Origin of the sequence: Flavobacterium flevense (assembly GCF_900142775.1) — a bacterium.
GTDB classification, from domain to species: Bacteria; Bacteroidota; Bacteroidia; order Flavobacteriales; family Flavobacteriaceae; genus Flavobacterium; species Flavobacterium flevense.
Map to the genome: position 1 here is coordinate 461,372 of NZ_FRCC01000001.1, position 230,686 is coordinate 692,057.

At 34.2% G+C, this 230,686-nt stretch carries 201 protein-coding genes, 3 tRNA genes and 1 riboswitch (2 of these 205 cut by a window edge); of the genes, 93 read left to right on the forward strand and 111 right to left on the reverse strand.

The features are described from left to right. Positions 1–774, forward strand: partial view of a formate-dependent phosphoribosylglycinamide formyltransferase gene (purT, locus tag BUB89_RS02055; protein WP_073241371.1) — the 3' portion only. It extends 387 nt beyond the left edge of the window; only the last 774 of its 1,161 coding nucleotides appear in the window; its start codon lies off the left edge, out of view; its stop codon occupies positions 772–774. A 435-nt stretch (positions 775–1,209) separates the two neighbouring features. On the opposite strand, the gene BUB89_RS02060 is transcribed toward purT, so the two are convergent. Further along, positions 1,210–2,076: a helix-turn-helix domain-containing protein gene (locus tag BUB89_RS02060; RefSeq protein WP_073241373.1), complete on the reverse strand. Its 867-nt coding sequence runs from the start codon at positions 2,074–2,076 to the stop codon at positions 1,210–1,212. A 91-nt stretch (positions 2,077–2,167) separates the two neighbouring features. On the opposite strand from BUB89_RS02060, the gene BUB89_RS02065 reads away from it, so the two are divergent. Beyond that, on the forward strand, positions 2,168–2,530 hold the full coding sequence (locus BUB89_RS02065) for a DUF983 domain-containing protein (RefSeq protein ID WP_073241375.1): 363 nt from the start codon (positions 2,168–2,170) through the stop codon (positions 2,528–2,530). Between the two features lie 161 nt (positions 2,531–2,691). Here the strand turns inward: BUB89_RS02065 and BUB89_RS02070 are convergent, their stop codons facing one another. From BUB89_RS02070 to BUB89_RS02085, 4 genes are all read right to left on the reverse strand, one after another. Further along, the gene (locus BUB89_RS02070) at positions 2,692–4,101 is read right to left on the reverse strand and encodes a RagB/SusD family nutrient uptake outer membrane protein (protein WP_073241377.1); all 1,410 of its coding nucleotides are present in this window, start codon (positions 4,099–4,101) and stop codon (positions 2,692–2,694) included. Between the two features lie 31 nt (positions 4,102–4,132). Beyond that, positions 4,133–7,612, reverse strand: coding sequence for a SusC/RagA family TonB-linked outer membrane protein (locus BUB89_RS02075; RefSeq protein ID WP_083552412.1), 3,480 nt, complete (start codon positions 7,610–7,612; stop codon positions 4,133–4,135). A gap of 86 nt (positions 7,613–7,698) precedes the next feature. Further along, the gene (locus BUB89_RS02080) at positions 7,699–8,877 is read right to left on the reverse strand and encodes a FecR family protein (protein ID WP_073241379.1); all 1,179 of its coding nucleotides are present in this window, start codon (positions 8,875–8,877) and stop codon (positions 7,699–7,701) included. Between the two features lie 154 nt (positions 8,878–9,031). Continuing rightward, positions 9,032–9,583: an RNA polymerase sigma-70 factor gene (locus BUB89_RS02085; protein ID WP_234982501.1), complete on the reverse strand. Its 552-nt coding sequence runs from the start codon at positions 9,581–9,583 to the stop codon at positions 9,032–9,034. Positions 9,584–9,874: 291 nt separating this feature from the next. Here BUB89_RS02085 and BUB89_RS02090 point away from each other — a divergent pair, with 291 nt between their 5' ends. The 16 genes from BUB89_RS02090 to BUB89_RS02165 all read left to right on the forward strand — a co-directional run bounded on the left by BUB89_RS02090 (position 9,875) and on the right by BUB89_RS02165 (position 21,239). Then, entirely contained in the window at positions 9,875–10,450 is a 576-nt protein-coding gene (locus BUB89_RS02090; RefSeq protein ID WP_073241383.1) for a Crp/Fnr family transcriptional regulator, read from the forward strand. Positions 10,451–10,539: 89 nt separating this feature from the next. Then, on the forward strand, positions 10,540–11,256 hold the full coding sequence (locus BUB89_RS02095; protein ID WP_073241385.1) for a pirin family protein: 717 nt from the start codon (positions 10,540–10,542) through the stop codon (positions 11,254–11,256). An 11-nt stretch (positions 11,257–11,267) separates the two neighbouring features. Further along, a complete protein-coding gene (locus BUB89_RS02100; protein ID WP_073241387.1) occupies positions 11,268–11,552 on the forward strand; it encodes a GNAT family N-acetyltransferase in 285 nt (94 codons plus the stop codon). Positions 11,553–11,584: 32 nt separating this feature from the next. Beyond that, on the forward strand, positions 11,585–11,992 hold the full coding sequence (locus tag BUB89_RS02105; protein WP_083552414.1) for an OsmC family protein: 408 nt from the start codon (positions 11,585–11,587) through the stop codon (positions 11,990–11,992). Positions 11,993–11,994: 2 nt separating this feature from the next. Further along, complete coding sequence (locus BUB89_RS02110) at positions 11,995–12,219, forward strand: (4Fe-4S)-binding protein (protein WP_073241389.1); 225 nt, start codon at positions 11,995–11,997, stop codon at positions 12,217–12,219. A 1-nt stretch (position 12,220) separates the two neighbouring features. Further along, complete coding sequence (locus BUB89_RS02115) at positions 12,221–12,751, forward strand: NADPH-dependent FMN reductase (RefSeq protein WP_073241391.1); 531 nt, start codon at positions 12,221–12,223, stop codon at positions 12,749–12,751. 182 nt (positions 12,752–12,933) lie between these two features. Beyond that, positions 12,934–13,827 (forward strand): Fic family protein, encoded by an 894-nt coding sequence (locus BUB89_RS02120; protein ID WP_073241847.1) that lies wholly within the window; start codon positions 12,934–12,936, stop codon positions 13,825–13,827. A 180-nt stretch (positions 13,828–14,007) separates the two neighbouring features. Further along, the gene (locus BUB89_RS02125; protein ID WP_073241393.1) at positions 14,008–14,682 is read left to right on the forward strand and encodes a response regulator transcription factor; all 675 of its coding nucleotides are present in this window, start codon (positions 14,008–14,010) and stop codon (positions 14,680–14,682) included. Between the two features lie 3 nt (positions 14,683–14,685). Beyond that, positions 14,686–16,053, forward strand: coding sequence for a sensor histidine kinase (locus BUB89_RS02130; RefSeq protein ID WP_141384489.1), 1,368 nt, complete (start codon positions 14,686–14,688; stop codon positions 16,051–16,053). Between the two features lie 95 nt (positions 16,054–16,148). Next, on the forward strand, positions 16,149–16,871 hold the full coding sequence (locus BUB89_RS02135; RefSeq protein WP_073241395.1) for a hypothetical protein: 723 nt from the start codon (positions 16,149–16,151) through the stop codon (positions 16,869–16,871). A gap of 57 nt (positions 16,872–16,928) precedes the next feature. Continuing rightward, complete coding sequence (locus BUB89_RS02140) at positions 16,929–17,855, forward strand: bestrophin family protein (protein WP_234982502.1); 927 nt, start codon at positions 16,929–16,931, stop codon at positions 17,853–17,855. Positions 17,856–18,008: 153 nt separating this feature from the next. After that, a complete protein-coding gene (locus BUB89_RS02145) occupies positions 18,009–18,536 on the forward strand; it encodes a YceI family protein (protein ID WP_073241399.1) in 528 nt (175 codons plus the stop codon). Positions 18,537–18,722: 186 nt separating this feature from the next. Then, entirely contained in the window at positions 18,723–19,595 is an 873-nt protein-coding gene (gene fabD, locus BUB89_RS02150) for an ACP S-malonyltransferase (protein WP_073241401.1), read from the forward strand. Positions 19,596–19,753: 158 nt separating this feature from the next. Then, a complete protein-coding gene (locus BUB89_RS02155) occupies positions 19,754–20,542 on the forward strand; it encodes a HipA family kinase (RefSeq protein WP_073241403.1) in 789 nt (262 codons plus the stop codon). Further along, complete coding sequence (locus BUB89_RS02160) at positions 20,520–20,903, forward strand: DUF3037 domain-containing protein (protein ID WP_073241405.1); 384 nt, start codon at positions 20,520–20,522, stop codon at positions 20,901–20,903. The genes BUB89_RS02155 and BUB89_RS02160 overlap by 23 nt, the downstream gene beginning before the upstream one ends. 84 nt (positions 20,904–20,987) lie before the next feature. Next, positions 20,988–21,239, forward strand: coding sequence for a hypothetical protein (locus BUB89_RS02165; RefSeq protein ID WP_073241407.1), 252 nt, complete (start codon positions 20,988–20,990; stop codon positions 21,237–21,239). A gap of 47 nt (positions 21,240–21,286) precedes the next feature. Here the strand turns inward: BUB89_RS02165 and BUB89_RS02170 are convergent, their stop codons facing one another. The 4 genes from BUB89_RS02170 to BUB89_RS02185 all read right to left on the reverse strand — a co-directional run bounded on the left by BUB89_RS02170 (position 21,287) and on the right by BUB89_RS02185 (position 23,476). Continuing rightward, entirely contained in the window at positions 21,287–21,613 is a 327-nt protein-coding gene (locus tag BUB89_RS02170) for a hypothetical protein (protein ID WP_073241409.1), read from the reverse strand. Next, positions 21,598–21,792, reverse strand: a complete 195-nt coding sequence (locus tag BUB89_RS02175) for a hypothetical protein (protein WP_073241411.1) — start codon at positions 21,790–21,792, stop codon at positions 21,598–21,600. The genes BUB89_RS02170 and BUB89_RS02175 overlap by 16 nt, the downstream gene beginning before the upstream one ends. Before the next feature lie 104 nt (positions 21,793–21,896). Then, the gene (locus BUB89_RS02180) at positions 21,897–22,340 is read right to left on the reverse strand and encodes a nuclear transport factor 2 family protein (protein WP_073241413.1); all 444 of its coding nucleotides are present in this window, start codon (positions 22,338–22,340) and stop codon (positions 21,897–21,899) included. Positions 22,341–22,342: 2 nt separating this feature from the next. Next, a complete protein-coding gene (locus BUB89_RS02185; protein ID WP_073241415.1) occupies positions 22,343–23,476 on the reverse strand; it encodes a DegT/DnrJ/EryC1/StrS family aminotransferase in 1,134 nt (377 codons plus the stop codon). Positions 23,477–23,629: 153 nt separating this feature from the next. Between BUB89_RS02185 and BUB89_RS02190 the strand changes: the two genes are divergently transcribed. Both BUB89_RS02190 and BUB89_RS02195 read left to right on the forward strand, forming a co-directional pair. Continuing rightward, on the forward strand, positions 23,630–24,859 hold the full coding sequence (locus tag BUB89_RS02190; RefSeq protein ID WP_073241849.1) for a 3-deoxy-D-manno-octulosonic acid transferase: 1,230 nt from the start codon (positions 23,630–23,632) through the stop codon (positions 24,857–24,859). Positions 24,860–25,282: 423 nt separating this feature from the next. Beyond that, entirely contained in the window at positions 25,283–25,474 is a 192-nt protein-coding gene (locus BUB89_RS02195; RefSeq protein WP_073241417.1) for a hypothetical protein, read from the forward strand. An 89-nt stretch (positions 25,475–25,563) separates the two neighbouring features. Here BUB89_RS02195 and BUB89_RS02200 read toward each other — a convergent pair whose 3' ends face one another. The 4 genes from BUB89_RS02200 to mutS form a co-directional block, all read right to left on the reverse strand. Further along, entirely contained in the window at positions 25,564–25,911 is a 348-nt protein-coding gene (locus BUB89_RS02200) for a YegP family protein (RefSeq protein WP_073241419.1), read from the reverse strand. Positions 25,912–26,008: 97 nt separating this feature from the next. Then, positions 26,009–26,094, reverse strand: a tRNA-Leu gene (locus BUB89_RS02205). A 79-nt stretch (positions 26,095–26,173) separates the two neighbouring features. After that, positions 26,174–26,246 (reverse strand) — tRNA-Gly (locus tag BUB89_RS02210). Between the two features lie 145 nt (positions 26,247–26,391). After that, entirely contained in the window at positions 26,392–28,998 is a 2,607-nt protein-coding gene (gene mutS / locus BUB89_RS02215; RefSeq protein WP_073241421.1) for a DNA mismatch repair protein MutS, read from the reverse strand. A gap of 163 nt (positions 28,999–29,161) precedes the next feature. Between mutS and BUB89_RS02220 the strand changes: the two genes are divergently transcribed. The 3 genes from BUB89_RS02220 (at position 29,162) to BUB89_RS02230 (ending at position 32,406) form a co-directional block, all read left to right on the forward strand. Next, a complete protein-coding gene (locus BUB89_RS02220; RefSeq protein WP_073241423.1) occupies positions 29,162–29,605 on the forward strand; it encodes a DUF1573 domain-containing protein in 444 nt (147 codons plus the stop codon). A gap of 81 nt (positions 29,606–29,686) precedes the next feature. Next, positions 29,687–30,223, forward strand: a complete 537-nt coding sequence (locus tag BUB89_RS02225; RefSeq protein WP_073241425.1) for an RNA methyltransferase — start codon at positions 29,687–29,689, stop codon at positions 30,221–30,223. A gap of 32 nt (positions 30,224–30,255) precedes the next feature. Next, a complete protein-coding gene (locus BUB89_RS02230) occupies positions 30,256–32,406 on the forward strand; it encodes an Ig-like domain-containing protein (RefSeq protein ID WP_141384488.1) in 2,151 nt (716 codons plus the stop codon). 82 nt (positions 32,407–32,488) lie between these two features. On the opposite strand, the gene folK is transcribed toward BUB89_RS02230, so the two are convergent. After that, positions 32,489–33,625: a 2-amino-4-hydroxy-6-hydroxymethyldihydropteridine diphosphokinase gene (gene folK / locus BUB89_RS02235; RefSeq protein ID WP_073241429.1), complete on the reverse strand. Its 1,137-nt coding sequence runs from the start codon at positions 33,623–33,625 to the stop codon at positions 32,489–32,491. A 119-nt stretch (positions 33,626–33,744) separates the two neighbouring features. Here folK and sppA point away from each other — a divergent pair, with 119 nt between their 5' ends. Continuing rightward, a complete protein-coding gene (gene sppA, locus BUB89_RS02240; RefSeq protein WP_073241851.1) occupies positions 33,745–35,505 on the forward strand; it encodes a signal peptide peptidase SppA in 1,761 nt (586 codons plus the stop codon). A gap of 45 nt (positions 35,506–35,550) precedes the next feature. Here sppA and BUB89_RS02245 read toward each other — a convergent pair whose 3' ends face one another. The 5 genes from BUB89_RS02245 to BUB89_RS02265 all read right to left on the reverse strand — a co-directional run bounded on the left by BUB89_RS02245 (position 35,551) and on the right by BUB89_RS02265 (position 44,273). Beyond that, a complete protein-coding gene (locus tag BUB89_RS02245) occupies positions 35,551–36,627 on the reverse strand; it encodes a GntR family transcriptional regulator (protein ID WP_373862911.1) in 1,077 nt (358 codons plus the stop codon). Positions 36,628–36,894: 267 nt separating this feature from the next. After that, positions 36,895–38,688 carry a prolyl oligopeptidase family serine peptidase gene (locus BUB89_RS02250; protein ID WP_073241855.1) on the reverse strand — a complete coding sequence of 598 codons (1,794 nt, stop codon included), beginning with the start codon at positions 38,686–38,688 and terminating at the stop codon, positions 36,895–36,897. 1 nt (position 38,689) lies between these two features. Then, positions 38,690–41,692, reverse strand: coding sequence for a glycoside hydrolase family 2 protein (locus tag BUB89_RS02255; RefSeq protein ID WP_073241431.1), 3,003 nt, complete (start codon positions 41,690–41,692; stop codon positions 38,690–38,692). A 16-nt stretch (positions 41,693–41,708) separates the two neighbouring features. After that, positions 41,709–43,043 carry a right-handed parallel beta-helix repeat-containing protein gene (locus BUB89_RS02260; protein ID WP_073241433.1) on the reverse strand — a complete coding sequence of 445 codons (1,335 nt, stop codon included), beginning with the start codon at positions 43,041–43,043 and terminating at the stop codon, positions 41,709–41,711. Between the two features lie 108 nt (positions 43,044–43,151). Then, entirely contained in the window at positions 43,152–44,273 is a 1,122-nt protein-coding gene (locus tag BUB89_RS02265) for a glycoside hydrolase family 88/105 protein (protein ID WP_073241435.1), read from the reverse strand. Between the two features lie 255 nt (positions 44,274–44,528). On the opposite strand from BUB89_RS02265, the gene BUB89_RS02270 reads away from it, so the two are divergent. Next, the gene (locus BUB89_RS02270) at positions 44,529–46,112 is read left to right on the forward strand and encodes a glycoside hydrolase family 28 protein (protein WP_073241437.1); all 1,584 of its coding nucleotides are present in this window, start codon (positions 44,529–44,531) and stop codon (positions 46,110–46,112) included. 257 nt (positions 46,113–46,369) lie between these two features. On the opposite strand, the gene BUB89_RS02275 is transcribed toward BUB89_RS02270, so the two are convergent. Further along, entirely contained in the window at positions 46,370–49,105 is a 2,736-nt protein-coding gene (locus BUB89_RS02275; protein ID WP_073241439.1) for a glycosyl hydrolase, read from the reverse strand. A gap of 676 nt (positions 49,106–49,781) precedes the next feature. Between BUB89_RS02275 and BUB89_RS02280 the strand changes: the two genes are divergently transcribed. Continuing rightward, positions 49,782–52,949, forward strand: coding sequence for a SusC/RagA family TonB-linked outer membrane protein (locus BUB89_RS02280; RefSeq protein WP_073241442.1), 3,168 nt, complete (start codon positions 49,782–49,784; stop codon positions 52,947–52,949). 48 nt (positions 52,950–52,997) lie between these two features. Then, on the forward strand, positions 52,998–55,103 hold the full coding sequence (locus BUB89_RS02285) for a RagB/SusD family nutrient uptake outer membrane protein (protein ID WP_073241444.1): 2,106 nt from the start codon (positions 52,998–53,000) through the stop codon (positions 55,101–55,103). A 154-nt stretch (positions 55,104–55,257) separates the two neighbouring features. On the opposite strand, the gene BUB89_RS02290 is transcribed toward BUB89_RS02285, so the two are convergent. Together BUB89_RS02290 and BUB89_RS02295 are read right to left on the reverse strand one after the other, a co-directional pair. Continuing rightward, a complete protein-coding gene (locus BUB89_RS02290) occupies positions 55,258–57,924 on the reverse strand; it encodes an AsmA-like C-terminal region-containing protein (protein ID WP_073241446.1) in 2,667 nt (888 codons plus the stop codon). Between the two features lie 173 nt (positions 57,925–58,097). Beyond that, positions 58,098–58,892 (reverse strand): DUF2797 domain-containing protein, encoded by a 795-nt coding sequence (locus tag BUB89_RS02295; protein ID WP_073241448.1) that lies wholly within the window; start codon positions 58,890–58,892, stop codon positions 58,098–58,100. Between the two features lie 97 nt (positions 58,893–58,989). Between BUB89_RS02295 and BUB89_RS02300 the strand changes: the two genes are divergently transcribed. Then, positions 58,990–60,516, forward strand: coding sequence for a GH3 auxin-responsive promoter family protein (locus BUB89_RS02300; protein ID WP_073241450.1), 1,527 nt, complete (start codon positions 58,990–58,992; stop codon positions 60,514–60,516). Between the two features lie 47 nt (positions 60,517–60,563). On the opposite strand, the gene BUB89_RS02305 is transcribed toward BUB89_RS02300, so the two are convergent. The 7 genes from BUB89_RS02305 to BUB89_RS02335 form a co-directional block, all read right to left on the reverse strand. Next, complete coding sequence (locus tag BUB89_RS02305) at positions 60,564–61,094, reverse strand: SRPBCC family protein (RefSeq protein ID WP_073241452.1); 531 nt, start codon at positions 61,092–61,094, stop codon at positions 60,564–60,566. A gap of 5 nt (positions 61,095–61,099) precedes the next feature. Further along, on the reverse strand, positions 61,100–61,531 hold the full coding sequence (locus BUB89_RS02310; protein ID WP_073241454.1) for a VOC family protein: 432 nt from the start codon (positions 61,529–61,531) through the stop codon (positions 61,100–61,102). 22 nt (positions 61,532–61,553) lie between these two features. Continuing rightward, the gene (locus BUB89_RS02315) at positions 61,554–61,991 is read right to left on the reverse strand and encodes an SRPBCC family protein (RefSeq protein ID WP_073241456.1); all 438 of its coding nucleotides are present in this window, start codon (positions 61,989–61,991) and stop codon (positions 61,554–61,556) included. A 208-nt stretch (positions 61,992–62,199) separates the two neighbouring features. Beyond that, complete coding sequence (serB, locus tag BUB89_RS02320; protein WP_073241458.1) at positions 62,200–63,438, reverse strand: phosphoserine phosphatase SerB; 1,239 nt, start codon at positions 63,436–63,438, stop codon at positions 62,200–62,202. 369 nt (positions 63,439–63,807) lie between these two features. Further along, positions 63,808–65,040, reverse strand: a complete 1,233-nt coding sequence (clpX, locus tag BUB89_RS02325) for an ATP-dependent Clp protease ATP-binding subunit ClpX (protein WP_073241460.1) — start codon at positions 65,038–65,040, stop codon at positions 63,808–63,810. A gap of 87 nt (positions 65,041–65,127) precedes the next feature. Continuing rightward, on the reverse strand, positions 65,128–65,802 hold the full coding sequence (gene clpP / locus BUB89_RS02330; RefSeq protein WP_073241462.1) for an ATP-dependent Clp endopeptidase proteolytic subunit ClpP: 675 nt from the start codon (positions 65,800–65,802) through the stop codon (positions 65,128–65,130). 399 nt (positions 65,803–66,201) lie between these two features. Next, positions 66,202–67,527: a trigger factor gene (locus BUB89_RS02335; RefSeq protein WP_073241464.1), complete on the reverse strand. Its 1,326-nt coding sequence runs from the start codon at positions 67,525–67,527 to the stop codon at positions 66,202–66,204. 362 nt (positions 67,528–67,889) lie between these two features. Between BUB89_RS02335 and BUB89_RS02340 the strand changes: the two genes are divergently transcribed. The 4 genes from BUB89_RS02340 to BUB89_RS02355 all read left to right on the forward strand — a co-directional run bounded on the left by BUB89_RS02340 (position 67,890) and on the right by BUB89_RS02355 (position 73,710). Beyond that, positions 67,890–68,558, forward strand: a complete 669-nt coding sequence (locus BUB89_RS02340; RefSeq protein WP_073241466.1) for a hypothetical protein — start codon at positions 67,890–67,892, stop codon at positions 68,556–68,558. Then, positions 68,555–69,943: an alpha/beta hydrolase family protein gene (locus BUB89_RS02345; RefSeq protein ID WP_073241468.1), complete on the forward strand. Its 1,389-nt coding sequence runs from the start codon at positions 68,555–68,557 to the stop codon at positions 69,941–69,943. Before BUB89_RS02340 ends, BUB89_RS02345 begins: the two co-directional genes overlap by 4 nt. Positions 69,944–70,175: 232 nt before the next feature. Next, positions 70,176–73,325 (forward strand): PAS domain S-box protein, encoded by a 3,150-nt coding sequence (locus tag BUB89_RS02350; RefSeq protein WP_073241470.1) that lies wholly within the window; start codon positions 70,176–70,178, stop codon positions 73,323–73,325. Beyond that, positions 73,312–73,710 (forward strand): response regulator, encoded by a 399-nt coding sequence (locus BUB89_RS02355; RefSeq protein WP_073241472.1) that lies wholly within the window; start codon positions 73,312–73,314, stop codon positions 73,708–73,710. Before BUB89_RS02350 ends, BUB89_RS02355 begins: the two co-directional genes overlap by 14 nt. 33 nt (positions 73,711–73,743) lie before the next feature. On the opposite strand, the gene BUB89_RS02360 is transcribed toward BUB89_RS02355, so the two are convergent. From BUB89_RS02360 to BUB89_RS02425, 14 genes are all read right to left on the reverse strand, one after another. Next, complete coding sequence (locus BUB89_RS02360) at positions 73,744–74,565, reverse strand: MOSC domain-containing protein (RefSeq protein ID WP_073241474.1); 822 nt, start codon at positions 74,563–74,565, stop codon at positions 73,744–73,746. Between the two features lie 46 nt (positions 74,566–74,611). Next, positions 74,612–77,125, reverse strand: coding sequence for a multicopper oxidase domain-containing protein (locus BUB89_RS02365; RefSeq protein WP_317048470.1), 2,514 nt, complete (start codon positions 77,123–77,125; stop codon positions 74,612–74,614). A gap of 5 nt (positions 77,126–77,130) precedes the next feature. Further along, positions 77,131–79,518, reverse strand: coding sequence for a heavy metal translocating P-type ATPase (locus tag BUB89_RS02370; protein WP_073241476.1), 2,388 nt, complete (start codon positions 79,516–79,518; stop codon positions 77,131–77,133). A gap of 388 nt (positions 79,519–79,906) precedes the next feature. After that, entirely contained in the window at positions 79,907–80,467 is a 561-nt protein-coding gene (locus BUB89_RS02375; protein ID WP_073241478.1) for a helix-turn-helix domain-containing protein, read from the reverse strand. A 97-nt stretch (positions 80,468–80,564) separates the two neighbouring features. Continuing rightward, the gene (locus BUB89_RS02380) at positions 80,565–81,167 is read right to left on the reverse strand and encodes a DUF3347 domain-containing protein (RefSeq protein ID WP_073241480.1); all 603 of its coding nucleotides are present in this window, start codon (positions 81,165–81,167) and stop codon (positions 80,565–80,567) included. A gap of 38 nt (positions 81,168–81,205) precedes the next feature. Continuing rightward, entirely contained in the window at positions 81,206–82,006 is an 801-nt protein-coding gene (locus BUB89_RS02385; protein WP_073241482.1) for a hypothetical protein, read from the reverse strand. Continuing rightward, the gene (locus BUB89_RS02390; protein WP_073241859.1) at positions 82,007–82,531 is read right to left on the reverse strand and encodes a heavy-metal-associated domain-containing protein; all 525 of its coding nucleotides are present in this window, start codon (positions 82,529–82,531) and stop codon (positions 82,007–82,009) included. It lies immediately after the preceding gene. 82 nt (positions 82,532–82,613) lie between these two features. After that, positions 82,614–82,988: a heavy-metal-associated domain-containing protein gene (locus tag BUB89_RS02395; RefSeq protein WP_073241484.1), complete on the reverse strand. Its 375-nt coding sequence runs from the start codon at positions 82,986–82,988 to the stop codon at positions 82,614–82,616. Between the two features lie 147 nt (positions 82,989–83,135). Then, positions 83,136–83,504: a hypothetical protein gene (locus BUB89_RS02400; protein ID WP_073241486.1), complete on the reverse strand. Its 369-nt coding sequence runs from the start codon at positions 83,502–83,504 to the stop codon at positions 83,136–83,138. Between the two features lie 90 nt (positions 83,505–83,594). Continuing rightward, complete coding sequence (locus BUB89_RS02405; RefSeq protein ID WP_073241488.1) at positions 83,595–83,936, reverse strand: phage holin family protein; 342 nt, start codon at positions 83,934–83,936, stop codon at positions 83,595–83,597. A gap of 72 nt (positions 83,937–84,008) precedes the next feature. Then, positions 84,009–85,925 (reverse strand): family 43 glycosylhydrolase, encoded by a 1,917-nt coding sequence (locus BUB89_RS02410; protein WP_083552424.1) that lies wholly within the window; start codon positions 85,923–85,925, stop codon positions 84,009–84,011. Between the two features lies 1 nt (position 85,926). Next, positions 85,927–87,054: a glycoside hydrolase family 43 protein gene (locus tag BUB89_RS02415; RefSeq protein WP_073241490.1), complete on the reverse strand. Its 1,128-nt coding sequence runs from the start codon at positions 87,052–87,054 to the stop codon at positions 85,927–85,929. Positions 87,055–87,221: 167 nt separating this feature from the next. After that, positions 87,222–87,983 (reverse strand): alpha/beta fold hydrolase, encoded by a 762-nt coding sequence (locus BUB89_RS02420; protein ID WP_073241492.1) that lies wholly within the window; start codon positions 87,981–87,983, stop codon positions 87,222–87,224. 65 nt (positions 87,984–88,048) lie between these two features. Next, positions 88,049–88,762: a pyridoxine 5'-phosphate synthase gene (locus BUB89_RS02425; RefSeq protein WP_073241494.1), complete on the reverse strand. Its 714-nt coding sequence runs from the start codon at positions 88,760–88,762 to the stop codon at positions 88,049–88,051. Positions 88,763–88,879: 117 nt separating this feature from the next. Here BUB89_RS02425 and BUB89_RS02430 point away from each other — a divergent pair, with 117 nt between their 5' ends. From BUB89_RS02430 to murI, 8 genes are all read left to right on the forward strand, one after another. After that, on the forward strand, positions 88,880–89,536 hold the full coding sequence (locus BUB89_RS02430; protein ID WP_073241496.1) for a CBS domain-containing protein: 657 nt from the start codon (positions 88,880–88,882) through the stop codon (positions 89,534–89,536). A gap of 5 nt (positions 89,537–89,541) precedes the next feature. Beyond that, positions 89,542–90,426 carry an NAD kinase gene (locus BUB89_RS02435; protein ID WP_073241498.1) on the forward strand — a complete coding sequence of 295 codons (885 nt, stop codon included), beginning with the start codon at positions 89,542–89,544 and terminating at the stop codon, positions 90,424–90,426. Between the two features lie 174 nt (positions 90,427–90,600). Further along, positions 90,601–91,284: a type IX secretion system protein PorG gene (gene porG / locus BUB89_RS02440; protein ID WP_073241863.1), complete on the forward strand. Its 684-nt coding sequence runs from the start codon at positions 90,601–90,603 to the stop codon at positions 91,282–91,284. A 3-nt stretch (positions 91,285–91,287) separates the two neighbouring features. Beyond that, positions 91,288–92,028 (forward strand): isoprenyl transferase, encoded by a 741-nt coding sequence (locus tag BUB89_RS02445; protein ID WP_073241500.1) that lies wholly within the window; start codon positions 91,288–91,290, stop codon positions 92,026–92,028. Then, positions 91,961–94,663, forward strand: a complete 2,703-nt coding sequence (gene bamA, locus BUB89_RS02450; RefSeq protein ID WP_073241503.1) for an outer membrane protein assembly factor BamA — start codon at positions 91,961–91,963, stop codon at positions 94,661–94,663. Before BUB89_RS02445 ends, bamA begins: the two co-directional genes overlap by 68 nt. A gap of 35 nt (positions 94,664–94,698) precedes the next feature. Beyond that, positions 94,699–95,709, forward strand: coding sequence for an OmpH/Skp family outer membrane protein (locus tag BUB89_RS02455; protein WP_073241505.1), 1,011 nt, complete (start codon positions 94,699–94,701; stop codon positions 95,707–95,709). A 26-nt stretch (positions 95,710–95,735) separates the two neighbouring features. Next, positions 95,736–96,239 (forward strand): OmpH/Skp family outer membrane protein, encoded by a 504-nt coding sequence (locus BUB89_RS02460; RefSeq protein ID WP_073241507.1) that lies wholly within the window; start codon positions 95,736–95,738, stop codon positions 96,237–96,239. A 109-nt stretch (positions 96,240–96,348) separates the two neighbouring features. Next, entirely contained in the window at positions 96,349–97,122 is a 774-nt protein-coding gene (gene murI, locus BUB89_RS02465) for a glutamate racemase (RefSeq protein WP_073241509.1), read from the forward strand. 1 nt (position 97,123) lies between these two features. Here the strand turns inward: murI and BUB89_RS02470 are convergent, their stop codons facing one another. After that, complete coding sequence (locus tag BUB89_RS02470) at positions 97,124–98,365, reverse strand: BamG family beta-barrel-assembly machinery protein (RefSeq protein ID WP_073241511.1); 1,242 nt, start codon at positions 98,363–98,365, stop codon at positions 97,124–97,126. After that, positions 98,366–99,688 carry a DUF4270 family protein gene (locus tag BUB89_RS02475; RefSeq protein WP_073241513.1) on the reverse strand — a complete coding sequence of 441 codons (1,323 nt, stop codon included), beginning with the start codon at positions 99,686–99,688 and terminating at the stop codon, positions 98,366–98,368. 230 nt (positions 99,689–99,918) lie between these two features. Here BUB89_RS02475 and BUB89_RS02480 point away from each other — a divergent pair, with 230 nt between their 5' ends. Genes BUB89_RS02480 through BUB89_RS02500 form a run of 5 tightly spaced genes read left to right on the forward strand, consistent with a single transcriptional unit; the run spans position 99,919 to position 103,933 of the window. Next, positions 99,919–100,764: a DUF6268 family outer membrane beta-barrel protein gene (locus BUB89_RS02480; RefSeq protein WP_073241515.1), complete on the forward strand. Its 846-nt coding sequence runs from the start codon at positions 99,919–99,921 to the stop codon at positions 100,762–100,764. Between the two features lie 15 nt (positions 100,765–100,779). Continuing rightward, entirely contained in the window at positions 100,780–101,784 is a 1,005-nt protein-coding gene (locus BUB89_RS02485) for a Kelch repeat-containing protein (protein WP_073241517.1), read from the forward strand. A 43-nt stretch (positions 101,785–101,827) separates the two neighbouring features. Beyond that, positions 101,828–102,130, forward strand: coding sequence for a DUF4907 domain-containing protein (locus BUB89_RS02490; protein ID WP_234982503.1), 303 nt, complete (start codon positions 101,828–101,830; stop codon positions 102,128–102,130). Continuing rightward, positions 102,131–103,207, forward strand: a complete 1,077-nt coding sequence (locus BUB89_RS02495; protein ID WP_073241519.1) for a sensor histidine kinase — start codon at positions 102,131–102,133, stop codon at positions 103,205–103,207. A 6-nt stretch (positions 103,208–103,213) separates the two neighbouring features. Next, on the forward strand, positions 103,214–103,933 hold the full coding sequence (locus BUB89_RS02500; RefSeq protein WP_073241521.1) for a LytR/AlgR family response regulator transcription factor: 720 nt from the start codon (positions 103,214–103,216) through the stop codon (positions 103,931–103,933). A gap of 48 nt (positions 103,934–103,981) precedes the next feature. Here BUB89_RS02500 and BUB89_RS02505 read toward each other — a convergent pair whose 3' ends face one another. Together BUB89_RS02505 and BUB89_RS02510 are read right to left on the reverse strand one after the other, a co-directional pair. Next, positions 103,982–104,500 carry a gamma carbonic anhydrase family protein gene (locus BUB89_RS02505; RefSeq protein ID WP_073241523.1) on the reverse strand — a complete coding sequence of 173 codons (519 nt, stop codon included), beginning with the start codon at positions 104,498–104,500 and terminating at the stop codon, positions 103,982–103,984. 11 nt (positions 104,501–104,511) lie between these two features. Beyond that, entirely contained in the window at positions 104,512–105,510 is a 999-nt protein-coding gene (locus tag BUB89_RS02510) for a PorP/SprF family type IX secretion system membrane protein (RefSeq protein ID WP_073241525.1), read from the reverse strand. Positions 105,511–105,658: 148 nt separating this feature from the next. On the opposite strand from BUB89_RS02510, the gene BUB89_RS02515 reads away from it, so the two are divergent. Continuing rightward, complete coding sequence (locus BUB89_RS02515; protein ID WP_073241527.1) at positions 105,659–106,558, forward strand: NifU family protein; 900 nt, start codon at positions 105,659–105,661, stop codon at positions 106,556–106,558. Between the two features lie 149 nt (positions 106,559–106,707). Here BUB89_RS02515 and tsaB read toward each other — a convergent pair whose 3' ends face one another. The 7 genes from tsaB to BUB89_RS02550 all read right to left on the reverse strand — a co-directional run bounded on the left by tsaB (position 106,708) and on the right by BUB89_RS02550 (position 114,554). Then, positions 106,708–107,379: a tRNA (adenosine(37)-N6)-threonylcarbamoyltransferase complex dimerization subunit type 1 TsaB gene (gene tsaB, locus BUB89_RS02520; RefSeq protein WP_073241528.1), complete on the reverse strand. Its 672-nt coding sequence runs from the start codon at positions 107,377–107,379 to the stop codon at positions 106,708–106,710. A gap of 57 nt (positions 107,380–107,436) precedes the next feature. After that, the gene (locus BUB89_RS02525; protein ID WP_073241530.1) at positions 107,437–108,732 is read right to left on the reverse strand and encodes an efflux RND transporter periplasmic adaptor subunit; all 1,296 of its coding nucleotides are present in this window, start codon (positions 108,730–108,732) and stop codon (positions 107,437–107,439) included. Positions 108,733–108,738: 6 nt separating this feature from the next. Beyond that, the gene (locus tag BUB89_RS02530) at positions 108,739–110,115 is read right to left on the reverse strand and encodes a TolC family protein (protein ID WP_073241532.1); all 1,377 of its coding nucleotides are present in this window, start codon (positions 110,113–110,115) and stop codon (positions 108,739–108,741) included. A gap of 79 nt (positions 110,116–110,194) precedes the next feature. Further along, on the reverse strand, positions 110,195–111,310 hold the full coding sequence (locus tag BUB89_RS02535; protein ID WP_073241534.1) for an efflux RND transporter periplasmic adaptor subunit: 1,116 nt from the start codon (positions 111,308–111,310) through the stop codon (positions 110,195–110,197). A gap of 37 nt (positions 111,311–111,347) precedes the next feature. Then, a complete protein-coding gene (locus BUB89_RS02540; RefSeq protein ID WP_073241536.1) occupies positions 111,348–112,613 on the reverse strand; it encodes an ABC transporter permease in 1,266 nt (421 codons plus the stop codon). Between the two features lie 2 nt (positions 112,614–112,615). Continuing rightward, positions 112,616–113,860, reverse strand: a complete 1,245-nt coding sequence (locus tag BUB89_RS02545; protein ID WP_073241538.1) for an ABC transporter permease — start codon at positions 113,858–113,860, stop codon at positions 112,616–112,618. Continuing rightward, positions 113,853–114,554, reverse strand: coding sequence for an ABC transporter ATP-binding protein (locus tag BUB89_RS02550; protein ID WP_073241540.1), 702 nt, complete (start codon positions 114,552–114,554; stop codon positions 113,853–113,855). The genes BUB89_RS02545 and BUB89_RS02550 overlap by 8 nt, the downstream gene beginning before the upstream one ends. Before the next feature lie 176 nt (positions 114,555–114,730). On the opposite strand from BUB89_RS02550, the gene BUB89_RS02555 reads away from it, so the two are divergent. Next, entirely contained in the window at positions 114,731–116,134 is a 1,404-nt protein-coding gene (locus BUB89_RS02555) for a DUF4403 family protein (RefSeq protein WP_073241542.1), read from the forward strand. On the opposite strand, the gene BUB89_RS02560 is transcribed toward BUB89_RS02555, so the two are convergent. The 28 genes from BUB89_RS02560 to BUB89_RS02695 form a co-directional block, all read right to left on the reverse strand. Continuing rightward, on the reverse strand, positions 116,135–116,401 hold the full coding sequence (locus tag BUB89_RS02560) for a hypothetical protein (RefSeq protein WP_073241544.1): 267 nt from the start codon (positions 116,399–116,401) through the stop codon (positions 116,135–116,137). Beyond that, a complete protein-coding gene (locus BUB89_RS02565; RefSeq protein WP_073241546.1) occupies positions 116,391–116,933 on the reverse strand; it encodes a DUF420 domain-containing protein in 543 nt (180 codons plus the stop codon). Before BUB89_RS02565 ends, BUB89_RS02560 begins: the two co-directional genes overlap by 11 nt. A 3-nt stretch (positions 116,934–116,936) precedes the next feature. Next, entirely contained in the window at positions 116,937–117,623 is a 687-nt protein-coding gene (locus tag BUB89_RS02570; protein ID WP_073241548.1) for an SCO family protein, read from the reverse strand. 11 nt (positions 117,624–117,634) lie between these two features. After that, positions 117,635–118,276, reverse strand: a complete 642-nt coding sequence (locus BUB89_RS02575; RefSeq protein ID WP_073241550.1) for a hypothetical protein — start codon at positions 118,274–118,276, stop codon at positions 117,635–117,637. Between the two features lie 75 nt (positions 118,277–118,351). Further along, the gene (locus BUB89_RS02580) at positions 118,352–118,702 is read right to left on the reverse strand and encodes a cytochrome C oxidase subunit IV family protein (protein ID WP_073241552.1); all 351 of its coding nucleotides are present in this window, start codon (positions 118,700–118,702) and stop codon (positions 118,352–118,354) included. Positions 118,703–118,721: 19 nt separating this feature from the next. Further along, a complete protein-coding gene (locus BUB89_RS02585) occupies positions 118,722–119,699 on the reverse strand; it encodes a cytochrome c oxidase subunit 3 (protein WP_073241554.1) in 978 nt (325 codons plus the stop codon). A gap of 42 nt (positions 119,700–119,741) precedes the next feature. Continuing rightward, complete coding sequence (locus BUB89_RS02590; RefSeq protein WP_073241556.1) at positions 119,742–120,329, reverse strand: cytochrome c oxidase subunit 3; 588 nt, start codon at positions 120,327–120,329, stop codon at positions 119,742–119,744. A 2-nt stretch (positions 120,330–120,331) separates the two neighbouring features. Further along, positions 120,332–121,246: a heme o synthase gene (gene cyoE / locus BUB89_RS02595; RefSeq protein ID WP_073241558.1), complete on the reverse strand. Its 915-nt coding sequence runs from the start codon at positions 121,244–121,246 to the stop codon at positions 120,332–120,334. A gap of 105 nt (positions 121,247–121,351) precedes the next feature. Next, positions 121,352–122,503 carry a PepSY-associated TM helix domain-containing protein gene (locus tag BUB89_RS02600; protein WP_073241560.1) on the reverse strand — a complete coding sequence of 384 codons (1,152 nt, stop codon included), beginning with the start codon at positions 122,501–122,503 and terminating at the stop codon, positions 121,352–121,354. Positions 122,504–122,505: 2 nt separating this feature from the next. Beyond that, a complete protein-coding gene (locus BUB89_RS02605) occupies positions 122,506–124,818 on the reverse strand; it encodes a TonB-dependent receptor (RefSeq protein ID WP_174799731.1) in 2,313 nt (770 codons plus the stop codon). Between the two features lie 213 nt (positions 124,819–125,031). Next, positions 125,032–127,152 carry an energy transducer TonB gene (locus BUB89_RS02610; RefSeq protein WP_073241867.1) on the reverse strand — a complete coding sequence of 707 codons (2,121 nt, stop codon included), beginning with the start codon at positions 127,150–127,152 and terminating at the stop codon, positions 125,032–125,034. A gap of 19 nt (positions 127,153–127,171) precedes the next feature. Further along, positions 127,172–127,915, reverse strand: coding sequence for a deoxyribose-phosphate aldolase (gene deoC, locus BUB89_RS02615; protein WP_073241564.1), 744 nt, complete (start codon positions 127,913–127,915; stop codon positions 127,172–127,174). A gap of 342 nt (positions 127,916–128,257) precedes the next feature. Then, the gene (locus tag BUB89_RS02620; RefSeq protein WP_141384429.1) at positions 128,258–128,635 is read right to left on the reverse strand and encodes a VanZ family protein; all 378 of its coding nucleotides are present in this window, start codon (positions 128,633–128,635) and stop codon (positions 128,258–128,260) included. After that, complete coding sequence (gcvH, locus tag BUB89_RS02625; protein WP_073241567.1) at positions 128,628–129,008, reverse strand: glycine cleavage system protein GcvH; 381 nt, start codon at positions 129,006–129,008, stop codon at positions 128,628–128,630. Before gcvH ends, BUB89_RS02620 begins: the two co-directional genes overlap by 8 nt. Positions 129,009–129,089: 81 nt before the next feature. Next, positions 129,090–136,226 carry a T9SS outer membrane translocon Sov/SprA gene (gene sov, locus BUB89_RS02630; RefSeq protein WP_073241570.1) on the reverse strand — a complete coding sequence of 2,379 codons (7,137 nt, stop codon included), beginning with the start codon at positions 136,224–136,226 and terminating at the stop codon, positions 129,090–129,092. A 22-nt stretch (positions 136,227–136,248) separates the two neighbouring features. Further along, positions 136,249–136,830 (reverse strand): Holliday junction branch migration protein RuvA, encoded by a 582-nt coding sequence (gene ruvA, locus BUB89_RS02635; RefSeq protein WP_073241572.1) that lies wholly within the window; start codon positions 136,828–136,830, stop codon positions 136,249–136,251. Between the two features lie 25 nt (positions 136,831–136,855). Next, entirely contained in the window at positions 136,856–139,135 is a 2,280-nt protein-coding gene (locus tag BUB89_RS02640) for an NADP-dependent malic enzyme (RefSeq protein WP_073241574.1), read from the reverse strand. Positions 139,136–139,290: 155 nt separating this feature from the next. Continuing rightward, the gene (locus BUB89_RS02645; RefSeq protein WP_073241576.1) at positions 139,291–139,725 is read right to left on the reverse strand and encodes a CBS domain-containing protein; all 435 of its coding nucleotides are present in this window, start codon (positions 139,723–139,725) and stop codon (positions 139,291–139,293) included. A gap of 82 nt (positions 139,726–139,807) precedes the next feature. Next, a complete protein-coding gene (gene queG / locus BUB89_RS02650) occupies positions 139,808–140,728 on the reverse strand; it encodes a tRNA epoxyqueuosine(34) reductase QueG (RefSeq protein WP_073241578.1) in 921 nt (306 codons plus the stop codon). An 88-nt stretch (positions 140,729–140,816) separates the two neighbouring features. Then, on the reverse strand, positions 140,817–141,839 hold the full coding sequence (ruvB, locus tag BUB89_RS02655; protein WP_073241580.1) for a Holliday junction branch migration DNA helicase RuvB: 1,023 nt from the start codon (positions 141,837–141,839) through the stop codon (positions 140,817–140,819). 99 nt (positions 141,840–141,938) lie between these two features. Continuing rightward, on the reverse strand, positions 141,939–143,735 hold the full coding sequence (locus BUB89_RS02660; protein ID WP_073241582.1) for a cytochrome c oxidase subunit I: 1,797 nt from the start codon (positions 143,733–143,735) through the stop codon (positions 141,939–141,941). A gap of 30 nt (positions 143,736–143,765) precedes the next feature. Beyond that, complete coding sequence (locus BUB89_RS02665) at positions 143,766–144,911, reverse strand: cytochrome c oxidase subunit II (protein ID WP_073241584.1); 1,146 nt, start codon at positions 144,909–144,911, stop codon at positions 143,766–143,768. Between the two features lie 19 nt (positions 144,912–144,930). Further along, the gene (locus tag BUB89_RS02670) at positions 144,931–146,439 is read right to left on the reverse strand and encodes a quinol:cytochrome C oxidoreductase (RefSeq protein WP_073241871.1); all 1,509 of its coding nucleotides are present in this window, start codon (positions 146,437–146,439) and stop codon (positions 144,931–144,933) included. A 27-nt stretch (positions 146,440–146,466) separates the two neighbouring features. Continuing rightward, complete coding sequence (locus BUB89_RS02675) at positions 146,467–147,012, reverse strand: c-type cytochrome (RefSeq protein WP_073241873.1); 546 nt, start codon at positions 147,010–147,012, stop codon at positions 146,467–146,469. A 7-nt stretch (positions 147,013–147,019) separates the two neighbouring features. Beyond that, on the reverse strand, positions 147,020–147,544 hold the full coding sequence (locus BUB89_RS02680) for a DUF3341 domain-containing protein (RefSeq protein WP_073241587.1): 525 nt from the start codon (positions 147,542–147,544) through the stop codon (positions 147,020–147,022). Continuing rightward, a complete protein-coding gene (nrfD, locus tag BUB89_RS02685) occupies positions 147,537–148,940 on the reverse strand; it encodes an NrfD/PsrC family molybdoenzyme membrane anchor subunit (protein ID WP_073241589.1) in 1,404 nt (467 codons plus the stop codon). The genes BUB89_RS02680 and nrfD overlap by 8 nt, the downstream gene beginning before the upstream one ends. Before the next feature lie 29 nt (positions 148,941–148,969). After that, the gene (locus BUB89_RS02690; RefSeq protein WP_073241591.1) at positions 148,970–152,023 is read right to left on the reverse strand and encodes a TAT-variant-translocated molybdopterin oxidoreductase; all 3,054 of its coding nucleotides are present in this window, start codon (positions 152,021–152,023) and stop codon (positions 148,970–148,972) included. A gap of 32 nt (positions 152,024–152,055) precedes the next feature. Continuing rightward, positions 152,056–153,387, reverse strand: a complete 1,332-nt coding sequence (locus BUB89_RS02695; RefSeq protein WP_073241593.1) for a c-type cytochrome — start codon at positions 153,385–153,387, stop codon at positions 152,056–152,058. A 217-nt stretch (positions 153,388–153,604) separates the two neighbouring features. Between BUB89_RS02695 and BUB89_RS02700 the strand changes: the two genes are divergently transcribed. Next, entirely contained in the window at positions 153,605–153,994 is a 390-nt protein-coding gene (locus BUB89_RS02700; RefSeq protein ID WP_073241595.1) for an SPOR domain-containing protein, read from the forward strand. 465 nt (positions 153,995–154,459) lie between these two features. On the opposite strand, the gene infB is transcribed toward BUB89_RS02700, so the two are convergent. The 3 genes from infB to rimP are packed head-to-tail and all read right to left on the reverse strand — an operon-like array spanning position 154,460 to position 159,157. Then, complete coding sequence (gene infB, locus BUB89_RS02705) at positions 154,460–157,375, reverse strand: translation initiation factor IF-2 (protein WP_073241597.1); 2,916 nt, start codon at positions 157,373–157,375, stop codon at positions 154,460–154,462. 49 nt (positions 157,376–157,424) lie between these two features. Further along, a complete protein-coding gene (gene nusA / locus BUB89_RS02710) occupies positions 157,425–158,678 on the reverse strand; it encodes a transcription termination factor NusA (RefSeq protein ID WP_073241599.1) in 1,254 nt (417 codons plus the stop codon). Between the two features lie 14 nt (positions 158,679–158,692). Next, positions 158,693–159,157 (reverse strand): ribosome assembly cofactor RimP, encoded by a 465-nt coding sequence (rimP, locus tag BUB89_RS02715; protein ID WP_073241601.1) that lies wholly within the window; start codon positions 159,155–159,157, stop codon positions 158,693–158,695. 177 nt (positions 159,158–159,334) lie between these two features. Between rimP and BUB89_RS02720 the strand changes: the two genes are divergently transcribed. Continuing rightward, complete coding sequence (locus BUB89_RS02720) at positions 159,335–160,159, forward strand: universal stress protein (protein ID WP_073241604.1); 825 nt, start codon at positions 159,335–159,337, stop codon at positions 160,157–160,159. A 52-nt stretch (positions 160,160–160,211) separates the two neighbouring features. On the opposite strand, the gene BUB89_RS02725 is transcribed toward BUB89_RS02720, so the two are convergent. Continuing rightward, positions 160,212–160,282: transfer RNA gene (locus BUB89_RS02725), tRNA-Gln, on the reverse strand. Between the two features lie 216 nt (positions 160,283–160,498). Between BUB89_RS02725 and BUB89_RS02730 the strand changes: the two genes are divergently transcribed. Further along, positions 160,499–163,777, forward strand: coding sequence for a glycosyltransferase family 117 protein (locus BUB89_RS02730; protein ID WP_073241606.1), 3,279 nt, complete (start codon positions 160,499–160,501; stop codon positions 163,775–163,777). A gap of 403 nt (positions 163,778–164,180) precedes the next feature. Next, complete coding sequence (locus BUB89_RS02735) at positions 164,181–164,846, forward strand: polysaccharide deacetylase family protein (RefSeq protein WP_073241608.1); 666 nt, start codon at positions 164,181–164,183, stop codon at positions 164,844–164,846. Here BUB89_RS02735 and BUB89_RS02740 read toward each other — a convergent pair. After that, positions 164,843–165,139: a thioredoxin family protein gene (locus tag BUB89_RS02740; protein WP_073241610.1), complete on the reverse strand. Its 297-nt coding sequence runs from the start codon at positions 165,137–165,139 to the stop codon at positions 164,843–164,845. The genes BUB89_RS02735 and BUB89_RS02740 overlap by 4 nt on opposite strands. Positions 165,140–165,216: 77 nt before the next feature. Next, positions 165,217–166,452: a metallophosphoesterase gene (locus BUB89_RS02745; RefSeq protein ID WP_073241612.1), complete on the reverse strand. Its 1,236-nt coding sequence runs from the start codon at positions 166,450–166,452 to the stop codon at positions 165,217–165,219. Between the two features lie 387 nt (positions 166,453–166,839). Here BUB89_RS02745 and BUB89_RS02750 point away from each other — a divergent pair, with 387 nt between their 5' ends. The 4 genes from BUB89_RS02750 to BUB89_RS02765 all read left to right on the forward strand — a co-directional run bounded on the left by BUB89_RS02750 (position 166,840) and on the right by BUB89_RS02765 (position 172,454). After that, positions 166,840–168,408 carry an anti-phage dCTP deaminase gene (locus BUB89_RS02750; RefSeq protein WP_073241614.1) on the forward strand — a complete coding sequence of 523 codons (1,569 nt, stop codon included), beginning with the start codon at positions 166,840–166,842 and terminating at the stop codon, positions 168,406–168,408. Positions 168,409–168,414: 6 nt separating this feature from the next. Beyond that, positions 168,415–168,651, forward strand: a complete 237-nt coding sequence (locus tag BUB89_RS02755; RefSeq protein ID WP_073241616.1) for a hypothetical protein — start codon at positions 168,415–168,417, stop codon at positions 168,649–168,651. Positions 168,652–169,158: 507 nt separating this feature from the next. Further along, positions 169,159–172,020, forward strand: a complete 2,862-nt coding sequence (gene polA, locus BUB89_RS02760; RefSeq protein WP_073241618.1) for a DNA polymerase I — start codon at positions 169,159–169,161, stop codon at positions 172,018–172,020. Positions 172,021–172,097: 77 nt separating this feature from the next. Beyond that, complete coding sequence (locus tag BUB89_RS02765; RefSeq protein WP_073241621.1) at positions 172,098–172,454, forward strand: hypothetical protein; 357 nt, start codon at positions 172,098–172,100, stop codon at positions 172,452–172,454. A 65-nt stretch (positions 172,455–172,519) separates the two neighbouring features. Here BUB89_RS02765 and BUB89_RS02770 read toward each other — a convergent pair whose 3' ends face one another. Beyond that, on the reverse strand, positions 172,520–173,569 hold the full coding sequence (locus tag BUB89_RS02770; RefSeq protein ID WP_073241623.1) for a LacI family DNA-binding transcriptional regulator: 1,050 nt from the start codon (positions 173,567–173,569) through the stop codon (positions 172,520–172,522). A gap of 343 nt (positions 173,570–173,912) precedes the next feature. Between BUB89_RS02770 and rplM the strand changes: the two genes are divergently transcribed. The 14 genes from rplM to BUB89_RS02840 all read left to right on the forward strand — a co-directional run bounded on the left by rplM (position 173,913) and on the right by BUB89_RS02840 (position 185,307). Next, positions 173,913–174,368: a 50S ribosomal protein L13 gene (rplM, locus tag BUB89_RS02775; protein WP_073241625.1), complete on the forward strand. Its 456-nt coding sequence runs from the start codon at positions 173,913–173,915 to the stop codon at positions 174,366–174,368. Then, positions 174,368–174,754: a 30S ribosomal protein S9 gene (gene rpsI, locus BUB89_RS02780; RefSeq protein WP_024980376.1), complete on the forward strand. Its 387-nt coding sequence runs from the start codon at positions 174,368–174,370 to the stop codon at positions 174,752–174,754. Before rplM ends, rpsI begins: the two co-directional genes overlap by 1 nt. A 172-nt stretch (positions 174,755–174,926) precedes the next feature. After that, positions 174,927–175,709 (forward strand): 30S ribosomal protein S2, encoded by a 783-nt coding sequence (gene rpsB, locus BUB89_RS02785; RefSeq protein ID WP_073241626.1) that lies wholly within the window; start codon positions 174,927–174,929, stop codon positions 175,707–175,709. A 127-nt stretch (positions 175,710–175,836) separates the two neighbouring features. Beyond that, the gene (tsf, locus tag BUB89_RS02790) at positions 175,837–176,799 is read left to right on the forward strand and encodes a translation elongation factor Ts (protein ID WP_073241628.1); all 963 of its coding nucleotides are present in this window, start codon (positions 175,837–175,839) and stop codon (positions 176,797–176,799) included. A gap of 128 nt (positions 176,800–176,927) precedes the next feature. Further along, on the forward strand, positions 176,928–177,575 hold the full coding sequence (locus BUB89_RS02795) for a queuosine precursor transporter (protein ID WP_073241630.1): 648 nt from the start codon (positions 176,928–176,930) through the stop codon (positions 177,573–177,575). A 2-nt stretch (positions 177,576–177,577) separates the two neighbouring features. Continuing rightward, positions 177,578–178,141: a DNA-3-methyladenine glycosylase I gene (locus BUB89_RS02800; RefSeq protein ID WP_073241633.1), complete on the forward strand. Its 564-nt coding sequence runs from the start codon at positions 177,578–177,580 to the stop codon at positions 178,139–178,141. A gap of 87 nt (positions 178,142–178,228) precedes the next feature. After that, positions 178,229–178,324, forward strand: a riboswitch (TPP riboswitch). A gap of 64 nt (positions 178,325–178,388) precedes the next feature. Beyond that, entirely contained in the window at positions 178,389–178,595 is a 207-nt protein-coding gene (gene thiS, locus BUB89_RS02805) for a sulfur carrier protein ThiS (protein ID WP_073241635.1), read from the forward strand. A gap of 124 nt (positions 178,596–178,719) precedes the next feature. Then, positions 178,720–180,543, forward strand: coding sequence for a phosphomethylpyrimidine synthase ThiC (gene thiC, locus BUB89_RS02810; RefSeq protein WP_073241637.1), 1,824 nt, complete (start codon positions 178,720–178,722; stop codon positions 180,541–180,543). 99 nt (positions 180,544–180,642) lie between these two features. Continuing rightward, a complete protein-coding gene (locus BUB89_RS02815; protein WP_073241639.1) occupies positions 180,643–181,227 on the forward strand; it encodes a thiamine phosphate synthase in 585 nt (194 codons plus the stop codon). Next, on the forward strand, positions 181,200–181,955 hold the full coding sequence (locus BUB89_RS02820) for a hydroxymethylpyrimidine/phosphomethylpyrimidine kinase (RefSeq protein ID WP_073241642.1): 756 nt from the start codon (positions 181,200–181,202) through the stop codon (positions 181,953–181,955). The genes BUB89_RS02815 and BUB89_RS02820 overlap by 28 nt, the downstream gene beginning before the upstream one ends. Continuing rightward, entirely contained in the window at positions 181,948–182,580 is a 633-nt protein-coding gene (locus tag BUB89_RS02825; RefSeq protein WP_073241644.1) for a thiamine phosphate synthase, read from the forward strand. The genes BUB89_RS02820 and BUB89_RS02825 overlap by 8 nt, the downstream gene beginning before the upstream one ends. Next, positions 182,567–183,337, forward strand: coding sequence for a thiazole synthase (locus BUB89_RS02830; RefSeq protein ID WP_073241646.1), 771 nt, complete (start codon positions 182,567–182,569; stop codon positions 183,335–183,337). Before BUB89_RS02825 ends, BUB89_RS02830 begins: the two co-directional genes overlap by 14 nt. A gap of 111 nt (positions 183,338–183,448) precedes the next feature. Further along, a complete protein-coding gene (gene thiH / locus BUB89_RS02835; RefSeq protein ID WP_073241647.1) occupies positions 183,449–184,570 on the forward strand; it encodes a 2-iminoacetate synthase ThiH in 1,122 nt (373 codons plus the stop codon). A 26-nt stretch (positions 184,571–184,596) separates the two neighbouring features. After that, positions 184,597–185,307 carry a HesA/MoeB/ThiF family protein gene (locus BUB89_RS02840; protein WP_073241649.1) on the forward strand — a complete coding sequence of 237 codons (711 nt, stop codon included), beginning with the start codon at positions 184,597–184,599 and terminating at the stop codon, positions 185,305–185,307. Positions 185,308–185,396: 89 nt separating this feature from the next. Here the strand turns inward: BUB89_RS02840 and aat are convergent, their stop codons facing one another. Beyond that, complete coding sequence (gene aat / locus BUB89_RS02845; protein ID WP_073241651.1) at positions 185,397–186,032, reverse strand: leucyl/phenylalanyl-tRNA--protein transferase; 636 nt, start codon at positions 186,030–186,032, stop codon at positions 185,397–185,399. An 88-nt stretch (positions 186,033–186,120) separates the two neighbouring features. Between aat and BUB89_RS02850 the strand changes: the two genes are divergently transcribed. After that, positions 186,121–186,852: a phosphatase PAP2 family protein gene (locus tag BUB89_RS02850; protein WP_073241653.1), complete on the forward strand. Its 732-nt coding sequence runs from the start codon at positions 186,121–186,123 to the stop codon at positions 186,850–186,852. Between the two features lie 52 nt (positions 186,853–186,904). On the opposite strand, the gene BUB89_RS02855 is transcribed toward BUB89_RS02850, so the two are convergent. After that, positions 186,905–187,270, reverse strand: a complete 366-nt coding sequence (locus tag BUB89_RS02855; RefSeq protein ID WP_073241654.1) for a DUF3127 domain-containing protein — start codon at positions 187,268–187,270, stop codon at positions 186,905–186,907. Positions 187,271–187,583: 313 nt separating this feature from the next. On the opposite strand from BUB89_RS02855, the gene BUB89_RS02860 reads away from it, so the two are divergent. Beyond that, complete coding sequence (locus tag BUB89_RS02860; RefSeq protein WP_073241655.1) at positions 187,584–188,732, forward strand: sensor histidine kinase; 1,149 nt, start codon at positions 187,584–187,586, stop codon at positions 188,730–188,732. A 3-nt stretch (positions 188,733–188,735) separates the two neighbouring features. Here BUB89_RS02860 and BUB89_RS02865 read toward each other — a convergent pair whose 3' ends face one another. The 3 genes from BUB89_RS02865 to greA form a co-directional block, all read right to left on the reverse strand. Further along, positions 188,736–189,926 (reverse strand): transglutaminase domain-containing protein, encoded by a 1,191-nt coding sequence (locus tag BUB89_RS02865; protein WP_073241656.1) that lies wholly within the window; start codon positions 189,924–189,926, stop codon positions 188,736–188,738. Between the two features lie 134 nt (positions 189,927–190,060). Continuing rightward, the gene (locus tag BUB89_RS02870; RefSeq protein WP_073241657.1) at positions 190,061–190,450 is read right to left on the reverse strand and encodes an HIT family protein; all 390 of its coding nucleotides are present in this window, start codon (positions 190,448–190,450) and stop codon (positions 190,061–190,063) included. A gap of 93 nt (positions 190,451–190,543) precedes the next feature. Continuing rightward, positions 190,544–191,020 carry a transcription elongation factor GreA gene (gene greA / locus BUB89_RS02875; RefSeq protein ID WP_073241658.1) on the reverse strand — a complete coding sequence of 159 codons (477 nt, stop codon included), beginning with the start codon at positions 191,018–191,020 and terminating at the stop codon, positions 190,544–190,546. A 161-nt stretch (positions 191,021–191,181) separates the two neighbouring features. Here greA and BUB89_RS02880 point away from each other — a divergent pair, with 161 nt between their 5' ends. Next, the gene (locus tag BUB89_RS02880) at positions 191,182–191,601 is read left to right on the forward strand and encodes a Rieske (2Fe-2S) protein (protein ID WP_073241659.1); all 420 of its coding nucleotides are present in this window, start codon (positions 191,182–191,184) and stop codon (positions 191,599–191,601) included. A gap of 56 nt (positions 191,602–191,657) precedes the next feature. Here BUB89_RS02880 and BUB89_RS02885 read toward each other — a convergent pair whose 3' ends face one another. From BUB89_RS02885 to BUB89_RS02905, 5 genes are all read right to left on the reverse strand, one after another. Then, positions 191,658–193,832, reverse strand: coding sequence for a TonB-dependent receptor (locus tag BUB89_RS02885; protein WP_073241661.1), 2,175 nt, complete (start codon positions 193,830–193,832; stop codon positions 191,658–191,660). A 264-nt stretch (positions 193,833–194,096) separates the two neighbouring features. Next, a complete protein-coding gene (arfB, locus tag BUB89_RS02890; protein WP_073241663.1) occupies positions 194,097–194,498 on the reverse strand; it encodes an alternative ribosome rescue aminoacyl-tRNA hydrolase ArfB in 402 nt (133 codons plus the stop codon). Positions 194,499–194,502: 4 nt separating this feature from the next. Further along, positions 194,503–196,119, reverse strand: a complete 1,617-nt coding sequence (locus tag BUB89_RS02895) for a DUF4301 family protein (RefSeq protein WP_083552432.1) — start codon at positions 196,117–196,119, stop codon at positions 194,503–194,505. A 7-nt stretch (positions 196,120–196,126) separates the two neighbouring features. Next, on the reverse strand, positions 196,127–196,777 hold the full coding sequence (gene pnuC, locus BUB89_RS02900; protein WP_073241665.1) for a nicotinamide riboside transporter PnuC: 651 nt from the start codon (positions 196,775–196,777) through the stop codon (positions 196,127–196,129). Further along, the gene (locus tag BUB89_RS02905) at positions 196,778–197,512 is read right to left on the reverse strand and encodes a phosphoglycerol geranylgeranyltransferase (protein WP_073241668.1); all 735 of its coding nucleotides are present in this window, start codon (positions 197,510–197,512) and stop codon (positions 196,778–196,780) included. Between the two features lie 92 nt (positions 197,513–197,604). Here BUB89_RS02905 and BUB89_RS02910 point away from each other — a divergent pair, with 92 nt between their 5' ends. From BUB89_RS02910 to BUB89_RS02920, 3 genes are all read left to right on the forward strand, one after another. Further along, on the forward strand, positions 197,605–198,201 hold the full coding sequence (locus BUB89_RS02910) for a Crp/Fnr family transcriptional regulator (RefSeq protein ID WP_073241670.1): 597 nt from the start codon (positions 197,605–197,607) through the stop codon (positions 198,199–198,201). 81 nt (positions 198,202–198,282) lie between these two features. Further along, positions 198,283–198,564 (forward strand): hypothetical protein, encoded by a 282-nt coding sequence (locus tag BUB89_RS02915; protein ID WP_073241673.1) that lies wholly within the window; start codon positions 198,283–198,285, stop codon positions 198,562–198,564. A 2-nt stretch (positions 198,565–198,566) separates the two neighbouring features. Continuing rightward, the gene (locus BUB89_RS02920; protein WP_073241675.1) at positions 198,567–198,959 is read left to right on the forward strand and encodes a group III truncated hemoglobin; all 393 of its coding nucleotides are present in this window, start codon (positions 198,567–198,569) and stop codon (positions 198,957–198,959) included. 186 nt (positions 198,960–199,145) lie between these two features. Here the strand turns inward: BUB89_RS02920 and BUB89_RS02925 are convergent, their stop codons facing one another. Next, the gene (locus tag BUB89_RS02925) at positions 199,146–199,781 is read right to left on the reverse strand and encodes a 4'-phosphopantetheinyl transferase family protein (RefSeq protein ID WP_073241678.1); all 636 of its coding nucleotides are present in this window, start codon (positions 199,779–199,781) and stop codon (positions 199,146–199,148) included. A gap of 285 nt (positions 199,782–200,066) precedes the next feature. Here BUB89_RS02925 and ahcY point away from each other — a divergent pair, with 285 nt between their 5' ends. Both ahcY and BUB89_RS02935 read left to right on the forward strand, forming a co-directional pair. Beyond that, positions 200,067–201,383, forward strand: a complete 1,317-nt coding sequence (gene ahcY / locus BUB89_RS02930; RefSeq protein ID WP_073241680.1) for an adenosylhomocysteinase — start codon at positions 200,067–200,069, stop codon at positions 201,381–201,383. 150 nt (positions 201,384–201,533) lie between these two features. Next, positions 201,534–204,362 carry an outer membrane beta-barrel protein gene (locus BUB89_RS02935; protein ID WP_234982505.1) on the forward strand — a complete coding sequence of 943 codons (2,829 nt, stop codon included), beginning with the start codon at positions 201,534–201,536 and terminating at the stop codon, positions 204,360–204,362. Between the two features lie 280 nt (positions 204,363–204,642). On the opposite strand, the gene rpmA is transcribed toward BUB89_RS02935, so the two are convergent. Together rpmA and rplU are read right to left on the reverse strand one after the other, a co-directional pair. After that, positions 204,643–204,909, reverse strand: a complete 267-nt coding sequence (gene rpmA / locus BUB89_RS02940; protein ID WP_073241682.1) for a 50S ribosomal protein L27 — start codon at positions 204,907–204,909, stop codon at positions 204,643–204,645. Between the two features lie 24 nt (positions 204,910–204,933). Continuing rightward, complete coding sequence (gene rplU, locus BUB89_RS02945) at positions 204,934–205,356, reverse strand: 50S ribosomal protein L21 (RefSeq protein WP_073241684.1); 423 nt, start codon at positions 205,354–205,356, stop codon at positions 204,934–204,936. Between the two features lie 243 nt (positions 205,357–205,599). Here rplU and BUB89_RS02950 point away from each other — a divergent pair, with 243 nt between their 5' ends. Both BUB89_RS02950 and BUB89_RS02955 read left to right on the forward strand, forming a co-directional pair. Beyond that, complete coding sequence (locus BUB89_RS02950; RefSeq protein ID WP_073241687.1) at positions 205,600–206,925, forward strand: M16 family metallopeptidase; 1,326 nt, start codon at positions 205,600–205,602, stop codon at positions 206,923–206,925. After that, a complete protein-coding gene (locus BUB89_RS02955) occupies positions 206,915–208,351 on the forward strand; it encodes a M16 family metallopeptidase (RefSeq protein WP_234982506.1) in 1,437 nt (478 codons plus the stop codon). Before BUB89_RS02950 ends, BUB89_RS02955 begins: the two co-directional genes overlap by 11 nt. 66 nt (positions 208,352–208,417) lie before the next feature. Here BUB89_RS02955 and BUB89_RS02960 read toward each other — a convergent pair whose 3' ends face one another. From BUB89_RS02960 to mutY, 5 genes are all read right to left on the reverse strand, one after another. Further along, complete coding sequence (locus tag BUB89_RS02960; protein ID WP_073241689.1) at positions 208,418–209,284, reverse strand: DMT family transporter; 867 nt, start codon at positions 209,282–209,284, stop codon at positions 208,418–208,420. Positions 209,285–209,310: 26 nt separating this feature from the next. Beyond that, the gene (gene gldD / locus BUB89_RS02965; RefSeq protein WP_073241882.1) at positions 209,311–209,874 is read right to left on the reverse strand and encodes a gliding motility lipoprotein GldD; all 564 of its coding nucleotides are present in this window, start codon (positions 209,872–209,874) and stop codon (positions 209,311–209,313) included. 81 nt (positions 209,875–209,955) lie between these two features. Further along, positions 209,956–211,251, reverse strand: a complete 1,296-nt coding sequence (locus BUB89_RS02970; protein ID WP_073241691.1) for a gliding motility-associated protein GldE — start codon at positions 211,249–211,251, stop codon at positions 209,956–209,958. A 23-nt stretch (positions 211,252–211,274) separates the two neighbouring features. Further along, positions 211,275–211,715: a single-stranded DNA-binding protein gene (locus tag BUB89_RS02975; protein ID WP_073241693.1), complete on the reverse strand. Its 441-nt coding sequence runs from the start codon at positions 211,713–211,715 to the stop codon at positions 211,275–211,277. Between the two features lie 51 nt (positions 211,716–211,766). After that, a complete protein-coding gene (gene mutY, locus BUB89_RS02980) occupies positions 211,767–212,801 on the reverse strand; it encodes an A/G-specific adenine glycosylase (RefSeq protein WP_073241695.1) in 1,035 nt (344 codons plus the stop codon). Positions 212,802–212,935: 134 nt separating this feature from the next. Between mutY and BUB89_RS02985 the strand changes: the two genes are divergently transcribed. From BUB89_RS02985 to BUB89_RS03005, 5 genes are all read left to right on the forward strand, one after another. Next, positions 212,936–213,226, forward strand: coding sequence for an HU family DNA-binding protein (locus BUB89_RS02985; RefSeq protein ID WP_007805026.1), 291 nt, complete (start codon positions 212,936–212,938; stop codon positions 213,224–213,226). A gap of 383 nt (positions 213,227–213,609) precedes the next feature. Beyond that, on the forward strand, positions 213,610–215,154 hold the full coding sequence (locus BUB89_RS02990; RefSeq protein ID WP_073241697.1) for an Rne/Rng family ribonuclease: 1,545 nt from the start codon (positions 213,610–213,612) through the stop codon (positions 215,152–215,154). Positions 215,155–215,444: 290 nt separating this feature from the next. Then, complete coding sequence (locus tag BUB89_RS02995; RefSeq protein WP_073241699.1) at positions 215,445–215,915, forward strand: YcxB family protein; 471 nt, start codon at positions 215,445–215,447, stop codon at positions 215,913–215,915. Positions 215,916–216,069: 154 nt separating this feature from the next. Then, the gene (locus BUB89_RS03000; protein WP_234982507.1) at positions 216,070–216,366 is read left to right on the forward strand and encodes a helix-turn-helix domain-containing protein; all 297 of its coding nucleotides are present in this window, start codon (positions 216,070–216,072) and stop codon (positions 216,364–216,366) included. 5 nt (positions 216,367–216,371) lie between these two features. Beyond that, entirely contained in the window at positions 216,372–217,595 is a 1,224-nt protein-coding gene (locus BUB89_RS03005) for a type II toxin-antitoxin system HipA family toxin (protein ID WP_073241701.1), read from the forward strand. A gap of 9 nt (positions 217,596–217,604) precedes the next feature. Here the strand turns inward: BUB89_RS03005 and BUB89_RS03010 are convergent, their stop codons facing one another. After that, positions 217,605–218,771 carry an MFS transporter gene (locus tag BUB89_RS03010; protein WP_073241703.1) on the reverse strand — a complete coding sequence of 389 codons (1,167 nt, stop codon included), beginning with the start codon at positions 218,769–218,771 and terminating at the stop codon, positions 217,605–217,607. A gap of 127 nt (positions 218,772–218,898) precedes the next feature. Here BUB89_RS03010 and BUB89_RS03015 point away from each other — a divergent pair, with 127 nt between their 5' ends. After that, positions 218,899–219,732, forward strand: a complete 834-nt coding sequence (locus BUB89_RS03015) for an AraC family transcriptional regulator (RefSeq protein ID WP_073241705.1) — start codon at positions 218,899–218,901, stop codon at positions 219,730–219,732. A gap of 29 nt (positions 219,733–219,761) precedes the next feature. On the opposite strand, the gene BUB89_RS03020 is transcribed toward BUB89_RS03015, so the two are convergent. After that, the gene (locus tag BUB89_RS03020; RefSeq protein ID WP_073241708.1) at positions 219,762–220,508 is read right to left on the reverse strand and encodes an RDD family protein; all 747 of its coding nucleotides are present in this window, start codon (positions 220,506–220,508) and stop codon (positions 219,762–219,764) included. A gap of 20 nt (positions 220,509–220,528) precedes the next feature. Here BUB89_RS03020 and BUB89_RS03025 point away from each other — a divergent pair, with 20 nt between their 5' ends. The 6 genes from BUB89_RS03025 to BUB89_RS03050 all read left to right on the forward strand — a co-directional run bounded on the left by BUB89_RS03025 (position 220,529) and on the right by BUB89_RS03050 (position 226,778). Next, complete coding sequence (locus BUB89_RS03025) at positions 220,529–221,524, forward strand: stage II sporulation protein M (protein WP_073241710.1); 996 nt, start codon at positions 220,529–220,531, stop codon at positions 221,522–221,524. Then, positions 221,490–222,446: a hypothetical protein gene (locus BUB89_RS03030; protein ID WP_141384425.1), complete on the forward strand. Its 957-nt coding sequence runs from the start codon at positions 221,490–221,492 to the stop codon at positions 222,444–222,446. The genes BUB89_RS03025 and BUB89_RS03030 overlap by 35 nt, the downstream gene beginning before the upstream one ends. Then, a complete protein-coding gene (locus BUB89_RS03035; protein ID WP_073241715.1) occupies positions 222,439–223,194 on the forward strand; it encodes a hypothetical protein in 756 nt (251 codons plus the stop codon). The genes BUB89_RS03030 and BUB89_RS03035 overlap by 8 nt, the downstream gene beginning before the upstream one ends. Next, a complete protein-coding gene (locus BUB89_RS03040; protein ID WP_073241717.1) occupies positions 223,195–224,391 on the forward strand; it encodes a DUF4350 domain-containing protein in 1,197 nt (398 codons plus the stop codon). It abuts the gene before it with no gap. Then, a complete protein-coding gene (locus BUB89_RS03045; protein ID WP_073241719.1) occupies positions 224,391–225,398 on the forward strand; it encodes an AAA family ATPase in 1,008 nt (335 codons plus the stop codon). Before BUB89_RS03040 ends, BUB89_RS03045 begins: the two co-directional genes overlap by 1 nt. 123 nt (positions 225,399–225,521) lie before the next feature. After that, positions 225,522–226,778 (forward strand): DUF58 domain-containing protein, encoded by a 1,257-nt coding sequence (locus tag BUB89_RS03050; RefSeq protein WP_083552434.1) that lies wholly within the window; start codon positions 225,522–225,524, stop codon positions 226,776–226,778. 12 nt (positions 226,779–226,790) lie between these two features. On the opposite strand, the gene BUB89_RS03055 is transcribed toward BUB89_RS03050, so the two are convergent. After that, the gene (locus BUB89_RS03055) at positions 226,791–227,234 is read right to left on the reverse strand and encodes a nucleoside deaminase (RefSeq protein WP_073241723.1); all 444 of its coding nucleotides are present in this window, start codon (positions 227,232–227,234) and stop codon (positions 226,791–226,793) included. Positions 227,235–227,289: 55 nt separating this feature from the next. Then, the gene (locus tag BUB89_RS03060) at positions 227,290–228,435 is read right to left on the reverse strand and encodes a Fic family protein (protein ID WP_234982508.1); all 1,146 of its coding nucleotides are present in this window, start codon (positions 228,433–228,435) and stop codon (positions 227,290–227,292) included. Between the two features lie 251 nt (positions 228,436–228,686). Between BUB89_RS03060 and BUB89_RS03065 the strand changes: the two genes are divergently transcribed. Then, positions 228,687–230,468 (forward strand): 1-deoxy-D-xylulose-5-phosphate synthase, encoded by a 1,782-nt coding sequence (locus BUB89_RS03065; protein WP_073241727.1) that lies wholly within the window; start codon positions 228,687–228,689, stop codon positions 230,466–230,468. Between the two features lie 37 nt (positions 230,469–230,505). Next, positions 230,506–230,686, forward strand: the beginning of a protein-coding gene (locus tag BUB89_RS03070) for a DUF3078 domain-containing protein (RefSeq protein ID WP_234982509.1). It continues 950 nt past the right edge of the window; 181 of the gene's 1,131 nt are visible here — the first part of the coding sequence; its start codon is at positions 230,506–230,508; its stop codon lies off the right edge, out of view.

Genomic DNA, 230,686 nt, shown 5'->3' on the forward strand with positions numbered 1-230,686 from the left:
TTACAAAAAGGCGTTCTCGAAGTTGGGATTCCTTGTGTGGTAAAACCATTAATGTCTTCGTCAGGAAAAGGACAATCTACTATAAAAACCGAAGATGACATCGAGAAAGCATGGGAATATGCTGTTGCAGGTTCTCGTGGTGATGTTGTGGAAGTAATTGTAGAAGCTTTTGTAAAATTCAATTCGGAGATTACTTTATTGACCGTAACACAAAACAATAATCCTACTTTATTTTGTGCGCCAATTGGTCACAGACAAGAACGCGGCGATTATCAGGAAAGCTGGCAACCCGCCCGAATTTCTGATAAAGATTTATACGAAGCCCAAGACATGGCCGAAAAAGTGACCGAAGCCTTAGGTGGAGCAGGACTTTTTGGTGTTGAATTTTTCATAGCCGATGATGGTGTTTATTTCTCTGAACTTTCTCCTCGCCCACACGATACCGGAATGGTAACATTGGCTGGAACCCAAAATTTTAATGAATTCGAATTGCATCTTAGAGCGATTTTAAGCTTACCCATTTTCGAAATTACCTTAGAAAAAGCAGGTGCAAGTGCTGTAATCTTGGCTTCGGAAAACAGTTCAAATCCAACTTATACCGGAATTGAAAAAATTGCTGCCTTACCCAAAACTGATTTCAGAATCTTTGGCAAACCATCCTCAAGACCTTACCGAAGAATGGGTGTGGCTTTAACAAACGACACATTGGAAACGCCAATTGAAGAAGTTGTAGAAAAGGCGGTAAAAGCGGCGAGTTTAGTTACTGTAAAGTAATTTTTATTTTTTTCAGCTGATAAAAATTAACTAATCAAATGTCTCATCTATAACGGTTCTCGATACATTTTTCATTTCATTGCATTACGTAAAAAACATTACCAATGGCGTTTTTAATAAAAGTAAAATTATGGTTTACCAATTTTCTTTTTTGCTTGATCAAAAAAGAAACAAAAAAATATTCATGCGCTTATATTTTTTTTTTGGTATTCATGAATCTTCGATTTCAAGTCTTACACTTCCTCGTCGGTCAAATTAGTTTTCAAATGCTAAAAGAAAAGAACTCGTCCCGAAGCATCGGGACTCAAACAACTTTTCTTTTTACGCATTCTTCAAACATTTGACACTCGACTGCGGAAGCTAAGGACAATGAAGTAATTTGAGAAAATTTGTGCAATTTGCGGTTAAAAAAACATTTCACAAAAGAAATAGTTCCTACTCTTTCTTCAATAATCGAAAATTTGTTGGTGTCGTTCTACTGTGTTTTTTAAACAAACGGCTGAAATAAGAGTAATCGTCATAGCCTAACTCAGTGGCAATTTCATTTACCGTCCAGTTTTTGTCGAGTAACATTCGTTTGGCTTCCAGCATCACCCGGTCAATAATTACTTCGGTGGTTGTTTTTTTTAAGATATCCTTGCAAATCCGATTCAAGTGTTTCAAACTAACATTCAATGCAGAAGCATAAAACGCCGCCGATTTTTCTTCTTTGAATTTCTTCTCTAAAAGCTGCTCCAGACTTTTAATTTTCACATTGTACGAATGCGCTTCGTGAATATAAATTTCGTTGTACTTTCGAGCAAGTTCAATGTGAATTATATCCAATAGATTCATTATTTTATCCCGTTTCAATACTTTATGGGTTTGCATTTCGGCAATCAAATTTTCGAAATAAGGCAAAATGGATTTTATTTCGGCCTCTTCTAATACAATTTCAGGGCTATTTTGTATCGAAAAATAAAACGGATAATCTTCGATAGTCTTATTTCCAAAGTACAAATTGTACATTTCGGCAGTATAAAAAACAATAAATCCCTCAATATCTTCGGATAAAACCCAATGGTGCATTTGCCCGGGCTGCAAAACAAAAACACTTCCCGGATGAATCTCAAATCGGTCAAAATCGACTTCGTGAATCCCGGAACCATTGGTAAAAAAAACCAATAAGTAAAAATTATGACGATGTGGTTTTTCTACAAAACTATGATTAACCAGATGATTTTTAAACGTATTGATATACAAATCCCCCGTAACCGAATTGCAATTAAACTGCTCAATGCTATAAATGGGATATTTTTTCATCTTAAGAATGTCTTTTTTGTCCTATAATAAGCGAATATAGAAAATAGCTGGCAGATGGATAATAAATACCTTTGAAAAAAAAATAGAAATCATGTCAAATACACTACTCCATATTCTGAAAAATGATTGTCCGCATTGTCATCAGGGGAAAATTTTTAAAGAAAAAAGTATTTTCTTCCAGTTTAGTTTTCCAAAAATGAATGAATACTGCCCACATTGTCATTATAAATTCAAAAAAGAACCGGGTTATTTTTTTGGTGCCATGTATGTCAGTTACGGATTAACCGTTGCGCAGGGAATTACGACTTATGTGATAGCCAGTTTCTTTTTTCAGGAAACTTTCGACTTAAGAATCATCCCGATTATTATGGCGGTAATAGTGGCATTAGCTCCATTAAACATTCGGTTATCCAGATTGTTATGGATTTATATGTTTAAAAATTATTCGAATTAAAAAATTGCTCAGAATTCGATTATTGTTTGTAAAAAGTCGATAGGAATAACAAACAATCCACCCCGTCTTTCAGACGGATTGGAATAAAAAAAGACCGCTCCCTAGTCTATTTGACAAGGAAACGGTCTCTTCAACTAACTAACCACTAACACAAATATTTTCTATTTATAAGCCTCATTTTGAGTCATCACATCCGGATTCTGGTTGATTACTAAAAACGGAATAGGCAATACTAATTCTTCTTCAGTTATGGTGATATTTTTACTGCTGTTTTTAATCACCTGAATTGCTCTTCCGGTTCTTATTAAATCAAACCAACGATGAAATTCGGATGCAAATTCTACCTGTCTTTCATGTTCTAAAGCTAATTCGACTGTATTGTACTGAGCCGGATAACCTACAGCGCCATAAAGAGGTAATCCTACACGTGTACGTACTTCGTTCAAATATTTGGGATCAGAAGTTGCTTCAGTCAACATTAAAAGAACATCTGCATAGCGAAGAATCATAAAATTATTATTTGAAGCTTCTCTTAAACCGGCAACCGGAGCAGCCGCATCTTTCCACTTGATGGGGAATTTCACATCAACATAAGAATTATTAGCTGTCGTGTATCCATTTTGAATAGAAATAGCTTTTCTTGGATCAGTTGGTTCATAAGCATTCCACAAATCCTCAGTAATTTGATTAAATCCTCCTCCCCAGGCTGTTACTACCCGATTATCAACCGGCGTGAACATCGCCCAATACAAACTGTACGGACTGGATACACCACCTTTATATTGGATTTCAAAAATAGAAGATGCTCCATTTTTCTTAGTCAAATTCCATAAATCAGCATAAGGAACCAGAGTAAACTTGCCATAAACTTTCAACAAAGCTTCAGAAGCTTTAGTTTTATTTCCCATTGTCAGATACACTTTTCCTAACAAAGTATTAGCCGCTTCCTGGCTGGCTGCACCTACAAAACGCTGACTGGTTTTCACCGGTAATTTTGCGGCAGCAAAATCAAGATCGGCAATAATTTGTGCATAAACCTGATCTTTAGGTGTACGTCCCTGCGAATAAGCATTAGCCACACTTAAAGGAGTAGTAACTAAGGGCACATCTCCCCAGGCGCGAACCATATCGAAATAATACAATGCACGTAAAAACTTAGCTTCGCCAATTAAGGCATCACGATTAGAAAAATCGAGTTTTTCAGCACTCACAATGATATTATTTACAATATAAATTGCTTTGTAATAATTGTTCCAGAAATTAAAAACCAATTCGTTATCAATTGCCATGGTGTGCAATTCAAAGCTTTCATAATCCTGTATTCTTCCGGCAGCATTATCGCTATAGGCGTTATCCGACATTAATTCGCCATAAAAAGACGGTAAACTTTCAGGTCCGTACAAGGTATAAAGGGAATTATAAGCAGACCATAACGCCGTTTGAATATCTTCCTGAGATTTATAGAATTCTACTTCATTGGCATTGGAAATAGGCGCTTTGTCCAAAAAATCGGAACTACATCCTAACAGGAATAAGTTGCAAAAAAGTGTTATATATAGTATCTTTTTCATTTTTCTTATTTTTTAATGGTTGGTATCGTTTTTAGAAACTAATATTTAATCCGGCAGTAGCTGTAAAAGGATTTGGATATGCTCCATAATCAAAACCTACCATAACACCGGATTGATACGTACTACCTTCAGGATCGAAACCTAAATAATCGGAGAATACATGTACATTTTCCATATTCAGATATAATTTCACATTGCTTAATTTTAGTTTTTCAACTAATTTTTTTGGCAAATTATATCCCAGACGTATGTTTTGAATACGAACAAATGAACCGTCTTCTACCCAGTAACTTGATCCAAAATCACGAACAGTAGTTGGCAGCATACGTGGTTTAGGAATCATTCCGTTACCCGGTTCTGCTTCTGATTTCCAGTAATTATTTACTACTGCATACATGTTACGGTTACCGCCTCCTACACCTGATTTCAGGTAACGGGCATTATGGTTAAGGATTTCTCCACCTTGTGAACCACGTAACAAAACTGAAAGTTCAAATCCTGAATAAGAAAAATTGTTAGTCAGACCCCATTGAAAATCAGCCTGATTATTTCCAAGATAGGTACGGTCATTAGAATCTATTTTACCATCACTATTGACATCTCTTACTCTTGGATCTCCTGCTTCACTGCCAGGCCATACCGGATAAGCATTGCTGTTTAACTCAGCCTGTGACATAATTACACCATCGATAACATATCCATAATACATCCCAATAGGTTTTCCTACCGCTGTACGGGAAGTCATACTACTCACATTAATGTCTATTGGAGCATCACTTACACCCAGTTTTATAACTTTATTTCGATTAGCAAAAATATTAAAATCAGTACTCCACTTAAAATCACTATCAATGTTTTGTGTGCTAAGATTAAGTTCAAATCCTCTGTTTTCCAGTTCTCCAATATTGGTTAAAGTAGAAGAGAATCCGGAAAGAATTGGAATAGGTACATTAAGTAATAAATCTTTTGTTTTCGAATAATAAATATCTCCGGTAAATTTTACGCGACCATTAAAAACACTGAAATCAATTCCAAAATTGGTCTGACCTGTTTTTTCCCATTTCAGATTTTTATCTGCAAAATTCGACGTGTAAATCCCCTGATTTACCGTACCTGAACTTACATAAGGGCTATAAGCTAACACCCCGATGGAACCGTAATTAGGAATCTGGTTATTACCCGTTGCTCCATAACTTAATCTGGCTTTCAGGTTACTAATCCAGGAAACATCTTTTAAGAATGCTTCTTCAGATATACGCCATGCCAGCGATCCTGATGGGAAATATCCCCATCGGTTATTGTTCCCAAAACGGGAAGAACCATCGGCTCTGATAGCTGCAGATGCCAGATATTTTCCTTTATAAGAATAATTGGCTCTTGCCAAATAAGAAACCAGCGACCATTCTTCTGAAAAAGTATTCCCGGAATTCACCACACCTGCATTCAGGGTATGTACTAAATCATTTGGGAAATTCCCTGCTGTCATACTGCTCAAATCAGTAGTTTGCTCCTGAGCAGAATAACCTGCTAATAAATTTAAATTATGATCTTTATTAAATGTTTTATTATACGTTAATGTAGTTTCTGAAATCCAGTTATTAGATTGTAACGTTTTAAAATCAGCCTGAGCGGGAACCCATCCGGAGTATCCCCAGTTTTGGCCAGCATTCCAGTAAAAATTATGAACGGTATTTTCAATATTAGAACTTGCAGAAGTTTTAATCGTTAAGTCTTTAATAATATCCCATTCCAAATAGGAAGTAACGGTAGCTATATTAGTTACTTTTTTAGCTGTTGCTTCTCTTGTTAATGAATAAGGATGCCAAAGTTGGAAACCATATTTTGCAAACGTATTCCAGATGGAAGTAGGATCTTTAAACCCAAGACTTCCTGTTTCAACATAGAGTGGAAAAAACGGATCACTTTGCAAAGCCAGACTCACTACATCACTTTTTCCTCCGGTTCCATAAGGAGCTTCATTGGCACGACTAAGTCCAACATTTAAACCCATACGTACTTTATCATTAAACTTATGCTTAATATTTGATCTTAAATTAATTCGGTCATAGGTATTTCTGTCTACTACACCTTCTGAATCCAAATAACCTAAAGACACCATAAACTGTGTTTTCTCGCTACCACCCGATGCTGATAATTGAAAATTACTGTTTTTTGCCGTTCTAAACGTCACATCCTGCCAGTCCGTTCCGTTTCCTATTCTTTCAATCCATGCCGGATCAGAGAATTCTGTAGGTACCAATAAGTTAACGCCTCTTGTAGCCGATGGATTTGCAGCCACCACGGTTGCCCATGAATTGTTTCTTGCAGCGGTATTAAAAGCAATAAATTCGGAAGCATTCATCATATCCGTTTTACGGTTGACACGTGAAAAACCGGTTTCGAAAGTGGCATCAATCTTAGTTTTCCCTGCTTTTCCCTGTTTGGTAGTAATAATAACAACCCCATTTGCTCCTCGGGAACCATAAATAGCTGCAGAAGAGGCATCTTTCAAGATATCAATAGATTCAATATCATTAGGATTAATAAAATTCAATGGGTTACGGTTAAAACTTAAATTACTTCCGGTACTGATACCTGTATCGGTTGAATTTGTTGTATTATCTTCCAGCGGAATACCATCAATAACATACAACGGAGTAGTTCCTGCATTGATGGAAGAAGCACCACGGACTTTCACTGTAGGCGCCATTCCCGGTGCACCCTGAGACTGGGTAATTTGTACTCCGGTTGCCTGTCCTGCCAGTGATTGCAGTACATTGCTGTTAGACCTGCCTTCTAATTTATCAGAACCAACAGAAACTACTGAGCCTGTCAAATCTTTTTTCTTGACAGAACCGTAACCTACCACTACAACTTCCTCTAATTTAGCGGAGTCTTCTTCTAATTTAATGACTAGATTAGTTTCTCCGTTTAACTGAATTTCTTTGGTTGCAAAACCAATAAAAGAAACCACTAATACGGATTTTCCGCTGGTTACTTTTATTGAAAAGTTACCATCAAAATCGGTTTGGATTCCGTTTTTAGTTCCTTTTTCAACAACATTTACTCCCGGTATAGGCTGTCCTGAATTATCAGTAACTTTACCGTTTATTACTTGCTGCTGTACATAATTGGTTTTCGTTACAGGCTTTTCTTTAATTAAAATGGTATGATCGTCTGTAAGCTCAAAATTGAGATTATTAGCTGAAAGACATTGCCCTAACAACGTAGACACTGCAATTTTACCTTTTTTAAGCGCTACATCCGGCATGTCTTTAAAAACTTTTCGGGGATAGATAAAATTTAAATCTGTCTGTTGTTTTATAATTTTAAATACTTCGTAAATAGTTACAGACTGATCCTTTTCAATGGTGACATTCACTTGTGCAAATGTGCTGTGTACATTAAGGCAAAAAACATTGGTACACCATAAAAAGACAAATGCTCTCATAACAGTTTTAATTAGCCGTTCTTTAAAGAAATCAAAAACATTCAATACTTTAATTTTCATAATTTTTTGGTTTGCTTGGTTATACAATAGGTAATAAATAAATGTGCGGAATAAAGTGAGAATTCATAAATCCTTACTTTGTGGTTTTATTCCAGGATTACTTGTTGGTCTTTTATTTCATAGTTTTTTATAATTTTAAAATTTTTAATACTCTTCAAAATCTCATCTAAGGTTTGGGTTTTTCTTAATACACCATCAAAAATTTCGTTTTCGATTGCTTTGTTTTTGAATACAAAATCAACATCATACCAGCGCGATAAAACTTTCATCATATCCTTCAGTGTTATTTTTTCAAAACTGAAAACACCTTCTTTCCATGATATTTCATTATATACATCTACATTTTTCACAACCGGATTGCTTGTTTCGGTGTTTAAGCTTAATTGTTGATTTGGCGTTAATTTTAGCTTTCGGGCTCCAATATTCACAGCTACTTTCCCTTCGACTAAGGTGGTATAGCTATTGACTTCATCTTTATAAGCTTTAATATTAAATTCGGTACCTATTACATCTACCAGCTGTTTATTACTAAGCACTTTAAAGTGAGCTCCTTTATGCTTAGTACTAGGTGATACTGCAAAATAAGCTTCGCCATACACTAATTCTACTTCTCGGGGTTGCCCTTCTATAAAAGCGACAGGAAATTTTAATTTAGTTTCAGAATTTAGCCAAACCTGAGTTCCATCGGATAGTTTAATAAAGAATTTACCGCCTCTGGGAATGGTCAAATAGTTGTAAACTATTTTATTGGTGTTTTCATTGGCATCATAAACAATTCCGGCACCGTTACTTTTAGCATTTTGTGTTTTGAGCGAAGTTCCGTTTACCAAAGCTATCTGAGAACCATTTGCCAGCGTAAGTGTTGCTTTATCAGTACCTGATTCCGTAGCTTTTTTGTCCTGTTTAACTATTGGAGCAGTAACCTGAACCGGCTTGTTGAAAATCGCATCTTTCAATAAATAAGTAGTGCCAAAAAGTCCCACAAGAATTGCTGCAGCGGCGTATTTTACAAAATGAAATTTTCTTTTTATTGTCTTTTTTTGTTTTTGTGGCGTTGCCAATATGCTGTCCTGAATGCGAATAGCATCCTCCTGAGCCATCACGGGTTTCTCGTCTAAAATTGCCAGTACCTCTTCTACGGTTGGCAGCCCGGTTGATTCCGTTAAATCCTGAACATACTGTACCACTTGATCAATCTCCTCTTTTGAACATTGATTCAGGATAAACTTTTTTAATAAATTTTGGATATGATTATTGTCTTGCATAATATATGTTCTTATATATAATACAGATGAGAAAAGGAAAAGTACTATCGAGTATTATTATTTTTTTTGAAAATTAAAAAAATAATAACTAAAAAGAAACAAATAAAAAGAAATAGAAAGTAAAAAAGAAATAAAAACAATACCTATCAGAGAATTACTCTAACCAACGGGATGAAATAAGCGTTATAAGAAGAGCCACGTCTCCATGAGTTTCTAAAAAAGTTCTAATTTCTGCTAAGGCCTTACTCATTTGACCTTTTACAGTACTCACAGAAATATTTAATTCCTTGCTTATTTCTTCGTAACTCATTTCTTTATTGCGCGACATTTCAAAAATAATTCGGCGCTTAGGAGGCAATTGTTCAATAGCTTTATTCTTTATAATGTCATAATCAGCATCAGCAATACTGTCCTCAACCGGGCTGTAAGATTTCTGGCTGTTGTAAAACACCTCTTCTTTAAACTTATGATTATTGGCTATTTTACTAATGAGATTAAAAGTTAAGTTACGGGTAATGGTAAACACATACGACTTAAAGGACAGCTCAGGATTAAGCCGTTCTCTGTGCAGCCAGATATTTAAAAATACATCCTGGACAATTTCTTCTGCAAAAACCTGATTTTTAAGCATACTTAAACTATAAGCATAAACATCATTATGATAGCTGCTAAAAAGCTCACTAAAGGCTTTTTCATTACCCTCCATAAGCTTTATAACCAGCAGTTTATTATTTATTGTTTTAGTTTCAGACATTACAAAAAATTACTACACATGAAATTATCGATTTATTAAAAATCCTTCTGTTTTGAGTCAGAATTCTTACTTAGCCTCACATTAAATGCTAATATAAAAATTTTAACAACATCCTATTGCATTTAGTATCTATAAAAAAACGAGATATTATATTTAGAATTTATATGAATTATTCAAAATTAGAAAAAGAACAAAACCTGAAAAATAACTATATTGCAGAATCAAATTTTTTAAAGAAGAAAGATGTCCCTGATCATTAACAACATAGAAAAAATTGTCTCGCTTACCCCCGAAGAAAAAGAACTTTTCCTGAGTAAAACTGAAATTCAACACTACAAATCCAAAAGTATTTTATTGAATTCAGGGGAAATTTGCAAATGTTCCTACTTTGTAAATTCGGGTATTTTAAGAAGTTTTAATATCAATGATAATATTGTCGAACATGTATTAAACTTTGCCTGCGAAGGATGGTGGATGGGAGATATGTACAGTTTGATTTCGCAAAAACCCGGAAATCTTTTTATAGAAGTAATAGAAGATGCCGAAGTGGTATTACTTTCTAAAGAAAATCAGGAGCTCTTATATACTGAAATTCCTAAACTGGAACGTTTTTTCAGAATTCTTACCGAAAATTCATTAGTAGCTAATCAGGAAAGGCTAATGGACAATTTAAGTCTATCGGCAGAAGAACGTTTTGATAAATTCAATAAAAGATATGGCAATCTGAGTCATAAAATTCCACAAAAACAAATTGCTTCCTATATAGGTGTAACGCCTGAATTTTTTAGTAAAATGAAAGCCAAGTTACTTCGAAAGTAGTTTAGTAATCACTTCTTAATCTAGGTTAAGTACTAAATGCTGATGACGGATGTATCTTTGTAATGTAATAATCAATAAAACAAAAAATCATGGCAACTACAGTTTTTCACAAAGCAGATACAAGAGGACACGCAGATCACGGTTGGTTAAATGCCTACCATAGTTTTAGTTTTGCCAGCTGGTATAATCCGGATAGAGTACAATTTGGTGCACTTCGTGTTTTAAATGATGACACCGTTGCTGCGGGAATGGGTTTTGGAACACATCCGCATGACAATATGGAAATCATTACTATCCCGCTAGAAGGAGATTTAGCTCATAAAGACAGTATGGGAAATGAATCTACTATCAAAAACGGAGATGTACAGGTAATGAGTGCCGGTTCAGGAATCAGACACAGTGAATTTAATCCAAATGCTGACCAGAGAACAAAATTATTTCAAATTTGGGTTTTCCCAAAACAAAGAGATGTTACTCCTAGATACCAACAAATTACATTAAATAAATCATTGGAAAAAAATGATTTTGCCCAAATTCTATCTCCTGATGCGGATGATGCAGGAGTTTGGATCCACCAGGATGCCTGGTTCTATTTAAGTGATTTTGATGCTGATTTTTCTAAAAAACTAGCTCTTAAAAAAGAAGGTAACGGTTTTTACATCATGAATATAGAAGGAGAGATCGAAGTAAATGGCGAAAAATTAGAAACAAGAGACGCAATAGGAATCTGGGAAACTACTGAAATTGAAATTAAAGCAACTACTGCTTCTAAATTTTTAGTAATGGAAATCCCAATGAAATATTAAGAAATACAATCATGGAAGAAACTATTGGATTAGAATACGACGAAAGAAAAGGTTATTTTTACGTAGCGGTGAACAATACTAAAGTTGCAAAAATGACCTTTGTTTTTGCCGGACCACACAAAATAATCATTGATCATACTGAGGTAAATCCGGAATATAACGGCAAAGGATTTGGACAAAAAATGGTTGAAAAAGCCGTTTCATTCGCCAGAGAAAAAGAAATAAAAATTCTTCCTTTGTGTCCGTTTGCAAAAAAAGTATTTGATAAAACTCCTGAATTTAGTGATGTTTTATAATTTATAAAAAGGTTTACAATCCTTATTACATCATGAAAAACATATTTGAAAAAGACATTACGGGACATATTGGGACTCAAAAATATTTATGTACCATAAGCTGGCGTAACGGTCAGTTTGTTATGGATGAGCCAGCAAGCATAGGCGGACAAGATTTAGGTCCGGATCCTTACACGGCTCTTTTAGCATCATTAGCCAGCTGTACCATTGCTACTTTACGAATGTATATTGACCGAAAAGGCTGGGATATTCCTGAAATAAACATTGCCGTAAATGCAGCACAACAGCAAGAGGGCGAATTTGAAACTATTTTTTCCAGACATATCACTTTTTCTAATGATGTAACTACCGAACAAAAGGAAAAATTAATACTCATTGCAAATAAATGTCCTGTTTCTAAAATTTTAAAAGGAAAAATAACCATTAAAACCCAACTCTGATTATGAATCCGGAAGACATCACAAAAGAATATACGAATGGGGAAGTTACCATTGTGTGGCAATCAGGAAAGTGCATTCATTCAGCAAATTGTGTTCGCAATAATCCTGATGTATTCCAACCCAAAGAAAAGCCATGGATAAAACCGGAAGGTTCAACAACAGAAAAAATTATTGACACGGTAAAGAAATGTCCTTCGGGAGCTTTGACTTACTTTTTAAACACATAAAATGACTAAAAAAATTATTGCTTTTGGAGCTTCATCAAGCACCAATTCTATCAACAAACAATTAGCTGCTTATGCAGCCTCACAATTTGAAAACGCTGATGTAGAAGTACTGGATTTAAATGATTACGAAATGCCTATTTTTTCATTAGACAGAGAAGCAAAAAGCGGGATTCCGGAATTAGCTCATCGTTTTTTTGAAAAACTGGGAACTGCTGACCTGATTATTGTTTCGCTTGCGGAGCATAACGGAGCTTATTCTACGGCTTTTAAAAATATTTTTGACTGGACTTCCAGAATAAACCCTAAGTTTTTTCAAGGGAAACAAACGCTTATTTTAGCTACTTCTCCGGGACCAAGAGGCGGACTTACGGTTTTAGAAATTGCAAAAAATCGTTTCCCTTTTCAGGGTGCTGTTATCAATGGTAGTTTTTCATTACCAAGTTTTAATGATAACTTTAATACTAATGAAGGAATTACTAATGAGCAGTTAAAAAGCGATTTACTTGAAATTATAGCATCTATCGAAATTTAAAATAATTCAAACCCTATTGAAAGGCGTCGCATTTTGTGACGCTTTTTTTATTGAAAGTAAATTAATTCGTGATTTACAGAAACAAATAGAAAATCATTTTTTTGCCTGTATCGGCAAGAAAAAGCACAAATTCTTCCTTTTTTAGCCCTATATTTGCCGGTAACGGCATTTACACAGCAATTATGAAGTATATTTCAGTAAGTGAATTTTCGAAAAAATGGAATATTTCCGAAAGGACTATCCGTAATTACTGTGCAACAGCAAGGATTAAAGGAGCTTTTTTAACGGGTAAAACATGGAACATCCCTGAAGATGCAACATTACCTGAAAAAGGAAATAAAAAAAAGCTTAGCAAAAATCCTTTACTCCATCATCTTAAAGAACAAAAAGAGATGAAACTTCATGGTGGAATTTACCATCGTACTCAAATTGACCTTACTTACAATTCAAATCGTATTGAAGGAAGCAAATTAACCCACGACCAAACCCGTTACATTTTCGAAACCAATACCATTGGAACAATTAAAGAAAATATCAATGTAGATGATATTATAGAAACAACAAACCATTTTCGTTGTATTGATTTTATTATTGATAAAGCCACGGCAAAACTAAGTGAATCTTTCATTAAAGAATTACACTTTTTATTAAAATCCGGAACATCTGATAGTCAAAAAGATTGGTTTCATGTTGGCGACTATAAAAAACTCCCGAACGAAGTTGGAGGTAATCCAACTTGTCCGCCTAAAGAGGTTAAAACAAAAATAGCAGCATTATTATCTGAATACCACAGCATTGAAAAGAAAACTTTTGAAGATATTATTGACTTTCATTATCAATTTGAAATTATTCATGCTTTTCAGGACGGCAATGGTCGTGTAGGTCGATTAATCATTTTTAAAGAATGCCTTGCCAACAATATTGTTCCTTTTATTATCGATGAAGAATTAAAGTTTTTTTATTACAGAGGTTTACAGGAATGGCTTCATGTAAAAGAATATCTTTTGGATACTTGTCTTAGTGCTCAGGATCATTACAAAAGCATTCTTCAGTATTTTGAAATAGAATTCGAATGATGATTTTAAAGATTCTCATTATTGATATCATTTACTGCTTGTTAAATACCCCAATTTACAAATAAGCCATAAAACAAGACCGTAAAATATAATATTCACAAAACGAAAAATTTAAAAAATAATTTTGCAAAATTTTAAGAAGACAATATCTATTTTTGGTACACTATAAAAAATCATTTTATGAAACTACTTATTGTTGAAGACGAACCCAACCTTCTATCTATTATACGAAAAGGACTTTCGGAGAAAAACAATGAAGTAAGTGTTGCTCTTGACGGAACTACTGCACTGGAAATGATTTTGAACCATAATTTTGATGTAGTCATTTTAGACATCATGCTTCCGGACATTAACGGAATCGAAATTTGCAGACGCCTGAGAGCTGCTAAAAATTTTGTGCCCATTTTACTTTTGACTGCTTTAGGAACCACCGAAAATATTGTTACCGGATTAAATTCCGGTGCTGATGATTATCTGGTAAAACCATTTAAATTTTCCGAATTAGAAGCCCGAATTTCTGCTTTAGCAAGAAGATCAAGTCAGGAACACAAACCAAATGATTTGATTAAAATTGATGATTTGGAAATTGACAGCAGGGCAAAATCAGTAAAAAGAAACGGCGAACTTATACAATTAACCGCTAAAGAATTTAAATTATTGCATTATTTAGCCCGCCATTCCGAAACTATATTATCCAGAGAAAAAATTTTAGATAACGTTTGGGACATTAATTTTGACATGAATACAAACGTAGTTGATGTATACATTAATTATTTAAGAAATAAAATAGACAAGCCGTATCAAAACAAATTAATCCATACTATCAAAGGCTTAGGCTATATTATAAAATCATAATTTATGCAAATCAGAAAGAAAATAACCATTACCTATATAGCATTATCGTGTTTTAGCACCTCGCTATTATGCCTCGTTATTTTTTCTCTATTCAAGCAAAACAACGAATATTATTTTATAAAAAGACTTCAGGACAGAGCTAAAATTGCCTCATCAGCTCATTCTCAACAATCGCCTGAAAAAAAGAATTATTACAAGCAATTCAAAAAAGACGGACTGGAAGAACTTATAGAAGAGAAAGATTATGTATTAAAAGTAAAAGGAAAAAACACCTTTGAATACAATACTGATTTGAATTTGCCACCGGAATTCTATAACAATATAATGAAAAAGGGATCCAGCTGGTTTGAAGAGGATTACCGCTATTATTACGGACAAATTTTTGGTACAGGAGATCAAAAACATATTGTAATTGTTACTGCAAAAGACCGTCGTGGCAATACAAGTGCTATTTATATTTTACAAATTTTACTTTTTGGAGGAGTTGGTTTCTTTATTCTGGCGTATTTCTTTGGCCATTTTTTTGCACGAAGAGTAATTAATCCGATTGCGCGAATTACAAAAGAAGTACAAAGAATCAGCGCTTCAAACCTTCACAACCGATTAGCTGACACCAATGGAAAAGACGAAATATCCGATTTGACGAAAACCTTCAACGATATGCTGGACAGGTTAGAAACCTCATTTGAAATCCAGGCCAATTTTATTAATAATGCGTCCCATGAATTAAAAACTCCTATCACAACTATTATTGCCGAAACGGAAATCATGCTCTTAAAGGACAGAGACAAAGAAGAATACATTAATTCCTTAGAAAATATTAATAAACAGGCTTCTAAATTAGGAAACCTTACTGAAAGTCTTTTAAAATTAACCCAAACAGGCTATGACGGCACTAAGCAGGTGCTGGATATTGCCCGAATGGACGAAATACTTTTAGAAGCTAAAGCCTCTATTGATACGCTCTTTCCGGATAACCGCGTGAATATTAAATTAAAATCTATACCGGATGACGAATCCTTACTGACTATTCCCTGCAACCGCCCTTTATTAGAGTTGGCGTTGAATAATATTATTTCGAATGCTGTAAAATATTCGAATAATGATGAAGTATTTGTAATTTTGTCTGTTGATAAATCAAAGATTAAAATTGCCATTACGGATATCGGAATCGGAATTCCGCCGGAAGATATTCCTTATTTATACGAACCTTTCTTTAGAGGAAAAATTGCATCTAAATACAATGGATACGGACTGGGATTACCATTAGCCATGAAAATAATCAGGATGCATAACGGGGAACTTCAAATTCAGTCAGAAACCGGAAAAGGAACGGTTGTAAACATCACTTTTGATAAAAAACAACATTAGAAATTCTAATTTATATTCTTAGGGAATTTTAATTTAAATCAAAGAGCATTCTAATACTCAACAACTTATTTTGTATGTATACTTAAATAATACATATGAAAAATTTATTGATACCCTCCACTTTAGAATTAGATACTATAAATGCCGTTAAAGTTGCTATTCAGCAATCTAAAGGTAAAAGCTGTACCTTATTCCTGGCTTTAGTTAGTGAAATTCCTGATACTTATTCTACTGCCACTTTCCTGAGAAACATGAAAAGTGAGCTGACTGCTTCACAAAAAAATGTATTGGAATATTGCAGAGAACTGGTTACTATTTCGCAAAATTGCAGTCTTAAAATCCATTATCAATATGGGATTTCGACTCCTTTGGTAAAAAATTTAATTGAGCATCTGGGTATCGACTTAACCATCCTTACTCCTTCTTACAGAAATGCTGAAAAAAGAATCCACAATCAGTTTGTACAAATTCTCAGTAATTGTAAAAATCCCATTTTACATCTAAGCTCTAATTTTGAAGAACAGGATTTGACGAAAGCGATGTATCTGGAGCAAACAAAATCCAGATTACAAATTGAAGATTTACAAGAACTAATCCCGGCTCATTTTGATTTCAGAATTGTAAGTCAGGCTAAAATTTTTAATGATCAAAATCCTGAAGATCTTGAATTATTGCTAAATGAAGCCATTACTAAGAACAAAATCAATCTTTTAATAGAAACCCGAAAACCAAAAAAGATTAAACTTAGAAAGAAGAACATAAATACCACCGAAGATTTTGGATTACCTATTTTATCGCTGTATGAAGAAATTGCGTAGTATATAAAAATTATTAATTATAAAAAGAAAAGCATGTTATTAAAAAAGAAAATCCCGATGAAATATGTTTTGGGAAAAATTAAAACGGAGCTTTTTCTGGTCATTTTATACGCCATAACCTTTGAAGCATTTAATACGTATTATGATAATGAGGCCATAAATATTCCTATTGCCATTCCTACAATTGTGGGAACTATTATTTCATTATTACTTGCATTCAAATCTAATCAGGCTTATGATCGCTGGTGGGAAGCCCGAATTGTCTGGGGTGCTATCGTTAATGACTCCCGAACATTGATACGACAGGTTACTACTTTCTACAAAGATCCTGATTTTTCGGTAGAGGCTAATGATTTTAAAGAAAATTTTGCCAAAAGGCAGGTTGCCTGGTGTTATAGTCTGAGCCAGTCGCTTAGAGAAAAAGATCCTTACAAACCGATTAAGAAAATTCTAAACGAAAATGATTTTCAATATGTAAAAAAACACAAGCATGTGCCTAATGCCATCTTAATGTTACACTCAAAAGATTTGAAAAAAGCCTATGAAAACGAAAAAATCAATACTTATCAACAGGTAGAAATTGACAATACACTTACCCGTTTATGTGATTATATGGGGAAATGCGAGCGAATAAAAAACACCATATTTCCCACCACTTACAGTATGTATATGAGATTCACACTTTGTCTTTTTATTATCTTATTGCCTTTTTCTTTAACTGACTTATTAGGCTGGTTGCAAATTCCATTAGTAACAACAATTGGAGCTGCGTTTTTTCTTATCGAAAAAATGGCAATTCATTTGCAGGATCCGTTTGAAAATAAACCAACAGATACTCCTATGACTACTATTTGTGGAACTATTGAAAAAAACTTAATCCAGATGGTTCATGAATTCCGTGATGAATTTGAGTTTTCGAATAAAAAATCAGAAACGGAGCTTCAGGATATTCGCCTGGAGAAAAACCCGTATTTTGTTCTCTAATAAAACATTTGGTTTAAATCAATATAAAAACAGATAGTATCACAGGCATAACTATCTGTTTTTTATTTCTTAATCTAGGTTAAGTGCTGCTTCCTTATCGTTGCTGTAAATTTGTAATATCAAAATGAAATAGTAATTAAAAACATAAAAATTATGGCAACAATTAAATGGGCAATTGACCCTACACATTCAGAAATTGGATTTAAAGTAAAACACATGATGTTTACAAATGTTTCAGGAAAATTTGATACTTATGAAGCATCAGTTACTACTGAAGACGATAATTTTGAAAATGCGACTATCGAATTTTCGGCTGACATTAATTCCATCAGCACTAACAATGCAGACAGAGATGATCATTTGAAAAGCGGTGATTTTTTTGATGCAGAAAACCATCCAAAACTGACTTTTAAATCTACTTCGGTTACTAAAGATGGAGATGATTATAAATTAACCGGTGATTTAAGTATAAGAGGCGTAAGTAAACCGGTTACACTGGCAACTGAATTTAGCGGATTCATGAAAGATCCATGGGGGAATACGAAAGCAGGATTGAATATCTCCGGTAAAATAAACCGAAAAGACTGGGGATTAAACTGGAATTCTGCTCTTGAAACAGGAGGTGTTCTGGTAGGTGAAGAAGTACGTTTAAACATTGAAGTACAATTAATCCAGGAGTAAGATTAACATCAACTCTTTTTAACATAAAAACGGCTAAATTTCGTATCGAAGTTTAGCCGTTTTTATCTTTCCTGATAAATCCTAAAAAAATACTACTTTTGCATCCCGATTGAATGTAATTTTTCAATCTTTTAAACCATGTCACCCTGAGCACAGTCGAAGGGTTAATCTTTTAAATTAAAAAATATGAAGGCATACGTATTTCCGGGTCAGGGAGCACAGTTTACAGGAATGGGCAAAGACTTATATGAAAACGCTCCATTAGCTAAAGAATTATTCGAAAAAGCAAACGAAATATTAGGTTTCCGTATTACAGATATCATGTTTGAAGGAACTGCCGAAGAGTTGAAAGAAACTAAAGTGACACAACCGGCTGTATTTTTACACTCGGTAATTTTAGCTAAAACATTAGAAGATTTCAAACCGGAAATGGTAGCAGGACATTCTTTAGGAGAATTTTCAGCTTTAGTGGCTAATGGTGTTTTGTCTTTTGAAGACGGATTAAAATTAGTTTCTCAACGTGCTTTAGCAATGCAAAAAGCCTGCGAAATCACTCCTTCCACAATGGCTGCCGTTTTAGGATTAGCTGATAACATTGTAGAAGAAGTTTGTGCTTCTATCGATGGTGTTGTGGTTGCTGCAAACTACAACTGTCCGGGACAATTAGTAATTTCAGGTGAATTTAAAGCAGTAGAATTAGCCTGCGAAAAAATGAAAGAAGCAGGTGCTAAACGTGCTTTATTATTGCCTGTAGGTGGTGCTTTCCACTCGCCTATGATGGAACCGGCAAGAGAAGAACTGGCTGCAGCTATTGAAGCAACTACTTTTGCAACTCCTATTTGTCCGGTTTATCAAAACGTAACTGCAAGTGCGGTCTCGGATGCTAACGAAATCAAGAAAAACTTAATTATTCAGTTGACTGCTCCTGTAAAATGGACACAATCGGTTCAACAAATGATTGCTGATGGTGCTACTTTATTTACCGAAGTTGGTCCCGGAAAAGTATTAGCCGGACTAATTGGAAAAATTGATAAAGAAGCAGCTACTGCAAATGCTTAATTAGACATTAGATTGCAGATTTTAGATTACAGAAAACAGTACTATCATAGAATCCTCATGAACTTAGTTTTGTGAGGGTTTTTTGTTTCGAAAAAGAAATTGGCTATTATGAAATAACAACTGGTATTAGCTATCTTTGTTTTTAAGAATTTCTTTCTATGGATTTAAATTTACGAACCGTAAACGTTACCCGATACATCACTCCGCTACGGGAAGGTGGCTCATTACCTGCTTTGGCGGAAGCCGATGATGATTTTAAATACGTATTAAAATTCAGAGGTGCAGGTCATGGTGTCAAAGCGTTGATTGCTGAGTTTTTAGGTGGTCAAATTGCAAAAATTTTAGGCTTACCCGTTCCTGAATTGGTTTTTGCGCAACTGGATGAAGCCTTTGGCAGAACAGAAGCCGATGAAGAAATTCAGGATTTATTAAAATTCAGCCAGGGATTAAATTTAGGGTTGCATTATTTATCCGGAGCCATTACGTATGATGCTGCCGCCAATGATTGTGAAGCTTTACTGGCGTCAAAAATTGTATGGCTGGATGCATTTATTACCAATGTTGATCGGACTTTTAAAAATACCAATCTTTTAATCTGGAAAAAAGAACTTTGGTTAATTGACCATGGTGCTTCGTTTTATTTTCATCACTCCTGGATTAACTGGGAAAAAACAGCCGTAACGCCATTTGCGTTAATCAAAGATCATGTTTTATTACCAAAGGCTTCAAAACTGGAAGAAGCGCATCAGCAATGTATTTCAGCATTGAATGATTCGATTCTAAGCGAAATTGTAAATCAAATTCCGGAAGACTGGCTGCAATGGGAAGACCAAGCAATAACTGCCGACGAAATTAAAGCAATCTATTTTCAATTTTTAAGCTTACGCTTACAAAACGCCGAAATCTTTTTAAAACAAGCTCAGGATGCACGAACAACACTTATATGATTATGCTGTCATTCGTGTGGTACCAAGAGTAGAACGCGAAGAATTCGTAAATGTAGGTTTGATGCTTTATTGCAAGCGTCAGAAATATTTACGCATTAAATATCACATTCCTGTTAATAAAATCAGTGCTTTTTGCAAAGAATTCGATTTGGACCAACTCAAAATAAATCTGGATTCTTTTGTAGCCATTTGCGAAGGCAAAAAAAATGCGGGTCCTATCGCTCAATTTGAAAAAGACGAACGCTTTAGATGGCTTACAGCTATTAAAAGTTCCAGTATTCAAACCTCAAGACCGCATTCAGGATTCAGTACTGATTTAGATAAAACTTTCGAAAAATTATATACTGAATTAGTTTTATAATAAGAATTTTCCGTGCACTGTAAAGGATTTTTTTTACATTTGGAAGACAGAATTAAACAAACAATCATTAAATAAAAACACAAAATGAAAAAAACGATTTTAGCAATGGCTTTTATGGCGGTTGCATTGGTTTCTTGCCAGGACAAAACAAAAGATAAGATTGAAGAAGCTCATCAAGCAGTGGGGGATGAATTAGAGCAAAAATTAGATACTGTATCTCAAAAATTGGAAAAAGCTATTGATACAACCCAATCTAAAACCGGAAAATTACTTGAAAAAGGAGCACAAAATCTGGATAAAGCCGCTGACAAATTAAAAGAAGCAGCTAAAGAGTAAGCAAACAAAAAATCCCAAATTATCTCTTTTGACAATTTGGGATTTTTTTATAAATTCTTCGCTTGTTCACAATGGTTGTTAATAATCCCTGTAACTAAGTAATTACTATTCTTTTTTTCGAAGAAAATATACCAAGTGGTTCTTTTATTGGATTTATAAAAAATATAATTAGACCCTAAGTATTTTAATTTTTGAGGTGTCGTTTTGTGTGTACTTAATTTGATATTCTCATCAAGAATATCATAAATCTTTGACACATAATCTTCAGCGGATTCAATAAATCCAAAATACTCTTTTTTATACAATATTTGAACTAAATCATCCAGATAAATAATAACTTTGGGAGTAATAATTATCTTTATTTTCCCCACCATTCTCTAATACGTCTTATTGATTCTGCCTTTGCTTCTTCCGGAGTGTATCCATTTGCAAATTCAGCATCAAAATCAAATGTTGCATGATCGATACCTTGCTGTTCCGGTTTAGAAACCTCATAATTAACAGCTGGTTCTTCAGCTTTATCTATTTTAGATTTTTTTCCTTTAGCATTCATAATCTTATTTTTTCTTCTAACGAATTTACAACTAATACTTTAAAGCAAAAAATCCCAAACTATCTATTTTGACAATTTGGGATTTTTCGCTGTAAAAATGTATCTTATTGTGGCAGTTTAAAAGCTTGTCTGGCTATTAGCAGCCATTTTCCTTTTTGTTTTTGCCAAACTAACATAATACCAATTTTAATGTCTTTTTCAACACCACTATCTTTAGTATGTGCTGCCAGATGATGTCTTACTACAGCCACATCACCAATGATTTGGATTGTTTGGTTTTGAAATTCTATGGTTACAAAATCCGATTCTTTATTCAGTAATTTTTCAATAAAAACTTCCTGATTCTGAAGTACTCCACTGGAATGTCCGTAACTTAAATCCTTTGAAGTCAAAGCTTTCAAGTTGCTTTCTGTTGGATCAATTAGCGCTTTACGAAAAGCTTCTACTTTATTTGCAACCGCTGTTTCTTCATTAGAAACACTTTTTGTTTGTGCCTGATTCGAAAACGAAATCAATACCAAGGCAAGCCATAAAAAATACTTTTTCATGATTATTTATCTAAAAATTCTAAAATACTAGCTGTAATAAACTCAATTTGCTCATCCTCTAATTCAGTGTGCATAGGAAGCGAAATCACTTCTTGTACTAACTGATTGGTTACCGGAAAATCTTCTTCTTTGTAACGTGAATCAGCATAAGCTTTTTGCGAATGCAACGGAATTGGGTAATAAATAGCACAAGGAATGCCTTTATTCAATAAATGTTGCAGCAATGCATTTCTGTCTGCATCAATAATTCTTAATGTATATTGATGAAAAACATGATTGTTTAGGTTACTATCAAAGGAAGGCGTAACAATATTTACATGACCCGCCAAAGCAGTATTATATTTGGCTGCCGCTGTACGACGCGCTGTGTTATAATCATTCAGCAAAGGCAATTTAGCATTTAAAACCGCAGCCTGAATACTGTCTAATCTTGAATTTACCCCTACTACATCATGGTGATAACGCTCATACATTCCGTGATTCACAATTCCGCGAATAGTATGTGCTAAGTCATCATCATTTGTAAAAATAGCGCCACCATCTCCATAGCATCCCAGGTTTTTAGATGGAAAAAAAGAAGTAGCACCCACATGACCAATAGTCCCCACTTTAGCTGTTGTTCCGTGATTAGAAACAAAATCGGCTCCAATAGCCTGAGCATTATCTTCAATTACATATAAATTATGTGCTGCGGCTAAATCCATAATGGCATCCATATTTGCAGCACGCCCAAACAAATGAACAGGAACAATTGCTTTGGTTTTTGGAGTAATGGCAGCTTTGATTCTTTCTAATGAAATATTCATATTCACCACATCCACATCTACTAAAACCGGAGTAAGCTGTAATAAAGCAATAACTTCAACAGTAGCAGCAAAGGTAAAATCGGCAGTGATTACCTCATCTCCGGGCTGTAATCCTAATCCCATCATGGCAATTTGCAAAGCATCCGTACCATTAGCACACGGAATTACATGTTTTACACCCAGATATTCTTCCAATGATTTTTGAAACTGATGTACCTGAGGTCCATTAATATAGGTATTCGTATCTAAAACTTCCTGAATAGAAGTATTTACAGTAGTCGCAATCTTATCATATTGACTTTTTAAGTCAACCATTTGAATTTTCTTCATTTCAAATTAATTATATAGTTAGAAAGCTGTTGTTTTTACACTTATAGCTAACAACAAAACTTTCATAAAAGGGAAACAAAAATAGGTATTATTGATTTCAAACCAATGATTTTAAGCCAAAGAAAATGTATTTTAGCCCCAAAAATTATTCGAATGCTTTTTCTATACAATTTCATCATTACAATTGCCGGATTTTTGCTCAAAATCATTGCGTTATTCAACCCAAAAATGAAACTATTTGTCTCAGGAAGAAAAATAGTTTTTGAAACGCTTTCGCAAAAAATAAGCAGCAACGACAAAACCATCTGGTTTCATGCTGCCTCCTTGGGAGAGTACGAACAAGGCTTGCCAGTTATCGAAAAAATCAAAGAAAAATATCCTTCACATAAAATTATTTTGACTTTCTTTTCTCCTTCCGGTTACGAAGTCCGTAAAAACAATGCCGTTGCAGATGTTACCGTTTATTTGCCTTTAGACACCAAAAATAATGCGCAAAAATTCCTGAAACTCGTTCATCCCGAAATGGTTTTCTTTATCAAATATGAATATTGGCCGAATTATCTGAATGAAATTAAGAAATTAAATATTCCTGCTTACTTAATTTCCGGAATATTTCGGGAAAACCAAATTTTCTTTAAATGGTACGGTCAACTTCACAGAAATGCATTAAATGCTTTCCGTTACTTTTTTGTTCAAAATGAGAATTCAAAAAAACTATTACTTCAATTAGGTAAAACAAATGTGCTGGTTTCAGGAGATACTCGTTTTGACAGGGTAGCCACTATTCTGGAAAAAGACAATACTTTAGCTTTTATTGCTGAATTCAAAAAGGATACTTTAACCATTGTTGTGGGAAGTTCATGGCCTAAAGATGAAGAATTATTAATCCAGTACATCAATTCATGCGCTCAAAACGTCAAATTTATCATTGCACCACATAATATTAAAACAGATCAAATTGAGCTATTAGAAAAGAGCATCGATAAAAAAACCGTTCTCTTTAGTGAGAAAGAAGACAAAAATCTGGCTGATTTTGATGTTTTCATCATTGACACCATTGGTATTCTGACAAAAATATATAGCTATGCTGATATTGCTTATGTAGGTGGCGGTTTTGGCAATCCCGGAGTGCATAATATATTAGAACCAGCAACATTTGGCGTTCCCATAATCATTGGTCCTAATTTCTCTCATTTTGCCGAAGCAACCGCACTTGTTAATCTGGACGGATGCATCAGCATCAACAATAACAAAGAACTCACGGAGAATTTAGATAAATTGATTTCAGACGAAATACTTCGTAAGAAAAAAGGGAGTATTTGTAATAACTATGTAAATAAAAATAAAGGGGCAACACCGCTGATTTTGAGTAAAATTGAGTAGATAAAAAAACAACTTTTGGAACAAAAATTAAAATTTGAGGTTTCCACATCTCCTTTTTATTCCCCTAAAATGAAAAGACAAACACATTATCTGAATCGCAAAAATCATTGTTTAAAAAAATTTTATTCTTAAAAAACAAACTCGCCTGTTTCAGAATTCATAAATATGCTGCTTAAACCTGCCTTAAAAAACATAAAGCACTCACAATCAAAACACTAAAAAACCAAGCTGAAGAAACATTTTTCACAGCCATTTAAGAAAAATCTTTTCAATAAAAACTCAATACTAAATACAAAACTTACATTTTACGGCTCGAAATATAAACGAATAATATTTTAAAAAAAAAATGAAAAAATATTTTACATATCAAAAATTTTATATCTTTGCCTCGAATTAATAATTAACCTTTTATAATAAAGTAAGATGAAAAAAGTATTTTTAAGTTTAGCTGTAGTTGCTGTTTTAACTGTTGTATCTTGTAAAAAAGCTGAAGCTCCTGCTGAAGAAGTTGCTGCTGACACTACTGCTGTAGCTGTTGACACTGCTGCTGTTGCTGTTGACACTGCTGCTGTTGCTGTTGATACTGCTGCTGTTGAAGCTCCTGCTGCTGAGTAATTTTAAATTACAGTAAAAAATAAGCCGTTACATTGTGACGGCTTTTTTTATACTTTATATTTTCTTCCTGTTTATAACAATCAGCAAATTTAATCTTCAAATATAAAATCATTATTAGCAAAATCTAATATCTCAGCTTTCGAACCATATTTTACTATTTCATCAATTCCTTTCTGAACCATTAATTCAGTACTGTATTTTCTGCTTACAGCAATAACCCTGCCTTCCGTCACAACACGAAAAAAGAACTTACCCTTAGAAGTCTTAAATTTCACAAACGAACAAGTATCAAACACTGACCGCAAATACTCCGCATCAGCCTCACAATCCATCCTTAATTCATACGCACTACTCGTAAATATAGTTTTCCCTTTTCTTGAAGTAAATTCAAACTTATAATCTCCGCTAAATCTTTTACTAATAACAAAAGTTCCCATATTTTTCTACTCCAACAAATTTCAATGATTATCCAAAAATAAACTGATTTGATATAAAATAAAAAAAGCTCCAAACATTAGTTTGAAGCTTTCTTTGTACTCAGAGCGGGACTTGAACCCGCACGAACATTGCTGTTCACTGGATTTTAAGTCCAGCGTGTCTACCAATTTCACCATCCGAGCATTACTTTTCGATGTTTTCTTTGACTAACTTTAAAAAAGTTAATTAAATCGAACACCACCCAAGCATTATGTGATGCAGAGCGAAAAACGGGGCTCGAACCCGCGACCTCGACCTTGGCAAGGTCGCGCTCTACCAGCTGAGCTATTTTCGCATTTTCATTTCTAAAAAGAACCGCAATACTTGTTGTGTATTGCGGATGCAAATTTAAGACTTTTTTCCGCTTACACAAGCCTTTTTCGAAAAAAAATTCAATATTTTTAGTAAGCTTTTGATTTGCTTTACTTTAAAAGTAAAAATTATTTTCTGCTCAACATTCTTTTAATTTCGTTGAGTTTCATCAATGCCTCTACCGGTGTAACCGAATTAATATCTATATTCAAAATCTCTTCTTTTATCTCTTCCAGTAAAGGATCATCCAGATTAAAGAAACTCATTTGCATTTCCTCCTTCTCCGGTTTAATTCCGTTTAAAGCATCACTGGAATGCTCTTTTTCCAGTTTTTTCAAAATCTTTTGTGCTTTCAAAATCACAATTTGAGGCATTCCTGCCATTTTTGCCACATGAATACCAAAACTATGTGCGCTTCCGCCTTTGACTAATTTTCGAATAAAAAGCACATTATCCTTTAACTCTTTCACCGAAACATTGTAATTCTGAATGCGCTTTAAAGACTCACCCATTTCATTCAGCTCATGATAATGCGTTGCAAACAACGTTTTAGGCTTTGAAGGATGTTCATGCAAAAATTCGGCAATAGCCCAAGCAATCGAAATTCCGTCATACGTACTCGTTCCTCTTCCTATTTCGTCCAGTAAGACTAAACTTCTGTCCGAGATATTATTCAGGATTGAAGCGGTTTCATTCATTTCGACCATAAAAGTAGATTCTCCCATCGAAATATTATCACTGGCTCCTACTCTGGTAAATATCTTATCTATAACTCCCATTTTCACGCTATCGGCCGGAACAAAACTCCCCATTTGAGCCAGGAGTACAATTAAAGCGGTTTGACGTAAAATAGCCGACTTACCGGACATATTAGGTCCCGTAATCATAATTAATTGCTGCGTTTCTCTGTCTAAGAAAACATCATTAGCAATGTAAGGAACTCCCACTGGCAATTGTTTCTCAATAACCGGATGCCTTCCGTTCTTAATATCTAATTCGAAAGTTTCATCCAGTTCCGGACAAACATATTTATTTTCAATAGCTAATTGTGTAAACGAACACAAACAATCTAATTGTGCCACCAAATTAGCATTCAACTGAACAGGTTTGATATAAGTAGCAATCCAGGCTACTAATTGCTCAAATAGTTCTGTTTCTATTTTATGAATTTTCTCTTCGGCTCCCAGAATTTTAGACTCATATTCTTTTAACTCTTCGGTAATATAACGTTCAGCATTAACCAGCGTTTGTTTTCGAATCCACTCTGTGGGAACCTTATCTTTGTGCGTATTTCTAACTTCGATATAATAACCAAAGACATTATTAAAAGATATTTTTAAAGACGAAATCCCTGTTCTTTCGGATTCTCTTTTTTCTATTCCTTCTAAAAATTCTTTGCCTGAAGTAGAAATTGCACGCAATTCGTCTAATTCTTCATTGACCCCTTTTGCAATAGCATTTCCTTTAGCAATAGCCACCGGAGCATCCTGATTTAAAGTTGTTCTGATTTTTTCACGCAACAAATCACAGCTGTGCAAATTATCACCTATTACTTTAACAGCCTCTTGCGGACTTTCCAGCGCCAAAGTTTTTACAGGAATAATCGCGTCCAATGATTCTTTTAAATAAACCACTTCACGAGGAGAAACCTTTCCGGCAGCAATTTTCGAAATTAAGCGCTCTAAATCGGAAATTTGTTTAACCTGGTATTGTATTTTTTGCAACACCTCCTGATTTTCTTTCAAATAAGAAACCACATCGTGACGGCTTTTCACTTTCTTAATATCTTTTAGCGGCAAGGCCAACCAGCGCTTTAGCAAACGCCCGCCCATTGGCGAAAGCGTTTTATCAATTACATCCAGAAGCGTAACCGCATTGGGATTATAACTATGATACAATTCGAGATTTCGTATCGTAAAACGATCCATCCACACATAAGCATCTTCAGCAATACGCTGAATCGCTGTAATATGTTGCACTCTGTTATGCTGTGTTTCGGATAAATAATATAAGATGGCTCCAGAGGCAATAATACCTTCTTTTAGCTCTTCTACACCAAAGCCTTTTAAGGAAACAGTTTGGAAATGTTTGGTCAAAGTTTCAAAAGCATAATCCTCTTTATAAATCCAGTCTTCTAAATAAAAACAATGAAAATCTTCGCCAAAATGTACTTTAAAATCGTTTTTATTGTTTTTTTGAATCAAAACCTCCGAAGGACTGAAATTTTGTAATAACTTATCAATATACTCAGCATTACCCTGAGCTGTTAAAAACTCACCTGTAGAAACATCCAAAAAAGAAATTCCAATGCATTTACTGGTAAAATAAACCGATGCCAGAAAATTATTAGTCTTAGAATGTAAAACTTCATCGTTCATAGAAACACCGGGAGTAACTAATTCAGTCACACCGCGTTTTACAATTGTTTTAGTCATTTTAGGATCTTCCAGCTGATCACATATAGCAACGCGAAGTCCGGCTTTGACTAATTTTGGCAAATAAGTATTAATAGAATGATGTGGAAATCCTGCCAGAGCGGTCTCAGTTTCAGAACCTGCACCACGTTTCGTTAATGTAATTCCTAATATTTTTGAAGCTCGTATAGCATCCTCACCAAATGTTTCATAAAAATCACCAACCCTAAACAACAAACAAGCATCCGGATACTTTCTTTTTATCTCATTATACTGTTTCATTAACGGGGTTTCCTTTACCACTTTATCTTTAGATGCCAATTTATATTGTGTTTAGTTTATTAGAAAATTATGAAAGCGAATTTAAAAATTTTATAACGAATAACTGCCACTTCAAAAATTAAAAAATATTTTTAAGGAAATTTTAAGCGATTGGCATGATTTTTTCTTTAGTTTTGTTCTATAAACAAAAAACTAATTTAAAATGAAAAAGATAATTTTACTTGCTGCACTGGTTGTTTTTGGAGTTACTACTTCTAAAGCACAAGAAACAACAAAAAAAATCAAAGCTACTGCTACTAAAATGTCAAAAGTAAACGGAGCAGGAATGGTTTTTGAAAACGAAACTATCGACTACGGGACAATCGCTCACAATGCAGACGGAAAGCGTGAATTTGTTTTCACAAATAACGGAAACAAACCTTTGATTATCACAAATGCTGTAGGTTCATGTGGATGTACAGTACCTTCAACTCCAAAAGAACCTATTGCTCCGGGAGCTAAAGGTGTAATTGGTGTAAAATATGCAACTGACAGAGTGGGTACTTTTTCAAAAACAGTGACTGTATCTTCTAATGCTGCAGGACAACCTACAAAAACTTTAACTATAAAAGGAACAGTACTTCCTGATAACGACAAAAAGAGCTAATTTTTAAATTACATAAATTACCAAAAGCTTCCCTTTCCTAAAATCGGAAGCTTTTTTTATTTCATAAATTACTTTCTAAAAATGAGAAAACTAGAAAACAGTGAATTAGAACGCAAATCCATTGAAGATTTTAAAAAATCAGAGAAAACACCACTTATTTTGGTTTTGGACGATGTACGCAGTTTGCACAACATTGGTTCGGTTTTTAGAACAGCAGATGCTTTTTTGATCGAAAAAATATACTTATGCGGAATCACTGCAACACCTCCAAATAAAGAAATACATAAAACAGCCTTAGGAGCAACTGAGACCGTAAACTGGGAACATAACGAAAATGTAATTGATACTATAACTACTTTAAAACAGCAAGGAGTAATCACACTGGCTATCGAACAGGTGGAAAGTGCGGTTTTTTTACAAAATTTTGAAGTTGAAAAAAATCAAAAATATGCATTGGTTTTTGGAAACGAAGTTCACGGTGTCGCTCAGGAAGCTGTAGCCGCATGTGATGGCTGTATTGAAATTCCGCAATTAGGAACCAAACATTCCTTAAATATTTCCGTTAGTGCCGGAATTGTAGTTTGGGATTTATTTCAAAAAATAAATTGGGCAAAATAACCCCATCTCAAAAAAAACAATACTTTTATAATATGAGAACCAAGCTTTTGCATATTATAATTTTAATATTATTTATTAAAACCCCATGTCATTCAAGTAGTATTAAGCTACTAGCTATTGACCCGCCCACTATAACAGCAGACGGAAACACTATTTATTGTCCGCAAACTTATACAAAGATTGCAGAAAATGTTATTATCACTCATGATCCATCAGAAACTGCTACAGACGCAGTTTATATTCAAATAGCTTCCGGATATGTAAACGGACAAGATATTCTAAAATTAAATGATGCTTATAGTGCGTCAAATCCTTCGATAGAAAGTTTTTTTTATCCTTCTGAAGGAAAATTAAAACTATACAATCCTTCCGGCGCTTTAATCCCTTACACTGATTTTACAGAAGCTATTGAAGCCGTTGAGTTTTTCAATTCATCTGCTACGCCATCCGGATCAAGAAGTTTCTCCATCAGTATTGGGATTGGAAATCTTAGCTACTTACCCCGAAATGGTCATTACTATGAATATGTTTCTTCTTACGGAATCACCTGGACAAGCGCGAAATATGAGGCTGGTATTCGAAAATATTATGGCTTACAAGGATACTTAGCGACTTTAACCTCCGCCGATGAAGCTCAATTAGCAGGTGCACAAGCTCCTGGAACAGGATGGATTGGAGGAACAGACGAACAAAGTGAAGGTACCTGGAGATGGGTCACAGGGCCGGAAGGTCTTGAAAACGGGGGTAATGGCAGAACTTTTTGGATAGGAAGATCAAACGGAACTGCAACAGCACCTGATTTCTTTGCAAATTGGAATAATAACGAACCCAATCACAACATACAAGCATTTAAACCTAATGGGGAAAATTATGCTCATATTACAGCACCTGTAATCGGAAGACCCGGAGCCTGGAATGATCTTTCTAATGAAGGTGATCCACCGGGAAATTACCATCCCAGAGGTTACATTGTGGAATATGGCGGGATGCCCGGTGATCCTGTTTTACAACTTTCGGCAAGTACGACCCTTACGATACCACAAATTACCGGCACAACACCAGCTTCCAGATGCGGTAGTGGCTCAGTAACTCTAAAAGCGACAGCCTCGGCCGGAACAATAAGTTGGTATGATGCTCCCGCAGAAGGAAATTTATTAGCAACTGCTGAAAGCTTTACAACTCCGGTTTTATCAACCACAACATCTTATTACGCTCAGGTTGCCGACTGTGTCTCTTCAAGAACAGAAGTTACAGCAACTATCCATACGATACCTGTGTTAAACATCACTACCACCACAGTACCACTATGTGAAACAGAAAAAGCTACATTAATTGCATCAACTAATGCCGGAATTATAAACTGGTATGCTTCTGAAACCGACACTATTATTTTAGGAACAGGTGCCCAATTTACTACTCCCGCACTTACTGAAAATACCACTTATTATGCCGAAGGAATTAATAATGGATGCAGCAGCGGAATCAGAATCCCTGTAAACATCATAGTATATCCCAAACCGGACGTTACTGATGAAACGGTTATTTTATGCAAAGGATCTGAGGCTGAACTAGACGCAGCATCAACAGGAATGCGTTATTTATGGTCTACAGGAGCAACATCACAACAAATCACTGTTAACACCGCTGGCACTTACACCGTAGTTATTACGAATCAAAACAATTGTAGCAGTAGAAAAACTATCATTGTTTCTGAACACAATCTTCCTGAAATCAACTATATTGATGTCAATGAAACGACTGTGGTGATTTATCCAAAAAAAGAAGAAAGCTATTTTGAATACTCTATTGACGGTATCAATTATCAAAACTCCAATGTGTTTTTTAATGCACCAAGTGGTTTGAATACCGCTTATATCAGAGAAACCAATTTGTGTAGCACAGCGACTAAAGAATTTATTGTTTTAGTTGTTCCAAAATTTTTCACTCCTAACAACGACTCTTTTAATGACCGATGGGAAATTAATGGTTTAAGTTTTTACCCCAAAGCATCTGTAAAAATATTTGATCGGTATGGGAAATTAATCAGTATTTTAAACAGTAACAATCCAGGTTGGGACGGAACCTATCATAAAACGATGCTTCCGGCTGCTGATTATTGGTATGTATTAAAAATTGATGATTCAGAGACTGAGAAACGAGGTCATTTTTCTTTAAAAAGATAATTCCTCCCCCACCAACCCTCTTCAAAGGAGAGGGAGTTGAAATTACTTTGTTCTACATATTCTAACTTAAAATTAATTAGTCTTAACAACTAATTCTTTTTTGAATTTCGTCTAAAACAAAAAGATAATCCATTTGGTTATTAACAAAATCCCTGTTACTCACATCAATAATTAAAATGTCTAAATCAGTTTGCAGGCTAAGATAATCCAAATAAGCTGCATTAATTTTTTCTAAATATTCAACCGAAATTCCCTGCTCATAGCTTCGTCCTCGTTTTTGAATATTTTTTAATAGCTGCTGCGGTTTTTGTAACAAATAAACATACAAATCCGGCTTGGGCATTTCTTTATGAATAATTTCAAATAATTTTTTATACAATAAAAACTCCTGTTCTTCCAGTGTTACTTTTGCAAAAATCAATGATTTAAAAACATGGTAATCAGCAACCAGAAAATCATTTTGCAAATTCAACAGTTTTAAATTTTCCGAAAGCTGTTCGTATCGGTCAGCTAAAAAAGATAATTCTAATGAAAAAGCATAGCGTTCCTGATCTTTGTAAAATTTCTCTAAAAAAGAATTATCTGCAAACCGTTCAAATAGTTTGTTGCCCTCAAAATCTTCGGCTATTTTAGTTGCCAATGTTGTTTTTCCAGCTCCAATATTTCCTTCAAAGGCAATATATCTCCTCTTTTGGAACAGACTATTTTGCAACGGATTTTCTAAAGAAGCAACTATAACGCAATTTCCTTCATCGGGACAAACTTCCATTAATTCGGGAATGGTCTTATGAAAAACGGGATGCGTCCAGTTGATTTGCAAATCCTGAAAAGGCAACAAAACAAACTTTCGATCCTGCATTAACGGATGCGGTATGCTAAGCACTTCGGTTTTGATAATTTCCTCATCAAAAGCTACCATGTCAATATCGATAACCCGGGATTGATAACCGCTTTCATTTTTGCGAATGCGTCCTAATTTTTGTTCAATGGATAAGGCTTTAAAAAGGACCTCCTGAGCCGAAAGATGACTGTGTAAAACTAACGCACAATTATAAAAAGCATCGCTGTCAAAACCCCAGGCAGCCGTTTCATAAACATGGGACAGCCGGATTACGGTTCCTATTTCCTGATGTATAAACAAAATACATTTTTTGATTGTTTCGAGCCGGTCGCCCTGATTACTTCCAATGGATAAAATAACCTGATGTTGTGCTTTCATATTAAGCACAAATTAACTAAAGAATTTTAGAAATAGCAATATATTTGCACAAAGTGTCGGCATCCCAATTCAAAGAATAAATGAAGATGTTTTTCGCTTATAAACCCAAAGCTATTATTATGAAGTTTTTAAGTAATGTTATTGCTACTGTTGTAGGACTGTTTGTATTTATAATGCTGTTTTTCTTCGGGATTATTTTCATCGCTGCTATTTTTGGCGGAGAATCAGAAACAGAAAGCCTTAAAGATAATTCAGTAATCGAATTAAATCTTGAAGATATACAACATGATTATGCCGGAAAATACAAAGATCCTTGGATGAGTTTATTCTCTGAAGAAAAAAATATGGGTCTTTCGGATGTTATAAATGCTATCGATGTGGCTTCAATTGACGATAACATCAAAGGGATTTCCATCTTAAACAACAATTCCCAATTAGGAATGGCACAAAGTAAGGACTTGCGAAATGCTTTAGAAAACTTTAAAAAATCGGGTAAATTTGTTATGGCTTATGCCAATACCTATTCGCAAAAAGAATATTATCTGAACTCTGTCGCTAACAGCATTTATTTAAATCCGGTAGGCGAACTGGATTTTAAAGGATTATCTTCTGAAATTATGTTTTTTAAAGATTTACAGGAAAAAACAGGTGTAAAAATGGAAGTGCTGCGACATGGTAAATATAAAAGTGCCGTAGAACCTTTCTTAGAAGATAAAATGAGTGATGCTAACAGAGAGCAAACAACCGTTTTATTAACTAACATCTGGAATTCGGTTGCTGCTGATATTTCAAAAAGCAGAAATATCTCCATTACTAAATTAAATGAAATCGCTACCGGATTGCTGGCACGAACTCCTGAAATGGCTAAAAAAGTAAAGCTAATTGACCACATAGCCTATGAAGATGTTTATCATAACGACATCAAGAAAGCCCTAAAAGTAAGTGCTGACAAAGATTATAATAAAATAGCGATTACCGATTATACTAACAAAATGATTACTACTTCGATTATTACCGAAAGCGATGATAAGATTGCTATTATTTATGCTCAGGGCGAAATTCAAAGTGGCGAAGGAGATGTAAACACTATTGGCGAAGGCTCTATGCGCCGTTCATTGCAAGAAGCCCGAAAAGATAAAAAGGTAAAAGCTATTGTATTAAGAATTGACAGTCCCGGTGGAAATGCACTGACTTCGGATTTAATCTGGAGAGAAGTTGAACTCACTAAAAAAGTGAAACCGGTAGTGGTTTCAATGGGTAATTATGCCGCTTCTGGAGGTTATTATATTGCTTGTAATGCCAATACTATTTTTGCTCAAAACAACACGATTACAGGTTCTATCGGCGTTTTTGGAATCTTGCCTAACTTTAGTCAGTTATCCCAAAAAACAGGAATTAATACTGAACAGGTAAAAACACATGAAAATGCGGCAAGTTATAGCCCGTTTGTTCCCATAGATGAAAAATTTAAAGCCGTTACCTTAGAAAGTATTGAACACATCTATAAAACTTTTGTACATCATGTTGCCGAAGGACGAAAAATGAGTTTTTCAGCAGTTGATTCCATTGCTCAGGGAAGAGTCTGGTCTGGTTCAGAAGCACTAAAAATTGGTCTGGTAGATAAAATCGGGGGATTAAACGCTGCTATTGTAGAAGCAGCCCGTTTGTCGAAAACTGAAAATTACAGTACTCAGAATTATCCGGAATATGAAAAAGATTTTGATGATGTGCTTTCTCAATTCCCCTTTGCAAGCAGCAAAAAGAATATTATAAAAGAAGAAATTGGTGCCGAAAATTACCAGTTGTTACAACAGCTTAAAAAATTTCAATCCCGAAAAGGCGTTCAGGCTATCCTGCCTTTTGAAATTTCAATACATTAAAAAAAAAAATCCGTTTAAGTGTTACAAACTTAAACGGATTTTTTTTTAAATAGAATTTCGATCAATAAAATTAAACGGATTTTTTATTTTGCCCGATTCTTTGTTCAGAATCATACTGGCAGCCGTGGCTCCCATTACTTTAAAATCAGTTGAAACGACTGTGATTCCCAGTAATTCTTTCAAAGGAGTATCATTATAAGATATCACACCAATTTCTCTTCCTAATTCAAAATCTTTATCTCTTATTTGCTTGACAAGATTAACCAAATCTGATTCTTCAATTGTAATAAATAAATCTCCTTTTTTTAATACAATATCATCATAAACTTCCCTCAAAATCTCGTACTCTAAACCGGAATCAACACAAAAACGTTTAAAACCATTCAAAATCCTTCTTGGGTAAGGATAAACGGAACTTTCGGGATAAATCAATATGAGTTTATTATATCTTGAAATCTTTTCGATACCTTGTTTTAAAGCGCCATAAATATCGTTTTCATAATCCTGACAAACTTCAATTATAGAATCTTCAATTCCTTTATTATTATCTAAAATGACTAATTTTTCTTTTGGAATTTTATTAATAGCCTGTAAAACGCTTTCTCCCGAACTAAAATGGGTTAAATTATCAGTTTTAAAATGAGGCATGATTACATAATAATCATAAGCTCCTAAATATTTATCAATTAAATTAAGGAATAAGGTTTGGTCACAATGGTAAATGTGTAAATCTGTCTGAGAATTCCCTCCAATGTTATTTATAAAGGAATTGTAAATTCTCATTTTATAAGAACTCAGCTTATTGATTAAGAAAAGTACATTAACTTTTGCAATTAATTTAGTACGGGTTACATAATAACCTTTACCTCTGATAGGAGTGATTATCTTTCTTTTTTTCAGAATATTGTATGCTTTTTCAACAGTGTCCCGTGACAGATAAAATTCCTCACTAAGCATATTAATAGAAGGCAGTTTTTGATCCATCTGTAACTTGCCTGTAGAAATACTATCAATTATCGAATCTACTATCTGTTTGTACTTTGGGATTCTTGAGTTCTCGCTTAAACTCATTGAAAATGAAACCCCTTCATCAATCATCTCTTTTGTCAAAAACTTTTCCATTTCCCTATAAATTAAATTTTACTTTTCTACAAGAACAAAATTCTTCTATTAAATTAAAAAAAGAAATCGGCATGACCAAATAGAAAAAGCATGTAATCGATTACCAAATATAAAAATAATTTTACTATAAAAAATTAAAAGACTGAAAATAAAACAAAAACACTATAATTTACGAAAAAAACTATCATATACGCAAAAGCCGGATTGATTAAGTAAAACTCATCCATCCGGCTTTTAAAATTTATTGATGCCTTGAAATAAAAAAGATTATTCTTTCATCAACTGCAAAAGAGTAGATTTTGGCACTTCTAAAACAGTTCCGTGACGAGTTCCTGACGGAAAACTAATTTTATCTGAAACATCTTCCCATCCGTTGGCAGTTTGCTTTAAAGCACCATATTTATGATCTCTGTACTTATCAAAATACATCATCCACTTTCCGTCAATTTTGATAGCTGTTGGTCCTTCTGCCCAGTAATTACCTGTAATGGGAGCACTTGCTTTAGAATAAGGTCCTGTTAATTTATCGCTGTAAGCTACTCTGAGATTTTTTTGCACAGGAACTTTTGTTTCATCTTTCAGGAACATAATATATCCCTTATCATCTTTTAAAATAGAAGAATCAATTACATTAAAACCGGGTTCATAAAGTAATTTTGTAGGTGTATAAGTTTTAAAATCCTTAGTGGTTGTATAATAAATTCTGTGATTATAGCCACTATCTTCGGTAGATTGTGTTTCAGGAAATTTTCCTGTTATCGTACTCGCCCAGTAAATCATGTACTCTTTATTTACTTCGTCATAAGTAATTTCAGGAGCCCAGGTGTTACGAGTTCCGCTTTCATGCTCCATTACAGGCAAAAACTCTTGCTTTGACCAGTGAATTAAATCTTTGGAAGAAGCATATCCTATTCCTTTATCAGTCCAGCTTACTGTCCAGACCATGTGGTACAATCCATCGCCTCCCTTAATAATACAAGGATCACGCATCAATTTATCTTTTCCAACTTCAGGAGTTAAAAACGAAGCATCTTTTTTCAAAGATTGCCATTTATAACCATCTTCACTGTAAGCCAGATGCAAACCATCTTCTCCATTTCCTTTAAAATAAGAAAACAGATAAACTGATTTTTCAGCAATTATTTTATTGGCTATTAACCAATGTTCTAAAGAAGCAGACCAATCTGTATTGGTTCCTTTTGTTCCAAGTCCAAAACCATGACCTCCATTTTGATAGACATGCATTTCGGCAGGAACTTTATTTTTCTTTAAAGCCATGTAATAATTGATACTATTTTCTACAGGAACTGCTCCGTCATCAGTAGCATGAACTAAGAAGGTGGGCGGTGTATTTTCGTTTACTTCTTTTTCGTTCGAATATTTAGCAATCAAATCAGCCGAAGCTGTTTTCCCTAAAAGACTTTCTTTTGAACCGTTATGCGTAATTCCGTTTTCCATGGAAATTACCGGATAAATCAACATCGAAAAATCAGGACGTGCACTAATACCGTCTTTCGCATCATAAATTTTATCTAAAAAATGAGTAGAAGCCGTGGAAGCTAAATGTCCTCCGGCCGAGAATCCCATGATTCCGATTTTATTGGTATCCAAATTCCATTTTTCAGCATTTCTGCGTAAAACACGAATGGCTTCTTGTGCATCCTGCAATGGACCAACCGTTTTATCCTTCATGATATCATCTGACGGCAAACGGTATTTCAATACAAAAGCAGAAACTCCGATGGAATTGAACCATTGAGCCACTTTTATTCCTTCTTTATCAATAGACAAAACCGAATATCCGCCACCCGGACAGATAATAACTGCAGCATTTTTAGAAGATTTATTTTCGACTAAAAAAGGCATTAAAGTTGGCTCAACTACTTTTCTAATTCCGGATCGGTTGCCCTGAGCATCTAATCTGGGTTCTTCCTTGTAAGCTTCATTTTTAATAGCTCCCGGAATTTTATCCCACAAGGAAAATGCTGCACTTTCCTGAGAAAAGCCACTGCTGGAAAATCCTAAAAAAAGTAGTAGTCCAAATAATAATTTTTTGTTCATGCTAATTTTCATTTTTTTTATAAAATTCTATTTCTACAATACGCAACTGACCTTTGGCATTAGCCGCACTTTTATCTTTGAATAAATCCAGTTCTTTATTTGGATCTACCTCAACAATGGCATCAAAAGCATCTTTTTCAGAATTAGTTCCGGTTAGTTCTATTGTGATTTCTCCGGCTAATTCAGGTTTTAAAGGAATCGTAATATAGCCTAAACTTTGTTCGGTATTGCCTCGATAAACTTCTTTTCCATCGGCTAATATACGAATTGGATAACTTTTTGAACGCCAACCTGTAAACTTCACAACTATTTCATTTACCACAGCTGGCTTAGCTAAAGTATAAGTTATTTTTCCCGAATTACTTTTCCCATCGTTAGCCCATTCAGTCAATTCATTATCATCATAACTTTTATAAACATCATTTTGATTTGAAGCTGCAGTTGCGTATCTGACAAAAACAGGGGTTCGTTTTATGGTATAAGAAGGCGTTTTTGGCGTAGGTCCTTTCTCCAGATAAGAAGGCATATTATCGCCAGGCAATTGCTCTGCTAATCCATTTTTAGACACAAATGGTTTTGATTTCAGTTTTACATTAGCAGATTGTAATCCTTTGAACTTAGCCGAAATACTAATCTCTCCAGCTTTCAAAGTAGAACGAACCATCACCCGGTTTACACCATTCTCTACCGGTAGTTTTTGTGACAAAATATAATTATCCGGACCTTGCGCAATACCACCCAGCCAAGTCGCATTTCCATCTAATGAAAATTCGATTAAGCTATTGTCTAAAACGCATCGATTGCCTTTTTTATCCACTACTTCTACATCAATTAAAGCGATATCATTTCCATTCGCGACTAATCCTTCGGCACTGGTATGCGGTGTTAATTTAATTGCAAAAGGAGTTCCTGAAGTTGTTTTTTCATCCTCACTCAGCACTTTCCCATTCGTATCATAACTCACTGCTTTTACCGCACCGGATTCCCAATGAATGTTTTCGAAAGTAAATAAAAACTGCTTGCTTTGTGTACCAAAACCTTTGGATTTTCCATTCACAAAAAGCTCTACTTTGTCTCCTGAAGAAACCACATAAATATTTTTTGTAACTGCATCAGTATAATTCCAATGTCCTATAATATGAGTTCTGTATTTTTCAATATCTACCCAGCCGTCCCACATCACCTGATGTGCAAAGAAACCGTCTTTTGGAATTCGCATTGGATCCACTTCACCACTTCTTCTGTAATTTTCGGCACCTCTAAAATGGGTATTACTATCCGAAAAAATAATGTTTACTCCACCTGAACTCACTCTCTTTCCAGTTCCCGGGCGTTCGATATAATAATCATACCATCGCGTTATGTTTTCGATAGCATGCATGTCCTGATTGTGATTGTACGGACTGGCATCTGCCACTTTGCTTCCATTAACATTTGAATGATTAGTCCCTCCTGTTCCTTCTTTATGAAAAGGCGGCGAGAATTCGTCCCAGTATTTTCTCAAACCTTCATCTCTGGAATATTCGGTTGCCCACAAAGGTTTACGGGCACTTTTATTGATATACAACATTTCACCACCATACTCCGCTTCCTGACTATCCAGCATTTCACGGGAACCAATGGCTCTTCCGCCATGAGGATCATAAGTATCACGCAGGCTTTTCATTTCGTGCATGTGAGGTTCACTGATTACTTCGTTTCCGCTTTCATAAAAAATAATACTCGGATTATTTCGATTGTAAATAATGGCATCCCTCATTAAATTGACACGCTGATTCCATTGAATTCCTTTGGCATCTTTTTCGGCATCACCGGCCGGCATAGCCTGAAGCATACCTACTCTGTCGCAGGATTCTACGTCTTGTTTCCAAGGTGTCACGTGCATCCAACGCACTAAATTACCATTGCTTTCTACCATCATTCGATTGCTAAAATCACTCATCCAGGCAGGAACTGACATCCCGACAGCAGGCCATTCGTTACTGGTTCGTTGTGCATAACCCTTCATTTGGATTACTCTGTCATTCAAAACTACTTCCCCATTGGCGAAAGCCGTTTTTCTAAAACCGGTTTTAGTTGCTACCTCGTCTACAATCTTTCCGTCCACTTTTAAAATGGTTTTTACCGTATACAAATAACCGTAACCCCAACTCCAAAAATGCAAATTATCCAGTTCTTTCGAAGCCTTAACAATTTTAGTTTCTCCCGGGTTTAAAGTAGTTTTCTGACCTGAAAAATCAGCAACTTTTTTATTTTCCAAATCAAAAACCTGAACTTCATAAGAGAATGTTTTGGTCGCAGGAAATTCATTTTTAACCTGAGTTTCGGCAGTTATGATTGCTGTTTTTTGAGCAATATTAATATTCGAAGCATACACATAAGTCCCGATCGTTTTTAGAGTCGAATACAACGGAAGTGTCTGATACAATTTATCGGTTACATGAAGATAAACGTTCTTAGGAATACCGCCATAATTAGCATTAAAATTATTATTGTTCCATTGAAAAGTAGATCCTGTTTCCTGCTCTTTGTATTTCCAGTCATTGTCAATACGAAGTGCAATGGTATTTTCGGCCGGATAAGGTTTCACTAAACCTGAAATATCATAACCAAAAGCCATCACTCCATTTTCATGAAGCCCCACTTTTTGTCCGTTGACATAAATGGTTCCGCCTTGACGAACGCCTTCAAATTCTATAAAGACTTTTTTATCTGTAATTCCTTCGGGTAGTTTAAACTTTTTTCGATACCAGACAATTCCGGTAGTCAGCTGCGTGATGTCTTTCTTAAATGCTTCATTTTGATTAAATGCAAAAGGAAGCGTTACTGATTGCCAGTTTTTATCATTAAAATCAGTCTCTTTGGCCTGAGCCAAATCACCTGATTTTAATTTCCAGTCTGAATTAAAATTGTATTTCTTTCTATCAAATTCCTGTGCAGTCACAGAAAAACAAAAAAACAGTACTAACGAAGTACAAAAAAATTGCTTTAAATTGGTTATCATAATAAAATCTTGTTGGTTATTTTTTTTCGAAACATCCTAAATCGGGTGAAGTTCCATTGAATGAAAATCCTAAATTAGTCCCTGCATCGATTAGTTTGCTGGATGGTGTTAATTTTAAAAAATCAGTGCTAGGTAAACTCCCATCTGCTTGTCGCGGAGCCATCAATAATTTTTCATCAAGACTCTTAAAATCAGAAGCCGTAATCGGAATATCAGCCAGATCAAAATAATTATTTTTCAGCAAACAACGGGATTTATCGATATTGGCTAATTCCCTTACTTTAGCATCAAATCCTAAATTATTCATCAATTCATGATTCCAGCCAGGACCGTCAGTTCCAAAATCGGTCGGATTTAATGCCAGACAATTCAGCATATCATAATTTATTCTGTTTTTATAAGCCGTGTTATTGTGCCAATAATTGCCTTCTAAATGGTGATTAGCATAAAATCCGCCTTGTTTATTTCCTACAGCCAGACAAAAACGGATGGTATTTTTGGGAATCGGAGTGAAATTAGCAATCAAATTATTGTAAGGATTTCTGCCTTTAGCATAACCACCAGCTTTGAATCCGTTTCCATCGGCTCTGGACACAAAATCTGGAGAATAACCATTGTAAAAAGCCCAGCAGTTTTCTATCAAAACAGCTTCGGCATTATTGATTAAATCAAAGCCATCATCACTATTAAACCAGGCACGACAACCTCTGAAAACATTATTGATACTTCCTTTTTCAAGATGAGCACCAAAACCATCAGTATTACCGCCCTTTCCTCCTTCGGAAACAGAATCATAATTATTGTAAGCATCACAGTTCAAAACCAAATTATTCGACCCACTAAGCATATAAACTCCAATAGCCATATTATCATGCATATTGAGTTGTTCCAGCGTATTATTGCTTCCACGAACTTCAAAACATTCTGATTGGGTATGCTTTTTAATTGTTACCTGAACGCCTACAACTTCAATTCCTTTTATGTGAATATTATTTCCATTTATTAAAAAAGCAATGACACGCTTTCCGACTGGCTTAATATTTTTATAATCAAAAACCGGTTTTTCATTTTTATAACCCAAATAGGAAATTCCGTTTTTATCTAATTTAGTAACATAAGCCCAAACACCTTTTGACTGTGCAATTTGTTCTTCACGCATGGTATAAACACCTCCTCTTATAAAAACAGTATCGCCTGAACCGGCTAATTCCTGTGCTCTTTGGATAGTTTCAACAGGATTTGAGATAGTTCCGTTATGAGCATCATTTCCCGAAGGAGCTACGTAGAATTCTTTTGCAAAACAAAAGAAACTATTTAAAAACAGTACGGCAATCAGGATTTTGAATTTCATCTTACAGCAATTGATTTCATTAAAAAGGGAAGTCTTTAAAACTTCCCTTTTTTCTATTACAAACTATTTAAACTTACTTATAAAAAGAAAGGAAAATAGTGTTCTTAATTATTTCATTTTGTAGAGTTCAGATCCTGCTAGCAAGAAACAACCTAAACCATAATCTTCAAAATCAGGAATTTTATCATAACTTAATGGCATACCGTCTTTTGGTTCTTTTCCTGTAGATTGTAAATATCCTAAGAATCCATTTTTATGTAAACTTTCGGTTGTTAATGCTTTCCATGCTTTTTCAATTACCGGCAGATAGGTTTTTTTATCTAAAATACCATTGTTGATTCCATAAGCAATTCCATAAACAAATAAAGCCGTTCCTGAAGCTTCTTTTTCTCCATAATTGTTAGGATCATGTAAGCTTGCATTCCAGAAACCATCGGCTCTCTGAATAGGCACTAAGGCTTTTGCCATAGCTTTCAAATCTTTTACATATTGATCTCTGTGAGGCGCGTTTTCAGGAATAATGGTTAACACTTTTGCCAATGCTCCAATTACCCAACCGTTTCCACGACTCCAGTAACAGTCTTCTCCATTTGGTTCTTTGTAAGGAGGATCAAAATCGGCATCACGCCACCATAATCCGTCTTTTGGATTGAATAATCCATTGTCACCATGTTTATTTCTGGAGTACATGTACATTTCATACATTTTCTCATAATACCGATTATCATTATCTAAAACACCCATTTTAGCAAAAACCGGCATCCCCATCTGAATAGCATCAATCCATGACCAATCATCATTTTGCGGCGTGTTTACTAACATATTGATATTAGCTCTTGTGTTTTTTAATTTATCCGGATCAGGAGATAAATTATACAAATCAATATAGGTTTGTGCTGCACAATAATTATCGGCATTACGGGTGGTATTCCCTCCGTTAAATCCCCATTTGTGTGATTCTGCCCAATCGTAAGCATATTTATAATAAACATCTTTAGGATAAATTTCGTGCAAAGCCATCAATCCTTCATAATATACCCCACGAGTCCAGATGTTACTTGGACGCTCTTTATTAGTGATAATTGTTTTTCCGGTATCTGGCCATTTGTCCATGAAATATTTATTAGCTAATTCCATTTGAGCCAGTACCGCTTTTTTATCAAAAGGGTTTTGCGCACTTACTGAATTGTATAATAAAAAAGAGGTAAAGAGTAAAACCAGTTTCTTCATTTGTTTATTTTTTGTGAATTAATACTAAATTTTAAATTTCTATTTTTGATGAAAAATAAATAATCAGGTAAAAATAATATTCAAATCTCTGTTTTCTGTCCTGTAGCATCCTGCTAAATTAAAATTTATACTCCATTTTCGGCATTAATCTTGCAATGGGGACTAAACAGAAATTAAAAAAGCAATACGCTGGGATTGCTCAATAATTTTGCCAAACACAATAATTTTACTTTTTTATAAAAAACCATTTAAAAAATGAACAGATTAAAAACAATTACAGGACTCACTTTAATAACGCTAAGCCTGCTTTGTTGCAATGCAAAAAAGAATTCAAAAACACCAACTGCTACGGCAAGAATCCTGACAGAAAATGAAGTGGGTGTCAAAATGCTTCCTGATGAAATTGAAGCTGTAAAAGCTCCTTTTAAAACGATTCCATTTGAAAAACCCGTATTCCCTGCTGAAAAAGTTACACTCGTACTTTCTGCTACTGCAATAAATACGGCCACCATTCAAACAGCGATTGACCGGTTAAGTGCTAAAGGTGGAGGAACTGTTATTATTCCAAATGGAAAATGGCTGACAGGAAGAATTCATCTGAAAGACAACATCAATTTTCATTTGGAAAATGAAGCACAGTTAGTTTTTAGCGGCGAAATAAAAGATTTTCTTCCTGTTGTTTTTACCCGTATCGAAGGAATTGAAGTAATGTCTCTGGGTGCTTGTATTTATGCTAATGGCGCTACCAATATTGCTGTTACTGGAAAAGGAAAATTGATAGGACCGCAAAAAGGCTCTATTCGAGACCGAATTTTAACAAAGGATGTTATTGATAATGTAATTGACCCAAAGACCGCTGTTTCTGAACGAATTGTTGACGGCACAAAACAAGACTGGATTTTCCCACCTATGTTTATTTCGCCTATTAATTGTAAAAAGGTTTATATTGAAGGAGTTTCTTTAGAAAATTCTGCTTTTTGGAATATTGTCCCTATTTATTGTGACAATGTGATTATTCGTGGTGTTACTGTCAACTCAGTCGGGATAGCCCGCGGTGACGGAATTGACATTGAATCCAGCAAAAATGTATTAATTGAATATTGTAATCTGAGTACTGGTGACGACTGTTTTACGATGAAAGCAGGACGCGGAGAAGATGGCATCAGAGTAAACAAATCAACCGAAAACGTAGTGGTGCGTTATTGTCTGGCATTGGAAGGTCATGGCGGAATTACCTGCGGAAGTGAAACTGCCGGAATGATTCGTAATTTATATGTTCACGATTGTGTATTTAATATTGATGGTGTGGGTATCCGTTTTAAAACCCGAAGATCTCGTGGCGGTGGCGGCGAAAACTTAACTTACGAACGCATCAGAATGAATCTGGAGCAAACAGCCATCAAATGGGATATGCTGGGTTCATCCGGAAGTGTGGGTGATCTTGCGGATCGTTTACCGGCAAGAGCCATCAATACACTGACTCCAAAATTTAAAAATATTACTATCAAAGATATTAGTATCGAAAACTGCTCTACTTTTATAAAAGTTTTTGGAATTCCCGAATCGCCGGTAACTCATTTAACCATTAAAAATGCTACTGTAAATTGTACGGAGTTATTCAACGCTCACGATCTTCAGGATGCAACTTTTAAAAACATGTCCATTACAACAAAAGATTCCACCTTATTTTTATTAGATTCTAAAAATATTGTTTTTGACCAAATTGATTTTAAAACACCCCAATTTGTAAAACTTGATATTAAAGGAACTGCTTCTGATTCTATTTTTGTTCGGTCAGGTTCAAATATTAAAAACACCCAATGGTTTAAAAAAAATTAATATAACTGTCCGCTAAGCGGACTAAATATAAAAAAGGCCACAGATGACACTGATTGAACAGATAAAAACGGATTTTTATAGCTCTTTGCAAATCACAATCTGTGATAATCCATTAAAATCCGTTTCATCTGTGTGCCATTCTCAATGATTGGCATAAGAAACAAACAGTCATTAAATCATCTTAAAATGAAAAACTTCCTAAACACTCTATTAAACTGGAGCACGTAGGAAGTTTTTTTAATCTAAAAATTTTAAAATCAATTCATACTTTTTAAAGGTGTTATGCTAACCGGAGTTGTTAATCCGGAAGGCATTGGAGCCCATTTAGTTGCATCAAATTTATTATAATCTTTATCCACCATATTAATTTCGTAGAAAATTTTCCATTCCTTCCCTTTCTTTTCCATATCACGAACACGGTTTGCAGAAAGATTGGTCACCTGAACTTTCAACTCATTTTTCCCTTTCTTCAATTTTCCTAAATTGATTGTAAAAGGCACTGACCAGGCTTCGCCAATATAGTTTCCGTTCAACCAGATTTTAGCACTTTCTCTCACATCACCCAGATTTAATTGCCAGTTATCCGCAGCTGCTTTTGGCGCATCAAATTGCAAAGTGTACAATGCTGTTCCTGAGAAAGCTTCCGTTTCAGGGCTTATTTTAGTCCATGATTCTAAAGTAGTTACTTTTGCAGGAGAAGGCAAAGTAGGTCCTCCTTTTTCAAAAGTCAGCTGCCAATCTCCTTTTAACGCAATAGGTTCTGCTGTAGCTTCGTAATATTTCCAAGGTTTTTCAGAAGCTGTATTTTCGGTTTTTAAAATCAATGATCTTCCGGATTCGATGCGAAGTTTTACTAAAGTAATTTGCCCTTCTTTTTGAACTATTGCATTACCCACATTTCTGTTTAACGGATCTAAAATCAACACTTCTTTATTGGCTGCAGCCAAAGGAATAAAACCTTCAATAGTCTTAGCTGTGTGATTTACCAGATAATAGATTTTCTCTCCATCTAAATCTCTTCTGATGAATTTCAAACCGGTTTTCACCAATGTTTCCGGTTGTTCATTGGCTTCCGCCAAAGCTTTAAACAAATCATTTACCGGATTTACCAATGCTTTATTAGTCGAAAGTAAAGATGCTAATTTTTCGTTTTGAGCTTCATAATCTTTGAATCCCGGAACTGATTTTGGCAAACCTTCAAAAATTATATGTGCTCCTGATTTTTTCAATGCAAGCAGTTTTTCTAAAGTAGCCAATGGCATTTTATCACAATTAGGAACTACTAAAGACTTATAACTGTTTCCCGGTAAAACAATTTTTCCGTTTTCAACTTTTGCCTGAGCAATAAAACTATCTGAAACAAAATCAACGCCATAGCCGTTTTCCATTAATTTTTTGGTAGTATCATAAAACGGAGTTCCATGCAGCCACTCTTTCAACGAGTGAATTTTGAATTGGAAAAATAAATTTCCATCTAAACTTTTTCCCCAGGTATCATACACCGGGTAATACAATAAAGTTTCATTATCCGGTTTTCCAGCCTGTAATAAGGATTGGCAATTAGCAATATAATTGAATAATCCCGAAGCATCTTCCCAGATAGAATTTGTAGCATTAAAATTTACAGAAGCATAAAATTTCCATCCCGGCCATTCGGCCTTTTTAGGCGAATACGTTGAACCGTGAAGAAAAACGTGATTGATTCCGTTAAGCATTAAATCCTCAACTTCAGGTTTACATTGTGACAAAGCCGTTTTAAAATGGTCTCTCAACCAGGTAAAAGTTTCTGAAGAAGTCAATGGTTTTCCGGCAATGTGAGCTGCAGAAGAAGAAAATTTTAACATAACAGGATCAGCATCTCCATCCCTGATATCTTCTTTTTCACGTCTGAATCCCGGAATATCATACGGCATAGATCCAAAAGTTTCACATTCAGGAATATCAGCAGAGGCGTATAAATCAATTAAATTCCCCGGCGAACCGTGTGCCTGTAACTTTGTTTTATAATTTTTAGAATTAGCCCATTTAGTCCATGGCAAGTCAAATTTATTCAATAATAAATCAGAAATGGTTTCTCTGTAATCGCTTTTAATTCTGTTTCCAATTTCAGAATCCTCTTTACTCAACAACTGCGGAAGGTGTTTTTTCAAATCATACCCTCTGCGTTTTTCAAATTCCTGTAAAAAAAGTGGCGTGAAATCAGTTCCATAAACTTCATAACTATCATTAAAAATAGCCCTCAGTTTTCCTTCAAATCCTACTAATGCTTTATCAAAAGGAACCACATAAGCATTAAGCGCTTCAGTAGAAAAATGGTCCAAAGTATAGCCTTTTCCTCCCGGTGCAGCACGTTTTACCTGTTGCCCTGTTTTCCCTGCAAAAACAGCATACAGCGTATAATTTGTTTTTTTAGCCTTCCAGTTTAATACATTTCCCTTCAATTCGCTTGTCAGGTCCAGATAAGAACCATCAGCTCCGTAAGCGGAAACAATTAATAATTGTGCAGGAACTTTTTCCTTAGCAGGATCTGTTTTTATCTCCTTATTAAATTGTTCGTTTTTTTTAACTTCATATTTCTCCACAACTAATTTAGTTGCAGCATTTTCTAAAGAAACCTGAGGTCCACCATAAGGCCAGCCTGTTCCCAGAACCATATCAACCTGCAGACCTAAACTATCGGCTATTTTTACAGTATAACCCAGCATTTCCATGTACTTAGGCGACAAATAATCAATAAAATTATTCTCTTCTCCTTTTACTCCGTAGATAGGTGTGATTTCTACTCCTCCAATTCCAACTTTTTGAAAATCGATTAAACTGGATTTTAAATTAGGCTTGTCTACAGCGCTTCCCATCCACCACCAGCGTGCCCATGGTTTGCTTACATTTTTAGTTTCCGGCCATGCTTTACCAGATTTATTTTCCTGAGCAGCACCGTTTAGAGAAAACAAAATTCCGATGATAAACGGAAGATAAGTGAGTTTGATTTTCATTGAATAATATATTTAATGTATGAAGAAGATAATTTTAAATAACCTCAATTGACAAAACTATAAAAAATTACTTTTTATTTAAACAGCGAAAATTATTAAATACTTGTCTTTAAAGCATCCTGTACCATCCTGTTAACATAGAATCAAAGCACTACTAATAAGTTCAAACAAAATGATATGAAATTATTTTCGGCTTTTTAAAATGCTGTAGTATTAATTTGTGTAGTACTTTAAAATACGCTGAAAACGATATAATCTCCTCTACTTCTTGCTATTAACATTTTTTCAAAAATCAGACAATCTATCCAAATTCCAAATAGTGACATCTATTAGAATTCCACCTACAAAAGTTAGCTTTTCATTAACGTTTATCTGTTAAATTTCTTGTCTTCAAAAGATAAAAACACCTAAGGTATTCCAGAATAAAGCGTTTTTACAAAATCTGCATTTATTTTAACATTCTATTTTTTATTTAGAATAAAATTATTTAAAAAATAATAAACTCATAAAAGTATTTAACAAAAAATCAAAAAATTTAATTGAAATCAGAAAAGAAATTAACATTCCTAAAGGCTGAATTTCCTTGTAAAAACAAGCAATACAGACACTACAGGATAGTTAAAAATATCCGAAAATTTAATTTTGAATTAATGCTAACCGTAATATAAAGTTAATTATGAAAAACAAACTTTTTTATTTATTGAGTATGCTAATGGTTCTTTTACTAAGTACCACTACGTATGCTCAGGAAAAAATAGTCAAAGGAAAAATCATTGACGAAACAGGATTTCCTGTTCCTGGTGCTTCTTTAATTATTAAAGGAACAACTAAAGGAAGTACAACTGACATGGATGGAAATTATTCCATTTCAGCAAAGCCTGGAGATGTTATTGTATTCTCCTACTTAGGTTACAAAACTGTAGAAGAAACAGTAACTGAAGCTAACACTTACAATATAACATTGACACCGACTCAATCTCAACTTGATGAGGTAATTGTAGTTGGTTATGGTACTCAAAAGAAATCAGACGTTACCGGAGCAATTACAAGAGTTAGTGCCGAAGAGCTGAACGACAGACCAGTAAGCAATGCGCTAGAAGCATTACAGGGAAAAGCTGCCGGGGTGGACATTACCACTAGTGAACGTCCAGGAACACTTGGAACGGTTCGTATTCGTGGACAACGTTCCTTAACTGCCAGTAGTAATCCTCTTTATGTAGTGGATGGCGTACCTCTGTTATCATCCTCTTCTATCGAAACTTTAAACCCGAGAGACATAGAATCTATCGATGTCCTTAAAGACGCCTCTGCTACCGCTATTTACGGATCTCGCGGAGCTAATGGTGTTATTATTGTGACCACTAAACAGGGGAAATCAGGGCGATTCAATTTGAATTATTCTGCCACATTAACAACTACTAACATTGTAGATCGCTCACCATCAATGAGTGCTGCTGATTTTATACAATTCAAACGTTGGGCTGCATATAATTCGAGTATGCTCGATCCAAACTCTTTTCAATATGCACACCCAAATTCTCCTACTCTTGCAAGTGACACACAATTATTTGCCAGTTCTTTAGATGGTAATACTACTCAAGCTAATGTATTGAAAGGTTGGGAAAGTGGTACTTGGGATCCTTCAAAGGTTACCAATACAGATTGGACTGACTTTGTAACTCGTACAGGAATCATGAATGAGCACGTGATTAGTGCCAGCGGCGGATCTGAAAAAGTGAATAGCTATGCTTCATTTGGTTACCTTAGTAACAAAGGAACACAAAGAGGACAAGACTATTCTCGTTATACTACAAAATTAACCACAAATATTACCCCAACAGATTGGTTCAAACTTAATGCCTCTTTAAATATTTCCTGGAGTGAACAAGACTTTGGTATGTCAACCTTAGGAGGACGTAGCGGTTCCGTACCTAATGCTATTTATGGTGCTGCTAAATCTGTGTTTAACATCGCAACTCCTTATGATGCAAATGGTAATCTATTAATTAATCCAGGTGGAGAAAACGGTGTTTATACGATTATTAATGAATGGGAAAAAAGTACTCAATTATCGCAAACGATGCGTGCTTTAGGTAATATTTCAGCAACTTTTGAAATAGGAAAAATATGGGAACCGCTTAAGGGATTAAGTTATAAAATTAATTTCGGTCCTGATTTTCGTCATTTTAGAGAAGGAGTATATATTGATGGCACCTCTTCACATAGAATCAATTCAAATGGTACTCCTGGAAGAAACTTTGCCAGATTAAGAAACGAACGTGATTTTTCCTGGACTTTCGACAACATGATTAATTACGATCGTACTTTTAACAAACACAAAATAGGAGCTACATTATTGCAAACAGCCTCTAAATGGGACGAAGAATTTTCTTCACTTAGCGCCAGCAACATTGCTAAACCTTCTTTCTTATGGAATGCTTTAGGTGATATTGATTTAAGTAATGCAGACAACAGTGCTAGTATGAGTTCTAATATCATACAACGTCAACTTTATTCCTACATGGCTCGTTTCAACTATGGTTTTGACGATCGCTACCTGTTAACTGTGTCAGGACGTTGGGATGCGGCATCACAACTATCTGAGGGATACAAATGGGATTTCTTCCCTTCAGCAGCTTTAGCATGGCGTTTGGATCAAGAAGAATTTATTAAAGATATTGATTGGGTTAATAATCTAAAATTCCGTTTAGGTTTTGGTTCAGTTGGTAACTCTTCTGTTAATCCTTATGATACAAAAGGAAATATTAGAAACTTAAACCTTCCATTTAATGGAATAAGCAATCAAATAGGGTATACTACTAATGAACCTTATTATACAAATGACTTAACTCCAATGGCAAATCCTGCATTGGGATGGGAAAAAACTACACAATACAATCTTGGAATTGATTTTGGTATACTTAAAAATAGAATTAGCGGTAGTATAGAACTTTACAGATCTTTTACGGATGACTTATTAATGGGGGTAAATATACCAACATTGACGGGTTACAACAGAACTATAGCTAACATTGGTAAAACCAGCAATAAAGGAGTTGAGGTTACTTTAAATTTCACTCCTGTACAAACAGAAAGTGGATTTACATGGGAAAGTGGCTTAAATGCAGCTTGGCAAAAGGATAAAATTGAAGAATTAGCCTATGGGAAAAATGACATGGTTGACAATTCCTGGTTCATAGGTGAACAAATCAATGTTCGCTATGGTTTTGACAACTTAGGTTTATGGCAAGACACACCTGAAGACCAAGCCGAAATGGAATTATGGAACGCTAATGGATATAACTTTACTCCAGGTAACGTGCGTCCAAAAGATCAAAACGGTGATTATGACATGACTATTGAAGACAGAACAATCGTAGGTAACAGTAGTCCAAACTGGACTATGGGATGGAACAATACTTTTAATTATAAAGGTTTTGAGTTATCAACACTATTATATGGTCGTATGGGCTACACAGCCTCATTAGGTGGAGAAGCATTGACAGGTACAAGCAATCAACGCCAAATAGATTACTGGACTCCTGATAATCCAAATGCTGAATTCCAAAAACCATTGTTAGGACAAGCATCTGCCGGATCAAGAGATCCTTACTCAGGACTTCTTGGATTCACAAAAGCTTCTTTCGTAAAAATCCGTAACATTTCTTTGGGATACAATTTCTCTAAAGAATCTACTTCTGCTATTGGCTTAGCTAATCTAAAAATCTATGCTCAGGCCATAAACCCAGGTAGCATTTATCAGTCAGTTGACTGGTATGATTTTGATACTAATTCAACTATATTCAACCGTAGCTTTGTTATGGGAATTGAAGTAGGATTTTAAAATAAGTTATAACGAATCTATAAAGTAATAACATAAAAATATAACAAAATGAATAAATTTAAAAATATAGGAATTAGTCTGCTGTTGTTAACAGGGCTGTCTTTCAGCTCTTGCTCCAAAGACTTTCTGGATGAAGAACAAACCAACCGCTATTCAACGGATTACTTTGAAACTCCAGAGGGACTTGAAGCACTAACAGTATCATTATACGGTAATATCAGATGGCATTTTGGTTTTGAATGGGCTTATGGAATCACGCTTTACGGAACCGATGAGTTTACCAATGCCAATGATTTAACGAATCAAATGTGGAACACTTATGACAATCGATTAGCTCCTTTTAGAGCCACTCCTGCCTTAGGTGCTGCTAATAATAACGCAACTGGACCAGAGGCTTTATGGGATCAGATGTACTTTGGTATCGCATCAGCCAATAGAATTATTGCAAATGCTGAAAAAATTACAGATGTAGCTATTAAAAATCGTTGTTTAGCACATGCTTATTTTTTACGAGGATACAATTATTATCGTTTAACAGCTCAGTATGGAGGTGTAGTACTTCAAACAACTCCAGTGGTTGGAGTTGTACGTAATTTTACCCGATCTACTGAAGAGCAATGTTGGGAACAGGTAATCTCTGATTTCCGAAATGCTTACAATTTATTTGAAGGTGAAATTTTCACTTATGGTAAAGGGATCACATGGACAAAGGCTACAGCTGCTCATTTTCTTGCTAAAGCTTTATTATTCCGTTCTTCAGAACGTAATGATGCATGGAACAGCGCTTATAAAGATGCCGATTTAAATGAAGCTATTGATGCGTGTACTTATGCCATTAACGCCCGTGGGCCATTAACCAGTAACTATAGAGATTTATACGGTAACTGGACAGGAGTAGATTCAGCTGCTGAACAACAAAATGAAATTCTAATGGCAGCAGGACACAATGCTGACCCTATTACTTCTGGTCGTTTTGGTAACCGTACTTACAACTACTTTGCGCCTCAGTTTTCAAATTTTGCAGGAGGTTGGGTACGACGTGGTGTATGGATTGGAAGTATGGATTTCCAACGCTGTCGTCCTACTGAATACAGTTATGCTGTTTACGATCACGTGAATGATTCCCGTATGTGGAAAACATTCAAAACTGTTTATGGAGCTAATACCATTGTTGGCACTAATCCGAATGGAGTTCAACTGGGAGATCCTGCAATTGTGATGATTTTAAATACCAAAGATGATCACACTTATGATGGATACAATTTTGGAGCTGCTATACAAAACCCAACATGGAGAGATGACAACAGTCGTTTGGCTGAATGGAAAGTAGGCTCTCGCCAAACAGCGAGCACCGGATCTTTAACTTCAAAAGTAGGACAGTATGCACCTAACTCACTAGTATTATATAAAAACGGGACTTATGTAGCTCCAACATTTGGAACAGGTACTAGTTTCAGCAATTTCTTTGCAGGTATCAATAAAACAGAAGACGGATCTCGTCAGGCAGAAAGAGGAGATTCTCGTCGTGATGTAACTATGGCTCGTTTAGGAGAAACTTATTTAGTAAGAGCTGAATGTTATGCACGATTAGGACAATATGCTGAAGCAATGGGTGACATTAACATTATTCGTGCCAGAGCACAATGGAAAAATGGAGAAAACAGATCATACTATAGAGATGGTTCTCAAGCATTTGAAACTAACGGATTGAATACAGGAACTAATGCAACCAATTATATCAATTCTAACTTGAATATGAATACCTACTATTTGTCTAATCCAAGTTTAGCACCTACAACAGCAGCCTCTAGCTTACAATTGACTTCATTCCCTGCTAACCTGCCAGCAGAAGATGAAGCTATTATTGCAAGAGTAGGAGCTTCAAGCGCCTATGAACGTGCTTTACACTTTATTCTTAACGAACGAACACGTGAATTATTAGGAGAATGGCAACGTTGGGAAACTTTATCCCGTACAGGTACTTTAATTACTCGTGCTAAAGCATTTAATACTGAAGCATCTGCTATTACAGCTAATAAACATGAACTTCGTCCAATACCACAATCTTTTATTGATGGTTTAAGAAATGAAGATGGTTCTAATTTATCAGAAGCTCAGGCAAAAGCCTGGCAAAATCCAGGATACACAAACTAATATTATTTATTTTAGTTAAATAAACTAAAGCGCCATGGTACAAAAATTCCATGGCGCTTTTTTATAATACATTAGCTATAGCAGCCCAAAGAAAAAAATCCATCTCAGTTTTAATATCCTGAGATGGATTTTTTTATTATTAATAGCATGCTATTTATTTCACTTTTGCAGTATCAGCTGGTTTTTTCTTCTTGTTGAATAGATTGTTTAATAAATCAGTAGCTTTAGCTTTTACTTCTTCTTTAGCTTTTTCCTGAGTTTCGGCTTTTGATGCAGGAACCGCTGTTTTAGTGGTATCTCCCGGTTTTTTATTCTTATTTAACAAATCTGTTAAAGCCGAAGTACCTTTAGTAACTAATTTCTGTTTTTGCTGCTGAACCAATTGATTCGTCAGATTAGTCGCTGCTGTTTTTAAATCGGTTGTTATTTTTGGTTTAGAAAAAGTTCCGGTTAACATGGCTTTAATTGGTATACTTTCCAACTTTTGAGCATCGGCAGCTGATAATTTTGCAATCAGTGCATTAGCTTCTGTACCCAAATATTTAGCAGGGACATTAAACTTAATATCGTAATTCATGCTTTGGTCAAAACCATGCGTTCCTCCTATAGTCGCCTGTATATCCTGGTATTTAATGTTAAATGGTTTTACATTTACTTTTCCGTTGTCAAAAGTTATTGCCGCTTTTAAATCATTTAAATTGATTTTGCTTAAATCCAGAAATTTAATATTCGAACTTAAAGCTGTTAACAGAGTAGAATTCTTTTCATTAAGAGTTGTAGAAATAAATTGTCCTAATAAATCTCCCGAAATCGTTTTTAAATCCGGCGTGAATTCTTTTGCATCAAGATTTCCGTTTAATTCAATGGTAGAATTCAGTTTACCATTTACAATTCCTGCAATTGGCGCCAATTTTTTAAGCATATCTAACTGGGTGAAAGATTGCGCAATATCCACCTGATTCAGGCCTAAATTCATATTAAAAACAGGTGTTTTTCCCTTTGTTGAAACCGCACCACTTAATCCGATAGAACCGCCAAAAATTGAAGTCTTAACATTTTCCATAGTCAGCTTTTCATCTTTTACAATTAGCTTTCCGGAAACATTTTTCAGGGTTAAATTATCATACAAAACTGTATTGGCTTTTGCCGTAAGCGTACAATCTAAAAAAGCCGGAATCTTCATCGCTTCCGTATCTTTTTTAGTCTCTGAGGAAGTACTTTTATTGTCGCTTTTATTACTATCGCTTTTATTATCAGTTGTGGTCATAAAATCATCGACTGCTATTTGATTAGAAGTCAGATTAAAATTTCCCTGAAGGTTTTGATTTTTAAAAATATATCCATAAAAGTTCTCTAAAACACCCGTAACATTCAAATCACTTTTTCCTGTAGAAGCACTAAATTGTTTTAAGTTTACTCTGGACGGATTAAAGACTATTTCAGCCTTATTAATGTTCATGGATTTTCCGTTTTCATCTGTATATTTAAATCCGGACAAACTCATGGTTCCCGCATTATTAATGTTTTGATACTGGCTTTTTTCTACTGATTGCATGTCAAATTTAGTAGTGACATCGGCTTTCAATATTCCGCTTAAAGGTTTATCTAATTTAACAGGATATGCTTTTGTTACATTTGCTAAATTGATGGTTCCCTTTAACATCGCATCAACAAGAGCATTTTCAGTGATGTTTTTAATATTGGCTTTAGCATTAAAAACGTCCTGATCAATCCTGAAAGAAAGTTTATCTATGTTAACATACGTATCGTTCAAAATACCCGTTTGATTAATAATTTTAGTATCTATAACAATATTTTGCACTGATTTTGGCAAATCAGGATACTGAAAAGAAGCATTATCCGAAGCAATTTCTACATTGAATTTTGGCACAGTAGTATCTGAATAGATTCCTTTGGCAAAACCGGTAACCGTAAAATCGCCTGTTGTTTTTACATTATCCAGATTAGCCGCATAAGTGGCCGGAATTACTCCTAAGAAATTTTTGAATGATGAGGTTGGGGTTTTAAATTTCAAATCGTATTCCTGACCGGCATCAAGCAACTGAATAAAACCGTCAAATTCCAGTGGTAACTGATTAATTAAAGCCTTATTTTCTTTAAAAGTATATTTATTTTTTTCCAAATCAATCCCTAAAACGGCATCTAAATTCAGGGCAACATTTTTCATATAATTAACCTTGTCCAGATCTAAGCTTATTTTAGCCGATGACTGTGTATCCAAATCTAATTTAGAAGCAGCAAAATCTCCTGTTCCTTCATGATTCAGACTGTCGATAAGCATTTTTATTTTAGACCTTTCATCAAAATAGCGAAATTGAAAATTGTCTATTTTATAATTCTGAATATTTAGTGCTAAGGGTTTACTTTCGGAATCCTGACCCTCTTTTTTGTCGTCTTTAATCGCAATATCATAATTCCCAATGCCATCTTTATTGAAAATAATATTGATTAAACCATTTTTCGAATTAATTCCATCAATGTTTATGGGTTCATTATCGCCTTTAAAAAGTTCTTTAACAGACATTTTTAAATTTAATTCTCCCAGAGCAATCAAGGTATCACCTTCAAAAGGGGCTTTATTAATGATGGCTAATTTTTCGATGGTTACATTCGCATTCGGGAAATTCTTAAACAAACTCAAATCGGCATCAGCAAAACTTACTTTTGCATCTACTTTTTGATTAATAGCATCAATGATTTTAGCTTTTATCTGATCCTTAAAAAAATAGGGAATTGCAAATAATGATCCTATAAATAAGAATAAGATAGCTCCTATAATGAGTAGCGCTTTTTTTAACATAGTGACGGAATTTAATTTTTAATAGTAAACTACTACAAAAATAGCGCTTTAGGACCTATTCCCTTTATAATATTTTCATAATATCTTATATTTTCAAATCGTAATCCTAAGAAATTCAGGTTAAAGTGTTTTCGAGAACTGCTTTTTCAACTAAAATCACCTGAGGAAGTATTTTAAACATCAATGCGCACCACCGAACCTTCGGCACCACGAACATTAAAAACAGTTCCATCTTCAAATAGTAAATACTGCCCTTTTATTCCGGTTAACTTTCCCTCAAAAACAGGTGTTTTATCTAAATTTAAGCTTTTTACTTTGGCCGGATAGTGCAAAACAGGATAATTTATCTGATATAAATCGGTTTTATCAGCATAAAAATAGGGCTGCACTTCGGCAGGAATTAAATTTTCTAATTTTAATCGTTCCGCAACTAAATCCACTGCTTCTATATCATTAGTCAGCATTTTACGCCAATTGGTCTTGTCAGCATAATGATTTTTCAAGGCAACCTCAGTGATTCCTGCTAAATAGCGATTAGGAACCTCAACAACAGCAATGGCTTCATTTGCACCCTGATCAATCCATCGTGTAGGCACCTGAGTTTTTCGTGTTACCCCTACTTTTATCTCACTTGACAAAGCCAGATAGACAATATGAGGCTGCAATTGGGCTTTTTCTTCATAAACTAAATCCCTGTCGGCAATTCCTAAATGAGCAGTACTCAACTCAGGTCTCATGATCCAGTCGCCCGCTGCAGCACTGGAATAAAAACAATCATAACAAAAACCCTGACGATACACTTTCTTTTTTTTAGTACAATTCAAACATTGAAAATCTACAAAACTGATCGTAATATTTTTATCTAATAATTGATTTACGCTTAAAAAACTATTTTCAAAAACCAAATAATATTGAATTGGATTCCCGTATTCAGTTTGCATCTTTGTAAGTACACCTTCGTATTGCATTAAGTTTGGATTTTAAAATTTTGATATTTCGTAAATTTTCCTATTTTTGGTAAAGTTATTATTCCTAAGGTAATTTTCATAACCCTATTTTTCAAAAATGCCAATACAACTCATCAACTCATTTGCCTCCTGGGTCTTAAAACAACGAATTCATCAAATTGAACTCTTCGTAAAATATCCTAATGAAGTTCAGGAAGAGTTACTGATGAACCTTATTGCTGCTGCAAAAAACACCGTATTAGGCAAAGAATATGATTATGCTTCCATAAATTCCTATGCCACATTTGCAGAAAGAATTCCCATTTCTACATATGAAGAATTACAACCTTTGATTGAAAGGACACGTCAGGGTGAACAAAATGTTTTTTGGGAATCACCCATAAAATGGTTTGCTAAATCCAGCGGAACCACGAATGCCAAAAGTAAATTTATTCCTGTAAGCAACGAAGCCTTAGAAGATTGTCATTATAAAGGCAGTAAAGATTTGCTGTGTATGTATCTGAATAATAATGAAAATTCTGAACTCTTTACGGGCAAAAGTTTGCGTTTGGGAGGAAGTTCTCAAATTTATGAAGACAACAACAGTTATTTTGGTGATTTATCCGCAATTTTAATCGAAAATATGCCTATCTGGGCTGAATTCAGCAGTACACCAAGCAACAAAATTTCGCTAATGAGCGAATGGGAATCTAAGATGGCTGCGATTATTAATGAAACGAAAAGAGAAAATGTAACCAGTTTTGCCGGTGTTCCTTCGTGGATGCTCGTATTAATGAACAGAATGCTCGAAGAAACAGGCAAGAGCAACCTGCTTGAAATATGGCCTAATCTGGAAGTGTATTTTCATGGCGGAGTGAGCTTTAATCCCTACAGGGAACAATATCAAAATTTACTTCCGGCAAAAGATTTTAAATATTACGAAATTTACAATGCTTCCGAAGGATTCTTTGCCATTCAGGATTTAAATCATTCCTCTGACTTATTGTTAATGCTGGATTATGGTATTTTTTATGAATTTATTCCAATGGATACTTTTGGCACAGTAAACCAAAAAGCAATCCGTCTGACGGATGTGGAACTGAATAAAAACTATGCCGTTGTCATTACTACCAACTCGGGATTATTTCGCTATCTCGTGGGAGATACCGTTCGTTTTACTTCTTTGAATCCATTCAGAATCAGAGTCACCGGAAGAACCAAACATCATATTAATGTTTTTGGTGAAGAATTAATGGTCGAAAATACCGATCAGGCTTTAGCCAAAGCCTGCCATGTCACACAAGCGGAAATTATCGATTATACGGTTGCCCCTGTTTTTATGAAAGAAAAGGAAAAAGGAGCCCACGAATGGATGATTGAGTTCAAGAAAAAACCAGCTGATAGTACTCTTTTTCAAAAAGTGCTGGACGAAACCCTGCAAACCCTAAATTCTGATTACGAAGCCAAACGCTACAACAACATGACATTAAATCCTTTAATCATTAATGTCGCGAGAGAAAATTTATTTTACGACTGGTTAAAAGACAATAATAAATTAGGTGGTCAGCATAAAATTCCAAGACTTTCCAATCAGAGAGATTACCTGGAACAATTGAAAAGTATGCAGGAAAAAGTGATTGTATAAAAAAACCTTAACTCAGTTGAATTAAGGTTTTGTTACAGTTTTTATAATTACTTTTCCAAAATTTTCTTCAGATTAGCTAAGTTTTGTGTTTGTGCATCGGTAACAAATTTCTTCCCTATGACAGACAATAAATTTATAGGATAATCGGCATGCCCATAGAATTCATTGGTAACTTTTGTTTGATTTTCTGAAATAGCTTCTACAAAAGTCGCTGCTTTATCATCTCCTTTCATAGGACGTTCAAAATGCAAATCAACATCAATCCGATTGTCAGAGACAGCTGTAATTTGCTGAGAGCCTTCGCCTACATTATCATCCTTGCTATTCCATGAAGCTTTGAAACCTACTGTCCCGTCGGTACCTTGATAATTCATCACAACATTAGGATCCTGCATAACCCAAACACTGTATTTTTCCTGATTTTTAATCTTTTTCACATAATCAAAGACTACCGACTTAGGTTGGTTTATAGTTTCAGAAACCGAAACCGTATAATCATTTGGTATAAACAAAGCCATTACTAAGAGTAGCACAAGTAAAGCCAGGATTCCAATTATTATTTTTTTAATGATTTTCATACTTATTACTTTCCATTTTTATCAAAATTTACCATCCAGTTAATCCCGAATTGATCGGTAAGCATTCCAAAATAAGCCCCCCAAAAAGTATCAGCCATGGGCATATGAGGATTTCCGTTTACCGAAAGTCCGTTAAATATTTTATCCGCCTCCTCTTTACTTTCGACATTAACAGAAATAGAAACATTGCTCCCAAAAACAACATCGCCACTTGCTGAATTGCTGTCACTTCCCATGAGCATCATTGAACCTACAGGCAAGCAGACATGCATAACCCTATTACCGTCCTCTTCAGACAATTCAGGAGAATTAGCATCTTGAGGCATCTCCTTAAACTTTCCCATGTATGGAATTTCTCCACCAAAAACAGATTGATAAAACAAAAAGGCTGCCTCACAGCTGCCATTAAAAATTAAATACGGATTAATTGTTGCCATACATTTTACTTTAAGTTAATAATTATTCTTCTGAAAGCTTTTTGATTATTGATAATGCTTCAACGAAAGCATCATTAAAAAAAGCTACATATTTATCTGTAGAATCTACTTTAGCCTCGAGAACAGTTATTCCATTTACCTCTGTCAGGCTATACGTTTCGGTTGCACCTATCCATTCCTGAGTTGCCGGATCTACAGGCTCGATTTCAAAATTTTTAATCATTGCCAAATGCTTAAAAGCCATGTATTCGTTTTCTGTTTTTTTTTCAATAACACTATGCATCCCTTCACCATTGGGGGTAAGAAACTGTATCATACTTCCTTCTTCCCAATCGCTTACTGCATAAGTACCTTCGCAAAAAACAGCTGCCCATTTTCTATAAGTTGCATCACCCCATAAAAGTGACCACACTTTTTCTTTGGGAGCATTAATTTCAATTTTAAAAGTTAATGTTTTCATTTTCTAATGTGTTAAAATTATATTTTACATCATTTTAGTTCCATAAAAGAAAAACAAATTGTAGCTGTAGTATCCTGATTTTTTATTTGAGCTGTAATCATTTTTTCTTTTCTTGGATTATAAAAATACAATTTTAAATTAAATCCAATAAAAAAACCTTAGTTCAAAAATCAGAACTAAGGTTTCTTATATATTGGTATTGAGTATTTTATATATCGTCCATCATATCAATATGGCGGTCATGGTATCCTAATAAGTACAAAACACCATCCAGTCCCAAACTGGAAATAGAAGTGGCTGCACTTTCTTTTACGGTAGGTTTAGCATGAAAAGCGATTCCTAATCCGGCCAGATTAATCATTGGTAAATCATTAGCTCCGTCGCCCACAGCAATGGTTTGGTTGATGTGAATACCTTCTTTTTCAGCAATAGCTTTCAGGAATTCGGCTTTCTTTTGGCCATCTACAATATCACCTATATAGTTTCCTGTTAACTTACCGTCTTTTATTTCAAGTTCATTAGCATGAACATAATCAATTCCTAATTCCTTTTGCAAATAATGACCAAAATAGGTAAATCCTCCTGATAAAATAGCGGTTTTATAACCGTAATATTTCAGGGCTTTCATCAATCGGTGTGCTCCTTTAGTAATAGGCAAATTGATCGCTACATTATGCAACACATCTTCGCTCAAACCTTCTAACAAAGCCATACGCTTCTTGAAGCTTTCGCTAAAATCAATTTCGCCATTCATTGCTGATTCGGTAATTGCTTTTACCTGCTCACCCACTCCTGCCAACTCTGCCAGTTCATCAATTACTTCAGTTTGAATTAGTGTAGAATCCATATCAAAACATACCAAACGTCTGTTTCTTCTATAAATAGTATCCTCCTGAAAAGAAATATCCACATCCAGGCTTCTGGAAACCAACATAAAACTAGCCGTTAATACCGTTTTATCAACAATTTCACCCGAAACAGATAATTGCACACAGGAACGCGGATAAATCTCCGTTTCTACAATAGATGTTCTTCCGGTTAATCGTTTTATAGAATCAATATTTAAATTTTGGTCTGACATTATTTTAGTTACCGCTGCCAGTTGAGCCGCAGTCAGTTTTTCGCCCAAAATATTAATGATATAACGCTGTTTAGACTGCGTTTTTACCCATTTTTCATAATCTTCAATCGTGATTGGGATAAACTTTACTTTAATACCCAATTCATAAGCTTTAAACAACAAATCTTTTAAAACTGGCGCTGAAGAAGAACCTGCTTCAATTTCGAACAAAATTCCTAACGAAAGTGTGTCGTGAATATCGGCTTGTCCTATGTCTAAAACAATGGCATTATACATTGCCAACACTGATGTTAAACCAGCTGTAACCCCTGGTTTATCCTGACCAGAAACTTTTAATAAAATAATCTCTTTATCCTCAATTGCCATTTTTAATCTATATTGATTTTAGAAGCGACAAAAATCGACAATCTATTGTAGATAAAAAAGAATATCGAATGTTTTTTACAAAGAGTTAATTTTAAAGAAATTATTCTCTCTGTTTATTCTTTTATAATCAATTGCTATTGGCTAAAGCCAAAGGTTTTTAAAAGCATTTATTTATTGGCTTAACCCAAATAATGGATACTTTTTGGCTAAAGCCAAATTAAATCTCATCTAAATTCCGTTGACTAAAGTCAACGGCAATTGAAACAGCAGCATTTCTAAATTATATTTTTCACTCACGACCATTAACAAATAAAGCTCAAAAACATTCATTTTTGAGCTTTTCTTTCTTTTATTGAGCTTGAAATTTACTTAAGAAGCAATCTCCAATCGTTTCAATAAATTTTTATTTAAAGTTTCCTTCGCATAATCCACATCAATTTCTAATATTTTATCATCAGAACTTGGTAATTCATACATCGCATCCGTTAAGATAGCTTCACAAAGCGAACGCAATCCACGGGCACCTAATTTATATTCTAATGCTTTATCAACAATAAAATCCAAAGCTTCATTAGTAATCGAAAATTCTACCTCATCCATTAAGAATAACTTTTGGTATTGCTTGATTAAAGCATTTTTAGGCTGCGTTAAAATAGAACGCAGGGTTTCCCTGTCTAATGGATCCATGTGCGTTAACACCGGTAAACGCCCAATAATCTCCGGAATCAATCCAAAATCTTTGATGTCTTTTGGGATAATGTATTGTAATAAGTTTTCTTTGTCAATATTATCTTCATTTTTAGAAGTTGAATAACCCACAGCCTGACGATTCAAACGCTTGGAAATAATACGTTCTACTCCATCAAAAGCACCTCCTGCAATAAACAGGATGTTTTGAGTGTTGACTTCTACGAATTTCTGATCCGGGTGTTTACGTCCTCCTTTTGGTGGTACATTAACAACAGTTCCTTCTAATAATTTCAACAAAGCCTGTTGCACACCTTCACCTGAAACATCGCGGGTAATGGATGGATTATCGCTTTTACGGGCAATTTTATCTATTTCGTCAATAAATACAATACCACGTTCGGCTTTAGCCACATCATAATCAGCCGCTTGCAAAAGACGTGTCAGAATAGTTTCGACATCTTCTCCTACATAACCAGCCTCGGTTAAAACTGTAGCATCCACGATAGCCAAAGGAACGTCTAACATTTTAGCAATGGTTTTTGCTACTAATGTTTTTCCTGTTCCGGTTTGTCCCACCATGATGATGTTACTTTTTTCAATCTCTACCTCATCGTCTAATTGTTGTTGCATCAAACGCTTGTAGTGATTGTAAACCGCTACTGACATTACTTTTTTAGTCTGGTCCTGCCCTATTACATATTGATCCAGAAAAGCTCTGATTTCTTTTGGCTTTTGCAAAATCAAATCACCAATTAATTTTGAACTTCCGTTTGATTTCAATTCTTCCAGAACAATTCCGTGAGCCTGTTCGATACATCTGTCGCAAATGTGCGCATTAATACCAGCAATCAACAAATTGGTTTCTGGCTTTTTCCTTCCACAAAACGAACATTCTAATACTTCTTTTGCCATCTTTTTAACTTAGAAGTCAGGAGTTAGAAGTTAGAAGTTATCTGTTTTTCAACTTCTAACTTCTAACTTCTAACCTCCAACTTTTGATTATCCTCTTATTAAAACTTCATCAATCATTCCGTATTCCTTAGCTTCTGCTGCTTTCATCCAGTAATCACGCTCACTGTCTTTGTGCACTTTATCAAAAGTTTGTCCGGAATGTTGCGAAATAATATGATACAATTCATCTTTTAATTTCAACATTTCGCGTAAGTTGATTTCCATATCCGTTGCAACTCCCTGAGCTCCTCCTGATGGCTGGTGAATCATTACTCTTGAATGTGGCAAAGCCGAACGTTTTCCTGCCGCACCTGCACATAACAAAACTGCTCCCATAGAAGCTGCCATTCCTGTACAAATTGTTGCAACATCCGGTTTGATGTATTGCATCGTATCATAAATTCCTAATCCTGCATAAACGCTTCCTCCCGGAGAGTTCAGGTAAATCTGAATATCCTTAGAAGCATCAGCACTTTCTAAGAAAAGTAATTGTGCCTGAACGATGTTTGCAATTTGGTCATCAATTCCTGTTCCCAGAAAAATAATACGATCCATCATTAATCTTGAGAAAACGTCTAATTGCGAAATATTCAATTGACGTTCTTCAATAATATAGGGAGTCATATTAGTAGGATTCATTGCGGCTACGATTTTATCGTAATACATTGCATTAACTCCTTGGTGCTTTGTAGCAAATTTTTTAAATTCTTTACCGTAGTTCATATGTATTGGTTCTAAGTTTTACGTTATATCTTGTTCTCTTTTATTTGTACAAAGGTTATACCTCTTTGCAAATAATGCCATTATGTCTTGTTTTTTAGCCCAGATAGTAGCGAAAAGCTTTTTGAAATTTGTTTTTTAGTTTTTTTATTCTTGTAAAGCGACCGGAGGAAGCTCTTGCAAGAATTTTAAAAAACAGAAACAAATGAAAAAACTTGCAGCGTATAGCTGGAATTTGCTCCTGAAACAATTTATAACAAAAGAGCGTCAAAAAAAACTTCTGACGCTCAAATATACTTATTTTTTATTATTTAGTCTTTGTAAAAAAATCATAAAGTTATCAGGATATTCTTTGCAAAATCATTCACTTCTAACTTCTGACTCCTTACTTCCAACATCAATTTATTCTCCGTAAGACGCAGCAATAAATTCATCGTAAGTCACTTCTTTAGTTGTTGGGTTTGCTTTTTCTTTAAACAATTCCAATAATTTTTCAGCAACTACCTGATCAGAAAGTCTTTTTACTTCGTCCTGGTTAGATAAAACTCTGGCAACAATTCCCTGAACTTCTTCGTCAGTTGGGTTTGTTTGACCAAATTGAGCCATTTGAACTCTGATATTTTTAGCTGTAAAAGTTTTTAAGTCTTCAAAAGTAATTTTGATATCGTTTTGAGCCAAAGCTTTTCCTTCGATTAACTGGAAACGCAATCCTTTTTCAGAACGTGCATATTCTACTTCAGCTTCTTCAGGAGATAATTTTTTCTCACCTACAGTTTGCAACCATTTTTTAAGGAATTCAGAAGGTAATTCGAATTTTGTATTTTCGATTAAGAACTCAGTAACATCACCTAATAATTTTTGGTCTGCTTGTTGAGCAAATTGAGATTCAGCATCTTCTTTGATTTTTGCTTTCAAATCTTCTAATGAAGCTACATTTCCTTCACCGAACAATTTGTCAAACAATTCCTGATTCAATTCAGCCGGTTCTGAAACAGTAATAGCTTCGATAGTAAAATCTACATCAATTGCTAAACCGTGAACATTATCATGACCTACTTTTAAGTAATCCATCAATTGGTGATCGTCTTCAAATAAACCGCTTGTGTTTACAGTAACTACATCTCCAACTTTTTTACCAATGAATTTATCAGCAGTAGCTTTGTCTTTAAAAATATCTAAAGTAATGGTAGTTGTGTTACCAATTCCTTCTGCTTCATTAGTAAAAACCCCTTTAATGTCAGAATTTGCTTCAACAGCATCCTGAGGAATTGCAGTACCAAATTGTTTTTGGATACGAGCTACTTGTCCGTCGATTAATTTATCATCAGCAGTAACTACATATTTTACGATATCGTTTTTAGCATCTAAGTCTAATTCGAAGCTTGGTACTAAACCAATTTCGAATTCAAAAGTCAATTCTTCAGCTGACCAATCTAATTCTTCGTTTACTTTAGGAAGTGGAGTTCCAAGAAGATTTAATCTTTCAGATTGAATATAACGCTCTAAAGCCAAGTCAACAACTTTCTTAACTTCTTCTTTTTTAATCTCTCTACCGTATTGTTTTTCAACTAAGTCTTTAGGCACAGCCCCTTTTCTAAATCCTTTTACTTGCGCTAAAGGCATTTTTTCGTTGATTCTTTTGGCTACTTGTCCTTTGTAATCCATGTGTACCACAGTCATTACAATGGTTTCAGTTACAGCATCAATTGCTACTCTTTTAATATCCATCTTCTTCTTTAATTTACATAATAAAATTGGGTGGCAAAATTATAAAATTTTCACAAGCCAACCAAGCTTTTTTTCCCGAACCTTCGGGATTGAATTTCAAGGAGTTCAAGATGCTAAAGTCTGTCTTATTTCCAACTATTTATTTGGGCGTGTCCCTCCGAGATTGCTTCGTCGTTCCTCCTCGCAACTCCGGGTCAGGCTGTTCGTTACAATCTTTTATTCCGCTGCGCTCCATAAAAGGATTTCCACTGCCATCCTTCACGCAAACCATTCACAAAACCATATTATAGTTTAAAAAAGAACAACCTTTTTTAATTGTAAGAATATTTTTTATATTTGAATTACAAACCAAATTTCGAATAATGTTAGACTTGAAAAAAATATTCACCTTCATTATCACTACAATTTTTATAAATTGTTATGCGCAACAAAATAGTATTACCGACTACTCTGGATATTCTATTTCTGAATTAAATTCTAAAAAAATCGAATTAGAATTAAAAGCGAACTATGTTTTAGTTAACGATTACTTAGAAAAAATAGAAAGAGGAGATGTAGATCACATGGCACTAACAAAAATAGACAATGGGATAGTAAAACCATATTGGGATAGCGGAGCAGAGCTAAAACCATACTACAATAACTGGAAAGAAGCAGCATCCAGAATAAGTGCTTTTGAAAAAACACATGCTCCAGAACTTCAAGAATTAAATAATCTACTTAAAAATAAGATTATCGATAAAGAAATGTATTTTAGTGAAAATCGAAAAACCAGAGAACAACTACATTCTCGATATCCAAATGAATACCCATTACTTGCAGCAAACCACATTAGCAGTCTCAAAACCATGTGGAAAGCAACCGGAAGATATATGCTGGAAGATTATAAAAGAAAAGAAAAAAATTTCCCAATATACTGGATTCCCGAAAAAGAAAGAATAATTTCAAAAAACACGAACAAATACAAAGCAATAACTCAAGAACTGATTGCAGTTCAAAATGAAATAAAAAAAAACTACAATAACCAATGAAAAAATTAGCATTTACAATATTAGCATCATTAATTTCTCTATCCTTTTTTGGACAGGAAATTACAGGACAATGGAATGGCGTTTTAAAAGTTCCGGGAGCACAATTAAGATTGGTATTTAATATCGAAAAAACAGCAAACGGCATCAGTGCGACAATGGACAGTCCGGATCAGGGAGCCAAAGGAATTCCGGTAAGCAGTAGTAGTTTTGAAAATTCGGTTTTAAAAATCGGAATCAGTCAAGCCCAAATTGAATATGAGGGAACCTTAGGAAAAGACAATGTCATTGTTGGAAATTTTAAACAAGGCGGTCAAAGTTTTCCTCTGAATTTATCAAAAGAAAAAGCGGAAAAAGAAGTTCTTATTCGACCACAAGAGCCTAAAAAACCGTATTCTTATTATTCTGAAGATATTATTTTCGAAAATAAAAAAGCAGGAATCACTTTAGCGGGAACACTTACACTGCCTAAACAAGACGGTGTTTTTCCGGCGGTAATTTTGATTAGTGGCAGCGGACCTCAAAACAGAGACGAGGAATTAATGGGACACAAACCATTTCTTGTACTTTCTGATTACTTAACAAAAAACGGAATTGCCGTTTTACGTTATGATGACAGAGGAGTTGCAGCTTCAAAAGGCAATTTTAAAACCGCTACAACAGCAGATTTTGCCACTGACGTTGAAGCCGGAATTGAATTTTTAAAATCAAGAAAAGAAATCAACAAAAGTAAAATTGGCTTAATCGGACACAGTGAAGGCGGAATAATCGCACCGATGGTTGCCAATCAATCCAAAGGTATAGCCTTTATTGTTTTACTGGCAGGAACAGGAATTCAGGGAGATCAATTGCTTTTATTACAACAACAATTAATAGGGAAAGCATCCGGAGCAAGCGATGAAGCATTAGAAAAAATCAAATCCAGCAACATAAAAATATTTGACATTACCAATAAATCTACGAGCACCGAGCAACTGCAAAATGATTTAACCAACTACTTCAAACAAAATCCCGATACTGAAAAACCGGCAGGAATGACTGATGACGAATTTATAAAATTGCAAATACAACAAATTGCAACGCCATGGATGCAATATTTTATCAAATACAATCCTGCACCAACATTAGAAAAAGTAAAATGTCCCGTATTAGCACTTAACGGCGAAAAAGATTTACAAGTTCCTCCCAAAGAAAATTTAGCAGCCATAAAATCAGCTTTATCAAAAGGCCGAAATAAAAAGGTTACTGCAATAGAACTTCCCAACTTAAATCATTTATTCCAGGAATGCGTAACGGGTTCCCCACAAGAATATGCAACAATTGAACAAACATTTGCTCCTGTTGCTTTAACCGAAATAACAAATTGGATAAAAACTCAGACAAAGTAACATCAGATTTATCTACGTACTTATTTTACATTTATTTGTTACCAAAAAAATAAAAAAATACTAGAATTCCAATCAGCTCGTTTGTATATAAAAAAACGAGCTGATTTTTTATTTAAAAAATTAATTCAAAATTAATTTTGGATGCTAAATCTTAAATACTATTTTTATGAGATAAAATGCTGTATCAGCCCTTATTTTATAATAACCCCCTATTATACTCAACTGTTACAAAATGAAAAAGCCTTTCATCCCTAAGAACGAACTAGATAGATTAACAGAATTAGATACTTATAAAATAATAGGCGAGTTAGAAACTGAAGATTACGACTTCTTGACTCAAATGGCCGCCCAAATTTGTGATACTCAAATTTCATTAATCAGTTTAGTAACCAATGAAAAACAGTGGTTTTTATCGCATCACGGTTTAAAAGAACGCGAAACACCAAAAGAATTGGCTTTTTGTGCTCATGCGATTAATACACCCGAAGATATTTTCATCATTGAAGACGCTACTCAAGACGAACGTTTTCATGATAACCCATTGGTTACTGATTATCCAAAAGTGATATTTTACGCAGGAATGCCATTAGTTACCGAAAATGGTTTTCCCTTAGGTACCATTTGTGTTATTGACAATCATCCTAAAAAACTTTCTAAAAAACAAATTGACTCTTTAAAGCTTCTATCCAAACAAGTAATCAAACTGTTAGAACTTCGTAAAAAAACATTTGAATTAAAAGAGCAAAATAAGGAATTAGAAAAAACCTCTATTTTATTCAATGAGAGCCAGAGAATAAATAATATTGGCGCTTGGGAACTGGATGTAATTAGCGGAGATATTTTTTGGACCGATGAAGTTTACCACATTCATGAAGTACCAAATGATTTCACATTTGACAAAACAACAGCAATTGAGTTTTATCATCCTGAAGACAGACAAATTATCATAAATGCATTAGAGAAAACGATTAACATCCAAGAAGACTTTGACGTTCAATGTCGTTTTATTACTGCAAATAATAATCTTAAATGGGTTCGCTCTTCAGGTAAAGCATTAGTAGAAAACGGAAAAACAATAAAAGTTTTTGGAACTTTCCAAGATATCACCAAGAAAAAAGAATCGGAACAAAAATACCAAGGTATCTTTAACTCTACTTTTTCATTTATTGGACTTTTAGATCATAATGGCGTTTTAATTGAAGCTAATGACACCGCTATTAAAACGGCCGGAATACAATCAAAGGATGTGATTGGAAAGCCATTTTGGAATTGTTATTGGTGGCAGATTTCTAAAGAAACTCAAAACGAATTAAAAGAAAATTTCAAGAAAGCGCTACAAGGAGAAGAAATATCATATGAAGTAAGCATTTGGATTGCAAATCATATCCCAATGACAATTCTTTTTAGTATGCGACCTGTTTTTGACGAATACAATAAAGTAAAATTTGTTGTTCCTGAAGGTCGTCCTATTCAAGAAATTGTAGATGATCGTTTCCGATACAAAGCAGTTTTAGAAGGAACTAATGTAGGGACATGGGAATGGAATGTTCAAACTGGCGAAACCGTATTCAATGAAAGATGGGCTGAAATTGTAGGTTACACACTGGAAGAATTAGCACCTATCTCAATTGACACATGGATAAAATTGGCACATCCTGAGGATTTAGAAGAATCGGGACGAAGATTAAATTTATGCTTTGAAGGAAAAACGGAATTCTATGAATTTAATGCCAGAATGAAGCATAGAAATGGAAGCTGGGTTTGGGTTCACGACAGGGGCAAAGTGTTTAGCTGGACTGATGACGGAAAACCGCTGATGATGTATGGAACACACGAAGACATTACGAAAAGAAAAGAAACCGAAGAAATGCTACGCATTAACGAAGAAGCTTTTAGAGGCAACTTTGAACAAGCAGCCATTGGTATGGCTTTATTAAACGAAAAAGGACAATGGCTCAAAGTAAATAAAAAACTTTGCAAAATACTAGGTTATACTGAAGACGAATTATTAAAGCTCACTTTTCAAGACATCACCTATCCAACTGACTTAGAAACCGATCTAAGCCTCCTTGAAGAATTGATTGAAGGAAAACGAGACGGTTACATTATGGAAAAACGCTATTTCCATAAAAACGGAGAGATTATTTATGTAATTCTAGGTGTATCAATGGTAAGGGACGAAAACGGAAAAACTCTTTACTTTATTTCTCAAATTGTTGACATTACTGCTCAAAAAACGTTTGAAATGCAATTAGCGAACACTATTGCTTATAATCAAGCCTTGATGAATGCAAGTACACAAGTAGCTATTATTGGAACAGACACTAAGGGAATCATTACCACTTTTAACGAAGGGGCCGAACAACTATTGGGTTATGATGCCGAAGAATTAATCCAAAAAGAAACCCCTCAGCTTATTCATATTCGAGAAGAAGTTGAAAAAGTAGCCCAAAAACACTTTGAAGAAACAGCCGAAAAAATTGAAGGTTTTGATGTTTTTGTTCATAATGCTAAAAAAGGAAAGGCAGAAACCAAAGAATGGACTTACAAAAGAAAAGATGGTAGCACATTTCCTGTTTTGCTTTCCGTAACCGCCATTAAGAAAAAAGACACTATAACTGGTTTTCTTGGTATAGCCACTGATATTACCCAAATGAAACAAGTAGAACAAGAAACGCTTGCTCTACTTCAAATTGCCGAATCACAGAACGAAAGATTAAAGAACTTTGCTTACATCGTTTCGCATAATTTGCGTTCCCACTCTGGAGGTATTAGTACGCTAATTGAGTTAATAGAATCTGAATTTCCTGATTTTAGCCAAACTGATTTTTTTGATTACTTAAAAAAATCATCTGCTAATCTTGCTGAGACTATTAAACATTTAACCGAAGTAGTTCAAATTAACTTATCTACTAAAGAAAAACTGGAACCAATTTATTTAAAAAAAATTATAGATAACAACATTAATAGCTTAATAACACAGGCTAAAAGACAAGAAGTAAACATTACTAATGAAGTAAACCCAAACACCTCAGTCAAAGCAATTCCGGCTTACTTAGATAGTATTGTCATGAATTTTATCACTAATGCTATTAAATACAGCTCAAAAGAGAGAGAGAGTTTTTTAAAAATTCAAACCGAGGAAACCAAAAAATATGTCATTTTAAAATTTATTGATAATGGTTTGGGCATTGATTTAAAAAAACATGGAGACAAACTTTTTGGGATGTACAAAACCTTTCACAATCATAATGACTCTAGAGGTATTGGATTATTCATTACCAAAAATCAAATTGAATCCATGAATGGCAAAATTGAAGTAGAAAGCGAAGTAAATATTGGCACAACATTTAAAATATATTTAGAACATGAAAAAATTTGATCTCTTATGCATCATAGAAGATGACCTTACACACCTGTTCATTACAAAAAAAATGATTGAAATGTCAGGTATGGTAGAAAACATTATGGTTTATAAAAATGGGAAAGAAGCCTATGATAAGCTAAAAGCAATTTTTCTTTCTAGCGAAATGCTTCCTGAAATTATATTATTAGACCTCAATATGCCTATTTGGGACGGCTGGCAATTTCTAGATGAATTTACTAAAATACCTATTAAAACTAAAATTACCATCTATATCCTCACTAGTTCCAATAGTGAAGAAGACAAAGAAAATGCGGAAAAATATAATTTAGGCGGAAATTATCTCATAAAACCAATTAGCCTAAACGAAATAAAAACCGTACTAGCTGAGATTGAACGTTAGATAAATAAAAAGAACTCAACCTAACAACAATTGTTAGATTGGGTTCTTTTTTAGTACATTAACAACAGTGCCTATTTTTAAACAGCCTTCTTGTTGAGTTATTACATTTTGCCCAAAAATCACTTTATTTCCTCGCATTTTATATTTAGCCAAAGTGTACAAAGGATCTTTACCAGAGAATTTCCCTTTTTCTGGATCAATGGTCGTGATAATGCAACGCCCACAATTTTTTACGCCATAAAACAATAACCCTCCAATATTAAATTCCTTCCAAGTTTCTTCTTCATAGGCTTTGCCTCCTGAGAACACAAAATTAGGACGAAAACGCTTCATGGAAATTGGATTTGCTAATCTGGAATTCAAATCATCTAAAGATGACTGGCCAATAATTAAATACGGAAATCCATCTGAAAACGAAGTGATATCATTTGGTGAAACCGCATAATTAGGATCTACTTTCCGTTGACTGTCTTCGGGCATAAATACCAATCGAATACTAACACCAAGAATTCCAGAAAACCAAGCCGAAATTTCGGCATCTACCTCAACAGCTGTCACCTTATCTTCCCAAACCATAACATCAAAAGGAAGATTATGATTCTTTTGCGAAAGCGAAAAACGTATGCTCCCTTTAGCAACATCTACATGAGAAATTTGCATAAAACCTTCCTCTATTTTAGGATGAAAGAAAGCCAATTCGGGATGTTCTCTTTGGCTTATAAAAACTCCTTTTTCATCTACTAACATCCAGCGCCTGTCAAACTCCAATCCTCTTTGGGTGACTTTGGATTCTTGCAAACGAATACCAGCCAATGATTTTACAGGATAAATCCAAATTTCAGAAAGTTGTAACATCGTAATTCTTTTTCATCAAAAATACAAAATACTACCAAAGACTATTTTAATAATTAAAATTCATTCCAAAACCTACGCCCATATCGCTATCATAATGGGTTGTAATACCCATATTTTTGCCTACTATGTATTTTAATCCTGCCATATATTCTTTATCGGTATTAACCATAAAAGCCATTCGCAAACGTTTTGAAAGCGGAATATCTTCACGCATTAATTGCAAACGCACATTTCCATCATGATAGACTTCTGCTTGCGCAATAACCAAAAGTGGCAACGTATAGTTCACACCTAAACTAAACTGCAGTCGTTTGTCTTTGGTACTTCTTTGTCCAAATAAATTCTCTTCCATTTCTCCATGTTCTAATTTTCGGTATCGCGCATCAAAACCAATGAAAGGCATCAACCATTGATTTCTCCCGATATACCTTCCAATATGCGTTTCGGATTCGTAACCATGATGGTCTTTATATCCTAATCGCCATTCGGTTCCAAAACTCCATCTTGCATTTTGTAACATCGCCATTCCATCATTTCCGTTGGTAGCAAAATCATTTTCTGCCATAAAATGCAAGCTATTACTTTCGGCTTGTAATTTCTTATACGCTGCTTCTTTGTTGGGTAAAAGTGGATTTGCTGCTGAATTTTCATAACTAAAAACCCGATTCATTCCCACCATCATGTGATACAAAATATGACAATGAAAAAACCAGTCTCCATCAGTATTGGCTGCAAATTCTATTACATCCGTTTCCATGGGCATTATGTCCAAAACGTTTTTTAAAGGTGCATAATCTCCCTGACCGTTCAAAACTCTAAAATCATGACCGTGTAAATGCATTGGGTGACGCATCATCGAATTATTGTATAACGTAATCCGAACAATTTCTCCTTTTTTAATTAAAATTTTATCCGTTTCTGAAAGCACTTTATTATCCATACTCCACACATACCGGTTCATGTTTCCGGTCAATTCAAAACGCAATTCACGTACAGGAGCATCCTCAGGAAGTGTAGTTTTTACAGTCGATTTCAACATCGAATAATTCAAAGTAACAATATCCGATTTTTTAGAATCCATTGCGTGAGCGGAATGATCCATTTCATCATCCTTATTCATTTTCGAATGATCCTCTTTTGAACTTCCTGAAATCTCGGGGTACATTACAGAATTCATATCCATTTTTTGCAGACTCATTTTCATACCCATATCATTCATGGTTCCATTCCTATTCATCATCTCGTTCATCATTTTCATACCTTCAAAATATTTTAATTTAGGCAAAGGATGTGCGGCTTTCTTAACACCTTCTCCAATGTAAACAGAAGTCGATTGTGTTCTGTCTTCCGGGGTGGCTAAAAAAGCATAGGAAGTATTTTTCTCCGGAATGGTTACAATTACATCATAGGTTTCAGAAACCCCAATAATCAACCGATCCACCACAACGGGTTCTACATCGTTTCCGTCATTAGCCACTACAGTCATTTTTCCACCGGCATAGGTCAACCAAAAATAAGACGATGCTCCGGCATTAGAAATTCGCAAACGCACTTTATCTCCCGCTTTAAATTGAGACAACTGACTTTCATTCTGTCCGTTAATTAAGAATTTATCATAATAAACATCGCTCACATCCATAGCCAGCATCCGTTTCCATTCGTTGGTTAATTTGGTTTTAAAATGTCCTTCTTTTATGGCTTCTGCATAGCTTTGAGTCGTTCCTTTTTTAATGGCAAACCAATCCGTAGCATTGTGTAACATTCTGTGAACATTATCCGGCTTGTAGTTGGTCCATTCGCTCAAAATAATGGGAACTTGCGGAATATCATCAATTCCTTTTCTAAAGGTTTCGTCTTCCGGTTTCTTCTTTAAAATCAACAAACCATACATCCCTATTTGTTCCTGCATCCCTGAATGGCTATGGTACCAGTGTGTCCCATTTTGAATTATTGGAAAAGTATATTTATGAGTGGTTCCGGGGGCAATAGGCATTTGAGTTAAATAAGGAACACCATCCTCTTTATTAGGCAAAAAGATGCCGTGCCAATGCAAGGAAGTACTGGTTTTTAATTTGTTATGCACATAAATCTCAGCGGTATCTCCTTCGGTAAAAGTTAATGTTGGCATCGGAATTTGTCCGTTTACTGCTATAGCGTGTTTAGATTTACCGCCAAATGTTACCATTGTGTCCTGTACAAACAAATCATAGCGAACAGTTTTAGAAATGGTTTTTGGTACTACTTTTTTTTCTGCAATGGTATTTTCTTTTGGTAAATCTGCTGTTTTTGTTGGCTCATCCTTAGACACCTCAACTTCTTTTTTAACTTTTACAGGACTTTTAGAAACTGACTTTATCGGAATATCCTTTTTAACAGCTTCTTTTTTAGCTTTTACTTTTACCAATGTCATTCCGCATTTAGGGCAATCTCCGGGTTTTGTTTCGTGAATTTCAGGATGCATTACACAAGTATAGTAGTAATCTTGAGCTGCTTTTTTTTCCTGAGCATTTACAAACTGACCCATCACAAAAAAACAAAACAGGTATAATATCTTATTCATGATTTCTATAATTTTAAATTACGCAATCGCAACGCATTCGCAATCACTGAAACAGAACTAAAACTCATTGCCAAAGCAGCAATCATTGGCGAAAGCAAAATCCCGAAAAACGGATATAAAACCCCGGCAGCAATAGGAATTCCCAGCACATTATAAAAAAAAGCGAAGAATAAATTCTGACGAATGTTTTTCATTACCGCATGACTCAGTTGTTTGACCTTTACAATACCTTGCAAATCGCCTTTAACCAGCGTCAACTTTGCACTTTCAATCGCTACATCGGTTCCGGTTCCCATTGCAATCCCGATATCGGCTTGCGCCAAAGCCGGAGCATCGTTGATTCCGTCTCCGGCCATAGCCACAACCTTGCCTTCGGACTGCCATTTCTGAATCACTTTGAGTTTGTCCTGCGGTAAACAATCTGCCACAAAAGAACTCAGATGCAACTCATCAGCCACTGCCTGAGCGGTGTTTTTATTGTCTCCGGTAAGCATAATCACTTCAATTCCCTGATCCATCAATGTTTTTATCGCATGGGCACTGCTTTCTTTTATGGCATCGGTAATGGTTACAAATCCCATAGCAATTCCGTCAACAGCAACATAAGAAACTGTTTTTCCCAGTTTTTGCTCCGCGATTACCTGGTTTTCCAATGCTTCTGTAACCGAAGCGTTTACTTCTTCCAGTAGTTTTTTATTACCCAAAGCCACTTTTTTGCCGGCTACCGTTCCCACAACTCCTTTTCCGGTTATGGATTCAAAATCTTTCGTTTCTGATAATTTTATATTTTTCGCTTCCGCAAAATGGACTACGGCTTGCGCCAATGGATGTTCACTATACTGATTTAATGAAGCAATTAGCTTCAAGAGTTCCTCTTCATTATTTTGAACGGCAAACACTTTTTCTACAGAAGGTTTTCCCTCAGTAATTGTTCCTGTTTTATCCGTAACCAAAACATGTACCTTATCCATATTTTCTAAGGCTTCAGCGTTTTTTATTAATATTCCTGATTGGGCACCTTTACCCACTCCCACCATTACTGACATGGGTGTAGCTAAGCCCAAAGCACAGGGACAGGCAATTATTAAAACAGCTACAGCATTGATAAAGCCATACATTAAGGCATTTTCTTCAGGACCAAATTTTGCCCAAATAACAAAAGTAATTACCGACACAACAACTACTGTTGGGACAAAATATTTTGCAATTTTATCGGCTAATTTTTGGATTGGTGCTCGGGAACGACTGGCATCATTAACCATTTGTACAATTTGCGAAAGCAGGGTTTCCGAACCTACTTTTTCGGCCACCATTAAAAAAGACTGGGTTCCGTTAATAGTTCCGGCAATAACTGCATCATCCATTTTTTTATCTACCGGAATGGGTTCGCCCGAAATCATCGACTCATCAATGGTACTTTCTCCTTCAATTATTTTTCCATCAACAGGAATTTTATCTCCCGGTTTTACACGTAATACATCGCCTTTTTTGATATCGTGTATCGAAATCACTTTATCTTTTCCATCCTGTACCAAAACTGCTTCAACAGGTGCTAACTTCATCAGTTCTTTCAGAGCACCACTGGTTTTACTATGCGCTTTTACTTCTAATAATTGTCCTAATAAAACTAAGGTTAAAATAACAGTTGTTGCTTCAAAATACAAATGCACGCTTCCGTGCCCGGTTTTAAATTCAGCCGGAAAAAATTCCGGAAATAGCAATCCGAAAACACTAAATAAAAAAGCCATTCCTGAACCTATTCCGATAAGGGTAAACATATTTAAATTCCAGGTAATCAAAGAGGTCCAGGCGCGTTTAAAAAACATCCAGGCTGCATAAAAAACCACCGGAAGCGAGAGCACAAATTGCACCCAATTCCAGGTTTCCATATCCATGATGTTCATCAAAGGATTATTAGGAATCATGTCTGACATTGCAATAATGAAAATAGGAATAGTAAACAGTAATGCTATCTTCATTTTTTGCCATAAATCAGTATAGCTTTTGTTTTTTTCCTCTTCAGATGCTTCCACGGTTACTAAATCCATCCCACAAACCGGACAACTTCCGGGTTCATCATAGACTTTGTCACCTTCGCAAAACATAGGGCAATAATATTTCCCAACAGCATTGGGTGGCGGTGCCGGAGCTGGTTTTTCAGTTACTTTTAATTTTAAATCATTAGGATTAAATACTTTTATAGTATAGTTTCCTGCCGCTGCAACAGCTTCCTGAAACTGAGTAATCTGGATGGGTTTTTGCATCGAAATCTCCGCTTTTGGCGGGTCTAAAGTGACTTCCGCTTCTACTCCTTCGATACTGTTGAGTGCATTTTCAACTTTTGTCCGGCATGAGTTGCAATGCATTCCGTTAATGGTGTAGGTATATTTCATTTCTTCGATTTTTATACCATTTGAATAACATTTCCTTTTTTTTTATAAAACAGAATCAATTTTATTACTAATATCATTTCATAAAAAGGAATCAGATTTAATTATTTTCTTTTTTGCTTGATCAAAAAAGAAACAAAAAAATCAAGTCTTACGCTTTCTCATCGGTCAAATTAGTTTTCGAATGCTAAAAGAAAAGAACTCGTCCCGAAACATCGGGACTCAAACAGCTTTTCTTTTTACGCATTCTTCAAACATTTGACGCTCGACTGCGAAAGCTAAGGACAATGATACTTGAAATTAATGAATTCAAATGATAATTAATATTAGTTCAAATTTCGAAATTAAAACACGTACACTATTACACAATTATGGAAACGATTTGCATGATTTATAAATCGTCAATTTGCCTTCTTTTTTTATTTTTTAGTTGTTTAAATTGTGTAGGTGTTATCCCTGTTGTTTTTTTAAACTGATTACTCAAATGAGGTACGCTACTGTAATTCAACTGAAAAGCAATTTCACTCAGACTCAATTCGTTATAAATTAATAATTCTTTTACTTTTTCTATTTTTTGTGCAATAAAATAATGCTCGATTGTAATTCCTTCGGTTTCCGAAAACAAATTACTCAACGCACTGTAATCCTGATTTAAATCATCAGCAATGTAAGTGGACAAGTTTATTTTTAGTTTTTCATTTTGATAATGAACTAAGGTTACAATCAGATTTTTTATCCTTTCAATAGTCTTACTTATTTTGTCATCCAATAATTCAAAACCCAGTGCTTTTAGGTTTTCAGACAATAGGTGTTTTTGTCTTTCATTCAGTTCTTTCGAAATCTCCACTTCACCCAATTGCATCGAAAGTATGGGGATTTCCATTTTTTCGAAGACTGTTTTCACTGCCATTTCGCAGCGGTTGCAAACCATATTTTTAATGTAAACTTTCATTTGGAAAATTATTATTGGAACTAAACAAAAAAATCCTAACTCAAAATAAGCCAGGATTTTAATGAAATCAAATTTCGGGTTAATAAATCAAAAATGATTATTGAATTTCTTTAATCATTCCGCCACAGCTTAGCATTTCAGAACCATAATACGGGTTTCTGATTTCTTTTATTTCGCTTATCCAATAGCCATTTTTCCCTTCATTGTACATGGGGCAATAATCCTGATATAATTTCTTGTCAGTTCCAAAAGCAGCAATCAAATTCGTAATATCTTTGCTTAAAACGGCAAAGTGTGTTCTTTGTGCTGCAATTTTACCATCATTGGAGACAATCAAATCTGCCTGCTTTTTAGCACTTTCGGTAATCGTTTTGTATTTATCAATCAATTTTGAGTCAATTTTTTCGGAATTAGTTGCCAGAACAGCATTAACAAAATCAGTTGCCGCCGTTGTAGCCTCTTTTGATTTATCATTAGCCAAAGCATTTTTGATTTTCAAATAGCCATTGATAATAGCTTCTGTAGCAACAGACGCTTTTACAGCATCACTCACTTCTGTTATTTCATCTGCGGCTTCTGTTTCTTCTGCTTTTACTTCGGTTTCTTCTGTGGTATTTACTTTTTGTTCCTGTTTGTTTTTTTGGTTACAACTTATTAAAACAACGACTAATAAGAGCGAAGACAGTATTAATTTTTTCATTTTTTTATATTTTAATTTATTTAAATTAATTGGTTACATTAATTGGTTACATTAAAAAAAGTATATTCTAATTTGAGTAAAATACTATTGGCACTGATGCGTTCCATATCTGAATAAATCTGGCGGCGGTAAGCTAAATCTATTCTCGCCTGACTGTTGACAATAAACTGAATCGAAGGTACTACATCTAAATAAGATTTCCCATTTTGATTCAACCGTTGCCCCAATAATTCCAGCATCGCATTAATATTAGTCTGTTTAAAATTAGTATATTTTTTAGGATACATCAATTGCCCCACCGAAAAAGTGTAGTTCATTGCACTGTTGCTCCATTCGTCTGGAAAAATATTACCCTGATTATTAAACGCTCTTTCATAACTAATGCTTGCACTCAAAGCGGTTTTATTAATCAATTGAGTGGCTACAGTTCCTATTTCGTAACCCGAATTCATCCCCATGGTTTCTATATCTTCCTGATGAATCTCAGCATTACTGGTACTTATCCTTCCATAAGCTGCTAGTCTAAAATGACTATGCAAATCATCAACGGAGAAAAAACGGTATTTAGCATACAAACTTCCTCCTTCGAGCATTAGATCGCCTTGTTTATCACTCAAAAATGCCGAAGCATGAACCATCCAGTCTTTGTTAACACCCCACATTAATTCGGGCATGTTGTGGTAATTGTATCCTCCCGTTTTTTTGAATGCAAAAAGGCTCATATCCCTGACTCCTATTGAAGCCGTAGGCATGTTACTCGCTGGTTCTGTCATTACAAATAATTCCTGGGCATGGATTTGAAAACTCAAAAAACTTACTAAGATTACAAAATATTTCATCTAGATTATTTTTACATAATAAGTTCCTTCTTCTTTACCCGAAACATTATATTTAGAAAGCATTTTAGCCGATTTTTTATACTCTTTTTTAGTAACAAAACCACTGTTTAGTACTTTCAGTCTTAATTTTTCGTTAGCCGCTTTTTCATCTGAATCTACAAAAATATAGGTACCGCTTGCATTTTTAAAACTGTCATTGTCTTTTGGTTTCACATTATTAGCATCGATAGTTAAAATCATAGATCCAACAAAAAAACCTGTCTTTTCAATATTATTCTTTAAATCTTGCGGAGTTATTGAGCTGTTCTTTTTTAAATTAACTACAAAGGTATTGCTGTTTAAATCAATCATTACCTTTTCTACTTCAGGCATTGCTTTCAGTTGTTTGTTGATGGCATTAGAACACATGGAACAAGTCAAACCTGTAGCTACAATTTCGGCTTTTGAAATTTGTGCATACGAAGTTGTCATGCCTATCAGCATTATCAGAACAATACATCTTTTTATAATCATATCTGTTTTCATCTTTTTATTTTTTTTATCATTCACTACAGTCTTTTTCGAATACAAAAATGACCCAAAAGACTGTAGTAATAAAATGGAGGCATTAGTGCTTATGCTCTTCTTTTTTAGTAGTTTCAGTAGTTTTTCTATCATATTGACAACAAGTATGCAGTTTGTTATACTGCTCGTCAGTTGCTGAAAACTTATCACTATCATAACCCGCTTTAGCAATTCGACTCAAAATTTCGTCTGAACTTGTTTTAGTGGAATCATAAGTCAGTTTTGCCATTTTAGAATTGACATCCCATTCTACAACAGCTACTTTTTTAAGATTTCCGGCTGTTTCAATTTTCTTTTTACACATCTCACAGTTACCTGATATTTTTACGGTTTCTGTTTTTTTGTTTTTAATTTGTGCGTTAACACTTATTGATAGCAATACTACAGCTGCCATCATTATTTTTTTAAATGATTTCATGATTGAATGTTTTTTTTTTGTGAAAGGATTAATTCATAACAAATAGTCTGAATCAACTATTGTTCTTTTAAATTAATCGAAAAATAAATGAATTTGTAAAGTAATTTGCTTTGAAATGGATAGACCAATGGCTATCAGCAAAGGAATTTAGCCTATTTTAGGTATTAGCCACAGACTTGAATATCCGTCAGAAGGAACAGATACGGTGTTAGAAAAATTTTGTTTTTTTTCTGAAAAATTGAAATTCATTACCGGAAATTCGTACTGAATTGTTGAAGTAATTCCAATATTTACCGAAGAAACACTACACATTGACTGTCCGCATTTTCCGGAACAACCTTTGTCTTTTGATTCTTTAGATGTTGTTTTTTTACTACAACAATCTTTCATTTTTGTTTTAGAAGACATTTCCATCTTACAGGAATGATTGCCTGAATCTGAACCACATGCATAGCTTGTTCCGGGCATCAGGAAGAAGCCCAGTAATACAATTAATATGAAGTGGATTTTATTCATTTTTAGATCTTACAACGTACAAAATTAATCATTTTTGCTTCCGCAAAAGTAAAAATGATTGGTTTTATGATTTTTTTATAGATAAACAGATTATTTATCTCCTAACAAAAGACTCACAAGTGACTGAGAAACCGATAAAATAATACTGAATATCAAAGCTGTAAAAAAGGTGTCAACATCAAATCCGCCCACTATATTATCACATAAAATAATTATCAAACCATTGATAACCAACAAAAATAATCCCAATGTAAAAATTGTTATCGGCAATGTAAACAACACTAAAATAGGTTTAATAAAAAGATTAAGCAACCCTAAAACGATGGCAACAAAAAGTGCCGTAGTAAAACTGGCTACATGAACACCACTCATAAAATGAGCAATCAATAATACTAAAACGGAAGTAGTAAGAACTTTTATAATTAATTTCATTTCTGCATGTATTTTTTAAACTTGTATAAAAGTACAATTTATTTTAAAAATATTATTTTAAAAACATTCGGTTTATTTTGTAACCCCCTCAGTAGTCATTACAATTGGTTTTATAGTTCCATCTGGATTATATTCTAATATATCAATACAAACGGAGCGGCTATAACTGGAACCATTAGTTTGTATCGCTCCGTTATGATAAATAAAATACGGCTGTCCTTTAAACTCTAAAATAGCCTGATGATTCGTATTTGAATTTCCTGAAATTTCATTTAGAATTCCTTTGTATACATAAGGTCCTTCTATGTTATCTGCCATTGCATAAGCAATTTTCTCAGGAAAACCGCTGGCATAACTAAGATAATATTTTCCATCTTTTTTATGAACCCAGGGTGCTTCTGTAAATTTAAATTCTTCAAAATCTATTTTCTTAATTGCACCGTCAATTTCAATCATATTCTCTTTGAGTTTAGCATAATAGCAAACTCCATTACCCCAAAACAACCAGGCTTGTCCATTATCATCTATAAAAACCGTAGGATCAATACATGTCCATGAATGGGTAGAAGCAAAACAATCTGCATTAGTCAATAACGGTTTTCCTAGTGCATCTTTGTAAGGACCTTGTGGTTTATCAGCAACTGCAACTCCAATTCCGGAGCCATTTGTACTAATGTACCAATAATATTTTCCATTTCTCTTAATTGCTTGCCCTGCATAAGCGTCATTGGTTTTATCCCATTTAAAATCTTCAATTTTTAAAGGCACCGGATATTCAATCCAATTTTTCAAATCAGTAGTTGAAAAAACCAGCCAATCTTTCAGTTTATAGCTTTTTTGTCCGCCTTCAAAATCATGCCCTGTAAACAACCACAAGGTATCATTTTCAACAAAAGCTGCCGGATCAGCAGTAAATTTATGTTTGATTATTGGGTTTTCTTCTGATTTGAAACGAAATGTGCCATCTTCAGAAGTTAATAGCTTTTGAGGAACGCCGCCCCATTTTTCCTGTAATCTTATTGCTTCTTCTGTTGTAATTCCTAAAACACTTCCATGTCTTGGAAAAAAATCTTTAGTAAACGATTCTGTTTTCTCTGTAAAATGATACAAATCTTTGGAACGTTGAAATTCATATCTCCCACTAGAATACAAATCATACATTAAGATATATTCGTCGCTGTTATTCAATTTAAAAACCGAAGAACCTTCTACATTTGTGTTTGTATCAGCATAAGCGTCTAAATATTCGAAACTTTCTTTCCAAGGTCCTTGTAATTTCTTACTTGTAGCCTGTTTAATTCCGTTTTTAATTTCTTTCCCATTTTCATCTTTTGTATTTCCTTTGTAGAAAAAATGATAAGTACCATCTTTATAAATGACATCCCCATCTATTGCACCATCTTTTGCGCTGAACATTAATTTAGGTTCTTGTTCAAAACCGGTAAAATCTTTATTCGCATAAGCACAATAGAAATCCAATTTTAAATTATAGTTAAACCGAACCGTAAAATACACCAGATACTTTTTAGCTTTAACATCATAAAAAGTCTGAGGAGCCCACACCCATTTTATATCTTTAAATTTCTTAGGGTATAATTTTTCCAAATCTATTGCCGATGATTTCCAATCCAAAAGATTTTTTGAATACAGCAGCACAATTCCCGGATTGTAATCCCAGCCATTTTTCTTTGTATTCATATCGGTGGCAACCATATAAAAACTATTTCCATCAGCACCTCTAAGAATATGAGGATCCCGAATACCACCTGTATTCGAAATATCTTTGGACGGTATTATTGGTTCATTATTATTTAGCGCTTTCCAGTTAATGGCATCATCACTTACTGCAAAACGCAACTGTTCTTGTTTTTCGGCAGGACCTTTACCTTCAAAATAAGCAAAGAGATAGCCTTTTAAATCTTTCTTTTGAGCATTTAAACCGGACACAAACAAAATACTGCAGAATACTATTTTAAATATCGCCTTCATCTTATTTTTTAGTATCAAATGAGAAATTGGTATTCCAGTGTTTCGCTAAACTTTCCGCTTCTTTTTTAGTCAGATGAATTACTGAGCCGTGTTTTTGAACTGAAAAATTAGTACGTTTCATCACTCCCTGATCAAAATGTCCCAGATCAGTAAAGGTTTTAAAATCGGTAGTTTCTGCAAATCCAAAATTGTGTGGTTTGACACTAAAAATATCGTACATCAATACCCATTTGTTTTCACCAATACGTTTAAAAACATTAGGTGCTTCACATGATTTTTTTTCGAAATCTATTTGTTCCGGCTGGTACACATAACCGCTATTTATTTTGTTCGAAAATGCCATTTTAATTCCACCCGGATTTTCCTGTGCTACGTACATCATGCAAAATCTTCCGTCAGGCAATTTAGTAATATCAGCATCTAAAATTTGTTTGGTTTCATCAGGATATTCAAAAAGAATTTCCGGAGCAGTTTCAAGAGCTGTAAACAAATCATTCATATAAGCATAATATAATTTGGTACGTCCCTTGCCTTTTCGCATGGTAAAATAAATCATGATTTTCCCTTTTGCGGCATCATAAATCAATTCAGGTGCCCAGACACAACCCACATTCCACTCCGGATATAAGTTAGCTATATCTAAAATCGAATGCGACCAGTGAATTAAATCTTTTGATTTCATCAACACTAAATCCCTGTTGTTTCCCCAGTCATATTTTTCCTGAGGACGCTCCCAATCGGTATCGCGATAGCCTTTTTGTTTCCCGTAAATATGCAAATCCGTCATTGCTATATAAAAATAGCCATCGTTTCCACGCATGATATAAGGATCCCGAATTCCTTTTTGCTCTGCAATAGTATCCCCGGCAACAACAGGTTTCCCACTATTAACATCCGTAAATGTATAGCCGTCATCGCTCAGGGCAAAATACAATCCGTGGGTATCATCTTTAAAATAAGTCATTAAATACGCATCCATTTTCTCTTCTGAAGCGTTATTTTTATTTTTTACAGCGTCACAGCTTTGTAAAAAAAGAATACCCAACAGATAGCAAACAACTCTTTGGGATTTTAAAAGCTTTAAAAAATCAACTTTTAGCGATACATTAGGACTAATAGTAACTATCATTTTATTTCTGGTTAGGCGGTTGTATAGATTTTATAATATTCGAAGATTACAAACATAAGTGTTTTTTATACATTTATCAAAATATCATTTTAATTTTCTTCCAAAAAAAAACAGCAACCCGAAAGTTGCTGTTGTATATAAAATTGCTGTTTAAAAAAATCAACAGCTTATTTTAAAAACGAAATCACCATTTGGAAAAACAAAGCAGGATTTTCGGCATGAAGCCAATGTCCTGCATTTGGGATTGTTTCGAGCTTCATTAACGGAAAAAGCTCCGCCATATTTTCGATATCAGTATCTAAAATATAATTAGAACTACCGCCACGGATAAAAAGAGTCGGTTTTTCAAAAATCAATTCAGATGGTAATGGCACACCAATTTCTTCAATTTTTTCATTAAAAACAGCCAGATTAAATCGGAATGCTAATTGTCCCGGCTCTTGCCAATACAAGTTTTTTAATAAAAATTGTCTTGTTCCAAAATCAGTTATGTATTCACTCAACGTTGCTTCTACATCAGCACGACTTGGTTTAACCGAAAAATCTACGGCATTCAGTCCTGCTAAAATGGTTTGATGATGTTGCGGATAAAACTTAGGACCAATATCGGCAACAATTAATTTATCGACCATTTCCGGATATCTGGCGGCAAAAAGCATGGCTGTTTTTCCTCCCATGGAGTGTCCAAGTAAATGAATGGATTGCAAATCATGTGCCTGACAATACTCCAGAATATCCTGAGCCATCAGTTCATAACTAAAATCTTCGGTTTGCAGACTTCTTCCATGATTGCGCAAATCCAACAAGTGAACCTGAAATCCTTCAGCTGCAAATTGACTTCCTAAGGTTTTCCAGTTGTCTGACATTCCCAGAAATCCGTGTAATATTAAAAATGGTTTTCCTTCGCCTTCTATTTTTGAATACAACATTTAATTCTAGATTTTAGATTTTAGATTGCAGAAAAAATCCCTGCTTAATCTTCAATCAATTGATATTATTTTAATTTTCTTAAATACATATTCACTACATTTTCCAAGCCTAAATAAAGTGCTTCGGCAATTAGAGCATGACCTATAGAAACCTCTAATAATCCGGGAATATTTTGTTTGAAAAACTGAATATTATCTAAACTTAAATCGTGTCCTGCATTGATTCCTAATCCCAATTCATTAGCTAAAACAGCCGATTTTACATACGGATCAATTCCTTTTTCGTTTCCAAGGCTATATTGATGTGCAAAAGCTTCCGTGTACAACTCAATTCGATCTGTCCCTGTTTTTTTAGCACCTTCAATCATTTCTAATTCAGGATCAACAAAAATGGAAGTTCTGATTCCGTTACGTTGAAATTCCTGAATCATTTCCGTTAAATAAGCTTGATTTTTAACCGTATCCCAGCCTGCTGATGAAGTAATAGCACCAATGGCATCAGGAACCAGCGTAACCTGTTCAGGCTTGCATTCGAGAACTAAATCAATAAAATTATGCTGCGGATTGCCTTCTATATTGAATTCGGTATAAACAATGGGTCTCAAATCGCGGGCATCCTGATAGCGAATATGACGCTCATCGGGACGTGGATGAATGGTGATCCCCTGTCCCCCAAATTTCTGAATATCAGTGGCTACTTTTAATAAATCGGGCACATTTCCGCCACGGGCATTACGTAAAGTAGCTATTTTATTGATATTTACACTTAACTTTGTCATTGAAAACGCTTTTTGATTACGAAAAAACTATAATTTGGTTGCAAAAATACAAAGTAAAAGCTAGGCGTTTTTGCCTTTTTTTGATTATTTTGCATAAAAATTGAGGACTTAGATAAAATGGATATTACAAACTACATAAATACCGATTTCAAACCTATTGACAGCCAGGAAACTATTGCTGCTGTAAGGGATTTTTTAGGAGATTTGAATTTCTCCCATTTCCCTGTGCTGGAAGAAGGCGTATATATAGGGAGTGTTTCAGCAGAAGACATTGAGACTTTTGAAGAACAAAAAACCATATCTGATTATAAATACAGCCTCGAACCGTTTTTTACCAGAACAAATGCTATCTGGCTTGAAGTTCTGGAAGTTTTTGCAAAACACCATTCTAATCTAATACCTATTTTAGACGAAGACAATACCTATGTAGGCTATTATGAACTGGAGGATATTATGAGTTTTTTTAACCAGACTCCGTTTTTAAAAGAGCAAGGTCGTATTGTTAAAATAAAAAAAGGGATTTTGGATTATTCGATGAGTCAGATTACTCAGATAGTCGAAAGCAATAATGGTAAACTTTTGGGTTTATTTATTTCAGAAACTACAATTGACAGTGTGGAAGTAACGTTAAAAATAAGTTCGGGTGCTATTAATGAAATCATCCAGACTTTCAGACGCTACAATTATGAAATAATTTCCGATCATCATGAAGACTCTTATATCACTAATTTAAAAGAACGTTCTGACTATTTAGACAAATACCTTAACATTTAACCTCAATGAAAATAGCCATTTACGGTCAATATTATCAAAATAGTACAGAACCAATTATTAAGGACATCTTTGTTTTTTTCAATAAAAACAACATTGAAATAGTTATTGAGTCTAATTTTTTAGCCTTAATTCAGGAAAAAAAAATCATTGAAAAGGAATATAAAACTTTTTCTTCCCATAGTGAACTAGACTCCAGTTTTGACATGCTTTTAAGCATTGGCGGAGACGGAACTATATTGAGAGCCGCTACATTAGTGCGTGATTCCGGAATACCTATTTTAGGAATTAATGCCGGAAGACTTGGTTTTCTTGCCACTGTTCAAAAAGAAAACATTGATGCATTTTTACAAATTGTAATCGAAAAAAAATATACTCTTTCTAAAAGAACCCTTTTAAGTTTGACATGTTCACCTGAAAACGAAGCTTTAAATGACATTAATTTTGCCATGAATGAAGTTTCTGTTAGCCGGAAAGATACCACATCGATGATTACTATTGATACGTATCTGAATGGGGAAATTTTAAATTCATACTGGGCTGACGGATTAATCATCTCCACGCCTACAGGTTCTACGGGATATTCCTTAAGCTGTGGCGGTCCCATACTTACTCCCGATGTAAAAAGCTTAGTAATCACCCCGATTGCACCACACAATCTCAATGCAAGACCACTTGTAATTCCTGATGAAACAGAAATTATGCTTAAAGTTTCCGGAAGAGAAGAGAATTATCTGGTTTCCTTAGACTCCAGAATTACTTCAGTAGGAAATGAATCAGTTTTAACGATCCGAAAAACTCCTTTTCAAATAAATATGGTTGAAATACCTAATGAAACTTTCTTAAAAACATTAAGAACAAAATTACTTTGGGGAGAAGATAAAAGAAATTAATTTTTTTTTAATCCTCATTATTACACAATACACATCAATTTTTCCGTTTTAGTTTAACAAAAACCGAATTCTGGTTAAGGTAAATTATTATTTTTTCAAAAAAAAGTACATTTATCTTAATCGGCATTGATTCGTATTGATAATTATTATATTTGCAAGCAATTTTCTATGAAAATGAAAAAATTTTTAAGCATAATAGCCGGTTTATTTTTGTGTGGTACATTACAGGCACAAATACATGAAATAGGGGTTTTTCTGGGCGGCAGTAATTATATTGGAGACGTAGGTAAGACTACTTATATTGCTCCTAATGAGCCTGCTTTTGGTATTTTATACAAATGGAACCGAAGCCCAAGACACTCCTGGAGAATTTCATATACACAATCTACTATTACTGCTGACGACCTTGATTCTGAAGAGCCTGGCAGAAGTCTGAGAGGCTATCATTTTGAAAATAGCATAAAAGAACTATCTTTAGCCCTTGAATTCAACTTTTTTGATTTTAATCTTCATACTTTAGACCACAAAATCACACCGTATGTGACTTCCGGAATAAATATTTTAAGGTATGATGATTTATATATCGAAGCAGGAGAAACAAAGGAAAATGAAGGAAAGAACTCCATTGCAATTCCAATGATTCTGGGAATAAAATCAAATATTTCCAAAAGATTAGTACTTGCAGCCGAAATTGGAGCCCGCTATACTTTTACAGATAACCTGGACGGGAGCAATCCTAAGGAAGAACGTTTTAGTACTTTGCGATTTGGAAATTTAAATAATAACGATTGGTATGTTTTTTCGGGGATAACATTAACCTATACCTTTGGCGAAAAACCGTGCTATTGTGCAGAATAAAAAATGAGTGTACTAGATACTATAAATAAAAACAATTTACCTAAGCATCTTGCTATCATCATGGATGGCAACGGTCGTTGGGCAAAAAAACAAGGTTTATTAAGAACAATAGGTCATGAAAACGGGACTAAATCAGTACGAGTTACTATAGAAAGTTGCATTAAATTAGGGATAGAAAACCTTACTTTATATGCTTTTTCCACTGAAAACTGGAACCGCCCAAAACTTGAAGTAAAAACCTTAATGAAAATATTGATCAATTCTCTACAAAAAGAATTAAATACTTTTCAGGAAAACAATATAAAACTGAATGCTATAGGAAACATTGAACTGATGCCAAAATCAGCTCAAAAAGAGCTTCTGGAAGTAATGGAAAAAACAAAGAATAATTCCAAAATGACCTTAACGCTAGCCCTTAGCTACGGTTCCAGAGAAGAAATAGTAAACGCTGTAAAGAGAATTTCTGATAAAGTTAAAAATAATATAATTTCAATAGACGCTATTGACGATTCAATTATAAATGAGCATCTTTACACGCAAAATTTACCCGATGTCGATTTATTAATCAGGACAAGTGGCGAGCACAGAATAAGCAATTTCTTACTATGGCAAATTGCTTATGCTGAATTATTTTTTTCTGAGGTTATGTGGCCTGATTTCAGAGAAGAGCACCTTTATGAGGCGCTTATTAGTTATCAAAAAAGAGAACGTAGATTTGGAAAAACAAGTGAACAAATTAAATAATATTTTAGTGTTGAATAAAAGTATAAAAGCATTACTATCCCTTGCATTATTGGGAAGTTTTTCACAAATTAAGGCACAAGACAGAGTACCATTCGACCAAGGTAAAAAATACATATTAGCTAAAGTTGAACTGACTAATAAAATTAGTTTCAATGACCAGACTGTAGTTACATTTGCCGGATTACAAAAAGGTCAGGAGATTACCGTGCCCGGAGAAGAAATAAGTTCTGCCATCAAAAAACTGGGAAAACTGGGGCTTTTTGATGAAATTGCTTTTTACGTTAATCATATTGAAAACGATAGTATTTACCTTGATTTAGACATCGTAGAATTACCTAAACTAAATGATGTTAAATTTACAGGGGTTAAGAAAAGTAAAACCGAAGCTTTAATCAAAGACAACAGCTTAACAAAAGGTAAAGTAGTAAACGAAAACTTAATTACTACTACTAAAAACTACGTTGAAAACAAATACAAAAAAGAAGGTTACTACAAAACTAAGGTAAATATTAATGTTATAAAAGACACTGCTACGATCAATCAGGTTAACATGGTTGTAAGCGTAGACAAAGGCGAAAAAATAAAGATTAGCAATATAGACTTTGAAGGCAATACCAAACTATCTGATAAAAGTTTGCGTAAAGCCATGAAAAATACAAAACAAAAAAATCCTATCCGATTATTAAAAGCTTCTAAATTTATTAAAGAAAAATACAAAGAAGACTTAGAAAAAATAATTGAAAACTACAAAGAAAAAGGATATAGAGATGCCCGTATTGTTTCGGATACAGTAGCATATAATCAAAAAAAGAACACTTTAGATATTAAAGTAAATATTGAAGAAGGAAACAAATATTATTTTGGTGATATTAAGTTTTTAGGAAATTCTGTTTATTCTGATCAGTTTTTAAATCGAATTTTAGGAATTAAAAAAGGAGAAACCTACAACGGAGTTTTACTTGAAAAAAGAATAGCAGATAAAACAAAACCTGACGGAGAAGACATTACCAACTGGTATCAGAATAATGGTTATTTATTTTCGAATATCAATGCTGTAGAGGTAAAAACGGCTAATGATACTATTGATTTTGAGATAAGAATAACCGAAGGACCATTGGCTTATTTCAACCATATTACGGTAGTAGGAAACGACAAAACAAATGACCGTGTAATCTACAGAGAATTAAGAACAAAACCGGGAGAAAAATACAGCAAAGAAGAACTGGTAAGAACGGTTCGTGAAATTGGCCAATTGGGTTATTTTGATCCGGAATCTATTGATCCAAAATTTAAAAATGTAGATGGTGCTGCGGGAACAGTAGATATTGAATACAATCTTGTTGAAAAAGGTTCCAGCCAGATAGAACTTCAGGGAGGTTACGGTGGAGGTGGTTTCATCGGGACTTTAGGATTGTCGTTCAACAACTTCTCGGCAAGAAATATTATGAATAAAGCGGCTTACAAACCACTTCCTATGGGAGACGGTCAAAAAGTATCTTTACGTTTACAAGGAAGTACGTATTTCCAGACGTATAGTGTTTCTTTCTCTGAGCCTTGGTTTGGACAAAAAAAACCGGTACAATTTAGTTCTTCTATTTCATACAGTAAACAATTTGCAAACAACTTTACTACCTTTAAAGTAGATAAATCACAAAGTTTCAACATTTTTACGGTGTCTATAGGTCTTGCAAAAAGATTAACCGTTCCGGATGACTTTTTTGTATTGTCACAATCTATCAGTTACCAACATTATGATTTAAATAATTACAACACCGGATTGTTTACCTTTGGTGACGGATCCTCAAGAAACCTTGCGTACACAGTAGGACTTTCAAGAAGTAATAAAGGGGTAAACCCAATATTCCCTACGTATGGTTCTGAATTTAGTATTTCAGCTAAGATCACTCCTCCTTATTCCTTATTTAACAAAATAGACTATAAAGCTTTAGAACAGGAAGAAGCTTACAAAGCTAAAAATACTGATGGTAATTATATAGATGCTAGTGGGAATGTAGTAGGTACTTACCAGGAAGCGACCGTTGATCAGGGAAAATTAGATCAGAAAAAATTTAATTGGCTTGAATATTATAAAATAAAATTCAAAGCCGATTGGTATACCAAAGTTTATGGTAAATTTGTTTTAAGAACATTAACAGAATTTGGATTCCTGGGTGCATACAATCAGGACAGAGGTTTGGTTCCTTTTGAGCGTTTTTATGTAGGTGGAGACGGAATGGCTAATTATTCTATGGACGGTAGAGAAACGGTACAATTAAGAGGTTATCCAAACAATTCATTAACGCCAATCATTGATGATGTAACTGATCCTAGAAATGGACAACAAATTGGAGCCACGGTGTACAATAAATTCTCGATGGAATTGCGTTATCCTATAACATTAAAAGCTGCTGCCTCTATCTATGCACTGGCCTTTTTAGAAGCGGGTAACTCTTTTGCAAATTTCAAAGCTTATAATCCTTTTGATATTAAGCGTTCGGCGGGAGTTGGTTTAAGAGTATTTATGCCGGCATTTGGATTATTAGGAATTGATTTTGCACATGGATTTGATGGTTTACCAGGATTAAATACTCCAAATGGATGGGAAACTCATTTCATTATTGGACAACAATTTTAAAAAAATTGAGTTCTGATTTTCTAATACTTTAAGTTATGAGAAAACATTTTTTATTTCTATTTTTAGCCTCGATTGCTATAAACAGTCTTTATTCACAAGCACGTGGAAACAGAGTTGGTTTTATTGACATGGAATACATTTTACAAAATGTAAACAGTTATAACGAAACCAATGCACTCTTAGAGGAAAAAGCAGATAAATGGAAGCAGGAAATAGAAAGTAAAAAATTAGAAATTAATAAAGTTAAAGATGCGCTTACGGCAGAAAAACCACTTTTAACCAAATCATTAATTGAGGAACGGGAAACTGAAATTACATTTCTTGAAAATGAATTATTAGATTTACAGCAAAAGAGATTTGGACCCAATGGCTTATTAATGAGTCAGAAAGCGTTATTAGTAAAGCCTATTCAGGATCAGGTATTCACAGCTGTTCAGGATATTGCCGAAGCAAAAAAATACGATTTTATCTTTGATAAATCTTCTGATTTGACCTTATTATTTGCTGATAAAAGATTTGACATCAGCGATCAGGTATTAAGAATAATCAATCGTACAGAAAAAAGGGAACAGTTAACTAAAAAAGAATTAGCTGCAGAACAGGAAAAAGAAGAGAAAGAAGACGCAATAGCCGATAATCCTAATCTTGCCGAAAGACAAAAGATTCTTGACGAAAGAAAAGCAGCCAGAGATAAAATACTGGCCGATAGAAAATTAGCACAGGAACAAAAGAAAAAAGAATACGAAGAACGCAGACAAAAAATTCTGGATGACAGGGCTGCCAAAAAAAATGGCACGGTTTCTGAAACAACTAAAACAAACAGCACTAATGCCGCTGCAACAAATGGACAAAAAGCTGTAACAGAAGAAGCTCCTACAGAAGCTGAATTAGCAAGACAACAAGCTATTGAAGCCAAAGAAAAAGCTGCTGAAGACAGAAAAAAATTAATTGAAGACCGTAGAAAAGCATTAGAAGAAAGAAGATTACAAATTATTCGACAGCGAGACTCTATAAAAGCCGCCAGAGAAGAAAAATTAAAACAATAAATTAATTACTTAATATTTTAAAACCAATGAAACAAATTAAAACTTTATTAATTGCCGCTCTATTCGCTTTTGGAGCAAATCAAACTATCAGTGCTCAAGCAAAGGTTGCACACGTAGATGTAAGTGAGATAATGACAAAAATGCCTGCTATGCTAGATGCTCAAAGTCAATTAGAAAAATTAAGCACTACATATGATGCCGATTATAAAAAAATGATTGAAGAATATCAGGCAAAATTAAAAAAATACGAAGCTGAAACTACAACAGTAACTGATGCTGTAAACACAGAACGTGCTAAAGAAGTTCAGGATATGCAAAAAAGAATTACTGACTTTAGAGATAATGCTCAGAAAGAATTGCAACAAAAAGAATCTGATATCGTTAAACCATTAATGGAAAAAGTAAGAGCTTCTATCCAAAAAGTGGGGAAAGCTAAAGGATATCAATATGTATTAGATGCAGGAGCTAGTCTTTTATTAGCTGATGGTCCAAACATCACTGCTGACGTTAAAAAAGACTTAGGATTCTAATATTCGAAGCAAAAAAAACTAAAACCGCTCTTTTTTCTACACAGAATCGAGCGGTTTTTTTATGAATTATTCTTAGGAAAATTAATCCATAGCTATTAAATTTGTTTTAATGGATAACAATAAGCCCATAGGTGTTTTTGACTCCGGCATAGGAGGAACTTCAATCTGGAAAGAGATTCATAATCTTTTGCCAAACGAAAAAACCATCTATCTCGCCGACAGTAAAAATGCTCCTTACGGAGAGAAATCCAAAGAGGATATCATTCGCTTAAGCATGAAAAACACTGATTTCCTGCTTAAAATGGATTGCAAACTCATTGTGGTAGCCTGCAACACAGCAACTACTAATGCCATTAGAGAATTAAGAGCACATTATGACATTCCGTTTATAGGGATTGAACCGGCTATTAAACCAGCAGCTACCAACTCAAAAACGCAAATCATAGGCATTCTGGCTACTAAAGGAACCTTAAACAGCGAGTTGTTTCATAAAACAACCGAGATATACCATCACACTAAAATCATAGAGCAAATAGGCTACGGACTGGTGGAACTGATAGAAAACGGACAAATAGAATCGCCCGAAATGAATCAGTTGCTTCACTCCTATTTAGAACCAATGATTGAAGCCAATATTGATTTCCTTGTACTGGGCTGCAGTCATTATCCTTATCTTATCCCTCAAATAAGAAAAATTATCCCCAATCATATTCATATAATTGATTCCGGTTTGGCAGTGGCCAGACAAACGCAAAATGTATTAACCGAAATAGGTTTTAATACGGATAACAACAACAAGCCCATTTTTTACACCAATACCAACCCAAAAGTGTTAGAAAATATTTTGGGCAGCAAGTATATTGTACAAGAAAAAGATTTTTAAATTATTCTATTTTTCTTTTTACAAACCAAATTCCATCTAAAGATAAATTAACGGATATCTTATGGTAATTCTCTTTTATCAACCCATTGCTTACCCGACCTTTTTGACCATAGGAATAAGAAATATTCAGCATTGAAAAGGTGTTTTCAATAGGTAAAGAAACGCCAAAAGAAACAGCTGTATTTACAATTCTTTTATGATCTATTTCTAAAAAACCAGTATCATAATTCAATCCTGTCGAAAATTGAATCCGGTCAAAATAACTTCTTGGATTCTTCTCTTTTCGATAAGAAAAACCCAATTTAAACTTATCCTGATTTAAATAACTACCATATAAATCAGCTTGTTTAGTATTTTCCCATAAAGCTTTTTCATAATCAGCACTCACACTCAGATTATTCCTGAACTGTTTGTTGAAACCAACAGAAAATTCAAACGGTAAATAATAATCATCGGTATCTGAATTCACATTTGTTTCAATAGTATTAGAAGCCTCTAAGCCGGCATTATAAGTCACTACTGACTGTACTTTTGTAGCATTTAATCTGGTAGGAGATTTAAAATTAGCTCCAATAGTAAAAGTAGAATCTACTTTAAACTGAGTTCCTAAATTCAATCGGGCACCATTATAAGAGGACTCTTTATTGATGGCAGTTACTGAATTTGAAATAACATATTCTCTTTCATCTTTAGTACTGCCAAAAAGAAGCGAAGCAGACAATCCTAATGATAATTTCTTTCCTATTCTGTATCCGTAAGAAACATCAAAATCATTCAAACCTCCGGTTCCGCTGGCGCTCAGCGTATATTCCTCATTACTGTCCTGAATGGGTAATTTATAATCAGCTATTTTAAATCCGGCACTGGAATAAGGTTTTAACGCAACACTAACCGCTGATTTAGTACTCAGAGGAAAAGCAAAAGCAATGTGTGAAAACTGTACATTATTCCGGTTTTCCTTCCTGGAAACATCCTGATAGGAAGTTTGAATAGCGTTCCCTCCTACATCAAACATAAAATGATTTTGATACATAAACCCTAAAGAAGCGGGATTTAAATTATTGATAAACCGGGATGATGGCAAAGCAACACCCGAAGAACGTATTGCCGGTATGGAACCAAAATCAGAATCATACAAACTTCCCACACCAAAAACGGAATAAGGAGAGCTGGATAAACTCTGAGCGTAATTACTAAGAGAAGTCAAAATCAAAAAGCTTATTATTATAATTGTATTTTTCATCTAATAAGAGATATAATATATTTTCAATTCGATTTTATTTCCCGTGTTTTTTTGATTGCCCAATACCACTCTGTTTACTGCTTTTGAAATCGTAGGGATAGTTAGAATCAAGGCAAGTTTAGAGTCGGAAGTCTTAACCATTTCATTTTGCATAAAAGTTCCCAGTGGAATACTGTAACCAATATTTTCATCAAATTCATCCTCATCTTTATTGAGTATCGCATAAATAGGATTTCCCGTAGCCGAATTGAGCGTGCCGGAAATTCTGTTTAACTGATCAGCAACATACACATTAAGAGAGTCAGGAAGTGGATGACTTTTAGAATAAGTATTATTAACGGGTCTGATAAATAATTGTGCATCCACAATTGCTCCTTTTTCGGTAATGTATTTGAGTTCTTTAATATTGGGAAAATCAATTCGGCATGCTAATCCCGTTCCTGATTGAATAAAAGATTTATTTTCGGTTAAATTGCTTGACAATCGCCCTGTAGTTCCGGGTAAATCTTTTAAAACAGTTCCTGTCCTGTCTAAAGAAATTTTATTAAATTGTTTTGCAACATCACTAATGGCAAACTCTTTTAAAATGGATGTTTGCTCATCCGTTACTTTTTTCGAATAATACAACTGAAGTACAGAACTAATCTGAAAACCGACAACACTGGAACTATTAACAGCAGTTGAACGAATAACCAGGCCTTTAAAATATTCAATAAATTCATCTTCGGTGGTAATTTCCCGTGTTTTTAATTTTTGAAAAAGAGCATCACCAAAACTATTATCCATTTTTACAAAAACCGTATCTTGTTTTAATGGTTTAGGCAAAAAAGAAGCTGTACCAATATTTACTGCATCATAATTTAATGTCGAATTATTATAAAAATTATCATCATCCGTATTGGGTTTTACCTTTTGTAACAAGCGATGAATACTGATAGATTGTATCCGGGTTGTATCCCCGTAATAATATTTATCGGGTACTAAAACCATTCGAATAGAATCAAAAACATAATTAGCCCCTTCCGTATCAGAACTGGTTGTTTGCAAATTATAGCTTGAAGAAGTAAGTTGGAAATAACTATCAGAACTTACTTTTCCAAAAATAGGGTCCTCATAATTCCCTAAAAGAATTCTGCTTTGCCCCGAAGTAATTAACGAATCAAAATTGATGGTGGCAACCTCAACAGTAGCAGTATCAATTAATATTACTTTATTAGTCACTGCTAAATTATCGGAACCCACGACAAATTGACCTGCATCTACATCAGAATCACAGGAAGTAATCATGATTCCAAAAAACAACCCTATAAATAATCTGTACATAAAAAATTTTTGAACAAATATAGCAGAGCGATATCCAGTAAGCCTAACAACATATACAAGCAAGGCTTTTGTATCTATAAAAAACGGTTTTCAATCTATGTAATCATTCTGGCGCTTAAAATTTGATTCAACCGGATAAAAGAGCTTTTTGTCTATAAAAAAAGGGGATCTATATATCTTCTTTTTTTAAAATAGATAATGAATATACTTTTGGTGCAATAAAAAAATAAATGAAATTAAAATATTGTACAACTCTGATTTTTATGGTTTCAATTTTAAAAATAACCGCTCAAAGTGGCTATTCACTAGAATTGAATGTAAAGACAATACCAACTGAAGCAGTCACAAAAAAGGAGACGGGAATAGTTTTTTTATTTTTCAAAAATGCATCTGCTAACAAAATAAAAAACAGTATCAGTTATAAAAACAGCAGCTTTAACTACCTGCCAGATAGTTTTTATACCACTAATAACAGCAGTAATTATAATTGGATAGAAAATGATTTTGAACTTACACACCGCATTAGTCCACAATTAGCTTGGGAAATGGAATTGAAAACAATAGCGGCTTTTGAAAAGAATTTGGGAATATCAAATGTCAGAATTCTGGGTGGAACAGGAATAAAATATGAATTCAACAAGAATAACAGCATCTATCTGGGAGCAAAAAGAATGACGCCGTTTGGAAAAGCCGAAGTACTTCCTTCGATAGCTTTTAACAGTAAATTAAATGCTAAAGCGGACATAACCATCGGGTTTCCCTATTCGAGGATTCAGTATTCCAATAACGAACGTAATGCTTTCAGTTTGACAAATACTTTTGATGGGGAATATTATCAACTGGATCAGATGAAAACAATTGGCGAAAATATAAATGCTTCCAGAATGCGTTTTTCTCAAATGACAACTGCTTTAGAATATGAAAGAAATATGGACAGCAGCTGGTACATGAGTTTTCAGGGAGGATATGGATTCAATAAAAAATATGCATTAACAGACAATAGAGGAACAACAAAATTTAATTTCGATGCTAATGACGGATATCTGTTCAACATTAGTATAAAATACAAACCGTAATAAATAAACTAAACTATGACTATTTTAAAAGGAAGAACATTAATTACCCTGTTATTGATGGGACTGGTATTTGTAAGTTGCAGCAATGATGATGAAGAAGAATTACTGGGAAACTGGATTAGAAAATCCTCATTTGACGGTCCGGCAAGATCCAGTGCAACAAGTTTTGTGATTGGTTCCTATGCTTATGTTGCTACTGGTTACACAGGCGATGAATATTTAAAAGATCTTTGGGCATACAATTCTGATGGTGATTACTGGGAACAAAAAGCTGATTTTACAGGAGTAGCCCGTAGTTCAGCATCAGGATTTGAATTAGACGGAAATGGTTATATAGGTTTAGGATATGATGGAACGAATAAACTAAAAGATTTTTACCAATACAATCCGGATAGCAACAGCTGGACACAAAAAGCTGATTTTACCGGAACAGCCCGCTACTCAGCAGTGGGATTTCAGGTGGGAGGAAAAGCGTACTTTGGTACCGGATATGATGGTAATTACCTGAAAGATTTTTACCTGTATGATGCAACTTCTGATTCATGGACACAAATAAATGGGTTTAGTGGTAATAAAAGACGAAATGCTTCGGTTTTTACAATTGACGACAAAGCTTATTTAGTGGCAGGAATTAACAACGGTGCTTATCAGGTTGATTTTTGGATGTTTGATCCAGCTACCGATACCTGGACAAAAAAACGTGATATTGATCAGGATGACGATGATGATGAGTCCTACAATGATGATTATGTAATTACCCGTTCGAACGCTTCTTCTTTTTCAATAAACGGATTGGGATATCTGGCATGCGGAGAGAGTTCAAAAACGATTTGGGAATACAATCCGTCAACTGATATATGGGAAGAAAAAACAGCCTTAGAAGGATCCGGAAGAACGGACGCTATAGGCTTTTCAATTAACGAAAGAGGCTTTGTTTTATTAGGCAGATCGGGATCTTCTTATTATGATGATGTTTGGGAATTTAAACCTCAGGAGGAACAAAATGATGATGACAACTAATACAACCCTACATTTCTTCCGGACAAACATCCGGAAGATTTTTTTGTTAAACAGCATAAAAACAGCCTTTCTGCTTTCTTTTTTAGTATTTTTTATTTCCTGCAATAACAAAGACACTTTAAGTTTAGAATCGATTAAAACAGAAACCGGCTGGGGTTATGTCATTAAAAATAAGGAACAAATTATTATCAGACAATCGATAATTCCGGTGATTGCAAATAAAAAATCATTCGAAAACGAACAAGAAGCATTAAAAGTTGGTAATTTAGTTTTACAAAAACTGAAAAACAATAATTCACCTACCATTACGAAAAAAGATTTAATTTTATTAGCTATTAAAACCTAGATGAACTTAGAGGGAATTACAAATAACAATTCAAACAAAATACTGATACACAGTATCATTTGGTGCTTTTTAATAATTGCCTCCTTATTGCCATTTTACCAAAATTTCACAAGTATTAATGCTGAATTTTATGTACAATGGACCAGTGGTATTTTATTATTTTACGCTAATTATTTTTATCTTGTTCCTAATTTACTCCTCCAAAAAAAATACGGTGCTTATTTAGGAATCATTTTTACTGTAATTGCTGTTTTAACCTGTATTAAAATCTTTTATTTCAGTCCTGAATTTCACAATTTACCCCATCAGAAACTCTTTGATGCTTCCGGAAAAGAAATTATCCCTGAGAAAAGATTCCTTAAAAAACCACCACAGTTTTTCAAGTTTTTCCCTTCGCTTTTTTATTTGTTTATCGTTTCAATCAGTACCTTAATTAAAACACTTTCTGAATTTTATATCAATCAGCAGAATAAATTAATTTCAGAAACACGCAAAACAACAACAGAATTAAACTATTTGCGAAAGCAAACTAATCCGCATTTTTTATTCAATGCCTTAAATAGTATTTATTCTTTAGCTTATAAAAAATCAGATTTAGTTCCAGATGCGATTGTAACCTTATCGGAAATGATGCGCTACATGCTTTATGAAACCGACAATAAAGCCGTATCTTTAGAAAAGGAAATCAACTATATTAAGAATTATATCGAATTACAAAAATTACGATTAAACAACATTGAAAATATTTTTATCAACATTCACGGCGAAACCAGAAACAAGACCATTGAACCGCTGCTGCTTATTTCGTTTATTGAAAATGCGTTCAAATATGGAACCGACTATAAAGGAACCGCTTTTGTCAAAATTAAAATTAGCATAGAAGATACTATTTTAGATTTTTATATTGAAAACAAAATTGAAAATCAATCCAAAGATCCTAACAACTCCGGCATTGGTTTAACCAATATTAAAAACAGACTCAATATACTCTATCCTAATGCACATCAATTAACAATTGAACAAACGGATAAAAAATATAGTGTTCGCCTGAATTTAAAACTGGAATTAGAAAATTAAAACAAGATGAAGTGCGTAATCATAGATGATGAACCTTTAGCGGTTGAATTAATCAAAGAATTTGTGAGTAAAGTTGAAAGTCTTGAATTGATCAGAACTTTTAATAATGCTATTGATGCCATTACTGTAATCAATAATTCGAATATTGACCTGATTTTTCTGGACATTGAAATGCCTCATTTTTCAGGTATTGATTTTCTAAATGCAATTGATAAAAAACCAATTGTTATTTTTACAACTGCCTATTCTAATTATGCTGTAGAAGGATTTGATCTTGGAGCTGTGGATTACTTGGTAAAACCAATTCCTTTTCATCGTTTTTTAAAATCAGTAATGCGAGCCCAACAACTATTTAATTCTCAAAATCTAACATCCACTGTTCTTACTCCCAAAGTAGCTGCTCCGGAAATTGAACCTGATTTTATGTTTGTACGTTCAGAATATGAAAATGTAAAAATAAATTTTTCGGATATTTTATTTATCGAAGGCTTGAAAGACTACGTCAAAATATATACCACTGACAACAAATTTACACTAACCTTAATCAGTTTGATAAAGCTCGAAAATTTACTTTCGACCAAAGGATTTGCGCGAATTCACCGTTCGTATATTATCAATATTAAATACGTGAAATCCATTCAGAAAAATAAAGTATTACTGGCTGATAAACGTATTCCTATCAGCGAAAGCTACAAAAACTCCTTCTTTGAAAGAATCAATTTATAAGAAGTCCTTAAAAAATGTCAGTCTGAGCTTGTCGAATACCTGTGTTTTCTATTCTTCTTCTTTAAACCAGCTCGAATACAATAAATAGTTATCGGCAATGCGTTCAATTTCGCCTGCAAAGCCAGATTGATTGAGGTCTTTTACTTTCTTAGCCGGAACACCTGCCCAGATAGAACCCGAAGTAATAATGGTATTTTGAGTAACCACAGCACCTGCCGCAACAATCGAATTGCTTTCTACAACACAATTATCCATCACAATAGCTCCCATTCCTATCAAAACGTTATCCTGAATCACACAACCATGAACAATGGCATTGTGCCCAATAGAAACATTATTCCCTATAATAGTTGGGTGTTTTTGATAGGTACAATGAACAACAGCTCCATCTTGAATATTAACTTTGTTTCCAATTTTAATGTAATTGACATCACCTCTTAGTACCGCATTAAACCAAACACTGCAAGAAGTGCCTAAACTTACATCGCCCACAATAACAGCATTTTCAGCAATGTAGCAATCCTCAGGAATATCAGGTGATTTTCCGTTAATGGTTTTAATTATCATTTGGAATAAAATTAATTAATTGCCGGACAATGACATTCGTATTTTTCACGCTTACAGAACAAGTTAAGACCTAATGTAATTTGGTGGAATCCACCGGTCCCAAACTTTACATCGCCTCCTAAATGAGAATAGGTATAAGCAAACATCACGTTCTTAAAGTTAACGCCTACAATAGGTGTAATAGATTGGTATCTTTGTTTAGCGGTGCCGTTTCCGGTATTAAATTCGGCTCCGTCAAAGCTGGTTCTATAAGACAAACCACCCCACAAAGTACCAAAATCCATGCTTTTATAAGCTTTTAAATTCAGGTCAATTGCCTTTTCAGTAGTCGTTTCAGTATATTGAAACAATACCGAAGGTTCCCATAAAATCCGGGATTTATCTCCAAAAATGTATCCCGTACTCAAAATATACTTTCTTAAATTATCACTCTCGACATCAGAATAAATTTCGCGTCGGGTTTCAATGGTGTTTTTCACTGTACCGTGAACATAAAAATCCAGATAATTATAAGACATCCCAAAATCAACATTAAAATAGGAATCTTTCTGAACAATTGTTCCGTTAATCGTTGGGTCAAAATCTCCTGATTGTAAAAAAGAAGTTTCGTCCAGATTGCTTTGAATCAAGCCTCCGCTGATCCCAAACGACAATTGATTCAGATCGATTTCGTCTCTGGAAAACATTAAATGATAGGCATAAGTAAGTTTTACACCTTTTTGAGAATGATAACCATTTTTATCATTAAAAAGTATAATTCCGGCACCGGCTTTTTCACCAATTCTTCCGTTTAAACTTAAGGTTTGAAGCGAAGGTGCGTCTTCCTGATCAAACCATTGTTTCCGGGCTGTTAATCGAAGTTTAGTACAATTAGATGCCCCTGCCATCGAAGGATGCAGCAAATAATAATTATCCGAAAGATAATCAGAATATACGGGAATCCCTTCCTGAGAATAGGTACATAAACCCATAAAAAAACAGAGGACAAAGTATCTAATTTTGGTATACATTTTTATAAAAAATTAATCAAAGTGAATTTGAAAAAATGAAAGAAACTTTGTCCAAAAACAAAAGTTAAGTTAATTTATTCATTAATAATTCAAATATAGTTATTCATAGAAAATAACTTTACTAAATTTGTAAAAATTTACAAAAATCATGACAAAAATAACGATCAAAGAAACACAAAACCCAACGATATTAAAGTTTGAGTTTGAGGAATTTATCACTAAAAATGAAAGTTTCGAGTTTAAAAATATAGATGAAGCTAAATCTTCTCCTCTGGCACAACAATTATTTTATTTACCATTTGTAAAAACCGTTTACATCTCCGGTAATTTTATAGCCGTAGAAAGATTTAGTATTGTAGAATGGGATGATGTTAAAGAAGCTGTTGCTGAACAAATTGAAGAATTTGTAAATAAAGGCGGAACTATCATTACGCTGGACGAAAACAAACCTAAAAAACAGCCTGTTACCGTTTACGGAGAAACAACTCCTAATCCGTCAGCTTTGAAATTTGTGGTAAGCCGAATGCTGACAAAAAATGCTGTTGAATTTAAAAATATTGACCAGACTGCTGCTTCACCGCTGGCAAAAGAATTATTTAAATTTCCTTATGTAAAAGAAATTTTTATTGATGAAAACTATATTTCGGTAACTAAATATGAACTTAACAGCTGGGACGAAATTACCCTTGAGCTACGAACTTTTATCAAACAATACATTGAAAATGGCGGAATTGTACTTGATGACAGCGTAGTAATCAATGCCGAAAAAGAAGACCAAATTAAAACGGAAGCCTTCGATAAACTGGATGTTACTTCGCAACAAATTATCAATATTCTGGAAGAATATGTAAAACCGGCTGTAGCTGCCGATGGTGGAAATATTGCTTTTGAATCTTATGATGAAGAAAGCAAAGTTGTAAAAGTGATTCTTCAGGGTGCTTGTAGCGGTTGTCCTTCTTCTACTTTTACTTTAAAATCAGGAATTGAAAACATGTTGAAAAGCATGCTTAACGATGACAAAATCCAGGTAGAAGCAATTAATGCTTAAGACAACATTTATCTAAAAAAACCAACAAAGCGTTTCGGTTGAAACGCTTTGTTGGTTTACAAACTTGTTTAAATTTTTAAACCATTAAGACATTTAGCCGCATTAAGTCTAAATTCTCTTAATATCTTAATGGTATAATATAGTTTTTACTATTTTTTAGAAGTAGTAATCATGAAATCTTTCAGATAATAAGGCTCAAAATAGGCTACATCTGCAAAATCATTTTTAAGGAATTTAGCATAGCTCAAAGCACTCATTTCGTTAGCAGACGGATATTTTATTTCTTCTAAAAAAACAAAATTAGACCGGGTCAACACCTCTTTACATTTATCGGCACAATCGCCTACAAAATATAAAATTTCATCATATTCCTGGAAAGAATCTTCGGTGATAACTTCAGCAAGAATTGCTCTTTTTACTTCTAATTTATTCGAAAAAATAGCACTATAAACTTCCATTCTTCGGGCGTCTAACATGGGTACAATCAAACCATTTTCAATAGTTGCCTGAGCCGCTAATGCCTGCAAAGTATCTACCGCTATTAATGGAATTTCTAATGCATAACACAATCCTTTTGCCGACGAAACACCTATTCGCAATCCGGTATAAGAACCCGGACCCTGACTTACTGCAACCGCAACTAAATCCTTAAAAGTGATTCCGGCTGCTGCAATACTTTCTTCAATAAACACATGCAAGCGTTCGGCATGAGAATAGCCTTCTTCGGCAATTTGGTTACAAATAATAGTTTTGCCATCTTGAGCAATCGAAACAGAACAATTTTTTGTAGCAGTTTCTATATTAAGTATATAATTATTCAATGGTATTTCTTTTTTTTACAAAGGTCTGAAAAATTAAAAAGAATGAAAACGTAAGCGTTATTTTTTATTGTTTTCCGACTTTACTGTTACTTTATCACCCGAATTTAATTCTTTGCTCACGATGGTATAAGGTCCTGTAATTACATTATCTCCTTTTTTAACACCGCTTAAAATCTCAATATTAGTATCGTCCTGAATTCCGGTTCTAATAATCCTGATTTTAGCTTTATCCCCCACTTTCAGGAAAACACATTCTAACTTTTTATCGCTTTTAGGAGCTTCCTTTTTATCCTCTTTTTCATCCGGCATTTTTTTATCCAGAACAGAAACCGCTGTGGTATCCGATTTTACAACCACTGCACTGATGGGAACAGCCAGAACATTTTTCTTTGTTTTAGTGATAATATCTACTGTAGCAGTCATTCCTGGTCTAAAGGGCGAATAGGTCGCCGGTTTTCCTTGTAATAAATCTTCATAGGATTCTTTTAAAATTCGAACTTTAACTTTAAAATTAGTCACCTGATCAGCCGTTAAAGCAGAACTTGCCGAATTAGAAATACTGGTCACCACGCCTTTGAATTTCTTTTTTAAATAAGCATCCACTTCCACATTGGCAAAATCTCCTTCTTTAATTTTGACAATATCATTCTCATTCACATCCACTTCCACTTCCATATTGTTTAAATTGGCAACCCTTAAAAGTTCAGTTCCCGCCATTTGCTGCGTTCCTAAAACACGTTCGCCTAATTCTACATTCAGCACTGAAATAGTTCCGTCAGCAGGAGAATAAATGGTAGTACGCCCTAAATTATCTTTTGCTTCATTTACAGTAGCTGATGCACTCTGAACCGTATAAAAAGCATTTTGTTTAGTGGCTTTAGCAACTTCATAAGAAGCAATTGCCTTGTCCCAGTCTGATTTTGAAATAATCCCTTTTTCATACAAGGATTTGTTGCGTTCATAACTGGATTTAGCTTCTTTAAAGGAAGCTTCACTTTGGGTTAAGCCCGCTTTACTTCCTGATAAATTTGATAAAGAACGATTGTAACTGGAAGTATATAAATCAGGATTTATTTTTACTAATAAATCTCCTTTTTTTACTACCTGACCTTCTTTTACATTTAACAAAATGATTTCTCCTGAAACTTCCGGTGCGATTTTTACTTCAATTTCGGGTTGTATTTTACCGGTTGCCGATACCGTTTCGACAATAGTCATAGGAACTACTTTTGCAATTTCTATTTCCTTAAAGTCTTCTTTATTTCCTAAAATGCCTTTTTTTCCTAAAACCAGTAATACACCAACTATTACAACAAAAACGGCTAAAAGAATATAAATATTTTTCTTCGACATAACTTACTAATTTTTTATAATTGGAATTCCAAAGTAGAATTCTAATATTTTTGTTTTAAAAATATAATCGTATTTGGTCCTTAAAACTTCCGATTGTGCATTAGAGAGCAAAGTTTGCGACTGACTTAAATCAAATGAATTCATTAAGCCCACTTCAAATCTTTCTTTAGAATAATTATAGGATTGGCTTCTGGAATCTAATGCTTCAATTGCTGATTCATAAGCCTTTAGAGCTCCTTTAGCATCTGTAAAAGCAGTATAAACATTTCGTTCTAAATCTAATTGCTGTTGTTCTAAAGCGATTTTAGATTTTTCAAAGTTTACCTTAGACCGTTCTACATTATTTCTAACTGAAAAACCATTAAAAATAGGAACACTCAACTGAACTCCAAATGATTGTCCTTTATTATCATTAAACTGATCCATAAATTTAGGCGGTGATTGTGTTCCAATAACATTCCCCTGATTGTCTCTTAAAGCAATATCAGCATAAGAAACACGGCTGTTAAAATTATAAAATCCTCTCAAAGTAGGCTGATAAGCTCCTCTGGCAATCATTACATTTTTTTGTGCTATTTCTAAATTTGTCTGTGCTATTTTCAACTCCATTCGTTCCTGACTGGCTTTATCATAAATGGCTGTAGGAGTCTGAGACAATATACTTTGATCCATTTGAAACTCATTCGTATCAGCAATATCAAAATTATCAAAACTCTCTAACTGTAAAAGTTGTGCAAGACTTAATTTAGAGATCAATAAAGCATTCTCTGCATTGATTACTTTTTGATTATCAGCAGCAATAGTTGCTTTTATATCTAATAAATCGCCTTTAGGTAAATTTCCGGCATTAACCAGTTCCTGAGTTCGGTTTAATTGCTTGTTATCAATAGCCAATTGCTCATTTTGAACTTTTAAATTTTCTTTGTTAAAAAGCACCTGTAAATAAGCATTAGCAACATTTAGCGCAATATCATCTTTCATTTTTTGCAATTGATATTGTGCTGCAACAATAGAAAGATTGGCTCTTCTTAAAGTATTTAAATTTTGTAAACCTCTGTAAATATCAACTCCTACACTGGCTCCGGCAGAAGTAAACTGCGTAGTTTGATTTTGCAAAATCCCCGTAGTGATATCCTGGTTCAAACCAATATTCCACGAATGAGAAGCCGAAGCTGACACCGAAGGTAAAAAACTGCCAAAAGCATCTTTCTTATCAATAGTTGCTGATTGTGAGTCCAATTCGGATTGTCTAATAGAGATATTATGGTCTAAAGCATATCTTACACATTCTTCTAAAGTCCATTGTTTTGATTGTGCCTGACCTGATAGGCTAAACCCAAAAAACAGCGCAAAAACAAAACGATTGTATTTATTTATTTTCATATATTTTGAATGAAAGCATAGTAAGACACTACGCAAATTTAACATTTTTTAAACCAAAAGAAGTTTTTAGGGCTTCAATTTATTTTTTGTCACCTTCGGCTATCAAGCCCTGATTCCAGATTTTAATTTTATCTGATTTTTTGATACCGCTTTTCACCTGAACATAAATTCCGTCACTAACTCCTAAAACCACATCTTTTCTTTGGAATTTTTGAGGAGCTGTTTCGATTTCAACATAAGGCTTTTGTGTTTTTTTATCGAATTGCACTAAGGATTCCTTAATTGCCAGTGCTTTATTCACTTTTTCTAAAATAATCGAAGCATTTGCACTTAAACCGGCTCTGATAAAAGTAGCATCATTGTTTTGTAAAGAAGCTTTGATCTCAAATTGAATGGCACCATTTTCAGCAACACCTTTAGGAGCTATGTAATTTAAAACGGCATTAAATTTCTTGTTCTCAATAGCACCAATGGTAATTTCAATAGGCATATTCTCTTTTATTTTTCCTACTTCTGATTCATCAATTTTTCCAATAAAGATCATTCTTCCCACATCAGCAACACTGGCAATGGTGGTTCCTTCATTAAAATTATTACTTTCGATAACCTGATTTCCTTCTTTAACAGGAACATCCAGAATCATTCCGTTCACTGTAGAACGAATCAATGTATTGGCATAGCTTCCTAACGAAGTTGTGGTTCCTGTTTTAACAATATCCAGACTTTGTTTTGCAGCTAAATAATTCTGTTTTGCCTGTTTGTAAGCTAATTGTGCTCCATCAAAATCATTGGCCGAAATGACATCTTTTTCGAATAATGTTTTTTGTCTTTGAAAAATTTTCTCCTGATTATCTAATGCTATTTTGGCTGTCTGCACCTGATTTTGAGTACTACTCACATTAGAAACATTAGCAACAACTCTGATTTTAGCAATTTTATCGCCAGCTTTGATTTTTTCACCAGCTTTGATAAACACCGTCTCAATAATTCCTGAGATATTTGGCTTAATTAAAACCTCTTCATCCGGTTGAATATTACCTGTTGCAATCGTATTTTTTACAATCGTTTTAGTAATTGGTTTTTCGGTTTTAAAAACTACTGACGGCGCCTGATTTTTTGCGTACAAATAATAAAGTGCACTAAAAAAAACTATTACAATGATAATTAATATGGTTATCGTTACTCCTTTTTTCATTTTTATTTATGGTTTATTCGATTATTCTGACTGAAATTTATTCTGCTCTTAAAGCATCAACAGGTTTAACATTAATTGCTGTTTGTGCAGGTATAAATCCTGCCAGTAAACCGGAACCTACTAATATCAACAACGCTACAAATACAACTCTTAAATCAACACTTGGATTAGCAAACATAGTGTTGCTTTCCGGCGGCATCGAATCTAAAAACATATTTAAAAGTGCAATAACTCCTGTAGCAACAGCAATGCCTAACATCCCTGAGATGATTGTTAAAAATATTGATTCGGATAAAATCTGACTACGAATTGCTCCAGGAGTTGCTCCTAAAGCTCTTCTGATTCCTATTTCTTTAGTACGTTCTTTAACAACTATGAGCATAATATTAGAAATACCAATAACACCGGATATCAATACTAAAGTTCCCACAAAATAGGCGATGATTTTTAAAATAGTAAACAGACTTTGTACTTTGTTGAATTGTTCATACAAGTCAAAGTTCCCTACTGCTCTGTCGTCTTTTGGATTAATGGAATGCAAGGATTTAATTAGCTCTAAAATTTCTGGTTTTAGTTTAGTAATAGATACTTCGTCTCTGGCGGTAAGTGCCATCCACCCTACTTTATCTCCGTAATTAAATGCCTGTTGAAAAGTGGTAAACGGAATAAAAATATTTTTTTGTTCCTCTTCGGCATTTCCTCCCTGTTGTTTCGAATTATAAATACCCACCACCATAAAATTAATTCCGTTAATTTTTATGTAAGTCCCAATAGGGTCTTCTTCTTTTGTATAAAGTGCTGTGACAACACCTTTTCCTATAATTGCTATTTTCCTTTTTGAATTAATGTCCTGATGATTGATAAAACGTCCCTGTATAATATCCATGGGTTGCTGTTTTATAAGCTCCGGATAATCTCCATAAATGGTAAATGCCGAGGTTTTTGTTCCTCTAACCACATTATTTGTACCATTAAAATCGCCCAGTTGATTGCGTGGCGAAACATATAACAAATCAGGCATTGCTTGTTTTAAAGACTGGACATCGCTATTTCTAAAATCATAACGGCGTACTTTAGGTAGTCCTTTATAGGCTTTTGAGGTAGTCTGACTCCACATAAACATGGTATTGGTAGCGATCCCGTCAAAACCTTTTTTAACTCCGTTTTCCAGACCATTTCCTGCAGCAAGCAGTATCACTAAAATAAAAACACCCCAGAAAACTCCAAATGCTGTTAGAATAGTTCTAAAAACATTGGCTGTTAAAGCCTGTAAAATCTCGTCCCAATTATCTTTTCTAAACATAATTATTCGTCTCTGAGTGCTACAATCGGTTTTATCTTAGCAGCTCTGTAAGCCGGAAAAAATCCGGCTACTGCTCCGGCAAACACGAGTAAGCCAAGCGTTGTTAATGCCACACCAAAATCAACTTCCGGATTTCTGAAATATTCGCTTTGTACCAAGGGACCAACAAATTCCAGCAAAAGCAAACTGGCTAATAAACCTGTAAAGCCGGCAATTGTGGTAATAAAAATAGATTCATGAAGTATCATGGATACAATAGAAAACGGCGAAGCGCCAAGTGCTTTTCTGATACCAATTTCTTTAGTTCTTTCTTTTACAATAATCAGCATAATATTACTTACACCAACCACACCCGCAATAATAGTACAAATACCTACCCACCAAAAAAACAATCGGATATACAGATTTAAGTCGTAAAATTGTTTGGCATTTTCTACCGAATTATAAATTCCAATGGCACTGTCATCATCCGGAGCAATGATATTTTTACTCTTCAATAATTCCTTTACCCCATCGGTGAATTTCTTGGATTGGGCTAATGCTTCGTCATAATTCGCTTTTTTATTCAACACGAACATCATTCCGCTTATTTTATCTCCGGCACCAAAAGCGCGTTGATTGGTAGTTACCGGCATATAGACTCTGGATTCTTCCCTTTCTCCGGCAGGATCCGTAAAAACGCCTACTATTTTAAAATTGATTCCATTAGCTACTATTATTTTACCAAGTGGATCAGCATCTTTAAACAAATCCTGTTTAATCTTAAGTCCTATTACTGCAACTTTTTCATGATTTTTTAAATCATTATCATTTATAAAACGTCCCTGAACAATTGTGGCGTTTTCAAGTGATATATAATCGGGATTGACACCTCTAAGCTGATAATTACCTGATTCCTTCCCGTAAGTAACTGAACCGCCCCAAGTCACTCTGGATTTTGATTTTTTATTAATCTCCGAATCGTATTTTTTTACCGGAAGATCGTAATCGCTGTTTCGCAACTGGATTTGTCTGCCCGGATTCAGACCTTTATATTGTTTAGTAGTAACATTCGACCAGACTTCAATAATTCCTTCGGCATCATTTTCAAATTGTTTTTCAATTCCGTTTTGAAGTCCCTTGCCGGCTCCTAATAAAATTACAAGAATAAAAATCCCTGAAGCTACAGAAACTCCGGTCAGGAAAGTCCTTAACCGGTTTTTAGAAATTGCATCAAATATTTCCTGCCAGCGTTCAATATTAAACATAAGACGAAGCTCTAACTTGTTCTACCATTTTATCATCAATAATTAATCCGTCTTTCAGAACCACATTTCTTTTGCACATGGCTGCAATATCCGGTTCATGTGTAACTATCAAAATCGTTTTTCCTTCATCATTAATTCCCTGAATCAGCTCCATAACTTCATAAGAAGTTTTTGTATCTAATGCTCCTGTGGGTTCATCAGCCAGTAAAACTTTGGGATTTGATGCTAATGCTCTGGCAATGGCAACCCGCTGTTTTTGTCCTCCCGAAAGTTCATTGGGCAAATGATGATAATGCGTTCCTAAACCCACTTTCTCCAGATATTTCATTGCAATTTCATAACGTTCTTTTCTTTTTACACCCTGATAATACAAAGGCATCGCAACATTATCAAGAGCTGATTTGTAATTTATCAAATTAAAAGACTGAAATACAAATCCTAAAAACTTATTTCTATATCTGGAAGCAACGGTCTCGTTGAGATTTTTTATTGGGGTTTTATCTAAAATATAACTGCCGGAATCAGCTTCGTCAAGAATTCCTAAAATATTAAGAAGTGTAGATTTACCGGAACCTGATGATCCCATTATAGCGACCAACTCTCCTTCATTGATATTAAAATTAATTCCTTTCAATACATGAAGTTCAGAACTCCCCATTTTATAGGACTTATGTAAATCTTTGATTTCAATCATGGTGCGGTTAAATTTTAAAGCAATAATATGAATTTTATTACCTTTTTTTTGATAATAAAACGTTAATAATTATATTAACTTTTTAATTCTGAGTATCAAATATATCAAATTCCATTCGTTCTAAATAATGATTCATTTCTTTTTGTAATTTTGTCCGGACTAAAATTATTCTTACAATGAGACTTCTCTCGCTATTTTCAGCATTTACCGTTTTAATTCTTTTAACTAATTGTGGTTCAACTCAAAAAATTGCCACTTTAAAACCAGAACCGGATGACGCCAGTCCGATAGTTTATAATAATGTTTCTTCGTTTATTAATTTACCCATTACTATAAAACTGAAAGACATAGAAAATCAGACAAACGCTATTCTGAACGGATTAATCTATGAAGATAAAGACATTGAAGATGATGACATTGAAATGAAAATTTGGAAACTTGCTCCTATTTCAATTAAAAACAGCAACATCAATAACCAAAAAATAACTACCATACTTCCGTTAAAAGCTACAGTAAAATACCGTATTGGTACAAAAACAATGGGAGTTAACCTTTATAACACTAAGGAATTTATTTTAAATGGTGTAATAACCCTGAACAGCACTGTCAATTTAACCAACTGGAAACTCAAAACTCAGACCGAGTTAAGTTCTTTAGACTGGAATGAAAGCCCAACAATGACTGTTTTTGGCAAAAATATGCCCGTTACTTATTTAATCAATCCTTCTATTAAATTATTTAAATCAAAAATCGAGAAAAAAATTGATGAGGCCATAGCAAAATCTATGGATTTCAAACCAAATGTCGTGACAGCTCTGGAAAAAATTTGCACTCCTTTTCAAATGAATGAAGCATACGAAAGCTGGCTCAGGATAGTTCCTGCTGAAATCTACTCGACAGCGGCACATTTAAAAAATGATTCTTTTGTTTTGCAAATGGGAATGAAATGCAACATGGAAACCATAATTGGCCAAATTCCGGAATCCAAATTCGATGCTGACAAAATTGTACTGAAAGCCGTAAGCAAAATCCCAAATCAGATTACGGCAAATATTGTAGCTGTTTCCAGTTATCAGGATGCATCAAGAATAATGAAGAAAAACTTTAGCGGTCAGGAATTTAGTTCGGGAAGTAAAAAAATCAAAGTAGAAGACGTTACTATCTGGCATAAAAGCGGCAAAATGGTCATTGCATTAGCGTTAACCGGTTCGATAAACGGAACCATTTATCTTACAGGTTTCCCTAAATACAATGCCGATAAAAAAGAAATTTATTTTGACAGACTGGATTATGTTCTCGATACCAAAAACAAGTTAATGCGTACCGCAAACTGGCTTGCTCAGGGGATTATATTAAGAAAAATTCAGGAAAGCTGCCGTTATTCCATTCAGCCTAATCTTGATGAAGGAAAAAAGACGATGCTCAATTATTTAAACAATTATTCTCCTATGCCGGGTGTTTTTGTAAATGGAAAAATGGATGATATTCAATTTCAAAAAATAGAACTCAGTCAAAATGCAATTATAGCTTTTGTAAAAGTAAACGGCGAAATCAACATAAGTGTTGATGGCTTAAAGTAATTATTTTGATTTATTTTTCTTCATTCGATAAATCATATATCCAATGATAGCCACCAGCAAATAAGGAACAACCATTAAATAAACAATACCGTCATTGACAGCCTCAGCCTGTGCCGTGTTAGCATCTCCGCCTAAAGCAGCTCTGCACATGGCGCACTGGGCATTTGTAGTAACAGAGAATAGAATATAGAAAATAGAAAACATAATTTTCATTTTCCCATTTTTACTTCCAACTTCTGACTTCTGACTTCTGACTTTAGTAAACATAATAAGGAGAGATCATTAAATACACTACAACACCGGTAACCGCAACATACAACCAGATAGGGAAAGTAATTCTGGCAATTTTTTTATGCTTATCAAACACTTCAGCTAAAGCACGAACGTACGTAATCAATACTAATGGAATAATGATTATCGAAAGAATAATATGAGTCACTAATATAAAATAATACACATATTTAATAACGCCTTCGCCACCAAATTTAGTAGAATCAGAAGTCATGTGGTAGGCAACATACATCACTAAAAAAGCAACAGAACAAGCTATAGCGGTTTTCATTAGATTTTCATGCAACTTTACCTTTCCGTTTTTGATAGCTCTCACAGCCAGAATTAATATAATGGCGGTAATACCATTTACAGTAGCATAAATAGGCGGTAAAAAAGAAAGTGGCTGTACATCAAATCCTAATTTTCTTAAATTAACACCAAAAAGAAGTGCCACTACTAATGGAATTACGATAGATAAAGTGACAATCCACTTATTATATTTTGTTTCTAAATTTTGATTTTCCATGATTTATTCTGCTAATAAAATACTAATATCCTGTTGAATGTCTCTCACACCTGATTTTTCTAATCCATCATAATACAAAATGGGATTGCCAAAATCGTCTTTTCGACAACGGATATTTCCATTTTTATCAATCAAAGCAAACATTCCTGAATGTTCGAAACCACCGTTTACTTTGCTGTTTTCTCCTGCATAAAGATTAAATCCTTTGTTAGCCAAATCAAATATTTCCTGTCTGTCTCCAGTTAAAAAATGCCAGTTGGAGGATTTAACACCTAATAATTCAGCATGCGATTTTAAAACCTCAGGAGTATCACGTTTAGGATCTATAGTAATAGAAACAATTCCGAAATTAGGATTCCCAAAGAATTTCTTTTCCAGAATCAACATATTCTGATTCATTTTAGGACAAATAGAAGGACAAGTGGTGAAGAAGAATTCCAGCACATACACTTTCCCTTTATAATCTGTATTAGTTATGGTTTTATTATCCTGGTTAACCAATTCAAATTTTGGAGCCGGACCTATTTTTACCAAAACTCCTTCGGCATTAGATTCAGAAGACACTTTATCCAAACGATCTGCTTTAACTACAGCTCCATTTTGAATACGTGAAATAATTTTGGGAACTGCATAAATGCCAAAAATCAAGATGATAAATGAAATCCCGATATATGATTTATTTTTGAACATAAAAAGTAGATTTACAATTGTTTTGTAGCGTTATTATTTTTCTTAAGAGCTGCACGATATTCATAAAGGATAATTTTAAAATCATCTAACATATCGTTACTCAGTTCAGAGGGATGAAAAGTATTGTAACCTTCTTTATATTCTTCTGCCTCTTTTCGACCTCTTAGATTTCTCTTTTTATCAATAATATACACATTTGATGTTCCAAAATTAGCATCTAATTTACCTACTAATTGTAATTGACTGTAATAGGTCTGAATTTCATCAGGTGTAGTAAACACAAAATGCCATTGGGAGACATCTGTAAAATCGTCAAAAGCATCCATAATGTTTTTCACATCTCTTTCGGTTCCTAAAGGACAAATCATTACAAACTGTAAATCCTGAAAAGCATGATAACGCTGATAGATTTTTTCATTTAAATTAAAAAGATTGCCTCTGTTTTTTAAAATTTTTGTACCGGAAAACCCCAGAATAGTAATTTTATTGTCTAATGTAACTTTTTCACCTCGTAAAGATTTCCAGTTGCCTAAATCAGCAACTTTGGGAGTAATAACAGGAAGTTTTGTAAAACTATTGACGCCTGAAGCAAAAAAAAGATAAGCTACAATTGGCAAAACGAATAATACAAAAAGAACAATATTTTTTTTCATCAGACTTGAAATAATTTAAATGCAAAAATAAAAAAAGGCACGCAAAGCGTGCCCTTTTTTTGAATTAATATAGTGTTAAAAATTCCATTTAATGGTCGAATCTTTAAAAACCCCATAAATATAATGCCCTTCAGTCAACAGAATGAAAAGTAAGTATACGACAAGAAAAATAACAGTTGATACTATTGACCATCTAAGACTTGGTGTTTCACCTTCAAGGTGCATAAAAGCCCAAACGATGTAGTATGCTTTGAATATAGTAAGTATATAAAATATCCAGTTTAACAAACTTAAGCCAAGAAACTGACCGTGGTGTAAAGAATCCGGTTTATAAATACCTAAAATAACTTCTATAATTGTAACTACTGATAAAATCCCAAATACTTTCCAGATTCTACCTATATTTGATACATGCTCGTGTGACATAATAAATAAACTTTAAAAATTAAACTAGATAGAAAACCGTGAATACAAATACCCATACTAAGTCAACAAAGTGCCAGTAAAGTCCAACTTTTTCTACCATTTCATAACTTTTTCTTTTCTCGTAAGTTCCCAATAATACATTAAAGAAAATAATGATATTGATAATAACTCCTGAGAAAACGTGGAAACCGTGGAAACCGGTAATAAAGAAAAAGAAATCAGCAAATAGCTTACTTCCGTATTCATTTCTAATTAGATTAGCTCCTTCAACAACTAAAGCTGCCTCAGCTAATCTTTGTTCAGATTCTGCTCTGGAAAGAATTGTTTTTTGTTTCTTTTCGTTGATAACCTCAGTTCTGATTAATAAATCAGGATGTGCTTTAAAACCAGCCTGAACCTCAGCTACTGAATAAGAAGGCAAACTAGCCTCTTCCATAAACCAGGTACCTTCGTTTCTGGTTAATTGGTTTCTTTCTTCATGTAAAGTGGCTGCAAAATCTGCAAGCGCTATTTGTTTTCCGTCTTTATCCACAAACTGAAGAATACTCCCTCCTTTTGTTTCAATAGCTCCGTACTCCCCTTTAATGAAATTTTTCCATTCCCAGGCTTGAGAACCAACGAAGATTAAACCACCAATAATGGTTAAAAACATGTATACAATTACTTTGTTCTTTTTCATTTGGTGACCCGCATCAACAGCTAAAACCATTGTTACAGATGAGAAAATCAAAATAAAAGTCATTAATGCCACATAATACATAGGAGCAGAAACTCCGTGCATAAATGGGAAGTGAGTAAACACTTCATCGGCCAATGGCCAAGTTTCAATAAATTTAAATCTAGAAAAACCATAAGCTGCTAGAAATCCAGAGAACGTTAAGGCATCTGATACGATAAAAAACCACATCATCATTTTACCATAACTTGCGTTCATAGGCTCATTGCCGCCTCCCCAAGTTTTTTCTTCACTATTTGCAGTAGTAACTGTCGCTTCCATAAAAGTTATTCGTTAAAAAGTTCCCAAATTTACGTTTTTTTCTTATTTAAAGAAATATAAAAATAAAAATAATAAAACCCACAACAAGTCTAGAAAGTGCCAATACATTGCACCTAGTTCTATACCAAGAGTTTGGGTCGAATTGTATTTTTGTTTAAAATGATTATAAATTATAATTAAAAGTGAAATTAGTCCTCCAGCCAGGTGTAACAAGTGAACAAATGCGATTATATACAAGAAAGTCACTGTTATCGAGCTCCCCTGACCGGTCATATAATAACCACTTTCGATAATCTGACCAAAACCTGCAAATTGCGAAACCACAAACAACACTCCTAAAACCAAAGTAGCTAAAAGCATCATTGTAGTTTTACTGCGATTATCCTTTTCTATTGCTTTTTTTGCCAGATAAAAAGTGACACTACACCCAATAATTACTATTGTGCTAATATAAAAAGCAATTGGTAATTCAAAACCTTTTAACCAGTCTACCCTTGACTTACTTACTACAAAAGCACTGGTAAGTCCGGCAAACATCATCGTCATACTAATCATAGCAAACAATAAAATCAACTTATAGGATCTTGCCGTTCTCTCTTTTTGCTCTTCAGCTGTCATTGAAACCTCCATAACTATCTTAAAAATTTATCAATTATATAAACCAATTGCAACAATGAAATATAAGAAACACTCACTAACATTAAGGTTCGTGCTGCTTTTGCCGTTTTCACATTATAAAGTCGAACTGCATAATACAGCATCCAAATACCCAATAAGAAAACAATAACTGCCGTATAAGGCGAAATAAACAGTTTTCCTGTATAACCCACACACGGCAACAAAGAAGCAATTATTAACCAAACGGTATATAAAATAACCTGCAAGGCTGTCCCTTTATCTTTTTTACCTGTAGGTAACATAAAAATTCCTGCCTTTTCATAATCTTCATATAAAAACCATCCGATGGACCAAAAATGAGGAAACTGCCAGAAAAACTGAATCAAAAACAAAGTTCCTGCTTCAATTCCGAAATTTCCGGTTGCCGCAACCCAGCCCAGCATAAACGGAATAGCTCCCGGAAATGCACCCACAAAAACAGATAACGAAGTCACTGTTTTTAGCGGAGTATAAACACTGGTATATAAAAATATCGAAATTGCACCAAACATAGCTGTTTTGGGATTAATCAAATACAACAATGTAAGTCCAATTAAAGTAAGCAAACTCGCTACCAATAAAGCCACATTCGCAGACATTCTTCCCGATGGAACAGGACGATTTTTAGTTCGATCCATCAAAGCATCAATGTCTTTTTCAATCACCTGATTAAAAGCATTCGAAGCTCCTACCATGCAATAACCACCCACACACAGCATCAACAAAACGGACCATTGAAAAGGCTGATCTTCATTAAAACCCAATAAATATCCGGCTATAGATGAAAACAACACACTAATAGCCAATCCAGCCTTAGTGATTTCTTTAAAATCGGTAAAAATCGCTTTAAGAGAAAGTGTATTTGTAGTTGTGCTCAATGCCGTTTTCATTACGTTTTTATAAAACTGCTGCAAAAGTAACTCATCGAAAGGGATTTGGCAAAAAACTAATCATAAAATATTGTTGAAGAAAAATTTAGATAAAAACACCTCTCTTTATGATTTTCTTAATTTTGCTTTCTTGTATTTATTTAGCCAGATTATGAATCCGGTAACAGGCAAAGAAGCACAAACAAGTGAAGCGAGAAAAGCTAAAATTTTAGTATACATTCCGCCAATACTCCCCACATGCAAGTCATAATTTAAAGAAGTAACCCGATTACCCAGTTGTAAATTATCCGGAGATTTCAATTCTGTTATTTGTCCTTTTTTTTGATCGAAAAAATACCAGTAAAAAACGCCTGTTCGATTTTTCTCCATTCTTAACTGAAAACCCTGCGGTTCGGTGAGGTCTTTTTCTATTCGAATAGAAATCTGATCAGCATCAGGGTGAGCTGCTAAAACATAATTCAGCCCGTTATCTAAAACAGAAGCAGCAGTCTGAGGCACAAAAGGCAACGAAAGAGTTTCTTTTTCTTTTTTATCCAAAGAATTCAATCCGTTTGAAATTGCTTTTTTGAAAGCCGGAAAAGCAAATATTAAACCTGTAATGGCAAACAATAAAGCAAACAGCAAACTGTAAAATCCCAAAACATTATGCAAATCATAATTGAGTCTTTTTCTTTTTGCTTTAAAATTAATAGAAAAACTATTTTTTATCGTTTTAGGTTTCCATTTTTTAGGCCACCATAAAACAATTCCCGTGATACACAAAACAGCAAAAAAGATTACTGAAAAACCTACCACAAAGTGACCATACTTTTTTCCAAGAAGCAAATTCATGTGTAACTGAAGTACAATCTGGAAAAAATTTTCTTTGGTATTTTCAACCATTTGTACATTTCCTGAATACGGATTTACAAATACCCGCTTGTGATAAGTAAAATAATCGGAGTAGAAAAAAGCATCCTTATTGGTTTTAACAGCTCTGAAAATCCAGATTCTGTCTTTTTGTGGAAAAACTTCAACCCGACTTATTTTTTCTCCCGGATTTAATTTTGCTTCAGCAATAGTAATAAGCTTACTTAATGCAAGTGTTCGGGACGACTGTAAATTTTGCTTTTCAATAAAAAATTTTTCAGGATGAGTCAGCAATTGCAACTCATCCTGAAAAACGGTAAGACATCCGGTAAGGCTAACTATTAAGACTACAAGTCCTGATAACAAGCCCAGCCATTTATGCAGCCATAATAGTTTTTTTTTAACCATTATTAAAATTTATATCTCAAATTTAAAGTTGTTGTCATACCAGTTCCAAGCACGTATTCGGCATCCAGCGCACGATATTGACTCACTGTTGGATAATAATAATTATTGAGTAAATTTTCTATTCCTAAATTCAAAGACCAATTTTTATTAAACGAATAACTTCCTGCAAAGTTTACTAAATTAACCGTTGCAATAGGCCCTTCGCTATTATTGTACTTGCCTTTGCTGTTCAGTTCAAAACGATCACGACAACCAGTATTAACCCAGGATAATTGTAAATTCCAATCAGCAGATGGCTTATAAGTAGCAAATGCAGTAGCTTTAGGCGGAGCAATACGGGAACCGTTAAGATAAACGGAACTTCCGTCATCAAATTTTGCTTTTCCTTCCACATAAGAATAACTTCCTCCAACATTGAACTGATCAGAAAAACGATAATCTAATGCTATTTCATATCCTTTAACATTTTCAGGTTCGCGTTGCGCTACTAAATAACCACCCACATCGACTAAGTTAGCACCTAATTTAGAAGTACTGATATAATAAGCTGCTGTTACATTCAGATTATACAATTTACTTGAAAAACCAACTTCGTAATTATTGGTAATTATAGGATCCGTTTCTAAACTTTCGATAGTATTTTCATTAGCTCTCCTTAAAATTCGCCCCAATTCATTGATTGCAAATGCCTGCGAGAAACTCACAAACGGATTAAAAAACTCATATTTATTAAAACGTAAACCGGCATTAAACATCGTAGCATTATAAGGAATTTTACCTCCTTCTACAAAAATACTTCCTGTATTATTTGCTCCTGTTGCAATGGTATTAAAATCATCAACACGAACTGTGGCATTTTCATAACGGATTCCTCCTTTGAAAATTAAATTTTCCAAAACATCCACTTTCAATTGTGCATAAGGAGCGATATTTAACATATCCATTTTCGGAATATAAACACGTCCATCAACCAAATCCTGAAAAGTAACATCATTCAATACATCCAGACCATATGTAATTTCCGAAGGTAAAGAAGCAATTGTAAAAGGAGTATTTAAATTGATACGGGTTCCGTTTTTATTCGAATTAATCATCGTTTGCCCCGGACCGTACCACGCTGAAGCACTTTGTACATAACGATTCATAGATTGAAAAGAATTCAAATATGCCGAAACATCTAATTGAGTGGTTCTAAACAAATTGTTTTTAGAAAAAGTAAACATGAAATTATGGTTGTACGGTGTCCCTGCATTTTCACCCGGTTCTGAACCTCGCACACCAATAGTTGGAGTTTGACCATACACTCCGGCCTGACTAATATATTTTGCTTTTTGAGTACTGCCGTAAAAATTATACACTACTTTGAAATTAGTATTTTCATCTAAATCATAACCTAATTTTACAAAAGCATTTGTCTGATAAGAATTAGACAAACCATCAGTTTGTCCCAGAGGAGTTCCTTTAGCATCTCTTTGAAGTCCGGTATAATCATAAGATCCTCCAAGAACGTAACTGAACTTATTTTTTCTACCATTAAAAAATTGGGAAATACGATAACCAAAAGTTTCGTTACCATGAAGCGGATTAAAAGTAGTCCCCACTGTAGTCACTCCTTCAAAGCTATTATATAAAGGACTTTTTTTAGTGATATAATTGATGATCCCTCCACCGGAACCATTTCCATAAATAGAAGTTGCTCCTTTTATCACCTCAATACGTTCAATTGCGTTAGCATCAATGGCACGAATGTCTCTGTTCCCATTCATCAATGGAGTCGATTGCGGAATTCCATCTATCAAAACCAAAACTTGTCTTCCTCGTAATGTTTGCCCTGAATTTGTGGCTTTATTCGTTGTGGTACCTAATCCCGGAATAACATTCCCTAAAATAGAAGACAAATTGCTGTTAATACTGCTTTGTTGTTGTATTTCTTTCTGACTCATTATCGTTACCGAAGACGGAATTGTATTAATATTTTCCTGTTTTCTACCGGCAGTAATAACCACTTCATCAAGTTGGTTCTCTTTATTTAAAACAATAGTAACAGAATTTTGCTCTTCGGGATTTACAGTATAAGAAAGCAATTGGAAATCCGGAGCAGAAATTATAATGGTATTGTTTTTAATTTCAGCATTTAAAACAGAAACTTCTCCTGAAAGATTTGTTGTTCCTATTATTTTATTATTGGAAGAAACGGCAGCGTTGGCAATTGGTTTTTTTGACTCATTTTCAATTTTTAAACGCAGTGATTGTGCCTTTATATTAATAGTAAACAACACAAAAAAAGAGAACAGAAAAAGTAATTTGGAATTCATTTTTAAAGCTTTTAACAAGACGGGATCTGGTTATTTTTATTTAGATTCATTCTCGGCAAAGATACTGTTATTCTATTTTTATTTACAACAAATAGTTGCAAAAACTTTTTTCACCTGATTCCTCTCGCTTAATTACCTCTTTTATTTACAAAAAAAACACCACAACTCAGTTGAATTGTGGCGTATGATGTCTAATACATTCATTATTTGCTATCAATAATCAAAATACCAGTTAAAAATATCCGAACGTAATCCTATAGAAAACCAATTGGTACTTTCTTTCAACACTGTTGCTGTATTTTCCATTGGATTAAAATCCCTGTAAATATAACTCGCAAAAAGTTTCAGATTAGTGGATGGATTAATCAAATACCCGCCTTGAATATCAGCCATGAAAAAATTAGTTTTGTTTCCTTGTCCCACTTTTACATCAGAATTAGCAAAACGCTCTTCATCATAATCACGATATATATTCCCTCCAAAATTTGAATTTGCACCTGAATCGGCAAAATCAAATCCGCGTACTCCAACAGTAAATTTAGCATCTGCAAAAAATCTTCCTTTATGATAACGTGCAATAGCTAAAAACTCGCTGAAGTTTCCGCCCCATTGATGTCCTAAACTTTGATTGTTATGCCCGTAATTTGTAATAGGATCAGAATGGGAATACACATACGGACGAATTCTGTTGTATTCAACCTGAAGTAGCAAATTATTTACATTAAAAGCATTGTAATATTTTGCTCCTAACTGATAACCGTATTTATTTTTCCAGCTATTATCACGTTCTTTAATATCTCCTAATGAGAATTCATCTAAAATAAACTGCCCGTAAAAGTTAATTTGGTTATCCCATTTGTATTTAAAAGTCAGTCCCAACACAGCATTTCCTGACCTTGAAGAAGAACCAAATTCCACCGAACGGTAAAAAATAATAGGATTGATAAAATTAGCATCAAAACCTCTGTCATTCGTATTTGCCCAAACTACCGATTCAAAAAATCCTAAATTCAATTTATTAGAAACATTCCAGCTTAAATAATGGTTGGCCATAAACTTGGTAGCATACGTCCTGTCTACCGTGACCTCCGGACGAACATCCTTAAGCCACATAAAAGTATTGGTGTATTTTAGTTTCCAAAATGTTGTATTTAATTTAAAATAAGGATAAGGACTGGCACCATCACCTTCTAACAAGGAGCGATAACCGTCTCCAATAAAATTCCTGCCATAGCCCAATTGTAAATCTAAAAATTTGCTTGGTGCAAAAATTAAATTGGCTTCCGCCAAAGGAAAATCATAGGCATCGGTTTTAAAATCTTTTGCAATTCCTATCCCCGGAATAATTGCCGGATTTCCGCCCGATGGTTTAATAGAACCTGCATACCGATTGTAATAATCTGCAAATCGTCCCTGACTTTCAAATATAGTGGTTAAAAATGTAAGTTTTTCTCCTAATCCACCTCTAAAATTAATGGCTCGTGTATTGACAAAGGTATTTATCGAATTGTTTCCGGAAGCTTTACCCAATTGCAAATCCAACACCGGATTTACCATGAACCAATAATCCTCACCACGAATTTCTACCGTATTTTCATTCCACAATTTCCTTGTCCACCATCCCGAAGTTTTTTTCTTTAATTTCTCATTCTCTTTCTTAAAATTATAATACTTAGAAACTTCAGCATACGAAAAAGGTTTAGAAGCCGTATGGTTGTTACTGCCTACCTGATTTATCGCGCCATCAAATTGTGCATAATAACTATGCGAAAAAGGAATATTGAGATGACTTTCAAACTCGGGATTGTTGTATTTTTTATAAACAATACTATCTAATTCCGTCAGTTGCTTAGTAGTATTTCTCAGAATATCAGCTTTAGCTAAATTTTCATTGGCAATAGTTTCAGCACTTTTTAAAGGAATTGCAATAGTAATGTTGTACTTAGAATATTCCGGTCTCCCATTGTAAGTGGCCGGAGTAATTTTTGGGAATTTTGCAAAAACACGTTTTGCTTCTTCAATTAATTTTTCATCAACAGCATTTACATAAATCACTTTAAAAGTACCTTTTTCATCTACTTCAAAAAGCACTTTTACATTTCCATTAAAATTATTCTGAACCAAATCTTCAGGGACAACAAAATTTTGAAAGACAAAATCCTGAACTTCTGTATAAAAACAATTCTCTAAAGCCTTTCCTTCTAAATTTTCACACCGTGGAAAAACAGGAAATCGTTGTGTATTCAAAACTGATTCTGAATTCAAATCCTGGTTTTGAGCATAACCCAACGCCGTAGAAAAACATGCAAATAAAACCAAAAGGCTTTTTCTCATATCTATTTTCATCATAAACTTAATACTCATTTTGGCTATTTTCTCCATTGACAATTGCTTTTGCAGCAGATGTACCAATGCGTTTTACTCCTAACTTAATCATTGCAATCGCCTCCTGATAATTACGTACACCGCCGGCAGCTTTTACAGGAAGCGGTGAAGCATTTTCCAGCATCATCATTACTGATGGAATTGTTGCTCCATTAGGTTCATTATTATTTGTCTGAAAAAAACCTGTTGAGGATTTTACAAAAACCCGGGCATAATCCGTTTCTTCAAAATTAGCAATCACAATATTTTTTATCAAAGCTGACAACTGAATAATTTGCTTATCCGTCAAAGCGGCAACTTCAATAATCCATTTTATTATTTTATTATTAGCTAATGCTAATTGAGTTCCTCTCAGGATTTCTTCTTTAACTAAATTTGTTTCCCCTTTTTTGAAAGCCTCATAATTGCATACAAAATCCAATTCATCAGCTCCATCTGCAATGGCCTGAGTGGCTTCTGCCAACTTATCTTCGATAGCTGATTTTCCCAGCGGAAAGTCGATTACTGTTCCTGTCTGGACATTTGAACCGGCTTCAGAAATCATTTTACGGGCTAAAGCAACCATTTCCGGACGAATCATAATTAGTTTAAAACCTTCCTCAATGGCTTCTTTAATAAAATGTTCTGCCACAGCCTGGTTTTGACTTTCATCAAGTTCAGCCTGCGAAGCAGTTTTTAAATAAGTAGAATCTAAAAATAACCGAATATCCATTAATTATTGATTTAATAAAACTGCTTTGTTCACAAAAATACATTTAATCCTATTTTAAAATTCTTTTTAAGCAGGTTTTTATTTTATTATTAGAAAACTCGTTGGGTGTAATTAGTTTTTGATGATAATTTTTCGTCAGTTCGAGTAATCCCGTTTTCGGACGGGATTGTATCGAGAACAAGAAAAATTTAATTAAAAACGGTTCTCGATACATTTTTTGTTTCGTCCCGTCCCGATGTTTCGGGATCGGGACTGCACAAAAAATACTCGAACTGACGTTTTTAATAATTACACCCAATGGGTTAATTACAATAAAAAATCCCGCCGAAGCAGGATTTCTATTTATTCAGAGTTTTTATTTTTTTCTAAAAAAGCAATAGTTAAAACAGCCAATAAGGAGCCGCTTGTATTGGCAAAAACATCTAAAGGATCACCGCTTCTGTATGTTGTAAGATAGTTTTGGAACAGTTCTATTGCGATACCAAAAAGGAAAGCCATCAAAAAAACTATTTTTAAAAGCTTAGCCTGGCTTTGTTTTTTAAAGTAAAAACGAAGCGCATAAAACCATAACGCACTAAATACAAAATAAAAAAAAGCATGAACGAATTTATCGACATAAGGAATTGTTATTGCAGGAAGCTCACTCATTCGAACCAAACACATGTACAGAATAATTCCTGTCCATAAGAGAGCAATTCCTAAACAAATTTTCTTAAGCACCAATCAATTCTTTATATCCTTCAGCTGTTAATAATGTATCAAATTCAGCTAAATCTGAAACTTTTATTTTAATCATCCATCCTGCTCCATAAGGATCTGTGTTTACTAATTCAGGATCGTCTTCTAATCCGGTATTGAATTCCACAATCTCGCCGGATAAAGGTAAAAACAAATCAGAAACTGTTTTTACTGCTTCAACAGTACCAAAAACTTCATCTTTTTCTAATGTTTGATCTAAAGTTTCTACTTCAACATAAACAATATCACCTAACTCTTTTTGAGCAAAATGTGTGATTCCTACTGTTGCAATATCTCCTTCTAAACTCACCCATTCGTGATCTTTAGTGTATTTTAAACCTGCTGGTATACTCATAGTAATAATAATTGATGTATGATAATTATTTTTTTGCAAATGTAACAATCTTCAAATTAAATCCCGTTTAGATTATGCAAATTAATTCCCAAAATTATATCGAAGCGTAATTCCTGAACGGATATTTGTTATAGGAAATGAAGTTGATATAACGGCCTTAGAAAATGAATGATCATAATAAAAAATTGCTGTTAGATTTTTACTGAACGAATAGTCAGCTGTAACTTTCAAAGACCATAAATTTTGTCCGCCTGCTAATTGATTGTTATCATAATCTAAATAACGTACAATGGTTTGATTGTTTCTATAGGACAAATCGGCTTTCAGATTAATATCTCCTTTAATTACACCGGTAGGATTATCAGCCAGTCTTGAAGTAAAAACAACATTTTTAAAACGATATCCTAATCCCACAATGTATTCTACTCCTTTTACCTCAGTCAATAAATTATTATCAAAACTCATCGATAAAGCACGGTCTTTTTTAATTTCAGTCAGGAGTTTTAAGGAGTTTTTCAACTCAAAATCCATACGAACCAGCGGGCTAAATTGTTCCACTAAATTCACATTAGAAATAAGCATTTTATTGTAAAAATTACCATTATCATCTGTTCCCGAAGCATTATTGTCATAATCAAAATTAGAACGGTATTGATTGATGGTATAAGAAGCTCTGTAAGCATGCTGCAAAGAGAATCTTTTAAAGTTCTTTTTAAACATACCATAACGCATCAATCCGTTGTATTTTACGGACCAGTTAGGAATAGGAAAACTTCTAAAAATACCCGTAGAAACGCTATTGGCATCAGCTCCTGTATATGCTGCCATAAATGCCGGCAATAATACCGCCTGATTATTTTTACCGTAGCCTTTAGGGAATCCATCATCATCTAAATTAGCCGGATTCTGGACATCAATACCTCTTTCTGTAGCTAATCGATTTGCAATTAACAGCCTGTTTACTCTAAAATCATCAAAAGCTGCAGACTCCATTTCATTACTGGTAGAAAACGCCGTTTTGATTAATACCATAGAAATAGAAAACATTCCGTAATTATATGGAGAACGGGAATTGTACGTTCCATCAGGTGATACATCATATTGCTCAGAAAAATTTTCAGAAATGGATCGGTCCATGGTCAAATCAATTTTTAAATCAGGGAACAAATCTACATTGGCGGTAGCCTTTAATACTTTATTACTCACCTGAGTATAATTTTGACTAAACTCCTGAAAATTGGTCAACCAGCCATTTTTAGCCGCTTCATAACGCACATCATCCTGACTTCCAAAAATAAATCCTAACGAAGGTCTCGAAGAACCTAAGAAACCAATACTTGGTGTATATCCTGGTAAAAACGTACCACTGTTTTCAGTATAATTAATCTGGATATTCTTAACGCTGGTTAAAACTCCTATTAATCCGTCAGTAAACATATTTCCTTCAGCTTGCGGTTTTACTGGAGCACTCGTAATTTTTTGTCCTGGTTTAGGTGCTACAGCGGGTGCTCTTCTAACAGGAGCTTTTTTAGACAAACCTAAATACTTGTACAGCATATCCATATTGAAACTGGCATTCAGATTATTAGTCCTTGCATTTTGAACTGCATTTCCCAGATTGTAACCTGTACCATCAACTACTATTTCAGACAGTGCATTGGCTGATTTTTGCCAACTATAATCTCCCGTATAAGAATAATTTGCTTTTACAAAACTTAACAACGGAATCTTATTAATTGGAATATCATAATTCAACACAATTTGTTGTGTATGCTGGTTAGGGTCTCCAATATCCCAATAACTATCCCAAATAGAGAAATCTTCAATAGGCTGATCATCCTGATCTAAATAATTTTTAACCAAATTATTTGTAGACGCAGCATAACTGAATTTTAATGATTTTGTCAAATTAAAATTAAAACCATAATTGTAATTAAATCCAAAATTTCTTCTGTACAATGGGTCTAATTCAAGTCCGGGAACATTTTCTACCTGTCTAAATTGCTGACGGTTGTACTGCCTGTTAATATTGGTATTAAAAGTAATATTAGACGGTAAATAGTTAAAATTAAAATCGCTCAACAGTTTCCAATAAGTACTTTTTTTCATGAATTTTGTCTTCTTGAAAGGCTCTACTGGCTTATTATCAAAAGTATAAGCATAATCTACTGAAGTACTTGCCTGTTGATCCAGATAATCTTCAATTTCATAATCATGACGCTCAACCTTATTGAAAGATTGAGAGAAAGTAAAGTTTTCAGGATCATAAACATGAGGTTTTTGCTCTGCTCCTCTTTGTTTTCTTACACCTATAAAATTGATGCTTGTACGTTTTGTATAATCTATGGCTCTGTTTCTCAAATTAGCTCTGTCGCTGGCATCGTCTGTTTCTCTTAAAAGCTGTTTTAACTTAATATCCTGATTAAACGGATCGTATTCCGGCTTAATTGTTTCTTCTCCCACACTATAATTAAAAGGCAGGTTAACTCCCCATTTGTTAGGCAATAATTTACCTAAATTCAAATTGGTTACAATATTATACTGCTGAATATCTTCTCTGCTTCTTTCATTTGGTCCCTGTTCGATAGTACCAAATCCCACAGTACTCATTTTACCTGTTGCAGAAACGGTTGCAAAATCGGCAAAATTAGCATCTACATTCAATACCGCAGCCATACCGCCATGATTATCCATATCAGCTAAACGAAGTTCATTAAACCAAACTTCCCCTTTAACATCCTGATGCAATTCATTGTTCTTAATTCCTACCATCAAAGTACGCACCAGTCCAAAATTAGGATTTCCTTTAATTCCCAGACGTAGTTTATTTGGTTTATTACTTAGATTACCATCCAGCTCATCTTCGTTTTTATAATAAATCCCATCCAGTGGAAGCGTACTTAAATCTACTCCCATGGCTTCAATCTTTAACTTTGTTAATAGTTCTAAAGACAAATCTATTTCATTGGCATCAGGCCAAACTTGTTCTGCTGTATAAACACAATTACCATCAGTGGTTTTTGTAACTTTTAATGGTATTTCTATCTGGTAGAAATTTTGAGTAAAATCATTTCCAAAACGAATAAACCCAACCATCTGATCGTCTTGCAGTTCAATTTCTCCATTTAAAGATTCAGCATGTAAAAACATTTTTAACTTCTTAAACTGACGCATGTCGACACTTACATTTTTAAAAACAGCTCTTGAATCTTCAGGCTCTAAACCGCTGCCTGAAACCCGCAAGGATAATGATTGCTCGTTTTGATTAATCAAAGTATTATTATTGTACAACTGTTCTCTTTGTACATCCGGCGGTGTCACATAATTCACCGGACATCTTTCATTATTCTCCTGAATATTAACAGCAGTAACATCAAGTTCCGTATCATCATCGTCAATGTTAGTGTCATTGTAGTCCAGAGAACTTGTATATCTTCTCCAGTCTCCACGCACTAAATCCAGAGCTCCAAAACGTACTGTAACTTCCTCTTGAAATCCGGTCATAAACATTCTCATGAAACGAATGGATCTAAAATCAGTAATATTTCCAATGGTATTTTGAGGTTGAGAAACCGGAATTTTAAACTGAATCCACCTGGCTGTAGTCACATCGCCATTAGGCAAAGTTGCCTGAGTTTCTCTGACATCTGTTACATAATTTTGTCCTACAGTCATATCAGGTTTCATATCAATGCTATATTCATAATAAGCATTAATAGTATTCATGGTATTGTCTCTGTTGATATCCTCAACATCCGGTAATGTAGTTGCTCCCTGATTAGGATCATTAATATCTACTGCCGAATTTCCCTGAACACCATTGTAATTTTTATAACGCTCTTTTACACCACCCGAAGTATTCAGATAAAAAGTATAATCATCAGCAGCCGGATCGGGCTCAGAGGCAAAATTATCATAAACCGCAGCTTCAGCGTTATTAGACAAACCATCCAGTCCTACATCCTGATTTGTTCTGTTATTGGTATTAGCGTCAAAAGCATAAATTAAAGATTGCGATGCGGGAACATCTCCCCAAATAGGTTGCGGATTTACTAAAACCTGATCCGGACCCAAACCGTTCTCATATTGTTTTCTTCCGTCTTTAAGTATATCTTCTGATATTTCTCCTAAGTTAAAATAAATTTTACCGGTATTGGTAGGTTCCGATCTTCCGTTCCCCACATAAGGATCCAAAACCCAAAACTGAATATATTCTACGTTTCCTTGTTCAAAATTAGTAGAGGTTAAGGAACGCATAATCCCTCCAAAATTCTCTTTTGGATTCAAATTAAAACTGGAATTATTATTATACGGTCCTCTTTCTGATGGAAAATAAGTTAAATCTAAGGTGCTAATTACCTGTGTTTGTCCTTGTGCAATATCAGTTAATGGATATAATTCTTCGCTATAAATTCTTCTGGTAGCGTTTAAAGAAATATCATCATTAGAGATTCCTGATGGTCTTTGAACATAAAAAACAGGGTCTATAGTATACCATGCTAATTTTGCTCTTTTATAGCCATAGGTCAAATCATTAGCTTTTGCGTTAAAATTATACGTACTATAGGTGTTTTCTTCCGGAGTTGACGCGAGACTCCACGCATAAGCCGAACGCATGTCTATAGTAGATTGAGAACCCTCAAAATCATCTACATAAAGTGTGGATTCCCCATTAAACTGATCTGCCTTAGGAGTATCCGGTTTTAAAAACGCAATTTCTCCACGCACTGATAAATTAGATGGAACATCAGTATCCAGATTAGGAAGCATATTTACTAACCTGGTAAAGAAAGGAACTTCGGTAGAAAAATTAGTATTGAAACCAAAAATAGTGTTGTTTACAGATTCCTGACCATAACTGGATTTTTGAGTAAAAGGTTTTTCAGTCATTTTCAGGAAGGTACCTCCTAAGGTAAAATTTTCCGAAAACTTATGCTCCACATTCACCCCCATAAATCTTCGGGTTTGCTGCCCAAAAATAGTATTGTTTTCAAGGGAAACATTAATTGGCGTATTAGAAGCCTGAAGCGAAGGGTCTAAAATCTGGACTCTTCCTAACTGATAATTCACACTATAATCTACACCTTCCACTAAAACTCTTCCACCAGCAGTAACTACTACCGAACCTTGTGGTACATTGAAAGCACCTATAGGGATTCCGTCACCGGCTGATGATTTGTATTTCCCTCTTAATAAAAATTTGTTTTTCTCGCTATCCTGCAAAGCTCCGGATTGTGTATTGCGATACATATTTCGAAACACATATTTAGACTGATTAGCATTGTAGGTATTAACATCATCATAATCCTCACCTGAATTGGGATTCGATAATTTAGAAAATAATAATTCTCCAAATGGTTCTTTAGTGGTAAAAATAATTCGTCCGTTTTGAGTATCCATTGTTAAGCCGGAAACAAAATCAAAAAAACCATCTCCGCCCACCTGACGGTCATTATTGTAATTTAATTTATCTAAGTTAAAAACATTCAGCAAGGGAGTTTCCTGTACCCGGTTATCAGGAGAAGGACTTACCGGAAAAGGACTTCCTGTAACCGGAGTAATATAATTTAAAGGGGAAGGATCTGTATAAAGAATATTAAATCTAAAATCTTCCTGTTTGATTTGGTAAGCTCCCGGAATTTGATAAATATTTTTCATCATTAAATTCCATACCGGATTTTTGACATTCGTCAAATTGCTTTTCAGCATTTTTAAAATCAAACTTTGTGTAATCACAGCCTGAGTAGATTGCGGAGTTCCTGTAACTAAAGTGGCATCGACACCGTCATTCCCAAATTCTCCCACCTGATACACCTGATCACCGATGGTATATTCATAAGCAACAGCTAAAATCTCATCATTACTCAATCTTTGCTGCAAGGAAATATATCCCAATTGTGGATGATAGGTATATTCGTTTGTAGTTAATTTTCGGGCATTTTCTAATTTGGAGTAATCCTGACCTTCACTTACTGTAGCATTAAAACCGGAACCTGCTGTTGCCATTTCCCGGATATTATTATTTAACAATCCGCTACCTGATTGAATTTGTGCCGGATCGTATTTATTATTAGAATTGTCAGAAGGAGAATCTGCCGGATTATTAAACATTCCCGCAGGTGATGCTAAAACTACCACTTCATTATCCGCCAAACCTGTTAATTGTGATTCTCCTAAATCCTGAAGTGCAATAACATTTCTAAGATTATTAGAGGTCGTATTCAAGCGGGTTTGTTTGTTAGTTACCCAAACCTCTATTCGGGTTATCTGAACCCGGCTGTCTATAAAAGGGTAATTTTTTAAAGCAGTATCATATCGCTCTCTAAAATATTGTGATAAGAAAAAGTGTCGGTCATTATCATAATCTAATGCAAAAACATCAAATTCCTGTATGGTTCCGCCTCCTTGTGAAACAACCGATTTAGTTTGTGATTTTTGTTCAGAATAAACAGCTGTTACATTTGTTTTACCAAATTGCAACTGCGCTTTCACACCAAATAAACTTTGGGCACCCCGGATTAAGGAGCTATTTAAAGGCATGCTTACATTACCAACTTCAATTTTCTGAATAATATCATCTTCGGTTGGTGTGTATTCTAATTTTAATAAATTTTGAAAAGCAAAACTAGACTGAGTATCATAGTTAGCGTTTACATTCAGTCTGGTTCCTACTTTTCCCATTAAGCTCATACTGATTCTCTGATCAAAATCAAAAGCTAAATTAGAACGGTTTCTGGGAGAAAAGGATGGATTATCCTGTTTTGTAAAACGTGCTCCCATATCCATCTCAACAGAACCTGTAGGTTTTACATCGATAGTATTACTGCCAAAAATAGATTCAAACAAGCCCGAATTCACATAATATCTGGGTAATAAATCTTTTTTATCAGCTTCACTTCCGGATTTCTTTCCATCAATAGCATCTGATTTTTTCTTGAAATATTCTTTCATAGATTCTTTCAACACCAGACTTTCATATTCTTTAGGTGTTAAAATAACAGGGTATTTAATCGAAAAACCATCTACTGAACTGGTGTAGATATACCGATCTGTTTTGGGGTCATAAGTATATGCCTCTTGAATACTCTTAGGGTTTTTTATTTGAACTTTTCCAATAGAATATCCAGTTTTTGTAGTATCCTGAGCTGATTCATTTACTTGAGCCAATGATACAAAACTGCATAATAAAACCGCCAAAACAATACAAATTTTATGCATACAATGGTTTATTTGCTGTACTTTATAAGCTTTTTAATGCTTGTTTAATAATCGATTCAACAGATGCTTCCGGATCTTCTTTTACAATTCTCTCGATTACCTTTTCAGAAGCTTTCCTTACAAATCCTAAAACTTCTAATGCAGATAACGCTTCATCTCTGTTTGTATTGCTTAGCGACATAGAAACTTCGTCTAAATCATACAATTTTAAAACTTTGTCTTTCAGGTCTAAAATTACTCTCTGAGCTGTTTTACTCCCGATACCTTTAATTGACTGTATTGTTCCCACATCACCGGATGCAATAGCATTGGTAATTTGTTTAGGGTCTAAAGAAGACAACATTGTTCTTGCTATTCCTGCTCCAATGCCGGAAACAGAAATTAATAATTTAAAAATCTCTCTTTCTGATTTCTCCACAAAACCAAATATAGTATGAGCATCTTCCTTTATTTGAAGATAGGTAAACACCTTAATAAAATCAGTATTGGGAAGTAATGAATAAGTATGTAACGAGATATGAACCTCATAACCTACTCCTCCACAATCAACTGTAAGTTGTGTTGGGGATTTTTCGACCAGTTTTCCCTGTAAATGTGCAATCATTTAGTATTTTTTACAAAAATATATTTTATTTATGTCTATTCTCTTTTTCCTGAGCATGAATCACAGTAATAGCAGCCATGTTAACCATTTCTTCTACACTTGCTCCTAATTGAAAAATATGAACAGGTTGTTTCATTCCCATCATTATAGGACCTATAGAACCTGTTTGATACAATTCTTTCATTAATTTGTAGGTAATATTAGCCGAATCCAGATTTGGAAAAATTAAAGTATTGACTTTTTTTCCGGCTAATTTAGAAAAAGGAAATTTTTCTCTTAACATTTCAGGATTCAGAGCAAAATCAGCCTGAATTTCACCGTCTATAATCAATTCGGGATGATTTTTATGTAAATAAGCTACTGCATCTCTGACTTTAGAGGATTTCTGGTTTGTTGAAGAACCAAAATTAGAATAGGAAACCATCGCAATAACGGGTTCTACTCCAAAAATCTGAGCCGTTTTAGCGGTCATTAATGCAATTTTAGCCAGTTCTTCAGCCGATGGGTCAATATTAATTGCAGTGTCTGACAAAAACATAGGACCACGGGAAGTCATCATCATATTTGTTGTTGCAATTACAGAAACATCTGATTCTTTATCAATTAACTGCAACATTGGTTTTATTACCGTTGCATAACTTCTGGTATAGCCCGTTACTAATCCGTCAGCTTCAGCGGTGTTAACCATCATTGCTGCAAAGTAATTTCTTTCACGCATTAATTTTTGTGCATCCAGCAAAGTGATTCCTCTCCTTTTTCTGGATTGCCAGTAAGCTGTTGCATATCTGTTTCTTCGGGAATTTTCTTCCGCTTCCTTGGGATCTATAATTTCAACATCGGCATCAAAACCTAATTCTTCTTTTAATTCCTGAATAATCGTTTTATCACCTAACAAAACAGGGAATCCGATACCTTCTTCGTGAACAATTTGGGCTGCTTTTAAAACATTTAAATGATCTGCTTCTGCAAATACAATTCTTTTAGGATTCATTTTAGCGCGATTGCTAATCAAACGAACCATTTTATTGTCATTCCCTAATCGCTCTATTAGTTCTTCTTCATATTTTTTCCAATCTGTAATTGGAGTCAAAGCCACACCTGATTCCATTGCTGCTTTTGCAACAGCAGGAGAAACAACATTAATTAATCTTGGATCAAATGGTTTAGGAATAATATATTCCCTTCCAAAAACTAATTTAGTAGCGCCATAAGCCACATTTACTTGTTCCGGTACTGATTCTTTAGCTAATGAAGCAAGTGCTTTTACAGCTGCCATTTTCATTTCTTCATTAATTTTAGTAGCGCGAACATCTAATGCACCTCTAAAAATATAAGGAAAACCTAAAACGTTATTAACCTGATTAGGATGATCTGATCTTCCTGTTGCCATAATAACATCCTTACGGGTGCTAATGGCCAAATTATAATCAATTTCAGGATTAGGATTAGCCATCGCAAAAACGATTGGATTTTTAGCCATACTTAAAAGCATTTCTGCATTCATAATATTTCCTGAAGACAATCCTATAAAAACATCGGCACCATTGATCGCTTCTGCAAGTGTAACAGGTTCTATGTCCTGAGCATATTTTTGTTGTAAAACCGAAAGAGAAGCATTGTTTTTAGTCAAAACTCCTTTACTGTTAAACATTAGGATATTTTCTGTTTTAACTCCCAGCAGAACATATAAATCAGCACAAGCCAATGCAGCTGAACCAGCTCCGGAAATCACCATCTTAACATCTGAAGGTTTTTTTCTGGCTAATTCTAACGCATTGATTAATGCAGCTGCCGAAATAATTGCGGTTCCATGCTGATCATCATGCATTACCGGAATGTTTAATTCCTCTACCAAACGTCTTTCAATCTCAAAAGATTCCGGTGCTTTAATATCTTCTAAATTTATTCCTCCAAAAGTAGGAGCTATATTTTTGACTGTCCGGATAAATTCTTCAACGTCTTTAGTATCTATTTCAATATCAAAAACATCTATATCGGCAAAGATTTTAAACAACAATCCTTTTCCCTCCATAACCGGTTTAGAGGCTTCCGGACCAATGTCTCCAAGTCCTAAAACTGCTGTTCCATTACTAATTACAGCAACAAGATTTCCCTTAGCCGTATACTTGTAAACATTATTAATATCCTTCTCAATTTCTAAACAAGGTTCAGCAACACCTGGTGAATACGCTAAGGATAAATCTCTTTGCGTAGCATATTTTTTTGTTGGTACAACCTGAATTTTTCCCGGAGTAGGTTTAGCATGATACAGTAAAGCTTCTCTTCTTTTGCTCTCTTTATTCATAATAGCAGTTTTATCTTATACACAAAGATAGAAGTCTTAACTTAAAAAGTTAACATTTTCATAATTCTTTTAAAAAAAACAACAATTTATTCCATTAAAAAAGCCGCAAAACAGCTGCGGCTTAGTAAAACAGAAGTCATAATTAATTTAATAAATTATAATTGTGTACTGTTAATATAGGAATCTAATAATTGAATTGTTTCTTTTTGCTTTTCTATAATACATTTCACAACGTCACCTATAGAAATAAGTCCGATAACTTTATCAGCATCCAAAACCGGTAAATGTCTAATTCTTCTTGAAATCATCAATTCCATACAGGCATCTAAATCATCGTTCGGTGACACTGTAATCACATTAGCAACCATAATCTCATTGACTAAGGTACTCTTTGACGATTTATTTTTAAGAACAATTTTCCTTGCATAATCTCTCTCAGATAAAATACCCTTTAGCCGGCCTTCTTCAATAATCAATATTGCGCCAACATTTTTTTCACCCATCACCTTAATAGCATCATAAACGCTAATGGTTGAAACAATGGAATACACCTCGTTTCCTTTCGTGCTTAATATTTGATTTACAGTCATATTACGAATATTTTAATAAGTATAAATATAAAAAAAAATCGTTAACCTATATAATTAAAGTACTTAATTTTTTCGATTCTAATTACTTTAAAAAATCAATATTTCGTTTCAGACCCTGAAATTTTGTTCTTTTAACGGCAGAGTCTTTAAAAACTATTTTAAAAGTCTCTTCGGTCATTTCTTCCAAGTCTTTTTTTGTCATAGAAAGTAAATCCGGATTAGGATTAAATAGTGGTTCGTTATGGCTCTTTGAAAACCGGTTCCAGGGACAAACATCCTGACAGGTATCACAACCAAAAACCCAGTCATCAAAATAACCTTTCATTTCAGCAGGTATATTTTCTTTTAATTCTATTGTAAAATATGAAATGCATTTGCTTCCATCAACAACATAAGGTTCTATAATGGCCTGTGTAGGACAAGCATCAATACAGGCAGTACAATTTCCGCAATGATCTGTTGTCGCATAATCATATTCTAGTTCTAAATCAATAATTAATTCGGCTATAAAATAAAATGAACCTACTTTCTGCGTCAATAAATTACTGTTTTTTCCAATCCACCCCAAACCACTTTTTGCCGCCCATGCTTTATCCAAAACAGGTGCAGAATCTACAAAAACACGCCCTGAAACTTCACCGATGCTTTCCTGAATAGAAAAAAGGAGTTCTTTTAATTTCTCTTTAATTACAAAATGATAATCCTGACCATAAGCATATTTAGAAATTTTATAAGAATCCTGGATTTGTTCCTGTTCAGGATAATAATTTAACAAAAGCGAAACGACGCTTTTAGCATCATCAACAAGTAAAGTAGGATCTAAACGTTTGTCAAAATGGTTTTCCATATAACTCATCTTGCCATTCAGGTTTTTATTCAGCCAATTTTCTAATCGCGGAGCCTCTTCTTCTAAAAAACCCGCTTTAGAGATACCACAAGACAAAAATCCGAGGCGTTTGGCTTCGGATTTGATGAATTGTGAATATTTTTGTCTTGAATCGATGCTATTTAAATTTTAAGTGAATAAAACAATTAGGAAACTCCATTTTCCAGCTTCTAACTTCTAACTTCCAACTTCATTCCAGCTTTCCTTAAAAAAGTCCACCTTGAATATTTGCTCTGGTTTTTCCTAAATGAGTATAGGCCTTTTCAGTAACTTCTCTTCCTCGCGGAGTTCTCATGATAAATCCTTCCTGAATCAGGAAAGGTTCATATACTTCCTCAATAGTTTCACTGCTTTCAGAAACAGCAGTTGCCAGTGTACTTAAACCTACCGGACCGCCTTTGAATTTATCAATAATGGTATTTAAAATTTTATTATCCATTTCATCCAGTCCGTGAGCATCTACATTCAGTGCTTTCAAGGCATATTTAGAAATTTCAATATCAATAGTTCCATTTCCTTTAATTTGTGCAAAATCGCGGACTCTTCGCAACAAAGCATTTGCAATTCTGGGTGTTCCACGGCTTCTTCCGGCTATTTCTATAGCGGCTTCCATAGAGATTGGCATTTTTAAAATAGAAGCACTTCTTTGTACAATAGTAGTCAGCAATTCTACTGTATAATATTGCAATCTGGATGAAATTCCAAAACGTGCCCGCATAGGAGCTGTTAGCAAACCTGAACGAGTAGTAGCTCCAATTAAGGTAAAAGGATTTAAATTGATTTGAACCGTTCTTGCATTAGGACCCGACTCAATCATAATATCGATTTTAAAATCCTCCATTGCCGAATACAAATATTCTTCTACAATGGGACTTAAACGATGTATTTCATCAATAAATAAAACATCCCTCTCTTCCAGATTAGTCAGTAAACCGGCAAGATCTCCTGGCTTATCTAATACCGGACCCGAAGTAATTTTGATACCCACCTCTAATTCGTTAGCCAGAATATTCGCTAAAGTAGTTTTTCCCAGTCCCGGAGGGCCGTGAAATAAAGTATGATCTAATGCTTCACTGCGTTGATTAGCAGCAGCAACAAAAACCTTTAGATTTTCTAATACCTGATCCTGACCTGCAAAGTCATCAAAACTAAGCGGTCTTAATCGTTTTTCCAGATCAAGTTCTTCAGGATTGTATCCTCTTGTTGTTGGGTCTAAATTTTCATTCATTTAACAAAGATAGAAAAAACGAATTGTCATTTGGAAATAATAAATACATCAAAGCAGTGTATAAAAAAACCTCTGTAAAAACAGAGGTTTTAAATATTTTTAGTGGTGTAATACTGATTCACCCGGTTTCATTGGAACCGTTTGAGGAACAAAATCCTCTTCGTGCTCAGGATTACTGTAATCGTAAGCCCAACGGTGTACTTCTGGAATTTCACCTGGCCAGTTACCATGAATATGTTCAACCGGTGTAGTCCATTCTAATGTTGTAGATCTCCAAGGATTTTGTACCGCTTTTTTACCGTTAAAGATACTGGCGAAAAAGTTATACAAGAATACTAATTGGAAAGCTCCACCAACTAAAGCAAAAGTTGTAATCAATACGTTTACATTTTGCAAATCATCAAATAACGGGAAGTTTGTATTTGTATAATAACGTCTTGGTAAACCAGCTAATCCAATAAAGTGCATTGGGAAGAAAACTCCATAAGCACAAACTGCTGTTACCCAAAAGTGAATATAACCTAAATTTTTATTCAACATTCTACCGTACATTTTAGGAAACCAGTGGTAAATACCGGCAAACATTCCGTAAAGTGCAGAGATACCCATTACTAAGTGAAAGTGAGCAATTACAAAGTAAGTATCGTGAACATTAATATCTAATGTACTGTCTCCTAAAATAATCCCTGTTAAACCTCCAGTGATGAAAGTAGAAACCATTCCGATAGAGAATAACATTGCAGGATTCAGTTGTAAGTTACCTTTCCATAAAGTTGTAATCCAGTTAAATGCTTTTACAGCAGAAGGAATTGCAATCAATAATGTTGTAAAGGTAAATACAGATCCTAAAAATGGATTCATACCTGAGATAAACATGTGGTGACCCCAAACAATTGTAGATAAAAATGCAATTGCAAGAACTGACATAATCATGGCTCTGTAACCAAAAATTGGTTTACGTGAGTTAGTTGCCATAATCTCAGAAACAAGACCCATTGCAGGTAAGATTACAATATATACTTCAGGGTGTCCTAAGAACCAGAATAAGTGTTCGAATAAAACAGGAGAACCACCTTGGTAATGTAAAACTTCTCCAGCAATATAAATATCAGATAAGAAGAATGATGTTCCAAAACTTCTGTCAAAAATCAATAATAAAGCTGCTGATAATAATACCGGGAATGAAATAACTCCAATTATAGCAGTTACAAAAAATGTCCAGATTGTAAGAGGCAATCTTGTCATAGACATTCCTTTAGTTCTTAAGTTGATTACAGTAACGATGTAGTTCAAAGATCCCATCAAAGAAGATGCGATAAAGATTGCCATAGATACTAACCATAAAGTCATACCTGTTCCAGAACCTGGAATAGCTTGTGGTAAAGCACTTAATGGAGGATAAATTGTCCAACCTGCAGAAGCTGGTCCAGCCTCAACAAATAAAGAACATAACATAATTACAGCAGATAAGAAAAACAACCAGTATGAAATCATGTTCATAAATCCGGAAGCCATATCTCTTGCTCCAATTTGAAGTGGAATAAGCAGGTTACTAAATGTTCCACTCAAACCAGCCGTCAATACAAAGAATACCATGATAGTACCATGAATTGTAACTAAGGCTAAATAAATATCATTTGCCATTACACCATCAGGTGCAAATTTGTCTCCTAATAAAACATTGAATATTTTAAAAGACTCTTCTGGCCATGCCAATTGCATTCTGAAAAGTAAAGACATAGCAATCCCAATAACTCCCATAATAATACCTGTAATAAGGTATTGTTTAGCAATCATTTTGTGATCAATACTAAAAATATATTTAGTAATGAATGTCTCTTTATGGTGGTGTTCATGTTCGTGATCGTGTGCGTGATCGTGACCTTCTGCTGACATATAGTATACTTTAAATTTTCTTAATAATTATTATTTCATAGCTACCTCAGGAGCTGCTACAGTATCATTTTCTTTAGCTTCACCCGGAGTTTCTTCAGCCGGTTTTTCTAAAGATGCTTTTACCTGAGCAACTAAAGTTGTTTGATCTGCTAACCATTTTTTGTAATCTTCCGGTGTATCAACAACTATTTTCATTTGCATGTTATAGTGCGAAGCACCACAAATTTTATTACAAAGTAATAAATAATCAAATGTATAAGGATCTAATCCTGATTCACCTTTAGCAATTAACTCAACACTTTTCTTAGCTCTTAACTCATTAATATGAGCTACTTTTTCAACCATGTAAGGTAATTCTCTGTATTCAGAAGTAGTGTAGATAGGAGTAAAAGCAAACTCAGTAACCATACCCGGAACACAGTTCATCTGAGCTCTAAAGTGAGGAAAGTAAGCAGAGTGTAAAACATCCTGAGAACGGAATTTAAAGTGTATTTTTTTTCCTTTAGGAATATGCAATTCACTTACTACAATATCATCCTCAGCATTTTTATCTGATAAATCTACACCTAAAGTATTTACACCTTCAATGTATCTTACATTAGCTTTACCTAACACATTATCTTCACCGGCAATTCTGGCAGTCCATTTAAATTGTTGTGCATATACTTCAACTACAATAGTATCTTCATCCTCATCAACAAACATAATGTTTGTCCAGGCATACAATCCATAAAGAATCAAACCAGCTAAAACAACAGCAGGAATAATACTCCATAATGCTTCTAATTTATTATTATCTGCAAAATATAAAGCTTTCTGATCTTTTTTACCTTTGTATTTAAAAGCAAAATAATACAATAAAACTTGTGTAATCGCCTGAACTATAAAAATTAAAACCCAGGTAATATTCATCAGATTATCTACCTGACCTCCATGAGCAGAAGCAGGAGTATGCAACGGCATATCACCCCAGGCTAACAAACCATATATTGTAAAAATATATAAGAATGCTAAAAAACCAAACATCAAATATCCTTGAATATTATTATCCTTATCATTAGCTACCTGAGAACTATCTGAAGAAGAACCCACTTGAGTAAGGTCGAATATTTTAGTCAATTGCCATAAAGCAACAGCTAATAAAACTAAAACTATAATTACCAACAAACTTGTCATCTGTTTATCTCTTTAAAAATTAATAATGAAAATGTTTACTTTCTTCGATATAAGGATTTCTTTTTGCTAATAAAGGAGCTTTAGTTAATGCTGTAAAGACAGTAAAAATAAACAACCCAAGGAAGAAAAGAACTGATGAGATTTCAGGAACACCTATAAACCATTGATCACCAACAGTACCAGGCATAATCATATTAAAGAAATCAATATAATGACCTGCTAAAATAACGATACCCGCCATAACAATTACCCATGAAATTCTTTTGAAATCAGTATTGATAAGAATCAACAATGGGAAAACAAAATTCATAACAACTGCTCCAAAGAAAGGAAGGTTATATAAATTAATTCTTGTTACAAAATAGGTGATTTCTTCAGGAATATCAGCATACCAAATCAACATAAACTGAGAAAACCATAAGTAAGTCCAGAAGATACTGATACCAAACATGAACTTAGCTAAATCATGGATATGACTTGTATTTACATATTCTAAGAAACCTCTTGATTTTAAATAAACAGTTACCAATGCTATCAGCGTAATTCCACTTACAAAGAAACTTGCAAATACATACCATCCGAATAATGTAGAGAACCAGTGAGGATCAAATGACATAATCCAATCCCAAGACATGATAGACTCAGATACGATAAAGAAAACTAAGAAACCTGCAGAGATATTAAAGTTCTTTTTATAAAAACTATTATCATTAGAATCATCCTGAGCTAAACAATTTTTTCTTGAATAATGACGGTATAAATTCCATCCGATTAAGAAAATTGCAGCTCTGACAATCCAGAATCCAAAATTTAAATAACCTGATTTTCCAGCAATCATTTTATCATAATTTTCACTTGTTGGATCAGTAACTCCATCAGCCATCCATGTAAACAAATGATTAAAATGAAGACCACATAACACTAATATTATAAAAAATATAATAGAAGCTATAGGAAGAAAAGAGGTTATACCCTGCATAACTCTAAACAAAACCGGAGACCATCCTGCTACTGCCACTTGTTGAATAGCATAGAAAACTAAAGTTCCCATTGTGATCAACAAAAAGAAAATACTGGCAACATATAATGCAGCCCATGGTTTGTTTTGCAATTGGTGTAACACGTGAGTTAAATGCTCTTCATGTTCAGCATGTGCGTCAACTTCATCAGCTTTTTTAGCAGTTGCATGCTCTGCATGAGCATTAACTTCCTCTGCGTGACTTACTACCGCAGCATCATGTGCAGGAACAGAATCAGCTGAAACTTCACCCGCAGGTGTTGTTGCGTGTGCTTCTGCCTCCACTTCAGCAGCTGGTGTTGCCGTTGCGTGTTCAGATTCATGAGCAGGCGTAGCTTCTTCTTCATGGTGAGTTGCTTCTCCGTGCCCACCGTGTGATGATGCAGCAAGAATATTCTCAACTTCATGAATATCTTTTGGTGCGTTTAAAAAACCATACCCTATTCCTAATATACCAACGGCCATTAAGATAAAAGAAAAAGTTTTTAATTTACTTGAAAATGTATACATATCTAATACGATCAGTTTGTTCAACAATTATAATTGGCTTTTAAGTTTAAGCACGTAGTCAGCAATCAACCAACGCTCGTGTTTAGTTAATTGATTTGCATGAGAACCCATTGCATTTAAACCATACGTCTCAACGTGAAAAATACTTCCTTCTGTGATAACTCTATCCGCATAACTAGGAACTCCAAGAAATTTTTCTCTTTCAACTAATTTTCCTTTACCATTACCAGTTGTACCGTGGCAAATTGCGCAGTAAATATCGAAAAGTTCTTTCCCTTTTTCAGAATTTCTATCCAAAGAATCAAGAGGTGATTTTAAATTTGCTTTAGCTAATTCATAACCTTCAGTAGTATTTGGATATTCATAAGGTTCAAAACCTCTGTTTATACTTCCTTCAGCAGGTAGTTGCCCTTCCTGACCATTTGCAAAAGCTTTAGACTCTGAATAAGTTTCATAGCCTACTGATTCATACATATTTGGAAAATACTGATAATTCGGCGCTTTATCGTTATGGCAAGAAGCTACTAACATAGTTATGCCTAACAATAGTGTTATTTTATATACCCTTTTCATATCTAAATTAATTCTTTTCAATTACTTTAACTTCTACAGCACCTGTACTTTGGAAAAAAGAAACTAATTCTTCTTCATTATTATTTACAGCTACTTCCATTAAAAAATGGTCATCAGTAGTTCTGACATCTGGATTTTCAGCTTGTTTAAAAGGCCATAATTTACTTCTCATATAAAAAGTAATTACCATTAAGTGAGCTGCAAAAAACACAGTCATTTCAAACATGATAGGCACAAATGCAGGCATATTTTGAATATAACTAAAACTTGGCTTACCTCCAATATCTTGTGGCCAGTCATGAATCATGATATAACTCATCATGAAAGTTGCAAAAGAGATCCCTACACATCCGTATAAGAATGCACAAATAGCTAATCTTGATGGCGCTAATCCCATAGCTTTATCCAAACCGTGAACTGGAAATGGAGTAAAAACTTCTTCAATATGATGATGAGCTGCTCTGGTTTTCTTAACCGCATTCATCAATACATCATCGTCATTATAAATGGCGTATATTACTTTATTACTCATGGTGTGAATCTTTATTTGCTTCTCTTTCTCTTATGTAATTATCTCCTGTTGCTTTTAAAATTGTTTTAACCTCTGCCTGTGCAATTACAGGGAAAGTTCTTGAATACAATAAAAATAATACAAAGAAGAAACCTATTGTTCCGATGAAAATTCCAATATCAACAAATGTTGGAGAGAACATTGTCCATGAAGATGGTAAATAATCTCTGTGAAGTGAAGTTACAATAATTACGAATCTCTCAAACCACATTCCTATGTTTACTACAATCGAAATAATGAAAGAAAACATAATACTTGTTCTTAATTTTTTGAACCACATGAATTGTGGAGAAAATACATTACAAGTCATCATTGACCAATATGCCCACCAGTAAGGTCCGGTAGCTCTGTTTAAGAATGCATATTGCTCATATTCTACTCCGGAATACCAGGCAATAAATAACTCAGTAATATAAGCCACACCTACAATAGAACCGGTAATCATGATGATAAGGTTCATCAATTCGATGTGTTGCAAAGTAATATAAGCTTCCAGATTAGATACTTTTCTCATAATGATAAGCAGTGTGTTTACCATTGCAAATCCTGAGAATACCGCTCCAGCAACGAAGTACGGAGGGAAAATTGTGGTATGCCATCCCGGAATTACCGAAGTAGCAAAGTCCATAGATACAATAGTATGTACAGAAAGTACAAGAGGAGTTGCTAAACCAGCTAATACTAAAGATACTTCTTCAAAACGTTGCCAGTCTTTAGCTCTACCGCTCCATCCAAAACTCAAAATAGAGTATATTCTTTTGTTAAAAGGAGTAATTGCTCTATCTCTAAGCATTGCAAAATCAGGTAATAAACCAGTCCACCAGAATACTAATGAAACCGAAAGATAAGTTGAAATTGCAAATACGTCCCAAAGCAATGGTGAGTTAAAGTTAACCCATAATGACCCGAATTGATTTGGAATTGGTAATACCCAGTAAGCTAACCAAGGACGTCCCATGTGAATAATCGGGAACAAACCAGCCTGCACAACAGAGAAAATCGTCATAGCTTCGGCAGAACGGTTAATTGCCATTCTCCATCTTTGACGGAACAACAACAATACTGCAGAAATCAAGGTTCCTGCGTGACCGATACCCACCCACCAAACGAAGTTTGTGATATCCCAGGCCCAACCAACTGTTTTATTTAACCCCCATGTTCCAATACCTGTAGATACGGTATAAACTATACATCCTATTCCCCAAAGAAAGGCTGTTAAGGCGATTGAAAATACAATCCACCAATGTTTATTAGCCAAACCTTCGACAGGCGCTGCCACATCTACTGTTACATCATGATAAGTTTTATCACCTATAACTAAAGGCTTTCTAATACTAGAGTCGTATATATGAGACATATTCCTTTATATTGATTTTAAATTTATTTCTAAGTATTTCTAACTTTTACGTGATAAACCACATTAGGTTTTGTTCCTACGTGCTCTAATAAGTGATAAGATCTTTCATCAGCAGCTAATGCCGCTACCTTACTTGCTTTATCATTAACATCACCAAATATCATTGCTCCAGAAGAACAAGCACTTGAACATGCAGTTTGGAATTCACCATCAACTACTTCTCTTCCTTCTTTCTTCGCATTTAAAATGGTAGCTTGTGTCATTTGAATACACATAGAACATTTTTCCATTACTCCACGAGAACGAACATTTACATCCGGATTCAACACCATACGTCCTAAATCATCATTCATATGATAATCAAATTCACTATTCTTATTGTATAAGAACCAGTTAAAACGACGTACTTTATAAGGACAGTTGTTAGCACAGTAACGAGTACCTACACATCTGTTGTATGCCATATGGTTTTGACCCTGACGACCATGAGAAGTTGCAGCAACCGGACAAACTGTTTCACAAGGTGCGTGGTTACAGTGTTGACACATTACTGGCTGGAAAGCTACCTGAGGATTGTCTCCTGCTTTTTCCATTTCATTAAAAGTAGATAATGAACTGGATAATCCGGCAATACCTTCTTTTCTTTCATTATCTCCTTCAAAAGTACTTTCAGAAGAATAGTATCTGTCGATACGCAACCAGTGCATATCACGGCTTCTTCTTACTTCTGATTTACCTACTACAGGTACATTGTTTTCAGCGTGACAAGCAATTACACAAGCCCCACATCCTGTACAGGCATTTAAATCAATAGAAAGGTTAAAGTGATGTCCTACAGAACGATCAAAAGATTCCCATAAATCAACAGAAGTTGCTTCAACTTCTTTATGATCTAAAGATACTTTTGGTGTTTCGTTCCAAATTTTAGAATCTTTAGTATTAAAGATCTCTAAAGTAGTTTCTTTAATAATATCACCTCTACCCATCAATGTTTTTTGACCTTGAACACAAGCAAACTCATGTTCTCCGCCAGCTTTAACTAATTCAATAGCCTGAACATCGTTAAAACCTTTATATAATGCGTAAGCATTAATACCTACTTGCATTTCTTCTTTCAAAGCAGCTTTACGACCGTACCCTAAAGCTAAACCTACTGTTCCAACAGCCTGACCTGGTTGAACAATAACAGGAACATTCTCTAATTTAGTACCATCAGCAGTTGTAATAGTAGCATAACTACCATTCAAACCTCCATTAGCAACAATTTCATTAGATAAACCGATAGTTTTTGCATCAGCATTAGAAACAGTTAGATAGTTATCCCAGGAAACTCTGGTAATTGGATCAGGAAACTCCTGCAACCATGGGTTATTAGCCTGTTGACCATCTCCCATACCTGTTTTAGTATACAATACTAATTCTAATCCGGCACCAGCTTTAGATTTTGCTAATTCATTCGCAGCAGAAGCATAATCAGCTGTTCCTCCTGAAGCAGCTTGTGGAGCTCCAACAAAAACACCATCATGCAATACTTTATTCCAGCTTGAACCTGCAATAAATGATGAAGAATAAGCTTTTAAATAATCGTAATAAGTACCTGTAAGCCCATTAAGAGACATCAAAACATCCTGAAATTGTTTTGTTTCAAACAATGGACGAATAGTTGGCTGCGTTAAGCTATAAGTACCTTTAGTTAAAACTAAATCTCCCCAAGCCTCTAAATAATGAGGAACCGGAGCAGCTATAGTTGTAATAGAAGCAGTTTCGTCTTCTTTTAAAGATAAAGCTACTGAAGTTTTTACTTTTTTAAGACCTTCTACAAAAGAAGCTGAATCAGCAAGAGTATAAACCGGGTTCACACCGCTCATAATTAAAGTATGAACGCTTCCAGCTTTCATATCCTTAAGTAACTGAGCTACTTTTTCATCAGATCCTTTTCTTATTTGTCTTGTTCCAACAGTTGTAAAAGCTTCACTGGCCAAAACCTGATTGATAGCTAAAACTAATAATTGTGCATTTTTATCCTGGATACCAGAAACCAAAAGACCTTTAGAACCTGCTGCTTTCAATTGCTGAGCTGCTTTAGTAACTTCTGCCTTAAATTCCGGTGCCAGGTTTACAGCAACTGCAGAACCTGTTATAATATTATATATGTGTACTAATGCTTGTTTTTGATTCGATACCGACATTGGTAAACGCTTATCAGCAGCAGCACCAGATAAAGTCATATTAGCTTCTAATTGGAAATGACGAGACATTTTTCCGTTTTTCGGAATTCTGCCTTGAGCATAACCTGCATCATATCCTCCACCTTGCCAATCTCCAAGGAAATCAGCTCCTACAGAAACAATAAGAGATGCTTTTGAGAAATCATAATCTACTAAAGCTCTTTCTCCATAAACAGCTTCAAAAGCATCTAAAGCCTGAGAAGAGGAAACAGCATCATAAATCACATGTTTTGCGTTAGGATTTGCAGCAATAAAATCAGCAATTAATTTTTCTGTTGAAGGACTTGCTAAAGTATTCGTCAGTAAAACTACCTGACTACCTGCCGCTTTTGCTTCAGCAATGCTTGATTTAATTCTTGCATCTACTGCAGACCAACTAGAGTCTTTCGATTCCAATTTTGGTGCTTTCAAACGCATATTATCATACAATGACAATATTGAGGCATGAACTCTGGCATTTGCAGCAAATTTAGCTCCCGAAATAGTATTATTATCTATTTTAATAGGACGCCCCTCACGTGTTTTAACAAGTAGATTTGCAAAATCAAAACCGTCAAAAACAGAAGTTGCATAATAATCAGCTACTCCAGGAATGATTTGCTCCGGTTGTAATACATAAGGAATTGTCTTGTTCACAGGCCCTTCACATGCAGCAAGTGTTGCCGCAGCAGTACTAAAACCAACGTACTTTAGAAAATCACGTCTTGAAGTTGAAGAAGATGACATTGCATCCGTATTTCCTAAAAACTCATCAGTAGGAATTTCTTCAACAAACTCGTTATTTCTAAGCGCCTCAACAATAGAACCATTTTCTAGTTCCTCAACACTTTTCCAGTATTTTTTGTTTGATGACATTGTATATATATATTAAAATCTTAATAATTTGATTAATAGTGGCATTTTCCACATTCTAAACCTCCCATTTGTGCTTCGGTCAATTTCTCCACACCATATTTCTTAGAAAGTTCTTCATGTATCTTAGTATAATACCCATTTCCTTCCATTTTAACATCTGTTTTTCTATGGCAATCAATACACCATCCCATTGTTAAAGGAGCAAATTGTTTTTGAATTTCGTAAGTTTCAACAGGACCGTGACATGTTTGACATTCAATTCCTCCTACAGTTACGTGTTGAGAGTGGTTAAAGTAAACAAAATCAGGTAAATTATGAATACGAACCCATTTTACAGGTTTTGTTTTTCCGGTATAAGACTGAGTAGTTTTATCCCATCCAACGGCATCGTATAATTTTTGAATTTGAGCATCATAAAATGCTTTGCTGTATTCAGGTGTAGCTGTAGTCTCAGCAACTTCAGAAATATTTTTATGACAGTTCATACAAACATTTAAAGAAGGAATACCTGCTGATTTACTAACTCTTGCAGCAGAGTGACAGTATTTACAGTTGATCTCATTATCACCAGCGTGAATTTTATGAGAATAATGTATCGGCTGAATTGGAGCATAATCCTGATCCACACCTACCTGCATTAAAAAGCCGTAAACAAAATACCCACTCGCTAATAATAAGAAAATAGAAGTAACCAATACTAAAAATTGATTTTTAACAAAAGCTTTCCAGATTGGAGTACGCTCAGCTTTAGGAGCCACTTCAATACCATTCGCTTTAGCAACTTTAGTTAAAACATTGTTCACCATGATTAGCATTACTACTAACACCACTAAAACCAATGCAAGAACCCCTAATATTACATTATTAGAGCTACCTCCACCAACATTTGTTCCCGGAGGAGTGGCAGCACCAGTTGCAGCACCTGCAGCAGGCTCAGCTTTTGGCTCAGAAGTATAGGCTATAATGTTATCAATATCCTCATTTGACAATTGTGGAAAAGCAGTCATTACTGATTTATTATTTTCCTCAAATAATTTAACAGCAACAGGATCTCCTGACTTAATCATGTCAGAACTGTTATGAATCCACTTGTAAAGCCATTCTGCATCATGCTTATCAGCAATCCCTCTTAAAGCAGGACCTGTTGACTTAGCATCAAGCTTATGACAAGCAGCACAATTAGAATTAAAAAGCGCCTTACCTTTTACCGGATCACCACCAGCAGTTGCAGCTGCAGGAGCAGCCTCGGTTGGTGCTGCAGGAGCAGCATCTTGCGCAAATGAAGAGAAGGAAAAAGCCAGCATCATTGCTAAACTTAAAAACATTTTCCTTGAGTTCGAATTATGGTTACCCACCTTTTTCATAAAGTATAATGATTATCTACTAAAAATTGGCACAATTTTTTATACAACAATTTCATATAAAAACGTCCCTTTATTTTAAACAGCCACAAAAATACGACTTAAGAACTATTCTCAAAACCCTAAAATAGCTCAAAACTCAATTTATAATAATTCTAAATAAATTTTTTGTTTCACATTCAGTTTATAAATATTAATTTTACTTAAAAATCTTCACATTATGAGAATTTTAACTATTCAAAACACTTCAATTTGCATTGCACTTATGACAATTTGCAGTTATAAATTATCGGCTCAAGAGGCAAAAATTAACATTCATCAAAATCCCAAGTTTGAACAACTATTAAACGAAAAAAGAAAATTAAACAGCTCAATAGCTGTAAATGAGGGATATAAAATCCAGGTCTTTAGCGGAAACAGTGAAAAAGCAAAAAGCACCTTATACAGCTGTAGACAAAGTTTTCCAGAGCTGGACGGAACTATCGTTTTTAACACACCTAATTACAAAGTTTGGATAGGTAATTTCAGAAGCAGGATTGAAGCCGAAAGAAATTTAGCCGAAATCAAAAAAAGCTATGAAAATGCTTTTTTAATAAAACCTAAAAAATAAAATTTTAACACTATTTGTTATAAAAAAAAGAGCCTAAAAAAGTGATTTTATACTTTTTTAAGCTCTTTTTTTATGGGCTAAATCGCTTCAAAATGACTTACCTTAAAGTTAATTAAAACCCGTTTATATTGTTCCAAATAAAAAACCAAAATTCTTTTCGTTAAAGAAAAGCGACTTTAAGAGAAACAAAAAAATCTTCTTTAATAAAATAGTTTTGGAATTCATCAATTCATGAACTTGGGCTTAAAACAAAACTTCTCGATACAATTTTAAATAATAATGCTGTCGCAATATCATTTAAAATCACTCGAAGAGACGACTAATACACCCTAAATTACCACAACATATCATTTAAACCAATCTGTAAAAATCTGTGTAATCTGTGGCTTAAAAACACACGGTAGGCATAAATACAAAAAAATCCCGATTGCTCGGGATTTTTCTTATAAGATTATATTTGAAATACTATTTCAATTTTTTCTTGATTGCTACTTCGTGGTAAGCTTCAATAACATCTCTTTCTTCGATATCATTGAATCCTTTTATCTGGATACCACAATCGTAACCTTTAGTAACTTCTTTTACATCGTCTTTAAAACGTTTCAATGCAATTAGTTCTCCTTCATGGATTACTACACCTTCTCTAATGATTCTGATTTTTCCATTTCGGGTAATCTTACCATCCATAACCATACATCCTGCAATAGTACCTACTTTAGAAATTTTGAATAACTCTCTAATTTCAGCAGTTCCTAATACTTCCTCTTTCATTTCCGGAGCAAGCATTCCTTCCATTGCATCTTTCAAGTCATCGATTGCCGCATAGATAATAGAGTAGTAACGGATATCGATCTCTTCTTTATCAGCTAACTGTCTTGCATTTCCGGCAGGACGAACGTTAAATCCGATAATAATCGCATCAGAAGCAGAAGCTAACATAACGTCAGTTTCAGTAATGGCTCCAACACCTTTATGGATAATGTTAATCTGAATTTCTTCAGTAGACAATTTAGAGAATGAATCAGATAATGCTTCCACAGAACCATCCACGTCTCCTTTAAGGATTACGTTCAATTCTTTAAACTGACCTAATGCAATACGACGACCAATTTCATCAAGTGTAATATGACGTTGTGTACGTACTGATTGTTCACGCATTAACTGAGAACGTTTAGCTGCAATTTGTTTTGCTTCTTTTTCGTCTTCAAATACATTGAATTTATCACCTGCAGTTGCTGCACCGTCCAGACCTAAAATAGATACCGGCGTTGAAGGTCCAGCCACAGTAACAATATTACCACGCTCATCATGCATCGCTTTTACCTTACCATGATGCTTACCTGCTAATAAATAATCTCCAATTCTTAATGTTCCGTGTTGTACTAATATTGTAGATACATATCCTTTTCCTTTATCTAAGAATGCTTCTACTACAGTACCCTGAGCTGCTTTATTAGGATTTGATTTTAATTCTAAAACCTCAGCCTCTAATAATACTTTTTCCAAAAGCTCTTTAACACCTGTTCCTTTTTTAGCAGAGATATCATGCGATTGGATTTTTCCACCCCAGTCTTCTACTAATAAATTCATACCGGCTAAACGCTCTTTAATTTTTTCAGGATTCGCATTTGGTTTATCTACCTTATTGATAGCAAATATAATAGGCACTCCTGCTGCCTGAGCATGAGAAATAGCCTCTTTAGTTTGCGGCATGATGTCATCATCAGCAGCAATTACAATAATAGCAATATCGGTTACCTGAGCTCCACGTGCACGCATTGCGGTAAACGCCTCGTGACCCGGTGTATCTAAGAAAGCAATTTTTTGTCCGTTATCTAAAGTTACACCGTAAGCCCCAATGTGCTGTGTGATTCCTCCGGATTCTCCAGCAATAACATTTTCTTTACGAATATAATCCAGTAAAGAGGTCTTACCGTGATCGACGTGACCCATTACCGTAACAATAGGCGCTCTTACTTCTAAGTCTTCTTCTTTATCTTCAATTACTTCGATAGCTTCTTCGATATCTACAGTAATAAATTCAACATCGTAACCAAATTCATCAGCAACGATAGTTAATGTTTCAGCATCCAGACGTTGATTTTGAGTAACCATGATACCAAGTGACATACAAGTACCAATTACTTTATTAATAGGTACATCCATCATAATGGCAATTTCACCTACAGTAACGAATTCAGTAACCTTAATAGTTTTACTTTCTTCGTCTAAAGCTCTTTGCTCATCATCAGATTTTTGACGGTGTGTATCTCTTTTATCTCTTCTGTATTTAGCCGCTTTAGATTTTCCTCCTTTTTTACCTTGAAGTTTTTCTAAAGTTTCTCTAATTTGATTTTTAACTTCCTCTTCTGTTGGCTCTACTTTAGCCACAATAGCAGGACGATTTCCTTTTACAAACCCAGGTCTTGCCCCTCTGTTTGCATTAAATCCTCCACCAGCTGCATTAGGTGTAATTTTATTAGGATTAGGAGTTCCCGGAGGTCTGGGTGTACTTTGCGTATTAGGAGTTCCTGGTTTAGGAGCAATTCTTTTACGCTTATTTTTATTGGCATTAGCTCCGGCAGCTCCAGGCGCACCTGGTTTATTAGGAGTAATTTTAGGATCTTCTTTTTTCTTTTTAGGCTTATTGAATTGTGACAAATCAATAGTCTGCCCTGTCAATTTAGCTCCTGAAAGTTTTTGGTATTGAGTAGCAATTGCTTCTTCCGCTGGTGCTTCATCAGTTTTAGCTGTTTCTTTAACCGCCTTAACCTCTTCTTTCTCTTTTTCTTTAGGCTTTGGAGCCGGAATCGTTTCTTCCTTTTTAGGCTCTTTATTTTCAGCTACAGGTTTAGCAGCTTCAGCAACAACAGGCTTTTCTTCTTTTTTGTCTGATTCCGATTTCTCAGGAGAAACAGTTTTAGCAGCCGGTTTTTCTTCTACAGCTTCAGGCTTTGGAGAAACAACTTTTTCTTCAGCCGGAACAGCAGCTGCCGGAGGTGTAGGTTTAGAAGGATTTAAATCAATTTTACCAACCTGAACAGGTCCTGAAATTACGGCTCTTGCCTTAATCACTTCCTGTTGTTGTCTTTGCAATTCCTCTTCTTGCTTACGTTTATCTTCCGCTTCTCTATCACGTTCAATACGTAAAGCCTCTTTTTCTTTTCTTTTTTCTTCTCCTACTTCCTTAGAAGCTTCTTTTTTCCCTCTGTCACCCGCAAACTGACCGCACAAGACATCGTATACGTCGTTGGAAATTTTTGTGTTCGGATTGGACTCAATTGCAATCCCTTTATCTTTAAGATAATCCACAGCTCTTTCCAAAGAAATATTCAATTCCCTTAAAACTTTGTTTATTCTTATTACTCTCTCTTCAGACATATAACCTTTTTATTATTACCTATTTTGTTGTGTTGTTAGAAGCATAGAACTAACTATCAAACTCTTCTTTCAATATTTTCATTACATCCAGAATTGTTTCTTCTTCTAAATCTGTTCTTCTTACTAAGTCTTCTACATCATGCTTCAAAATACTTTTTGCAGTATCCAAACCAATTTTTGCAAACTCCTCTATAATCCATTCTTCAATTTCATCTGAGAATTCTGTTAATTCAACATCATCCTCATCAGCAGTAGCGCCAGCGATATCACCTTCTCGGATAACATCTAATTCATAACCTGTTAATAAACCAGCCAGTTTAATGTTATGACCACCTCTACCAATTGCTTTAGAAACTTCTTCTAATTTCAAGAATACATCAGCTCTTTTAGCTTCTTCATTAATTTTAATCGAAGAAACCTTAGCCGGGCTTAATGCTCTTGTTATAAATAATTGAATGTTACTGGTGTAATTAATAACATCAATATTTTCATTACCTAATTCACGAACAATTCCGTGGATACGGGAACCTTTCATTCCCACACAAGCTCCCACAGGATCAATTCTGTCATCATAAGAATCTACGGCTACTTTAGCTTTTTCACCCGGAATTCTTACTACTTTTTTAATCATTATTAAACCGTCAAAAACTTCCGGAATTTCCTGTTCAAACAATTTTTCCAAAAACTTCTCTGAAGTTCTGGACATAATAATCTGAGGTTTATTTCCTTTTAGCTCTACACTTTCAATAATACCACGTACATTATCTCCTTTACGGAAGAAATCAGATGGAATTTGTTTCTCTTTTGGCAAAACAATTTCATTTCCTTCATCATCCACAAGGATAACAACTCTTGGTCTAACGTGGTGCACTTCGGCAGTATAAATATCACCTATTAAATCTTTAAATTGCTTGTAAAGATTTGTATTATCGTGTTCATGGATTTTAGAAATCAAGTTTTGACGCAAAGCCAAAATAGCTCTTCTTCCTAAATCAATCAACTTTACTTCTTCAGAAACCTCTTCACCTATTTCAAAATCTGCTTCAATTTTTCTGGCTTCTGTTAAAGTAATCTCTTCATTTTCAAAATCTAAATCTTCGTCAGCAACGATTACCCTTCTTCTCCAAATTTCCATATCTCCCTTATCAGGATTAATAATGATATCGAAATTATCATCTGAACCGTATTTTTTCTTCAATGCATTTCTAAATACATCTTCTAAAATTGCCATAAGCGTTACACGATCAATAAGTTTATCATCTTTAAACTCTGAAAATGAATCGATTAATGCTAAATTTTCCATGCGAATTCTTTAAATTAAAATGTTACTGTAACAACCGCCTCTTTAATTTCTGTATAAGGTATTTGTTGTTCTTTCTGTACTGTTTCTTTTCCTTTTCCTATTTTTTTAGGCTCTCTTGCTTTCCAAGACAAAATTATGAAATCTTCATTAGCATCAACTAATTCAGCCTCAATTTTTTCAGTATTTGTAGTCACAATCAATGTTCTGCCAATATTTTTTTTATACTGACGAACTAATTTTAACGTTGATCCCACCCCTACTGAAGCTACTTCAAGAGAAAAATCCTGCTCTTCTCTGTCTAAGTTATTCTCTATTGCCCTGCTAACATCAATACAATCCTGCAAAACCACTCCGTTGTCATCGTCCAAAGTTATAATTACCTTAAACGCATCAGTAATAGTCAGATCAATCAAAAAAAGGGAAGGTCTCTCCTCAAGAGCTTCCTGCAATAATGTATTTACTTTTTCTTTAAATGTCATATTTTTTATAAAAAGAGGGGACATTTAGTCCCCTCATTATCTAGATTTTAATAAATAACGGCACAAATATAGTGTTTATTTTTATAAACCAAAAATAATTGACTGCTGTAAAATTATTCCTTACCTTTATTTTCATTAAAAAAAACAGAATTACAATTACAAAACCCAATCATAATCATGAAAAAAATATTAGTACCTACGGATTTCTCTACTCAGGCCGAAAACGCACTGAAACTAGCCGCACAACTAGCCCTCAAAAACAATCTGGAAATCCATTTACTCCACATAATGGAAATTCCTAACCAGATGAGTGATGCAATTACAGGCGCCACCCCAATTCCTGATATTATGTTTTTTATCCAAAAAGCAAAAGAAACACTGCGTTTTACAAAAGAGAAAGATTACCTTAAAGACCTCATTATCATCGACTCCATCAAAATGGAAAAAGCATCTACAGGAATCCTCTCTTACATTGACGAAAACAATATAGACCTGGTAGTTATGGGTTCTAACGGAGTTTCAGGAATTGAAGAAATAATCATAGGTTCCAACACCGAAAAAGTAGTTCGCCGATCCTCAGCACCGGTTATCGTTATCAAAGAAGGAATTCCGGTATTCAACCCAAAAAACATTGTCTTCGCTTCTGATTTTTCTGAAGAAATAAAAAAACCGTTCCTAAAAATACTTGATTTTGTCAATTTATTTGATGCCAAACTAAATTTGGTAACTATATGCACCCCAAACAGCTTTAAAACAACCGCTGTCGCAAATAAAATAATGAATGAATTTACCAGTGAATTTGCAATTAAAAACTTCTCAACCCATATTTACAATGACAGCAACATCGAGAAAGGAATCATTCATTTTTCAAAAGAAATCAATGCCGATTTAATCAGTTTTTGCACCCATGGACGAACAGGACTTTCGCATTTTTTTACCGGAAGCATCAGCGAAGACTTAGCCAATCACGCATCAAAACCTCTTATTATATTTAAAATATAAAACCGTCAAAAATTAAAATAAAAAAAGCCTCTCGAATGAGAGGCTTTTTATGTTGGTCTACTAGGACTCGAACCTAGAAAGACTGCACCAAAAACAGTTGTGTTACCATTACACCATAGACCAGCAGTGCTTTATTGCGAGTGCAAATTTACAAGCTTTTTCAGTTTACACAAACTTTTTGCGGTTTTTTTTTCGAAAAAAAATCAAAAACATCAAAATCCTTTTATAATCAACCAGTTAAAAACCAGATTAGTTTTATAGAAAATTTTGTTAATGACGGCATCCTTAAATAAAAAAACATTTTCTTTGTAACTCGAAAAATTAACTAAAATTTATTACATGAATAAGGAGTCTTTCAATTTCAAAAAATGGAATACCATCATAGGATGGATTGCATTTGGAATCGCATTAATAACCTATTCTCTTACTGTTGAGCCCACAATGAGCTTTTGGGATTGTGGAGAATATATAGCCACAGCAGCAAAACTGGAAGTGGGACATCCGCCCGGTGCCCCTTTATTTCAAATGATTGGCGCTTTCTTTGCCATGTTTGCCGCAAGCCCTCAACATGTTGCTTTAATGGTTAATATGACTTCTGTTTTTTCGAGTGCTTTTACTATCCTTTTCATGTTTTGGTCATCCACGATGATCCTGAGAAAAATCATCTCAAATTCTGAAGACACCAATAAAAATAACAATATTGTAATTTTAGGAAGTTCTTTTGTAGGTGCTTTAGCTTACACTTTCTCTGATAGTTTTTGGTATAATGCTGTTGAAGCCGAAGTATATGCAATGGCATCTCTACTGATAGCCTTACTTTTTTGGCTGGGTTTACGTTGGGAACAAGACATGGATAAACCAAGAGGAAACAAATGGCTACTTATTATTTCACTAGTAGTAGGACTTTCATTTGGAGTGCATTTTATGGCATTATTGACTATTCCGGCTATTGGATTTTTATATTACTTTAAAAATTATAAGACTATAACCATCAAAAACTTCATTATTGCTAATGTGGTCGTGATTTCTGTTTTATTATTTATTTTTAAATTACTGCTTCCATTAACTATGGCATTTTTTGCAGAAGCAGAAGTTTTCACTGTAAACAGTCTGGGAATGCCGTTTAACTCCGGAACTATTTTAGCTGCATTGGCACTAATTGCCGCTTTTTATTTTGGTTTAAAATTCACTAGAGACAAGGGTTTAGTAACTTACAACACACTTATACTTTGTATATTATTTATCCTAATTGGTTTCTCTACCTGGTTAATGTTGCCTATTCGTGCTAATGCAAATGTTATTATAAACGAAAACAGGCCTTCAGATGCCCGTGAGGTTTTAGCGTATTACAACAGAGAACAATATGGTTCTAATCCATTGTTTTATGGCCCTCAATACACCGAAACTTTTGCAGGTTTAGACCCGGATAATCCTTACCGTGACAAAGCTCCTAACTATGAGAGAGATTACAAAACAGGAAAATATGTTATTGTAAACAACTATAAAAATGCAGAACAAAATAGTGATGATGCTCAAAAGGCCTTCTTACCCCGAATGTGGAGCACCGCTAATATTGAAAACTATATTAATTTTACTAATCCGCCACAATTTACTATAAATCCAAATTATCCTTATGAAAATGATTTGGCTCGTTACGGAATTGACGCCAGTAAATTATCTGAAGAAGATTACAACAGAGCTACTGCTCAATTAAGAAATGAAGTAGAAAAAACCATTGCCGAATTCAGAAAAGCGTATGCTCAAAAACAAATTGACAATGAAGGCTATGTAAAATTTTTAAGAAGTTATAGTGATTATCTAATCATTGAAAAGCCTACTACAGCAGATAATCTTAGTTTTATGGCTGAGTTTCAATTTGGCTACATGTACTGGAGATACCTGATGTGGAATTTTGTTGGTCGTCAAAGCGACAATCAGGGAAGGTATGACAATCAGGACGGAAACTGGCTTAGCGGAATTAAGTTTATTGACGAAATTCATTTAGGTTCACAAGACAACTTACCTACAGACGCCTTAAACAACAAAGGTCGCAATGTTTATTATTTTATCCCTTTTGTTTTAGGACTTATTGGTCTAATGTATCATGCAGGGAAAGACTTAAAAAGTTTTTATGTATTATTAGTTCTATTCCTTTTTACCGGAATTGCATTAAAAATATACCTTAACGAGAGACCTTTTGAACCTCGTGAAAGAGATTATGCCTTAGTAGGCTCCTTCTATGTTTTTGCGATATGGATAGGACTTGGAGTTTATTCGATATACGAAAGCGCTACTAAATACCTGAACGCAAAAATTGCTGCTCCCGTAATTATAGCAGCCTCTTTGTTAGCAGCACCGGTTTTAATGGCTTCTGAAAACTGGGATGATCATGATCGTTCCGGTAAATATACTGCTTTAGCAATGGCAAAAGCGTATTTAAATTCATGTGATCCCGATGCTATTTTATTCACCATTGGAGACAATGACACCTTCCCGTTATGGTATGCTCAGGAAATTGAAAGCATCAGAACCGATGTTAAAATTGTAAACACCAGCCTTTTCATGACCGACTGGTACATTGATCAGATGAAAACCAAAACTTACGAATCCGATCCGTTACCTATCTCGTTTACACACGACCAGTATGTAGGAGATAAACTGGATTATGTGGTAAGCATTCCTAAAATAAAAAGCCGCTGGAGCGTAAAAGGATTTATGGATTTTATCAAACATCCTAAATCAACAGTTGACATGCAAAACGGACAAACCATTCATTTCTACCCTACCAATCAGGTGAGAATTCCGGTTGACAAAAATGCTATTATTAAAAGCAAAATGGTGTCTGAGAAAGATTATGACTCCATTGTTCCTTACATCGATATCGACATTCAGGGAAGTGCCTTATACAAGAACAGACTAATGATGCTTGATCTTATTGCTAACAATAACTGGAAAAGACCTATTTATTTTAGCGGAGGAGCTTTTGAAGACGAAGAATACTTATGGATGAAAGATTACCTTCAACTGGATGGTATGGTTTACAAACTAATTCCTGTAAGAACCACTATCCCTAAAGATGGAAACCCTATGGAAATGGGTAAAATTGATTCTGATAAAATGTACAGCATCGTGATGAAATGGGACTGGGGCAATAGTAATGGTGACATTTACCACGACCCTGAAACGCGTCGTGAAAGTATTACTTACAGAACTAATCTTTCCCGATTAATGGATCAATTGATAAAAGAAGGTAAAATTGACAAAGCTAAAAAAGTAATTAATTTAGCTATGGAGAAAATGCCTGTAGATAAATTTGGTTATTATTCATTATTAGAACCATTTGCAAACGGCTATTATCAGGTAGGCGAAAAAGCAAAAGCTCAGGAAATCCTTGACAAACTAACTGTAAAATACAAAGAAAACCTAAATTACTACAGCAAAATGGATGCTGCAGACCAATCTGATATCGCTATTGATATTGTTACCGATATTGAACGCTACAGAGCGTTATTAGGAGTAATGAAGAAAAACAACGATACCGCTTTTTTCCAGAAACACAGAACTACGTTCAACACTTATGTTACTATTTTTGAGCGTTTTGGAAGAGATAAAGAATAAAAGAAAATCTATTTTATAAAAAAATGTAGCAATCCTATCAAAAAAGATTGCTACATTTTTTTTATCTTTAATATATGGCTGAAATTTTTTTTAAGCATATAACCATCTAAAGGAAGCATAGTCTTATATCTGCATCAATTCAAATGATTTTTATAGTTTTTTCAAGCGTCAAATGTCCTTAGCTTCCGCAGTCGAGTGTCAAATGTTTGAAGAATACGTAAAAAGAAAATCTGTTTGAGCGTAGCGAGTTATTTTCTTTTAGTATTCGAAAACTAATTTGACCGACGAGGAAGTGTAAGACTTGATTTTTTTGTTTCTTTTTTGATCAAGCAAAAAAGAAAATTAGTTAACCAAATTAATCATAACATCCAAATGTCTCTTTAACATCACACCTTATTTACAAATGAAAGCTTATTGGGTTAAAACAAATCGCGTTATTAAAAAACTATTTTCTAACTATGTTTGGGACATTCCTAATAATGAAAACAAAATCTACCTTACGTTTGATGACGGACCAACGCCTGAAATAACAACATGGGTTTTAGATCAATTGGAGCGATATAATGCCAAAGCTACTTTTTTTTGCATTGGAAAAAACATAGAACAACATCCGGAAATCTTCAACAAAATAATCGAGAGTGGTCACGCGACAGGAAACCACACTTTCAATCATTTAAACGGTTGGAAAACAGAAGACAAAAAATATATAGAAAATTTCGAATTATGCGAAGCGGCTATTTCAAATCTACAATCTAAAATCAATCCCGATATTTCGGGACTAAAATCTAAAATCTTCCGCCCACCTTACGGCAAAATAAAAAGAGCCCAAGCTAAAAAACTCAGACAAAAAGGCTATAAAATAATAATGTGGGATGTGCTTAGTGCTGATTTTGACCAAAGCATCACTAAGGAAAAATGCCTGAATAATGTAATCAGTAATACCCAATCAGGAAGTATAATCGTATTTCACGATAGTGTAAAAGCTTTCAAAAACCTGGAATATGTATTGCCCAGAGTACTTCAATACTTAGCAGAAAATAACTTTTCTTTCGAAACTATAAAAACCTAAATCTGCTCCTGAACAATGCTTATTAGCGAATTAGCATCTAATTCTCCGGATTGTCGCCAAACCATCTGACCGTTTTTATACACCATCAAAGTAGGCAATCCTTTAATTCTTAATGCTTCGGCAAGTTCTTGATTTTTATCCACATCAATCTTTATTACTTTTGCTTTGTCACCCAGAGCAGCAGCAACATCTCTAATAACATCGTGCATAGAAACCGAAGATTCATTCCAATCTGTGTAAAAATCAATTAACACAGGTACATGTGCACTTATAAGTTCTCCAAATTTTGACATAAAACCAACGAATTAATTTTTTTAAATCTAAGAAAAAATAATCTTTTCTTACATACAAATGTAGCATTTTTAACTAATTATGCTACTTTATCCCCTTTTTTTAGTTCGATAACCGTAATTTCAGGCATAATTCCTACTCTGCCCGGGTAAGCATGAAAACCAAAACCCCTGTTTACATACACATAACGACCTAAATGCTCATACAAACCTGCCCATTGTGCATAGACATATTGTGCTAAACTCCATTTAAAATAACCCGGAATTTCAATACCAAACTGCATTCCGTGGGTATGCCCTGAAAAGGTTAAATGAAAATTCTTTGCATGCTCTTTTACTTCAAAATCCCAATGACTTGGATCATGACTCATCAGGATTTTAAAATCTTTTTCGCCTAAAGCCTCCGAAGCTTTATTTAAATCACCTGCTTTCTTAAAATTATTCCCCCAGTTTTCAACACCTACTAAGGCAATTTTAGCATCATTTCTTTCGATAAATGTATGTTCGTTCAACAGCAGTTTAAAATCAATCTGGCTGTACAAATCTTTAATATCTTTAAAATTTTGGGCTTTATCAGCTTCCGTTGGCCAACTTACATATTCGCCATAATCATGATTCCCCAGAACAGAATATTTACCGTATTCGTGTTTTTTAATCCGTTTAAAAGTCTCAATCCACGGATGCATTTCAGTAGCATGCGTATTGACAATATCACCCGTAAACAAAATCATATCCGAATCCTGCTCATTAATCAGGTCAATAGCATAATTAATTTTCTCCGGATTATCAAAACTTCCGGAATGCACATCCGAAATTTGAGTTATCTTAAAACCATCAAACGCATCGGGCAAATCAGGAAAAAAAATACGTTGTTTAATCACCTTATAATTGTATTTCCCAATGGTCACCCCATACAGCAACGACAAAAACGGAATAGCAGCCAGACCTAAACCCAACTGACTTATAAACCTGCGTCTGTCAGGCATTATTTCACTCCGTGGCGAATTATACATACAATAATTAACCACACTCGCTCCTACTCTAAAAATATCTTCACCTAATAAAACAATGGCCAACACAATTTTAGGAACATAAACTACCAGCATTAGCCCCATCATAAACATAGTGTTATGCGTTTGTCCCACCGAACGATCAAAAGTGCTGAAAGAATAAACGATATAAACTAAAACCGCCAAACTTAATATACCATAAGCAACTAAAAACCATCGCTCTTTCAATACGGTTTTAACAGCCTGAAAAGCATACAATTCTATCACAAAAAGAAAAACTACAAAAAACAGCAATCTAAAACCCATTTTATATTTTTTACACAAAATAACAACATCTTCCCCATAATTTAGAAAATCTTAAACAAACTTTAACTTGATACCCTGTTTTTTAGGAGCAGAATGATAAAACATTTCATCATGTTCTCTCCTGCTCTCCGCTCTATCTTTTTATTTTGTCATCCTGAGCTTAGCCTGTCCAGAGTTCATGGAAGGATCGAAGGACAAAATAAAAAGGATGCCGCTGCGATCAGGGCTAATAATTACGATTTGATTTCATAATTAATTTTGTAAGAATATTTTAATATATTTGAGAAAACAAACAACAAATAAATTAGACACAAATCTAACAATTGAGATTGTAGTTTTCTGTAACTTAAAAAAACTCAAATTAACAACCAAAAACTAGATAAAAACATGGGTGAACTTGCAATAAAATCTCCAACTCTATTTAAATCTGAAAATAGTAAATCAACATTAGAAAAATTTGAAAAAACATTAACTGAAGAACTTATTATTGGTATTTGTTCTCCAATTGGTTCACTAAAAGAAAAAGTCTTAGAAAACTTAAAATATAAAATAGAGACTGATTATCAATACGAAGAGGTTAAAATACTTAAGTTAAGTGAGTTCATTGAAGAGTATGAATTTACTGAAGAAGAAAAAAATGAAATCCCTAAAGTTCGTACGAATGCTAGCGCTATTTTTTCTGAATATTACAACAAAATTAATAAAGGAAATATAATTAGAAAACATAATAATAATGAAAGGCTCGCAGAATATGCTGTAAAAAAAATACATGTTGATAGAGTTGCTAAAACAAAAGAACAAAAAGGTTTAAAAGATCAAAATCCCAAATCAACAGATTATGAATCAAGAAGAGTCTGTTACATTATTGATTCTATTAAGACTAAAGAAGAACTTTATTTATTAAGAAAAATATACTCTGAAAACTTTTATCTAATTAGTGTGTTTTCATCATTAGAAGACAGAAAAGCAAACCTTAAAACGAAGAATTTTAAAAATACGGAAATTGAAGAAATTATTGAAATTGATGATAGACAAAACTATAAATATGGTCAAAATGTTAGAGATGTTTTTGTAGAAGGAGATTTATTCATTAGAGTAAGCAAAGGCAATATTCCAAAAATAGATCATAAAATTTCTAGATTTCTACATTTAGTATTTGAAACTTCAATTATCACTCCTACAATTGAAGAAATTGCAATGTATAATGCCAAAGCTGCTGCTGGAAATTCAGCATGCCTGTCTAGACAAGTCGGTGCTTGTATAGTTGATGACAAAGAAAATGTACTATCTATCGGCTGGAATGACGTTCCTAAGTATGGTGGGAATTTATATACTTCAAATACTGAAAATGATCAAAGATGTTTTAATCATGAATTCTGTAGTAATGATTTTCAAAAATCTAAAGTAGTAGATAATATTGTTGAATCTATTCTTAATGATGAAGAATTTGAAGAATTAAAAAAGTCATCAAACATTGAATTCAGATTAAAAGAAAAGATTATTAAAAACACAAAAGTTAAAGATCTTATAGAGTTTTCTCGCTCTGTTCATGCCGAAATGCATGCAATAATTCAGGGTGCATTAACTACAGGCGATAAATTAATAGGTAGCCGTTTATTTTGTACTACTTACCCTTGTCACAATTGTGCAAGACATATTATCGCTGCTGGAATTAAAGAAGTATATTACATTGAACCTTATGTAAAAAGTTTATGTCTAACTTTACATGAAGATGCAATGAGTGAAAAAGAAGACAGTAATAATAAAGTAAAAATTTTAATTTTTGATGGAGTTTCACCTAATAGATATTTATCTTTTTTTACTAATTTTGCAGAGAGAAAAAATAATGGTAAATTAGTAAAAAAAGATTTAAAAACTGCAAAACCAAAAAGCAGCAAATCATTACAAGCTTTATCAACTTTAGAAGAACAAGCTGTAATCACATTAGAGAGTTAAAATTACATGAAAGATAAAAATATAATAGAAATTAAGTCAGAACAATTGACTATAAATTTTCCTTCTGATACAGAATATATTTGTTCAGAAAAATTTTCTATTATACAACATAAAACCGCAACTATTATAAATACTTCTTTTTCGAGCAAGGTAATAAGTATATCCGAGGCTATCAATATTCAGAACAAACAAAAAGAAGCTGAAATTGTAAATTATATAATAAATAATTCTAAAAGATTTTAATTCCCATCTGGCGCTCGATTGCATCGAGTGCCTACTTTCTTAAAAAAACAAAACAAAGCGTTTGCAACGCGGTTCATTCAACACAAAATTCAATACCAATTTCGATTATTAAATCCTGCAAGGTTTACAAAAACCCTGTAGGTATAAGTTTGTTTTTCAATTTAAATTCCTACAAGGTCTAAAAAAAGACCTTGTAGGAAAACAAATGAGCTACTTGATGAGATCCCTCATTCTACGGGATGACAAGATTGAGAATGTAAATGGAATACACAAAATACCATTCTTTGTCTTCAACCGCGTGAGTGATAGGAGCTGGCTACCGAAGTAGCGCGGATAGCACGACAGCAGCTAGAGAAAGGGGCGAATCACCGTAAATTAATTTTGCCCCTTTCTCTAGCTGCTGGCACGCCCAAATAATTAAACTCTGCTAAAAAGACACAGAATGAACCGGGAAAAAACAATGTATTTAAAAACCTTTGTTTATTTTTACATCCAAATTATTTCAATATGTCAGCTCAAAAACGTCTTTTTCTACTCGATGCCTATGCTTTAATTTTTAGAGGCTATTATGCCTTTATTAAAAATCCAAGAATCAATTCTAAGGGTATGGATACATCGGCCATTATGGGATTTATGAATTCGTTAATGGATGTCATCAAGCGTGAAAGACCGGATCATCTGGCGGTAGCTTTTGACAAAGGCGGCAGCGATATGCGTAACGAACTCTATCCGGAATACAAAGCCCACCGTGACGCTACACCTGAAGCTATTAAAATTGCAATTCCTTACATTCAGGCGTTGCTAAACGCCATGCATATTCCCATTATTGAAGAAGCGGGTTATGAAGCCGATGATTTGATTGGGACAATTGCCAAGCAGGCTGAAAAACAAAACTATAAAGTCTTTATGGTTACTCCTGATAAAGATTTTGCCCAGTTAGTTTCCGAAAATATTTTCATGTACAAACCTGCCCGTATGGGGAACGGAATCGAAATTTGGGGTATTCCGGAAGTTTTAGCAAAATTTGAAATCGAAAGACCGGAACAAGTAATTGATTATTTGGGAATGATGGGCGATTCTGCCGATAATATCCCGGGATTACCGGGTGTGGGTGAAAAAACGGCTAAAAAATTCCTGGCTGAATTTGGTTCACTCGAAAATTTATTAGCAAATACACATCAACTTAAAGGTGCTTTAAAAGAAAAAATTGAAGCGAATGCCGAATTAGGATTATTATCGAAAAAACTAGCTACTATCTGCATTGATTGCCCTGTAGCCTTTAACGAAACAGATTACGAACTTTCAACTCCGGACGTAGAAAAAACGGATGCTTTATTTCATGAATTGGAGTTTAGAAGAATGGCAGAACAATTTGATACCATTTTCAAAAGTCCGTCACAGGCTCCCCAAAATGAAACAGCTGCTGTTGACGAAACGAAGTTATACAAAAAACCTTCGCCTAAAAACGAAGAGCAATTTGACCTTTTTTCAAGCACACTTCCTACTCACGACAGCGAAATATCACACCTTCAATTTTATAGCACCTTAGAAAGCACGCCTCATTCGTACCAGATTATTCAGGGCGATTTAGGGCTTCGATTGTTATTGCAAAATTTAGAAAAACAAACTTCTGTTTGCTTTGATACCGAAACCACAGGACTGGATGCATTACATGCGGAATTAGTGGGAATCTCTTTTTCCTACGAAAAAGGAAAAGGTTTTTACGTTCCGTTTCCGGAAAATCAGGAAGAAGCACGAGCTTTGGCGGAGAAATTCGTTCCTTTTTTCGAAAACGAAACCATCGAAAAAATTGGTCAAAATATCAAGTACGATTTAAAAATATTATCGAATTATGGCATTCGCGTAGCCGGAAAATTATTCGACACCATGATTGCGCATTATCTGATCAATCCGGATATGCGTCATAACATGGATATTTTATCGGAAACTTATTTAAAATATTCGCCTAAATCCATTGAAGATCTAATTGGTAAAAAAGGAAAAAATCAAAAATCAATGCGCGAAGTAGCATTGGAAGACATTAAAGAATATGCTGCCGAAGATGCCGATGTAACTTTTCAATTAAAAGAATTATTTGCTGTAGAATTAGACAAAACAGCTACTCAAAAATTATTTGACGAAATCGAAATTCCGCTAATCCCTGTTCTGGCAGCAATGGAAACCGAAGGAATCAACTTAGATGTTCCTTTTTTAAAAAGCATGTCGGTCGAAATGGCTGTTGAAAGCAAGGCTTTGGAACAAAAAATATACGAAACCGCGGGCGAGAAATTCAATTTGGCTTCGCCAAAACAACTTGGGGATATTTTATTTGACAAAATGAAAATAGGCGGTGCCAAACAAAAGAAAACCAAAACAGGCCAATATGCCACCGGCGAAGAAGTCCTGAGTTATCTATCTAACGAACACGAAATTGTACGTGATATTCTGGAATGGCGCCAAATGGTGAAATTACAAAGTACTTACATTGATGCCTTACCAAACCAGGTTGACACAAAAACCGGACGTGTTCATACGGATTATATGCAAACTGTTGCGGCAACGGGACGTTTGAGTTCGAATAATCCCAACTTGCAAAACATTCCTATCCGTACCGAAAGAGGACGATTGATCCGTAAAGCTTTTATTGCCCGTGATGAAAACTACACCTTAGTTTCTGCCGATTATTCTCAAATAGAATTGCGTGTAATTGCAGCATTAAGTGGCGAAGAAAATATGATTAAGGCGTTCCAAAACAATGAAGACATCCACAGATCGACTGCTTCTAAAGTTTTTAATGTGCCACTTGAAGAAGTAACCCGTGAACAACGTAGTCATGCTAAAACAGTGAACTTCGGAATTATTTATGGTGTTTCGGCATTTGGACTTTCGAATCAGACGAATCTTTCCCGCTCTGAAAGCGCCGATTTGATTGATGCGTATTATAAATCATATCCAAGACTGAAATCCTATATCGGCGAACAAATTGATTTTGCCCGTGATCATGGTTATGTGCAAACGATTTTAGGTCGCCGCCGTTATTTAAAAGATATCAATTCGCAAAACGCTGTTGTACGTGGCGGTGCGGAGCGAAATGCCGTGAATGCTCCTATTCAGGGATCAGCAGCTGATATTATCAAAATTGCAATGATTAACATCCATAATAAGTTGACTTCGCCGAATCCCGATGGTTCGGGATGGAAATCAAAGATGTTATTACAGGTTCATGATGAGCTTGTGTTTGATGTTCACAACTCCGAATTAGAAAAAATCCAACCGATGATTAAAGCCGAAATGGAAAACGCTTTTAAATTAGAAGTTCCTCTGGTGGTTGATTTAGGAATGGGGAAAGACTGGCTGGAGGCTCATTAAGGAAGTGGGCAGTGTTCAGATTTCAACAGCAATAAACTATTTGATTAAAACGAAATTATCCCGAAAAACGATTAATAATGGAAACAGAATTATTAGGTGATCATTCAAAATATATCGAAGAAAAATCTGAAGATTTAACAACTAGATACAATCGATTTGGAAAAGATTTATATCGAGAAATTCAAAAAGAATTACCTGAAGTTTTCAAAAAATTAAAATATTACAGAGAAAAAGATGGATTAAGAACATTTCCTGATGATAGTTATGCGATTTTCGAAGATGGAAAAACAGAGTTTCGAATTATATTAGATCCAGATTGTGAAATAATATGCTTAGGCAATTTCGAAACTAATATTGAAATCGGAAATTGGAATAATGATTATTACAAAGAAGCAATTGAATTTATAAAAAAAGAATTTTTGAAAATTGAATAAATCTATCTGATAATTTAAAAAATTCAAGTAATTTAGTCAAAACCGACACAAAAAAATCCATTTCTTTATTTCTTAGAAATGGATTTTTTTTTGGTTCGGGAAGATTCTCTTTCTTTTAGATTGGTTTTGATAATCACCGTTTGATAAGGCAATTCATTTTCTTCATCGGCTTCTAAACGCTGAATCAGTAATTGAGCTGCAACTTCTCCAATTTCTACTCCGTGCTGACTTACGGTACTCAAACTTGGTGTTAATCGTCTGGAAGCTAAAATTCCGTCGGCAAACCCAATTATGGATAATTCTTCAGGGATTTTATAACCTTTTTTAATGCCGACTTTCAATGCTGCAACCGAATCACGTTCGTCTAAAGCAAAAACACCATCGATTGTATTGTTTTCGAAAATAGCATCAATTCTTTTTTTCATATCCTCTTCAGAATTGGTGCGAAGAATAATATTTTCATTTACGGCAATTCCATTATCGGCTAAGGCTTTCAGATAACCTTGGGTTCTTAATTTACCCACACTTAAATCATCTACGGAAGAGATCAGTGCAATATTTTTACAACCTGTATCAATTAATCGCTGGGTAACATTTAAGGCAGAATCATAATCATCGACCACTACTTTGTCACATTCTACTTCATCCGCAATACGGTCAAACATGACAATTGGTGTTCCTTCATTAATAATATCGATAAAATGAGAATAATCCTGAAGTTTTTGAGCTTCCTGAGATACGGATAATATAAAACCATCAGTTGTCCCGTTACTCAACATTTCCAGGGTATTGATTTCTTTAACTAAAGATTCATTCGAAATACAGGTAATCACATTATAGCCTTTTTCATCCGCTACTTTTTCGATACCACTAAAAACTTTGGCAAAAAAAGAATTCAAAATATTCGGAATAATAACCCCTATCGTTTTTGTCTTTCTGTTTTTTAAATTCAAACCAATGATATTGGGCTTGTAATTTTTGAGTTTAGCATACTCCTTAATCTTAATCTTGGTTTGGCTACTAATCTCCGGACTATCATTGAGTGCTTTAGAAACTGTAGAAACAGAAACATTCAGTTCTTTTGCAATTTGCTTCAGTGTTGCTTTAACTTTCATAATGAATTATTGTCTTACTTTTAGTGGATTGCTACCTCTTTTTTTTAGAAAAAAACATACCCTTATTACATTAAAAAAAATCCGATTGTGCCTTTTTCTTTCCATTGCAAGATTGCAAGATAATCAAATTCTTTTTCAAATCAAATGTATGATAATTTTAGAACCAAAAGCGTAAACGGAATTATAAAAAACAAGAAGCGTAACACGCCATAAATATTCATTTGATTATCAGCACAAAACCAGAAAAAAATTATTCATTTAAGGTATTTGGTTTTAAAATAATTAATTGTACTTTTGCAACCCCTTTATTGGGGATGGAATGTTTAATTAAAAAATTTTTATTGTGAACGCATTAAGCTACAAGACAATTTCAACTACAAAGGCAAACTCTACTAAAGAGTGGATCGTTGTAGATGCAGAGGGTCATAACTTAGGACGTCTTGCTTCTAAAGTCGCTATGATTTTAAGAGGAAAGTACAAGCCAAGCTATACCCCACACGTGGACTGTGGAGATAACGTAATTGTTATCAACTCAGAGAAAATCAACCTTACAGGTAACAAAATGGACGAAAAGATTTACATGCGTCATACAGGTTATCCAGGAGGACAAAGAACTTTAACTGCTAAAGTATTGCAAGCAAAAAACCCTGCATCTTTAGTAGAAAAAGCAGTAAAAGGAATGTTACCTAAAAATAAATTAGGAGCTGAACTTTTCAGAAATTTAAATGTTGTTGTTGGTTCTGAGCACAAACAAGCTGCCCAAAAACCAAGAACTGTTAACCTAAACGATCTTAAGTAATGGGAGTTATTCACAAAATCGGTAGAAGAAAAACCGCTGTTGCACGTGTTTACGTTTCAGAAGGAACAGGAGTAATCACTGTAAACAAAAAAGAATTTGCAACTTATTTCCCTACAGCTACTTTACAGTACAAAGTAATGCAACCAATGTCTATGACAGAAAACGCATCTAACTTTGACGTAAAAGTAAATGTTTACGGAGGTGGTGTAACTGGACAAGCTGAAGCTGTAAGAATGGCAATCGCTCGCGCAATGTGTGAAGTAAATGCTGAAAACAGAGGAGTTTTGAAGCCAGAAGGTTTATTAACAAGAGATCCAAGAATGGTTGAACGTAAGAAATTCGGTCAGAAGAAAGCTCGTAAGAGATTCCAATTCTCTAAACGTTAATATTGCCTGTCTTGTTCACAGGAGCAAGACTTTATTGAATTTATTATTGAATTTAAACAATGTTGTTGTTGTCTCACTGAGGTGAGAAATTAGTTTAGCATCTAAATGCATTTAGCCGGAAAACCGCCATTCATGCATTGCTTACTCAACAGAACGTAAACTAGTACAAAAAATGTCAAACAAAGTAGAAGTAAAAGAATTACTAGAAGCAGGTGTTCACTTTGGACACATGACTAGAAAATGGGATCCAAACATGGCTCCTTACATTTATATGGAGCGTAATGGTATTCACATTATCAACCTATATAAAACTGCAGCTAAAATCGAAGAAGCTAATGAAGCTTTGAAAAAAATTGCTGCATCAGGTAGAAAAATATTATTTGTTGCTACCAAAAAACAAGCAAAAGACATCGTTGCTGAAAAAGCAGCTGCTGCAAACATGCCTTACATCACTGAAAGATGGCCTGGTGGAATGTTAACAAACTTTGTTACTATCCGTAAAGCAGTTAAAAAAATGTCTTCTATTGATAAAATGAAGAAAGATGGTACTTTTAACACGTTGTCTAAAAAAGAGCGTTTACAAGTAGATCGTCTTCGTGCTAAATTAGAAAAAAACTTAGGTTCAATCGCTGATATGTCCAGACTTCCAGCTGCATTGTTCGTAGTAGATATCAAAGCTGAGCACATCGCAATAAAAGAAGCACAAAAATTAAACATTCCAGTTTTCGCAATGGTTGATACTAACTCTGATCCACGTGAAGTAGATTACGTTATCCCAGCCAATGATGATGCTTCTAAATCAATCGATAAAATTTTATCTTTAGTAACTGCTGCAGTTATCGAAGGACTTTCTGATAGAGGTTCTGAAAAAGAAACTGCTGAAACTACTGAAGCTGTTGCAACTGAAGAAGCTCCTGTAGCAACTGAAACTGCTGCTCCGGCAACTGAAGAATAAATAAATTTTTAAATTCCAAGTTTTAAATTCCAAATTCCAAAATCAGATATTAACGATCTGATAACGTTGGGATTTGGGATTTGAAGATTGGAATTTTTACTTTTAACATTAAAACACAAGATATATTATGGCAACAATTACTGCTGCAGACGTAAATAAATTAAGACAATCTACAGGTGCCGGAATGATGGACTGTAAAAAAGCTTTAGTTGAAGCTGACGGAGATTTCGATAAAGCGATACAAAACCTTAGAGAAAAAGGTCAAAAAGTGGCTGATAACCGTTCTGACCGTGAGTCTTCTGAAGGAGCTGCTGTTTCTTTTATTAATGCTGACAAAACTAAAGGCGCTATCATTACTTTAAACTGCGAAACAGATTTCGTAGGTAAAAATGAAAGTTTCGTAGCTTTAGCTAAGGAATTAGTGGAAAAAGCAATCAATTTCTCTTCTAAAGAAGAATTTTTAGCTTCAGATTTCAACGGAATCACTGTTGCTGAAAAATTAATTGAGCAAACTGGTGTTATTGGTGAAAAAATCGAAATCGGTGGTTTTGAAATCTTAGAAGGCGCTTTCGTTGGATCTTATGTTCACGTGAACAAAATTGCTGCATTAACTGCAATTTCTGCTCCTATTGCTAATGGTGATGTTTTAACTAAAGACATCTCTATGCAAGTTGCTTCTATGGGAGCTGATACATTATCTTACAAAGATTTTGATCCTGCTTTCGTTGCTTCTGAACTTGCTGCTCGTATTGCTGTAATCGAAAAAGATAATGAAGAAGCAAAACGTTTAGGAAAAACTTTAAAAAATGTTCCTAAATATATTTCTTACTCTCAATTAACGGAAGAAGTTTTAAAACAAGCTGAAGAAGATGCTAAAGCTGAATTAAAAGCAGAAGGTAAACCAGAACAAATTTGGGATAAAATTATTCCTGGAAAAATTCAACGTTTCATCTCTGACAACACTACTTTAGATCAGGAAAAAGCTTTACTAGATCAAAACTTCATCAAAGATGACAGTAAAAAAGTAGGTGATTATGTTAAAGGATTCAATGTTGAAATTTCAGGTTTCAAAAGAGTTGCTTTAGGTTAATCTAATTCAATTATAATTATATTAAATCCCATTTGTTCATTCGAATGGGATTTTTTTTGAATTTAACTTTTGTTGCATTATCCAATTTGAAATAAAAAACTAAATTTGGTTGAATCAAATCCCTTGAAATGTTTCAATCCAAAAAAGACACGGTTTATCTAATCCTTGCCGGAATATTTATAACTAATGCCATTGTAGCCGAATTAATAGGCGGAAAACTCATTCAGATTGGCCCCTTTATTATGAGTCTGGGAATCCTTCCCTGGCCCATTGTTTTTATTACAACTGATATTATCAATGAACATTTTGGAAAAGACGGGGTTAAAAAACTGTCTTTTATTACCGCAGGACTCATTGCTTATTGCATTCTAATTCTTTTCATTGGCACAAAAATCCCTGCTTTTATTACTAAAGAAACAGTTAATGACGAGCAATTCTATGCCGTCTTTGGACAAGGTATGTTCATAATGGTGGCCAGTATTATTGCTTTTTTAGCTTCTCAACTTATTGATGTTTCTATCTTTTGGTTTTTACGAAATAAAACCGGAAAAAAAATGATATGGCTTCGAAGTACAGGTTCTACCTTAATATCCCAACTTATTGATAGTTTTATCGTTTCAGGAATTGCGTTTTGGCTTACAGGTAAAATTACCACTAACCAATACTTCAACATGTCAATAACAGGCTATAGTTTTAAATTAATACTGGCTATTGCTTTAACACCATTAATTTATTTAGGACATCACCTTATTGAAAAATACCTTAATAATAACTAATTATGGAAAACAAAATACGTTGTGCCTGGTGCGAAAAAGACGATTTATATAGAAAATACCATGATGAAGAATGGGGAAAACCGGTGTATGATGATGCTACTTTATTCGAATTTTTACTTCTGGAAACCTTTCAGGCAGGATTGAGCTGGTACACGATTTTATCTAAAAGAGAAAACTTCCGCAAGGCATTTGATCATTTCGATTACCAAAAAATAGCGCAATATTCTGATGCTAAAATTCAGGAATTGCTTTTGGACGCAGGTATTATTCGCAACAAACTGAAGGTATATTCGGCAGTAACTAACGCACAAAATTTTATTAAAATTCAGGAAGAATTTGGTAGTTTTTCTAAATATATCTGGGCTTTTACTGATGGGAAACCCATTGACAATAAACCTAAAACATTAAAAGAGGTTACTGCTACTACTCCACTTTCGGATGCGATTAGTAAGGATTTAAAGAAAAGAGGATTTAAATTTGTAGGTTCTACTGTCGTTTATGCACACATGCAGGCAACAGGAATGGTTAATGACCATATTGAAAGTTGCTGGACAAGAAACCAGTAAACAGTGTTCAGTTTAGAAGTATTCAATATAAAATTGTTAAACTTCTAACTTCTAAAATCTTATTTCTAACTTTTTCATTACATTTGTCTCACACTTTAGGGGTGTCTGCAATCGCAGGCTGAGATTTTACCCTCTGAACCTGATCTGGTTAATACCAGCGTAGGGAAAAGTAAGATGACTTCCATAGTCCCATTTTTTGGGCAATTGTAGCCATTCCTAAAGTATTTTTTATCTAAAAAATGAAGGAATGGAACTAAAAATCAACAACCAAATCAAACAATTTCAGGCAAATGCACTAAGCATCCAAGCACTGCTCGATATTGAAATTCCACAAAAACAAAATGGCATTGCTGTGGCCATAAACAGTAACGTGATCCCAAAATCCAATTGGGACAGTCATCTCCTGTCCGAAAGTGACGACATCCTCATTATTTCTGCCACGCAAGGTGGTTAATGTGAAAATCCCAATCCCGAAGCCTCAGAATAAATCTCAAATTCCAATTATACTCAAGTAATAAAAAATTACCAATACAAAACCAGAAGTTATACAAAATGCATAACTCATAATTAAAAAAAATATGACAAACGAAGAACAAATATCCAGACAACCTTTTCCAAATTCGACCAAAGTATATATCGATGGAGAAATCCACCCGATAAAAGTGGCGATGCGCGAAATCAAATTATCAGATACTAAATTGTCAAGAGGCGGTGTTGAACATAATCCTGCTGTAACTGTTTATGATACTTCAGGTCCGTACACCGATGCAAATATTGAAATCGATGTTCGAAAAGGTTTACCACGTATTCGCGAACAATGGATTTTAGATCGTGGTGATGTAGAAGAATTAACTGAAATCACTTCTAATTACGGAAAAGAACGCCTGCATGATGAAAAATTAAATCATTTGCGATTTGAATACCTGCACAAACCGATGCGTGCTAAAAAAGGAGCAAATGTTACCCAATTACATTATGCCAAAAAAGGAATCATCACTCCCGAAATGGAGTATATTGCCATTCGTGAAAATCAGCGTATCGAGCAATTAGAAAAGCAAACCAAAGCCATGCAATGTCAGCACCCGGGACATAGTTTTGGAGCTAATACTCCAAAAAGCAAAATCACAGCCGAATTTGTTCGAAGCGAAATTGCCGCCGGTCGTGCCATTATTCCTAACAACATCAATCATCCGGAAAGTGAGCCGATGATTGTAGGGCGTAATTTTCTGGTAAAAATCAATGCTAATATCGGGAATAGTGCCGTAACCTCCTCTATCGAAGAAGAAGTAGAAAAAGCCGTTTGGGCTTGCCGTTGGGGAGCTGATACGATTATGGATTTATCGACCGGAAAAAACATCCACGAAACCAGAGAATGGATTATTAGAAATTCGCCTGTACCAATTGGTACTGTTCCAATTTATCAGGCTCTTGAAAAAGTAAACGGAATTGCCGAAGATTTAACATGGGAAGTTTTCCGTGATACACTAATCGAACAAGCAGAACAAGGCGTTTCTTATTTCACAATTCACGCCGGAGTTCTTTTAAGATACATCCATTTAACTGCAAATCGTGTGACTGGAATTGTATCGCGTGGTGGTTCGATTATGGCCAAATGGTGTTTGTTTCACCACAAAGAAAACTTTTTATACACGCATTTTGAAGAAATTTGCGAAATCATGAAACAATATGACGTGGCTTTCTCCCTTGGTGATGGTTTGCGTCCGGGCTCTATTGCTGATGCCAATGACGCTGCACAATTCGCCGAATTAGAAACTTTAGGCGAACTGACAAAAATTGCCTGGAAACATGATGTACAGGTATTTATAGAAGGACCGGGACACGTGCCTATGCACATGATTAAAGAAAACATGGATAAACAATTGGAACACTGTTCTGAAGCGCCATTTTATACTTTAGGACCATTAACTACTGATATCGCTCCGGGTTACGACCACATTACCTCAGCTATTGGAGCAGCAATGATTGGCTGGTATGGCTGTGCGATGTTGTGTTATGTAACTCCAAAAGAACACCTTGGTTTACCCAACAAAAAAGACGTAAAAGACGGTGTGATCACTTATAAAATTGCGGCTCATGCTGCCGATTTGGCCAAAGGACATCCGGGAGCTCAGTATCGTGACAATGCGTTGAGCAAAGCGCGTTTTGAATTCCGATGGGAAGATCAATTCAACTTGTCATTAGATCCGGATACGGCACGCGAATTTCATGATGAAACCTTACCGGCTGATGGTGCTAAAGTAGCGCATTTCTGCTCGATGTGCGGACCAAAATTCTGCTCCATGAAAATCTCTCAGGAAATTCGCGATGTAGCCGAAGCCGAAAAAGGAATGCAGGAGAAATCAGAGGAGTTTGTTGAACAAGGAAAAGAAATTTATATCTAGGAAGCTGGGAGTGGGAAGAGGGAAGCTGGGAGTGGGAAGTTAAAACTTGACTTCCAACTTCCAACTCCCCACTTCTAACTTCTAACTTCTAACTTAAAAATGATAGTCATTTCCAATCCAATTGCGATAGCAAACGAAATCAATACCATTCATGCTCTTTTTGAAGAAGGAATGGAATTATTTCATGTTCGAAAGCCAAATTATTCCGAAACAGAAATAAAAGATTTTGTAGCTACAATTGGATTGGAATATAGTCAGAAACTGGTTTTGCATAGCCATCATCATTTAGCCGAAGATTTAGGAATAAACAGAATTCATTTCACTGAAAAAGCCAGAACCAATCCTATCAGGGTTTCGAACCCTGATAGGATTATTTCAACATCAATTCATTCGATAAATGAATTTAATTCGCTTTCAAACCACTATGAATACGCTTTTTTGAGTCCTGTTTTCTCTTCCATTTCAAAGGAAAACTATGCTCCAAAAACAGATTTATTCGAAGAAATTAAAAAAAGAACCAATTTCAATACCCAACTGGTGGCTTTAGGAGGAGTTTCGGCAGCCAATGTAAAACAGACTTTAGAAAAAGGTTTTGATGCTATAGCACTCTTAGGAACTATCTGGAATTCAGAAAAACCGATTAAAAATTTCATATTATGTCAACAAATCGTCCATTCGTTTTAAGTATCGCAGGTTTTGATCCTTCGGCCGGAGCAGGTGTTTTGGCTGATATAAAAACATTCGAACAACATAAAGTATATGGGTTTGCTATAAATACAGCCAATACCATCCAGACCGAAGATAAATTTGTTGCCATCGAATGGACCACTATTGAGTTTGTGTTGCAATCTATCCAAACATTATTTGATTCCTATGAAATCAAAGCAGTAAAAATAGGTATCATTCCCAGCTTAGAATATTTAAAATCGATTGTTTTTTTGATAAAAAGGCTTTCGCCAAAAACAAAAATTATTTGGGATACAGTTTTAAAATCAACCACTGAATTTGACTTTTTAAACATCCAAAACCAAAACGATTTGATTATTATTTTAAAAGAAATTGACTTGATTACACCTAATTACAATGAGATATTAAAATTGTCTTCTGAGAAAAAAGATGCTAATGCTATTGCGGGTAACTTGTCATACCGTTGCGCAGTTTTACTCAAGGGCGGTCATCGTCAGGAAGAAATTGGTGTTGATTATTTATATATAAAAAATGAGTTCCTAAAGCTTTCAACGGATGAAAATTCACTTCCTGAAAAGCACGGTTCCGGTTGCATTTTGTCATCAGCTGTTACAGCTAATCTGGCATTAGGACAAGATTTAACAACTTCTTGCCGTTATGCTAAAAGGTATATCGAAAAATACCTCAAATCAACCTACAATTTAATTGGATATCATTATGAATAAGAAATTACAATACATCTCGCAAGGACAAACAAGTGAAGAGCAATTAGACAATATTCGAAAAGCACTTGAAGGTGGCTGTGACTGGATCCAGCTTCGGTTTAAAAATGCGCCTGAATTGCAATTATATACTTTAGCAGAATATGCAAAAAAACTATGCGACGTGAACAATGCCACTTTTATAATTAACGACAATGTTAATTTAGCTAAAGAAATCAATGCTGATGGTGTTCATTTAGGGCTGTCTGACATGAAAGTGGAGGAAGCCAGAGCCATTTTAGGCCATGAAAAAATCATTGGAGGAACAGCTAATACCATTGAAGATGTTTTACAAAGAATTGAAGAAAGCTGCGATTACATTGGGCTGGGACCTTTTCAATATACTGCAACGAAAGCTAATTTAAGTCCGATTTTAGGACTGGAAGGCTATGCTTCCATCCTCAGTAAACTAAATGCTGAAAACATCAAAACCCCTATTTATGCCATAGGAGGTATTACTTTAGAAAACACCGATAATATCCTGAAAACAGGAATACACGGGATAGCTGTTTCAGGATTGATTACAGAAAGTAAAGACCCCGAACAATTAATTAATGATTTAAACAAAAAATTATATGCTGCCATTTAATATTGGAGATAAAACTTTTGAATCCCGCTTATTCTTAGGAACAGGAAAATTTGGTTCGAATGTGCAAATGGAAGAAGCCATTTTAGCATCCGGAAGCGAACTGGTAACTGTTGCCTTAAAACGTGTTGATTTAGAAACCGAAACCGATGCGATTTTATCCCATTTAAAACACCCCCGAATCAATTTATTACCCAATACATCAGGTGCCAGAAATGCAAAAGAAGCTGTTTTTGCAGCACAATTAGCCCGGGAAGCTTTGGAAACAAACTGGCTAAAACTGGAAATTCATCCGGATCCAAGGTATCTTTTACCGGATCCAATTGAAACTTTAAAAGCCACCGAGGAATTAGCTAAACTGGGGTTTATTATTTTGCCTTACATTCATGCTGATCCGGTTTTATGCAAAAGATTAGAAGATGCAGGAACAGCAGCTGTAATGCCATTGGGTTCGCCTATTGGTAGTAACAAAGGATTAAAAACGATTGATTTTCTGGAAATTATTATCGAACAAAGCAAAGTTCCTGTGATTATTGATGCGGGAATTGGCGCGCCTTCTGATGCTGCAAAAGCAATGGAACTGGGTGCTGATGCTGTTCTTGTAAACACTGCCATAGCAGTTGCCGGTAATCCAAAAATGATGGCTGAAGCTTTCAAAGAAGCTGTTATCGCTGGAAGAAAAGCATACGAAGCTAAATTAGGACAGCAATACAATCAGGCTGTAGCCTCGAGTCCTTTGACGGCTTTTTTATATGAATAATCCTCTCCCCGACCCTCTCCGAAGGAGAGGGAGACGGAATCGAAATACTTTGTATAGAGAATAGAAATACTTAACACAAAGCTTTGTGCCCTTTGCGGTAAAAAAAATCCAATGACAAACTTCAAACACACATTCGAGCAATACAATTGGAATGAAATTCAATCCAAAATTTACGCTACTACAGCTAAGCAGGTAGAACAGGCATTAGCTAAATCCAAAAGAAATCTTGATGATTTTTTGGCGATGATTTCCCCTGCGGCACAACCGTATTTGGAACAAATGGCACAGATAAGTCATGAATTAACCAAGAAAAGATTTGGAAAAACCATCCAGATGTATGCTCCGCTATATTTGAGTAATGAATGCCAAAACATTTGCACCTATTGTGGTTTTAGTCTGGATAACAAAATCAAACGCAAAACACTGACCGATTCAGAAATAAAACTCGAAGTCGAAGCCTTGAAAAAAACTGGGTTTGACCATGTTTTACTGGTAACCGGTGAAGCCAACTATACGGTAAATATTAATTATTTCTTAAACGCGATTGATCAAATTAAAAAGGATTTTTCGATTATATCTGTAGAAGTACAACCTCTTTCTCAGGAAGAATATGAGCGATTGCATGAAGCGGGAGTATATTCCGTTTTAGTATATCAGGAAACGTATCATCAGGAAGTGTACAAACAGTACCATACAAAAGGTAAAAAATCTAATTTTGATTTCCGTCTGGACACGCCTGACCGAATTGGGAAAGCCGGAATTCATAAAATAGGTTTAGGAGTTTTATTGGGATTGGAAGACTGGCGAACAGATAGTTTTTTCAATGCTTTGCATTTGGATTATTTACAAAAGACCTATTGGCAAACTAAATATTCGGTTTCCTTCCCTCGATTACGTCCTGCCGAAGGAATCATCGAGCCAAATTTCATTATGGATGATAAAGATTTAACCCAATTGATTTGTGCGTATCGATTGTGGAATGAAGATTTAGAAATTTCGATTTCAACCCGGGAAAACGAAAAATTCAGAAACAACATTATCCCTATTGGAACCACAAGCATGAGTGCTGGTTCAAAAACCAATCCGGGTGGCTATGTGGTAGATCCGCAATCACTGGAGCAATTTGAAATTAGTGATGAACGGTCTTCTTTCGAAATGGCATCCATTATCAAACAAAGAGGATACGAAGCCGTCTGGAAAGATTGGGACAGAACTTTTGATTTTAAATTTTAGATTAACGATTTTAGATTGCAGATGTAATGAGCATTATACAAGACTTTTTAAGATACAATCGTCAGGTAATTTTACCTGAAATTGGCGAAGCAGGACAGGAAAAGTTAAAAAAAGCGAAAGTTCTTGTTATCGGAGCTGGCGGTTTGGGCTGCCCTGTTTTACAATATTTAGCTCCCGCCGGAGTAGGAACTATTGGCATTGTAGATTTTGACACCATTGAAATTCACAATTTACACCGCCAGATTTTATATACCGAAAATCAAGTGGGTTTATCGAAAGCATTAACAGCTAAAGAAACCGTTGAAAAACTAAATCCGTTAATTGCTGTTCAGGCTTTTGAAGAAAAATTAACGGCTGAAAATGCAGAGAAAATTATAGCTGATTTTGATATTGTTGTTGATGGTTCGGATAATTTCAGTACGCGTTATTTAGTCAACGATACTTGTGTAATCCTGAAAAAACCTTTGGTTTATGGTAGTATTTTGGGGTTCGAAGGACAAATTGCTGTTTTCAATCATCAGGGAAGTAAAAATTTACGTGATTTATTTCCGCAACCTCCTAATCCTAAAGATGTACCTAATTGCAGTTTTAATGGTGTTTTAGGGACTTTACCGGGAATGATAGGAACGATGATGGCACACGAAACTTTAAAACTAATTATTGGGTTACCCGGTTTGAAAAACGAATTGATTTTGTATAAAACCTTAGATTGGAGTTTTGTGAAGTTAACATTCTAGTCTTTCAGAACACCGATTTGAGAAATTCAATAAATCTAAAATCCTTTGTGAACCTTTGCGAAAAAACTTTGTTGACTTTGCGGTTAATGTCATTTTTGAAGTATTTCCATAAATTCTTCTCGTTCGATTTCGCGACAGCCTAAACTTTCCAAATGAGAATTATAAACCTGACAGTCAAGCAGTTTGTAATTCTCTATTTTTAATTGGTTTACCAAAAAAATAAAAGCCACTTTTGAAGCATTCGAAACCAAAGAAAACATACTTTCTCCACAAAAAACATGACCCAAATCAACCCCATACAATCCACCGACTAATTTATCATCCTGCCAAACCTCAACTGATTTGGCAATTCCTAAATCATGCAGTTTACAATAAGCTGCAATCATATCATCGGTAATCCAGGTTCCGTTTTGCCCTTCCCTTTTTACATCTTGACAATTCGAAATGACTTCTCTGAAATTTTGATTGTAAGTCACTTTGAAAATATTTCTGTTCAAAATATTCCGCATGCTTTTAGAAATCACCAATTCACCCAGAAATAAAACCATCCGTGGATTTGGTGCCCACCACGTAATAGGTTCACCATCTTCAAACCATGGAAAAATTCCGCTTTTGTAAGCTAATTGCAATCGCTCGGGAGATAAATCACCTCCTAAGCCAATAATACCTGAAGAATGAGCTAAATGAACCGGCGGAAAAAATAAATCTTCGGATAAATAATACATAACTTTTTATTCTAAAAGGATATACTCTTACATTTGACAAAAGTAATTTACTTTTTGGTTACCTTAATAAACTTCCAATTTTATTTACATGAAAAAAATATTGTTAGTAATAATGCTCTTTTTTTTGATTTTAAAAACACAGGGACAAGCACTGGATTCTGTCGCTAATCAAAAAAAGCTGACTTATAAATCATTCATTATCCCTGCTGCCTTAATGGGATCGGGAGTTTTATTGCTCAACAGTCAACAAAATAAAGACATTCAAAAGGAGTCTGAATCTTTTTTCGGATCCAGTTTTAGTACCGGAGCAGATAATTTTACCGTTTTTGTTCCTTTAGTACAAATGTACACCGGAAAACTTTTAGGATTCCAGCCAAAAAACACTTTTATGCATCAGACTATTGATGTGGTTACTGCCAATACTATTAGTTATATTGTGGTTACAGCCGTTAAAAATTCGGTAAAAGCCCATCGTCCTGATGGTTCTGATCGATTGAGTTTTCCTTCAGGGCATACAGCCATTGCTTTTACACATGCAACGCTTTTATATCAGGAATACAAAGATTCTAATTTCTGGTATGCCAGCAGCGGGTTTGTATTTGCAACTGCTACGGGGATATTGCGTGTGGCTAACAACAAGCATTATACTTCAGATGTTTTAACAGGAGCCGGAATTGGAATCGCTTCCGGAATTTTAGTTTCTTATTACAATCCGTTTCAAAAACTTCTTTTGGGGAAAAAGAATAAAACTTCGGCATTTGTTTATCCTCAATTTGGAAACCAACTTGGAATTGGCGTTCTTATAAAACCTTCCTTTTAAAGCATAAAAAAAGCCCTGAAATTATCAAGGCTTGTCTTCTATATGTTTTGAATTAAAACGGTAAATCGTCCGGTTCGTCTTCATTTAAGTTTGTTGCTGGTGCAAAAGCGGGAGCAGCAGGCATTGGTGCAGCAGGAGCTTCAGTAGCCAGTTTTTCAATTCTCCATCCCTGAATACTGTTAAAAAATCTTGTTTCTCCTTGTGGATTAACCCATTCTCTTCCTCTTAAATTGATTGAAACTTTTACAGGCTCTCCGATAGAATAGTTATTCAATAAATCACATTTGTCCTGAGTAAACTCGATCAAAATATGTTGCGGATATTGCTCATCTGTAGTAACAACTAATTCTCTTTTTTTAAATGATGCACTAACTTGTTGTTCCGGATTAACAACTCTAATTTTTCCTGTAACTTCCATCTTCGTTATTTTAATTGTTATTGATTATTATTTTTCCAAAAGCACTTCTAAATCAGAAGTATATCATTTTCATTTAAGTCTTTTAACTTCAGAAATAAACTTTTTCACAGAAAAATATTTAATATACAAATATAGTAACTTCTTTTAACCGATAATAATGTTTGTTTTACAATTTCTATTTTAATTTTTAATTCTTTGATCAACAGTTCTATTTGAGCACTTTCAAAGGTTTTACATTCGTTTATAAAACTTAAAAAAAAACTAAAATAATAGAAGGTATATTTCGTTATATTTATACTCCAAAATATTACGTATGCAATTTTCTGACAAAAGAAATACCGGACGATGGATTCTTGTTTTTGCTTCCTTTTTCATCATTTCGATCATTCTTTGGAATACTTATACTTTTTTTCAGATTTTTAAGAACGAGGAACGTCTAAAAATGAACCTTTTGGCGAAAGCCCAAAAAACGCTTATTAACGCTGATGAAAATACGGATGTTGAACTTCCGCTTCAGATTTTTAACAACAATAATTCGATTCCGGTTATTCTTACTGAAAATGACAGCATCATCAATACAATCAACATTGACGAAAGCATTGTAAAAGACAAGGAGAAATCAATGGCTTTTTTAGCTAACCTAAAAAAAGAAAATGAACCGATTATTATTGAATATGCTCCTGATAAATTCCAAAAATGGTATTATGGAAACTCGGCTTTATTGAATAAACTAAAATATTATCCTGTAGCTTTGCTATTGATTATTTTCTTGTTTTCGGCCTTAATTTATTATTTCTACCGAAGTACTAAAATCGCTACTCAAAACAAACTTTGGGCCGGAATGGCTAAGGAAACAGCCCATCAGATAGGAACACCACTTTCTTCCTTAATTGGTTGGGTCGAAATTTTGAAAAGTGAAAATGTAGATGAAACGACGACGTCTGAAATAGAAAAAGACATTGACCGCCTGCAAACCATAACCGATCGTTTTTCTAAAATAGGTTCGGAACCCATTTTAGAAAGGAGCGATATTATTAAAGAAACTTTGCAAACCTATCACTATCTTCAATCGCGTTTTTCCAAACAAATTGAATTTTCATTCGAAAGTCCAAAATCATCTATTTACACCATGCTCAATCCTGTGTTGCACAGCTGGACTATTGAAAACCTGATTAAAAATGCCATTGATGCCATGAAAGGCAAAGGAAAAATTGCCGTTTTGATACAGGAAGATTCTGTTTATGTAAAAATAAACGTTTCTGATACGGGCAGCGGAATCTCTAAAAAACAATTCAAAACCATTTTTGAACCCGGATTTACTACTAAAAAAAGAGGTTGGGGATTAGGGCTTTCCTTAACCAAGCGAATTGTAAAAGAATACCATAAAGGAAATATTAAAGTCTTACATTCTGAAATAGGAAAAGGTACCACGATGCAAATTAGCCTTAAAAAGCTGATTTAAATGCTATTTAATTTTTGACACCACTTTGTAAAACATTGCTTTTCTGGAGGCAGCAGGTTTAGCCAGATAAGCATTTACAAACTGTAAATATTCTTCTGATTTCTCTAACCTTTTAGAAATTTCCTGTTTTAAATTATCGATATTCGTTTTATTGAGGCTATTGGCATCTTTTTCAAAATCCACAAGAGCTTTTTGGCATTTTACTAAACTATCTCTTGGTTCTTCGATTTTTCTTTTGATTTCCTTATCGGTAACAACAGGCTGAAATTGTTTATTTCTATAATTGATAAAATCGTTCAACTGTGTGTTTGCCTTATTAAACTGATTGATGATTTCAGTGAATTTATTTCCTTTTTCACGTTCACTTTGATTTCTCCAGGCTGATTTAGCATGTACAAAAGCCTGAGAAATATGTTGATTTTTCATCCCTCCTTTTCCAATTCTGTCAGCTACTTCCTTTAGCTGATCAATCTTGGGCAGGCTTTCATATCTTATTATTTCATTAGCAAAATCAAATTTTTGTTTAGCATCATCGCCTGCATAAACACCTTCAATAAATTCCTGATTGGTAATAGGATACTCTCTCAACTGCCATAAATAATCAAATGGCATGTGTGTATTTATCATTATTTCAGGATCTGTTTTAAAATGTTTATCGTCAATTCGTCTGGTAAACATGCCATTAGTAACATAACCGGAACCCCAGGTGGGATCAAATAAATACCATTTATTATCTATTCTGGCTGCATTCCAGGCATGAGATAAATTATCTACTTTTATTTTGTTCCATTTGGTATAGCCCGAAATCACTACTGATTTTATGCCGACAGCATTAGCTAATTGACTAAAAATATTCGCATAATCAAAACAAACTCCTTTTTTATTATTAAATGTTCTGGCAATGCGATCCTCCAGTTTTTCATCAAATTGTACTTCAAACATATTATCAACATCATAGCTGATTGTCTTGGTAGTCCAATAATATACGGCACGAATTCTATCCGATTCTGTTTCAAAATTACTTTTTATATATTGGCTAATCGCATCTATTGATTGCTCTAAATCAGCTGGCATTTTATCCATCTTAGCATCAACCAAATCATAATTTTTCTGGGGTTTCTGGTTTTTTTGTTTCTTTTGTGCCAAAACAAAAAAGGAACAAAAACAAAAAAACAATAAGAGAATATTTTTCATATAAAAAGTTTGCTGTACAAAATCAAATATATAAAATAAGATAATTCATAATTATTTTATTTGATAAAAAAAAAATCGTTTAAAGAAATTCTCTAAACGATTCATACTACATTATTATTGGGAAACTACTAAAACTATAAATTAGCCCTGATTTCCTGAGCCAGATTCTCGAATTCTTCTTTGCTCATTTGTACTTTTTTCTGAAAGCGAATATCTTCCATACTGTTTAACGGAATCAAGTGAACATGGGCATGAGGCACCTCTAACCCGATAACTGAAATAGCTATTCTGTTACACGGAACAGTTTTTTCTATTGCCTTAGCCACTTTTCTGGAAAAATGCATTAATCCCAAATAGTGCGCTTCATCCATATCAAAAATCTTATCGATTTCAAATTTTGGGATACACAACGTATGCCCTTTTGCATTGGGATTGATATCTAAAAAAGCAAAATAATTATCGTCTTCAGCAATTTTATAAGATGGAATTTCTCCGTTTACTATTTTGGTGAATATTGAGCTCATGGGAATGATTTTAGAATTTAGATTTAAGAGTTTAGAATTGAGAAAACTGAAAAGAGTTTAAAATTTTCTAACTGAAACACTAAATACTTATAACTAGTCTCTTGAAATTTCTAAAACCTCAAATTTCAAAACACCGTTTGGTACTTTAATTTCGGCAACTTCTCCTATTGATTTCCCTAATAGTCCTTTCCCTATTGGAGAAGTAACAGATATTTTTCCTGTTTTTAGATCGGCTTCACTTTCGGCAACTAAGGTATATTTCATTTCCATACCATTAGCCTGATTCCTGATTTTCACACTTGACAACACCAAGACTTTTGACAAGTCAAGGTTAGACTCATCAATCAATCGGGCATTAGCATGAATTTCCTCCAGTTTGGCAATTTTCATTTCTAACATTCCTTGAGCTTCTTTGGCAGCATCATATTCTGCATTTTCAGATAAATCACCTTTATCTCTTGCATCTGCTATATCCTGAGATGCTTTAGGTCGCATCACTGTCTTTAAATAATCTAATTCTTCTCTTAATTTTTTAAGTCCTTCTGCTGTGTAATAAGATACTGTACTCATAACTTCATCATTTTATAAAATAGAAAAAATCCCATCGTGACGGGATTTCTTTCCACAAAGATAATATATTTTTTTATAGTGTATAATTATATGTTAACCATTATTATTTCAAATGTAAATAAATTAAATTTGTTTCACTAATTCTTTTACAAATTAAAAACATGAAAAAAATCATCCCGCTTTTACTAATGAGTTTTTTGTTTTTTTCCTGTTCCGATAATGGGTTCAATAATAACAATCCTTATATTCCCAACTATAATTTTTCGGTAACTTTAAACTTGAGCTTTGCCTCTTATTCCAACCTTAATTTTGTGAGTAATGCTGTTTATTATGCCGGTCCTGAAGTAGGACCTAAAGGTATTTATGTATTTAATACCGGCTCGGGCTATAATGCCTTTGATGCAGCCTGCCCTAATCAGGCACTGAGCAGCTGTTCCACATTAACTCTGGACGGAATTAACGTAGTTTGCCCCTGTGATGATGAAGAATACAGTTTGTTCACAGGTCAGGGAAAATTAAAGTATCCTTTGAAACAATATCGGGTTGAGAAAAATGGAAATCTCTTGAGAATATACAATTAAAACAAAAAAGCCTGAAAATTTAAAACTTTCAGGCTTTTTAAAATATAAACTACAAATTAAAACTTCAGGGTAAGACCGGCCAGGAAATTAGCCCCGGCTTGTGGATAATAATACGGATAAACATCCCACATATATCCATTTGAAATGTATTGCTTATTGGTAATATTATTCGCTAATACACTTACAACAATAGATTTAAAAACACTTTTTGGCAAAATGGTATAAGTAACATTAAAGTCATTCACAAAATAATCTGCCAGTTTAGCGTCCGGCAACTCTATGTTGTTCATGTATTGACTACTCACAAACTTAGACATTAAACTCAATCGTAAAGATTCCACTGGCGAAAAAGTTACAATATTCCCTGCTATAAATTCAGGTGAAAAAGCAATATCAGTATTACCTAAATTGGTTAAATCCCCATCTACATCAGCAATAAAATCAACATTTTTATTAGTACTTAGTGTGGCATTTGGAGCAATAGTCCATTTATCAGAAAGCCTTAAAGTGGCATCAATCTCCAGTCCTAATCTATAACTATCACCACTATTTTGTCTGATTGGGCTTCCTACATCATTTAATCCTCCGGTTAAAACCAATTGGTCTTTGTAAGCCATGTAATAAACATTCGAATTAAATTTTAATTTTTCAGTACTTAATCTCCATCCTAATTCAAAATCATTTAATCTTTCAGGTTTTACATTTCCGCCTTCATAATCAGTCCTGTTGGGTTCACGATTGGCTCTGGCATAAGAAAAATAAAGAGTGTTTTTTTGATTAATTTCAAAGTTCAAACCTGCTTTTGGGTTAAAGAAATCAAAAGTATCATCTACTAAACCTGTTTCCCAGCTATTCGCTTTATAAGTAACATTTCTATATTGCAAATCTCCGAACAAACTTAGTTGCGAAGTCAGCTGGTAATTAACTTTTGCAAAGATATTTCCATCTATTTTTGTCGAAAAATCATCATAATAATGATCTCCAAGTTCACTTTGCGAAGCATATCTTGCCCAAATCACTTTTCCATAATGATCTCCTTCATATTTGTTCCAGCCTCCGCCAAAAATGAAACTTACATTCTCATTTTTATAATTAGCCGAAAAAGTTGTTCCGTAAAAATCATTGTCTAACCATTTTTGACGTACTAAATCAGTTGTTGTTATTGAACCCACCGGGTTTAAACCATAATCTTCAAAGTCGGCATCTTCTTTGTAATTTTCATAATAGCCTTTTCCTTTAGTATAATGAAAAGCTAAGTTCGTATCCCAATTATCAGATAATTTCTCGTTCCAGTGCAATTGATAATGATCCTGCTGATAATTATCGGTTTCATTATCATAAAAACGAGTGTTTCCGGCTTCGTCTGTAAACATTCCGGCCGAATTAAAAGTTCTGTTATCAGCCATTGTTTCAGCATCGATTCCGTTCCAGGATTGGTACGTTTTTTCTGTTCCTCCAAAGGCTAATGCTTTAATCAAAGTGGTCTTCCCTACATAAGTTCCCTGTAAAAAATAGGACTTTAAATCAGAACTTGCTCTGTCAATATATCCGTCAGATTTCAAAACAGATAAACGCCCCGCTAATTCAAAATGGTCGTTCATTAAACCGGAACTAAATTTCACGGTATGTTTGCGTGTATTAAAACTTCCGAAAGAATTAGAAATTTCGCCGGTACTTTTCTTAGCATAATTATCAGTCAACATATTCAGACTGGCTCCAAAAGCTCCCGCTCCATTAGTTGAAGTCCCTACACCACGCTGTAATTGTAAACTTTCTACAGAAGAAACAAAATCAGGCATATTAACCCAAAATGTTCCCTGACTTTCAGCATCATTATAAGGAATTCCGTTAATAGTAACATTGATTCTGGTTGCATCGCTACCACGAACACGAATTCCGGAATAGCCTATCCCGTTTCCGGCATCCGAAGTAGTAACAACCGAAGGCATATAATTCATCAAAATGGGAATATCCTGTCCTAAATTGCGTGGAGCGATATCTTTCTTAGTTAAATTAGAAAAACTCACGGGGGTTTTTGTGGTAACACGAACAGCTGAAACCAATACTTCATCCAATTGATTCACATTGGTTGTGTCTTTTACCTGAGAAAAAGAAAACAGAGTAAAGAAAATAGAAAATAGAGTAAAGAAAATAGATTTGGTTCCGACAACATTTCGAACCTTAGAACCTTTGTAACTTTGTGTCTTAGCACCTAAAATAAAAGTTTTCATCCGTAATTATTTTACGAATAAAAGGGGGAATTATTCTTTTTGTTAATGTAATAAATTGTTCCACAAATAAATCAATAGTTTTTTGCTACTAATTTATCGTTTTTTCCCTTAGCAACATTACTTGCTCAGGTTCGTTGGGTATGATCTCAGCTCGTTATTTAGAGCACCCCTTTGAGACGGTGCAAAGATAGAAAAGAATTAAGATAAAAAAATTAAGAACAAAGATTTTAATTTTCTTCTTCCTTAATTTTATAAATCCTGATACTAAAAGTCGGGTTTTCTACGAGTTTTCTTTATTTCCGAAATATTCTTCTTGTCTTTGATTCGTTTTTTAATAACTGATTTAGGCACTTTGGTTGCTTTCCGGATTTTAGGAACAATCAATGCTTTTTTAATTAGTTCCAAAAATCGTTTGGTAACTATTTCTTTGTTTTTAAGTTGGCTTCTGTCTTCATCACAATTCAGAATCAAAACTGCATCGGTAGTCAACCTTGACGAAAGATTTGTTTCTAACAACGTTTTTTCTTCCTCTGATAATGCCTGCGAATTTTTCAAATCAAAAGACAGCACCACTTTAGACGAAACTTTATTTACGTTTTGTCCGCCAGCACCACTACTCCTGACCGCTTTATACTGTAACTCTGATATAATTTTCTGAATCTCCATCTTTTTAAGACTGATGCGCTTCTTTTAATAAATCATTTACCGTTTTTACCGGATTAAAAGTAATCAAAGGCACCTCTACAAAAACAGTCAGCCAGTTTGCCATTGCTCCGTTCCACAATCCTGGCAATTCATAGCTTTTAATATCTTTTCCCAAATAGTTTTTCTGTACAATAAAGCCACTATTTTCATCTACAAACTGGTGTAAATTAAACTTTTCATTCTTATAATTTTTCGTAGCACATACTAAATCTACAGGATTAAAATGAGTTGCATGTTCCATGATTTTAACTTGCTTCTTATCATCTAAATCTACCTGTGAAGACTCTACAATTTGCAACGAAACTTCTTTTTGTTCATTTTTCACCCAGAACGGTCCTCCGCCTGGCTCTCCTTCATTTTTAACCATTCCGCACACTCTTATTGGTCGGTTTAATATTGATTTTAATATTTTGATTTGGTTTTCAAATTTGTATAAATCAAAATCTGCTTTGACTTCTATATTCAGTTTTTCCTTCAGGAAGACTATGATTTCATCTATTTTATGATCTGTAGCAGTAAAACTGTCAATTAAATGCAGGCAGGCAAATATTTGTTGTTGCAATTCTAATAAAATGCCGGCTAAAGCTTTTTTATATAATGCTATTTTTTCATTGTTGTGAAGAATTACATTGTCTATATTTTTGATAAAAATAATATCGGCATCAAGCTTGTTTAAATTTTCTAATAAAGCCCCATGCCCTCCGGGTCTAAAAAGCAATTCACCATTTTCCTTTCTAAAGGGTTTATTATTCATGGACACAGCAATAGTATCCGTTTTTTTATCCTGATAGGAATAGCTAACTTCTATACTGGTTTGAGTTTCCTTTTCTACTTTATCTCTTACATTGTCTATAATTTTCTCAAAATCAATTTGATGCGCTTCTGAAACTGTAAAATGCAGATGGGATTTATTATTAGTACTGGAATAATAACCGCATTCATATAAATGTTCCTCTATAGGTGTAGCAATTGTAGTGGCATATTTGTGAAAAGGTAAAATCCCTTTAGGCTTAGAGGCAAAATCAAAATACCTGGCATCCAACATGAATTTTATAAAATAATAATTTTTATAGTCTCTGGTAAAAGAATCAAAATCAGGAAACTCTTCCTTTATTTTTTTATGAATTGTCTCAAAAAACGGCAACTTCTCCATTCCAATAATAAAAACAGCCAGTTTATTTTCCTTTTTTCTGTTGATATAGGCATTTATAGTTTCTTTCTCTATATCAAATTCGTTCAGGAATGTTGTCAGGAATTTAAACATTCTGCTGGCTGCTCCTGAGGCAGGAACGAATTTTAATAACTTAAGATTTGTTTTATGTTCATCAAAAAAACTTGCTTTTTCAACAAATTCTTCATCGGTTAATTTTAAAATCCCATTTCCCACAGTTGCAGCTTCCATTAGCTCCATCTTTGCAATTCCTTTTTTAAAAATTGCAAGTTGCTTTTTAATATCTTCTAATAAAACTCCGTGTTCATTGATTTGTTCAAAATCCTGCTCAGAAAATCCCATACTTTTAATTTTATTTAAATCATTAATTGATTTAGATTTTTCAAACGTAGCAACAATTATCTCACCCATGTAATGATTATAAACTATTATTATTTAAAAAAGCTTCCTGATCAGACTCTTTTTTATTTAAAATTTCTTTCCATTCTAAATAACCATATACCGCCAGAACTGTAAAAATCAAATATTGCAGAGAGGTAAAAGTATATCCTTTAAAAAAATACAAAGGTATTGAGATAAAATCTCCTACAATCCAAAAAATCCAGTTTTCTATTTTCCGTTTTGCCATCAACCACATTCCTACAAAAAAGACTGCGGTTAAAAAGGTATCTATATAATTGAACCAGTTAATAAATTTATCAAAATACTGGTACACCAGATACACAAAAACTAAAGTTAAAATAAAAATAACAAATGCCGCCTGTTTTTCTTTTTTTGTTATTCGGGAAACAGGAAATTCTTCCACATCGCCTTTTTTTCTTGTCCAATGGTACCAGCCATAAATACTCATTATAAAATAATACCCATTAATCATAGAATCACCCAGCAATTCCCATTTCCATAATAAATAAGCATAAATAAAAGTGCTTATCAAACCTGTGGGAAAAACGAGAATATTGTCTTTTTTAGCAAACCACACACTGGCTAGTCCAAAAAAAACACCGATTAATTCCAATGCAATTTCTGAAGCCGGATAATTAGCATATTGTGCGAAAAAAAAATCTATCATTTATAATTTTATTTGAGCATTAAAAAAATCAGCATCTTTTTCGAAAGCAGTTCCTATAACAACCAGATCAGCTCCGGATTGATACGCTTTTTCAATAGCTTCTAACGTTATAATTCCGCCACCTACCAGTAATGGAATTTGGATGTTTTTAGCAACAAATGCTATCATTTTTAATGGAACAGCCTGTTTGGCACCGCTTCCGGCCTCAAGATAAATTAATTGAGATCCTAGCATTTCACCGGCCTGAGCGGTATGCAACACTAATTCCGGGTTGTTTCTGTCCAATGGTCTTGTTTGACTAATGCGTTCCACAGCCGTTTCGCATCCGCTTTCGATTAAAATGTAGCCAGTAGAAATAATTTCGAGCTGAGTTTTTTTTAAAATCGGTGCTGCTTTTATATGATGTTCAATTAAATAATCCGGATTTCGTCCTGACAATAACGATAAAAACAAAATCCCATCAGCATGATTCGATATCTGAGATGGGTGTCCCGGGAAAAGCACTATTGGTAAAACACAATTTTGTTTTATTCTAATAATCAAATCGTCTAAAATATTGCTTTCTACTTGGCTTCCGCCAATAAAAACATGCGTTGCCGGCGATTGATTTATCTTGACAATCAAACTGTCTAAACTTTCCAAAACTATTTTATCGGGATCTAAAAGAATGGCTAATAATTTTTTATTTGCCATTTTAGCTGCCTGTATTTCCTGATAGATTGTTGTTTTTTCCATGAGAATGTAAAAGTAAAAAGTTTTTATCGCCAAAGAACCATTTTGAAACAATTATATTTGTTGGTCTTTTTAAGACTTATAATTTCTTTATCATGATTGCTTTAGTAGTACTCGAAGAATTTGGCGGAACAAAAAAACACTTTAAAACTGGGGATCTCATTTTTAAAGAAGGTAATCAGCCCCTGTATTATCATCAAATTATTTCAGGCGAAGTAAAAATGAATAATTTCAATGATGAAGGCAAAGAATTTATTCAGGGAATATTTTACAAAGATCAATGTTTTGGAGAACCACCCCTTTTTACAGATCAGGTTTATCCGGCTAATGCTGTTGCAGTAACTGATTGTGAAATAATTACAATCACAAAAGACAAGTTTCTGGAATTACTGAAAAATAATCCGGATATTAGCTTAAAGGTGATTAAAAACCTTTCGCAACGGCTGTATTACAAATCGGTTATGGCAGCCGAAATTTCTTCTCAGGATCCGGAACATCGCGTATTACGACTAATTGATTATTCTATCGAGCAATTTCATTTTAAAAAAGAAAATGCCGGTTTCCTGATTAATTTCACCCGACAGCAAATTGCCGATTTAACAGGTCTAAGAGTAGAAACGGTGATAAGAGCCATAAAATCATTAGAAAAAAAAGGCGATTTAAAAATTATCAACAGAAAAGTATACCGTTAAAAAAGTTTTTGTTTTATGATTTTAGTCATAAAACCGAGGTGTTTTATCGTGGTAAATTTGTACTAATAAAACAAATATATCATGACACTTTATAACACAACATTCGAAAATTTCAACAAAAGTTACATCGGTTCTGCTACTATGGCAATAATTGGGCAAAGCTGTCTGGGAGCGACAGCGGCAATGTGTATACTTGCTAATGGAACATCATTAACTCAAATGGCTCAACTGGCAATTATTGTATTTGCTAATATATTTGCCAATACTTCTATCCTGGCTCAGCTAAGTCATAAAACGGTTTTCAATTTAATCCTTAGTAGTGTATTTTTAAGCGTACTATTAATTATTGTGAATAGTTTATAATTATGAGAAAACAAATAGAAAATAGAGCTGATGTCAATTTTTTAGTACATCAGTTCTATGCTAAAATAAGAGCCGATGAGGAAATTGGTTTTTATTTTAATACGATGATAAAAGATTGGGATGCTCATCTTGAAAAACTTACTGATTTTTGGGAGACTAATTTGTTTGCGGTTAAAAAATACAAAGGAAATCCGCATGCGGTACACAATGAAGTAGATTCGCATTTTGAAGGTAAAATTACTTCAAATGAATTCGGGATTTGGCTGAATTATTGGTTTCAGACTTTAGAGGAATATTTTGAAGGCGAAAATGTGGAAATACTGAAAAGAAGAGCTCGTAAAATGGGAACTTTTTTAATGGTGAGCATGTATGAAAACAGGGCTAAAAAGGTTTAGGAATACTGATTTGAGCAATTTTAAAATCTCATCTTTAAATATGGCACGCAGATTTTTTTTGGAACACTGATGGAAGAAATTTGAGAAATGTATAAAAAATCTTAGTGTAACTTTGTGCTCTCTTTGTGAATCTTTGCGAAAAAACTTTTCTCTCTTTGCGAGTCTCTGTGGATCTTAATTCTTGTGTTAAAAAGCCTCCAAAGCATAGACTAAAGTAAAGTCTTCCATTTCTTCAAAATGAATATTAAATTTTGTTTCCAAACCGTTAAAATTTAAATTTGCAGTAGTCTGCACTTGATTTAAATTGAATTCGTTCACTGTAATGTGATCTTTAAAACTGATTCCTTTTTCGTTTCTGATTTTAAAAATGGCTTCTTTGGCTCCCCAGATTATTGTGAGTTTTTTTATGTATTGGGCTGTTTTTTGGCGGTCTAAATATTGAAATTCGGCGTCACAGAATTTATCGGCAATGCGAATAATTTTTTCTCTTTGTAGTTCGATATCGATTCCTACGGTTTCATTGCTTATAATAATGGATGAAAAATGATGGGAATGGGTAATGGAAATGTGTTTTCCGTCCTGAAGATAAGGCTTCCCAAATTCATCGTAATGTAAATCAAAATCAGTATAACCCGCTTCGTTTAACAATTTACGAACACTGAGAAATCCCCGTTGATGCAATTGGGATTTCATAGCGGTAATCCGGGATTGACATTTAGGATTCAGACTGACTTCTGCAAACAATTGTTCATAGGATTCGGTAATCTTCCAAATATAGATAGCAGTTGCTGAATTAAATTGTATTTTCTTGTATAAAGGCATTCTCTTGAGTTATGAATTATGAGTTATGAGTTTTCTCTCTTAACCCGGATGTCTTTCTAGCCCCGGTAGAAGCGGCATCCTTTTTATCCTTTCTTTAAGGATAAAAAGATAGAGCGGATGACGGGAATAGCTTCTAAAAATAATTACGCTTTACTAAAATAAAATTATTCAGTTAATATTCAAAAGATTAAGACATTAAACATTTCATAAATGTTTGTGAATCCTTTTTAAATAATAAGTTATTACGTAAATTTGCAAAAATTTTACAATACAAATATACTATAAATGAGTACAACGACTACGCCTTATGTGGCTTTCAAAGTAAAAGACATTTCCCTGGCGGCTTGGGGAAGAAAAGAAATTGAATTGGCTGAGGCTGAAATGCCGGGTTTAATGGCGCTTCGTGCTGAATATAAAGATGAGCAACCGTTGAAAGGTGCCCGTATTGCGGGATGTTTGCACATGACAATCCAGACTGCTGTTTTGATCGAAACTTTAATAGCCCTTGGTGCTGAAGTTACCTGGTCTTCTTGTAACATTTTCTCTACTCAGGATCAGGCTGCTGCTGCAATTGCTGCTGCCGGAATTCAGGTGTATGCCTGGAAAGGTCTTGACGAAGAGTCTTTTGACTGGTGTATCGAACAAACATTATTCTTTGGTGAAGACAGAAAACCATTGAATATGATTCTTGATGACGGTGGAGATTTGACTAATATGGTTATTGACCGTTTCCCGGAATTGGTTCCCGGAATTAAAGGATTATCTGAAGAAACTACAACCGGAGTTCACAGACTTTACGAAAGAGTAAAAGCCGGAACGTTGCCAATGCCTGCAATCAACATTAATGACTCTGTTACTAAATCTAAATTTGATAACAAATACGGTTGTAAAGAATCGGCTGTAGATGCTGTTCGTCGTGCAACTGACTTGATGCTGGCTGGAAAAAGAGTTATCGTTTGCGGATACGGTGATGTTGGAAAAGGAACTGCTGCTTCTTTCAGAGGTGCAGGATCTATTGTAACTGTTACTGAAATTGACCCAATTTGTGCTTTACAAGCTGCAATGGACGGTTACGAAGTTAAAAAATTGAATACTGTAATTGCTAATGCTGACATCATCATTACTACTACAGGAAATAAAGATATCGTTCTTGGAGAGCACTTCGAGCAGATGAAAGACAAAACTGTTGTTTGTAACATCGGACACTTTGATAACGAAATTGATATGGCTTGGTTAAACAAAAACCACGGTGTTTCTAAAATCGAAATCAAACCTCAGGTTGATAAATATACCATAAACGGAAAAGATATTATCATCTTAGCCGAAGGTCGTTTAGTAAACCTTGGTTGTGCTACAGGTCACCCAAGTTTTGTAATGAGTAACTCATTCACCAACCAAACTTTGGCACAAATTGAATTATGGAAAAACAGTGCTGCTTACAACAATGACGTTTACATGTTACCAAAACATTTAGATGAAAAAGTGGCTGCTTTGCACTTAGCGAAATTAGGCGTTGAACTTGAGGTTCTTCGTGACGATCAGGCTGCTTATATTGGTGTTGATGTTAAAGGTCCATTCAAACCAGAATATTACAGATACTAGTATTAAGCTTTTAGTACTAAGTATTAAAAATAGAACCCTTACAGTAATGTGAGGGTTTTTTGTTTTTTTTTAATCCTTGATTTAGACACCAAAAAAATAAATACAAATTTTACACTTCTTGATTAAACCTTTTCTTTTAATTAACATCTTATGTTAAGTTTAACCAAAATCATCATGTGTAAATATTTATCATTTCTATTCGTACTTGCGTTTTCTTTTTATGCTAATGCCCAAAGCTATACTTTAAAAGGAAAAGTACTTAACATCAACACACAGCTTCCATTGGAATCTGCTACAGTATATATCACAACTGTGAAAGATTCGACTATTCTGGAATATACGCTGACAGATAAAAACGGAGACTTTAATTTTGCCGTTAAAAAAAATGAAAAACCTGTATTTATAAAAGTTACTTATATAGGATTTGAAACTTTTACAGAAGAACAAAAGGATCTTACCGCTAATAAGGATTTCAATAACATTTATCTTGCCGAATCAGTTAATACTCTTAATGAAGTTACTGTAAAAGGAGAAGCACCACCTATCCGGGTTAAAAACGATACCATTGAGTACAATGCTTCTTTATTTAAAGTTCGCCCTGATGCTAATGTTGAAACATTACTAAAACAACTTCCAGGGCTTGAAGTAGACAGCGATGGTAAAATTACTGCCAACGGAAAAGAAGTTACTCAGTTTTTAGTAAACGGGAAACCGTTTTTTGACCGCGATGGCGCAATGGCATTGAAAAATCTTCCAGCTGAAGTCATTAATAAAATTCAGGTATCTGACTTTAAAACTAAAAAAGAAGAATATTCTAAGGATCAGGCAGCTTCTGACAATGCCAGTATTAACCTGACTATTGATGAAGATAAAAATAAAGGTTATTTTGGAAAGTTCATGGGTGGATATGGTACCGATGATCGTTACGAATCGAGTTTTATTGTAAACTTTTTTAAGAATAACAGAAAAATTAGCGTACTTGGTTCTTCTAATAACATTAATGCTCAGGGATTTTCTCAGGACGAAGTTTTTGACAATATGGGTGGCGGAAGAAACAGCAGAGGCTCAACGGTCAACAGAAGTCAAGCCAATGGTATTACCACATCAAATTTATTAGGATTCAACTATTCTGATGAAATATTTAAAGACTTTGAAACAAATGCTAATTATAATTATGCAGAGGCTCATACTAAAAATAAAAACCATTCTGAATCCACTGAGTTACGACCAGATGGCAATTCTTATTTTACAACTTCGAATTCTAATACTGACAACCGAAACATCAGCAATAAAGCTAATGTAGAATTAGAATATAAAATATCGCCAACAATACGATTGTTTGTTGCACCAAAATTCAACACTTCTACCACAGAGAGCAATCCTGATTCAAATAGCATAAGTGATAATTTAACCACTGGCAAAAAAGCATATGATGCTAATTCAGCATCTTTCAACAGAAACGAATCGAATAATTTTAGCAACGCAATAAACTTTAATAAATCTTTTGAGAAGAGGGCAAGAAATTTAAGTTTTGGTTTCAATAACAATAATTCCAAATCGAATTCAAATAATTTTGTTGAATCAGAAACAAATTTCTATGATAGTAATGGCGTACTTAACAGAAACATCTCCAGAGACCAAAATTCCAAAAACAATAGTATAAGTGATTCGTATTCAGCTGAAATTGAATATACTGAACCAGTAACTGATTCTATTCGTTTTAAAATTGGTGTAGAATACAACTATCAAAATAACATTAACGACAATAAAACCTATGATGATATTGGAAATGATATCTATACTGATTTAAATGATGAACAAACCACTTATTTGACTTCAAAACAAAATAGTATTGCTCCAAAAGCCGGTATTCGATTTCAAAAAAATAAATTCACATTTGATGTCAATTCTACAACATCTATCACACAGTATAACAACCATTCTTTTTACAAAGGAGCAACAACTGACCTAAATAAAAAATATGTCTTACCTTATGGTAGTGCCCAAATTAGATATAGAATAGACCGTTCGAAGTTTTTTACAGCCAGATACAACTACAGTCAGTCTCTGCCTTCAGCTTCAGAGTTGCTTCCTATAGAAAACGTTTCGAGTACACTAAACACCGTAACAGGAAACCCGAATTTAAATCCTACCGAAACACATAATGCTAACATTAGCTATAGAAATTTTAATTTTCAAACCCGTTCAGGTTATAGTCTATATCTGAATAGCAACTTTTACAATAATGATATTATTAGCACTTCTATTTATAACCCTGATAATAGCCGTACTACATCTTATGAAAACATATCAGGAACCTACTCTCTTTCAGCAGGTGGAAGCTGGAATAAATCTATTAAACAGGAAGCTAATTTATTGCGTTACGGAATAGCCTTAAATGCTAATCACTCTTTCTCTAAGAGTTTCACTAATGGTGTTTTATATGGCGCAAAATCTATAGGAATATCTCCAAGAGTGTATCTTAATTATGATTATGGAGAATTTTTCACTATTGCACCTTCTTATAATTTCTCTTATAATGAAACAACATATGACATTAGTTCCCTTAATGCGAGATCTAATGTGGTGCACAGAGTCAATCTTCAAACTACAAGTTATTGGCCTACTAACTGGATTTGGGGTAACGATTTTGGATACACTTACAATTCCATCAATCAAAGTTTTTATTTATGGAATACCAGTTTATCTTATACTTTCTTAAATAAAACTTTTGTTGCTAAAGTAAAAGTATATGATATCCTAAATCAAAATCAAAGCATTACAAGAAGCATTTCAGCCACATCTGTAACGGATAACGAAAACACCGTTTTAAGACGTTATGCCATGTTTTCTTTAACCTACCAAATTAAAAACTTTGCCGGAAAAGCTCCCGGAAGAAACAGAGACAGGGAAGGAATGGACAGAGGTGAACGCCCGGAAGGATTTGGTGGTGGAAGACCAGGAGGTCCAATGGATTAAATACCATTATTAATTCAGTTTTTGCAATAAATCCCCTTGTTTAATTAAGCAAGGGGATTTGTTTTTTATACCATTTACCGGAAAGTCTATAACTGCTAACTCAGAAAATGATAGTTTCAATAGCTAATCAGTAGCAATATTGCTATTGCAAAAGATATTAAACCAAATAGATTTCTGTGATAAAATATTTTATGCAACATTTGATTGAATCAATAACTTTTAAACACAAAAAAACCTGCTAGCTACGCTAACAGGTTTTTAAATAAATTGAGTAAATCAATTATGCTTCTACTTCAAATGGAAGGATTGAAACGTATGATTTGTTGTCTCTTTTCTTTTGAAACTTAACAATTCCGTCTACTCTTGCGTGTAGGGTGTGATCTTTACTGATGTAAACATTTTCACCTGGATTGTGTTTCGAACCTCTTTGTCTTACGATGATGTTCCCTGCGATAGCAGCTTGTCCTCCAAAAATCTTAACACCTAAACGTTTTGATTCTGATTCTCTACCATTCTTAGAACTACCGACACCTTTCTTGTGAGCCATGATGTTTTAGTTTTAATATTGTTATTATTCTTGAGTATCTTCTTTTTTAGCTTTAGCTACTTTTTTCTTTGGAGCTTCAGCTTCTTCTGTAGTTGCTTCAACAGTTGCTTTTTTAGAAGCCGCTTTTTTAGCACCTGCACCTGTAATACCTTCAATTACAATTTGAGTAAGATATTGTCTGTGACCATTTCTCTTTTTGTATCCTTTTCTTCTTTTCTTTTTGAAAACGATAACTTTATCTCCTTTTAAGTGTTGTAACACTTTAGCTTCTACTGAAGCACCTTCTATAGCTGGGGCGCCCAAAGTTACATTCCCATTGTCATCTAATAAAAGAACTTTATCAAAAGAAACTTTTGATCCTTCTTCGTTAGACAAACGGTGAACATAAACCTTTAAGTCTTTGCTTACTTTAAATTGTTGCCCTGCTATCTCTACGATTGCATACATACCAAATTGATTTATTGATTTTTAAGGTTGCAAATATACAATTATTTTTTTATCACGCAATCACTAAATTTAAAAAAGTTTTTATTCTCTTTTTTACTTTATTTTCAATACTTTAGAAACCTGATAACAACTTATTTTTTTGTTAAAAAAACCCACATCACACAACCAATACTAAAAAAAAGTATTTTTGGAGAAACAATATTACTAATAAAGTATTGCAACCTTATTTTTTATTAATCTTATATGAAAAAAACAATAATGGCAATAAGTACTGCACTTTTACTTGGCGGTGTCGCCTCTGCTCAAAAAATAGCCTTTGAAGAATATGATTTAGACAACGGCATGCACGTTATTTTACATCAGGACAACAGCGCTCCGGTGGTGATCACTTCGGTAATGTACCACGTGGGTTCTAAAGACGAAAACCCTAACAAAACAGGTTTTGCCCATTTCTTCGAACACTTATTATTTGAAGGCACTCAAAACATTAAAAGAGGCGAATGGTTTAATATTGTCACTGCTAATGGCGGAGTAAATAACGCTAACACTTCCGACGACCGTACTTATTACTATGAAGTTTTTCCTTCCAACAATTTAGAATTAGCATTATGGATGGAATCTGAAAGATTAATGCATCCGGTGATTAACCAAATTGGGGTTGATACCCAAAAACAAGTAATCAAGGAAGAGAAAAATTCCCGTTATGACAATCAGCCTTACGGCAAAATAATCGAAGCTGTTAAAAAGAACTTATTCATTAACCATCCGTACCGATGGACTACTATTGGTTCTACCGAACATTTAAATTCAGCAAAACTGGAAGATTTCAAAGCTTTTAACGAAAAATTCTATGTTCCTAACAATGCTGTTCTGGTCGTTGCCGGCGATTTCGAACAAAAACAAGCTAAAGAATGGATTCAGAAATATTTTGGACCCATTAAAAAAGGAGCTCCAATAAAAAGAGAAACATTTGTTGAAAAACCAATAACCGAAACTATCAAAGCCACACACATTGATCCCAACATCCAAATCCCGATGCTTGTTGCAGCATACCGTACACCATCCATGAAAACCAGAGATGCCAGAGTTCTGGATTTTATATCTGTTTATTTAAGTGACGGTAAGAGTTCAAAATTGTATAAAAAAATAGTGGATGAGCAAAAAAAAGCATTACAAATTGGTGCTGTAGGTTTCAATGAGGAAGATTATGGTATGTACATTTTATATGGGTTACCCATGACTAATTTTACTAATAAAGATTTACTCCAAGAAATTGATGAAGAAATTGTGAAAATTCAAACCAATTTAATTTCGGAGAGAGATTATCAAAAATTATTGAATCAATTTGAAAATCAATATATAAATGAAAATTCAAGTGTAGAAGGAATTGCCGAGAATCTGGCCAAATATTATTTACTCTACGGAGATGTCAACCTGATTAACAATGATATCGACATCTACCGTTCAGTTACCAGAGAAGAAATTCAGGCTGTTGCAAAAAAATATCTTAATCCAAACCAGCGTTTGATACTAGACTACATTCCTAACCCTGAAAAAAATGAAAACTAAGTCCTTTCAACCCATGAAAAAATCAAGTATTCTATTTATTCTAATTTTAGTCACCGCAATCATGCAAGCACAAGAACGCAAACAACCTATTCCGGGAAAACCTCCTGTTGTCAATATAAAAAAACCACAAACTTTTCTTTTAGAAAACGGACTAAAAGTAATGATTGTGGAAAATCACAAACTCCCTAAAGTAACTTTTAACCTTACTATAGACAATCCTCCATTTGCCGAAGGAGAAAAAAAAGGAGTGGATGAATTATGCAGCAATCTGATAGGTAACGGAAGCAGCAAAATATCCAAAGAAGATTTCAACGAAGAAATTGATTTTATGGGAGCCAATATCTCCTTTAGTTCCAATAGCGCTTACGGAAGTTCACTTTCTAAATTTTCAAAACGCACTCTGGAACTTTTAGCTTACGGTGCTCTGGATCCTAATTTTACTCAGGAAGAATTAGAAAAAGAAAAAGCCAAAGCCATAGAAGGATTGCGTTCTCAGGAAAAAAGCGTTTCTTCTATTGCTAACAGATTGGTAAATGCATTAGCTTATGGAAAAAACCATCCATCGGGGGAATTCATGACTGAAGAAAGCATTTCCAAAATCACATTAGAAGACATTATAAAAAATTACAACACTAATTTTGTTCCGCAAAATGCCTATTTAGCCATTGTAGGAGATGTTAAATATGAGGAAATTAAACCAATTGTCGAGCAACTTTTTGGTTCCTGGAAAAGAACCAATACCAACAAAACCATCTATCCTGATCCGGGCAATGTAGCAACAACTCAAATTAATTTTATTGATGTTCCCAATGCCGTGCAATCGGAAATTTCATTGGTAAACACTTATAAATTAAAAATGAATGACAAAGATTTTTTCCCGGCTGTAATTGCCAGTTACATCCTAGGCGGTGGTTTTAACAGCTACCTCAACATGAATTTAAGAGAAGCTCACGGATGGACTTATGGCGCAAGTACTAATATTGGAGCAGGAAAATATGTTACGAGCATTCGCTCAGCATCGGCAGTAAAAAACAACGTGACTGATAGTGCCGTGGTTGAATTCATCAAAGAAATCAAAAAAATAAGAACCGAAAAAGTAACTACTGAACAACTTGATAATGCTAAAGCAGGCTACATTGGTCGTTTTGTAATGAAAGCCGAAAAACCGGAATCAGTTGCACGATATGCCTTAAACATAGAAACGGAAGATTTACCCGCTGATTTTTACGAAAATTACATCAAGACCATTAATGCAGTCACTAAAGAAGATGTGATGAATGCTGCTAACAAATACTTCTTAATTGATAATTCCCGAATAATTATTGTTGGAAAAGGCAAGGAAGTTATTCCGGGATTAGAAAAACTCAATATCCCTATTTTTTATTTTGACAAATACGGAAATCCTGTTGAGAAACCTGTTTTCTAAACAGTAAAAACGTTATGGATTATGAGTTAAACTTTAAAAAATTCACGTAGTTTAACTCATAACTCCTTACTTTCTGGCACTCAAATAAACTCCCGCCAATATAATAAAAGCTCCAAAAAACTGAACAAGCGTCAGCATTTCGTTATCCAGTAAACCCCAGAAGAAAGCAACCACAGGAATCAGATAAGTAACTGATGCCGCAAAAACAGGAGAACCCAGCTGGATTAATTTAAAAAACAAAATATTAGCAATTCCTGTTCCTAAAACACCTAAAATTAAAATAAAACCAACCGCAGTTTGTGTCTTCTCTAAATAAATTTGTTCCGGAAAACCTGAAAAAACCAAAATCAGTATCGAAGGAATTAAAAGCACAACAAAATTCCCCGTAGTTATACTTACCGGACTTAAACCGGACAAATATTTCTTGATCAAATTAACATTGGTTGCATAACAAAAAGAGGCCAGGATAACTAATAAGGTGTAATAATAATTCTGTTCCGGATTATTTACAGCACCATTATAAACCAAAAGCAAACTTCCCAAAAGCCCTATTAATACACCTAAAAGTTGTTTTCTTTGAAATCCAATCCCAAAAAACAACGCCCCTATTATTAATGTATTTAACGGTGTTAACGAATTTAAAATTGAAGTTACAGAACTATCTAATTCCGTTTGAGCAAGAGCAAACAGAAAAGCAGGGAAAAAAGTCCCCAAAAAAGCAGTCACAGCAATATATTTCCATTTTAGCTCTGGGATAAGCGTTAAACTTTTAGAACCAATAACCAAAAGAAAAAAGGAAGCAAAAATAATTCGCAAGGAACCCACCTGAATAGCAGACAATCCTAACAATCCTTTTTTTATCAAAATGAAAGAACTTCCCCAAATTAGGGAAAGAATCAATAAATAAACCCACTTTAATTGCTTTGATTCCATTTATAACTTTTTTTGGAACAAAAAAATTACTTCCACTCCAGTGTTTCCATCAGACGTTGCATGTCATTTTTAATATAACTTGCTGCCGGCATAACAGAATCAAAATTAGGTTTTGCATAAAAATAAACCGAACCCGTCACAAAATGTTTCGTACTATCAGTAACATAAAACTGGGAATTAGTCGCTGCATTACCATCAACCTGATAAAACATCCCGTACACTTTTTTTTCGGGATTTAAATAAGGTTGTTCCAGGATATCATCAGCTTTAATAACGTGTTCAAAAGTCAACTTTTGAGCATCCCGAAGTAATTTATTCAGATTGTTATTAACCGGTTTATAAGTCAGGTAAATAGTAGCTTTCATCTTAGGATAAGAAATCGTAAAACCACAATCTTTTTCGCCTTTTATAATTGCTTTAGCATTCATATCAAATGCAAAAGGACATTGATTATCAAAATGAGCATACGTAGCTACAGGATAATCCAGTCGTAAATAACTGGCCGGTTTAGGCAACACATTATCTTTACAACTAAAACTCAATAATAAGAGCACAATTATTGTCGAAAAAGCAATTACTTTTTTTAACATATTCATTTTCGGTTTATTAATCTTCCTATTTTAAAAAACTATTATACTATAATTCCCTCCTTTGAAGGGATCAGAGGAGGATCAATCAATAGTTACTTTTATCTGTTTGATACGTTTTTTATCAACAACTTCAATGGTAAACAAACAATTTTCAAAAGAAATTTTTTGTCCTTTAGCCGGAAAATTACCTGAAATCTCCAGAATAAATCCTGCTAAAGTTTCGGCTTCTCCTTTTTGTTCTTCAAATAGTTCTTCGTCAACATCTACAATTCGATAGAAATCTTTCAGGTTTATTTTTCCTTCAAAAAGGTAATTTCGATCATCGATTTGAGAAAAATTAATATCCTCATCATCAAACTCATCACTAATATCACCTACAATTTCCTCAATTACATCTTCTAATGAAACCAAACCTGATGTTCCGCCATATTCATCTACCACAATAGCAAGATGACTTTTCATAGACTGAAAATCCTTCAACAAATTATCCAGTTTTTTGTTTTCAGGCACAAAAAAGGCTTCTCTTATTAAAGTTGTCCAGTCAAATTCCTTTTTATCAATATAAGGCAACAAGTCTTTGATAAACAAAACCCCTTCAATATGATCAATACTATCGCGATAAACCGGAATTCTGGAATAGCCTTTTTCCAGAATCTTAACATAGATTTCGCTAAAGGTTTCGGTGATTTCTAATGCAAAAATATCAATCCGCGGACTCATTACCTGCTTAGTATCCGTATTCCCAAAAGAAACAATTCCCTCTAAAATTTTTTGTTCATCTGTCGAAGTTTCATCAGTAGCCGTTAATTCTAATGCTTGCGATAATTGGTCCACCGAAAAACTTGTTCTTTGTTTCCCTAATTTGTTATGCAAATAAACCGTAGTAGCCCGCATAGGAATACTAATAGGCGAAAGAATAGTATCTAAAAGAGAAATAGGATAAGCGATTCTTTTAGCAAACTTTACATTATTTCTACTGGCATACACTTTAGGTAAAACCTCACCAAAAAGCAACAACAACGAAGTAACAACGATAACTTCGCAAATAAATTTTAATAGTGGTGAAGTAATAGCTGCAAACAAATCAGAACCTATAAAAGAGAAAAGAATAACAACTCCTATATTAATAAAATTATTAGCCACAAGAAGCGTTGCTAATAATTTTTTAGGTCTTTGTAATAATTCTGAAATGATTTTTCCGGTGGAAATATTCTCCTGAAGAGTTTCATCAAGATCTTTTTGCGACAGCGAAAACAAGGCGACTTCGGCTCCCGAAACTACTGCAGAACAAAACAGTAATACAAATATTCCGGCGAAACCAAACAATAGACTAAAATCTAAAGTATAAACGAAATTTAAACTGGGCTCTGGGTCCAAATTAAAAAAGATTAGTTAAACAATCAAAAAGGCAAATCATTGATAGGCAAGCCTTTATTTGGTGTGTCAAAGTTAGTGTTTTTTACGGATTCCGGGCTCTGAATTTGCTTGTTGTTTTCAGTATCTTTTTTAGTTGATAAAAAAGTAAATTCTGTCACCTGAATTTCAGTAGTATGTTTCATAGAACCATCTTCTGCCTGCCATTGACGGGATTTAATTCTTCCTTCCACGTAAATTTTATCTCCTTTTGACAAATATTTTTCACATATTTCTGCCGCTTTATTTCGCACTACGAGGTTATGCCATTCAGTAGAGGTAATTTTTTCATTGGTGGTCTTATTAATATACACCTCATTGGTAGCTAATTGAAATCTTCCGATACAATTACCTGCCTCAAAATAGTGCATCTTAACATCGTCACCTAAATGACCTATTAGCATTACCTTATTTAATGTTCCGTTCATAGTTGTATTGATACGTGATATACCAAAGGTACATTTTTTTGCTATTTTATTCTATTCTGATTCAATAAAATTATGAATCACAATAGGAAAAGGATATTGCTTTAATTGCTCTTTAGTTATTCCATTTTCCACCTTCCCTTTTACATTCAGCTTCCAGAATTTAATATGCAAATGCTGATGTGATAGTTTATGTACAATACTTTTTTCATTGCAGGCACGCATACTTATTATAGGATTAGTAAAAAAAGATTCTTGCTGAATTGCATTCGATACAAATTCAAAATCCTCTTCCTGTAAAGTTTCAAGCAAAGGAAACTCATATAAGTTATGCCAGATTCCTTTTGCCGTTCGTTTTTGAATCAAAGTATTCTCCTCCGCATCCGAAAGCATGAAATAATTAAAGTATCGGTTTCTTACTTTCAGCTTCTTCAATTTCACAGGCAATTGATCCACTTTCTTTTTTTGCAAAGCAGCACAGCTTTCGTTAAAAACACAAATGCTACAATCCGGATTTTTAGGAACACATTGTAAAGCACCAAATTCCATGATAGCCTGATTAAAAATGGCCGGATTATCTTTAGGCATTAATTCTAAAGCTAAGGCTGCAAATTCTTTTTTGGCGGAAGCCTGAGCAATATCAGTTTCTATATCTAAATAACGCGAAAGCACCCGGAACACATTTCCATCAACCACCGGAACTACTTCATTATAAGAAAAAGAAGCAATTGCCGCCGCTGTATAATCCCCTACTCCTTTTAGTTGCAACAAGTCCTTATAGTTATCCGGAAAAACACCATTCAGTTCAGTCGCTATATATTGAGCCGTTTTATGCAAATTGCGGGCCCGGGAATAATAGCCTAATCCCTGCCATAATTTTAACACTTGTTCTTCTTCGGCTTTCGCCAAATCAAAAACAGAAGGAAAAGCATCAGTAAAAGACAAAAAATAAGGCATTCCCTGCGCCACTCTTGTCTGTTGCAGCATGATTTCTGAGAGCCAAATTTGGTACGGATTGGTCGTATTTCGCCACGGCAAATCACGCTTATTTTGTAAATACCAGTTTATTAGTAAGTTATGAAAATTCATTATTAAATATTTGTTGACAAAAGTAAAAGTTTATGTAATTAAAATTTAATGAATTAGCTTGAATAATTGTTTTTTTAATTCATATATTTGCACACTCAAAAAAATTATTACAGAATAATAAATAAGGAAAGAAAATGACGAAAGCAGATATCGTAGCGAAAATTTCAGAAAAGTTAGGTCTTGAAAAAGGTGATGTGCAAGCAACAGTAGAGACTTTTATGGAGGAAGTAAAAACTTCATTAGAAACTGGAGACAATGTTTATTTAAGAGGTTTTGGTAGCTTTATCGTAAAGACAAGAGCTGAGAAAACAGGTAGAAATATCTCAAAAAACACTACAATTAAAATCCCTGCACACAACATTCCTGCTTTCAAACCTGCAAAAGTTTTTGTAGAAGGAGTAAAAACAAATAACGAAGCAAAATAATATTATTAATCATAAAATCTAAACGATTATGCCAAGTGGTAAAAAAAGAAAAAGACATAAGGTAGCTACTCACAAACGTAAGAAAAGAGCGAGAGCTAACCGTCACAAAAAGAAAAAGTAGTTTTTAACTACTTTTTTCTTTTTAAACGTTCATTGAAATTTGGATTTCAGACTTCAGATTTTAGATTGCAGATTGCAGCATAAATTGCCTACTGCTTTCTGAACACTGCAAACTGATTTCCTCCGGGTTCATACCTGTTCAAAATATTGTTTAATCCATCTGTAAATAAGATTTTAGATCTTAGATTTTAGATTTTAGATTTTCAAATCTATGCTCTTCTCTCTATGTTCTATTTTCTAAAAAACAGATAAAAATTTACAACGTGAATAAAGAATTAATCATTAGATCTAGTTCTGATTCCGTAGATTTTGCCTTATTAAAAGATGGAAAACTAATTGAATTACACAAAGAAGAAGAGACAAGCAACTTTCAGGTAGGTGATATCTTTATTGCCAAAATCAGAAAACCAGTTGCCGGACTTAACGCTGCTTTTGTAAATGTAGGCTTTGAAAAAGATGCCTTTTTACATTATCACGATTTGGGTCCTAATTTAACTTCCCAACTGAAATTCATAAAACTTGTAAGCGCAGGTAAAATAAAAGATTTCTCCCTAAAAAACTTTCAGTTTGAAAAAGAGATAGACAAAGATGGGACCATTACTGATGTAATAAACGCCAATCAATCTATCTTAGTGCAAGTTGTAAAAGAACCAATATCTACCAAAGGACCAAGAATTAGCGCTGAGCTATCCCTTGCCGGACGTTTTATTGTTTTAGTTCCTTTCTCTGATCGTGTCTCTATTTCTCAAAAAATAGAAGACAAAAAAGAAAAAGACCGACTAAAAAAACTTGTACAATCCATCAAACCAAAAGGATTTGGTGTTATTGTTCGCACAGTAGCCGAAGGCAAAAACACAGCCGAATTAGAAAAAGATTTGCAGAACCTGCTCAGCAGATGGACTGCAATGTGCAAGAAATTACCAACTGCTCATCATCCCTCAAAAGTATTAGGAGAACTCAACAGAGCTTCCTCTATACTTAGAGATGTTTTTAACGATACCTTTACCAGTATCCAGATAGATGATGAAGAGTTGTACCAACAAACAAAGGATTACCTGCAAGAAATTGCACCATCCAAACAATCTATTGTCAAGTTTTATCAATCAAACGACACACCTATTTTTGAGAAATACAATATAGAGAGACAAATCAAAACTTCTTTTGGAAAAACCGTTTCCATGAGTAAAGGCGCTTATCTTATTATTGAACACACCGAAGCCTTACACGTTATAGACGTGAATAGCGGAAATCGTTCTAATAAAGCGACTAACCAGGAAGACACAGCCATGGAAGTTAACATGATTGCCGCAGCCGAAATAGCCAGACAATTGCGTTTGCGCGATATGGGCGGTATCATAGTAGTGGATTTTATCGATATGTCTAATCCCGAAAATCGCAAAGTCCTGTTCGACTTCCTTAGAGAAGAAATGAGCGACGATAAAGCAAAACATAAAATCTTACCTCCCAGTAAATTTGGATTAGTCCAGATTACCAGACAAAGAGTAAGACCAGAAAGAAATATTAAAACCAGAGAAGAAGATCCAAACGATGTAAATGGTGAAATTGAAGCACCAATTCTAATCATCGATAAAATCCAATCTGACCTGGAAAGAATTTTAAAAAACCACAAAAAAGTTGTGCTTAATGTACATCCGTTTGTGGCTGCATACCTCAGCAAAGGTTTTCCATCATTACGTTCAAAATGGTTTCTTGAACATAAAAAATGGGTGAAAATTATACCACGTGACGCTTACACGTATTTAGAATATCATTTCTTTGACAAACAAGGAAATGCTATAAAAGACTAAACAAAAAACCGTCTTGTTTTTTAACGAGACGGTTTTTTTGTGCCTTATTGTGACCTACGAAGGAATCTCATCATTCAATTAATCCCAGTTTTACATGGAGCTTTTTCCTGCTATCCGCTACAATCTTTATTGTTTTAAAGAAAAACAATAAAGGATTTCCACTACTATCAGGGCTAGGGATTTGTTCATCAAACAAACCATTTTCTAAAATTTAAATCTCTCCTTTTTGTACGAATAAATTGCTATATTTGAATTAAAACTGAATTCTATTTTTTTTAGAAAAAACTCCCATGATAAACACAAAAAATATAAAACTCACAAACAAAGCTCTTTTCACAACTTTACTCACTGTTTATCTCAAGAAAAGATGGTGGTTAATACTTTTAATTTTAATAATTTCATTATTAATTTCATTAAAGGAAAACAAAGACAATAATGATTATTTCATAATGTTTTTTAGCTTCATTTACCCACTACTTATCATATTCCAATATTGGCGTTTTGCCAATTCTGGAGACAATAAAATCTTCTTACTAGAAAGAAATTACGAAATAGATGATGAAAAAATTATTGGAAATTTAAGCGATGGAACCTCAAGTACAATTATGAATAATCATTTAATAAAAACAATCCAACTTAAAAACGCTTACCTACTATATATTTCAAAATTACAGTTTATTTATATTCCAAAAGATTCGTTCATAACAGAACAGGATAAAGATTGGTTCGAGAAAGAAATCGTAAAAAATATAAAAAATTAAAACCGCTTTTTGTCCCAATACTTTCGAGAGATTCGTTTTTTTCTTCCTTATTGAAAGAAAGTTTAGCGAACACTATTTTAAGAAATAAATTCAACGATTATTTTACTCATGAAACAGCTAACATATTAGCTATTTAGACATAAAAATGATATATTTGGCTATTATTTTAGCCAAAATGAAAAACTACTCCATCCATAAAACACCTTTACAAGTTCAAACAGAACTAGCCGAAAGGTTAAGAAAAATCAGAAAAGAAAAAAAAATATCCCAATCAGAATTAGCCTCTAAATCAGGGGTTTCATTAGGAAGCATTAAGCGATTTGAACATACAGGAGAAATAGCATTAGCATCATTACTCAAACTGGCACATCTTTTCGACAAATTAGATGATTTTGATGCCGTTTTCAAACCTGATGATAATTTGAAAGAAATAGAAAAATTATTCAAATAACAATTATGGGGAAAATCCAAAAAATAAAAGCCTTTCTAAATCTGAACGATAATAAAGTCGAAATTGGAACCATGGTAGAAAGCCAAGGGAAAATCTATTTCAAATACGACCCGGAGTTTATTTCATCCGGATTAGAAATCTCTCCTTTTAAAATGAAATTGTCTAACGAAATTTTAACTCCAAAAGAAACACATTTAGAGGGACTTTTTGGTGTTTTTTCAGATTCTGTACCTGATGGTTGGGGAAGATTGTTATTAGACAGAAAATTACTTTCTACAGCAATCAACCTAAATGAAATCACTCCGTTAGACCGATTGACTTACATCGATCAAAACAGCCCAGGAGCAATCTCTTACGAGCCTGAATACGAAAACAACTATACAAATTTTAATGCAGTAGATTTAGACCTGATTTCCAATGAAATCGAAACTGTTTTAAACGGAAATTCAGAAGATGTGATTGAAGAACTTTTCCATCTTGGCGGCTCTTCAGGTGGTGCAAGACCAAAAGTATTGATTGGATTTAACCCAAACACCCAGGAATTGCTTTATGGAAAATCTGATTTACCAGAAGGTTTTGAACATTGGATTATAAAATTTCCATCTATTAATGATTTACCGGACATTGCCTTAATCGAATACACTTACAATCAAATGGCACAAGCAGCCGGAATTGACGTCAATGAATTCCGATTATTTAAAAGTAAAAAGGGTCAATATTTCTTTGGAAGTAAACGATTTGACCGAATCCAGAATAAAAAACTTCATTTACATTCGGCTGCAGGATTATTGCATGACAATTTCAGAATGAGTTCTTTAGACTACGGCCACCTTATGGATTGTGCTTTCACATTAGAAAAAGATGTTAATGCGTATAAAAAAATCCTGCAATTAGCCACTTTTAATGTTTTAGCCCACAACCGGGATGACCACAGCAAAAACTTTTCTTTTTTGATGGATAAAAATGGAAAATGGAAATTAGCCCCGGCTTATGATTTGACTTTCTCTAACTCATCTTATGGTTTTCACAGCACTACTATTGCCGGTGAAAGTAAAAACCCAACATTGAAACACTTAACAACCTTAGCCAAACATTTTGGAATTAAAAATCCCAGCCCTATTTTCGAAAAAACACAAGAAGCAATTTCTCAATTCAATTCATTAGCAAAAAACAACGGAATCAGTAACGATTCCATAAAATTAATAAACAGTAATTTAAGACTCGAGTAAACTAAAACTTTAAATCGCTTGCAACTTCAACATACGTCGCTTTCTTTGCAAAAAAACTATTGTAAAAAGCACTCCTAAAATTGACATTGTGATACCAACTAAATTTGGCGAAGCATAACTAAATCCTGCAACTAACGGCAATCCACCCAGAAAAGCTCCTAAAGCATTCCCGGTATTAAAAGCCGCCTGAATAGCTGCCGAAGCAATCATCTCAGCTCCTACTGCAGTTTGTATCATTAAAGTTTGAATTGGCGCAGCCACAGCAAAAGCAATACAACCAGTAGAAAAAACCAATGCTAAACTCACATAAGGATTAGACGAAAAGAAAAACACCAATAATAAATCAAGAGCCATAACCGAAAGCAACACAATAATTGTTTTTTCGGCAGAATAGCGATCGGCTAATTTTCCTCCAATAAAATTCCCCAAAACCATTCCCAAACCAGCCAACATCATAATATAAGGGACATCAGCGGCATCAAAACCGGAAATATCCGTTAGCAATGGAGCAATGTAACTAATCCAGCAAAACAATCCACCTGCTCCAATAGCTGTAATAAGAATCACCAGCCAAGCTTCGGCTTTCTTAAAAAACTGCAATTGACTTCTCATCGCTTCTTTGGCTTTAGCTTCAACATTTGGCATCCAAAAATAAAGCGAAGCTACTGTTAAAGTACCTACAATAGCAATGATTATAAAAGTATAGCGCCATGAAAAATGATGCCCGATGCAAGTACCTAAAGGAACTCCCAGAAGATTAGCAATAGTCAATCCCGCGAACATAACCGATATAGCCTGAGCTTCTTTTCCTTTATCAGCAAGCCTGCTGGCAACTACCGCACCAACTCCAAAAAAAGCACCATGCGGCAATCCCGAAAGCAATCGAACCGCAAACAAAAACTCATAATTAGGCGCTATGATTGAAAGTGAATTAAAAGCAGTAATCATCATAGCGAGAATCAAAAGCGTTTTCTTAGGCGGATAATTTCGCGTGATAATTACCAATAAAGGCGCACCAATAACCACTCCTAACGCATAGGCAGAAATTAAATGTCCCGCTACGGGTATGCTGATATTTAAATTTTTAGCAATATCAGGCAAAATACCCATCATCACAAACTCCGTAATTCCTATTGTCAAGCCACCCAAGGAGAGTGAAAGCAAACTTTTTTTCATTTATTTTTAAAAGAAGATTATTAATAAACCTGCCATTACTCCAGCACTTGTTTATTTAGCTGCAAATTTATTGATAACTACAGCTAATAAATTGTAAATTTGAGTTATAAAATTGTAAATTTCGTTTATGAAAAAATTAAATCAATTTGATACTTTAGTGATCGATGAATTTGAAGAAGATCAATACCATCTTCCCAGACACAGTCACACCTATTATGAGATTATTTATATTATAAAAGGAAGCGGAATCCATCAGTTAAACAAAAACCTGATTCCGTATCAGGCTGGAGATTTATTTGTTCTTTCAACTGATGATGAGCATTATTTTGACATTCAGGAACGAACACGCTTTTTCTTTATAAAATTTACTGATACTTATTTTAATTCGAATAAAAAGCTTTCCTGTGATGAATTTTTACTTAACACACCTGAAAATTTCATGCGGGATAAATTCCTCAAAGAAAATGTTTTAAAACTGGATGAAAGCTGTGCCATCATTTTAAAAAACACTATCGATAATATTAGAGCATACAACAACAAAGCTACTATTTCGACATCTCCGATAGCTTTTTACCAAATCTTATCCATTTTTGGATTAATAAAAGAAAGTTTACAGCAACAGAATATAAAGATTGCCGGTTCCGGAATTGATAACGACCAGATCATCTCTTATATTCACCAGAACATCTACAAGCCAAAACTAGTTCAAATAAAAACTATTTCTGAACATTTTAATATTTCTCAGAGTTATTTTGGCGCTTACTTCAAACGAAATTTTATGTTGAGTTATCGGGATTATTGTAACAAATTGCGAACACAATTGATAGAAAAGAGAATTTTAAACAAGCAATTATCGATGAAACAAATTGCTTATGAATTTGGCTTTACAGATGAAAGCCATCTTTCTAATTATTTTAAAAAACAACGCAATTTAAATCCAAGTGCTGTTAAAAAATTATAGGTTGTATATTTAATTCTCCTGAATCGTATTTACATATTCTGAGTGTAAAAATTATAATCTTTTAAGATGGTTTTGACAAATTCTTCATTAGTAGTACCGGCTTGCTGCGTTATCCCGGTTACTTTTTCAATTTTATCTTTCAACTTACCCATGATTTCAAAGTCTACCGTTTTTTTGACTAATGTAGCCTGGTAGGTTTCTTTTATTATTCGAATATCATTATCTGAAAGTTTAATAACCAAAGGATAAACCGGTACATAAGCATCACTTATTTCTTCCAGAATAGTGCTGTTTATGGTAATCTTATTTTTCAAAGTAATCACCGCTGTTCCCGAAGCCATATCGCCCAGTCGTTGTGTTTTTTCGCTAATAATCATCGCCACTAAACCTACTAACCCACTACTGGAAATAAAATCAACCAGACGCAAAAGCCAACGTATTAAATAGTCTCCAAAAGAAGCCTGATAACCGTCTATTTTCACCACTTTAATTTTGCAAATCTTTTTACCCAAAGTTTGCCCTTCAAAAAGAGTTTCTAATACTAAGGAATAAAACACATACGGCAGCGATAAAATCATCATAAAAGAAATCATCGTCCATTGGTCTCCTCCAAAAATCTGATCTATTTTAAGCCAGTAAAAAATGTAAAATACAGTAACCAGATAAGATATTTTTATAACTAAATCTAATGCATAAGCTCCCATTCTTTCTCCTACAGAAGCAGCAGTAAATTTAATAATAACATTTTGTGTAGTATTTATCGATAATTCTGACATATTTTATTATTTTAGCCTCAATGAGAGAAGTTGCATTCATAAAACAAAACAAAGAAAAATGGCTTGAATTTGAACAGGCAATTTTTGGTAAATCTAAGAAAAATCCTGATGAAATGGCAAGCTTGTACATTCATTTAGTGAATGATTTATCTTATGCTCAAACGTATTACCCAAAAAGTAAAACGGTCGTTTACCTGAATTATTTAGCTTCTCAAATATATCAAAAGATTTACAAAACAAAAAGAGAAGATAAAAATCGCTTTATCCATTTCTTTTCAACCGAAGTACCGCTGTTAGTCTATCAGTACAAAAGATATTTGGGTTATGCTTTCCTGTTGTTTTTTTGTTGCCTGAGTATTGGAGTTGTTTCTGCTAAATATGATCAGGATTTTGTCCGGCTCATTCTTGGTGATCATTATGTAAATATGACTTTGGAAAACATTAAAAATGGGAACCCCATGGCCGTTTATAAATCAGGCGGGAATGTGGGCAGCTTTATTGGCATCACACTCAACAATTTATATGTGGGCACCCGTTGTTTTATATATGGTGTTTTTTTAGGAATTGGAACCTTTAAAATTTTATTGCAAAACTCAATCATGCTGGGTGCTTTTCAATATTTTTTTCACCAGCAGGGTGTTTTTTGGGAAAGTGTTCGCGGTATCTGGATTCATGGTTCAATGGAAATTTTCGGGATGGTGGTAGAAGCAGCATGCGGCTTTATATTAGGAGCGTCTATTTTATTTCCAAAAACTTTTTCCCGAATGAATTCCTTTAAAATGGGCTTCAAAAACAGTTTGAAAATTTTTCTAAGCACGATTCCTTTCACCATTGCAGCAGGATTTCTGGAAGGTTTTATCACCAGATATTCTATAGAAATGCCTATCTGGCTGAGTATCTTTATTATTCTTTTCACACTTTCTGTTATTGCATTCTATTATTTGATATATCCGTTTATTATTAACAAAAAAATAAATCTAAATGATGTTTCAACTTCACAAAAACCGTTCATTTAGCACCTATATTAATGATACTTTTCTGTTTTTTAAAATGCATGGAAAAAGCTTTTTTAAAAACTACTTCATTATAAACGGTGCCTTGCTGTTGCTATTAATTGCAATAGTATTTTTTGGTTTTCAGTTTTACTTTCAATCGCTGTTTTCTAATATAAACGCCCCTGGATTAAATACCAATCCAGTAGGAAATATGATTAATGAAAATATGGGATCTGTAGTACTTTTAGCGATACTCGTTATGGTTTTATTTTTCTTTATTTCCGTTTTACAATATGCGTTTCCGGTAATTTATTTTGATTTATTTGATAAAAAAAATACTGATGATATCGTACCTTCAGAAATACTCCATAGTTTAAAACAGAAATCTTTTAAAATTTTTAAATTCTTTATCGCATTAGTATTTATAATAACTCCCATAATCGTTATCATTTTTGGGATCAACATGCTTTTGTTTTTCATAATTATAGGAATCCCTTTGTTTTTTATCACAGCTCCGGCTGCCCTGTGCTGGGTAAACATTAGCTTTTTCCATTATTTAAATTCAAATGACAGATTATTCCCTTCTCTCTCTATAGGTTTTAAATACCTAAAACAACAGTTCTGGACAAATGTGGGTTCAACAATAATTATGATAATTATTATTCAGATTGTAATGACCATTTTTACCACCATTCCTTACCTGTTTGGGATGGCAAATATGTTTACTGAATTTTCACCTCAATCCGGCCCGACCAATCCCGAAAAACTTTCGGCACTGCCTATGTTGATGACAGTAGTAATGGTCATTTCTCTTGTTGCCAATTATATTCTCAGCAATTTAATTATTGTCAATCAGGGGTTAATTTATTACAGCCAGAAAGAGACAGAAGAGAACAGTTCTGTAAACCATACTATAGACTTGATAGGTACTGACAGTGAATAAACTAATCTTATTTTTTCTGCTTTTAACAGGCGTTTCTTCCCAATCGCAGGATTCTTTGGCTGTAGCCAAAAGCAGCATTATGTCTTCTGTTCAAAAAGAAATCATAGTGGACAACAGCATTATTAAACCACTGAAATTTGATCCCAATTTTAAAAAAAGCTATCAGTCAGCTGATTTTATTTATGATGTAAAAATTGCAGAAAAAGGAATCTGGGATCGCTTTTTAGATTGGCTTTCATTTTGGTTTAGAAAGATTTTTGGACTTTCTAACATGGAAGTTTCAGAAAAATACGTCAACTTAAGTCTGAAAGGCATTGCAATACTGATCGTCATTTATGTAATTTACAGCATTGTAAAACTCATTCTGAATAAAGAAGGGCAATGGATTTTTGGGAAATCAACCTCTCAAAAAATCATGAAATACGATGACATAGAGCTAAATTTAAAAAATATAGATTTTGAAAAGTTAATAAAAGACACGCTGAAATCCGGAGAAAAACGTTTAGCTATCCGATATTATTATTTATGGTTACTCAAAAAAATGTCGGAAAAAAATGTAATCGAGTGGAATCCTGAAAAAACAAATTCAGATTATTTATACGAAATAAAAAACGAAAGCATCCGGAATGACTTTGGTTATGTATCTTATTTGTACAATTATATTTGGTACGGCGAATTTGATCTGGACGAAAACACTTTTGAAAAAGCACAAAAAACATTTGAAAAAACATTACAATCTATCTCATAAATGAACAATACTATTAAAATATATATTGTTTTTTTTATCTTGTTTTTAGCAGGTATCATTTATATTGACGCTGTTAAACCCAAACCTGTAAACTGGTTTCCATCTTATGATTTAACTAAAAAAGACCCTTTTGGATTGTACGTCCTTGACAAAGAATCCAGCGGTTTATTTAAAGAAAATGAAATTCAAAAAGTAATAAAAACGCTGTACGAATTCTTTAACAGTGAAAATGCTTTAGTTGATGTTGAGTATGATTACAGTGGAACTATCTTTTTGGTTTCCGAAAAATACAATTTAGACAGCAAGTCAGATAAAGAACTTTTTTATTTTGTAGGCGATGGCAATACCGCTTTTATAAGCTGTAAAGATTTTCCTGAAATACTAATGGACAGTTTAAATTTTAGCATTGACTCCCGTCTACGATTATCTGACACGGTAAATGTATGGATGGCTAATAAAAATTTAGGTTTAGAAAAATACAATTTAAATATTGGAGCCGGCAACATTTATTTTTCAGAAATAGACACCTTGACAACAACCGTTTTAGGCTATCAGGGAAAAGACAATAAAAAAGAAATCAATTTTATAAAAGTACCTTATAAAGAGGGCTATTTTTACCTGCACACACAGCCTGCCAGCTTTACGAATTATCATTTATTAAAAGACAATCATTTTGAATATACCGAAAAAATCCTTTCTTATATTCCTGAAGGCAATCTTTTCTGGTTAGTAAAAGATCAGAATGGCGAAATTGCTTCTGACTCGCCTTTACGCTATGTGTTGAGTCAGCCGGCTTTAAAATGGGCGTGGTTACTATTTCTTTCAGGCATGCTGCTTTTTATTATTTTTAATGCTAAAAGAAAACAGCGTATTGTTCCCATCCTGAAACCCTTGGCAAACACCACAGTCGATTTTACAAAAACAATTGGTAATTTATATTATCAGGAAGGCGATCACCAAAATATTATCAACAAAAAAATTATTTATTTTTTTGAAAAAATAAGGAACGAATATTTAATTGACACGACCGTTTTAGACGAAAATTTCGAAAAAAAATTACAACTAAAAACAGGCAAAAACATTCAGGACATAAAAGAGCTGGTGTGGTTAATCAAACGTATAAATGGGCCTTATTACTTATGTGTTGAAGAAGATTTAATTGAAATTAATAATGCAATAGAAAAAATTATCAGCTAATGGAAAATACAGAAAACAGCCTTCCCGATTCAGAAAATGTAACCTTTGAATCCCGATTAGATTTAAGAGCATTAAGCGAAAGCATCGAAAAAATAAAAAAAGAATTAGAAACCGTAATTGTGGGTCAGCATAAAATGATTGATCAGCTGCTGGTTGCTATTTTATCTAATGGTCATGTTTTAATCGAAGGCGTTCCCGGAGTTGCTAAAACAATAACTGCCAAAATCCTGTCAAAAACACTGTCAATAGGATTCAGCCGCATCCAGTTTACACCGGATTTGATGCCATCGGATATCTTAGGAACATCCGTATATGATTTAAAAAAATCAGAATTTGAGTTTAAAAAAGGACCTGTTTTTTCTAACCTGATTTTAATTGACGAAATCAATCGTGCTCCGGCAAAAACCCAGGCTGCTCTTTTTGAAGTGATGGAAGAACGCCAGATTACAATGGATGGGACAACCTATATACTTGAAACGCCATTTATTGTTTTAGCGACACAAAACCCAATAGAACAGGAAGGAACTTATCGTTTACCCGAAGCACAATTAGACCGTTTTCTGTTTAAAATTAACATTGATTACCCTGTACTGGATGAAGAAATCACCATTTTACAAAGAGAGCATTCTCTTCAAAATCACGGAAAATTAGATGCTATTGCTTCCATTATTTCAGGCAGTGAAATCAATACCTACCAGGCCTTAGTAAAACAAGTATTGGTAGATGCAAACCTCATCGAATATATTGCTAAAATTGTGGTGAATACCCGCGAAAATGCATTTTTATATTTAGGGGCTTCCCCACGGGCTTCTATTGCGATTCTTAATGCTGCTAAAGGTTTTGCAGCAATTAGAGGACGGGATTTTGTTACTCCGGAAGATATTAAAGAAGCAGCAATTCCTGTATTACAACATCGTGTAATTGTAACTCCTGAACGCGAAATGGAAGGATTAACAAGTATCGAAATCATTAAACAAATATTAGAAAGTATTGAAATCCCCAGATAAATAAATTTCGAAAAAAACTATTTTACAAACCATAAAGCGCTATAAATATTGAACTATTTTAAACAATTTTATATTAACCTTCTGTTTTTCTATTTGCTGGCAGGCATCATAGGAATATTTTGTATGGCGTTTATTTTTCCTGCTTTATATCAGGCTGCCTGGTATATTTTGCTTGCTTTACTGTGTTTTTTTGTTTTGGATTTTATCATTTTGTTTCTGACCAAAAACGGGATAGAAGCACAAAGAATAACTCCGGAAAAATTATCTAATGGTGATGAAAACCCGATAATCATTAGTATTAAAAATTTCTATGCTTTTAGTGTGTATGCTAAAGTAATAGATGAAATTCCTTTTCAGTTTCAAATTAGAAACTTTGAAATTAAACGAAAAATAAAAAGTGCTTCCATTGATGATTTTCAATATTATCTCAGACCCACAGAACGCGGCGAATACCATTTTGGGAATTTAAACATCTACATTTCATCCCCTTTAAAATTGATTTCTAAGCGCTATATTTTCAATAAAGATGCAATGGTTCCTGTATATCCTTCTTACATCCAGTTAAGGAAATATGATTTAATTGCTTTTTCTAATAATTTGTTTCAGTATGGTGTTAAAAAAATAAGACGCCTGGGACATACTATGGAGTTTGAACAAATTAAAGAATATGTTCCCGGTGATGATATCAGAACCCTGAACTGGAAAGCTACGGCTAAGAAAAACAGCTTAATGGTAAACCAGTTTCAGGACGAAAAATCCCAAAATATTTACATGGCAATTGATAAAGGGCGAACTATGAAAATGCCTTTTAACGGAATGAGTTTGCTTGATTATGCTATAAATGCCACTTTAGTAATGTCGAATGTGATTCTGAAAAAACAAGACAAGGCGGGTATGTTTTCTTTTTCTAAAAAAGTAGAAAACCGCGTAGTTTCAGAAAAAAGAACGTTGCAAATGCAAAAGATTCTGGAAAATTTGTATAAAATAAAAACCGATTATTTTGAAAGTGATTATTCCAGATTGTATGCTGATATCAAGAAAAACATCAACCAGCGAAGTCTGATTATTTTATATACTAATTTTGAAACTTTAGACAGCTTACACCGCCAGTTACCTTATTTAAAAGGAATTGCAAAAAGCCATTTACTGGTAGTTGTTTTTTTTCAAAATACCGAATTAAACCAGATTACGACTAAAAAAGCAGAAACGATCCAGCAGGTTTATGATAAGGTCATTGCTGAAAAATTTATTTTCGAAAAAAAACTTATTGTAAATGAACTCAAAAAATACGGAATTCATTCGGTTTTAACGCAACCTGAAAACCTGACATTAGACAGCATTAATAAATACCTTGAAATTAAAGCCAGAGGAATATTGTAATAGTTTACAAAATTATTTTCTCCTCGAAATAAAAAATCGTTTCATCAAATCGGCAGCTTCATTAGCCATAACTCCCGAAACTACAGCGGTTTTGGGATGCAACTTTGTTCCCATAACCATAAAACCGCGTTGTTCGTCTCGTGCTCCAAAAACAATTTTAGTAATTTGGCTCCAATACAAAGCACCGGCACACATCTGGCAAGGCTCTAAAGTCACATACAAAGTACAATCTTTTAAATATTTCCCTCCCAGAAAATTTGCTGCCGCCGTGATGGATTGCATTTCGGCATGAGCTGTAACATCATGCAGCATTTCGGTTAAATTATGACTTCGGGCAATGATGGTGTTATTGACTACGATAATGGCACCTACAGGGATTTCGCCTTTATCAAAAGCCATTTCGGCTTCCTGCAGCGCCTTTTTCATAAAATACTCGTCGGTGAAAATATTTTCCATACAGCAAAAGTACGATTTTGAAATAATTTTCGAGAGTTTAAAATGGATATCCCAACTAGGAAAGTAAATTCAAATCATAACTTCGATTTCTACCCTCTCCTTTAGGAATTAAAATATTTTTTATAGTCAGATCCTGTAAATCTCTTGTGGCAGTTGCTCTGGAGGTTTTGTTGATAGAAACATATTTTAGAACTGTCATACCACCTTGAAAACCGGAAATTCCACTTTCAAACATTTTTAAAACAGCCTTACTTTGTCTATCATTCATTTGCTTTTTAAAACGGTCTATAAACTTTGTTTTGTTTAACGTAAAAAGCACAATTTGTTTGGCATTTTTCTGAGATTCTAAAATTAATGTAGAAAAATATAGAATCCAGTGGGTGATGTCAAGTGTTTTTTGGGCTTGTTTTAAGGATTCATAATATTGTTTTTTGTTTTGTTCAATGGTGCTTGAAATGCTCATCAAAACAGGGCGATTTAAGGATTCTGAAAGACATTTTTTAGCAATTGTTCTGCCAATTCTGCCATTTCCATCTTCAAAAGGATGAATACTTTCAAAATACAAATGCGAAATGGAAGTTTTAATCAATGCTCTTTTAATATCCGTTGGTTTTACTTCAAAATCATTGTACCAATTGATAAACTTCTGCATTTCGGCAGGAACCTGGGTGGATGGCGGTGCTTCAAAATGGATAATTTCTTTACCAAAAGATCCCGAAACAATTTGCATAGGCTCCACACCACTTCTATACTCACCGGGATTAACCCGTTTTGAATACTCCATAAGAATTGCATGCCATTCCTTTATTATAAATTCCGTCAACTTTTCAGAATAAGAATTTCGAACTGTTACCATCAACTTTCCAATTCCCTGAGCTTTTTTGTCTCTAATTTGCCCCACAGCATCTCCAATACCTAAATTTTTCTTAATCGAAGACATCACATCTTCTCGGCTAAAAAATTCTCCTTCAATTTCTGAAGTTTTGACAGCCTCTGAAATCATAAACTGCAAAATAGTTTCCTGCTGAACTTCTGTTGGTAAAGAATCAACAAGACCTTTTAATTCCCCTGTTTCTAAGGCAAAATCTATACATAATGAATCTATAACAGAATCATCAAATTTGAATTTTTCCCAATTTAGATTTTGCCAATTGTATTGCATGAGGTGAATAATTATGTTAATCACCTCAAATATAGTCATTTTTTGAGGTGATTAGCAATAATAATCGACTCATTTTACTTTCACATAACTACTCTGTTAAAAAAATTTGACACGGATTCATCAATTAATTACAATTTATAACCAAACATGCACACGAATCACAATTATATTTAAAATTTGTGTCATCAAAATAATATCAAAATTTTATTATTATTTGTGAATTCGTGGCTAAAACTTAAAAAAAACAGATTTAAATTTAAAACCGTAAATTTGCTTTTTTTGAATTTCTAATGAAAAGTAATTTACTCGAACACATCCATACGCCAGCTGATTTACGCCAACTTGACGAAGCTCAACTTCCTCAATTAGCACAGGAATTACGTGCTTTTATAATCGATATTGTTTCGGTAAAAGAAGGGCATTTGGGTGCCAGTTTAGGAGTAATCGAATTAACGATCGCTTTGCATTATGTGTTTAACACGCCCGAAGATGCTTTAATCTGGGATGTAGGTCATCAGGCATACGGACATAAAATCCTAACGGGCCGAAGAGAAAATTTTCATACTAACCGCCAGTTAAACGGGATTTCGGGCTTTCCAAAAAGAAGTGAAAGTATTTATGATGCCTTTGGCGTAGGCCACTCCTCGACTTCTATTTCGGCAGCACTAGGAATGGCGATTGCATCTAATTTGAACGGCGATTTCGAAAAACAACACATTGCGGTAATTGGTGATGCTTCGATAGCCTCAGGAATGGCTTTTGAAGGATTGAATCATGCCGGAGTGACAAATGCTAACCTATTAGTGATTCTGAATGACAATGCTATCGGGATTGACCCGAGTGTGGGTGCCTTAAAAAACTATCTTACGGCTGTAAAAGAAGGAAAGAATCCCCGACAAAACAATATGATAAAATCCCTGAATTTTAATTATTCGGGACCAATTGACGGCAATGATATTTTTGCAGTTACCAAAGAATTAAAGCGTTTACAAAAAATAAAAGGTCCTAAATTTCTTCATGTAATTACTACCAAGGGGAAAGGACTGCATCAGGCAGAACAAGATCAGGTAAAATACCATGCTCCCGGAAAATTTGATGCCCTAACAGGAGAAATTATCCCAAAATTTGAAGAAAATCTTCCGCCAAAATACCAGGACGTTTTTGGTTTAACCATTTTGGATTTGGCACAAAAAAATAAAAAAATAATCGGGATCACTCCTGCTATGCCTTCGGGAAGTTCGCTGAAATTTATGATGGATGCTTTACCTGAACGCGCTTTTGATGTTGGGATTGCTGAGCAACACGCAGTAACCTTAGCCGCCGGAATGGCCACACAGGGAATGATTGTTTACTGCAATATCTATTCTACTTTTTTACAAAGAGCTTATGATCAGGTCATTCATGATGTCGCTTTGCAAAATTTACCCGTGGTATTTTGTCTGGACAGAGCAGGATTAGTGGGTGAAGACGGAGCCACACATCATGGTGTATTTGACATTGCTTATTTACGCTGTATTCCTAATCTTATTATTTATGCTCCTATTAACGAAATAGCATTACAAAACATCCTTTACACGGCTCAGTCCGGACTGGAACACCCTATAGCCATTCGTTATCCCAGAGGTCGCGGTGTGATTCAGGACTGGAAAAAAGAACATTTTGGTCATTATCAAAAAATAGAAACCGGAAAGGCATCTTGTATTAAAAACGGAAGCAAAGTAGCCGTTCTATCCAGCGGAACCATCGGCAATAATGTGATAACTGCACTGGACGAAATTGAAAATCCGGAACATATTGCTCATTATGATTTTGCATTTGTTAAACCTTTAGACGAGAAATTATTACACGAAATATTTCAAAATTTCAAATTCATTATTACAGTTGAAGATGGCACAGTTATTGGAGGTTTCGGAAGCGGAATTCTGGAGTTTGCAGCTCAGAACAATTACCAGTCTACTATTAAAACAGTAGGGATTCCGGATGAATTTATTGGACAAGGAACTGTAAACCAATTACAACAATATTGCGAAATTAGCGTTGAAACTCTAAAATCACTCTTTTTGAGCTATTAAAATAATAAATTTGCACACTTAAAATACCAATTCAGTAATGAAAGTAAAAAACCTAAATCTTCTTATCCTCTTACTACTATTTATTACTAATACAAGTAGTTTTTCACAAGTTGTTACAGATACAATTTCCAGGGATACCATTACCAAAAATTCTATTGTTGCGGATTCCGTTGCTACTGATTCAATCCCTGTAAAAATAATACTTAAGCCGGTACTAC

Coding starts and splice junctions, on each gene's coding strand:
- BUB89_RS02060 (WP_073241373.1), bottom strand. CDS start 2,076: ATGAAAAAATATCCCATTTATAGCATTGAGCAGTTTAATTGCAATTCG.
- BUB89_RS02065 (WP_073241375.1), top strand. CDS start 2,168: ATGTCAAATACACTACTCCATATTCTGAAAAATGATTGTCCGCATTGT.
- BUB89_RS02070 (WP_073241377.1), bottom strand. CDS start 4,101: ATGAAAAAGATACTATATATAACACTTTTTTGCAACTTATTCCTGTTA.
- BUB89_RS02075 (WP_083552412.1), bottom strand. CDS start 7,612: ATGAAAATTAAAGTATTGAATGTTTTTGATTTCTTTAAAGAACGGCTA.
- BUB89_RS02080 (WP_073241379.1), bottom strand. CDS start 8,877: ATGCAAGACAATAATCATATCCAAAATTTATTAAAAAAGTTTATCCTG.
- BUB89_RS02085 (WP_234982501.1), bottom strand. CDS start 9,583: ATGGAGGGTAATGAAAAAGCCTTTAGTGAGCTTTTTAGCAGCTATCAT.
- BUB89_RS02090 (WP_073241383.1), top strand. CDS start 9,875: ATGTCCCTGATCATTAACAACATAGAAAAAATTGTCTCGCTTACCCCC.
- BUB89_RS02095 (WP_073241385.1), top strand. CDS start 10,540: ATGGCAACTACAGTTTTTCACAAAGCAGATACAAGAGGACACGCAGAT.
- BUB89_RS02100 (WP_073241387.1), top strand. CDS start 11,268: ATGGAAGAAACTATTGGATTAGAATACGACGAAAGAAAAGGTTATTTT.
- BUB89_RS02105 (WP_083552414.1), top strand. CDS start 11,585: ATGAAAAACATATTTGAAAAAGACATTACGGGACATATTGGGACTCAA.
- BUB89_RS02110 (WP_073241389.1), top strand. CDS start 11,995: ATGAATCCGGAAGACATCACAAAAGAATATACGAATGGGGAAGTTACC.
- BUB89_RS02115 (WP_073241391.1), top strand. CDS start 12,221: ATGACTAAAAAAATTATTGCTTTTGGAGCTTCATCAAGCACCAATTCT.
- BUB89_RS02120 (WP_073241847.1), top strand. CDS start 12,934: ATGAAGTATATTTCAGTAAGTGAATTTTCGAAAAAATGGAATATTTCC.
- BUB89_RS02125 (WP_073241393.1), top strand. CDS start 14,008: ATGAAACTACTTATTGTTGAAGACGAACCCAACCTTCTATCTATTATA.
- BUB89_RS02130 (WP_141384489.1), top strand. CDS start 14,686: ATGCAAATCAGAAAGAAAATAACCATTACCTATATAGCATTATCGTGT.
- BUB89_RS02135 (WP_073241395.1), top strand. CDS start 16,149: ATGAAAAATTTATTGATACCCTCCACTTTAGAATTAGATACTATAAAT.
- BUB89_RS02140 (WP_234982502.1), top strand. CDS start 16,929: ATGAAATATGTTTTGGGAAAAATTAAAACGGAGCTTTTTCTGGTCATT.
- BUB89_RS02145 (WP_073241399.1), top strand. CDS start 18,009: ATGGCAACAATTAAATGGGCAATTGACCCTACACATTCAGAAATTGGA.
- fabD (WP_073241401.1), top strand. CDS start 18,723: ATGAAGGCATACGTATTTCCGGGTCAGGGAGCACAGTTTACAGGAATG.
- BUB89_RS02155 (WP_073241403.1), top strand. CDS start 19,754: ATGGATTTAAATTTACGAACCGTAAACGTTACCCGATACATCACTCCG.
- BUB89_RS02160 (WP_073241405.1), top strand. CDS start 20,520: ATGCACGAACAACACTTATATGATTATGCTGTCATTCGTGTGGTACCA.
- BUB89_RS02165 (WP_073241407.1), top strand. CDS start 20,988: ATGAAAAAAACGATTTTAGCAATGGCTTTTATGGCGGTTGCATTGGTT.
- BUB89_RS02170 (WP_073241409.1), bottom strand. CDS start 21,613: ATGGTGGGGAAAATAAAGATAATTATTACTCCCAAAGTTATTATTTAT.
- BUB89_RS02175 (WP_073241411.1), bottom strand. CDS start 21,792: ATGAATGCTAAAGGAAAAAAATCTAAAATAGATAAAGCTGAAGAACCA.
- BUB89_RS02180 (WP_073241413.1), bottom strand. CDS start 22,340: ATGAAAAAGTATTTTTTATGGCTTGCCTTGGTATTGATTTCGTTTTCG.
- BUB89_RS02185 (WP_073241415.1), bottom strand. CDS start 23,476: ATGAAGAAAATTCAAATGGTTGACTTAAAAAGTCAATATGATAAGATT.
- BUB89_RS02190 (WP_073241849.1), top strand. CDS start 23,630: ATGCTTTTTCTATACAATTTCATCATTACAATTGCCGGATTTTTGCTC.
- BUB89_RS02195 (WP_073241417.1), top strand. CDS start 25,283: ATGAAAAAAGTATTTTTAAGTTTAGCTGTAGTTGCTGTTTTAACTGTT.
- BUB89_RS02200 (WP_073241419.1), bottom strand. CDS start 25,911: ATGGGAACTTTTGTTATTAGTAAAAGATTTAGCGGAGATTATAAGTTT.
- BUB89_RS02220 (WP_073241423.1), top strand. CDS start 29,162: ATGAAAAAGATAATTTTACTTGCTGCACTGGTTGTTTTTGGAGTTACT.
- BUB89_RS02225 (WP_073241425.1), top strand. CDS start 29,687: ATGAGAAAACTAGAAAACAGTGAATTAGAACGCAAATCCATTGAAGAT.
- BUB89_RS02230 (WP_141384488.1), top strand. CDS start 30,256: ATGAGAACCAAGCTTTTGCATATTATAATTTTAATATTATTTATTAAA.
- folK (WP_073241429.1), bottom strand. CDS start 33,625: ATGAAAGCACAACATCAGGTTATTTTATCCATTGGAAGTAATCAGGGC.
- sppA (WP_073241851.1), top strand. CDS start 33,745: ATGAAGTTTTTAAGTAATGTTATTGCTACTGTTGTAGGACTGTTTGTA.
- BUB89_RS02245 (WP_373862911.1), bottom strand. CDS start 36,627: ATGGAAAAGTTTTTGACAAAAGAGATGATTGATGAAGGGGTTTCATTT.
- BUB89_RS02250 (WP_073241855.1), bottom strand. CDS start 38,688: ATGAACAAAAAATTATTATTTGGACTACTACTTTTTTTAGGATTTTCC.
- BUB89_RS02255 (WP_073241431.1), bottom strand. CDS start 41,692: ATGATAACCAATTTAAAGCAATTTTTTTGTACTTCGTTAGTACTGTTT.
- BUB89_RS02260 (WP_073241433.1), bottom strand. CDS start 43,043: ATGAAATTCAAAATCCTGATTGCCGTACTGTTTTTAAATAGTTTCTTT.
- BUB89_RS02265 (WP_073241435.1), bottom strand. CDS start 44,273: ATGAAGAAACTGGTTTTACTCTTTACCTCTTTTTTATTATACAATTCA.
- BUB89_RS02270 (WP_073241437.1), top strand. CDS start 44,529: ATGAACAGATTAAAAACAATTACAGGACTCACTTTAATAACGCTAAGC.
- BUB89_RS02275 (WP_073241439.1), bottom strand. CDS start 49,105: ATGAAAATCAAACTCACTTATCTTCCGTTTATCATCGGAATTTTGTTT.
- BUB89_RS02280 (WP_073241442.1), top strand. CDS start 49,782: ATGAAAAACAAACTTTTTTATTTATTGAGTATGCTAATGGTTCTTTTA.
- BUB89_RS02285 (WP_073241444.1), top strand. CDS start 52,998: ATGAATAAATTTAAAAATATAGGAATTAGTCTGCTGTTGTTAACAGGG.
- BUB89_RS02290 (WP_073241446.1), bottom strand. CDS start 57,924: ATGTTAAAAAAAGCGCTACTCATTATAGGAGCTATCTTATTCTTATTT.
- BUB89_RS02295 (WP_073241448.1), bottom strand. CDS start 58,892: ATGCAATACGAAGGTGTACTTACAAAGATGCAAACTGAATACGGGAAT.
- BUB89_RS02300 (WP_073241450.1), top strand. CDS start 58,990: ATGCCAATACAACTCATCAACTCATTTGCCTCCTGGGTCTTAAAACAA.
- BUB89_RS02305 (WP_073241452.1), bottom strand. CDS start 61,094: ATGAAAATCATTAAAAAAATAATAATTGGAATCCTGGCTTTACTTGTG.
- BUB89_RS02310 (WP_073241454.1), bottom strand. CDS start 61,531: ATGGCAACAATTAATCCGTATTTAATTTTTAATGGCAGCTGTGAGGCA.
- BUB89_RS02315 (WP_073241456.1), bottom strand. CDS start 61,991: ATGAAAACATTAACTTTTAAAATTGAAATTAATGCTCCCAAAGAAAAA.
- serB (WP_073241458.1), bottom strand. CDS start 63,438: ATGGCAATTGAGGATAAAGAGATTATTTTATTAAAAGTTTCTGGTCAG.
- clpX (WP_073241460.1), bottom strand. CDS start 65,040: ATGGCAAAAGAAGTATTAGAATGTTCGTTTTGTGGAAGGAAAAAGCCA.
- clpP (WP_073241462.1), bottom strand. CDS start 65,802: ATGAACTACGGTAAAGAATTTAAAAAATTTGCTACAAAGCACCAAGGA.
- BUB89_RS02335 (WP_073241464.1), bottom strand. CDS start 67,527: ATGGATATTAAAAGAGTAGCAATTGATGCTGTAACTGAAACCATTGTA.
- BUB89_RS02340 (WP_073241466.1), top strand. CDS start 67,890: ATGTTAGACTTGAAAAAAATATTCACCTTCATTATCACTACAATTTTT.
- BUB89_RS02345 (WP_073241468.1), top strand. CDS start 68,555: ATGAAAAAATTAGCATTTACAATATTAGCATCATTAATTTCTCTATCC.
- BUB89_RS02350 (WP_073241470.1), top strand. CDS start 70,176: ATGAAAAAGCCTTTCATCCCTAAGAACGAACTAGATAGATTAACAGAA.
- BUB89_RS02355 (WP_073241472.1), top strand. CDS start 73,312: ATGAAAAAATTTGATCTCTTATGCATCATAGAAGATGACCTTACACAC.
- BUB89_RS02360 (WP_073241474.1), bottom strand. CDS start 74,565: ATGTTACAACTTTCTGAAATTTGGATTTATCCTGTAAAATCATTGGCT.
- BUB89_RS02365 (WP_317048470.1), bottom strand. CDS start 77,125: ATGAATAAGATATTATACCTGTTTTGTTTTTTTGTGATGGGTCAGTTT.
- BUB89_RS02370 (WP_073241476.1), bottom strand. CDS start 79,518: ATGAAATATACCTACACCATTAACGGAATGCATTGCAACTCATGCCGG.
- BUB89_RS02375 (WP_073241478.1), bottom strand. CDS start 80,467: ATGAAAGTTTACATTAAAAATATGGTTTGCAACCGCTGCGAAATGGCA.
- BUB89_RS02380 (WP_073241480.1), bottom strand. CDS start 81,167: ATGAAAAAATTAATACTGTCTTCGCTCTTATTAGTCGTTGTTTTAATA.
- BUB89_RS02385 (WP_073241482.1), bottom strand. CDS start 82,006: ATGAAATATTTTGTAATCTTAGTAAGTTTTTTGAGTTTTCAAATCCAT.
- BUB89_RS02390 (WP_073241859.1), bottom strand. CDS start 82,531: ATGAAAACAGATATGATTATAAAAAGATGTATTGTTCTGATAATGCTG.
- BUB89_RS02395 (WP_073241484.1), bottom strand. CDS start 82,988: ATGAAATCATTTAAAAAAATAATGATGGCAGCTGTAGTATTGCTATCA.
- BUB89_RS02400 (WP_073241486.1), bottom strand. CDS start 83,504: ATGAATAAAATCCACTTCATATTAATTGTATTACTGGGCTTCTTCCTG.
- BUB89_RS02405 (WP_073241488.1), bottom strand. CDS start 83,936: ATGAAATTAATTATAAAAGTTCTTACTACTTCCGTTTTAGTATTATTG.
- BUB89_RS02410 (WP_083552424.1), bottom strand. CDS start 85,925: ATGAAGGCGATATTTAAAATAGTATTCTGCAGTATTTTGTTTGTGTCC.
- BUB89_RS02415 (WP_073241490.1), bottom strand. CDS start 87,054: ATGATAGTTACTATTAGTCCTAATGTATCGCTAAAAGTTGATTTTTTA.
- BUB89_RS02420 (WP_073241492.1), bottom strand. CDS start 87,983: ATGTTGTATTCAAAAATAGAAGGCGAAGGAAAACCATTTTTAATATTA.
- BUB89_RS02425 (WP_073241494.1), bottom strand. CDS start 88,762: ATGACAAAGTTAAGTGTAAATATCAATAAAATAGCTACTTTACGTAAT.
- BUB89_RS02430 (WP_073241496.1), top strand. CDS start 88,880: ATGGATATTACAAACTACATAAATACCGATTTCAAACCTATTGACAGC.
- BUB89_RS02435 (WP_073241498.1), top strand. CDS start 89,542: ATGAAAATAGCCATTTACGGTCAATATTATCAAAATAGTACAGAACCA.
- porG (WP_073241863.1), top strand. CDS start 90,601: ATGAAAAAATTTTTAAGCATAATAGCCGGTTTATTTTTGTGTGGTACA.
- BUB89_RS02445 (WP_073241500.1), top strand. CDS start 91,288: ATGAGTGTACTAGATACTATAAATAAAAACAATTTACCTAAGCATCTT.
- bamA (WP_073241503.1), top strand. CDS start 91,961: ATGAGGCGCTTATTAGTTATCAAAAAAGAGAACGTAGATTTGGAAAAA.
- BUB89_RS02455 (WP_073241505.1), top strand. CDS start 94,699: ATGAGAAAACATTTTTTATTTCTATTTTTAGCCTCGATTGCTATAAAC.
- BUB89_RS02460 (WP_073241507.1), top strand. CDS start 95,736: ATGAAACAAATTAAAACTTTATTAATTGCCGCTCTATTCGCTTTTGGA.
- murI (WP_073241509.1), top strand. CDS start 96,349: ATGGATAACAATAAGCCCATAGGTGTTTTTGACTCCGGCATAGGAGGA.
- BUB89_RS02470 (WP_073241511.1), bottom strand. CDS start 98,365: ATGAAAAATACAATTATAATAATAAGCTTTTTGATTTTGACTTCTCTT.
- BUB89_RS02475 (WP_073241513.1), bottom strand. CDS start 99,688: ATGTACAGATTATTTATAGGGTTGTTTTTTGGAATCATGATTACTTCC.
- BUB89_RS02480 (WP_073241515.1), top strand. CDS start 99,919: ATGAAATTAAAATATTGTACAACTCTGATTTTTATGGTTTCAATTTTA.
- BUB89_RS02485 (WP_073241517.1), top strand. CDS start 100,780: ATGACTATTTTAAAAGGAAGAACATTAATTACCCTGTTATTGATGGGA.
- BUB89_RS02495 (WP_073241519.1), top strand. CDS start 102,131: ATGAACTTAGAGGGAATTACAAATAACAATTCAAACAAAATACTGATA.
- BUB89_RS02500 (WP_073241521.1), top strand. CDS start 103,214: ATGAAGTGCGTAATCATAGATGATGAACCTTTAGCGGTTGAATTAATC.
- BUB89_RS02505 (WP_073241523.1), bottom strand. CDS start 104,500: ATGATAATTAAAACCATTAACGGAAAATCACCTGATATTCCTGAGGAT.
- BUB89_RS02510 (WP_073241525.1), bottom strand. CDS start 105,510: ATGTATACCAAAATTAGATACTTTGTCCTCTGTTTTTTTATGGGTTTA.
- BUB89_RS02515 (WP_073241527.1), top strand. CDS start 105,659: ATGACAAAAATAACGATCAAAGAAACACAAAACCCAACGATATTAAAG.
- BUB89_RS02525 (WP_073241530.1), bottom strand. CDS start 108,732: ATGTCGAAGAAAAATATTTATATTCTTTTAGCCGTTTTTGTTGTAATA.
- BUB89_RS02530 (WP_073241532.1), bottom strand. CDS start 110,115: ATGAAAATAAATAAATACAATCGTTTTGTTTTTGCGCTGTTTTTTGGG.
- BUB89_RS02535 (WP_073241534.1), bottom strand. CDS start 111,310: ATGAAAAAAGGAGTAACGATAACCATATTAATTATCATTGTAATAGTT.
- BUB89_RS02540 (WP_073241536.1), bottom strand. CDS start 112,613: ATGTTTAGAAAAGATAATTGGGACGAGATTTTACAGGCTTTAACAGCC.
- BUB89_RS02545 (WP_073241538.1), bottom strand. CDS start 113,860: ATGTTTAATATTGAACGCTGGCAGGAAATATTTGATGCAATTTCTAAA.
- BUB89_RS02550 (WP_073241540.1), bottom strand. CDS start 114,554: ATGATTGAAATCAAAGATTTACATAAGTCCTATAAAATGGGGAGTTCT.
- BUB89_RS02555 (WP_073241542.1), top strand. CDS start 114,731: ATGAGACTTCTCTCGCTATTTTCAGCATTTACCGTTTTAATTCTTTTA.
- BUB89_RS02560 (WP_073241544.1), bottom strand. CDS start 116,401: ATGTTTACTAAAGTCAGAAGTCAGAAGTCAGAAGTTGGAAGTAAAAAT.
- BUB89_RS02565 (WP_073241546.1), bottom strand. CDS start 116,933: ATGGAAAATCAAAATTTAGAAACAAAATATAATAAGTGGATTGTCACT.
- BUB89_RS02570 (WP_073241548.1), bottom strand. CDS start 117,623: ATGTTCAAAAATAAATCATATATCGGGATTTCATTTATCATCTTGATT.
- BUB89_RS02575 (WP_073241550.1), bottom strand. CDS start 118,276: ATGAAAAAAAATATTGTTCTTTTTGTATTATTCGTTTTGCCAATTGTA.
- BUB89_RS02580 (WP_073241552.1), bottom strand. CDS start 118,702: ATGTCACACGAGCATGTATCAAATATAGGTAGAATCTGGAAAGTATTT.
- BUB89_RS02585 (WP_073241554.1), bottom strand. CDS start 119,699: ATGGAAGCGACAGTTACTACTGCAAATAGTGAAGAAAAAACTTGGGGA.
- BUB89_RS02590 (WP_073241556.1), bottom strand. CDS start 120,329: ATGGAGGTTTCAATGACAGCTGAAGAGCAAAAAGAGAGAACGGCAAGA.
- cyoE (WP_073241558.1), bottom strand. CDS start 121,246: ATGAAAACGGCATTGAGCACAACTACAAATACACTTTCTCTTAAAGCG.
- BUB89_RS02600 (WP_073241560.1), bottom strand. CDS start 122,503: ATGGTTAAAAAAAAACTATTATGGCTGCATAAATGGCTGGGCTTGTTA.
- BUB89_RS02605 (WP_174799731.1), bottom strand. CDS start 124,818: ATGAATTCCAAATTACTTTTTCTGTTCTCTTTTTTTGTGTTGTTTACT.
- BUB89_RS02610 (WP_073241867.1), bottom strand. CDS start 127,152: ATGAGAAAAAGCCTTTTGGTTTTATTTGCATGTTTTTCTACGGCGTTG.
- deoC (WP_073241564.1), bottom strand. CDS start 127,915: ATGGATATTCGGTTATTTTTAGATTCTACTTATTTAAAAACTGCTTCG.
- gcvH (WP_073241567.1), bottom strand. CDS start 129,008: ATGAGTATACCAGCAGGTTTAAAATACACTAAAGATCACGAATGGGTG.
- sov (WP_073241570.1), bottom strand. CDS start 136,226: ATGCATAAAATTTGTATTGTTTTGGCGGTTTTATTATGCAGTTTTGTA.
- ruvA (WP_073241572.1), bottom strand. CDS start 136,830: ATGATTGCACATTTACAGGGAAAACTGGTCGAAAAATCCCCAACACAA.
- BUB89_RS02640 (WP_073241574.1), bottom strand. CDS start 139,135: ATGAATAAAGAGAGCAAAAGAAGAGAAGCTTTACTGTATCATGCTAAA.
- BUB89_RS02645 (WP_073241576.1), bottom strand. CDS start 139,725: ATGACTGTAAATCAAATATTAAGCACGAAAGGAAACGAGGTGTATTCC.
- ruvB (WP_073241580.1), bottom strand. CDS start 141,839: ATGAATGAAAATTTAGACCCAACAACAAGAGGATACAATCCTGAAGAA.
- BUB89_RS02660 (WP_073241582.1), bottom strand. CDS start 143,735: ATGTCAGCAGAAGGTCACGATCACGCACACGATCACGAACATGAACAC.
- BUB89_RS02665 (WP_073241584.1), bottom strand. CDS start 144,911: ATGACAAGTTTGTTGGTAATTATAGTTTTAGTTTTATTAGCTGTTGCT.
- BUB89_RS02670 (WP_073241871.1), bottom strand. CDS start 146,439: ATGTATACATTTTCAAGTAAATTAAAAACTTTTTCTTTTATCTTAATG.
- BUB89_RS02675 (WP_073241873.1), bottom strand. CDS start 147,012: ATGAAAAGGGTATATAAAATAACACTATTGTTAGGCATAACTATGTTA.
- BUB89_RS02680 (WP_073241587.1), bottom strand. CDS start 147,544: ATGAGTAATAAAGTAATATACGCCATTTATAATGACGATGATGTATTG.
- nrfD (WP_073241589.1), bottom strand. CDS start 148,940: ATGTCTCATATATACGACTCTAGTATTAGAAAGCCTTTAGTTATAGGT.
- BUB89_RS02690 (WP_073241591.1), bottom strand. CDS start 152,023: ATGTCATCAAACAAAAAATACTGGAAAAGTGTTGAGGAACTAGAAAAT.
- BUB89_RS02695 (WP_073241593.1), bottom strand. CDS start 153,387: ATGAAAAAGGTGGGTAACCATAATTCGAACTCAAGGAAAATGTTTTTA.
- BUB89_RS02700 (WP_073241595.1), top strand. CDS start 153,605: ATGAGAATTTTAACTATTCAAAACACTTCAATTTGCATTGCACTTATG.
- infB (WP_073241597.1), bottom strand. CDS start 157,375: ATGTCTGAAGAGAGAGTAATAAGAATAAACAAAGTTTTAAGGGAATTG.
- nusA (WP_073241599.1), bottom strand. CDS start 158,678: ATGGAAAATTTAGCATTAATCGATTCATTTTCAGAGTTTAAAGATGAT.
- rimP (WP_073241601.1), bottom strand. CDS start 159,157: ATGACATTTAAAGAAAAAGTAAATACATTATTGCAGGAAGCTCTTGAG.
- BUB89_RS02720 (WP_073241604.1), top strand. CDS start 159,335: ATGAAAAAAATATTAGTACCTACGGATTTCTCTACTCAGGCCGAAAAC.
- BUB89_RS02730 (WP_073241606.1), top strand. CDS start 160,499: ATGAATAAGGAGTCTTTCAATTTCAAAAAATGGAATACCATCATAGGA.
- BUB89_RS02735 (WP_073241608.1), top strand. CDS start 164,181: ATGAAAGCTTATTGGGTTAAAACAAATCGCGTTATTAAAAAACTATTT.
- BUB89_RS02740 (WP_073241610.1), bottom strand. CDS start 165,139: ATGTCAAAATTTGGAGAACTTATAAGTGCACATGTACCTGTGTTAATT.
- BUB89_RS02745 (WP_073241612.1), bottom strand. CDS start 166,452: ATGGGTTTTAGATTGCTGTTTTTTGTAGTTTTTCTTTTTGTGATAGAA.
- BUB89_RS02750 (WP_073241614.1), top strand. CDS start 166,840: ATGGGTGAACTTGCAATAAAATCTCCAACTCTATTTAAATCTGAAAAT.
- BUB89_RS02755 (WP_073241616.1), top strand. CDS start 168,415: ATGAAAGATAAAAATATAATAGAAATTAAGTCAGAACAATTGACTATA.
- polA (WP_073241618.1), top strand. CDS start 169,159: ATGTCAGCTCAAAAACGTCTTTTTCTACTCGATGCCTATGCTTTAATT.
- BUB89_RS02765 (WP_073241621.1), top strand. CDS start 172,098: ATGGAAACAGAATTATTAGGTGATCATTCAAAATATATCGAAGAAAAA.
- BUB89_RS02770 (WP_073241623.1), bottom strand. CDS start 173,569: ATGAAAGTTAAAGCAACACTGAAGCAAATTGCAAAAGAACTGAATGTT.
- rpsI (WP_024980376.1), top strand. CDS start 174,368: ATGGGAGTTATTCACAAAATCGGTAGAAGAAAAACCGCTGTTGCACGT.
- rpsB (WP_073241626.1), top strand. CDS start 174,927: ATGTCAAACAAAGTAGAAGTAAAAGAATTACTAGAAGCAGGTGTTCAC.
- tsf (WP_073241628.1), top strand. CDS start 175,837: ATGGCAACAATTACTGCTGCAGACGTAAATAAATTAAGACAATCTACA.
- BUB89_RS02795 (WP_073241630.1), top strand. CDS start 176,928: ATGTTTCAATCCAAAAAAGACACGGTTTATCTAATCCTTGCCGGAATA.
- BUB89_RS02800 (WP_073241633.1), top strand. CDS start 177,578: ATGGAAAACAAAATACGTTGTGCCTGGTGCGAAAAAGACGATTTATAT.
- thiS (WP_073241635.1), top strand. CDS start 178,389: ATGGAACTAAAAATCAACAACCAAATCAAACAATTTCAGGCAAATGCA.
- thiC (WP_073241637.1), top strand. CDS start 178,720: ATGACAAACGAAGAACAAATATCCAGACAACCTTTTCCAAATTCGACC.
- BUB89_RS02815 (WP_073241639.1), top strand. CDS start 180,643: ATGATAGTCATTTCCAATCCAATTGCGATAGCAAACGAAATCAATACC.
- BUB89_RS02820 (WP_073241642.1), top strand. CDS start 181,200: ATGTCAACAAATCGTCCATTCGTTTTAAGTATCGCAGGTTTTGATCCT.
- BUB89_RS02825 (WP_073241644.1), top strand. CDS start 181,948: ATGAATAAGAAATTACAATACATCTCGCAAGGACAAACAAGTGAAGAG.
- BUB89_RS02830 (WP_073241646.1), top strand. CDS start 182,567: ATGCTGCCATTTAATATTGGAGATAAAACTTTTGAATCCCGCTTATTC.
- thiH (WP_073241647.1), top strand. CDS start 183,449: ATGACAAACTTCAAACACACATTCGAGCAATACAATTGGAATGAAATT.
- BUB89_RS02840 (WP_073241649.1), top strand. CDS start 184,597: ATGAGCATTATACAAGACTTTTTAAGATACAATCGTCAGGTAATTTTA.
- aat (WP_073241651.1), bottom strand. CDS start 186,032: ATGTATTATTTATCCGAAGATTTATTTTTTCCGCCGGTTCATTTAGCT.
- BUB89_RS02850 (WP_073241653.1), top strand. CDS start 186,121: ATGAAAAAAATATTGTTAGTAATAATGCTCTTTTTTTTGATTTTAAAA.
- BUB89_RS02855 (WP_073241654.1), bottom strand. CDS start 187,270: ATGGAAGTTACAGGAAAAATTAGAGTTGTTAATCCGGAACAACAAGTT.
- BUB89_RS02860 (WP_073241655.1), top strand. CDS start 187,584: ATGCAATTTTCTGACAAAAGAAATACCGGACGATGGATTCTTGTTTTT.
- BUB89_RS02865 (WP_073241656.1), bottom strand. CDS start 189,926: ATGAAAAATATTCTCTTATTGTTTTTTTGTTTTTGTTCCTTTTTTGTT.
- BUB89_RS02870 (WP_073241657.1), bottom strand. CDS start 190,450: ATGAGCTCAATATTCACCAAAATAGTAAACGGAGAAATTCCATCTTAT.
- greA (WP_073241658.1), bottom strand. CDS start 191,020: ATGAGTACAGTATCTTATTACACAGCAGAAGGACTTAAAAAATTAAGA.
- BUB89_RS02880 (WP_073241659.1), top strand. CDS start 191,182: ATGAAAAAAATCATCCCGCTTTTACTAATGAGTTTTTTGTTTTTTTCC.
- BUB89_RS02885 (WP_073241661.1), bottom strand. CDS start 193,832: ATGAAAACTTTTATTTTAGGTGCTAAGACACAAAGTTACAAAGGTTCT.
- arfB (WP_073241663.1), bottom strand. CDS start 194,498: ATGGAGATTCAGAAAATTATATCAGAGTTACAGTATAAAGCGGTCAGG.
- BUB89_RS02895 (WP_083552432.1), bottom strand. CDS start 196,119: ATGGGTGAGATAATTGTTGCTACGTTTGAAAAATCTAAATCAATTAAT.
- pnuC (WP_073241665.1), bottom strand. CDS start 196,777: ATGATAGATTTTTTTTTCGCACAATATGCTAATTATCCGGCTTCAGAA.
- BUB89_RS02905 (WP_073241668.1), bottom strand. CDS start 197,512: ATGGAAAAAACAACAATCTATCAGGAAATACAGGCAGCTAAAATGGCA.
- BUB89_RS02910 (WP_073241670.1), top strand. CDS start 197,605: ATGATTGCTTTAGTAGTACTCGAAGAATTTGGCGGAACAAAAAAACAC.
- BUB89_RS02915 (WP_073241673.1), top strand. CDS start 198,283: ATGACACTTTATAACACAACATTCGAAAATTTCAACAAAAGTTACATC.
- BUB89_RS02920 (WP_073241675.1), top strand. CDS start 198,567: ATGAGAAAACAAATAGAAAATAGAGCTGATGTCAATTTTTTAGTACAT.
- BUB89_RS02925 (WP_073241678.1), bottom strand. CDS start 199,781: ATGCCTTTATACAAGAAAATACAATTTAATTCAGCAACTGCTATCTAT.
- ahcY (WP_073241680.1), top strand. CDS start 200,067: ATGAGTACAACGACTACGCCTTATGTGGCTTTCAAAGTAAAAGACATT.
- BUB89_RS02935 (WP_234982505.1), top strand. CDS start 201,534: ATGTTAAGTTTAACCAAAATCATCATGTGTAAATATTTATCATTTCTA.
- rpmA (WP_073241682.1), bottom strand. CDS start 204,909: ATGGCTCACAAGAAAGGTGTCGGTAGTTCTAAGAATGGTAGAGAATCA.
- rplU (WP_073241684.1), bottom strand. CDS start 205,356: ATGTATGCAATCGTAGAGATAGCAGGGCAACAATTTAAAGTAAGCAAA.
- BUB89_RS02950 (WP_073241687.1), top strand. CDS start 205,600: ATGAAAAAAACAATAATGGCAATAAGTACTGCACTTTTACTTGGCGGT.
- BUB89_RS02955 (WP_234982506.1), top strand. CDS start 206,915: ATGAAAACTAAGTCCTTTCAACCCATGAAAAAATCAAGTATTCTATTT.
- BUB89_RS02960 (WP_073241689.1), bottom strand. CDS start 209,284: ATGGAATCAAAGCAATTAAAGTGGGTTTATTTATTGATTCTTTCCCTA.
- gldD (WP_073241882.1), bottom strand. CDS start 209,874: ATGTTAAAAAAAGTAATTGCTTTTTCGACAATAATTGTGCTCTTATTA.
- BUB89_RS02975 (WP_073241693.1), bottom strand. CDS start 211,715: ATGAACGGAACATTAAATAAGGTAATGCTAATAGGTCATTTAGGTGAC.
- mutY (WP_073241695.1), bottom strand. CDS start 212,801: ATGAATTTTCATAACTTACTAATAAACTGGTATTTACAAAATAAGCGT.
- BUB89_RS02985 (WP_007805026.1), top strand. CDS start 212,936: ATGACGAAAGCAGATATCGTAGCGAAAATTTCAGAAAAGTTAGGTCTT.
- BUB89_RS02995 (WP_073241699.1), top strand. CDS start 215,445: ATGATAAACACAAAAAATATAAAACTCACAAACAAAGCTCTTTTCACA.
- BUB89_RS03005 (WP_073241701.1), top strand. CDS start 216,372: ATGGGGAAAATCCAAAAAATAAAAGCCTTTCTAAATCTGAACGATAAT.
- BUB89_RS03010 (WP_073241703.1), bottom strand. CDS start 218,771: ATGAAAAAAAGTTTGCTTTCACTCTCCTTGGGTGGCTTGACAATAGGA.
- BUB89_RS03015 (WP_073241705.1), top strand. CDS start 218,899: ATGAAAAAATTAAATCAATTTGATACTTTAGTGATCGATGAATTTGAA.
- BUB89_RS03020 (WP_073241708.1), bottom strand. CDS start 220,508: ATGTCAGAATTATCGATAAATACTACACAAAATGTTATTATTAAATTT.
- BUB89_RS03025 (WP_073241710.1), top strand. CDS start 220,529: ATGAGAGAAGTTGCATTCATAAAACAAAACAAAGAAAAATGGCTTGAA.
- BUB89_RS03030 (WP_141384425.1), top strand. CDS start 221,490: ATGATGTTTCAACTTCACAAAAACCGTTCATTTAGCACCTATATTAAT.
- BUB89_RS03040 (WP_073241717.1), top strand. CDS start 223,195: ATGAACAATACTATTAAAATATATATTGTTTTTTTTATCTTGTTTTTA.
- BUB89_RS03045 (WP_073241719.1), top strand. CDS start 224,391: ATGGAAAATACAGAAAACAGCCTTCCCGATTCAGAAAATGTAACCTTT.
- BUB89_RS03050 (WP_083552434.1), top strand. CDS start 225,522: ATGGCGTTTATTTTTCCTGCTTTATATCAGGCTGCCTGGTATATTTTG.
- BUB89_RS03055 (WP_073241723.1), bottom strand. CDS start 227,234: ATGGAAAATATTTTCACCGACGAGTATTTTATGAAAAAGGCGCTGCAG.
- BUB89_RS03060 (WP_234982508.1), bottom strand. CDS start 228,435: ATGACTATATTTGAGGTGATTAACATAATTATTCACCTCATGCAATAC.
- BUB89_RS03065 (WP_073241727.1), top strand. CDS start 228,687: ATGAAAAGTAATTTACTCGAACACATCCATACGCCAGCTGATTTACGC.